This is a genomic window from Variovorax sp. SG517 (assembly GCF_013376045.1).
Lineage (GTDB): Bacteria > Pseudomonadota > Gammaproteobacteria > Burkholderiales > Burkholderiaceae_C > Variovorax.
Map to the genome: position 1 here is coordinate 218,836 of NZ_JABMJG010000002.1, position 224,626 is coordinate 443,461.

At 67.5% G+C, this 224,626-nt stretch carries 216 protein-coding genes, 2 tRNA genes and 2 pseudogenes; 133 read left to right on the forward strand and 87 right to left on the reverse strand.

Annotation, left to right across the window (positions count from 1 at the left end; translation table 11 throughout):
• Positions 1-69: 69 nt before the first annotated feature.
• The 4 genes from gsiB to FHT32_RS06530 all read right to left on the reverse strand — a co-directional run bounded on the left by gsiB (position 70) and on the right by FHT32_RS06530 (position 5,564).
• Positions 70-1,626: a glutathione ABC transporter substrate-binding protein GsiB gene (gene gsiB, locus FHT32_RS06515; RefSeq protein WP_176663830.1), complete on the reverse strand. Its 1,557-nt coding sequence runs from the start codon at positions 1,624-1,626 to the stop codon at positions 70-72.
• A 78-nt stretch (positions 1,627-1,704) separates the two neighbouring features.
• Positions 1,705-3,582: a dipeptide ABC transporter ATP-binding protein gene (locus FHT32_RS06520; protein ID WP_176663831.1), complete on the reverse strand. Its 1,878-nt coding sequence runs from the start codon at positions 3,580-3,582 to the stop codon at positions 1,705-1,707.
• Positions 3,583-3,612: 30 nt separating this feature from the next.
• Positions 3,613-4,578 carry an isoaspartyl peptidase/L-asparaginase family protein gene (locus tag FHT32_RS06525; RefSeq protein ID WP_176663832.1) on the reverse strand — a complete coding sequence of 322 codons (966 nt, stop codon included), beginning with the start codon at positions 4,576-4,578 and terminating at the stop codon, positions 3,613-3,615.
• Entirely contained in the window at positions 4,575-5,564 is a 990-nt protein-coding gene (locus tag FHT32_RS06530) for a MurR/RpiR family transcriptional regulator (protein ID WP_176663833.1), read from the reverse strand. Before FHT32_RS06530 ends, FHT32_RS06525 begins: the two co-directional genes overlap by 4 nt.
• 274 nt (positions 5,565-5,838) lie before the next feature.
• Here FHT32_RS06530 and FHT32_RS06535 point away from each other — a divergent pair, with 274 nt between their 5' ends.
• From FHT32_RS06535 to FHT32_RS06545, 3 genes are all read left to right on the forward strand, one after another.
• Positions 5,839-6,381 carry a demethoxyubiquinone hydroxylase family protein gene (locus FHT32_RS06535; protein ID WP_176663834.1) on the forward strand — a complete coding sequence of 181 codons (543 nt, stop codon included), beginning with the start codon at positions 5,839-5,841 and terminating at the stop codon, positions 6,379-6,381.
• Between the two features lie 114 nt (positions 6,382-6,495).
• Positions 6,496-6,798: a hypothetical protein gene (locus tag FHT32_RS06540; protein WP_176663835.1), complete on the forward strand. Its 303-nt coding sequence runs from the start codon at positions 6,496-6,498 to the stop codon at positions 6,796-6,798.
• A 67-nt stretch (positions 6,799-6,865) separates the two neighbouring features.
• Positions 6,866-7,294, forward strand: a complete 429-nt coding sequence (locus FHT32_RS06545; RefSeq protein ID WP_176663836.1) for a VOC family protein — start codon at positions 6,866-6,868, stop codon at positions 7,292-7,294.
• Between the two features lie 32 nt (positions 7,295-7,326).
• Here FHT32_RS06545 and FHT32_RS06550 read toward each other — a convergent pair whose 3' ends face one another.
• The 3 genes from FHT32_RS06550 to FHT32_RS06560 all read right to left on the reverse strand — a co-directional run bounded on the left by FHT32_RS06550 (position 7,327) and on the right by FHT32_RS06560 (position 9,083).
• Positions 7,327-7,782 carry a GNAT family N-acetyltransferase gene (locus FHT32_RS06550; protein WP_176663837.1) on the reverse strand — a complete coding sequence of 152 codons (456 nt, stop codon included), beginning with the start codon at positions 7,780-7,782 and terminating at the stop codon, positions 7,327-7,329.
• Positions 7,783-7,866: 84 nt separating this feature from the next.
• Positions 7,867-8,415 carry a hypothetical protein gene (locus tag FHT32_RS06555; protein WP_176663838.1) on the reverse strand — a complete coding sequence of 183 codons (549 nt, stop codon included), beginning with the start codon at positions 8,413-8,415 and terminating at the stop codon, positions 7,867-7,869.
• Positions 8,412-9,083 (reverse strand): N-acetylmuramoyl-L-alanine amidase, encoded by a 672-nt coding sequence (locus tag FHT32_RS06560; RefSeq protein ID WP_176663839.1) that lies wholly within the window; start codon positions 9,081-9,083, stop codon positions 8,412-8,414. Before FHT32_RS06560 ends, FHT32_RS06555 begins: the two co-directional genes overlap by 4 nt.
• A gap of 173 nt (positions 9,084-9,256) precedes the next feature.
• Between FHT32_RS06560 and FHT32_RS06565 the strand changes: the two are divergent.
• Positions 9,257-9,550: pseudogene (locus FHT32_RS06565) on the forward strand (aldo/keto reductase); the annotation flags it as partial.
• A gap of 56 nt (positions 9,551-9,606) precedes the next feature.
• Here the strand turns inward: FHT32_RS06565 and FHT32_RS06570 are convergent.
• From FHT32_RS06570 to FHT32_RS06580, 3 genes are all read right to left on the reverse strand, one after another.
• Positions 9,607-10,434: a hypothetical protein gene (locus FHT32_RS06570; protein ID WP_256098901.1), complete on the reverse strand. Its 828-nt coding sequence runs from the start codon at positions 10,432-10,434 to the stop codon at positions 9,607-9,609.
• A 72-nt stretch (positions 10,435-10,506) separates the two neighbouring features.
• A complete protein-coding gene (locus FHT32_RS06575; RefSeq protein WP_256098902.1) occupies positions 10,507-13,785 on the reverse strand; it encodes an EAL domain-containing protein in 3,279 nt (1,092 codons plus the stop codon).
• A 329-nt stretch (positions 13,786-14,114) separates the two neighbouring features.
• On the reverse strand, positions 14,115-15,008 hold the full coding sequence (locus FHT32_RS06580; RefSeq protein WP_176663842.1) for a LysR substrate-binding domain-containing protein: 894 nt from the start codon (positions 15,006-15,008) through the stop codon (positions 14,115-14,117).
• Between the two features lie 48 nt (positions 15,009-15,056).
• Between FHT32_RS06580 and FHT32_RS06585 the strand changes: the two genes are divergently transcribed.
• Together FHT32_RS06585 and FHT32_RS06590 are read left to right on the forward strand one after the other, a co-directional pair.
• Positions 15,057-16,229, forward strand: coding sequence for an FAD-binding oxidoreductase (locus FHT32_RS06585; RefSeq protein WP_176663843.1), 1,173 nt, complete (start codon positions 15,057-15,059; stop codon positions 16,227-16,229).
• Positions 16,230-16,433: 204 nt separating this feature from the next.
• Positions 16,434-17,441, forward strand: coding sequence for a class I fructose-bisphosphate aldolase (locus FHT32_RS06590; RefSeq protein ID WP_176663844.1), 1,008 nt, complete (start codon positions 16,434-16,436; stop codon positions 17,439-17,441).
• Between the two features lie 12 nt (positions 17,442-17,453).
• Here FHT32_RS06590 and msrA read toward each other — a convergent pair whose 3' ends face one another.
• The 4 genes from msrA to FHT32_RS06610 form a co-directional block, all read right to left on the reverse strand.
• Positions 17,454-18,155, reverse strand: coding sequence for a peptide-methionine (S)-S-oxide reductase MsrA (msrA, locus tag FHT32_RS06595; RefSeq protein ID WP_176663845.1), 702 nt, complete (start codon positions 18,153-18,155; stop codon positions 17,454-17,456).
• 107 nt (positions 18,156-18,262) lie between these two features.
• Entirely contained in the window at positions 18,263-18,514 is a 252-nt protein-coding gene (locus FHT32_RS06600) for a pentapeptide MXKDX repeat protein (protein WP_019652918.1), read from the reverse strand.
• A gap of 105 nt (positions 18,515-18,619) precedes the next feature.
• Positions 18,620-19,411, reverse strand: a complete 792-nt coding sequence (locus FHT32_RS06605; protein ID WP_176663846.1) for a molybdopterin-dependent oxidoreductase — start codon at positions 19,409-19,411, stop codon at positions 18,620-18,622.
• Positions 19,408-20,052 (reverse strand): cytochrome b/b6 domain-containing protein, encoded by a 645-nt coding sequence (locus FHT32_RS06610; protein WP_176663847.1) that lies wholly within the window; start codon positions 20,050-20,052, stop codon positions 19,408-19,410. Before FHT32_RS06610 ends, FHT32_RS06605 begins: the two co-directional genes overlap by 4 nt.
• Before the next feature lie 99 nt (positions 20,053-20,151).
• Here FHT32_RS06610 and FHT32_RS06615 point away from each other — a divergent pair, with 99 nt between their 5' ends.
• The 3 genes from FHT32_RS06615 (at position 20,152) to FHT32_RS06625 (ending at position 23,382) form a co-directional block, all read left to right on the forward strand.
• Complete coding sequence (locus FHT32_RS06615) at positions 20,152-20,877, forward strand: response regulator transcription factor (protein WP_176663848.1); 726 nt, start codon at positions 20,152-20,154, stop codon at positions 20,875-20,877.
• Positions 20,877-22,364 (forward strand): HAMP domain-containing sensor histidine kinase, encoded by a 1,488-nt coding sequence (locus FHT32_RS06620; RefSeq protein WP_176663849.1) that lies wholly within the window; start codon positions 20,877-20,879, stop codon positions 22,362-22,364. Before FHT32_RS06615 ends, FHT32_RS06620 begins: the two co-directional genes overlap by 1 nt.
• Positions 22,365-22,449: 85 nt before the next feature.
• Entirely contained in the window at positions 22,450-23,382 is a 933-nt protein-coding gene (locus FHT32_RS06625; protein WP_176663850.1) for a crotonase/enoyl-CoA hydratase family protein, read from the forward strand.
• A gap of 18 nt (positions 23,383-23,400) precedes the next feature.
• On the opposite strand, the gene FHT32_RS06630 is transcribed toward FHT32_RS06625, so the two are convergent.
• The gene (locus FHT32_RS06630) at positions 23,401-24,309 is read right to left on the reverse strand and encodes a transglutaminase family protein (RefSeq protein ID WP_256098903.1); all 909 of its coding nucleotides are present in this window, start codon (positions 24,307-24,309) and stop codon (positions 23,401-23,403) included.
• 124 nt (positions 24,310-24,433) lie between these two features.
• Here FHT32_RS06630 and FHT32_RS06635 point away from each other — a divergent pair, with 124 nt between their 5' ends.
• Both FHT32_RS06635 and FHT32_RS06640 read left to right on the forward strand, forming a co-directional pair.
• On the forward strand, positions 24,434-24,769 hold the full coding sequence (locus FHT32_RS06635) for an antibiotic biosynthesis monooxygenase (RefSeq protein ID WP_176663852.1): 336 nt from the start codon (positions 24,434-24,436) through the stop codon (positions 24,767-24,769).
• A 7-nt stretch (positions 24,770-24,776) separates the two neighbouring features.
• Positions 24,777-25,580 (forward strand): sulfite exporter TauE/SafE family protein, encoded by an 804-nt coding sequence (locus FHT32_RS06640; protein ID WP_176663853.1) that lies wholly within the window; start codon positions 24,777-24,779, stop codon positions 25,578-25,580.
• Here FHT32_RS06640 and mnmC read toward each other — a convergent pair whose 3' ends face one another.
• Together mnmC and FHT32_RS06650 are read right to left on the reverse strand one after the other, a co-directional pair.
• A complete protein-coding gene (gene mnmC, locus FHT32_RS06645; protein WP_371132139.1) occupies positions 25,581-27,413 on the reverse strand; it encodes an FAD-dependent 5-carboxymethylaminomethyl-2-thiouridine(34) oxidoreductase MnmC in 1,833 nt (610 codons plus the stop codon).
• Between the two features lie 135 nt (positions 27,414-27,548).
• Positions 27,549-27,824 carry an oxidative damage protection protein gene (locus tag FHT32_RS06650; protein ID WP_176663855.1) on the reverse strand — a complete coding sequence of 92 codons (276 nt, stop codon included), beginning with the start codon at positions 27,822-27,824 and terminating at the stop codon, positions 27,549-27,551.
• 165 nt (positions 27,825-27,989) lie between these two features.
• On the opposite strand from FHT32_RS06650, the gene FHT32_RS06655 reads away from it, so the two are divergent.
• From FHT32_RS06655 to FHT32_RS06745, 19 genes are all read left to right on the forward strand, one after another.
• On the forward strand, positions 27,990-29,021 hold the full coding sequence (locus tag FHT32_RS06655) for a sulfate ABC transporter substrate-binding protein (protein ID WP_176663856.1): 1,032 nt from the start codon (positions 27,990-27,992) through the stop codon (positions 29,019-29,021).
• A gap of 129 nt (positions 29,022-29,150) precedes the next feature.
• On the forward strand, positions 29,151-29,735 hold the full coding sequence (gene ssuE, locus FHT32_RS06660; protein WP_176663857.1) for an NADPH-dependent FMN reductase: 585 nt from the start codon (positions 29,151-29,153) through the stop codon (positions 29,733-29,735).
• 124 nt (positions 29,736-29,859) lie between these two features.
• Complete coding sequence (locus FHT32_RS06665; protein ID WP_176663858.1) at positions 29,860-30,885, forward strand: sulfonate ABC transporter substrate-binding protein; 1,026 nt, start codon at positions 29,860-29,862, stop codon at positions 30,883-30,885.
• A gap of 33 nt (positions 30,886-30,918) precedes the next feature.
• On the forward strand, positions 30,919-31,875 hold the full coding sequence (locus FHT32_RS06670; protein ID WP_176663859.1) for a sulfonate ABC transporter substrate-binding protein: 957 nt from the start codon (positions 30,919-30,921) through the stop codon (positions 31,873-31,875).
• Positions 31,875-33,044, forward strand: coding sequence for an FMNH2-dependent alkanesulfonate monooxygenase (ssuD, locus tag FHT32_RS06675; RefSeq protein WP_176663860.1), 1,170 nt, complete (start codon positions 31,875-31,877; stop codon positions 33,042-33,044). The genes FHT32_RS06670 and ssuD overlap by 1 nt, the downstream gene beginning before the upstream one ends.
• A 9-nt stretch (positions 33,045-33,053) precedes the next feature.
• Positions 33,054-33,902: an aliphatic sulfonate ABC transporter permease SsuC gene (gene ssuC, locus FHT32_RS06680; RefSeq protein WP_176663861.1), complete on the forward strand. Its 849-nt coding sequence runs from the start codon at positions 33,054-33,056 to the stop codon at positions 33,900-33,902.
• Positions 33,903-33,912: 10 nt separating this feature from the next.
• The gene (locus tag FHT32_RS06685) at positions 33,913-34,881 is read left to right on the forward strand and encodes an aliphatic sulfonate ABC transporter substrate-binding protein (protein WP_176663862.1); all 969 of its coding nucleotides are present in this window, start codon (positions 33,913-33,915) and stop codon (positions 34,879-34,881) included.
• Between the two features lie 7 nt (positions 34,882-34,888).
• The gene (locus tag FHT32_RS06690) at positions 34,889-35,731 is read left to right on the forward strand and encodes an ATP-binding cassette domain-containing protein (protein WP_176663863.1); all 843 of its coding nucleotides are present in this window, start codon (positions 34,889-34,891) and stop codon (positions 35,729-35,731) included.
• A gap of 40 nt (positions 35,732-35,771) precedes the next feature.
• Entirely contained in the window at positions 35,772-37,061 is a 1,290-nt protein-coding gene (locus tag FHT32_RS06695; protein ID WP_176663864.1) for an O-acetylhomoserine aminocarboxypropyltransferase/cysteine synthase family protein, read from the forward strand.
• A gap of 23 nt (positions 37,062-37,084) precedes the next feature.
• Positions 37,085-37,681, forward strand: a complete 597-nt coding sequence (locus FHT32_RS06700) for a malonic semialdehyde reductase (RefSeq protein ID WP_176663865.1) — start codon at positions 37,085-37,087, stop codon at positions 37,679-37,681.
• 64 nt (positions 37,682-37,745) lie between these two features.
• On the forward strand, positions 37,746-37,961 hold the full coding sequence (locus FHT32_RS06705; protein ID WP_007829250.1) for a molybdopterin-binding protein: 216 nt from the start codon (positions 37,746-37,748) through the stop codon (positions 37,959-37,961).
• Between the two features lie 260 nt (positions 37,962-38,221).
• Positions 38,222-38,884, forward strand: a complete 663-nt coding sequence (locus FHT32_RS06710) for an N-acetylmuramoyl-L-alanine amidase (protein ID WP_176663866.1) — start codon at positions 38,222-38,224, stop codon at positions 38,882-38,884.
• Positions 38,881-39,447, forward strand: a complete 567-nt coding sequence (locus FHT32_RS06715; protein ID WP_176663867.1) for a hypothetical protein — start codon at positions 38,881-38,883, stop codon at positions 39,445-39,447. The genes FHT32_RS06710 and FHT32_RS06715 overlap by 4 nt, the downstream gene beginning before the upstream one ends.
• Positions 39,448-39,615: 168 nt before the next feature.
• Positions 39,616-40,572: a TauD/TfdA family dioxygenase gene (locus tag FHT32_RS06720; protein ID WP_176663868.1), complete on the forward strand. Its 957-nt coding sequence runs from the start codon at positions 39,616-39,618 to the stop codon at positions 40,570-40,572.
• A 130-nt stretch (positions 40,573-40,702) separates the two neighbouring features.
• Positions 40,703-41,188, forward strand: a complete 486-nt coding sequence (locus tag FHT32_RS06725; protein ID WP_176663869.1) for a rhodanese-like domain-containing protein — start codon at positions 40,703-40,705, stop codon at positions 41,186-41,188.
• Positions 41,189-41,225: 37 nt separating this feature from the next.
• Positions 41,226-42,143 (forward strand): serine O-acetyltransferase EpsC, encoded by a 918-nt coding sequence (gene epsC, locus FHT32_RS06730; RefSeq protein ID WP_176663870.1) that lies wholly within the window; start codon positions 41,226-41,228, stop codon positions 42,141-42,143.
• On the forward strand, positions 42,140-42,409 hold the full coding sequence (locus FHT32_RS06735) for a helix-turn-helix transcriptional regulator (protein ID WP_093195396.1): 270 nt from the start codon (positions 42,140-42,142) through the stop codon (positions 42,407-42,409). Before epsC ends, FHT32_RS06735 begins: the two co-directional genes overlap by 4 nt.
• Before the next feature lie 63 nt (positions 42,410-42,472).
• Positions 42,473-43,405: a family 2A encapsulin nanocompartment shell protein gene (locus FHT32_RS06740; protein ID WP_176663871.1), complete on the forward strand. Its 933-nt coding sequence runs from the start codon at positions 42,473-42,475 to the stop codon at positions 43,403-43,405.
• A gap of 66 nt (positions 43,406-43,471) precedes the next feature.
• Positions 43,472-45,391 carry a family 2A encapsulin nanocompartment cargo protein cysteine desulfurase gene (locus FHT32_RS06745; protein ID WP_256098933.1) on the forward strand — a complete coding sequence of 640 codons (1,920 nt, stop codon included), beginning with the start codon at positions 43,472-43,474 and terminating at the stop codon, positions 45,389-45,391.
• Positions 45,392-45,398: 7 nt separating this feature from the next.
• On the opposite strand, the gene FHT32_RS06750 is transcribed toward FHT32_RS06745, so the two are convergent.
• The gene (locus tag FHT32_RS06750) at positions 45,399-46,409 is read right to left on the reverse strand and encodes a dienelactone hydrolase (protein ID WP_176663873.1); all 1,011 of its coding nucleotides are present in this window, start codon (positions 46,407-46,409) and stop codon (positions 45,399-45,401) included.
• A gap of 105 nt (positions 46,410-46,514) precedes the next feature.
• Between FHT32_RS06750 and FHT32_RS06755 the strand changes: the two genes are divergently transcribed.
• Positions 46,515-47,873 (forward strand): NAD(P)/FAD-dependent oxidoreductase, encoded by a 1,359-nt coding sequence (locus FHT32_RS06755; RefSeq protein WP_176663874.1) that lies wholly within the window; start codon positions 46,515-46,517, stop codon positions 47,871-47,873.
• Here FHT32_RS06755 and FHT32_RS34970 read toward each other — a convergent pair.
• From FHT32_RS34970 to solA, 4 genes are all read right to left on the reverse strand, one after another.
• On the reverse strand, positions 47,860-48,195 hold the full coding sequence (locus tag FHT32_RS34970) for a hypothetical protein (protein WP_256098904.1): 336 nt from the start codon (positions 48,193-48,195) through the stop codon (positions 47,860-47,862). The genes FHT32_RS06755 and FHT32_RS34970 overlap by 14 nt on opposite strands.
• Positions 48,189-48,527 (reverse strand): hypothetical protein, encoded by a 339-nt coding sequence (locus FHT32_RS34975; RefSeq protein ID WP_256098905.1) that lies wholly within the window; start codon positions 48,525-48,527, stop codon positions 48,189-48,191. Before FHT32_RS34975 ends, FHT32_RS34970 begins: the two co-directional genes overlap by 7 nt.
• Positions 48,528-48,534: 7 nt before the next feature.
• Entirely contained in the window at positions 48,535-49,476 is a 942-nt protein-coding gene (gene panE / locus FHT32_RS06765; RefSeq protein ID WP_176663875.1) for a 2-dehydropantoate 2-reductase, read from the reverse strand.
• 72 nt (positions 49,477-49,548) lie between these two features.
• Positions 49,549-50,766 carry an N-methyl-L-tryptophan oxidase gene (solA, locus tag FHT32_RS06770; RefSeq protein ID WP_176663876.1) on the reverse strand — a complete coding sequence of 406 codons (1,218 nt, stop codon included), beginning with the start codon at positions 50,764-50,766 and terminating at the stop codon, positions 49,549-49,551.
• 170 nt (positions 50,767-50,936) lie between these two features.
• Here solA and FHT32_RS06775 point away from each other — a divergent pair, with 170 nt between their 5' ends.
• On the forward strand, positions 50,937-51,491 hold the full coding sequence (locus FHT32_RS06775) for an NADPH-dependent FMN reductase (protein WP_176663877.1): 555 nt from the start codon (positions 50,937-50,939) through the stop codon (positions 51,489-51,491).
• Between the two features lie 65 nt (positions 51,492-51,556).
• Here the strand turns inward: FHT32_RS06775 and FHT32_RS06780 are convergent, their stop codons facing one another.
• Positions 51,557-52,204, reverse strand: coding sequence for an FMN-dependent NADH-azoreductase (locus tag FHT32_RS06780; RefSeq protein WP_176663878.1), 648 nt, complete (start codon positions 52,202-52,204; stop codon positions 51,557-51,559).
• Positions 52,205-52,339: 135 nt separating this feature from the next.
• Here FHT32_RS06780 and FHT32_RS06785 point away from each other — a divergent pair, with 135 nt between their 5' ends.
• The 8 genes from FHT32_RS06785 to FHT32_RS06820 all read left to right on the forward strand — a co-directional run bounded on the left by FHT32_RS06785 (position 52,340) and on the right by FHT32_RS06820 (position 59,175).
• Complete coding sequence (locus FHT32_RS06785) at positions 52,340-53,254, forward strand: LysR family transcriptional regulator (RefSeq protein ID WP_176663879.1); 915 nt, start codon at positions 52,340-52,342, stop codon at positions 53,252-53,254.
• A 119-nt stretch (positions 53,255-53,373) separates the two neighbouring features.
• Positions 53,374-54,015 carry a peroxiredoxin gene (locus FHT32_RS06790; RefSeq protein ID WP_125950766.1) on the forward strand — a complete coding sequence of 214 codons (642 nt, stop codon included), beginning with the start codon at positions 53,374-53,376 and terminating at the stop codon, positions 54,013-54,015.
• A gap of 24 nt (positions 54,016-54,039) precedes the next feature.
• Entirely contained in the window at positions 54,040-54,615 is a 576-nt protein-coding gene (locus FHT32_RS06795) for an alpha/beta hydrolase (RefSeq protein WP_176663880.1), read from the forward strand.
• A complete protein-coding gene (locus FHT32_RS06800; protein ID WP_176663881.1) occupies positions 54,612-55,628 on the forward strand; it encodes a sulfate ABC transporter substrate-binding protein in 1,017 nt (338 codons plus the stop codon). Before FHT32_RS06795 ends, FHT32_RS06800 begins: the two co-directional genes overlap by 4 nt.
• A 136-nt stretch (positions 55,629-55,764) precedes the next feature.
• Entirely contained in the window at positions 55,765-56,652 is an 888-nt protein-coding gene (cysT, locus tag FHT32_RS06805) for a sulfate ABC transporter permease subunit CysT (protein ID WP_176663882.1), read from the forward strand.
• Position 56,653: 1 nt separating this feature from the next.
• Positions 56,654-57,556, forward strand: a complete 903-nt coding sequence (gene cysW, locus FHT32_RS06810) for a sulfate ABC transporter permease subunit CysW (RefSeq protein ID WP_176663883.1) — start codon at positions 56,654-56,656, stop codon at positions 57,554-57,556.
• Between the two features lie 21 nt (positions 57,557-57,577).
• A complete protein-coding gene (locus tag FHT32_RS06815; protein WP_176663884.1) occupies positions 57,578-58,675 on the forward strand; it encodes a sulfate/molybdate ABC transporter ATP-binding protein in 1,098 nt (365 codons plus the stop codon).
• Positions 58,672-59,175 carry a disulfide bond formation protein B gene (locus tag FHT32_RS06820; protein WP_176663885.1) on the forward strand — a complete coding sequence of 168 codons (504 nt, stop codon included), beginning with the start codon at positions 58,672-58,674 and terminating at the stop codon, positions 59,173-59,175. The genes FHT32_RS06815 and FHT32_RS06820 overlap by 4 nt, the downstream gene beginning before the upstream one ends.
• A 63-nt stretch (positions 59,176-59,238) precedes the next feature.
• Here FHT32_RS06820 and FHT32_RS06825 read toward each other — a convergent pair whose 3' ends face one another.
• Complete coding sequence (locus FHT32_RS06825) at positions 59,239-59,658, reverse strand: hypothetical protein (protein WP_176663886.1); 420 nt, start codon at positions 59,656-59,658, stop codon at positions 59,239-59,241.
• Positions 59,659-59,936: 278 nt separating this feature from the next.
• Between FHT32_RS06825 and macA the strand changes: the two genes are divergently transcribed.
• From macA to FHT32_RS06840, 3 genes are read left to right on the forward strand one after another with little or no spacing between them, the layout of a single operon-like run.
• Positions 59,937-61,097, forward strand: a complete 1,161-nt coding sequence (macA, locus tag FHT32_RS06830) for a macrolide transporter subunit MacA (RefSeq protein ID WP_176663887.1) — start codon at positions 59,937-59,939, stop codon at positions 61,095-61,097.
• Positions 61,097-63,097 (forward strand): macrolide ABC transporter ATP-binding protein/permease MacB, encoded by a 2,001-nt coding sequence (gene macB, locus FHT32_RS06835; RefSeq protein ID WP_176663888.1) that lies wholly within the window; start codon positions 61,097-61,099, stop codon positions 63,095-63,097. The genes macA and macB overlap by 1 nt, the downstream gene beginning before the upstream one ends.
• Positions 63,090-64,478, forward strand: coding sequence for an efflux transporter outer membrane subunit (locus tag FHT32_RS06840; RefSeq protein ID WP_176663889.1), 1,389 nt, complete (start codon positions 63,090-63,092; stop codon positions 64,476-64,478). Before macB ends, FHT32_RS06840 begins: the two co-directional genes overlap by 8 nt.
• Before the next feature lie 49 nt (positions 64,479-64,527).
• On the opposite strand, the gene FHT32_RS06845 is transcribed toward FHT32_RS06840, so the two are convergent.
• Genes FHT32_RS06845 through FHT32_RS06855 form a run of 3 tightly spaced genes read right to left on the reverse strand, consistent with a single transcriptional unit; the run spans position 64,528 to position 67,193 of the window.
• On the reverse strand, positions 64,528-65,304 hold the full coding sequence (locus FHT32_RS06845) for a glycosyltransferase family 2 protein (protein ID WP_176663890.1): 777 nt from the start codon (positions 65,302-65,304) through the stop codon (positions 64,528-64,530).
• Positions 65,271-66,068: a 1-acyl-sn-glycerol-3-phosphate acyltransferase gene (locus FHT32_RS06850; RefSeq protein WP_176663891.1), complete on the reverse strand. Its 798-nt coding sequence runs from the start codon at positions 66,066-66,068 to the stop codon at positions 65,271-65,273. The genes FHT32_RS06845 and FHT32_RS06850 overlap by 34 nt, the downstream gene beginning before the upstream one ends.
• A 42-nt stretch (positions 66,069-66,110) precedes the next feature.
• Positions 66,111-67,193 (reverse strand): Rid family hydrolase, encoded by a 1,083-nt coding sequence (locus FHT32_RS06855; RefSeq protein WP_256098907.1) that lies wholly within the window; start codon positions 67,191-67,193, stop codon positions 66,111-66,113.
• Between the two features lie 126 nt (positions 67,194-67,319).
• Here FHT32_RS06855 and FHT32_RS06860 point away from each other — a divergent pair, with 126 nt between their 5' ends.
• The 9 genes from FHT32_RS06860 (at position 67,320) to rng (ending at position 75,056) form a co-directional block, all read left to right on the forward strand.
• Positions 67,320-68,045: a YebC/PmpR family DNA-binding transcriptional regulator gene (locus FHT32_RS06860; protein WP_176663893.1), complete on the forward strand. Its 726-nt coding sequence runs from the start codon at positions 67,320-67,322 to the stop codon at positions 68,043-68,045.
• 56 nt (positions 68,046-68,101) lie between these two features.
• Positions 68,102-69,400 carry a phosphoribosylamine--glycine ligase gene (purD, locus tag FHT32_RS06865; RefSeq protein WP_176663894.1) on the forward strand — a complete coding sequence of 433 codons (1,299 nt, stop codon included), beginning with the start codon at positions 68,102-68,104 and terminating at the stop codon, positions 69,398-69,400.
• Entirely contained in the window at positions 69,400-70,317 is a 918-nt protein-coding gene (gene hemF / locus FHT32_RS06870; RefSeq protein ID WP_176663895.1) for an oxygen-dependent coproporphyrinogen oxidase, read from the forward strand. Before purD ends, hemF begins: the two co-directional genes overlap by 1 nt.
• The gene (nadD, locus tag FHT32_RS06875; RefSeq protein WP_176663896.1) at positions 70,314-70,949 is read left to right on the forward strand and encodes a nicotinate-nucleotide adenylyltransferase; all 636 of its coding nucleotides are present in this window, start codon (positions 70,314-70,316) and stop codon (positions 70,947-70,949) included. Before hemF ends, nadD begins: the two co-directional genes overlap by 4 nt.
• The gene (gene rsfS / locus FHT32_RS06880; protein WP_176663897.1) at positions 70,949-71,620 is read left to right on the forward strand and encodes a ribosome silencing factor; all 672 of its coding nucleotides are present in this window, start codon (positions 70,949-70,951) and stop codon (positions 71,618-71,620) included. The genes nadD and rsfS overlap by 1 nt, the downstream gene beginning before the upstream one ends.
• Entirely contained in the window at positions 71,617-72,084 is a 468-nt protein-coding gene (gene rlmH / locus FHT32_RS06885) for a 23S rRNA (pseudouridine(1915)-N(3))-methyltransferase RlmH (protein WP_126181685.1), read from the forward strand. Before rsfS ends, rlmH begins: the two co-directional genes overlap by 4 nt.
• Positions 72,081-72,785 carry a phytanoyl-CoA dioxygenase family protein gene (locus tag FHT32_RS06890; protein ID WP_176663898.1) on the forward strand — a complete coding sequence of 235 codons (705 nt, stop codon included), beginning with the start codon at positions 72,081-72,083 and terminating at the stop codon, positions 72,783-72,785. The genes rlmH and FHT32_RS06890 overlap by 4 nt, the downstream gene beginning before the upstream one ends.
• Positions 72,786-72,788: 3 nt before the next feature.
• Complete coding sequence (locus tag FHT32_RS06895) at positions 72,789-73,391, forward strand: nucleoside triphosphate pyrophosphatase (RefSeq protein ID WP_176663899.1); 603 nt, start codon at positions 72,789-72,791, stop codon at positions 73,389-73,391.
• 135 nt (positions 73,392-73,526) lie between these two features.
• Positions 73,527-75,056, forward strand: a complete 1,530-nt coding sequence (gene rng / locus FHT32_RS06900) for a ribonuclease G (RefSeq protein WP_176663900.1) — start codon at positions 73,527-73,529, stop codon at positions 75,054-75,056.
• Between the two features lie 18 nt (positions 75,057-75,074).
• Here the strand turns inward: rng and msbA are convergent, their stop codons facing one another.
• Positions 75,075-76,859, reverse strand: coding sequence for a lipid A export permease/ATP-binding protein MsbA (gene msbA, locus FHT32_RS06905; protein ID WP_176663901.1), 1,785 nt, complete (start codon positions 76,857-76,859; stop codon positions 75,075-75,077).
• A 254-nt stretch (positions 76,860-77,113) separates the two neighbouring features.
• Here msbA and tolB point away from each other — a divergent pair, with 254 nt between their 5' ends.
• The 6 genes from tolB (at position 77,114) to FHT32_RS06935 (ending at position 81,087) form a co-directional block, all read left to right on the forward strand.
• Positions 77,114-78,340: a Tol-Pal system beta propeller repeat protein TolB gene (gene tolB, locus FHT32_RS06910; RefSeq protein ID WP_218088120.1), complete on the forward strand. Its 1,227-nt coding sequence runs from the start codon at positions 77,114-77,116 to the stop codon at positions 78,338-78,340.
• 28 nt (positions 78,341-78,368) lie between these two features.
• Positions 78,369-78,884 (forward strand): peptidoglycan-associated lipoprotein Pal, encoded by a 516-nt coding sequence (gene pal / locus FHT32_RS06915; protein ID WP_176663903.1) that lies wholly within the window; start codon positions 78,369-78,371, stop codon positions 78,882-78,884.
• Entirely contained in the window at positions 78,884-79,633 is a 750-nt protein-coding gene (gene ybgF / locus FHT32_RS06920) for a tol-pal system protein YbgF (protein WP_176663904.1), read from the forward strand. The genes pal and ybgF overlap by 1 nt, the downstream gene beginning before the upstream one ends.
• A 46-nt stretch (positions 79,634-79,679) precedes the next feature.
• On the forward strand, positions 79,680-80,507 hold the full coding sequence (locus tag FHT32_RS06925) for a ThiF family adenylyltransferase (protein ID WP_371132155.1): 828 nt from the start codon (positions 79,680-79,682) through the stop codon (positions 80,505-80,507).
• A gap of 49 nt (positions 80,508-80,556) precedes the next feature.
• A tRNA-Lys gene (locus FHT32_RS06930) sits at positions 80,557-80,632 on the forward strand.
• 137 nt (positions 80,633-80,769) lie between these two features.
• Entirely contained in the window at positions 80,770-81,087 is a 318-nt protein-coding gene (locus FHT32_RS06935) for a hypothetical protein (RefSeq protein WP_256098908.1), read from the forward strand.
• A gap of 87 nt (positions 81,088-81,174) precedes the next feature.
• On the opposite strand, the gene FHT32_RS06940 is transcribed toward FHT32_RS06935, so the two are convergent.
• The 4 genes from FHT32_RS06940 to FHT32_RS06955 form a co-directional block, all read right to left on the reverse strand.
• The gene (locus tag FHT32_RS06940) at positions 81,175-84,270 is read right to left on the reverse strand and encodes an efflux RND transporter permease subunit (protein ID WP_256098909.1); all 3,096 of its coding nucleotides are present in this window, start codon (positions 84,268-84,270) and stop codon (positions 81,175-81,177) included.
• Between the two features lie 10 nt (positions 84,271-84,280).
• Positions 84,281-85,432 carry an efflux RND transporter periplasmic adaptor subunit gene (locus FHT32_RS06945; RefSeq protein ID WP_176663905.1) on the reverse strand — a complete coding sequence of 384 codons (1,152 nt, stop codon included), beginning with the start codon at positions 85,430-85,432 and terminating at the stop codon, positions 84,281-84,283.
• A 52-nt stretch (positions 85,433-85,484) separates the two neighbouring features.
• Entirely contained in the window at positions 85,485-87,086 is a 1,602-nt protein-coding gene (locus FHT32_RS06950) for an efflux transporter outer membrane subunit (RefSeq protein ID WP_176663906.1), read from the reverse strand.
• A gap of 476 nt (positions 87,087-87,562) precedes the next feature.
• Positions 87,563-88,279, reverse strand: a complete 717-nt coding sequence (locus FHT32_RS06955) for an XRE family transcriptional regulator (RefSeq protein WP_176663907.1) — start codon at positions 88,277-88,279, stop codon at positions 87,563-87,565.
• A gap of 69 nt (positions 88,280-88,348) precedes the next feature.
• Between FHT32_RS06955 and FHT32_RS06960 the strand changes: the two genes are divergently transcribed.
• Positions 88,349-88,579 carry a transcriptional regulator gene (locus tag FHT32_RS06960; protein ID WP_176663908.1) on the forward strand — a complete coding sequence of 77 codons (231 nt, stop codon included), beginning with the start codon at positions 88,349-88,351 and terminating at the stop codon, positions 88,577-88,579.
• A 7-nt stretch (positions 88,580-88,586) separates the two neighbouring features.
• Positions 88,587-88,820 carry a hypothetical protein gene (locus FHT32_RS06965; RefSeq protein WP_176663909.1) on the forward strand — a complete coding sequence of 78 codons (234 nt, stop codon included), beginning with the start codon at positions 88,587-88,589 and terminating at the stop codon, positions 88,818-88,820.
• On the opposite strand, the gene FHT32_RS06970 is transcribed toward FHT32_RS06965, so the two are convergent.
• The 10 genes from FHT32_RS06970 to FHT32_RS07015 all read right to left on the reverse strand — a co-directional run bounded on the left by FHT32_RS06970 (position 88,771) and on the right by FHT32_RS07015 (position 100,963).
• Complete coding sequence (locus FHT32_RS06970; protein ID WP_176663910.1) at positions 88,771-89,274, reverse strand: hypothetical protein; 504 nt, start codon at positions 89,272-89,274, stop codon at positions 88,771-88,773. The genes FHT32_RS06965 and FHT32_RS06970 overlap by 50 nt on opposite strands.
• Before the next feature lie 37 nt (positions 89,275-89,311).
• Positions 89,312-91,285 (reverse strand): ABC-F family ATP-binding cassette domain-containing protein, encoded by a 1,974-nt coding sequence (locus FHT32_RS06975; RefSeq protein WP_176663911.1) that lies wholly within the window; start codon positions 91,283-91,285, stop codon positions 89,312-89,314.
• Positions 91,286-91,430: 145 nt separating this feature from the next.
• Positions 91,431-92,312 carry a 50S ribosomal protein L3 N(5)-glutamine methyltransferase gene (gene prmB / locus FHT32_RS06980; protein WP_176663912.1) on the reverse strand — a complete coding sequence of 294 codons (882 nt, stop codon included), beginning with the start codon at positions 92,310-92,312 and terminating at the stop codon, positions 91,431-91,433.
• Entirely contained in the window at positions 92,309-93,490 is a 1,182-nt protein-coding gene (gene dapE, locus FHT32_RS06985) for a succinyl-diaminopimelate desuccinylase (RefSeq protein WP_176663913.1), read from the reverse strand. The genes prmB and dapE overlap by 4 nt, the downstream gene beginning before the upstream one ends.
• Before the next feature lie 16 nt (positions 93,491-93,506).
• Positions 93,507-94,655 carry a PilT/PilU family type 4a pilus ATPase gene (locus tag FHT32_RS06990; protein WP_176663914.1) on the reverse strand — a complete coding sequence of 383 codons (1,149 nt, stop codon included), beginning with the start codon at positions 94,653-94,655 and terminating at the stop codon, positions 93,507-93,509.
• A gap of 82 nt (positions 94,656-94,737) precedes the next feature.
• Positions 94,738-95,571, reverse strand: coding sequence for a 2,3,4,5-tetrahydropyridine-2,6-dicarboxylate N-succinyltransferase (dapD, locus tag FHT32_RS06995; RefSeq protein ID WP_176663915.1), 834 nt, complete (start codon positions 95,569-95,571; stop codon positions 94,738-94,740).
• A 46-nt stretch (positions 95,572-95,617) separates the two neighbouring features.
• Positions 95,618-96,838 (reverse strand): succinyldiaminopimelate transaminase, encoded by a 1,221-nt coding sequence (gene dapC, locus FHT32_RS07000; RefSeq protein WP_176663916.1) that lies wholly within the window; start codon positions 96,836-96,838, stop codon positions 95,618-95,620.
• Between the two features lie 86 nt (positions 96,839-96,924).
• Complete coding sequence (locus tag FHT32_RS07005) at positions 96,925-97,563, reverse strand: LysE family translocator (RefSeq protein ID WP_176663917.1); 639 nt, start codon at positions 97,561-97,563, stop codon at positions 96,925-96,927.
• A gap of 5 nt (positions 97,564-97,568) precedes the next feature.
• Entirely contained in the window at positions 97,569-98,915 is a 1,347-nt protein-coding gene (argA, locus tag FHT32_RS07010) for an amino-acid N-acetyltransferase (RefSeq protein ID WP_176663918.1), read from the reverse strand.
• A gap of 59 nt (positions 98,916-98,974) precedes the next feature.
• Positions 98,975-100,963, reverse strand: a complete 1,989-nt coding sequence (locus tag FHT32_RS07015; protein WP_176663919.1) for an AAA family ATPase — start codon at positions 100,961-100,963, stop codon at positions 98,975-98,977.
• 486 nt (positions 100,964-101,449) lie between these two features.
• On the opposite strand from FHT32_RS07015, the gene hrpA reads away from it, so the two are divergent.
• Entirely contained in the window at positions 101,450-105,232 is a 3,783-nt protein-coding gene (hrpA, locus tag FHT32_RS07020) for an ATP-dependent RNA helicase HrpA (RefSeq protein WP_256098936.1), read from the forward strand.
• An 85-nt stretch (positions 105,233-105,317) separates the two neighbouring features.
• On the opposite strand, the gene FHT32_RS07025 is transcribed toward hrpA, so the two are convergent.
• From FHT32_RS07025 to lptF, 7 genes are all read right to left on the reverse strand, one after another.
• The gene (locus FHT32_RS07025) at positions 105,318-105,476 is read right to left on the reverse strand and encodes a DUF3309 family protein (RefSeq protein ID WP_126019481.1); all 159 of its coding nucleotides are present in this window, start codon (positions 105,474-105,476) and stop codon (positions 105,318-105,320) included.
• 99 nt (positions 105,477-105,575) lie between these two features.
• Positions 105,576-106,031, reverse strand: coding sequence for a DUF3592 domain-containing protein (locus FHT32_RS07030; protein WP_176663921.1), 456 nt, complete (start codon positions 106,029-106,031; stop codon positions 105,576-105,578).
• Positions 106,032-106,050: 19 nt separating this feature from the next.
• On the reverse strand, positions 106,051-107,223 hold the full coding sequence (locus FHT32_RS07035; protein ID WP_176663922.1) for a pyridoxal phosphate-dependent aminotransferase: 1,173 nt from the start codon (positions 107,221-107,223) through the stop codon (positions 106,051-106,053).
• The gene (locus tag FHT32_RS07040; RefSeq protein ID WP_093195336.1) at positions 107,220-108,161 is read right to left on the reverse strand and encodes a CysB family HTH-type transcriptional regulator; all 942 of its coding nucleotides are present in this window, start codon (positions 108,159-108,161) and stop codon (positions 107,220-107,222) included. Before FHT32_RS07040 ends, FHT32_RS07035 begins: the two co-directional genes overlap by 4 nt.
• A 63-nt stretch (positions 108,162-108,224) precedes the next feature.
• The gene (locus FHT32_RS07045; protein WP_176663923.1) at positions 108,225-108,587 is read right to left on the reverse strand and encodes a sirohydrochlorin chelatase; all 363 of its coding nucleotides are present in this window, start codon (positions 108,585-108,587) and stop codon (positions 108,225-108,227) included.
• The gene (gene lptG, locus FHT32_RS07050) at positions 108,584-109,696 is read right to left on the reverse strand and encodes an LPS export ABC transporter permease LptG (RefSeq protein WP_176663924.1); all 1,113 of its coding nucleotides are present in this window, start codon (positions 109,694-109,696) and stop codon (positions 108,584-108,586) included. Before lptG ends, FHT32_RS07045 begins: the two co-directional genes overlap by 4 nt.
• Positions 109,693-110,823: an LPS export ABC transporter permease LptF gene (gene lptF / locus FHT32_RS07055; protein ID WP_176663925.1), complete on the reverse strand. Its 1,131-nt coding sequence runs from the start codon at positions 110,821-110,823 to the stop codon at positions 109,693-109,695. The genes lptG and lptF overlap by 4 nt, the downstream gene beginning before the upstream one ends.
• Before the next feature lie 21 nt (positions 110,824-110,844).
• Here lptF and FHT32_RS07060 point away from each other — a divergent pair, with 21 nt between their 5' ends.
• The 4 genes from FHT32_RS07060 to FHT32_RS07075 all read left to right on the forward strand — a co-directional run bounded on the left by FHT32_RS07060 (position 110,845) and on the right by FHT32_RS07075 (position 114,550).
• Positions 110,845-112,365, forward strand: coding sequence for a leucyl aminopeptidase (locus FHT32_RS07060; protein ID WP_176663926.1), 1,521 nt, complete (start codon positions 110,845-110,847; stop codon positions 112,363-112,365).
• The gene (locus FHT32_RS07065) at positions 112,362-112,802 is read left to right on the forward strand and encodes a DNA polymerase III subunit chi (RefSeq protein ID WP_176663927.1); all 441 of its coding nucleotides are present in this window, start codon (positions 112,362-112,364) and stop codon (positions 112,800-112,802) included. The genes FHT32_RS07060 and FHT32_RS07065 overlap by 4 nt, the downstream gene beginning before the upstream one ends.
• Before the next feature lies 1 nt (position 112,803).
• Positions 112,804-113,199, forward strand: a complete 396-nt coding sequence (locus tag FHT32_RS07070; protein WP_176663928.1) for a hypothetical protein — start codon at positions 112,804-112,806, stop codon at positions 113,197-113,199.
• A 136-nt stretch (positions 113,200-113,335) separates the two neighbouring features.
• Positions 113,336-114,550 (forward strand): branched-chain amino acid ABC transporter substrate-binding protein, encoded by a 1,215-nt coding sequence (locus FHT32_RS07075; protein WP_176663929.1) that lies wholly within the window; start codon positions 113,336-113,338, stop codon positions 114,548-114,550.
• A gap of 73 nt (positions 114,551-114,623) precedes the next feature.
• On the opposite strand, the gene FHT32_RS07080 is transcribed toward FHT32_RS07075, so the two are convergent.
• The 5 genes from FHT32_RS07080 to FHT32_RS07100 all read right to left on the reverse strand — a co-directional run bounded on the left by FHT32_RS07080 (position 114,624) and on the right by FHT32_RS07100 (position 117,200).
• A complete protein-coding gene (locus tag FHT32_RS07080) occupies positions 114,624-115,013 on the reverse strand; it encodes a response regulator (RefSeq protein ID WP_176663930.1) in 390 nt (129 codons plus the stop codon).
• A gap of 90 nt (positions 115,014-115,103) precedes the next feature.
• Positions 115,104-115,460: a hypothetical protein gene (locus FHT32_RS07085; protein WP_176663931.1), complete on the reverse strand. Its 357-nt coding sequence runs from the start codon at positions 115,458-115,460 to the stop codon at positions 115,104-115,106.
• Positions 115,461-115,670: 210 nt separating this feature from the next.
• Positions 115,671-115,761, reverse strand: a tRNA-Ser gene (locus FHT32_RS07090).
• Between the two features lie 24 nt (positions 115,762-115,785).
• Positions 115,786-116,730 carry an SPFH domain-containing protein gene (locus tag FHT32_RS07095; protein ID WP_176663932.1) on the reverse strand — a complete coding sequence of 315 codons (945 nt, stop codon included), beginning with the start codon at positions 116,728-116,730 and terminating at the stop codon, positions 115,786-115,788.
• A gap of 44 nt (positions 116,731-116,774) precedes the next feature.
• Positions 116,775-117,200 (reverse strand): NfeD family protein, encoded by a 426-nt coding sequence (locus FHT32_RS07100; RefSeq protein ID WP_176663933.1) that lies wholly within the window; start codon positions 117,198-117,200, stop codon positions 116,775-116,777.
• Between the two features lie 216 nt (positions 117,201-117,416).
• Between FHT32_RS07100 and FHT32_RS07105 the strand changes: the two genes are divergently transcribed.
• The gene (locus FHT32_RS07105) at positions 117,417-119,726 is read left to right on the forward strand and encodes an arginine/lysine/ornithine decarboxylase (RefSeq protein ID WP_176663934.1); all 2,310 of its coding nucleotides are present in this window, start codon (positions 117,417-117,419) and stop codon (positions 119,724-119,726) included.
• A gap of 68 nt (positions 119,727-119,794) precedes the next feature.
• Here the strand turns inward: FHT32_RS07105 and FHT32_RS07110 are convergent, their stop codons facing one another.
• Together FHT32_RS07110 and fabI are read right to left on the reverse strand one after the other, a co-directional pair.
• The gene (locus tag FHT32_RS07110; RefSeq protein WP_176663935.1) at positions 119,795-120,637 is read right to left on the reverse strand and encodes a DNA ligase; all 843 of its coding nucleotides are present in this window, start codon (positions 120,635-120,637) and stop codon (positions 119,795-119,797) included.
• A gap of 66 nt (positions 120,638-120,703) precedes the next feature.
• Positions 120,704-121,486, reverse strand: a complete 783-nt coding sequence (gene fabI / locus FHT32_RS07115) for an enoyl-ACP reductase FabI (RefSeq protein WP_176663936.1) — start codon at positions 121,484-121,486, stop codon at positions 120,704-120,706.
• On the opposite strand from fabI, the gene FHT32_RS07120 reads away from it, so the two are divergent.
• The 12 genes from FHT32_RS07120 to FHT32_RS07175 all read left to right on the forward strand — a co-directional run bounded on the left by FHT32_RS07120 (position 121,452) and on the right by FHT32_RS07175 (position 137,862).
• Positions 121,452-123,356, forward strand: coding sequence for an extracellular solute-binding protein (locus FHT32_RS07120; RefSeq protein WP_371132140.1), 1,905 nt, complete (start codon positions 121,452-121,454; stop codon positions 123,354-123,356). The genes fabI and FHT32_RS07120 overlap by 35 nt on opposite strands.
• 26 nt (positions 123,357-123,382) lie before the next feature.
• A complete protein-coding gene (locus FHT32_RS07125) occupies positions 123,383-124,396 on the forward strand; it encodes a microcin C ABC transporter permease YejB (protein ID WP_176663937.1) in 1,014 nt (337 codons plus the stop codon).
• 22 nt (positions 124,397-124,418) lie between these two features.
• Complete coding sequence (locus tag FHT32_RS07130; protein ID WP_371132141.1) at positions 124,419-125,438, forward strand: ABC transporter permease; 1,020 nt, start codon at positions 124,419-124,421, stop codon at positions 125,436-125,438.
• Positions 125,435-127,078, forward strand: a complete 1,644-nt coding sequence (locus FHT32_RS07135) for a dipeptide ABC transporter ATP-binding protein (protein ID WP_176663939.1) — start codon at positions 125,435-125,437, stop codon at positions 127,076-127,078. Before FHT32_RS07130 ends, FHT32_RS07135 begins: the two co-directional genes overlap by 4 nt.
• Before the next feature lie 23 nt (positions 127,079-127,101).
• Positions 127,102-128,304 carry a YbfB/YjiJ family MFS transporter gene (locus tag FHT32_RS07140; RefSeq protein ID WP_176663940.1) on the forward strand — a complete coding sequence of 401 codons (1,203 nt, stop codon included), beginning with the start codon at positions 127,102-127,104 and terminating at the stop codon, positions 128,302-128,304.
• A 200-nt stretch (positions 128,305-128,504) separates the two neighbouring features.
• Complete coding sequence (gene rimP, locus FHT32_RS07145) at positions 128,505-129,149, forward strand: ribosome maturation factor RimP (RefSeq protein WP_176663941.1); 645 nt, start codon at positions 128,505-128,507, stop codon at positions 129,147-129,149.
• Positions 129,150-129,165: 16 nt separating this feature from the next.
• On the forward strand, positions 129,166-130,659 hold the full coding sequence (gene nusA, locus FHT32_RS07150; RefSeq protein ID WP_176663942.1) for a transcription termination factor NusA: 1,494 nt from the start codon (positions 129,166-129,168) through the stop codon (positions 130,657-130,659).
• Between the two features lie 24 nt (positions 130,660-130,683).
• Positions 130,684-133,653, forward strand: coding sequence for a translation initiation factor IF-2 (infB, locus tag FHT32_RS07155; protein ID WP_176663943.1), 2,970 nt, complete (start codon positions 130,684-130,686; stop codon positions 133,651-133,653).
• 82 nt (positions 133,654-133,735) lie between these two features.
• The gene (rbfA, locus tag FHT32_RS07160; protein WP_176663944.1) at positions 133,736-134,107 is read left to right on the forward strand and encodes a 30S ribosome-binding factor RbfA; all 372 of its coding nucleotides are present in this window, start codon (positions 133,736-133,738) and stop codon (positions 134,105-134,107) included.
• Positions 134,108-134,109: 2 nt separating this feature from the next.
• Complete coding sequence (truB, locus tag FHT32_RS07165; protein ID WP_176663945.1) at positions 134,110-135,066, forward strand: tRNA pseudouridine(55) synthase TruB; 957 nt, start codon at positions 134,110-134,112, stop codon at positions 135,064-135,066.
• Positions 135,063-136,901: a translational GTPase TypA gene (gene typA / locus FHT32_RS07170; protein ID WP_176663946.1), complete on the forward strand. Its 1,839-nt coding sequence runs from the start codon at positions 135,063-135,065 to the stop codon at positions 136,899-136,901. The genes truB and typA overlap by 4 nt, the downstream gene beginning before the upstream one ends.
• A 43-nt stretch (positions 136,902-136,944) precedes the next feature.
• Positions 136,945-137,862, forward strand: a complete 918-nt coding sequence (locus FHT32_RS07175; protein WP_176663947.1) for a DMT family transporter — start codon at positions 136,945-136,947, stop codon at positions 137,860-137,862.
• Between the two features lie 24 nt (positions 137,863-137,886).
• On the opposite strand, the gene FHT32_RS07180 is transcribed toward FHT32_RS07175, so the two are convergent.
• From FHT32_RS07180 to smpB, 6 genes are all read right to left on the reverse strand, one after another.
• Complete coding sequence (locus FHT32_RS07180; protein ID WP_176663948.1) at positions 137,887-139,326, reverse strand: hypothetical protein; 1,440 nt, start codon at positions 139,324-139,326, stop codon at positions 137,887-137,889.
• Positions 139,327-139,480: 154 nt separating this feature from the next.
• Complete coding sequence (locus FHT32_RS07185; RefSeq protein ID WP_176663949.1) at positions 139,481-139,876, reverse strand: ATP-binding protein; 396 nt, start codon at positions 139,874-139,876, stop codon at positions 139,481-139,483.
• Between the two features lie 93 nt (positions 139,877-139,969).
• The gene (locus FHT32_RS07190; RefSeq protein WP_176663950.1) at positions 139,970-140,812 is read right to left on the reverse strand and encodes an anti-sigma factor; all 843 of its coding nucleotides are present in this window, start codon (positions 140,810-140,812) and stop codon (positions 139,970-139,972) included.
• Positions 140,813-140,828: 16 nt separating this feature from the next.
• Positions 140,829-141,344: an RNA polymerase sigma factor gene (locus tag FHT32_RS07195; protein WP_176663951.1), complete on the reverse strand. Its 516-nt coding sequence runs from the start codon at positions 141,342-141,344 to the stop codon at positions 140,829-140,831.
• 33 nt (positions 141,345-141,377) lie between these two features.
• Entirely contained in the window at positions 141,378-141,746 is a 369-nt protein-coding gene (locus tag FHT32_RS07200; protein WP_176663952.1) for a hypothetical protein, read from the reverse strand.
• 100 nt (positions 141,747-141,846) lie between these two features.
• The gene (gene smpB, locus FHT32_RS07205) at positions 141,847-142,323 is read right to left on the reverse strand and encodes an SsrA-binding protein SmpB (protein WP_176663953.1); all 477 of its coding nucleotides are present in this window, start codon (positions 142,321-142,323) and stop codon (positions 141,847-141,849) included.
• Between the two features lie 63 nt (positions 142,324-142,386).
• On the opposite strand from smpB, the gene FHT32_RS07210 reads away from it, so the two are divergent.
• A complete protein-coding gene (locus FHT32_RS07210) occupies positions 142,387-142,833 on the forward strand; it encodes a type II toxin-antitoxin system RatA family toxin (RefSeq protein ID WP_176663954.1) in 447 nt (148 codons plus the stop codon).
• A gap of 5 nt (positions 142,834-142,838) precedes the next feature.
• A complete protein-coding gene (locus FHT32_RS07215) occupies positions 142,839-143,177 on the forward strand; it encodes an RnfH family protein (RefSeq protein WP_176663955.1) in 339 nt (112 codons plus the stop codon).
• Between the two features lie 22 nt (positions 143,178-143,199).
• On the opposite strand, the gene FHT32_RS07220 is transcribed toward FHT32_RS07215, so the two are convergent.
• Positions 143,200-143,733: a DUF4124 domain-containing protein gene (locus tag FHT32_RS07220; protein ID WP_176663956.1), complete on the reverse strand. Its 534-nt coding sequence runs from the start codon at positions 143,731-143,733 to the stop codon at positions 143,200-143,202.
• A gap of 127 nt (positions 143,734-143,860) precedes the next feature.
• Here FHT32_RS07220 and guaB point away from each other — a divergent pair, with 127 nt between their 5' ends.
• The 6 genes from guaB to FHT32_RS07250 all read left to right on the forward strand — a co-directional run bounded on the left by guaB (position 143,861) and on the right by FHT32_RS07250 (position 149,136).
• Positions 143,861-145,330, forward strand: coding sequence for an IMP dehydrogenase (guaB, locus tag FHT32_RS07225; RefSeq protein WP_176663957.1), 1,470 nt, complete (start codon positions 143,861-143,863; stop codon positions 145,328-145,330).
• 77 nt (positions 145,331-145,407) lie between these two features.
• Entirely contained in the window at positions 145,408-145,656 is a 249-nt protein-coding gene (locus tag FHT32_RS07230; RefSeq protein WP_176663958.1) for a type II toxin-antitoxin system Phd/YefM family antitoxin, read from the forward strand.
• Positions 145,653-146,087, forward strand: a complete 435-nt coding sequence (locus tag FHT32_RS07235) for a type II toxin-antitoxin system VapC family toxin (RefSeq protein WP_176663959.1) — start codon at positions 145,653-145,655, stop codon at positions 146,085-146,087. The genes FHT32_RS07230 and FHT32_RS07235 overlap by 4 nt, the downstream gene beginning before the upstream one ends.
• Before the next feature lie 10 nt (positions 146,088-146,097).
• A complete protein-coding gene (gene guaA / locus FHT32_RS07240) occupies positions 146,098-147,717 on the forward strand; it encodes a glutamine-hydrolyzing GMP synthase (RefSeq protein WP_176663960.1) in 1,620 nt (539 codons plus the stop codon).
• A gap of 142 nt (positions 147,718-147,859) precedes the next feature.
• Positions 147,860-148,729, forward strand: a complete 870-nt coding sequence (locus FHT32_RS07245; RefSeq protein ID WP_176663961.1) for a hypothetical protein — start codon at positions 147,860-147,862, stop codon at positions 148,727-148,729.
• Positions 148,730-148,740: 11 nt separating this feature from the next.
• Positions 148,741-149,136: a hypothetical protein gene (locus FHT32_RS07250; RefSeq protein ID WP_176663962.1), complete on the forward strand. Its 396-nt coding sequence runs from the start codon at positions 148,741-148,743 to the stop codon at positions 149,134-149,136.
• 80 nt (positions 149,137-149,216) lie between these two features.
• Here FHT32_RS07250 and FHT32_RS07255 read toward each other — a convergent pair whose 3' ends face one another.
• Complete coding sequence (locus tag FHT32_RS07255) at positions 149,217-149,828, reverse strand: porin family protein (protein WP_176663963.1); 612 nt, start codon at positions 149,826-149,828, stop codon at positions 149,217-149,219.
• Between the two features lie 245 nt (positions 149,829-150,073).
• On the opposite strand from FHT32_RS07255, the gene FHT32_RS07260 reads away from it, so the two are divergent.
• Together FHT32_RS07260 and FHT32_RS07265 are read left to right on the forward strand one after the other, a co-directional pair.
• Positions 150,074-150,625: a 2'-5' RNA ligase family protein gene (locus FHT32_RS07260; protein ID WP_371132142.1), complete on the forward strand. Its 552-nt coding sequence runs from the start codon at positions 150,074-150,076 to the stop codon at positions 150,623-150,625.
• Positions 150,626-150,711: 86 nt separating this feature from the next.
• Positions 150,712-151,212, forward strand: coding sequence for a RidA family protein (locus tag FHT32_RS07265; protein WP_176663965.1), 501 nt, complete (start codon positions 150,712-150,714; stop codon positions 151,210-151,212).
• On the opposite strand, the gene FHT32_RS07270 is transcribed toward FHT32_RS07265, so the two are convergent.
• Positions 151,209-152,279 (reverse strand): DUF72 domain-containing protein, encoded by a 1,071-nt coding sequence (locus FHT32_RS07270; RefSeq protein WP_176663966.1) that lies wholly within the window; start codon positions 152,277-152,279, stop codon positions 151,209-151,211. The genes FHT32_RS07265 and FHT32_RS07270 overlap by 4 nt on opposite strands.
• 60 nt (positions 152,280-152,339) lie before the next feature.
• Between FHT32_RS07270 and FHT32_RS07275 the strand changes: the two genes are divergently transcribed.
• The 8 genes from FHT32_RS07275 (at position 152,340) to FHT32_RS07310 (ending at position 158,820) form a co-directional block, all read left to right on the forward strand.
• Positions 152,340-153,818, forward strand: a complete 1,479-nt coding sequence (locus FHT32_RS07275) for an ATP-binding protein (protein ID WP_176663967.1) — start codon at positions 152,340-152,342, stop codon at positions 153,816-153,818.
• 20 nt (positions 153,819-153,838) lie between these two features.
• Positions 153,839-154,489: a response regulator gene (locus FHT32_RS07280; RefSeq protein ID WP_176663968.1), complete on the forward strand. Its 651-nt coding sequence runs from the start codon at positions 153,839-153,841 to the stop codon at positions 154,487-154,489.
• A gap of 118 nt (positions 154,490-154,607) precedes the next feature.
• Positions 154,608-155,108 (forward strand): heme-binding protein, encoded by a 501-nt coding sequence (locus FHT32_RS07285; protein WP_176663969.1) that lies wholly within the window; start codon positions 154,608-154,610, stop codon positions 155,106-155,108.
• A 1-nt stretch (position 155,109) separates the two neighbouring features.
• Positions 155,110-155,814: an ankyrin repeat domain-containing protein gene (locus tag FHT32_RS07290; protein WP_176663970.1), complete on the forward strand. Its 705-nt coding sequence runs from the start codon at positions 155,110-155,112 to the stop codon at positions 155,812-155,814.
• A 53-nt stretch (positions 155,815-155,867) separates the two neighbouring features.
• Complete coding sequence (locus FHT32_RS07295; RefSeq protein WP_176663971.1) at positions 155,868-156,512, forward strand: FMN-binding negative transcriptional regulator; 645 nt, start codon at positions 155,868-155,870, stop codon at positions 156,510-156,512.
• A gap of 1 nt (position 156,513) precedes the next feature.
• A complete protein-coding gene (locus tag FHT32_RS07300) occupies positions 156,514-156,738 on the forward strand; it encodes a hypothetical protein (protein ID WP_176663972.1) in 225 nt (74 codons plus the stop codon).
• A complete protein-coding gene (gene tadA / locus FHT32_RS07305) occupies positions 156,728-157,855 on the forward strand; it encodes a tRNA adenosine(34) deaminase TadA (protein WP_176663973.1) in 1,128 nt (375 codons plus the stop codon). The genes FHT32_RS07300 and tadA overlap by 11 nt, the downstream gene beginning before the upstream one ends.
• Positions 157,852-158,820 (forward strand): LD-carboxypeptidase, encoded by a 969-nt coding sequence (locus tag FHT32_RS07310; RefSeq protein WP_176663974.1) that lies wholly within the window; start codon positions 157,852-157,854, stop codon positions 158,818-158,820. Before tadA ends, FHT32_RS07310 begins: the two co-directional genes overlap by 4 nt.
• Positions 158,821-158,882: 62 nt before the next feature.
• On the opposite strand, the gene FHT32_RS07315 is transcribed toward FHT32_RS07310, so the two are convergent.
• Positions 158,883-159,218, reverse strand: a complete 336-nt coding sequence (locus FHT32_RS07315; RefSeq protein WP_176663975.1) for a hypothetical protein — start codon at positions 159,216-159,218, stop codon at positions 158,883-158,885.
• Positions 159,219-159,606: 388 nt separating this feature from the next.
• Here FHT32_RS07315 and FHT32_RS07320 point away from each other — a divergent pair, with 388 nt between their 5' ends.
• The 5 genes from FHT32_RS07320 to FHT32_RS07340 all read left to right on the forward strand — a co-directional run bounded on the left by FHT32_RS07320 (position 159,607) and on the right by FHT32_RS07340 (position 165,058).
• Complete coding sequence (locus tag FHT32_RS07320; protein ID WP_176663976.1) at positions 159,607-160,554, forward strand: adenylate/guanylate cyclase domain-containing protein; 948 nt, start codon at positions 159,607-159,609, stop codon at positions 160,552-160,554.
• A 141-nt stretch (positions 160,555-160,695) separates the two neighbouring features.
• Positions 160,696-161,046, forward strand: coding sequence for a hypothetical protein (locus tag FHT32_RS07325; protein ID WP_176663977.1), 351 nt, complete (start codon positions 160,696-160,698; stop codon positions 161,044-161,046).
• Between the two features lie 205 nt (positions 161,047-161,251).
• Positions 161,252-163,090 carry a DUF1800 family protein gene (locus FHT32_RS07330; RefSeq protein ID WP_176663978.1) on the forward strand — a complete coding sequence of 613 codons (1,839 nt, stop codon included), beginning with the start codon at positions 161,252-161,254 and terminating at the stop codon, positions 163,088-163,090.
• 25 nt (positions 163,091-163,115) lie between these two features.
• Positions 163,116-164,612 carry a DUF1501 domain-containing protein gene (locus FHT32_RS07335; protein WP_176663979.1) on the forward strand — a complete coding sequence of 499 codons (1,497 nt, stop codon included), beginning with the start codon at positions 163,116-163,118 and terminating at the stop codon, positions 164,610-164,612.
• A gap of 5 nt (positions 164,613-164,617) precedes the next feature.
• A complete protein-coding gene (locus FHT32_RS07340; protein WP_256098910.1) occupies positions 164,618-165,058 on the forward strand; it encodes a hypothetical protein in 441 nt (146 codons plus the stop codon).
• A 13-nt stretch (positions 165,059-165,071) separates the two neighbouring features.
• Here FHT32_RS07340 and FHT32_RS07345 read toward each other — a convergent pair whose 3' ends face one another.
• Genes FHT32_RS07345 through FHT32_RS07365 form a run of 5 tightly spaced genes read right to left on the reverse strand, consistent with a single transcriptional unit; the run spans position 165,072 to position 171,686 of the window.
• Entirely contained in the window at positions 165,072-165,428 is a 357-nt protein-coding gene (locus FHT32_RS07345; protein WP_176663980.1) for a response regulator, read from the reverse strand.
• Positions 165,429-165,480: 52 nt separating this feature from the next.
• Positions 165,481-166,707 carry a hybrid sensor histidine kinase/response regulator gene (locus tag FHT32_RS07350; protein ID WP_176663981.1) on the reverse strand — a complete coding sequence of 409 codons (1,227 nt, stop codon included), beginning with the start codon at positions 166,705-166,707 and terminating at the stop codon, positions 165,481-165,483.
• On the reverse strand, positions 166,697-167,314 hold the full coding sequence (locus FHT32_RS07355) for a chemotaxis protein CheB (protein ID WP_176663982.1): 618 nt from the start codon (positions 167,312-167,314) through the stop codon (positions 166,697-166,699). Before FHT32_RS07355 ends, FHT32_RS07350 begins: the two co-directional genes overlap by 11 nt.
• Positions 167,311-168,147 (reverse strand): protein-glutamate O-methyltransferase CheR, encoded by an 837-nt coding sequence (locus FHT32_RS07360; protein WP_256098939.1) that lies wholly within the window; start codon positions 168,145-168,147, stop codon positions 167,311-167,313. The genes FHT32_RS07355 and FHT32_RS07360 overlap by 4 nt, the downstream gene beginning before the upstream one ends.
• A gap of 47 nt (positions 168,148-168,194) precedes the next feature.
• A complete protein-coding gene (locus FHT32_RS07365) occupies positions 168,195-171,686 on the reverse strand; it encodes a response regulator (protein ID WP_176663983.1) in 3,492 nt (1,163 codons plus the stop codon).
• Positions 171,687-171,841: 155 nt separating this feature from the next.
• Here FHT32_RS07365 and FHT32_RS07370 point away from each other — a divergent pair, with 155 nt between their 5' ends.
• The 10 genes from FHT32_RS07370 to bioD all read left to right on the forward strand — a co-directional run bounded on the left by FHT32_RS07370 (position 171,842) and on the right by bioD (position 183,508).
• On the forward strand, positions 171,842-174,154 hold the full coding sequence (locus FHT32_RS07370) for an ATP-dependent DNA helicase (RefSeq protein ID WP_176663984.1): 2,313 nt from the start codon (positions 171,842-171,844) through the stop codon (positions 174,152-174,154).
• 251 nt (positions 174,155-174,405) lie between these two features.
• Positions 174,406-175,752 (forward strand): family 16 glycosylhydrolase, encoded by a 1,347-nt coding sequence (locus FHT32_RS07375; protein ID WP_176663985.1) that lies wholly within the window; start codon positions 174,406-174,408, stop codon positions 175,750-175,752.
• A 241-nt stretch (positions 175,753-175,993) separates the two neighbouring features.
• The gene (locus FHT32_RS07380) at positions 175,994-177,274 is read left to right on the forward strand and encodes a family 16 glycosylhydrolase (RefSeq protein ID WP_176663986.1); all 1,281 of its coding nucleotides are present in this window, start codon (positions 175,994-175,996) and stop codon (positions 177,272-177,274) included.
• Between the two features lie 27 nt (positions 177,275-177,301).
• Positions 177,302-177,922: an alpha-ketoglutarate-dependent dioxygenase AlkB gene (locus tag FHT32_RS07385; RefSeq protein WP_176663987.1), complete on the forward strand. Its 621-nt coding sequence runs from the start codon at positions 177,302-177,304 to the stop codon at positions 177,920-177,922.
• A complete protein-coding gene (locus FHT32_RS07390) occupies positions 177,919-178,509 on the forward strand; it encodes a DUF4304 domain-containing protein (protein ID WP_176663988.1) in 591 nt (196 codons plus the stop codon). The genes FHT32_RS07385 and FHT32_RS07390 overlap by 4 nt, the downstream gene beginning before the upstream one ends.
• Before the next feature lie 154 nt (positions 178,510-178,663).
• On the forward strand, positions 178,664-178,975 hold the full coding sequence (locus FHT32_RS07395) for a plasmid stabilization protein (protein WP_176663989.1): 312 nt from the start codon (positions 178,664-178,666) through the stop codon (positions 178,973-178,975).
• A 17-nt stretch (positions 178,976-178,992) separates the two neighbouring features.
• The gene (locus FHT32_RS07400; protein ID WP_176663990.1) at positions 178,993-179,859 is read left to right on the forward strand and encodes an NmrA family NAD(P)-binding protein; all 867 of its coding nucleotides are present in this window, start codon (positions 178,993-178,995) and stop codon (positions 179,857-179,859) included.
• A gap of 307 nt (positions 179,860-180,166) precedes the next feature.
• The gene (locus FHT32_RS07405; RefSeq protein WP_176663991.1) at positions 180,167-181,549 is read left to right on the forward strand and encodes an adenosylmethionine--8-amino-7-oxononanoate transaminase; all 1,383 of its coding nucleotides are present in this window, start codon (positions 180,167-180,169) and stop codon (positions 181,547-181,549) included.
• Positions 181,533-182,765, forward strand: coding sequence for an 8-amino-7-oxononanoate synthase (gene bioF, locus FHT32_RS07410; RefSeq protein WP_176663992.1), 1,233 nt, complete (start codon positions 181,533-181,535; stop codon positions 182,763-182,765). The genes FHT32_RS07405 and bioF overlap by 17 nt, the downstream gene beginning before the upstream one ends.
• The gene (gene bioD / locus FHT32_RS07415) at positions 182,762-183,508 is read left to right on the forward strand and encodes a dethiobiotin synthase (protein ID WP_176663993.1); all 747 of its coding nucleotides are present in this window, start codon (positions 182,762-182,764) and stop codon (positions 183,506-183,508) included. The genes bioF and bioD overlap by 4 nt, the downstream gene beginning before the upstream one ends.
• Here the strand turns inward: bioD and FHT32_RS07420 are convergent.
• Positions 183,491-184,543 (reverse strand): aldo/keto reductase, encoded by a 1,053-nt coding sequence (locus FHT32_RS07420; protein WP_176663994.1) that lies wholly within the window; start codon positions 184,541-184,543, stop codon positions 183,491-183,493. The genes bioD and FHT32_RS07420 overlap by 18 nt on opposite strands.
• Positions 184,544-184,804: 261 nt before the next feature.
• On the opposite strand from FHT32_RS07420, the gene FHT32_RS07425 reads away from it, so the two are divergent.
• The 7 genes from FHT32_RS07425 to FHT32_RS07455 all read left to right on the forward strand — a co-directional run bounded on the left by FHT32_RS07425 (position 184,805) and on the right by FHT32_RS07455 (position 192,764).
• Entirely contained in the window at positions 184,805-185,797 is a 993-nt protein-coding gene (locus FHT32_RS07425; RefSeq protein ID WP_176663995.1) for an AraC family transcriptional regulator, read from the forward strand.
• A 36-nt stretch (positions 185,798-185,833) separates the two neighbouring features.
• Complete coding sequence (locus FHT32_RS07430) at positions 185,834-186,763, forward strand: cation diffusion facilitator family transporter (RefSeq protein ID WP_176663996.1); 930 nt, start codon at positions 185,834-185,836, stop codon at positions 186,761-186,763.
• Between the two features lie 125 nt (positions 186,764-186,888).
• Positions 186,889-188,121, forward strand: coding sequence for a cyclopropane-fatty-acyl-phospholipid synthase family protein (locus tag FHT32_RS07435; RefSeq protein WP_176663997.1), 1,233 nt, complete (start codon positions 186,889-186,891; stop codon positions 188,119-188,121).
• Positions 188,122-188,194: 73 nt separating this feature from the next.
• The gene (locus FHT32_RS07440; RefSeq protein WP_176663998.1) at positions 188,195-189,688 is read left to right on the forward strand and encodes an MFS transporter; all 1,494 of its coding nucleotides are present in this window, start codon (positions 188,195-188,197) and stop codon (positions 189,686-189,688) included.
• Between the two features lie 127 nt (positions 189,689-189,815).
• On the forward strand, positions 189,816-191,435 hold the full coding sequence (locus FHT32_RS07445) for an FAD-dependent oxidoreductase (RefSeq protein ID WP_176663999.1): 1,620 nt from the start codon (positions 189,816-189,818) through the stop codon (positions 191,433-191,435).
• Complete coding sequence (locus tag FHT32_RS07450) at positions 191,432-191,761, forward strand: ferredoxin family protein (RefSeq protein ID WP_176664000.1); 330 nt, start codon at positions 191,432-191,434, stop codon at positions 191,759-191,761. Before FHT32_RS07445 ends, FHT32_RS07450 begins: the two co-directional genes overlap by 4 nt.
• A gap of 25 nt (positions 191,762-191,786) precedes the next feature.
• The gene (locus tag FHT32_RS07455; protein WP_176664001.1) at positions 191,787-192,764 is read left to right on the forward strand and encodes an ABC transporter substrate-binding protein; all 978 of its coding nucleotides are present in this window, start codon (positions 191,787-191,789) and stop codon (positions 192,762-192,764) included.
• Positions 192,765-192,914: 150 nt separating this feature from the next.
• Here FHT32_RS07455 and FHT32_RS07460 read toward each other — a convergent pair.
• The 4 genes and pseudogenes from FHT32_RS07460 to FHT32_RS07475 form a co-directional block, all read right to left on the reverse strand.
• A pseudogene (locus FHT32_RS07460) lies at positions 192,915-193,655 on the reverse strand (transporter substrate-binding domain-containing protein); the annotation flags it as partial.
• Complete coding sequence (locus FHT32_RS07465) at positions 193,648-194,475, reverse strand: ABC transporter permease (RefSeq protein WP_176664002.1); 828 nt, start codon at positions 194,473-194,475, stop codon at positions 193,648-193,650. The pseudogene FHT32_RS07460 and the gene FHT32_RS07465, both read right to left, overlap by 8 nt.
• Positions 194,472-195,281 carry an ABC transporter ATP-binding protein gene (locus tag FHT32_RS07470; protein ID WP_176664003.1) on the reverse strand — a complete coding sequence of 270 codons (810 nt, stop codon included), beginning with the start codon at positions 195,279-195,281 and terminating at the stop codon, positions 194,472-194,474. The genes FHT32_RS07465 and FHT32_RS07470 overlap by 4 nt, the downstream gene beginning before the upstream one ends.
• Positions 195,282-195,290: 9 nt before the next feature.
• Positions 195,291-196,355: an ABC transporter substrate-binding protein gene (locus FHT32_RS07475; protein WP_176664004.1), complete on the reverse strand. Its 1,065-nt coding sequence runs from the start codon at positions 196,353-196,355 to the stop codon at positions 195,291-195,293.
• A 227-nt stretch (positions 196,356-196,582) separates the two neighbouring features.
• Here FHT32_RS07475 and mgrA point away from each other — a divergent pair, with 227 nt between their 5' ends.
• The 10 genes from mgrA to FHT32_RS07525 all read left to right on the forward strand — a co-directional run bounded on the left by mgrA (position 196,583) and on the right by FHT32_RS07525 (position 206,357).
• Positions 196,583-197,623 carry an L-glyceraldehyde 3-phosphate reductase gene (gene mgrA / locus FHT32_RS07480; protein WP_176664005.1) on the forward strand — a complete coding sequence of 347 codons (1,041 nt, stop codon included), beginning with the start codon at positions 196,583-196,585 and terminating at the stop codon, positions 197,621-197,623.
• Positions 197,624-197,764: 141 nt separating this feature from the next.
• Positions 197,765-197,962 (forward strand): hypothetical protein, encoded by a 198-nt coding sequence (locus FHT32_RS07485; RefSeq protein ID WP_176664006.1) that lies wholly within the window; start codon positions 197,765-197,767, stop codon positions 197,960-197,962.
• Between the two features lie 40 nt (positions 197,963-198,002).
• On the forward strand, positions 198,003-198,509 hold the full coding sequence (locus FHT32_RS07490) for an AAA family ATPase (RefSeq protein WP_176664007.1): 507 nt from the start codon (positions 198,003-198,005) through the stop codon (positions 198,507-198,509).
• 133 nt (positions 198,510-198,642) lie between these two features.
• The gene (locus FHT32_RS07495) at positions 198,643-199,656 is read left to right on the forward strand and encodes an LLM class flavin-dependent oxidoreductase (protein ID WP_176664008.1); all 1,014 of its coding nucleotides are present in this window, start codon (positions 198,643-198,645) and stop codon (positions 199,654-199,656) included.
• 39 nt (positions 199,657-199,695) lie between these two features.
• On the forward strand, positions 199,696-201,033 hold the full coding sequence (locus FHT32_RS07500) for an LLM class flavin-dependent oxidoreductase (protein ID WP_176664009.1): 1,338 nt from the start codon (positions 199,696-199,698) through the stop codon (positions 201,031-201,033).
• Complete coding sequence (locus FHT32_RS07505; RefSeq protein WP_176664010.1) at positions 201,033-201,575, forward strand: GNAT family N-acetyltransferase; 543 nt, start codon at positions 201,033-201,035, stop codon at positions 201,573-201,575. The genes FHT32_RS07500 and FHT32_RS07505 overlap by 1 nt, the downstream gene beginning before the upstream one ends.
• The gene (locus FHT32_RS07510) at positions 201,572-203,395 is read left to right on the forward strand and encodes an amino acid ABC transporter permease/ATP-binding protein (RefSeq protein ID WP_176664011.1); all 1,824 of its coding nucleotides are present in this window, start codon (positions 201,572-201,574) and stop codon (positions 203,393-203,395) included. The genes FHT32_RS07505 and FHT32_RS07510 overlap by 4 nt, the downstream gene beginning before the upstream one ends.
• 34 nt (positions 203,396-203,429) lie before the next feature.
• Entirely contained in the window at positions 203,430-204,362 is a 933-nt protein-coding gene (locus FHT32_RS07515) for an ABC transporter substrate-binding protein (RefSeq protein ID WP_176664012.1), read from the forward strand.
• Positions 204,363-204,372: 10 nt separating this feature from the next.
• Positions 204,373-205,320 (forward strand): ABC transporter substrate-binding protein, encoded by a 948-nt coding sequence (locus FHT32_RS07520; protein WP_371132143.1) that lies wholly within the window; start codon positions 204,373-204,375, stop codon positions 205,318-205,320.
• A complete protein-coding gene (locus tag FHT32_RS07525; protein ID WP_176664014.1) occupies positions 205,317-206,357 on the forward strand; it encodes an LLM class flavin-dependent oxidoreductase in 1,041 nt (346 codons plus the stop codon). The genes FHT32_RS07520 and FHT32_RS07525 overlap by 4 nt, the downstream gene beginning before the upstream one ends.
• A gap of 142 nt (positions 206,358-206,499) precedes the next feature.
• Here the strand turns inward: FHT32_RS07525 and FHT32_RS07530 are convergent, their stop codons facing one another.
• The 5 genes from FHT32_RS07530 to FHT32_RS07550 all read right to left on the reverse strand — a co-directional run bounded on the left by FHT32_RS07530 (position 206,500) and on the right by FHT32_RS07550 (position 214,820).
• Positions 206,500-208,155: an ankyrin repeat domain-containing protein gene (locus FHT32_RS07530; protein ID WP_176664015.1), complete on the reverse strand. Its 1,656-nt coding sequence runs from the start codon at positions 208,153-208,155 to the stop codon at positions 206,500-206,502.
• A 150-nt stretch (positions 208,156-208,305) separates the two neighbouring features.
• Positions 208,306-209,052 (reverse strand): response regulator transcription factor, encoded by a 747-nt coding sequence (locus tag FHT32_RS07535; protein ID WP_176664016.1) that lies wholly within the window; start codon positions 209,050-209,052, stop codon positions 208,306-208,308.
• Positions 209,053-209,063: 11 nt separating this feature from the next.
• Complete coding sequence (locus FHT32_RS07540; protein ID WP_176664017.1) at positions 209,064-211,019, reverse strand: triacylglycerol lipase; 1,956 nt, start codon at positions 211,017-211,019, stop codon at positions 209,064-209,066.
• Complete coding sequence (locus tag FHT32_RS07545) at positions 211,019-212,059, reverse strand: DUF4105 domain-containing protein (protein WP_176664018.1); 1,041 nt, start codon at positions 212,057-212,059, stop codon at positions 211,019-211,021. Before FHT32_RS07545 ends, FHT32_RS07540 begins: the two co-directional genes overlap by 1 nt.
• 52 nt (positions 212,060-212,111) lie before the next feature.
• Positions 212,112-214,820, reverse strand: a complete 2,709-nt coding sequence (locus FHT32_RS07550) for a bifunctional acetate--CoA ligase family protein/GNAT family N-acetyltransferase (protein WP_176664019.1) — start codon at positions 214,818-214,820, stop codon at positions 212,112-212,114.
• A gap of 123 nt (positions 214,821-214,943) precedes the next feature.
• Between FHT32_RS07550 and FHT32_RS07555 the strand changes: the two genes are divergently transcribed.
• Entirely contained in the window at positions 214,944-215,438 is a 495-nt protein-coding gene (locus FHT32_RS07555) for a protein tyrosine phosphatase (protein ID WP_176664020.1), read from the forward strand.
• Positions 215,439-215,463: 25 nt separating this feature from the next.
• Here the strand turns inward: FHT32_RS07555 and FHT32_RS07560 are convergent, their stop codons facing one another.
• From FHT32_RS07560 to FHT32_RS07585, 6 genes are all read right to left on the reverse strand, one after another.
• The gene (locus tag FHT32_RS07560) at positions 215,464-215,670 is read right to left on the reverse strand and encodes a dodecin (RefSeq protein ID WP_176664021.1); all 207 of its coding nucleotides are present in this window, start codon (positions 215,668-215,670) and stop codon (positions 215,464-215,466) included.
• Between the two features lie 82 nt (positions 215,671-215,752).
• The gene (locus tag FHT32_RS07565; RefSeq protein ID WP_176664022.1) at positions 215,753-216,913 is read right to left on the reverse strand and encodes a cytochrome c; all 1,161 of its coding nucleotides are present in this window, start codon (positions 216,911-216,913) and stop codon (positions 215,753-215,755) included.
• Positions 216,914-216,921: 8 nt separating this feature from the next.
• On the reverse strand, positions 216,922-217,734 hold the full coding sequence (locus tag FHT32_RS07570) for an ABC transporter ATP-binding protein (RefSeq protein ID WP_176664023.1): 813 nt from the start codon (positions 217,732-217,734) through the stop codon (positions 216,922-216,924).
• Entirely contained in the window at positions 217,728-218,819 is a 1,092-nt protein-coding gene (locus tag FHT32_RS07575; RefSeq protein ID WP_256098911.1) for an ABC transporter permease, read from the reverse strand. The genes FHT32_RS07570 and FHT32_RS07575 overlap by 7 nt, the downstream gene beginning before the upstream one ends.
• Positions 218,816-219,832, reverse strand: a complete 1,017-nt coding sequence (locus tag FHT32_RS07580; RefSeq protein WP_176664024.1) for an ABC transporter substrate-binding protein — start codon at positions 219,830-219,832, stop codon at positions 218,816-218,818. Before FHT32_RS07580 ends, FHT32_RS07575 begins: the two co-directional genes overlap by 4 nt.
• A 95-nt stretch (positions 219,833-219,927) precedes the next feature.
• Positions 219,928-220,902 carry a LysR family transcriptional regulator gene (locus tag FHT32_RS07585; protein ID WP_256098912.1) on the reverse strand — a complete coding sequence of 325 codons (975 nt, stop codon included), beginning with the start codon at positions 220,900-220,902 and terminating at the stop codon, positions 219,928-219,930.
• A 72-nt stretch (positions 220,903-220,974) separates the two neighbouring features.
• Here FHT32_RS07585 and FHT32_RS07590 point away from each other — a divergent pair, with 72 nt between their 5' ends.
• The 4 genes from FHT32_RS07590 (at position 220,975) to FHT32_RS07605 (ending at position 224,541) form a co-directional block, all read left to right on the forward strand.
• Entirely contained in the window at positions 220,975-221,622 is a 648-nt protein-coding gene (locus tag FHT32_RS07590; RefSeq protein ID WP_176664025.1) for an HAD family hydrolase, read from the forward strand.
• Positions 221,623-221,632: 10 nt separating this feature from the next.
• Positions 221,633-222,769: a DSD1 family PLP-dependent enzyme gene (locus FHT32_RS07595; RefSeq protein ID WP_176664026.1), complete on the forward strand. Its 1,137-nt coding sequence runs from the start codon at positions 221,633-221,635 to the stop codon at positions 222,767-222,769.
• A gap of 243 nt (positions 222,770-223,012) precedes the next feature.
• Complete coding sequence (locus FHT32_RS07600) at positions 223,013-223,900, forward strand: JmjC domain-containing protein (RefSeq protein WP_256098913.1); 888 nt, start codon at positions 223,013-223,015, stop codon at positions 223,898-223,900.
• A gap of 359 nt (positions 223,901-224,259) precedes the next feature.
• Complete coding sequence (locus FHT32_RS07605; RefSeq protein ID WP_176664028.1) at positions 224,260-224,541, forward strand: hypothetical protein; 282 nt, start codon at positions 224,260-224,262, stop codon at positions 224,539-224,541.
• The last annotated feature ends 85 nt before the right edge of the window (positions 224,542-224,626 follow it).

Genomic DNA, 224,626 nt, shown 5'->3' on the forward strand with positions numbered 1-224,626 from the left:
GCCGCTGGTGTCGCCCCCGGCGAGGGGGTTGGCGTAGCGACACGAAGTGCGCGCAGCCTGGGGGAGTACTCAGTTCGACGTCGAGATCGCGTCGATGTTGATGTTGCCGTCAGGCATCACGAACACGCCCGACAGACGCTTGGCATGCGCCGACAGGTTCTGCTCGGTGATCATCGGCACGCGCGGCAGGTCCTTGCGGATCTCTTCCTGCGCGGTCTTGTACAGCGCTGCGCGTTCCTTCTCGTCCGTGGTCACCAGCGCCTTGGCCAGCGCGTTGTCGACCGCTTCGCTCTTGTAGAACGACATGTTGTTCAGCTTCGGAGCCCAGGCTTCCGAGGCGAACAGCGGGCGCAGGCCCCAGTCGGCTTCGCCGGTCGACGACGACCAGCCGGTGTAGTACATGCGGACCTTGGCCGTCTTCGGATCGGGCCATGCATCCACCTGCTCGGTACGCTGGCCCACTTCGAGCGCCTGCACCTGCAGCTTGATGCCGATCTGCGCGAGCTGCTGCTGCACGAACTGGATCGTCTTCTGCGAGGTCGTGTTGTTGTAGGCGCTCCACAGCACCGACTCGAAGCCGTCCGGGTAACCGGCTTCCTTCATCAGCTCCTTGGCCTTCTTCAGGTCGTAGGGAATGGGCGCCATCTTCTCGGCGTACTTCACGCCCTGGGGCAGCACGCCCTGCGCGGGGAAGGCGTAGCCGCCGAAGGCGACCTTGGCCAGTGCTTCCTTGTTGATGGCGTAGCCGATGGCTTCGCGCACCTTCGGGTTGTCGTAGGGCTTCTGCAGCATGTTGAATGCCAGGAAGCGCGTGATGATCGACGGCGTTGCCACCACTTCGAGCTTCTCGCTCTTCTTCAGCAGCTCGGCCTGCTCATAGGGAATCGGGTAGGCGAAGTCGGCCTCGCCGGTCTGCAGCATCGCGGCGCGCGTGTTGTTCTCGAGCACCGGCTTCCACGAGACGTTGTCGACCTTCGGGTAGCCCTTCTTCCAGTAGCCGTCGAACTTCTTGGCCTTGACGGCTTCGGTCTGCTTCCACTCGACGAACTCGAAGGGGCCCGTGCCCACGGGGTGGAAGGCGATGTCCTTGTTGCCCCACTTCTTCAGCGCGGTGGGCGAGATCATGGCGGCCGACGCGTGGGCCAGCGAGTTGATGAAGGGGCCGAAGGGCTCCTTCAGCGTGATGCGCACGGTCGTCGGGTTCACGGCCTCGACCTTGCTCACGCGGTTGAACTGGTTGTAGCGCAGCAGCTTGTTGTCCTGGTTCAGCACGCGGTCGAGCGTGAACTTCACGGCGTCGGCGTTGAAGTCGGTGCCGTCGTGGAACTTCACGCCGGTGCGCAGCTTGATGGTGTAGACCAGGCCGTCCTTCGACACTTCGTAGCCCTCGGCCAGCACGTTCTGCACCTTCAGGTCCTTGTCGAACTGGAACAGGCCTTCATAGAAGGTCTTGGTCACGGCCGTGGTGATGGTGGTGTTGGTGTTGTACGGGTCCAGCGTTTCCGGCTGGTAGCCGATGGACAGCACCACGTCTTTCGCGGCCAGTGCCGTGCCCGAGGCGGCCAGCGCGGCCAGGCCCAGCAGTGCGGATGCCCATCGCAGGGAGGAAGAAGCTTGTTGCGTCATGGAAGAACTCCAGTCGGTTCGAGGAAAAAGCAGGAGGGCCTGCGGGTTGAGAAAAATGAATGAAGAAAGGGGCGTGGATCAGAACGCGCCGCCGATGGCGTGCCGCGCAACGAAGTGGCCGGGCGCGACCTGCACCAGCGGCGGCACCTCGGGCTCGTCGCCCACGGCGCGGATCGGGCTGGGAATCTCGCCCTCCAGCAGCGCGCGCGGCTTGTGGCGGCGCGACGGATCGGCCACCGGCACCGCCGACATCAGCTTGCGGGTGTAGGGATGCTGCGGCGCCTCGAACACCGCGCGGCGCGGACCGATCTCGACGATCTGCCCCAGGTACATCACGGCCACGCGGTGGCTGATGCGCTCCACCACCGCCATGTCGTGCGAGATGAAGAGAAAAGCCACGCCCAGCTCGCGCTGCAGGTCGAGCATCAGGTTGACGATCTGCGCCTGGATGGACACGTCCAGCGCCGACACCGATTCGTCGGCCACCACCACCTTGGGGTTGAGCGCGAGCGCCCGCGCAATGGCGATGCGCTGGCGCTGGCCGCCGGAGAACTCGTGCGGATAGCGCTGTGCCGCCTCGGGCGGCAGGCCGACCTTCTGGAGCAGCCAGTCGACGCGCTGCTGCGCCTCGGCACCCTTGGCGATGTTGTGGATGAGCAGAGGCTCCATGATCGAGAAGCCCACCGTCACGCGCGGATCGAGCGAAGCGAACGGGTCCTGGAAGATGAACTGGATGTTGCGGCGCAGCGCCTGCAGCTCGCGCGTGGGCAGCTCGCGGATGTTCTTGCCGCCGAACTCGATCGCGCCGCTCTGGCTCTCGACCAGGCGCAGCAGCGAGCGGCCGGTGGTCGACTTGCCGCAGCCCGATTCGCCGACCAGCGCCAGCGTCTCGCCGGGGTACAGGTCGAAGCTGATCTTCTCCACCGCATGCACGCGGCGCTTCACGCGGCCGAAGAGGCCGCTGCGCACGTCGAAGCGGGTGACGAGGTCGCGCACGCGCAGGATGGGGCCGGCGTCGGCGCGCACGGTGTCCTGCGGCGTGGCCTGGTCGGACGCCGCGGCGTCGGCGCTAGCCTCGGTGCGCAGCAGCTCGAACTTGGCCGGCAGGTCGGTGCCCTGCATCGCGCCCAGCTTCGGCACGGCCGACAGCAGCGCGCGGGTGTAGGGGTGCTGAGGCGCCGCGAACACGTCGTCGGAGACGCCTTCTTCCACCTTGTCGCCGCGGAACATCACCAGCACGCGGTCGGCGATCTCGGCCACCACGCCCATGTCGTGCGTGATGAAGAGCACGCCCATGTGCATCTCCTTCTGCAGCTCGCGGATGAGCTGGAGGATCTGCGCCTGGATGGTCACGTCCAGCGCGGTGGTGGGCTCGTCGGCAATCAGCAGCTGCGGCTTGCACGACAGCGCCATCGCGATCATCACGCGCTGGCGCATGCCGCCCGAAAGCTGGTGCGGAAAGCGGTCGAGCACGTTGCGCGCCTCGGGAATGCGCACCAGCTCCAGCATGCGCAGGGCTTCGGCGCGGGCGGCCGCGTCGCTCTTGCCCTGGTGGATGCGGATGGCCTCGGCGATCTGGTCGCCGGCGGTGAACACCGGGTTCAGCGACGTCATCGGCTCCTGGAAGATCATCGCGATGTCCGCGCCGCGGATGTTGCGCATGGCACCGTCGCGTGCCTGCGCGAGGTCGAGCACCTCGCCGTTGCGGCGGCGGAACATCATGCTGCCGTTCAGGATGCGGCCGCCGCCGTGCTCCACCAGGCGCATCAGCGCCAGCGAGGTCACCGACTTGCCCGAACCCGATTCGCCCACCACCGCGAGCGTTTCGCCGTGGTCGACGTGAAAGGACAGCTTCTTCACGGCATCGACCGTGCGCTCGGAAGTCGAGAAGCGAACGGTGAGGTCGTCGACGGCGAGAACGCGGCCGTCCGGCAGGGCGAGGGCAGGGGTGGACATGGAAATGCGAGGAAAAAAGGGGCTGCTGCGTCAGGCGAAGATGGCCGTTTGGGGCGCTTCGTTGCCGCGCGCGTGGCCGCGGTACATGCCTTCGCTGTTGAAGGCCAGGCTCAGGTTGCCGTGGCGGTCCACGGCGATCAGCCCGCCGGAGCCGCCGATGGCCGGCAGCGACTGCTGCACCACGGCGTGCGTGGCGGCTTCGAGCGTCGCGCCGCCGTAGGCCATGCGCGCGCAGACGTCGTAGGCGGCGGCGACGCGGATGAACATCTCGCCGCTGCCGGTGCACGAGATGGCGGCCGTGCGGTCGTCGGCATAGGTGCCGGCGCCGATGAGCGGCGAATCGCCGATGCGGCCGACGCGCTTGTTGGTCATGCCGCCGGTGGAGGTGGCCGCGGCCAGGTGGCCGTGCATGTCGAGCGCGACCGCGCCGACGGTGCCGAACTTCTTGTCCTCGTCGAGCGGCGAGGCCGCGGTCATCGAGGCGCCTTCGTGGTCCGTCACCACGCGGCCCGTGCCGCGCACGCGGTAGAGCTGCTGACGCCGCGCCTCGGTGGAGAAGAACGAGGGCTCGACCATCTCCAGCCCGCGCTCTTGCGCGAACGCCTCGGCGCCGGCACCGGCCAGCAGCACGTGGGCGCCGTCTTCCAGCACGGCGCGCGCGGCGCGCACCGGGCGGCGGATGTGGCAGACGCCCGCGATCGCGCCGGCGGCGAGCGTGGCGCCGTCCATCACGGCGGCGTCGAGCTCATGGGTTTCGTCGTGCGTGAACACCGCGCCATGGCCGGCGTTGAAGAGCGGGCACTCCTCGAGCAGTTCCACTGCGAGGCAGGTGGCGTCGAGCGCGGATGCGCCCTTGAGCAGCATCGCCTGCGCGGCCGCGACGATGTTCTTCAATGCCTCGTGATAGGCCTGCGCCTGTTCCGCGCTCGTCGTCGCGGCGCTGATGGTGCCGGCGCCGCCGTGGATGGCGATCACGGGCACGTGGGTCTGGGTCATCGGGAAGCTTTCTTCTTTCTCTTGCCGGCGCCGGTCGCGGCGGAGGCATCTGTCGTTGTCTTGTCGTGCCCGGCGGCACCGGTGTCGAGGCCGCTGATGCGGGGCAGCCCGTTGGCGCCATGCAGCCACGGCCGCACCGCGTGCAGGATGCGGCCGGCCGAGTGCACCGGGTCGGGCGCGCGCAGCGACACCGCGCTGGTCAGCGCTTCGATCAGCGCGAGCACGCTGGTCTCGCAGTTGGGGCGGTAGCTGGTCTCGGTCTGGCAGAAGAGCGCCACGTCGGCCAGCGGCGCCAGCGGCGAGCTGGGGCGGTCGGTGAGGGCGATCACGGCGCAGCCCTGGCTGCGCGCGATCTGCGCGAGCGAAATGGTGTCCGTCAGGTAGCGCGGAAAGGTCAGGCCGATGAACACGTCCTGCGGCCCCGCGTGCATCAGCGTGCGCGCCGCATGCGTGACGCCGCTCACGCTGGAGAGCATGCGCACGTCGCTGCAGCTGCCGTCCAGCCCGTGCTGCAGCAGCCCCGCGAGCCACGCGCTCGCGCCGAAGCCGCCGATGTACACCGAGCGCGCCTTGCCGATGCGCTCCACCGCGGCCTCGCAGGCGGCGTAGTCCAGCGTCTGGCGCGTCGCGTCGATGTTGCGGCGGCTCTCGTCGAGCGCGGTGGCGAACACCTCGGCCACCGTGGTCGGCCGCTCCAGGTTGCCGCGCAGCCGCTCCACCGGCGCCACCAGCGGCTCGAAGCCGCGCACGAGCTCGGCGCGGAAGGTGGCGTAGCCGTCGAAATCGAGCGCCCGCGCGAAGCGGTTGGCCGTGGCCACCGACACGCCCACCACCGCAGCCAGCTCGTCGATGGGCAGCGTGGCCACCTGCAGCGGGTGCTCCAGCACGTAGTCGGCCACCTGCCTATGCGATCGCGACAGCCGCGGCAGTGCCTGCGCAATGCGCTGGGCCACGGTTGTGCCTGGGGAGTCGAAAGTGGTGCTCATGGAGGGTGCAATGCGCCCGAAAGTGTGCGTTTTTTGAAAACCGGTTTACAAATATAAGTCAGAGAAGAAAATTTTCTGTCATTTTTGATCACGATCGCAAGTAGCGGGCCAGGGGTGAAGGGGATTCGAGAGGTGTAGAGGCGCGCCGTTTCCCTCGTGGAGGGAACGCCCGGGCCGATGGTGGCCTGGTCTCTAGGTATTTCCCCTGATGTCGCTGATTTGCGCCGGCCGGGCGGCCGACTCGTCAAAATCCTCGGCAAATGAGGGATCCGCAATGAATGAGGGGAAGCAACTGGACCGGGGTTCGACGCTGGGCGGACGGATCCTCAAGGTCGACCATGCGGGCGAGCAAGGTGCGGTCAACATCTACAGGGCGCAGATCTTCGTGGCGCAATGGACTGCACCCTCGCTCGTATCGGAGTTGCGTGAGTTCAAGTCCCACGAGGAAAGACACCGGGCGCTGTTTGGGGCGGAGCTGCAGCGACGGGGAGTGCGCCGTTGCCGCAGCTATTGGTTGTGTGGCATCGGCGGATGGGTACTGGGTGTGCTCACCGGGCTGCTGGGTCGCCATGCCATTGCTGCGACCACAGTGGCTGTCGAGCGCGTGGTGCTGGGACATCTGAAGACGCAATTGCGCGAACTGACGGGCAAGGACGAAATGGCCGTCCATGTCATCTCGCAAATCGTCGAGGAGGAGCAGTTGCATCACGACCAGTCGGCGTCGCATGTGCGTGCGGGCCATGTGTGGACGAAGTTGCTGAGCCCGGTTGTTGCGGCCTCGACCGAGACGGTGATCTGGCTCGGAATGCGGCTTTGAGTTCGCTTCGATGAGTTCTTCGTCCGGGCGATAAACTGCGCCCCGCACGTCGAAAGCTCGGCGTGCTCGGGATTGGCGTCTCGAAGCATCTCTGCGTATCACCGGAGGCCATTCATGGCTGCTTCTACTCGCTCGCGTACGCCACCCGCATCAACCCGCTTCGACGCTGCCGAAGCCCTCGCTCTTCAAGCCTGCGACGACACCGACAGTCTTCGCGAAGTGCTCTGCGCCTATACATGCCTTGAAAAGCTCATCGCGCCGCTGGAGGTGGGCGATACAGAACAACTCGGTCCCACGCGCACCGAGCTCGGCTCTTTGGTGCGTCTGGTCAATGAGGAAATGAGCCGTCGCGTCGAAGCTGCCGACAGCGCGACCCGCGCGATGCGTGCGGCGTTGGCGAGGCCGGAGGCAGGCTGAGCGCAAGGGCACTCCGGAGGGAGTCTCTGTAGACTCCGCCTCCCACCTCAACCGTCAAGAGCACTCCATGGAGAAACGCGAACTGCATCGGGGCCGCCTGATCGACCACGTCGGGCTGGTCGTTCGGGATCTGGCTGCGAGCAAGGCCTTCTATTCGGCCGTCTTCGAGGCGCTGGAGATTCCCATGGGCGGCTCGGACGAGCGCAACTTCTGGGCGGACGAGCTGTTCGTCTCGACGCGCGACAGCGAGGAAGTGCAGGGCGAACTCACCGGACGCCATCACCTGGCGTTCCAGGCGAAGGACCGGGCCATGGTGGATGCCTTTCACAAGGCCGCGCTCGCGCATGGCGGGCGGGACAACGGCGCGCCTGGCGAGCGCTCATACCACCCCGGCTACTACGCGGCGTTCGTGCTGGACCCGGACGGCAACAACATCGAAGCCGTGTTCCACGGCGAGGCCGAGCGCAGCGCGGCTTCGGTGCGGATCAGGCGCTGACCGGATTCATCGGCGACGGAGGCAGCAGCCTCTCAGCCTGCGACTTCCTTTTGCATGAACACGCTCAGCGGATCGTCCGGGTACGTGCCGAACGGTCCGCGCCGCGCATAGCCCGCGCGCGCATAGAACGACAGCGCCTCCGGCTGGCTCACGCCCGTTTCGAGCCTGAACATCGCGCAGCCGCGCGCCTTCGCTTCGCCCTCGAGGAAACCCAGCACTCTCGCCGCGACGCCTTGCCCCCGGTTCTCGGGCCGCACGTACATGCGCTTGAGCTCGCCGAACTCCGGCTCCATCACGATCGCGCCGCAACCAACTGCCGCGCCTTCGCCGTCGCGTGCCACCGCAAACAGCACGTTCGCGGCGGACAGCGCCGCAATGTCGATGCCGTAGTGGCACTCGGGCGGATATAGCGGCTTCTGGTAGGCGTCGAGGTCGTCGATGAGCTGGATGACGTCGGGCTGCGCGGGGCTTTCGAGGGAGATTCGCATCGGGCGATGGTATCGAGCCGACAGGGCGGTGGATCGAGGGGCAGGTCGAAAGAAAACCCGCCGCAGCGGGTTGGGTGAACGCGGTCAGCGGCTGGCGCGCAGGGCTTTCAGCCGGCGCTCGGCTTCGCCGGGAGGAATCTTTCCCGCTGCCTCGAGCTTCCTGAGCCGCCGCTCGTCTGCTCGATCCAGTGCGTCTTTCAGAAGCGCCATCTTGCGGCCCTTGCAGGGAGCGCATTCGTAGAAGCGTTCCGGGGCTTTGGTGGGCTCCAGCTTCGCGTCCGCCTCGAAGATGTTGATTCGTCCTGTGGGTTCGACGCCGATGACAATGATCTTTCCATTTTTGAATGTGACCGATGCACCGCCCGAGCAGCCCGTTCTTTCGGTGTACTCGCTGAAGTAGGAATTCCGGGAGACTCTTCGGATGTGCTGCAGCGCGTAACGCACGTCCTCCTCGGTCAGGATGACATCCGAGCAATCCAGGAAGTCCTTGTTTTCCCAGGCGGTTGCGCTGGAGGGCTCGACGATCTCGATCCTGCTTACGGAACTGACTGGATATCGTTTGTCGGCGGCTTGAACCGGGACAGCGCTCACTGCTGCGGCCAGTGCCGTCAAAAAGGTGCTGATTCTGATCATGGTGTTGGTACCGGCAGATTCCAATTGGCGCCTTGCGCCTCGGTGGGGTTCTTTCTGCTGACTTCAGGATGATGAAAGACCTCGCTTGATTCAACCTGTATCGAATCCTGGAGCACCCTGACAAGCCATGACAGAGACTGGTTCTGGGCGGCAGTCGGTGTTGGGAAAATTGCGGATTCCCCGCGTATCTCCTCAGGAGTCAGGTTCCTCTTCTTTTGTTGGAGGGTAGGTTTGAACCCCTCCGGCAGCCTGGCCCTGCCAACCATCTCGATCCCAATGGCCTCCATGTTGCCCGGATAACGATCACCGGGCACTTTCTGCATCTCGATCCGATGCATCGCCGCTGCTCCTCCCTTCTTCGGAAAATCGTCCGGCTTGCATGTCTTCATCACCAGACACCGCGCCTTCAACGGCCCCACATGATTCGTCCTCTGATAAATCGCAGCCGTCTGATAGATCGTCCCATCCTTGTCGATGAGAAAGTGCGCTCCATTCGCCTTGGGGTTCCTGTAGCTGTTCAGCGATGAATCCAGCGTATCGGCGTCGGTCTGGTGCACGACGATGCCGGTGATGGCGCCGACGCGTTTGCCTCGTTCGATCTGTGGACTGCGCGCACGCCGGACGCGCGCGTGACTGACCATTCCGTGGTTGTCGATTTCGACAAGCATGGGTTTTCCTCCCTGAAGAATTTGTTGGTTATCGACTCTCTACCGAGGCCGGGTCTCGCGCATCGAATGAGCACGCGGCCTCGACCTCGCGGCGCATGCTAAATGCTTAAAAAGTGAACTGCGTGATGACTTTGTCAACCACTTGTGGCCAGCCGTCCGGTGCGGCCGAATCGCCCGTGCCCGACGAACTGCTGTACCGCGTGGTGGATGCGCTGGAGAAGGTCGGTGCCGAAGTCGGCAAGACGGTGCCGCAGGTCGCGCTCAACTGGCTGCTGCAGTGCCCGACAGTGTCGAGCGTGGTGATCGGCGCGCGGGACGAGGCCCAGCTGCGCCAGAACCTCGGCGCGGTGGGCTGGAACCTCACGCCCGCGCAGGTCGCCGAACTGGATGCGGCCAGCGCGACTACGCGGGCCTATCCCTATTGGCACCAGCAGGGCTTTCTCGAGCGAAATCCCAATCCGGTCTAGCAGGGAAGGGGCAAGACGGACCGGCTGATTCGTTCCCTCGCCGGTCCTTCATCCGTTCAAGCCCGGCTTGAGGCTACGGGCTCGGGCGCGCTGGCCTTCGACGGGGCAGTCGCCGCAGGCATCGTGCCGTCGGCGGAGCCGGCTTCCAGCGAGCACCAGGCTGCCGAGGGCTTGCCTGCCTCCAGCGAGCACCATGCAGCCGCAGGCTTGGCCGCTTCCAGCGAGCACCATGCGGCGGAAGGCTTGCCTGCCTCCAGCGAGCACCATGCCGCCGCAGGCTTGGCTGCTTCCAGCGAACACCATGCGGCGGAAGGCTTGGCTGCTTCCAGGGAGCACCAAGCTGCCGTGGGTTTGACCGCTTCCGCCGAGCACCATGCGGCCGATGGCTTGCCGGCCTCGAGCGAGCACCAGGCGGCCGCAGGCTTGGCTGCCTCCAGCGAGCACCACGCGGCTGCATCGCCGGTCGCTTCGCGGCGAGCCGCGGATGCCGGCTCGCCGAATTCCTCTGCCGACAGACGCTGCATTTCCTCGAACGCCGCCTGCAGCGCCTTGGCGTCGTCCTCGCCGCGCAGGCCGAGATACGGGAAGTGGTGCAGGAAGTAGCCGAAGGTGGCTTCGCAATCCGCCGCGTACTTGCGCGTGTCGAGGATGTGCATGTGCCAGAAGCGGTCTACGTCCTGTTCGGGGGCGAGCGTCAGCTCGGGGTGCCTGGCGTGCAGCATCAGGTAGCGCTTGTAGGCCACCTCCATCTGGTTCGCGTAGCCGGGCGACCAGCCGTAGCCGTCTTCCTTGCGGCAGGCCTTGAACTTGATCATCGTGAGGTCGAGCGCCTCGATGGCGGCGATCGTCTGTTCCAGTGTCTTGCGCTGGGTGGGGTGAGTCATGAAAGCTCCTGTGAGGTGGTGGGTAGGTCCGGGCGAGCGTGCCCGGTGACGATTGCGCCGACGGTCGGGCCGTCAGGCCACCACCGATGGAGCAAACTGGTTGCGCAGGTGACGCGCCATGAAATCGCGAGCCTCGTCCGCCGGCACGGGCTTGCACAGCCAGTAGCCCTGGGCCTCGTCGCATCCGTGGCTGCGCAGGTACTCGAGCTGGGCGGCGGTCTCGATGCCCTCGGCCACGACCTTCATCCGCAGGCCGTGGGAGAGGGTGATGATCCCGTCGATGAGCGCGCGTGCGTCCGCATCCTGCGAAAGGTCGTTGATGAACGAGCGGTCGATCTTGACCGTGGAGAGCGGGAAGTGCTTCAGGTAGGAGAGCGAGGAATAGCCCGTGCCGAAATCGTCGATGGCAAGGCCCACGCCCATGTCGCGGATGGTGCGCAGCAGCTCCGCCGCATGCTCGGGGTTCGCCATCACCGCGCCTTCGGTGATCTCCAGCTCCAGCAGCGACGGGTCGAGGCCCGACGACTCCAGCACGGCCTTGATGTCGGCGATGAGCGTGCGGCTCTCGAACTGGCGCGGCGACAGGTTCACGCTGGTCACCACCGCCGGCAGGCCGAACTTCTGCCACGCGAGCGCATCGGCGCAGGCCTGTTCCAGCGCCCACTTGCCCATGGAAAGGATCAGGCCCAGCTCCTCGGCGATGGGGATGAACTGGACCGGCGGGATCATGCCCAGGCCCGGATGGTGCCAGCGCATCAGCGCCTCGACGCCGACGATGCGCTGGGTGTGCAGGTTCAGCTTCGGCTGGTAGTGCATTTCCAGCTCGCCGCGCTCCAGCGCATGGCGCAGCGCGCTCTCCAGCATCAGCTGCTCGGTGCTCTGCGCGTTCATCTTGGCCGCGTAGAAGCGGTAGGTGTTGCGGCCCTTCTTCTTGGCCTGGTACATCGCGGTGTCGGCGTTCTTCAGCAGCGTCTCGGCATCGCCTCCGTTCTCCGGATAGATGCTCACGCCCACGCTGGCGCTGACGTGCAGCTCGCGCGTGTTGATGAGGAACGGCTCGGCGCAGGTGGCCAGCACCTTTTCGGCCAGCTCCGCCGCGTCGTTGGCGCTGCACAGGTTCTCCAGCAGCAGCACGAACTCGTCGCCGCCGAAACGCGCCACGACTTCGGAATCGCGCAGCAGGGCCGCGAGGCGCTCGCCGCAGATCCTGATCATTTCGTCGCCCGCGCCGTGGCCCAGCGTATCGTTGATGTGCTTGAAGCGATCCAGGTCGACGAACAGCACCGCGAATTGCTTCTGGCTGCGGTTGCTGCGCTTGATGGCGCGGTCGAGCTCGCTTTGCAGCGCGGAGCGGTTGAGCAGCCCGGTCAGCTCGTCGTGGCTGGCCATGAAGCGAAGGCTGCGCTCGGCCTGCTTGCGCTGCCGGTACTGGGCGATCTGCAGCGCGATCACGCGCAGCGACTCGAGCGTCTCGGCGTCGGCGGCGTAGGGGCTGGAGCCGAAAAGCTCCAGCGCCGTGGTCGCGTCGGTGGCGACCATCGGCACGATCAGGCCCACGCCCAGGCCGGCTTCGCGGGCCATGGTGTCGCGGGCGAAATGGCTGGGCGCGGTCTGCGTGTCGATCCGCACGACGCTGCCGATTCCCCAGGCGCGGCCCAGCGAGCCTTCGCCGGGCCGGTAGGCGAGCGACTGGCTGGCTTCGACGAACTGCCGCACCGCCGGATCGTTGTCGGCATGCCAGGCGACGGTGCAGCGGGCCAGGCCGTCGTCGCCTACGCTCCACAGCGCGCCGCAGTCCCAGCGCAGGTCGGTGCATATCGCCTCCAGCGCCAGCCCCATCACCGTCTCGGCCCTGCCGTCGCCGGCCAGCAGCCGGGCGATCTTGTATTCGAGCTTCTGGCGCAGCGCGTCCTTGCGCGGCCGCGTGGCGTCGCGCACGGTGCCGCGCACCACCATCCTGCCGTCTTCCTCGACCGATTGCGCGATGACGTGGAGCCAGCGCTCCGTGCCGTCGTGCAGGCACAGGCGGTGCTCGAACTCGTTGCGCTCCGAGGACTGCGAGGCCAGCGTGATCTGCCGGTGCACCGTGGCGCGCTCGGGCGCCGGAACACGCGAGAGCAGGGCCGCCAGGTCCGGCTGGACGGGGTCGGTGTCGAAGCCCAGGATGCGCCGGGCTTCCTCCGAGCATTCGAGGGCGCCGGTCTCGGGGTCGAGGGTCCAGCTGCCCAGGCTGGCCATCTGCTGGGCGTCTTTCCACTGGCGTTCGCTGGCGCGCAGGTGGCTGGTCATTTCCAGTGCCAGCACCTGGGCCCGGCTGCGCGAGGTGGTCAGCGAGAAGACGATGCCGGCCAGCAGCATGCTGGCGGCGAATCCACCGAAGACGATAAACCACGGGATGGCCTTGTCGAGCGGGCCGAAGACCTGGCTCTCGTCCTGGCTGACCTCCACGAGCCAGGAGTGGCCGCCCAGCTCGAAGCCCAGCATGCGCTGGAGGCTGTGCGCGGGCGCGGCCAGGGGCTTCGCCATGCCGGCGGTGTCGAACAACAGCTGCTGCTCGCTGTACGCGGTGGGCGCGACGAACCGGGTTTCGATGCGCGTGCCGATCGCCCCCTTGCCCGGCCCGGCATCGACCAGGCGGAGGCGCAGCGTCTTCGCGGCGTCGGGGCTGACCATGTCGCGCAGCATTCCCGCGATGCTGAAGCCCGCGCCGACCGAACCCATGTAGGCACTGCGCCGCTGCTCGAGCGTGTCGAGCGGCTGGCCCGGCTGGTAGACCGGCAGCCGCATCGCCAGCCCGATGTCGGACTCGCGGCCCGGAATGCGGACCTTGCGGCCGGAGGTGACCAGCCCGCCGGTGTCGCGTCCCTGCTCGAGCGCGTCGCCCCGGTCGGGCATCGCGCCCAGGTCATTGCCGAGCAGCCTCTCGTTGCCGGCCTGCGGCTCGATGTAGATGAGCGGGTAGTAGATGTCCCGCTTGCCGGGCGGCTTGATGGCGAAGCCCGAGGCCACGCCGGCATCGCCGCGCACCTTTTCCTCGAAGGCCGCCCTGTCCTTGGCCGCGATGCTGGGCGCGTAGTTGACGGCCTGGAAGCCGGGGTAGGCGGTTTCCAGGTTCAGGCCCGCGACGTAGTCCCTGAAGTCGTTGCGCGTCACGCCCCCGGGGGTGTTGAAGCGCGCGCGCAGGCCGGTCAGCACGGCGATGTAGTCGTCGAAGCGGGCTTCCACCTTGCGCGCCAGGTCGAAGGCGGTGGCGTCGAAGCGGGCCTGGGCGCTGCGCCCGATCTCCTGGTGGGCGGACACGGCAAGGGCGATCGACAGCCCCGCGCCGGCCATGAGAATGGCCAGCGGCAAGCGAATCCTGACCCAAACAGACAATGACATTGGATTTGATCCCGCCGCGGGCAAGGGCCGGTAGCTCCTGGTGCTGCGGTGCGGCACGGCAGAGAACGCGGCAGTTGCTTCGTTGGCGCAATATATATGGCTGGCGCGAGGCCGTCACGCAAATTGTTACAAGGATGACAGAGATTGACGGAGGGAATCGGCTTCTATTTCGAATAGTTAAGCATCAAGCCGGGCAAGGGGTACCCAGCGTCCAGAGGACGAATGCCCCGGAAAGGGGCATCGCGTGGCCGGCCCACCAACCCCGGGCATGTCCGGTATAGACAGGACCGGGCAGGGTGCTATTCCGGCGTCAGCCCCAGCACCCAGCGCTTGAAATCCTCCAGCGCTCCCGAGGCCGGCCGGCCTTCTGGGTAGGCGAAGTAGTAGCCCTGGCGCACGTCCAGGTGCCGGTCGACCGGGATCACCAGCTCGCCGGTGCGCAGTTCGTGCTCGATCAGGATGCGCGGGGCCAGCCCCACGCCCATGCCGGCGGCCGTGGCCGCCACCACCATCGTGAACAGTTCGTAACGCGGCCCGCGCGAGGCGTGCACCGTGTATTCCCAGCCCTGCTGGGCGTACCAGTCGCGCCACGCATGGGCGCGCGTGCTCAAGTGCACGTGGCGGCAGCGCTCGAAGCCCGCTTCGTCCCAGGGGCCGTGCGCGTCGCGGAAGGACGGGCTGCAGATGGGCACCATCTCGCCCTCGGAAAAGATCAGCCCGCCGCGCGTGTTCGGCCAGAACTGGTCGCCGAAGTAGATGGCCGCGTCGTAGGCGTTCTCCTGGAACGAAAAAGGCTGCGAGCGCGCCGAGAGGTTCACGGTGATGTTCGGGTGCAGCCGGCTGAATTCCGGCAGCCGCGGTATGAGCCACTGCGTGGCGAAGGTGGGCACCACGGCAAGCTCCAGCACGAAGCCCATCTCATGGCCGGCGCTGATCTCCAGCGTGTCGCGGCGGATCTGGTCGAGGTGGCGGCGGATTCGCGCCGCATATTCGCGGCCAACGTCGGTGAGCGTGAGCCGGCGCCGCACCCTTGAGAACAGCGGCACGCCCAGCCGCTGCTCGAGCATCGCCACCTGCCGGCCGACGGCGCTTTGCGTGAGCGCCAGTTCGCTCGCCGCACGGGTGAAACTGCCCAGCCGCGCCGAGGCCTCGAAGGCCTGCAGCGCGCCCAGGTTGGGAATGTCTTTTCTCATCGGCGCTATTCTGCGTGCGTGCGGTCGAGCAAAAAAGAAAGGCAAGTCATGCGCCGTGTGGTGATCGTCGGCGGCGGGGCCATCGGCTCCGCCATCGCCTACTTCCTGACCCGCGATCCGGAAGGCGAGCGCTTCGAAGTCACGGTGATCGAGCGCGACTTTTCGTACAGACAGGCCTCGTCCGCGCTGTCGGCGAGTTCGATCCGCCAGCAGTTCTCCACCGCCATCAACATCCGGATGTCGCTCTACGGCATCGACTTCTTCCGCAATCTCGGCCAGACCCTGCGCGTGGGCGACGACGTGCCCAACATCGGCCTCGTCGAGCCGGGCTACCTGTACCTGGCCTCGCAGGCCGGTGTGGACGTGCTGCGCGAGAACCACGCGATGCAGAAAGCGCACGCGGTGGACGTGGCGCTGCTGGCGCCCGACGAGCTGAAGGCGCGCTTTCCATGGATATCGACGGAAGGCGTCGAGCTGGCTTCGCTGGGCCTTTCGGGCGAGGGCTGGTATGACGGCTACAGCCTGCTGCAGGCCTTCCGCAGGAAAGCGGTGTCGCAAGGCGTGCGCTACGTGCAGGCGCATGCGACGGGGCTGCGCCGCCACGGACGCACCGTGACCGGCGTGCAGCTCGACAGTGGCGAGACGCTGGAGGCCGACGTCGTCGTCAACGCCGCGGGCGCGTGGGCCGCGACGGTGGCGCGGTGGGCCGGCATCGAACTGCCGGTGCGCGGCCGGCGCCGCAGCGTATTCAGCTTCTCATGCCCCGAGACGCTGCCCGGATGCCCGCTGGTGATCGACACCTCCAGCATCTGGCTGCGCCCGGAAGGCCGCCAGTTCATCTGCGGCTTCGCACCGCCCGAAGACCAGGATGCCGACGACGCACCGCTGGAAGTCGAGTACGAAGCCTTCGACAGCCTCATCTGGCCCGCGCTGGCCGAGCGCGTGCCTGCCTTCGAAGCCATCCGCATGACCGGCGCCTGGGCCGGCTACTACGAGATGAACCTGTTCGACCACAACGCGATCCTCGGCCTGCATCCCGACTGCGACAACCTCTACTTCGCCAACGGCTTCTCGGGCCATGGCCTGCAGCAGTGCCCGGCGGCGGGGCGGGGCATCGCGGAGCTGATCCGCTTCGGCGAGTACCGCAGCCTCGACCTGTCGCCGGTGTCCTTCGCGCGGATTCTCGAGAACAGGCCGCTGCTCGAGAAGAACGTGATCTAGGGCGCGCTTGGCGCTCTCGTAACCAGCGTTCCATTCAGTTTCCTTTCCGTCCCGACGGCGAGGAGGTTACTGCCCGCATGCTGCAGCTCGATAAAGACCCAGCCGGCCGCACAGGCTGTGCCGCCAAGTCGGCCAGCGATCAGGTTCGCGGTGTTAACGAGTGAGCGGCACGGGCGTACCATGCCCGCCAGAGAGGTGCCCCGCATGACCGAACGAACACTGATCGACACCGCCCGCGCGCTCGTCGCGGACGACAAGGGCCTGCTCGCGATGGACGAGAGCAACGCCACCTGCAACAAGCGCTTCGCCGCGCTCGGCATACCGCAGACAGAAGCCGCGAGGCGCGACTGGCGCGAGCTGATCGTCACGGCGCCGGGGCTGGCCGACAGCATCTCGGGCGCGATCCTGTTCGACGAGACGATCCGGCAGAAGACCAACGCAGGCCAGCCCTTCGCGAAGGCGCTGGCCGATGCCGGCATCATTCCTGGCATTAAGGTGGACACGGGCGCCAAGCCGCTGGCCGGCCATCCTGGCGAGACCGTCACCGAAGGACTCGACGGCTTGCGCGAGCGCCTTGCCGAATACGCCACGATGGGCGCGCGCTTCGCCAAGTGGCGCGGCGTGATCGCCATCGGCGACGGCCTGCCGAGCCGCGCCTGCATCCGCGTCAACGCACATGCGCTGGCGCGCTATGCCGCCCTGTGCCAGGAAGCCGGGCTGGTGCCCATCGTCGAGCCCGAGGTGCTGATGGACGGCGATCATTCGCTCGCCCGGTGTGCCGAGGTCACGGAGGAAGTGCTTCACCGCACCTTCGTCGAGCTGCGCGCGCAGGGCGTTCTGCTCGAAGGCATGCTGCTGAAGCCCAACATGGTGCTGCCGGGGCTGAAGGCCGCCGTGCAGGATTCCGTGGAGGCGGTGGCCGAGGCGACTGTGCGGTGCCTGCTGCGTACCGTGCCGGGCGTGGTGCCCGGCGTGGCCTTTCTCTCGGGCGGCCAGCCGGCGCAGCTGGCGTCGGCGCGGCTCAATGAAATGAATAGCCGCTACAGGTCGCGCCTGCCATGGGCGCTGACCTTCTCGTTCTCCCGAGCGGTGCAGCAGCCCGCGCTCGATGCGTGGAAGGGCGACGCGGCCAACGTGGCGGCTGCCCAGCAGGCGCTGGTCGAGCGCACCAGCGCCAATCGCGCCGCGCGACGCGGCGAATACAAGGAATAGCCAGGCGCCCGCTCAGCCCGACTTGGCCGCCTTCACCAGCGAAGGCGTCGCCTTGTAGCTTTCAGGAAAGAGCTTCTTCAGGTCGTCGATCTTCGGCATGTCGTTGATCGCGATGTAGGGCTGGCTCGGGTGCAGCGTCAGGTAGTCCTGGTGGTAGTCCTCGGCCGCGTAGAAGGGCTTCGACATCTCGACCGTGGTGGCCAGCGGCTTGCCGAAGGTCTTCGCCTGGTTGAGCTGCGCGATGTAGGCGTTGGCGATGCGGGCCTGCTCGGCGTTCTCGGCGAACACGGTGGAGCGGTATTGCGTGCCCGTGTCAGGGCCCTGGCGGTTGAGTTCGGTCGGGTCGTGCGCCACCGAGAAGTAGATCTGCAGCAGCTTGCCGTAGCTGACCTGCTGCGGGTCGTAGGTGATGCGCACCGATTCGGCATGGCCGGTGCGGCCCGAGCCGACGTCGTCGTAGCGCGCCGTCTTCGCCTCGCCGCCGGCATAGCCCGAGACGGCGTTGCTCACGCCCTTGACGCGCTGGAACACGCCCTGCACGCCCCAGAAGCAGCCGCCGGCGAACACGGCGGTTTCGGTCTTCGCGCCCGGTTGCACCGCCAGGTCGGCGGTGGGGGCGGGCACGCGGCGTGCGGTTTCGGCGAACGACGGCACCGCGTGCCAGACCAGGGCGGCGGCAGCCAACGTGCCTGCGGTGAGTGCGAGGGATTTCATTGGGAATTCCTTGGGGAGCGGAGTTGCTGTGACCAGCGGATCGGCCGACGCGACATTGACGCCGAATCCTTCGGACGTCAATGGCGCCTGCGAGGTGCCTTGGGGGCTTACTTCTTCATCTCGTCCTTGCCCATGGCGTCCTTCTTCATCGCGTCCTTGGACATGGAGTCCTTCGCCATCGAATCCTTCTTCATGCCGTCCTTCGACATGGAATCCTTGGCCATCGAGTCCTTCTTCATTGCGTCCTTGGACATCGAGTCCTTGGCCATGCCGTCCTTCGCCATTTCGTCGGCGGCAAAGGCCGAGGCGCCGGCGAAGGCCATGCAGGTGGCGAGCAGGGTTGCGGTGAGCTTGTTCATCTGTAGTCTTCCTGAGTGAGTTGAGGTTTGGGTTTTCAATGTCGGCTCGGTCCCGTGGGAACTCCGCCTTTCGCTTTCTTCGGCAGTCGAGCGGCTGGCGGCCCCTCAGCTCCCTCCGAACCAGTTGTAGCCCTGGTCTTCCCAGTAGCCACCGGAATAGGTGTTGGTGACGAACATCGCCTTGATGTGCTTCGGGTTCTTGTAGCCAAGCTTGGTCGGCATGCGCAGCTTCATCGGAAAGCCGTACTTGGGCGGCAGCGGCTGGCCGTCGTAGCTCAGCGCCAGGAGCGTCTGCGGGTGCAGCGCGGTGGGCATGTCGATGCTGGTGTAGTAGTCGTCCGCGCACTTGAAGCCGACGTACTTCGCCGTCAGGTCGGCGCCGATGTGGCGCAGGAAGTCGGCAAAGCGCACGCCGCCCCACCTGCCGATGGCGCTCCAGCCCTCCACGCAGATGTGCCGCGTGATCTGCTCCTGCTGCGGCATCGCGCGCAGCTCGGCCAGCGTCCAGGCGTGCCTGTCGGCGACCATGCCGGTCACTTCCAGCTTGTAGGTGGCCTCGTCGACCTCACGCACCTCGTCTTCGCCGTAGTAGGCGTTGAAGGGGAAGGGGCGGGTGATCTCGGCCTCGGTGTAGGTGGGAGCGAGCTGCGTCGGGCTGAAGATCAGGCCCTGCACCTTGTCGTTGAAGCGCGAGATCTTCGTGAGCGCGGCTTCCACCTGCGCGTTGTCGCTGATGCTGCAGCCGGTGAGAAGCGACAGGCCGCCGAGGGTGAGAGAACGCCGCAGGAACACGCGGCGCGAGGGCTCGTCGAGCTTCTTAGAGATCAGCGTGCGGGCTTCGCGCAGCACGGCGTCGCCGTCGATGCCGCTCAGGGTGGGGGCTTTGAAGATTTTCATCGGGCTTCCGGCTTGCCGCCGCGGATCATGGTGAGGAGCGTGCGGGGCACCAGGGCCACCATCACGAGGTGCACGACGATGAAGGCGACGATCGCGGCCATGCCGAAGAAGTGCACACGGCGCGCCGACTCGTAGCCGCCCATCAGCTCGCGCAGCACCGGGAACTGCACCGACTTCCACAGCACCAGGCCCGAAAGCACGATCACGATCAGGTCGAGCATCACGAACAGGTAGGCCAGCTTCTGTACGCTGTTGTAGTGGCGCGGGTCGGCGTGCGAGAGCTTGCCCTTGAGCGCGGCCAGCGCGTCGTGCAGCACGCTGCGCGGCGTGAGCGGAAAGAACTTCGTGGCCAGCCTGCCGGTGGCGATGTTCATGAACAGGTAGAACAGGCCGTTGGCCACCAGCAGCCACATCGCCGCGAAGTGCCACTGCAGCGCGCCGCCGAGCCAGCCTCCGAGCGTGACCACGGTCGGGATGGTGAAAGGGAAGAAGGGCGCGGCGTCGTAGATGCGCCAGCCGCTGGTCACCAGGAGCACCACGGCCAGCGCATTGAGCCAGTGCGAGATGCGCATCCAAAGCGGGTGCACCGGGCCGGCCTTGGCCGGTGCGGCGGGAGGGGCGATGGCTGTCGTGCTGTTCATGGGACGGATTGTTCGGCGCACCCCATGGCCGATTCATCACGCAAAGTTCAATTAATCGTGATAACTCCGCCGGTCGGATGGCGGGACAATGGCACCACCATGGACACTGCCAAGCGCGTGCTGATCGTCGAGGACGACGCCCACATTGCCGAACTTCTGCGCATGCATCTGCGCGACGAGGGCTACGCCATCGAGCATGCCGCCGACGGCCACGCCGGCCTTCGCGAGCTGGAGCGGGGCAACTGGGACGCGCTAGTGCTCGACCTCATGCTGCCCGGCATTGACGGCCTCGAAATCTGCCGCCGCGCCCGCGCCATGGCGCGCTACACGCCGATCATCATCATCAGCGCCCGTTCCAGCGAGGTGCACCGCATCCTCGGCCTTGAACTGGGCGCCGACGACTACCTGGCCAAGCCCTTCTCGGTGCTGGAGCTAGTGGCGCGCGTGAAGGCGCTGCTGCGGCGTACCGACGCGATGGCGCGCAACGCACGCATGGACTCCGGCAGCCTCACGCTGGGCAACCTCGACATCGAACCGCTGGCGCGCGAGGTGCGCGTTGACGGCAAGCCGGTCGAGCTCACGCCGCGCGAGTTCGACCTGCTGTACTTCTTCGCGCGCAACCCCGGCAAGGTGTTCTCTCGGCTCGACCTGCTCAACCAGGTCTGGGGCTATCAGCACGACGGCTACGAGCACACCGTCAACACGCACATCAACCGGCTGCGCACCAAGGTGGAGGCCGATCCGGCGGAGCCGAAGCGCATCCTCACGGTGTGGGGGCGCGGCTACAAGCTGTCGGCCGGCGGCAGCGGGGAGGACATGGCGTGATGGCCTGGGCCACGCTGTCGCGGCGGCTCTCCGCCGTGTTCGCGGTGCTGCTGCTGGTGTGCAGTGGCGCCTCGGTGTGGCTGCAGATGCGGTCCAGCGGCGTCCATGAGCAGGAGGTCATCCAGCGGCTGTCGCTCGGGCTCGCGGCGCATATCGCGGAGAACTCCGAGCTCATGAAGTCCGGCGGGCTCAACCAGGCGGGGGTGAAGGACCTGTTCGACAAGCTGATGGCCGTCAACCCGAGCGTGGAGGTCTACCTGCTGGCGCTGGACGGCAGCATCAAGGCGCAGGCCGCGCCGCCCGGGCAGCTGAGGCGCAACCGGGTCGAGCTGGAGCCGGTGCGCAAGCTGCTCTCGGGCGCACCGCTGCCGATTGCGGGCGACGATCCGCGCAGTCTCACCGCGTCCAAGGTGTTCAGCGCCGCGCCGCTGCGCATGGACGGGCGAGAGGTTGGCTATGTCTACGTGGTGCTGCAGGGCCAGGACCATGACGCGCTGGTCGCCAGCGGGGCGACCGACACCGTGTTGCGCGCCACGCTGTGGTCGATGGGACTGGTGGCGCTGCTCGGGCTGCTGGCGGGCCTTGCGGCGTTCCGCCTCATCACCCGGCCGCTGCGCGAGCTGACCGCGGCGGTGAAAAGATTCGAGACCGAGGGCATCGACTCGCTCGAGGGCGAGGCGCCCACGCTGGAGCGGCTTTCGCGCGGCAACGACGAGATCGCCCAGCTGGGCCAAGCCTTCGCGCAGATGACGCGGCGCATCGCCGAGCAGTGGCGCGAACTCACGCTTCAGGACCAGCAGCGCCGCGAACTCTTCGCCAACATCTCGCACGACCTGCGCACGCCGCTCACCTCGCTGCACGGCTACCTGGAAACGCTGCTGCTGAAGGCCGGCACCCTCAGCGACGAGGAGCGGCGGCGCTACCTCGAGATCGCCCTGGGCCAGAGCCGCAAGGTGGGCCGGCTCGCGCAGGAGGTGTTCGAGCTGGCGCGGCTCGAATACGGCGTGGTCAAGCCCGAGAAAGAGAACTTCGCACTCGCCGACCTCGTGCAGGACGTGTTCCAGAAGTTCGAGCTGGCCGCGGAGGCGAGGCGCCAGCGACTGAAGCCCGACATCGCGCCGGGCCTGCCGGTGGTGTCGGCCGACCTCGGCATGATCGAGCGCGTGCTGACCAATCTGCTGGACAACGCCATCCGCCACACGCCCGAGGGCGGCGAGATCGTGGTGCAACTGCGCGCCGAGAACGGCGGGGTGGCCGTGCAGGTGAGCGACACCGGCCCCGGCATTCCAGGCGAACTGCAGAAAGCGCTGTTCATGCGCCCGGTGTTCATGAGCGGCTCGCGCACCGACAGCGCGAGCAGCGGCGGGCTGGGGCTCGTGATCGTCAAGCGCATTCTGCAGCTGCACGACAGCGACATCAGGCTGGTGCAGCAGGCGGACAGGGGCGCGGTGTTCCGCTTCCAGCTGGGCGGGGCGGCGGCGGGCTGAGGGCTCTTCCCGGGGCTGGGCGCCCAAGGCGGTCGATGCTAAAAAAGCGGCGCGACCGACCCTCAGTACAAGGAGACAGCCCGCCATGCCAGCCTTCGACACCGTCCTCATCGACAAGGACCCGCAGCACCCGCGCATCGCACGCCTGGTGCTCAACCGGCCCGACAAGCTCAACGCCATCGGCGAGACCACCCCCGCCGAGATACGCCGCGCGGTCGAATGGGCCGAGGCCGACGACGAGGTGCACGTGATCGTGGTCGAAGGCGCGGGCCGTGCCTTCTGCGCCGGCTACGACCTCGGCGACTACGCCGAAGGCCATGGCCGCCAGGGCGACGAAGAGCAGGGCGACCATCCCTGCCGCCAGGAGAAGACCCCCTGGGACCCGATGCTCGACTACGCAGCCATGAAGCGCAACACCGACGACTTCATGGCCCTGTGGCGCAGCCGCAAGCCGACCATCGCCAAGGTGCACGGCTATGCGGTGGCCGGCGGCAGCGACATCGCGCTGTGCTGCGACCTGCTGACCATGGCCGACGATGCCCGCATCGGCTACATGCCCACGCGCGTGTGGGGCTGCCCGACCACCGCGATGTGGACCTACCGCCTCGGCGCCATGCGCGCCAAGCAGCTCATGTTCACCGGCGACACCATTCCCGGCACGCAGGCAGCCGAATGGGGCCTCGCGAATTTCTCGGTGCCGGCCGACCAGCTCGACGAGGCCACGACGAAGCTCGCGCTGCGCATCGCCGGCGTGCCGAGCTCGCATCTCATGATGCACAAGCTGGTCGTCAACCAGGTCTGGCATTCGATGGGGCTGGAGCAGAGCCAGATGTTCGCCACCGTGTTCGACGGCATCACGCGCCACAACCCGGAAGGCATGTGGTTCAGGCGGCAGGCCGAGGCGGAGGGTTTCAAGAGCGCGGTGCAGTGGCGCGACAGCGGCCGGCCGATTCCGGAAGGCGACGAGGCGAGGGCGCGCATCGCCGAGCTTGAAGCGAAGCTGGCTGCGCGCGGTTGAGCACCGCGGCCGCGGCGCTCAGCCCTCGCGGCGCGTGACGAGCACCGTGGCTTCCAGGCCCTCGTAGGCCTCGGGGTCGCCGAACCAGCTGCCCGAAATGGGCGCTGCCAGCGAAGGGTCGCGCGCCACGCCCACGCGGATCAGCTGGCCGCTGCCCATCAGGTTGTTGGTGGGGTCGAAGGCGAGCCAGCCCACGCCCGGCAGGTAGGCCTGCAGCCAGGCGTGCGTGGTGCCGGCGCCGGTCATCGAACCCGGCTCGCCCTGGGCCTGCGCGGCGGCGTCGAGCGCCGCGTCATAGAGATAGCCCGAGACGAAGCGCGTCGCGATGCCCAGGCGGCGCGTGGCTTCCATCATCAGCAGCGCGTAGTCGCGGCAGCTGCCGCTGCCCAGCGCAAGCGTTTCGAGCGGCGTCTGCGTGCCTTCCTCGTCGCGGGCCTTGTACTCGAAGCTCTGGCCGATGTGCGCGTTCATGCGGGTGAGCACCTCGCGCGTGCTGTTGGGCTTGTCGGTCTGCAGGAACTGGTGGGCCCAGCGGATCAGCGTGCCCTGCTCGTCGTCGTTGTGGTGCGGGCGCAGGTAGTGTTCCAGGTCGAGGCGTTCCTGCACCGAGTAGGCGAAGGGCAGGAACTCGGCGGACGGGTCGAGCGTGAACAGGTCGCGCTGCGAGGGCGGCACGTGCTCGATGGTGAAGGAGCACACGATGCGCAGCTCGGTGGCTTCGCCCAGCGGCTGCACCAGCGCGACGGAGTTGGAATAAGGATCCTGGATGAGCCGCGTGTTCGCCTCCGGGCTCACCTGCAGGTCGGTGGCGAGCACGCGCAGGTCGTGGCTGTCGCGCGGGCGGAACATCACCCGGTGCAGCCCGAAGCTGACCGGCTTGCTGTAGCGGTAGACGGTGGTGTGCCTGATGTCGTACTGGATGGCCATGCGCCGCATTCTCGTGCCTTCGCGCGGCAAAAAGAAAGGCGGAGAAAAGGTGGGGCGGCGCGTGCGCATGCCGCAGAATCGGCGCCCGCCCGGACCCTTCGTCATCAGGAGATCCTCACCCGCCATGTACTCAGCGACCTTCATCTTTGCCCCCGGGCAGTTCGACGACGAGTTCCACCGCCTCGACCAGACCATCGCCGCCGCCGCGAAATCGCTGCCCGGCTACCTGGGCGAGGAAACATGGGAAAACCCCGGCAACGGCCTGGTGTCGAACGTCTACTACTGGGACTCGCTCGACAGCCTGCAGGCGCTGATCCGGCACCCCGTGCACCAGCAGGCCAAGGCAGCGCAGTCGAACTGGCTCGACGGCTACAGGGTGGTGATTTCCGAAGTGCTGCGCACCTACGGCGACAGCCGCATCGACCACATGCTGGCGCCTTCCGGGCAGGGCGCCGGGTAGGCAACCGATGCCCGAAGCCCTCAGCCTCGTCCAGGTGCTCGGCGGGCTGGCTATCGGCGTCTTCTCGGGCGCCGTGGGCGGCCTGCTCGGCGTGAGCCCCGGCGGCGTACTGGTGCCCGCGCTGGCACTGATGCCCGGGCTGGGGCAGCATGAGGCGCAGGCCGTCTCGCTCGCGGCGCAACTGGTGCCGACCAGTCTCGCGGGCTTTCTGCGCTATCGGGTGTCGGGGCATGGTGCGTCGTGGCGCACGGTGGCCTGGATCTCGTTCGGCTTCCTGGCTGGAGCCTGGCTCGGCGCCCGAGGCGCCAGCCACGTGGCCGACGCGATGCTGCGCTGGATGTTCGTCGGCTATCTGCTGTTGCTGGCGACGCTCGTCGTGCTGAAGTCGCCCGCGAAGGCCGATGGCGGAGCAGGGCTGGTGCAGGAGCCCCGCCGTACGGCCGCGGCGCTGGCGTTTGTGGGTGTGGTGGCCGGGGCATCGTCGGGCCTGCTCGGTATCGGCGGCGGGCTGGCCATCACCGCGCTGCTGACGGTGGCGCTTCGCTACTCGCAGCATCGCGCGCAGGCCGCGAGTCTCGCGGTGAATGCCTTGCCGCTCGCGCTGCCGGCGGTGTTCGTCTATGCGAGCGTGATCAACGGGCTGCCCTGGGTGTTGCTGGGGTGCGCGGTGCTGGGGCTGTGGATCGGCACCGCCGCGGGCGCGCGGCTCGCGACGCGGCTGGACGAGCGGGCGCTGCGCAAATACTTCTTCGTGCTGGTGATCTGCATGGCGCTGCTGATGGCCTGCCGCGCCTTGGGCGCCGCAGGCTGATCAGAGCCGCTGCGTGTCGAGTGCCTTGGCCAGCGTGGCCGGCAGGGGCAGCGGCTCGGCGTGCCATTGCGCGGCCAGCAACTCGGCGCACAGGGCCGCGAAGCTCAGGCCGCGCGAGCCCAGCGCGGTGCAGGCCCAGACGCCGGGCGCCTCGGCGCCGACAGGGCCGACCAGCGGGCGCCGGTCACCGGATGCGCATCGGATGCCGACCCAGGTGTGGCTATCTCCGTGCTCGAACACACCGGCCAGCGCCCTGGCGGCGTCTGGATGCAGGCGCGCGAGGCGCTCGCGGTTCTCGGCGCTGTCCGCCTCGGTGGGGGCCAGGTCGATGCTGTCGCGGTCGAAGGTGGCGCCGGCCAGCCACATCGGGGCTTCGCCGCGGTCGCCGGACACGTGGGCGACCAGATGGCCGTCGCCGTTGATGGGCGTGACGGGCAGGGGGACGTTCTCGGGCATCGGGCCCCAGGCGACTTGTCCGCGCACGGGCTGCAAAGGGAGCGCGGGCGCGAAGTGGCCCGATTCGAAGCCGGCGCAGACGACGACGCGATCTGCCTCGACAAGCAGTTCGCCGGCCGAATCGCGCAACTGCCAACTGCCTTCGTCGCGCCGCTCCAGCCGTGCCACCCGGCAACCGCCACGGAATTCGATGCCCGGCCGACGCAGCCAGGCTGCGACCAGCCGCTGCGGCTTCACCCAGGCCGCGCGCGAATGCCAGATCGCGGGGGTGTCGGCCGGCAGGCCGGCTGCCGCCAGCTGATCGGCGCTGGCGGGCCACGATTCGTTCGGGCCTTGGTCGCTCCAGCCGGCGGGCACGCGGACATCGCCATCGGGTCGGCGCTCCAGCACGCCGGTGGCGCGCCAGTCGCGTCCTTCTTCCAGCAGCCGCGCGAGTTCGGTCCAGGTGGCACGGATGCCGGCGCGCGTGAGCCGGGAGAGCAGGGCGTCGTCCGGCGACACGTGCGGTGCCAGCATGCCCACCGGAAGCCCCGAGGCGCCGGAGGCGGGCCAGTCGGCCGCATCGAGCACCGTCACCTGCCAGCCGCGCCGGGCGAGGCTGGCGGCCACGGCGGCGCCCGCGAGGCCCGCGCCAACGATCGCGCAGCGGCCGGGTGTTTCGATGCGTTCGGGCGCGGGTTCGCGGCGGCGCACGGTCCAGGCGGGCGCAAAAGTGCCACGCAGGCAGTCGCGCTTCGGCGGCAGGCCCGGGCGTTTCTCGACGACGAAGCCCTGTTGGGCCAGCGCGTCGCGGATCGCCCGCGCGATGGTCCATGTGGCGATGCGCGTGCCCTGGCGCGCAAAGCGCGACGCGGCCTTGAGCGTGTCGGCCGACCACATGGCCGGGTTCTGCTGCGGGCTGAAGCCGTCGAGGAAGATGCTGTCGGCCTCGAAGCGCTGGGCGCGCAGCATGGGTTGCACGTCGCCCACGCACAGCGTGAGCAGCACCCGGCCCTCGTCGAAGGCCAGCCGGTGGAAGCCCGGAAGAAGGGCGTGCCACTGGGCGGCCAGTTCACGGGCAAGCGAAATCAGCTCGGGATAGGCCTCGGCGCCACGCAGGACGTCGCTGGCCGAGACAGGGTGCGCCTCGATCGAGACGAAATGCAGCATGCGCGGCCGCGCCGGATCGGCGCGCCACGCCTGCCAGGTTGTCAGGAAATTGAGGCCGAGGCCGAATCCGGTTTCGAGAATCCGCCATTGCGGCTGTCCGGCCCAGTCTTCGGGCAGGCCGCAGCCGCCCAGGAACACATGGCGGGATTGCGCCAGCGCCCCGGTTTCGGTGTGATAGATGTCGTCGAAGCGCTCGCTCCGGGGAACGCCGTCGGCGCGCCAGGTCACAGGCTCACCCCCAGGCTTCGCGCACTTCGTGTCGCTTCGCCCACCCCCTTCGAGGGGGCAACACCTGCAGCCCGGCAAAGCCGGTTCTGCGGTGTTCCCCGAAGAAGAGTCTGGAGGCAATCGCGCCAGCGAGGGTCAGGGAGCCGAAGGAGGAACGTAGCCTTGCGCCACGTCGGCGCCTTCGCCGAAGAAGTGCTTTTCCATCTGCCGCGCCAGGTACTGGCGGGCGCGCAGATCGGCCAGGTTCAGCCGGTTTTCATTGACGAGCATGGTCTGCTGCTTGAGCCAGGCGGCCCAGGCTTCCTTGCTGACGTTTTCCCACAGGCGCTTGCCCAGATCGCCGGGATAGGGCGGGAAGTCGAGACCTTCGGCCTCTTTGCCGAGCTTGATGCACTGGACCATGCGTGCCATTTCGATTGCCTTTTTTGTACGGGAAAGTGGGGAGACGGGGAAAAGCGGGGGGATGGCGCTTAGTTGATTTGGCTATTTAGAACTGAAAACTTGGTCGTTCCAGTTTCTATATGTCGTATTGAGAATACGCAGCTTCATCGATATGCCTTTTCAGAGCAAAACACCATGAGCCTTCGCCGCGACTTTATCAAGCTTTCCCTAGGTGCTGGCGTGGCCGGTGCCATGGCCCTTTCGGCATTGCCGGCGTTGGCCCAGGGTCCCGTGACGCTGCTGAACGTCTCCTACGACCCGACGCGCGAGCTCTACGTCGACTACAACCAGGCCTTCGCCAAGTACTGGAAGGCCAAGACCGGGCAGGACGTGACGATCAAGCAGTCGCACGGCGGCTCGGGCAAGCAGGCCCGCTCGATCATCGACGGCATCGACGCCGACGTGGCCACCCTAGCGCTGGGCGGCGACGTCGACGCGCTCGTCTCGCACGGCGGCCTGGTCAAGGCCGACTGGCAGAAGCGCCTGCCGCACAACTCCGCGCCCTACACCTCGACCATCGTGTTCCTGGTGAAGAAGGGCAACCCCAAGGGCCTGAAGGACTGGGACGACCTCATCAAGCCTGGCGTGCAGGTGATCACGCCCAACCCCAAGACCTCGGGCGGCGCCCGCTGGAACTACCTGGCCGCGTGGGAGTTCGCCAAGCGCAAGTACGGCGGCGACGCGAAGGCCAAGGAATACATCGGCAACCTGTTCAAGAACGTGCCCGTGCTCGACACCGGTGCGCGCGGCGCGACCATCACCTTCGTGCAGCGCGGCGTCGGCGACGTGCTGCTGGCCTGGGAGAACGAGGCCTTCCTGGCGCTGAAGGAATTCGGCCCCGAGAAGTTCGAGATCGTGGTGCCTTCCATCTCCATCCTGGCCGAGCCCAGCGTGGCGGTGGTCGACAAGGTCGTCGACAAGAAGGGCACGCGCGCCGTGGCCGAGGAGTACCTGAAGTACCTGTACTCCGACGAAGGCCAGGACATCGCCGGCCGCAACTTCTACCGCCCGACCTCCGAGAAGGCCAAGGCCAAGTACGACAAGCAGTTCCCCAAGCTCACGCTGGTGACCATCGACCAGGCCTTCGGCGGCTGGGCGAAGGCCGACAAGGAGCACTTTGCCGACGGCGGCTCCTTCGACCAGATCTACGCTCCAAAGCAGAAGTAACCCCCCAGGCTGCGCGCACTTCGTGTCGCTTCGCCCACCCCCCTGCTGGGGGCGGGCCGGCCGCTTCGGGCGGCCGTGCGCGGCGGCCCCTGCGAATTCGCGCTCTTTTTCATCGAACTAAGGTTTTCCGTGTCCGTTCTCCTGATTGCCGGCAGCCCTACGGCCCCGTCCCGCTCCACCGCCTTGCTCGACGCGGTGGGCGAGCGGCTGGCCCAGCGCCATGCGCGGATCGAGCGGCTCGCCGTTCGCGAACTGCCGGCGCAGGCGCTGCTTCTGGCCGAGTGGAACCACCCGGCCATCGAACGGGCGATCGCGCAGGTGGCGGCTGCCCGCGTGATCGTGGTGGCCACGCCGGTCTACAAGGCGGCCTACAGCGGCCTGCTCAAGGTCTTCCTCGATCTGCTCTCGCAGAACGCGCTCAAGGGCAAGACGGTGCTGCCGCTGGCCACCGGCGGCAGCCCGCACCACATGCTCGCGCTCGACTACGCGCTGCGGCCCGTGCTGCAGTCGCTGTCGGCGCGCCACATCCTGCCGGGCGTGTACGCCAGCGAATCGCAGATCGCGCTGACGCCCGAGAACGCCTACCAGGTGCACGCCGACCTGGCCGAGCGACTCAACGAGGCCGTCGAAGTGCTGGCCACCGAAGGCCTGAAGCTGCCGGCGACCCACGGCTTCGAGCCCGTGCCGTTTTCCCGCGTGCGATGTAGCGTCTGACGAGCGGGCTCGCCTTCGAGCCCGGCTCCCCGCCAGACCCATCACCGTCCCTTTTTTTGAAGCCGCATGTTTGCGGGGAGGGGACAGCTTTGCCTGAAGTTTTTGCAGACCAAGGAATCCACGCATGAACCCCGTCGCAACCGAAGACCCCGTGCTCGAAGTGCCGCCGCGCTCCTTCTGGCGCGGCCTGCGCGATCTGCTGATCAGCGCCATCGTGGTCAGTGCCATCGCGCTGATCGTCAGCTTCATCTCCGCCGCCTCGGCGCATGCCCAAGGCAAGGGCGAGCTTCGCATCGGCTACCAGAAGTCGGCCAGCCTCTTCGTGCTGCAGAAGGCACAGGGCACTCTGGAGAAGAAGCTCGCGCCGCTGGGCTTTGGCGTGAAGTGGGTCGAGTTTCCGGCCGGTCCGCAACTGCTCGAAGGGCTGAACGTGGGCGCGGTCGATGTCGGCTATGTCGGCGAGGCGCCGCCCATCTTCGCGCAGGCCGCGGGCGCCAAGTTCGTCTACTTCGGCTACGACCCGGCTGCGCCGCGCGCCGAGGCCATCCTGGTCGCGAAGGATTCGCCCATCAAGTCCGTCGCGGACCTGAAGGGCAAGAAGGTCGTGCTCAACAAGGGCAGCAACGTGCACTACCTGCTGGTGAAGCAGCTCGAGAAGAACGGCCTGAAGCTTTCCGACATCCAGCCCGTGTACCTCGCGCCCGCCGACGGCCGTGCCGCCTTCGAAAGCAGGAACGTCGATGCCTGGGTGATCTGGGATCCGTTCCAGGCCGCGGCAGAGAAAGCCACCGGCGCGCGCGTGCTGGCCGACGGCACGCCCGAGGTGGTCAACAACTACCAGTACTACCTGGGCGAGCGTAGCTTCGTGAAGAACAACCCGAAGGTCATCGACGCGCTGTTCGCCGACTCGGTGGAGCAGGGCATCTGGCTCAAGAAGAACCTGCGCCAGGCGGCCGAGCTGATCGCTCCGCTGCAGGGGCTGCCGGTCGACGTGGTCGAGCTGGCGCTGCGCCGCTACGAGTTCAACGTGAAGCCGATCACCCCGGCCGTCGCGGCCGACCAGCAAAAGATCGCCGACACCTTCTACGCGCTGAAGCTCATTCCCAAGCCCATCAAGGTCGGCGACGCCGTGGTCACGGCGCAGCCCTGAGGCTTCCAACGAATCGGATCGTTCCGAACAACCATGACACGCATCTCCATTCCCCGCCGACGCCTGATCCAGGGCGCGGCCGCCGCCATCGCGCTGCCTTCGTTCGGCGCATTGGCGCAGTCCCCCGCGCGCCAGTTCCGCATCGGCAACCAGAAGGGCTACCTCACGCTGCTCAAGGGCCGCGGCACGCTCGAGAGGCGCCTCGCGCCGCTGGGCGTGAGCGTGAAGTGGACCGAGTTCACCGCCGGCCCTGTGCAGCTCGAGGCGCTGAACGTCGGCTCCATCGACTTCGGCGACGTGGGCGAGGCGCCGCCCATCTTCGCGCAGGCTGCCGGCGCACCGCTGGCCTACGTGGGCGCGACCGTGCCGCGTCCGCAGTCGGAGGCGGTGCTGGTGCCCAAGGGCTCCGCCATCAAGACCGTGGCCGATCTCAAGGGCAAGAAGATCGCGCTCAACAAGGGCTCGAACGTCCACTACTTCATCGTCAAGCTGTTCGAGAAGCACGGCCTCGCGTTCGCCGACCTGAACCTGGTCTACCTGCCGCCCGCCGATGCACGCGCCGCCTTCGAGAAGGGCTCGGTCGATGCGTGGGTGATCTGGGACCCGTTCCTGGCCGCGGCCGAGAAGTCGCTCGACGCACGCGTGCTGGCCGACGCCACCGGCGTGGTCGGCAACCGCGCCTACTACTTCTCCTCGCTCGACTACGTGGCGAAGAACGCCGATGTGCTCGCCATCGCGATCGAGGAACTCAACAAGGTCGACGTCTGGGGCGCCGCAAACAAGGGCGAACTGGCCGGCGAGCTGGCCACGCTCTGGGGCCTTCCGAAGCCGGTGGCCGAACTGTCGGTGAACCGCTCGGCCTACGGCACCGCGCCGATCACCAAGGCCATCCTGGGCGAGCAGCAGAAGATCGCCGACACCTTCTTCGAACTGAAGCTGATCCCGAAGAAGATCAACGTGCTCGAAGCGGCCGGCGCGGGAGTCGCGTGATGCAGATCTTCTGGTTCCTCCCCACGCACGGCGACAGCCGCTACCTCGGCACGAGCGAGGGCGCGCGCCCCATCGACCTGGCCTACCTGCAGCAGATCGCCGGCGCGGCCGACAACCTCGGCTACGAGGGCGTGCTGATCCCCACGGGCCGCTCCTGCGAAGACCCGTGGGTCATCGCCTCCAGCCTGATCGGCGCGACGAAGAATCTCAAGTTCCTGGTGGCGGTGCGCCCCGGGCTGCACCAGCCCAGCCTGGCCGCGCGCATGGCCGCGACCTTCGACCGGCTCTCGGGCGGGCGACTGCTCGTGAACCTGGTGACGGGCGGCGACCAGGCCGAGCTCGAAGGCGATGGCGTCTACCTCGACCACGCCTCGCGCTACGAGCAGTCGGCCGAGTTCATCCGCATCTGGCGCGAGATCATTGCGCGCAGCCACGACGGGCAGTCTTTCGACTACGAAGGCAAGCACCTGAGCGTGAAGGGCGCGAAGCTGCTCTACCCGCCGGTGCAGAAGCCGTATCCGCCGGTGTGGTTCGGCGGCTCCTCGGCCGCTGCGCACGACCTCGCCGCCGAGCAGGTCGACGCGTACCTCACCTGGGGCGAGCCGCCCGCCGAAGTTGCAAAGAAGATCGCCGACGTCCGGGCGCGCGCCGAACGCAAGGGCCGCAAGGTCGAGTTCGGCATCCGCCTGCACGTGATCGTGCGCGAGACCGAAGAAGCCGCCTGGAAGGCCGCCGAGGAACTCATCAGCCGCGTGGACGACGAGACCGTGGTCCGCGCGCAGGCCGCCTTCGCGCGCATGGATTCCGAAGGACAGCGCCGCATGGCCGCGCTGCATGCGGGCGGCGCCAAGCGCTCGCGCGCCGATCTGGAGATCGCACCGAACCTCTGGGCCGGCGTGGGCCTGGTGCGTGGTGGCGCCGGCACGGCGCTGGTGGGCGATGCGAAGACGGTCGCGGCGCGCATCGAGGAATACGCGGCGCTGGGCCTCGACAAGTTCATCCTGTCTGGCTATCCGCATCTCGAAGAGGCCTACCGCTTCGCCGAGCTGGTGTTCCCGCTGCTGTCGCGAAAGGCGAAGACGCAGCTGGCCGGCGGCTCGCTGAGCGGGCCCTTCGGCGAAGTCGTCGCGAATCTCGATGCGCCCTCGCGCCTCGTCTCCCAAAGCTGAAGGATCGCCATGACCGAACAAGTTCAGGAATTGCCGGCGGTCGTGCCGGCCGAGGAGGCGGGCGGCAGCGCGTTCAAGGCCTTCGCCGTCAACGTCGCGAAGCGACTGGTGCCATGGCTTGTGCCGGTGGGGCTCATCGTCTTCTGGCAGATCGCCTCGTCGCTGGGCTGGCTCAGCACGCGCGTGCTGCCGGCGCCCATCGACGTGGTGAAGGCTGCGTGGAACCTCACGGTTTCCGGCGAGCTGTGGACGCACGTGAAGGTCAGCGCGGGCCGTGCGCTCGCGGGGCTGGCCATCGGCGGCGGCGCGGGGCTGGCGCTGGGGCTGCTCACGGGTTCGGTGAAGTTCTTCGAGACGCTGCTCGACTCCACTATCCAGATGGTGCGCAACATTCCGGCGCTGGCGCTGATTCCGCTGGTGATCCTGTGGTTCGGCATCGACGAGTCGGCCAAGCTGTTCCTCATCTCGGTGTCGGTGTTCTTCCCGATCTACCTGAACACCTTCCACGGCATCCGCAACGTCGATCCGCAGCTCATCGAGATGGGCCGCACCTATGGCCTCTCGCGCTGGCAGCTGTACCGTGAGGTGATCCTGCCGGGCGCGCTGTCGTCGATCCTGGTGGGGCTGCGCTTCTCGCTGGGCCTGATGTGGGTGATCCTGATCGTGGCCGAGACCATCTCGGCGCAGGCCGGCATCGGCTACCTCACGATGAACGCCCGCGAGTTCCTGCAGACCGACATCGTGCTGGTGGGCATCCTGCTGTACGCGCTGCTCGGCAAGCTGGCCGACCTGTTCGCGCGCGGCCTGGAGCAATGGTGGCTGCGCTGGCACCCCGGCTACCAGAAAAAGGCGAAGTGAGGGCAGGGCAATGACGCATTCATCGATCTCCCGCCGCACAGCCATCGCGACGCTTGCAGCGCTCGGCTCCGGCGCAGTGTTCGCGCAGGGCGTGGCCAGCCGGCCCGCCACGGTCCGTGTCGGCTACCAGAAGTCTTCGACGCTCATCGCCGTGCTGAAGGCGCAGGGCGTGTTAGAGAAGCAGCTTGCGCCGCTGAACGTCACGCTCAGCTGGCACGAGTTCACCAGCGGCCTGCCGCTGCTGGAGGCGCTGAACCTCGACAACCTCGACATCAGCGCCGACGTGGCCGACACCGTGCCGGTGTTCGCCCAGGCGGCCGGCGCCGACCTGACCTTCCTCGCGCAGGAGGCGCCGTCGCCCTCGGCTCAGGCCATCGTGGTGCGCGAGGACTCGCCGATCAAGACCGTGGCCGACCTGAAAGGAAAGAAGGTCGGCTTCGCGAAGGCGGCGGGCGCGCACTACCTGCTGATCGCCGCGCTCGACAAGGCCGGCCTCTCGTTCAAGGACATCGAGCCCGCCTACCTCACGCCCGCCGACGGCCGCGCAGCCTTCGAGAAGGGCGCGATCGACGCCTGGGTGGTGTGGGACCCGTTCCTCGCCGCTGCCCAGCGCCAGTCGAAGGTGCGCGTGCTGGCCGACGGCGCGGGCATCGCGTCGTACCAGCGCTACTACCTCGCGAGCAGCAAGTTCGCGAAGGCGCGGCCCGACGTGCTGCGCGTGGTCTATGCCGAGCTGGAGAAGACCGGCAAGTGGGTCAAGCAGAACCCGAGGGAGGCGGCCACGCTGCTCGCGCCCGTGTGGGGCCTGGACGCCGCGACCATCGAGCAGGCCAACGCCCGCCGCAGCTACGCGGTGCGGCCGGTGGTGCCCGAAGCGCTGGGCGAGCAGCAGCGCATCGCCGATGCGTTCCTCGCCGAGAAGCTGCTTCCCCGAAAGATCGATGCGCTCAACGTGGCGCTGTTCAAGCCAGGAGCCTGAAGACATCATGAGTGCCGTCCTCAAAGACATCCAGACCCGGCCCCAGCCGCAAGCCATTGCCGGCGGCGTGCGCCTGGAGGCGCGCAACCTGCACAAGCGCTACGGCGCGCGCGAGGTGCTGCGCAACACCCGCCTGACCATCGAGCCGGGCCAGTTCATCGCCATCGTCGGGCGCAGCGGCTGCGGCAAGAGCACGCTGCTGCGGCTCATCGCGGGCCTGGAGGAGCCGAGTTCCGGCGGGCTCTACACAGACGGCAAGGCGGTGAACGGCCTGCACGACGACACGCGAATCATGTTCCAGGAGGCGCGCCTCCTGCCGTGGCGGCGCGTGCTCGACAACGTGACGCTGGGCCTTCCGAACGACGCCAAGGCGCGCGGCAAGGAAGTGCTGGCGCAGGTCGGCCTGGCCGATCGCGAGAACGAATGGCCGGCGCGCCTCTCGGGCGGCCAGCGCCAGCGCGTGGCCCTGGCGCGCGCGCTGGTGCACCACCCGCGCCTGCTGCTGCTCGACGAGCCGCTGGGCGCGCTCGACGCGCTCACGCGCATCGAGATGCACCGCCTCATCGAGAACCTTTGGCAGCGCCATCGCTTCACCGCGCTGCTGGTCACGCACGACGTGCAGGAAGCCGTTGCGCTGGCCGACCGCGTGATCCTGATCGAAGACGGCCGCATTGCGCTCGACGAGAACATTGCGCTGGCTCGCCCGCGCTCGCAGGGCGACCCGGCCTTTGCCGCGATCGAGAAACGAATCCTCGACAGGGTGCTGCAGAAGTCCGAAGAGACCGATGCCGAGAGCACCGACGCCAGCTGGCTCGCCACTCCCGCGCACGCGTTGCGCTGGGCGATCTGACGAGCCTCTTCATCCATCAGCCCATTTGAAAGGCAGTCGCATGTCGCAGAACTGGAAATTCGAAACCCTGTCGGTCCACGCCGGCTACTCGCCCGACCCGACCACCCGCGCCGTGGCGCCGCCCATCTACCAGACGGTGGCCTACGCCTTCGACAGCGCCCAGCACGGCGCCGACCTGTTCGATCTGAAGGTGCCGGGCAACATCTACACCCGCATCAACAACCCGACGCAGGACGTGCTGGAGCAGCGCGTGGCGGCGCTCGAAGGCGGCATCGCCGCGCTCGCGCTGGCATCGGGGCAGGCGGCGGTGACCTACGCGATCCAGACCATCGCCGAGGCCGGGGACAACATCATCAGCAGCACGGCACTCTACGGCGGCACTTACAACCTGTTCGCCCACACGCTGCCGCAGTTCGGCATCACCACGCGCTTCGCGGACCATCGCGATCCTTCGAGCTTCGAGAAGCTGTTCGACGAGCGAACCAAGGCCGTGTTCGTCGAATCGCTGGGCAACCCGGCGGGCAACGTGACGGACATCGCGGCCATCGCCGAGATCGCGCACCGCAATGGCGTGCCGCTGATCGTCGACAACACCGTGCCTTCGCCGTACCTGAGCCGGCCCATCGAGCACGGCGCCGACATCGTGGTGCACTCGCTCACCAAGTACCTGGGCGGCCACGGCACCAGCATCGGCGGCGCGATCGTCGACTCCGGCAAGTTCCCCTGGGCCGAACACAAGCAGCGCTTCAAGCGCCTGAACGAGCCCGACGTGAGCTACCACGGCGTGGTCTATACCGACGCCCTGGGCCCGGCCGCCTACATCGGCCGCGCACGCGTGGTACCGCTGCGCAACACGGGCGCGGCCATCTCGCCGTTCAATGCCTTCCAGATCCTGCAGGGCATCGAGACGCTCGCGCTGCGCATGGACCGCATCAGCAGCAACGCACTCGCGGTGGCGCAGCACCTGAAGCAGAGCAAGGCCGTGAACTGGGTGAACTACGCGGCGCTCGAAGACCACCCCGACTATCCGCTGGCAAAGAAGTACTTCGGCGGCCGCTCCAGTGGCGTACTGACCTTCGGCATCGGCGCGGGCCGCGAGGGCGGCGCGAAGTTCCTCGATGCGCTGAAGCTCTTCACGCGCCTCGTGAACATCGGCGACGTGCGCTCGCTGGCCACGCACCCGGCATCGACCACGCACAGGCAGCTGTCGCCCGAGGAGCTGGCCCGCGCCGGCGTCACCGAAGACACGGTGCGCCTGTCGGTCGGCATCGAGCACATCGACGACCTGATCGCCGACCTCGACCAGGCGCTGGCGGCGGCATCGAACTGAATCAAAAGCTTTCCCCTGAAGCCATGACCACACTGCAATCCATTCCCGAAGCCGCGCTGGACCAGCTGTTCCGCAAGGCCCGCACCGTGCACGCGTTCAAGCCCGTGCCCGTGACCGACGAGCTCATCCACAAGCTCTACGACCTCCTCAAGTGGGGCCCGACCGCCTTCAATGCCCAGCCGGCACGCTACGTGTTCGTGCGCAGCGAGGAGGCCAAGGCGAAGCTGAAGCCAGCCGTGTCGGCGGGCAACACTGCGCAGACGCTGGCCGCAGGCGTCACCGTGATCGTGGCGCACGACACGCGCTTCTACGAGCACCTGCCCAGCCAGTTCCCGGCCTACGACGCCAAGCCGCTCTTCGAGAAGAGCGCCGAGGCCGCGCAGGCCACGGCGTTTCGCAACAGCAGCCTGCAGGGCGCCTACCTGATCCTGGCCGCGCGTGCGCTCGGGCTCGACGCGGGACCCCAGTCGGGCTTCAACGCCGACCTGGTCGACAAGGCCTTCTTCCCGGACGGCCGCTACCGCGCGAACTTCCTCGTCAACCTCGGCGTGGCCGACCACGCCGGCACCTTCGAGCGCGGGCCCCGGCTGGCGTTCAACGACGTGGCCGAGATCGTCTGAACGCCGTCAATACGCCGTGCTTTTCCTCAACGAATTCCCCAATCAACCTGAAAGAGAACCCATCATGTCCATCCAAGCCATCAACGTCCGCAACCAGTTCAAGGGCAAGGTCCGCGAGATCATCCGCGGCGACGTCGTCTCCGAAGTCGACGTCGAAACCGCCTGGGGCATCGTCACCTCCGTCATCACCACGCGCTCGGTCGACGAGCTGCAACTGAAGGTGGGCTCCGACGTGGTTGCCCTCGTGAAGTCGACCGAGGTTTCGATCGCGAAGCTCTGACGGACCCTCGGGCATCTGCGACGACCCGGCGCTGTAATGGCGCCGGGTTTTTTCGTTTGCGGGGTGTGAGTTTTCAGCGGTTTACAGGCTGCGAGTTCATCGACTGTGCTGAATTCCGGAAATCGTTCGAATCTTTCAAAGACCTGAATCTTCCTTGAAGTCGTCGCCATAGCATGCGCCGCGAAGTCGTGATCCGCACATCGATGCAGCGATCACGACTTCGTCATTGCATTCAAACAGACACTTCAGGGAGGAACCGCATGCTCGTTGAGATTGACGAACATGGAATGATCAGCCACGCGCGAGTGAGACATGCCCGCAGTCCGCAGATCGAACGAGGGAGGAGGGCCGGAGCAATTACCGGCATCGTGGTGCACCAGACGGACGCGGATACTTCGGCGTCTTCTCTGAATAGCTACAAGCGGCCGAAGGCGAACGGGGCGCACTTTCTCATCGACAAGGACGGGACGATCTATCAGACGGCGGCGATTTATCAGAGGACGAATCATGTGGGGCCGTTGAAAGCGCGGTGCTTGATCGCGGGGAAATGCAGCCCGGGCGATTTCAAGAACGTAGGAACCGAGGGAGTGCATCGTATCGAGATGCGCAAGCCGCCAGGCGAGCGGTATCCGAGCAACATGGAGGCAATCGGAATCGAGATAGTCGGCAGAGCCAGGTTGCCTGCGGGATTCAAACCAGCCGGCAAGCAGATCGAATGGCCGCTCGAAAAAATTCGAGGCGAACACGGCATATTCGACGAGCCTACTGCGGCCCAGAATCAAGCTCTCTCCTGGCTCGTCAGCGTGCTCGCAGAGTCGATAAAGATCGAATCGACCGAAGTATTTCGTCATCCCGTGGTCAGCAGCAAGAATAAAACGGAGGCGCAAGGCGCGAATTGGAGTCCGGCCGTAACGACACCATGAACAACATCAACATCCCCAAGATCGGAGCTGCGCTTGTCGCAATGGCTGCGACGCTCCTGGCGCAAGCGGCGGACAAGCGATATCCGATCGACTACGTGCGGAAGGTGGAGGTCACCGAACCATCAAAGCGAAACGCCGCCTGGGAGGACAAAGATTTTCTGAACTGCGACGACGTTGTATTGACGCAGGAGGATGTCCTTTACGCCTTGCGGCATATGCGGAGAGTCTCGTGGAAAGGCTATGACCCCGAAAAGGTGGACGCCACGGGATGTGAAGGAGAAGCGCTCGTGACGTTCAAGAACGGTCGAGTCCTCGCCATGGGCATCGAGCCCACGGGACGGATCGGTACTGCGGAGTACGACGCACAGATGAAGATCGTTTCGGGCTCCACGAGCTTCTATGAGTGCGCTCCATGCCGAGACCGCAAGATGGCCCTCCTGAAAGATGCGCTGTACCGCGCAGACGAGCGAAGGCTCAAGAAGCTCGTCGCAGAAGGTCAGCTGTCTGCGGGCGAAGCGCAGACCCGGCTGAAGAGGGCACGCGACTCGCGCGACAAGCCCTGAGTGAGGTATCGACCTGGTCCGAAAACCCGCCACGGCGGGTTTTCTTTTGCCAGCTTTCCGCCAGCGACCCTCTTAGTTGCCCCATGCATTAGAAACTGCAAACACCTTCCTTCCACCCCCACCAGGCGCCTCGCAGAATCTTCCGGATCCCCCGAAAAAGGACCTCCGATGAGCGCCATTCTTTCTTCCGCAACCCCTGCACAAGCCTCACAGAACCACGGACTCGACATCGTCCGCCAGGCCGGCCACATCGGCGCCGAGGTGCGCGGCGTGCGCCTTTCGGGCTCGCTGCAGCCCGAAGTGTTCGGCGCCATCAAGGCAGCGCTGCTGAAGCACAAGGTGCTCTTCTTCCGCGGCCAGCAGCACCTCGACGACGCCCAGCAGGAGGCTTTCGGGCGGCTGTGGGGCGATCTGGTGCCGCATCCCACCGTGCCTTCGAAAGACGGCACGCGGCTGCTGGAGCTCGACTCCCGCCATGGCGGCCGCGCCAATTCGTGGCATACCGACGTGACCTTCGAGGTTGCCTATCCGCAAGTGTCGATCCTGCGCGCGGTGGTGATCCCGGCGTATGGCGGCGACACGGTCTGGGCCAACACGGTGGCGGCCTACGAGAGCCTGCCCGACGACCTGAAGGCGCTGGCCGACCGGCTGCGCGCCATCCACGGCAACGACTACGACTATGCCGCCGCTCGCTCGCCGGCCGATCTGGACGAGGAGGGCACGAAGCGCTACCGCGATGTGTTCACCCGCCGCCTGCTCGAAGCCGAGCATCCGGTGGTGCGCGTGCACCCCGAAACGGGCGAACGCAGCCTTGTGCTGGGCCATTTCGTGAAGCGGCTGGCCGGCCATTCGACGCAGGACTCCGGCCATCTGCTGAGCGTCCTGCAAAGCCACGTGCACCGGCTCGAGAACACGGTGCGCTGGCGCTGGGCCCAGGGCGACGTCGCCATCTGGGACAACCGTGCCACGCAGCACTACGCGATCAACGACTACGGTGACCAGCACCGCGTGGTGCGCCGCGTGACCATCGCCGGCGACGTGCCGTACGGTGTGGACGGCACCAGGAGCGTGGACCTCACGGCACCGGCGGTGCGCGCCGCGGAGGCTGCCGCAGCGGCTGCCTGAGCCGTTCTTCTATAGATCGGATGGTTGTTAGGAATCGACTTTTCAGTTGTTTGAGCTTCGGCGCCCGGCTCCTACAGTGATGGTTATCGCCATCAAAGGCGTATCCAACGCACAACAGGAGCCTCACAGCATGTCAGTGGAAGTTGAAGAAGAAGTCATCGCCTTGCCCGAAGCCCTGGAACAGGCGCGCGCCTGGGCCGCCGAGAACAATTTGCCCTATGCCGGTGGCGTCAGGCCGCCGGTGGCCTGGGAGCTGGTACAGAAGGGCCAGGCGGTGCTGGTCGACGTACGTTCCGGCGAAGAGCGCAAGTTCGTCGGGCACGTGCCCGGCAGCCAGCACGTGGCCTGGGCAACGGGCACGGCGCTCACGCGCAATCCGCGCTTCGTGCGCGAACTCGAGGCAAAGCTGGCGAAGGACGGTGGCAAGGAAGCCGTCGTGCTGCTGCTGTGCCGCAGCGGCAAGCGCTCCGCGCTGGCGGCCGAGGCGGCTGCCAAGGCCGGCTTCACGAACGTCTTCAATGTCCTCGAGGGTTTCGAGGGCGAGATCGACGAGCACCAGCACCGCGGCGGGGCGGACGGCTGGCGCTTCCACAGGCTGCCCTGGGTGCAGGACTGACGCCACCTCCAAAAGACGTTCCCGGGAGAAAACATACATGGCCCATTTCGAGGTAAGCGACATCGTGCGCGCGCTGCACGGCGTGCGCGACGAATGGCGGGACTCGCAGCGCCGCTCGAGAGAGCCCGGCGCGCGCGAGTTTCCGTCGCGCGATGCGCTCGCGCAGATCGTCGAGTCGCTGAAAGGCGCGCTCTTTCCGATGCGGCTCGGCCCGCCTGACCTGCGCCACGAGAGCGAGGACTTCTATGTCGGCCATACGCTCGACGCCGCCCTGCAGGCGCTGCTCGTGCAGGCTCGGCTGGAGCTGAACTTCAACGCGCGCCACGAGCCGCGCCCCGCGAGCGAGATCGACGACACCGCTGCCGATGCCGTGCGCCGCTTCGCCAATGCGCTGCCGGGCCTGCGCCGCCTGCTCGACAGCGACGTGCTCGCCGCCTACCAGGGCGACCCGGCGGCGCGCAGCGTCGACGAGGTGCTGCTGTGCTACCCCGGCGTACTCGCGATGATCCACCACCGCCTCGCGCACGAGCTCTACAAGCTCGGGCTGCCATTGCTGGCGCGCATCGTGGCCGAGCTGGCGCATGCGCAGACCGGCATCGACATCCACCCGGGCGCACAGATCGACGCGGGCTTCTTCATCGACCACGGCACGGGCGTCGTGATCGGCGAGACGGCCGTCATCGGCAAGCGGGTGCGGCTGTACCAGGCCGTCACGCTGGGCGCCAAGCGCTTCCCGACCGACACAGACGGCAACCTGCAGAAGGGCCTGCCGCGCCATCCGGTGGTGGAGGACGACGTGGTCATCTATGCCGGCGCGACCATCCTCGGGCGGGTGACGCTCGGCAAGGGCGCGGTCATCGGCGGCAACGTGTGGATCACCGACGACGTGCCTCCGGGCGCGAGCGTCACCCAGGCAAGTTTGCAGAACGCACCGAAGACGGGAGGATCGGCATGAAAGCGTTTGTGGAAGACTTCGGCGTCACCATCCGGCAGCTGCGCGAGGACAGGGGCTGGTCGCAGGAAGAACTGGCGGAGCGGTCCGACCTGAACCGCTCCTACGTGGGCGAGGTGGAGCGCGGCCGTGTCATTCCATCGATCGTCACCGCGCAGAAGCTCGCGACCGCGCTGGGCATCAACATGGTCGGGCTGCTCATGCGCTGCGAGCAGCTGGAGCAATCGCGCCTCGCGCGAAGGATCAATTTGGCGGCTATAGCCTGTTGAGGGAAAACCCGTGCCCGCCAGACACTGCGGGCACTTTTTTCTCAACCACGAAAGCCCCGATCCATGAGCGCAACAGTTGGTGGTACCACCGCCCTTGGCGACAACGCCGCAAGACAGCTGGCCAATGCCACCAAGACAGTCCCCCAACTCGAGACCATCAGCCCGCGCTGGCTCACGCACCTGCTGCAGTGGGTGCCGGTGGAAGCGGGCATCTACCGCGTCAACAAGGTGAAGAACCCGGAGGCGATCAAGGTCACCTGCACCTCGCGCGAAGAAGAAAACCAGCTGCCGCGCACCTTCGTCGACTACGAAGAGAACCCGCGCGAGCACTACCTGAACGCCGTGAGCACCGTGCTCGACGTGCACACCCGCATCTCCGACCTCTACAGCAGCCCGCACGACCAGATCAAGGAGCAGCTGCGCCTGACGATCGAGACGATCAAGGAGAACCAGGAGAGCGAGCTCATCAACAACCCCGACTACGGCCTGCTGGCCCAAGTGTCGGAAGAGCAGCGCATCTTCCCGCTGACCGGCGCGCCCACGCCCGACGACCTCGACGAACTGCTGACCAAGGTCTGGAAGGAGCCCGCCTTCTTCCTCACGCACCCGCTGGCCATTGCCGCCTTCGGCCGCGAGGCCACGCGCCGCGGCACGCCGCCCCCGACGGTGAGCCTCTTCGGCTCGCAGTTCATTACCTGGCGCGGCATTCCGCTGATTCCGTCGAACAAGGTGCCGGTGGCCGACGGCAAGAGCAAGATCCTGCTGCTGCGCGTGGGCGACAAGCGCCAGGGCGTGGTGGGGCTGTTCCAGCCTGGGCTTTCTGGAGAGCAGGGGCCGGGCCTGTCGGTGCGCTTCATGGGCATCAACAACCATGCGATCGCGTCGTACCTGATCTCGCTGTACTGCTCGCTCGCGGTGCTGACCACCGACGCGCTGGCGGTGCTCGACGACGTCGAGATCGGCAAGTACCACGACTACGCCGATACCTACAAGTAAGCCGCTGTGAGCAGCACTCCTTCGATCCCGGGCGAGGCGCCGTTCGATCCGGCCATCCTCGCGCGCATGGCCAGCGCCATGTTCTCCGCACTGCCGGGCACGCCGCCCGACTCGGTGCCCGGCGTGGCGAGCGGGCTGGTGCCGGGCGCGCAGTTCCCGGCCAACGTCGCACCCGCGGGCTCTCCGCTCGCCAGTCCGGCGGGCTTCGGGCCCAGTGTGCCGGGCACGCCTTTCCCGCAAGGGCAGGTTCCGGGCGCCAACCTGGTGCCGGCATCGCCCACGCAGCTGCCTTCGCTTGCGAACCGCGCGCCGGCCCTGGTGCCGCATGCGGTGGCAGGCAACGGCGTGCCCCACAGCGTGCTCTCGGTGGCGCCGGCCTTCGAGCCGCGCTCGGGTGGCGTGGTGCAGGGCGTGCCGCAGCAGGCGAATGCGCCTTCCGCACCGCAGGCGGCCGCGTCACCGTTCTACTTCCTGAGCAACAGCTTCGGGCACCCCTCGGCCGGCGCGGCCTCCGCCGTGTCTGCGCCTGCGCAGGTCTTGCCTGCTCTCCCGCTTGCGGGAGAGGGCCGGGGCGAGGGCCAGCGGACGACGCAAGGTGCGGGGGTGCCCCTCACCCCAACCCACTCACCAGAGGTGAGAGGGAGCGAGCCCCAGTTCTACTTCGTCGACGCGGTGCGCCTGCCCAGCGGCTTCGTCACGTCGGCGAAGCCCGATCCGCGAGGCCCCAATGCCGTGCCGCTAGCCGGCAGCGGCCAGCATCCGCCCTTCGACATCCACGCCGTGCGGCGCGACTTCCCGATCCTGCAGGAGCGCGTGAACGGCAAGCAGCTCGTGTGGTTCGACAACGCGGCCACCACGCACAAGCCGCAGTCGGTCATCGACCGCATCGCGTACTTCTACGAGCACGAGAACTCGAACATCCATCGCGCGGCGCACGAACTGGCCGCGCGAGCGACCGACGCCTACGAAGGCGCTCGCGAGCGCGTGCGCAGGTTCATCAATGCGCCCGAGGTGGAGGAAGTGATCTTCGTGCGCGGCACCACCGAGGCCATCAACCTCGTGGCCAAGAGCTGGGGCGGGCAGCACGTGGGCGAGGGCGACGAGATCGTCGTGTCGAACCTGGAGCACCACGCCAACATCGTGCCGTGGCAGCAGCTCGCGGCCGCCAAGGGCGCGAAGCTGCGCGTGATTCCGGTGGACGACTCGGGGCAGGTGCTGCTCGACGAATACCGCAAGCTGCTGAACGACCGCACGAAGATCGTCGCCGTCACGCAGGTCTCGAACGCGCTGGGCACGGTGGTGCCGGTGAAGGAGATCGTCGAGCTGGCGCACCGCGCGGGCGCGAAGGCGCTGGTGGACGGCGCGCAGTCGGTCTCGCACATGCGCGTGGACGTGCAGGACATCGGCGCAGACTTCTTCGTCTTCTCCGGCCACAAGGTGTTCGGTCCGACCGGCATCGGCGTGGTGTGGGGCAAGCGCGAGGTGCTCGAAGACATGCCGCCGTGGCAGGGCGGCGGCAACATGATTGCCGACGTGACCTTCGAGAAGACGGTGTTCCAGCCGATCCCGAACAAGTTCGAGGCCGGCACCGGCAACATCGCCGACGCCGTGGGGCTGGGCGCAGCCATCGACTACGTCAACAAGATCGGCATCGAGAACATCGCGCGCTACGAGCACGACCTGCTGGTGTACGGCATGGCGCAGCTCGGTGCGATTCCGGGTGTGCGGCTGATCGGCACGGCGGCCGACAAGGCCAGCGTGATGTCCTTCGTGCTCGACGGCTACACCACCGAGGAGGTGGGGCAGGCGCTGAACGAGGAGGGCATCGCGGTGCGCACGGGCCACCATTGCGCGCAGCCCATCCTGCGCCGCTTCGGCGTGGAGACCACGGTGCGGCCCTCGCTGGCGTTCTACAACACCTTCGACGAGATCGACCGCCTGGTGACGGTGGTGCGCCGGCTGGCGTCGCAGCGGCGCGCGGGCTGAAGCCGGGTCAGTGCCGTGCAGCGAGGTGGCGGTCGAAGAAGGCCGTCACCTCGGCGTTGAATGCCCAGTGGAAGGCCGTGCGATCGAAGCCGGGTGCGTCGCGGCAGATCTCGGCCTTGGCTTCGACCTGCGCCTGCGAGCATGGCGCGAGAAAGCCGTAGTGCTCGGCGTTCTCCGCCACGCGCCATTCGGGCGCGGCCGGCAGGCTGCGGCGGACCGCTGCGACGCTCTCCGGCGTGACGCCGTCGCCGCCGTAGGTGGAGGCCCAGAGCTCGATCGGGATCTTCACGTTCTTCAGGCCCCGTGCATCGAAGAGCATGCCGAGTGGATCGGCGATCACGGCCGCCTTGATGCGTGCGTCGCGCGTCAGCGGCGTGGCGAGCAGTTCCTGGAAGCCCTGCTTCATCCATTCGCAGGCCTTGCCTTCGGGCGCCGTTGCGCACGGGGATGAAGGCAGCGGCGGCAGCCGTTCGAAGTCCGGACGCGCGCCCGCAAGCACGAGGCCCGTGTAGCCGCCCCTGGAAAAACCGTAGAAGCCGATCCGCTCGGCCGCGATCCTGCCGTGCGCCGGCCACTTCTGGAGCATGTGGTCGATCAGCCGCTTGATGTCGGTGGTTCGCGTCGCCAGCGCGACGATTTTGTCGTCCGGGCCGCCGCGGAGCTGGGAGTTGTCTTGCGAATGGTTGATGGCCGCGACGATGAAGCCCGCGTCTGCGAGCGCTTGTGCCGTGTCGTGATGGCCGAGGAAGTTGCCGCCGTAGCCGTGCGAGATCACGACGAGCGGGAGCCGTTCGACGCCCGGCGGGAGCGGGCAGTCCCGCACGCCCTGGAGCATGGTGCGGCCGAGCCTGATCTCGCCCGCGGGCGCGGCGCAGGGTGTCCATACGGCGCCCTGCATCGACGGGCCTTCGCGGTCGGCAGGTATCTCGATGGTGCTGATGCCGGCGGCGTGGGCGAGCGCCGCCGAGAGGCATGCGGCAGCGAGGCAGAAGTGGCGGAGGAGATGGAGGGGGCGCATTCCCCCAGTGTGCGGCGCCGGCCCGTGGGCCGCTTAGCAGACTTTGCGGTCTTCGCAGGCCGCCGCGCTATGCTTGCGATTGTTAACAATATTGCCTGCCTTCGCATGTCCCAGTCCCAAGCTTCTTCTTCCGCCCCTCAGGCCGCCGACGAATCCTGCGACGTGCTGGTCGTCGGCGGAGGCCCCGCCGGTTCGACCATTGCCACGCTGCTGGCACGGCAGGGCCGCAAGGTGGTCCTGCTGGAGAAGGCGCATCACCCGCGCTTTCACATCGGCGAATCGCTCTTGCCCGCGAACGTGGAGCTGTTCGACAAGCTCGGCGTGCGCGACCAGGTCGAGAAGATCGGCATGCCGAAGTTCGGCATCGAGTTCGTCTCGCCCGAGCACGAGCACCGCAGCTACGTCGAGTTCGGCGAGGGCCTGGACAAGTCGCTCGACTCCGCCTGGCAGGTGCGCCGCTCCGAACTCGACGAGCTCCTGTTCCGCAACGCTGCCACCTGCGGCGCCCAGGCCATCGAAGGCTGCAAGGTGCGCGACGTTGCCTTCGATGCCGACGGCGCGACGGTCCAGGCCGAGATGGACAATGGCGAGCGCCGCAGCTGGCGCGCCCGCTTCGTGGTCGACGCCACCGGCCGCGACACGCTGCTGGCCAACAAATTCCGCTGCAAGGAAAAGAACCCCGACCACAACAGCACCGCGCTCTTCGGCCACTTCACCAACGCCGAGCGGCTGGAAGGCAAGAAGGAAGGCAACATCAGCATCTGCTGGTTTCCGCACGGCTGGTTCTGGTTCATTCCGCTGGCCGACGGCACCACCAGCGTGGGCGCGGTCTGCTGGCCGTACTACCTGAAGACGCGCGACAAGCCGCTGAAGGACTTCTTCTACGACACCATCGCCACCTGCCCGGTGCTGGTGGACCGCCTGAAGAACGCCACGCTGGTGGACGATGCCGTGCACGCCACCGGCAACTTCTCGTACTCCAGCACGCACGCCACGGGCGAGCGCTACCTGCTGCTGGGCGACGCCTTCACCTTCATCGACCCGATGTTCTCCTCGGGCGTGTACCTCGCGATGCACAGCGCCTTCGATGGCGCGGAGCTGGTGGCCACCGCGCTCGACCAGCCGCAGCGCCTGGCCGCGGCGCGCAAGGGCTTCGAGGCCATGATGCGCAAGGGGCCGCGCGAGTACTCGTGGTTCATCTATCGCGTGACCAACCCGACCATCCGCGACATGTTCATGCACCCGGGCAACCCGTTCCGCGTGAAGGAGGGCCTGATGACGCTGCTGGCCGGCGACATCTACCGCGGCACGCCGATGCGCGGGCCCGTCGGCATGTTCAAGGTGCTGTACTACCTCATCTCCATCGGCAACATGCGGCGCACCTGGAAAGGCTGGAAGCGCCACCGCTTCAACATCCGCGACATGGGGATGCTGAAGGGCGAGACGATCCTCAAGTCGGACTGAGCGACAGGGCCAGTGTCACCGCGTGGGCGGTGCCGGGCACGGGGCTGCTGAGCACGTCGATGCCCAGGTCGGCGAGCGTGTCGGCCACGGGAGCCATCGAGGCCTGGGCCAGCACGACGACGTCGGCCTCCGCCGATGCGGCGCGGATCGCGCCGGCCAGCGTCTCGATGTAGCGCGCGTGGGCTCCGGCTTCGAAATGCGGCCATGCGTCCTCGACGAACAGCAGGGCCGGCTGGACGGCTATTCCAGCGTCCTGCGCGGCGGAAAGAATCAGGGCCCTAGTAGGCGCCAGCGTGCTTTCGAGCGCTGCGGCGATCAGCACGCGAGGCCCGGTGCGAACGGCGTTGTCGGCCTGGCCCGGTCTATGCGCAGGGCTGTGAATGCATCGCCGGAGGGCGTGCGTTCCGCGATGGCGCCGATTGTCGAGCAGGTGCACACCACGACCTTTGCGCCGCCCGAGGCGGCTTCGTGCATGGCCTCGTTGACGCGGGCGATGAGGCCGGCGTCGTCAACGCCGATGACGCGCGCGTCAGCCAGCAGCTCTTCGCGCACCACGTGCCGCACACGCAGCGCGGGAGCGTTCTCGCGCACCAGGCGCTCGAAGGTCGGCACATGGACCTGCGCCGTGTGCAGGAAGGCCAGCGCGTCTTTCATCGGATCCTCAGGCAGCCGCGGCAGCCTCGCGTGCGCGTCGCGCCTCATAGGCCTTGAGGTGCACGTAGGCAGTACGCAGCACGGTGGGTACCGCGGCGTTGCCGGGCGCTGCGCGGCTCAGGAGGTCGCCGACGATGTGATCGGCTTCCACGGCGGCACCGCGCGCCATGTCCTTGTACATCGAGGCCGTCATCGGCGAGCCGGCGGCCGTGATGATGGCGCGGCCGCGCTGCACTGCGGCAGGGCGCGGCGCGGAGCCGTTGTGGGCGGCGATGGCGCAGCACTCGTCGAAGATCGACAGCGCAACGTCCTGCCCGCCGGCGGCCACGATGTCGCCGATGGAGGCGTGCATCAGGCTGGTGAGTCCGGCCGCCGAGGCGATGAAGACCCACTTCTCCCACATGTCCTGCGCGATGTTCTCGCTGGCCGTGGCGTCGAACTTCGCGCCGGCGAACTGCGCTGCGATGGCATCGACGCGCGCCGAGCGCCCGCCCGTGCGTTCGCCGAAGCTCAGGCCGTGCATGTCGTTGAGGTGCAGCACGCGGCCTTCGTCGTCGAGGGTCGCGGAGATCATGCAAAGGCCGCCCAGCACGCGCTCGCTGCCGAAGCGCTCGGCCAGCCTGTCGATGTGGCCCATGCCGTTGAGCAGGGGAAGGATCACGGTGTTGGGGCCGACGGCCGGCGCGAAGGAGTTCATCGTCGAGTCGAGGTCGTAGGCTTTGCTGCCGACCACGATCACGTCGTACGGGCCGTCGATGCCGTCGGCCAGCACGTGCCTCGGCGCGGGCAGGCTCAGGTTGCCGAAGGGGCTCTGCACCACCAGCCCGGTCTTCGCGAGCTGGGCCGCGCGCCGCGGACGCAGCAGGAAGGTGACGTCGCGTCCCGCCTCCAGCAGACGGCCGCCGAAATAACCACCGAGTGCGCCGGCACCCACCACCAGAAATCTCATCGCGCTTCGCTCCTGTATCCGACAGTGAAAAAAGATCGGCCGCGATGATGCCCGGGATCGCCCGTGCGTGCTTCAGGCCGCGGTCTTCTCCAGCAGACGGCCGCGGGCAAAGGGCGAGAGGTCGAGCGTGGTGGCGAGGCCCAGCACATGATCCGCGATGGCGTCGCCCAGCCCGGCCGAGTGCTTGAAGCCGTGGCCCGAGCAGGCCGAGACGACGAGGAGGTTGGGCATGCCGTCGAGCGCGTCGATCACGAAGCGGCGATCGGGCGTCACGGTGTACATGCAGGCGCGCGCCTTCACGGCCCGGCCGTCGATCTGCGGAAAGCGGCCGGCCACGCGCTCGCGGTACATGGCGGCGCTTTCTTCCGCGCTCACGCTGCGGTCGATGGTCTCGGGTGTGGTGGCGTCCACGTACTGCTCGGTCGCGACCTTGAGCGCGGGCTGCGCCGGGTCGGAGGCCGGAAAGCCGTACATGTAGTCTTCCGGCCCGTCGCCGAACATCCAGATGAAGATGGGAAAGCGCCCCGGCGCGAAGTCGGCAGCGGCGCTGCCGGTGTCGAACCAGTGCATGACCTGCCGGTGCACGGAGAAGTCGGCCTGCCAGTCGGCGCGTGCCTGGGTGCCGAGGAAGGTGGGCAGCCATGCGCCGGCCGCGACCACGACGCGGCCGGCCGTGAAGCTCGCGGTGCCGGTGCGCACGCGCAGGACGTCGCCGTGGCCCACCGGCTCGACGGCCTCCACGCGTTCGCCGGTGAGCGTCTGTGCGCCCGATGCGCGGGCCACGGCGAGTTGCGCGCCGATGGCTTCCTCGGGCCGCACGAAGCCGGCCTCGTGCTCGAAGTAGCCGATCTCGTCGCCCTGCAGCTTGAATTGCGGGAAGCGGGCGCGGATGCCGGCGGCGTCGACTACTTCATGCGCGATGCCGAATCGTTCGGCGCAGGCGATGGTGCGGCGCACGAAGTCTGGCTTGCCGTGGTGTTCGGCGACACGGCCGCGCGGCGCAAGGATCAGGCCGCCGGTCGTGGTCATGAGCGGCTTGCCGGTGCGCGCTTCGAGCTCGCGCCAGATGGCGTGCGAGCGCTGCACGAAGGGCACGTATTCGTCGCCTTCGCCGACGGCCAGCCGCGTGATGCGGGAGTCGCCGTGCGAGGAGCCCAGGTCGTGCGGCGGGTCGAACTGATCGATGCCCAGCACGCGCGCGCCGCGCTGCGAGAGCTGGTAGAGGGTGGCGGCGCCGAGTGCGCCGAGGCCGACGACGATGACGTCGTAATGTGAAGATGACTGGGTCACTGATGCGTCCTGCGCCTGGATGAAAGCTTTGGATGGAAACGGAGCGAAACGGAACGTGTCATCTTGACGTCGTTCGGCCGTAAGCGGATGAACTTTTCCAGAAAAGGTCATGGGCGCTTCGCATAATCGCTTTCCTCATTTCCGACCCTCTCATCAAAGGAGCTTCACCCATGGCCCAGACCCGCATTGCCGTCATCGTCGGCAGCCTGCGCAAGGATTCGTTCAACCACAAGCTGGCCCTTGCGCTGGCGCACCTCGCGCCCTCGGACTTCACTTTCGAAAGCCTGCGCATCGACGACCTGCCGCTGTACAACCAGGACGACGACGGCAACCAGGCTGCTTCGGTGAAGCGTCTGAAGACCGAGATCGCGGCGGCCGACGGCCTGCTGTTCGTTACGCCCGAATACAACCGCTCCATTCCCGGCGTGCTGAAGAACGCCATCGACCACGCCTCGCGCCCCTACGGCCAGAGCGCCTGGGCCGGCAAGCCCGCCGGCGTGGTCGGCATCTCGGTCGGCGCCATCGGCACCGCACTGGCGCAGCAGCACCTGCGCAACATCCTGGCCTACCTCGACGTGCCCACGCTGGGCGCGCCCGAAGTGTTCCTGCAAGCCAAGGACGACCTGTTCGACGACAAGGGCCACATCGGCAACGAAGGCTCGAAGAAGTTCCTGCAGGGCTGGATGGACAAGTACGTGGCGTGGATCAAGAGCCACTCGGCCTGAGCTGCGTCCCACAAAGCAAAAAAGCCGCCCTCGCCGGGCGGCTTTCTTGTTTGAGCGCCAGGCGCTCAGGCAGCGATCGCGGCGTTGCGCTGGTTCGCGGCTTCGGCCGTCGCCACCAGGATGTCCGCGCGGGCCGATGCCAGGGCGCTGTTGCGGGCTTCGTCGCCCATCGCCACGCCTTCGGCGCGCACGATGCGTACGTCGGTGATGCCGAAGAACCCGAAGACTGCCTTGAGGTAGCTCTCCTGGTGTTCCATGGCCTGGCCGCCTTCGCTGGTCGAGTAGACGCCGCCGCGGCTGGAGGCCACGATGATGGTCTTGCCGCCGGCCAGGCCCACGGGGCCCTTGTCGGTGTACTTGAAGGTGCGGCCGACCTGGCCGAGGCGGTCGATCCAGGCCTTGAGCTGCGTCGGGATCGAGAAGTTGTAGAACGGCGTGCCGATGACGACCACGTCCGAGGCCAGGAACTGGCTCACGAGCTTTTCGGACAGGGCGTTTTCACGCGCCTGGGCTTCGGTGGGCTGGGCTTGCACGCCGACCTTGATGCCCAGCGCGTCGGCGCTGAAGTGCGAGGGGGCGTCCACGGCCAGGTCGAGGTACTCGACGGCGGTGTCGGGATGGGCGGCACGCCATGCGGTCACGATCTCGGCCGAGAGCAGGCGCGAGGTCGAGTTGGTGCCGAGGATGCTGGAGTCGATATGGAGCAGCTTCATTTCAATCAATCACTTTCTGTGTTGGCTGTCGGCACTGAAGATGGCCGGCGGATGGAAGAATTCTATTTTTCGACCGAGTAATCGATAAGTAGCCAAAATCTGGCTACATCGTTCCATCTGCGGGACAATGGCCCTATGCAAGACCTCAACGACATGGTTTTCTTCGCCGAGGTGGCCGAACGTGGCGGCTTCGCGGCTGCCAGCCGGGCGATGGGCATTCCCAAGTCGCGCCTCTCGCGCCGCGTGGCGGAACTGGAAGAGCGCCTTGGCGTGCAGCTGATGCAGCGCAGCACCCGGCGGCTGTCGCTCACGCCGGCCGGCGAGATCTACCTGCGGCACGCCTCGGCCATGCGCGACGCGGCGCAGGCGGCGGCCGAGGCGGTGGCCCAGGTGCAGACCGAGCCCAGCGGGCTGGTGCGGCTGAGCTGCCCGGTCACCATCGCGCACAGCGGGCTGGCCCAGCTCATGCCGGTGTTCATGGAGCGCTACCCGGCGGTGCGCATCGACATGAAGGTGATCAACCGGCCGGTCGACCTGATCGAGGAGGGCATCGACATCGCCCTGCGCGTGCGCCCGGTCATCGAAGACAGCACGGTGCTGGTCGCCAAGACCTTCGGCTACAGCCGCGGCGTGCTGGCGGCGAGCCCGGAGCTGCTGAAGCGGTACGGGCCGGTGCAGACGGTGGCCGACCTGGGCAAGCTGCCCACGGCGTCCATGTCGGTCAACGGGGAAGGGCGCAGCGACTGGCGGCTGGAAGGCCCGAACGGCGAGAGCCTCGTCCATTCGCACACGCCCCTGTACGTGGCGGACGACCTCGCCACGCTGCAGTTCGGGGCGATCGGGGGCGTTGGCGCCACGATGCTGCCCGACTACATGTGCCGCGCCGATATGGAAGCGGGCCGGCTGGTGCGCCTGCTGCCGGGCTGGGGGCCGCCGCCGGTGATCGCGCACATGGTGTTTCCGGCGCGGCGGGCGCTGGTGCCGGCGGTGCGAAAGCTGATCGATTTCCTGATGGAGCACCTGCAGAACGAGGACATGCGGATGTTCTAGCCAGGGGGCCGGATCGCTTCGTTATGCGGAAAACGTCATATCCAAACAAGCAGATATTCGTTTGGCATTGAAGCAAGGGTTCGCACAATCCACGACTCCCATCCAATCCAGGAGCGACCATGGCTACTCTGCGTCTAGGCGACACCGCCCCCAATTTCACCCAGGATTCCAGCGAAGGCCCCATCGACTTCTACCAGTGGGCCGGCGATTCGTGGGTCGTGTTCTTCTCGCACCCCGCCGACTTCACCCCCGTTTGCACCACCGAACTGGGCAAGACCGCGGCGCTGTCGGGCGAATTCGCCAAGCGCGGCGTGAAGCCCATCGCGCTGAGCGTGGACCCGGCCACCAAGCACAAGGAGTGGATCGGCGACATCAACGACACGCAGAACACCACGGTCAACTTCCCCATCATCGCGGACGCCGACCGCAAGGTGTCCGACCTGTACGACCTGATCCACCCGAACGCCTCGGCCACGGCCACCGTGCGCAGCGTGTTCATCATCGACCCGAAGAAGGTGATCCGCACCACCATCACCTATCCGGCGTCCACCGGCCGCAACTTCGACGAGATCCTGCGCGTCATCGACTCGCTGCAGCTCACCGACAGCCACAAGGTCGCCACCCCCGTGAACTGGAAGGACGGCGACGACGTGGTCATCATCCCGGCCATCCAGGACCCGGCCGAGCTCGCCGAGCGCTTCCCCAAGGGCTTCAAGGCCGTGCGCCCGTACCTGCGCATCACGCCGCAGCCGAACAAGTAAGCGGGCAAGGGAGGCAGCGCCGTCATGCAGACTCGCGTCGTCATAGTGCCCGGCTGGCGTGACTCCGGGCCCGGCCACTGGCAGAGCCTGTGGGAGGAGCGCATCCCGGGCGCCGCGCGAGTGGTGCAGGACGACTGGGCCTCGCCCAAGCGCGATGCCTGGGTCCCGGCGCTCGCCAAGCTGGTGCTCGAGCAGCCCGGCCCGGTGGTGATCGCCGCGCACAGCCTCGGCTGCATCGCCACGGCGCACCTGCCGGCCGAGGCTGCGGCCCGCATCCAGGGCGCGCTGCTGGTGGCGCCGGCCGACCCCGAGCGCCGCGCCGTGCTCTCCGATTTCGCTCCCGTGCCATATGCCGCGCTGCCGTACCGCAGCATCGTGGTGGCCAGCAGCAACGATCCGTACTGTCCGATCCGCCTGGCGGGCGCATATTCGCGCGCCTGGGGCAGCGAGTTCGTCCGGATGCAGAATGCGGGCCACATCAACATCGATTCGGGGCACGGGGACTGGCCGCTGGGCCTTGCCTTGCTCCAGTCGCTGACCGACGAGCCCGCCGCGTGGTCGGCGGGCCGTGAATTTTCAGAAAACCTGGCAACCACATGAATTCCAGAATCAAGACCTTCGCCGCCGTGCTCGCGCTGGCGTCCTCCGCACTCGCCGGCAGCACCGCCTTCGCACAGGGCACCGGGTTGCTGAACGCCTCCTACGACGTGGCGCGCGAGTTCTACAAGGACTACAACGCGGCCTTCGTGGCGCACTACAAGAAGGCGACCGGCAAGGACGTGAAGATCGACCAGTCGCACGGCGGCTCCAGCGCGCAGGCCCGCGCGGTGGCGGACGGCCTCGACGCCGACGTGGTCACGATGAACACATCCACCGACATCGACTTCCTGGCCAGTGCCGGCGTGGTCGCGAAGGACTGGAACAAGAAATTCCCGGAGAACGCAGCGCCGACCACGTCGACCATGCTGTTCCTGGTGCGCAACGGCAACCCCAAGGGCATCAAGGACTGGGACGACCTGGTCAAGCCCGGCGTGCAGGTCGTGATCGTCAACCCCAAGACCGGCGGCAACGGCCGCTACGCCTACCTGGCGGCCTGGGGCTACGTCAAGAAGAAGGGCGGCACCGACGCCCAGGCCGCCGAGTTCGTCGGCAAGCTGTTCAAGAACGTGCCGGTGCTGGCACGCGGCGGCCGCGACGCGACCACCGCCTTCCTGCAGCGCAACATCGGCGATGCGCTGATCACCTTCGAATCGGAAGTGGTCTCCATCGACCGCGAATTCGGGACCGGCAAGGTCGATTCGGTCTACCCGTCGATCAGCATCGTGGCCGAGAACCCGGTGGCCGTGGTCGAGCGCACCGTAGCCAAGAAGGGCACCGGCGAACTCGCCAAGGCGTACCTCGACTGGCTGTATTCCGAAGAGGCGCAGGAAATCGCCGCCAAGCACGCGCTACGCCCGCGCTCGCAGACGGTGCTCAAGAAGTACGCCTCGACCTTCAAGCCGCTGCAGCTCTTCACGGTGCAGGAGCTCTTCGGCAGCCTCGGCGAAGCACAGAAGGTGCACTTCAACGACGGCGGCCAGTTCGACAAGCTGTATACGCCTGGCGGAAAGTGAAGCACACCCCCAGTCTTCGCGCACTTCGTGTCGCTTCGCCAACCCCCTTGCAGGGGGCAACACCTGCGGCCCGGCAGAGCCGGTTCCGCGGTGTTCCACGAGCTGACCAGCGCTTCAACAACGGACCGTTCTCATCATGAGTGGTGTGACTTCTTCGGCGCTCCCAACCGCGGGAGCGCCTTTTTCGCGTGCCAACCGGGCAGGCGGCGCCAAGCGCGTGCTGCCCGGTTTCCACATCACGCTCGGGTTTTCAATTCTTTATCTGAGCCTGATCGTGCTGATCCCGCTGTCGGCGCTTGTCTTCAAGACCTTCACGCTGAGCTGGGAGCAGTTCTGGGTGGCCGTGACCGCACCTCGCGTGATGGCTTCTTACCGGCTGACCTTCGGCGCATCGCTGATCGCGGCCATCGTCAATGCGGTGTTCGGCCTGCTGGTGGCCTGGGTGCTGGTGCGCTACAAGTTTCCGGGCAAGCGCATCGTCGATGCGCTGGTCGACCTGCCTTTCGCGCTGCCCACGGCCGTGGCAGGCATCTCGCTGACGGCGCTGCTCGCGGGCAACGGCTGGGTCGGGCAACTGCTGGAGCCGCACGGCATCAAGCTGGCGTTCACGCCGGCGGGCGTGGTCATTGCGCTGATCTTCATCGGGCTGCCCTTCGTGGTGCGCACGGTGCAGCCGGTGCTGGAAGACGCCGAGAAGGAACTGGAAGAAGCGGCTACATCGCTCGGCGCGACGCGGCTGCAGACCTTCACCAAGGTGATCTTCCCGTCCATCGCGCCGGCGCTGCTGACGGGCTTTGCCATGGCCTTCGCGCGCGCCATCGGCGAGTACGGCTCGGTGATCTTCATCGCCGGCAACATGCCGATGATCTCGGAGATCACGCCGCTCGTCATCATCGGCAAGCTGGAGCAGTACGACTACGCGGGTGCCACCGCCGTCGCGCTGGTGATGCTGGTCATTTCCTTCCTGCTGCTGCTGGTCATCAACGGCCTGCAGGCCTGGCAGCGTCGCCGTTCGGGGAGCTGACATGAGTGCCCCTTCCAAAGTCGTTCGCCGCGCGCAGGCCGGCACCACCGAAGCCGCCTGGGTGCGCTGGCTGCTGATCGGCCTCGCGCTTGGCTTCATGTTCCTGTTCCTCGTGCTGCCGCTGGCGGCGGTGGCGACCGAGGCGCTGCGCAAGGGCGTTACCGCGTACGTCGACGCGCTGAAGGAACCCGATGCCTGGAGCGCCATCCGCCTCACGCTGATCACGGCCGCCATCGCGGTGCCGATGAACCTGGTGTTCGGCGTGGCCGGTGCCTGGGCCATCGCCAAGTTCGAGTTCCGCGGCAAGGCGCTGCTGACCACGCTGGTCGACCTGCCGTTCGCGGTGTCGCCGGTGGTGGCGGGCCTGATCTACGTGCTGGTGTTCGGTGCGCAGGGCTGGCTGGGCCCGTGGCTGGCCGAGCACGACATCAAGATCATCTTCGCCGTGCCCGGCATCGTGCTGGCGACCGTGTTCGTGACCTTCCCGTTCATCGCGCGCGAACTCGTGCCGCTGATGCAGGCGCAGGGCACCGACGAGGAGCAGGCGGCCATCGTGCTCGGCGCGACCGGCTGGCAGACCTTCTGGCGCGTGACGCTGCCCAACATCAAGTGGGGCCTGCTGTACGGCGTGATCCTGTGCAACGCGCGCGCCATGGGGGAGTTCGGCGCGGTGTCGGTGGTGTCGGGCCACATCCGCGGCCAGACCAACACCATGCCGCTGCACGTGGAAGTGCTCTACAACGAATACCAGTCGGTGGCCGCCTTCGCGGTGGCTTCGCTGCTGGCGATCCTGGCGCTGGTCACGCTGGTGATCAAGTCGGTGATCGAATGGCGCCATGAGCGCGAGATGAAGGCCATTGCCGAGCTGCCCCCGGAACGCCCCCCTGAAGCCACTGCGGCCTGAGAGAGTGAGAGAGAAGAAATCATGAGCATCGAAATCCGCAACATCAGCAAGCAGTTCGGCGATTTCCGCGCGCTGCGCGACGTGAGCCTCGACGTCGATTCGGGCGAACTGGTCGCTCTGCTCGGCCCCTCGGGCTGCGGCAAGACCACGCTGCTGCGCATCATCGCGGGGCTGGAGACGGCCGACGCGGGCAGCATCCTGTTCTCGGGCGAGGACACCACCGACGTGCACGTGCGCGAGCGGCAGGTGGGCTTCGTGTTCCAGCACTACGCGCTGTTCCGCCACATGACCGTGTTCGAGAACGTGGCCTTCGGCCTGCGCGTGAAGCCGCGCAAGGAGCGCCCGAGCGACGCACAGATCAGGGCCAAGGTGACCGACCTGCTCAAGCTGGTGCAGCTCGACTGGCTGGCCGACCGCTATCCCTCACAGCTCTCCGGCGGCCAGCGCCAGCGCATCGCGCTGGCCCGCGCGCTGGCGGTGGAGCCCAAGGTGCTGCTGCTGGACGAACCCTTCGGCGCGCTCGACGCCAAGGTGCGCAAGGAACTGCGCCGCTGGCTGCGTCGGCTGCACGACGAGCTGCACGTCACTTCCATCTTTGTCACGCACGACCAGGAAGAGGCGCTCGAGGTGGCCGACCGCGTGGTGGTCATCAACAAGGGGCAGATAGAGCAGGTCGGCTCGCCGCAGGAAGTGTGGGACCAGCCCGCGAGCCCGTTCGTCTACGGCTTCCTGGGCGACGTGAACCTGTTCCACGGCCGCGCCGACAACGGCGCGGTGCAGCTCCAGGGCATGCGCCTCGAATCTCCCGAGCACAGCGGCGCGCGCGACGCCAAGGCGCGTGCTTATGTGCGCCCGCATGACATCGACGTGACACCCTACATGACCGGCGCCTCGGGCATCGTCGCCACGCTGTCGCGCGCGATCGTCGTCGGACCCATTGCGCGGCTGGAACTTGAGCCCACCGAGTCGAATCCAGATAATCCGGGCTCCGGAACCATCATCGAAGCGCAACTCCCTGCGCAACAGTTCCGCGATCTGGGCTTGAAGGAGGGCGACACGGTCGTCGCCAATCCGCGCAAGGCCAGAGTGTTCGTAGAAGAAGATTGGGTATCTCCTTGATCGATTGGTACTTCGGCGCGCCGCGCCGCGCGTTCGGGCTGATCTGCCTGGCCTGTGTCCTGATGCTGGCCTTCGGGCTCTACCTGCAGCACGTGGTCGGGCTCGAACCCTGTCCCATGTGCATCGTGCAGCGGTATGCGCTGGTGCTGGTGGCGCTGTTCACCGGCCTTGCCGGGGTGTTCCGCAACGTGGGGCTGCGTGCGGTGAGCGGCGTGCTGGCGTTGCTGGCGGCCGTCGGCGGTGCCTACACGGCGGCCTCGCAGAGCTGGCTGCAGTGGTATCCGCCCGAAGTCGTGAGCTGCGGCCGCGACCTCTACGGAATGATCGAGACCTTCCCGCTGAAGCGCGCGCTACCGATGATCTTCCGCGGCGGCGGCGACTGCTCGAAGGTCGACTGGTCGCTGTTCGGACTGACGCTGGCAAACTGGTCGTTCGTCGCGTTCGTGGTTCTGTCGCTGCTGCTGATCACGCTGCTGGTGCGTTCGCGCCGCGCGCGCTGAGCAACTTTTTCAGTTCTCTGGAAGCCGCCCCCGTCTGAGGGCGGCTTTTTCACGTCGCGAGGTTCAGTTGAACCAGCCTTGGCCCGAGAAACCGCAGGCCATTTCTTCCAGCAGGCTGCGCCAGTACCAGCGGCTCGCGCAGCTATCGACCAGCGCGGTATTCACGGGCTGAGCCATTTCAGGCTTGGCTGCGGGCGCAGCAAAGCTCAGCAGGTCTTGCTGCGCGGAAGCCTCTTCCATCCTGATCTTCGAAGCGGGCGCGCCGACGCTGGCGATGACGCCAGCCGTCTGCAGCGCGTCGCCGTCCTGCGGCATGTGGGTTGCGCTCGCCGCGCCGCTGAAGGCCAGCAGCGCCGCAATTGCACCACCCAGTGCTGCATTGCGCAGCAGCGTTTTCGACTGTTTGAATTTCATGGTCGTTTCCCTCAATTGAATGCGTCGGAAAAGAGATGCCCCGCCGCGCAAAAGATATTCACGGCTCATTGGCATCTGCTGTGGCGGGCGGCTTGCAATGCGCTGCCCAATTGCGAATGTAGGAGTGCAATTCGGGTGCAGACAGTGCCTAAAGTCACGATCTGGCCGGGGCTCGAATCGCCGTGCGTTCGCTTGTAAGAGGATGGTGTCAATACACGGCGCGGGTCTTTAAAAGTCCTTCAGCAAACGCAGCTAGGATTGTGCGAAAACCCGCGTAGTTTCTTTTTTGGCGCCGAATTCCTCGAGCGAAACAACCCGCCCTGGCGCCTTCATTCCTTTTCCTTTGCATGCCCAATAAACCGCCCCGGCGATCGCGCAAATACCTGATCGGCATTGCCGTTTTCATCGTGCTGGCCATCATTGGCTCCTCGTTGCTGAGGCCGGCGCAGAAGAGTGAATACCTCACCGCCACCGTGCAGCGCACCGACCTGGAAAACGCCGTGCTCGCCACCGGCGTGCTGCAGGCGCTCAAGCAGGTGGAAGTGGGTGCGCAGGTGAGCGGCCAGCTCAAGTCGCTGAAGGTGGTGCTCGGGCAGACGGTGAAGAAGGGCGACTGGCTTGCCGAGATCGACCCCGTCATCTCCCAGAACACCCTGGCGCAGGAGCAGGCCAAGCTCGACAACCTGCAGGCGCAGAAGCTGGCCAAGGAGGTGCGCGTCAAGCAGGCTCAACTCACCTGGACGCGCCAGCAGGAAATGCTCGCGCAGGATGCGGCCGCGAAGCAGGACATGGAAAGCGCCGACGCCGAGCTGCGCGCACTGCGCGCCGACGCGGTGTCGCTCGAGGCGCAGATCCGCCAGCAGAAGCTGGCCGTGGCCTCGGCGCAGCAGAACCTCTCCTACACGCGCATCGTGGCGCCCATCGACGGCGACGTGGTCTCCATCAACACGCTCGAAGGCCAGACCGTGGTCGCCGCCTTCCAGGTGCCCACGCTGATGAAGCTGGCCGACCTGTCCACCATGACGGTCAAGGCGCAGGTCTCCGAAGCCGACGTGGTGCGCGTGAAGCCGGGCCAGCCGGTGTACTTCACCATCCTCGGCGACCCCGACAAGCGCTACCACGGCACGCTGCGCGCGGTGCAGCCTTCGCCGGAGAAGATCAACAACGCGGTGTTCTTCAACGCGCTCTTCGACGTGCCCAACCCCGACCGAACGCTGCGCGTGGACATGACGGCGCAGGTCGCCATCCTGCTGGGCGAGGCGAAGCAGGCGCTGACCGTGCCGTTGACAGCGCTCGGCGAGCGCGACAAGGACGGCCGCCAGGAAGTGCGCGTGCTCAAGGCCGACCAGACCGTGGAAAAGCGGAAGGTGCGCGTGGGCATCTCCAACAACTTCCAGGCGCAGGTGCTCGAAGGCCTGAAGGAGGGCGACAACGTCATCACCGGCGATGCCTCCGCAGTGCCCGAGCGCGGCGAAACCGGCGACAGCGGCGGCCGGGGCAAGCGCTGATGCTGCAGGAACCGAAGAAGCCACTGCTGAGCCTGCGGGGCATCGGCCGCAGCTTTCCCTCGGGCGAGCAGGAAGTGCAGGTGCTCAAGGACGTGAACCTCGACATCGGCGACGGCGAGATGCTGGCCATCGTCGGCGCCTCGGGCTCGGGCAAGTCGACGCTGATGAACATCCTCGGCTGCCTCGACAGGCCGAGCACGGGCACCTACACCGTCTCGGGCCAGGACGTGGGCGCGCTCGACAGCGACGCGCTCGCCGAACTGCGCCGCGAGCACTTCGGCTTCATCTTCCAGCGCTACCACCTGATGCAGCACCTGACGGCCACCGGCAACGTCGAGGTGCCCGCTGTTTACGCCGGCACCGACGGCCAGGCACGCGAATCGCGCGCGCGGCAACTGCTCGCGCGCCTGGGGCTGGGCGACCGCACCGAGCACCGGCCCAGCCAGCTGTCGGGCGGCCAGCAGCAGCGCGTGAGCATCGCGCGCGCGCTCATGAACGGCGGGCAGGTGATCCTGGCCGACGAGCCGACCGGCGCGCTCGACAGCCGCAGCGGCCAGGAGGTCATCGGCATCCTGCGCGAGCTGCACGCGCAGGGCCACACGATCATCATCGTGACGCACGACATGCAGGTGGCGAGCTGCACCGAACGCATCATCGAGATCGCCGACGGCGTGATCGTGGGCGACCGGCCCAACGTGCCGAGCGTTACCGCGCCCACGCAGCCGGCTGCGCAAGCCGACGCCGCGGCCCCCACGGCGATGACGAAGCCCAGGCTCGGTATCGCCCGCTTCAGCACCGGCTGGGCCCGCTTCGCCGAAGCCTTCCGCATGGCCTGGCGCTCGATGATGGCGCACCGCATGCGTACGGCGCTCACGATGCTGGGCATCGTCATCGGCATCACCTCGGTGGTGTCGATCGTGGCGATCGGGGAGGGCGCCAAGCGCTACGTGCTGTCGGACATCCGCGCCATCGGCACCAACACGCTGGACGTGTATCCGGGCCGCGACTTCGGCGACGACAAGGCCACCAGCATCCGCACGCTCATACCTTCGGACCTCGACGCCATCGCGGCCCAGCTCTACGTGCACAGCGTGACGCCCACCACCTCGCGCAGCCTGCGTCTGCGCTACCGCAGCGTCGACATCAACGGCACCGTGAACGGCGTGAGCGACAGTTTCTTCCGCGTGCGCGACATGCAGATGGCCAGCGGCGCGGCCTTCACCGCCTCCGACGTGCGTCATCAGTCGCAGGTGGTGGTGATCGACCAGAACACGCGGCGCAAGCTGTTTCCCGACGGCACCGAGCCGGTGGGCAAGATCATCCTGGTGGGCAGCCTGCCGTGCACGGTGATCGGCGTGGCGCAGGAGAAGAAGACGGTGTTCGGCGACGGCAACAAGTCGCTCAACCTCTGGCTGCCCTACAGCACCGGCGCGAGCCGGCTCTTCGGGCAGCAGCACTTCGACAACATCACGGTGCGCATCCGCGACGACCAGCCGACCAAGGCGGCGGAAGACAGCATCGTCAAACTGCTCGCGCTGCGCCACGGCACCAAGGATTTCTTCACCTTCAACATGGACAGCATCGTCAAGACGGCGGAGCGCACCAGCCAGTCGCTCACGCTGCTGCTGTCGCTCATCGCGGTGATCTCGCTGGTGGTGGGCGGCATCGGCGTGATGAACATCATGCTGGTGTCGGTGACCGAGCGCACGCGCGAGATCGGCATCCGCATGGCAGTGGGGGCGCGCCAGAGCGACGTGCTGCAGCAGTTCCTGACCGAGGCGGTGCTGGTGTGCCTGGTGGGCGGCCTGATCGGCGTGACGCTTTCGTACGGCATCAGCTTTCTCTTCTCGCTTCTCGTCAAGCAATGGCAGATGATCTTTTCAATCGGCGCCGTGGTTTCGGCATTTCTCTGCGCGTCGCTGATCGGCGTGCTGTTCGGCTACCTGCCGGCGCGCAACGCGGCTCGGCTGGATCCCATCGAGGCGCTGGCTCGTGAATAAGGCGCCTCTTCTTTCGTCGGCGGTGGCGGCGGCCGTGCTGCTGCTTGGCGGTTGCACCCTCTTTCAGCCGGAGCAGAGGGCGCAGCGCCCACTGGATATTCCGCAGGGCTGGCAGCAGTCGCCCGGCTCGGGCAGCGCGGCGGCGATGCTCTCGTCCGGCTGGTGGAAGGCCTTCAACGATCCGCAGCTCGACCAGTTGATCGACAACGCGCTGCGCACCAACAACAACCTGGCCGCGGCGGGCATCCGCGTGCAGCGCGCACAGCTGCAGGCCGGGCTGGCGAACACGAACCTCACGCCCGGCGTGGTCGGGCAGGCCAGCACCAGCCGCAGCTACGACCTCAAGCGCGGCGGCGTGGCCGGTTCCGCGTCGAGCTCGCTGGTGACGCTGAGCTACGAGCTCGACCTGTGGGGCCGGCTCTCCGCGGTGCGCAGTGCCGCCGACTGGGAGCTGAAGGCCACCGAATCCGACCGCCAGGCCACGGCGCTCGCCCTGATCGGCACCACGGCGGGCGCCTATTGGCAGACCGGCTATCTGAACCAGCGCATCGCGCTCAGCGAGGCGGGCATGGAGGACGGCCGGCGCATCCTCGCGCTGGCGCGGGTCAAGTACGCGGCGGGCGCGGTGTCGGGGCTGGACGTGGCGCAGGCCGGCCAGAACCTCGCCACGCAGGAGGCCGCGCACACGCAGTTGCTGCAGCAGCGCGTGGAGGCGCGCAACGCGCTGGCGATCATCTTCGACCAGCCGCCGCAGCAGATGGCCGCCGAGCCGACGCAGCTGCCGGACACCGCCTTGCCTGTCATCGATGCCGGCTTGCCCGCGAGCCTGCTAGGCCGCCGTCCGGACCTGCGCGCCGCCGAGCAGCGGCTGCGAGGCGCCCTGGCGAACGTCGACGCCACGCGAACCGGCTTCTATCCAGCGCTGAGCCTGACGGGCTCCCTGGGCACCTCGAGCACCGCGTTGGGCGAGCTGCTGAAGAACCCCGTGGGCACGTTGGGCGCGGGGCTGACGCTGCCGTTCCTGCAGTGGAACACCGCGCGGCTCACCGTCGCGGTATCGCAGACGCAGTACGAAGAGGCGGTGGTGGGCTTCCGGCAGTCGCTCTACACGGCGTTGTCGGAGGTCGAGAACGCGCTCTCGTCGCGCGCACAGCTTCGCGCGGAAAGCGAGAAGCTTGCGCTGGCGCTGCAGGAGGCGCAGCGCGCCGAGCGGCTGTCGGAGGTGCGCTACCGCGCCGGCGCGACCGCGCTGCAGCCGGTGCTCGACGCGAAGGACAGGCGCCGCACGGCAGAGGTATCGCTGGCGCAGAACCGGCTGAACCAGCTCAACGCCACGATGACGCTATACAAGGCGCTGGGCGGAGCGGCCGAGGCGTCGTAGCGCATTGCTCCCTCTTCTCCCAGGGGGAGGGGGGAGAGGGAAGAAGACATCAGTCCTGGAACGGCGGCTTCTTCGCCAGCTTGCGCAGCAGCAGCAGGGGCAGGCGCAGCACGAACTCGACCATCAGCCGTGTGTGCATCCACGTGAGCAGCACGTTGTCGCGGCCATAGCGGAAGTGAGAAACGCCGCCTTCCTCGGCCGTCAGGTACTTCACCGGCGCGTCGATGTTGACCGGCTTGACGCCGCGCCAGGCCAGCCGTACGACGGCCTCGGTGTCGAAGTCGAAACGCCGCATCCAGGGCTGGCGCGCCATCACCGCAATCAGGTCGGCCACGGGATACACGCGAAAGCCGTAGAGCGAGTCGCCGACGCCCGCGAACAGCGTCTCGAGCTGCGTCCAGCCGTTCGACACGCGCCGCCCGCGCACGCGCAGCAGCGGTGCGCTGGCGTCGAACACCGGGCGGCCGAGCACCATCGTTTCGGGGCGAGCCAGCGAGGACTGCATGAAGGCCGGGATCAGGTCGGCGGGATGCTGGCCGTCGGAGTCCATCGTCAGCGCGTGGGTGAAGCCGGCTTCCTTCGCGGCGCGCAGGCCGTGCAGCACCGCCGAGCCCTTGCCCTGGTTCTGCGGCAGTACCCACACGCGCAAGCCCGGGTCGCCCTCGGCCATCTGCTGCAGGCGCTCGCCGGTACCGTCGTCGCTGCCGTCGATCACCACCCACACCGGGCTCCACTGCGCGCGGGCGGCGGCGACCGTGGAGAACAGCCGCTCGCCGGTGTTGTAGCTGGGGATCAGGACAAGGTGTGTGCGCGAGGCGTCTGGCATTCGGGGGACGCGTCGGTGGCGCGCTGTTCCATGTTTTGTCGGAAATATTGTTCGAGCTCGGCCTGCAGCACGTCGCTGTCCTGCGTGGGCGCGAAGCGCTTGCCCAGCCGCAGCCTGAAGACGATGGGCAGCGGCGGCACGCGCCACAGCGGCCAGCCCTTGGCGAGATAGGGCGAGTCGGTGTCGATGAACACGGTTTGAATGGGCGCCTGCGCCAGCTTGGCGATCAGCGTGGTGCCGGGGCGGAAGGGGTTGAGCGGCGGCGTCACCGTGCGCGTGCCCTCGGGGAAGATCACCAGCTGGCCGCCGTTGCGCAGGTCGTTCACCGCCAGCCGCACCATGGTGCGGGCCGACTTGTTGCTGATGTAGCGCGCCAGCCGGGCGCCCGCGCCGAGGAAGATGTTGCCCATCAGGTCGGCCTTCATGATGCAGGCGCTGCGCGGCAGCCGCGCCACCAGCAGCAGCGCGTCGAGCATCGTCGGGTGGTTGGCCACGAAGATCACGCCGGGCTCCTTGCGCATCGGGTCGAGGCAGGTGGCGTCGATGCGCATCATGCCGGTCACCGAGGCCAGCCACCAGAACATGCGGTAGGCGAAGGCGATGGTCATGCGGCCCAGCGTGCGGGCGGGCGCCGCCGGCATCACCGGGTGGATGAGCATGGCGAAGACGTTCCAGACCAGGGAGATCAGGCCCAGGAACAGCAGCAGCGCGTAGAGCATCAACGCGAGCGGAATCGATGTGAGAAATCTCAGCACGCGGGTCATTGGATCGGTAGGTCGGGCGAGGCGCGGTCGGACGACGACCGGTCAGGCCCGCAGTTCGCCGGCCGCGGCCGTGTGGGCCTCTATCTCGACCAGCAGGTCGCTGCGGCAGATGTCGGCTTCGAGGTACACGGCATGGCGCGCCATGGGCGCATCGGCGCCGAGCGCGCCTTCGAGGATGCCGCGCACCGTCTCGGTGTCGGACGGATGCCGCACGTAGACCACGCAGTCGAGTTCGGCCAGCGAGAACTTCGCGCTGCAGCGCTCGTTGGCGGCGGCTATCACCGCCTCCAGGTTGCGCAGCGTCTCGCGCGTCTGTTCCTGCACGTCGCCGTGGTGCACGGTCTCGTGGCCGACGATGCTCGCGGTGCCGGAGATGAAGAGGGCGATGTTGCCGTCGCCGATGTCCGCCAGCGCGGCGCGAGAGAAGGTCGGCGAGCGCGGCCCGTAGGTTTCGGGATAGCGGTAGGCCGAGACCTGCCGCGGGTTCTCGACCGGCAGCGGCGCGCGCTGTCCCGCCAGGAAACGGACCGACAGCGCGCCCTGGTGGATGCCCAGGGCACAGGCGGCCGGGGCGCCCTCGAAGGCGGCGCGGCCGGCTTCGAGGAAGGCTTCCTGCCGTCCGAGGTTGAACTGGCGGTATCGCTCCAGCCCGCCGCCGTCGGCGTTGATCTGGGGCAGGTAGTTCCAGATGCGCTGCAGGTGCGGCGTGCCGGCCTGGTCGAGTGTCTTGAACAGGTCGCGATAGGCGCGGTGCGCGAGTTCAGCCAGGCCTTGCTTCTCGGCGGATTCGTCGAGGTCGATGGCGCCGAGCAGCCAGTGCCCGTCGGTGCGCCAGCGCGCGATGCCGGTGGTGCCGGACTTGATCCGGGGGCCGCTCGCATGCCACACGTCGGCCATGGCGCCGTTGGCCGAGAGCACGCGTGCGTTGACGGTCGGCATCCATGCCACGCCGTGCGGCGTACCGTAGCCCAGCGCGGCGAAGGGGGCCTTGCCGTCGGCCGCCAGTGCCAGGCTGGCCGGCAGCGACAGGCGCTCGACGCGCAGATGGGTCTCGTGGCGCTGCGGCAAGGGGGCGTGCGACGGGGTGTCGGGATTCCCGGGCCCGACGGAAGGCGATGGCGTCATCGAACAATTATCACCAAAAGCATTGACCCGAATTCCGGCCTCCAGGCCCGGCGTTGTGTGCGCCGGACAGTAAACTCGGGGCTGCTCGGATTGACACAGAAACACAGGACAGCGAGATAGAAAGCCATGGCCGGACATAGCAAATGGGCGAACATTCAGCACCGGAAGGGCCGCCAGGACGAGAAGCGGGGCAAGCTCTGGACCCGCGCCATCAGAGAAATCACGGTGGCCGCCCGTGCCGGCGGCGCCGACCTGGGCGCCAACCCCCGGCTGCGGCTGGCGGTTGAAAAGGCCAAGGCGGTCAACCTGCCCATCGACACCATCAAGCGCAACATCGACAAGGCCACGGGCAACCTCGAAGGCGTCAATTACGAAGAAATTCGTTACGAAGGGTACGGCATCGGCGGCGCGGCGATCATCGTCGACACCATGACCGACAACCGCGTGCGCACCGTGGCCGAAGTGCGCCACGCCTTCTCCAAGCACGGCGGCAACATGGGCACCGAAGGCTCGGTGGCCTTCCAGTTCAAGCACTGCGGCCAGATCATCTTCGCGCCTGGCACCAGCGAGGACAAGGTGATGGAAGTGGCGCTCGAAGCGGGCGCGGAAGACGTCATTACCGACGACGACGGCGCCATCGAGGTGATCACCTCCGTGGCCGACTTCGAGGCCGTGAAGAACGCGCTCGAAGCCGCCGGCCTGAAGCCCGACGCCGCCGAAGTCACGATGCGTGCCGAAAACACCGTGGACGTGACCGGCGAGGACGCCGCAAGAATGCAGAAGCTGCTCGACGTGCTCGAGGACCTGGACGACGTGCAGGAGGTGTATCACAACGCCTCGCTGTCCGAGTGACCTGGCGACGCCGAATGAATGTTTGTTGAATCACAGCGAGAAATGAAGGCCCGCGAATGAAGGTACTGGTAATTGGGGGAGGGGGCCGCGAACACGCTCTCGCATGGCGACTGGCGCAGGCTGCCAGGGTGAGCCGCGTGTACGTGGCGCCGGGCAACGGCGGCACGGCGAGCGACGAGCGCTACGACTGCATCGACATCACCGAGCCCGCTGCGCTGCGCGAGTGGGCCATCAAGGAAAAGATCGCCCTGACCGTGGTCGGCCCAGAGGCCCCGCTGGCTGCCGGCGTGGTCGACGAGTTCCGTGCGCACGGCCTGCGCATCTTCGGCCCCACGCAGGCGGCTGCCCAGCTCGAGAGCTCGAAGGCCTTCTCCAAGGCCTTCATGAAGCGCCACAAGATTCCGACGGCGGAGTACGAGGCATTCACTGACGCCGCTGCCGCGCACGCCTATATCGACGCCAAGGGCGCCCCCATCGTCGTCAAGGCCGACGGCCTGGCCGCCGGCAAGGGCGTGGTGGTTGCCATGACCGCGCAGGAAGCGCACGAGGCGGTCGACTTCATGCTGGTCGACAACAAGTTCGGCGTGTCGCACAACGAAGGCGGCGCGCGCGTCGTCATCGAGGAGTTCCTGCAGGGCGAGGAAGCCAGCTTCATCGTGCTGTGCGACGGCAAGAACGTGACCGCGCTGGCCACCAGCCAGGACCACAAGCGCCTGCTCGACAACGACGAAGGCCCCAACACCGGCGGCATGGGCGCGTATTCGCCCGCGCCGGTGGTCACGGCCGAGGTGCATGCGCGCGCCATGCGCGAGATCATCCTGCCGACCATCCGCGGCATGGAGAAGGACGGCATCCCGTACACCGGCTTCCTGTACGCCGGGCTCATGATCGATGCGGCCGGCCACCCCAAGACGCTCGAATTCAACTGCCGCATGGGCGACCCCGAGACGCAGCCGATCATGATGCGGCTCAAGTCCGACCTGTTCGAAGTCTTCTGGCACGCCACCGACGGCACGCTCGACCAGGTCGAGCTGCAGTGGGACCGCCGCGTGGCGCTGGGCGTGGTGATGGCCGCGCACGGCTATCCGCTCTCGCCGCGCAAGGGCGACCGCATCACCGGCATTCCGGCCGAAGCGCCCGACGCGGTGGTGTTCCATGCGGGCACCACGCTCGACAACGGCGAGCTCAAGACCAGCGGCGGCCGCGTGCTCTGCGTGACCGTGCTGGCCGACAGCGTGAAGCAGGCGCAGCAGCGGGCCTATGAGGTCGCGGCGCGCGTCCAGTTCGATGGCGCGCAGTACCGCAAGGACATCGGATTCCGCGCGATCCACGCGCGCAACCCCCACGGCTCCTGATGCAGCAGACCAATCCGGCGGCGGTCGGCGAGTACCTGCGCGGACTGCAGCAGTCGATCATCGCGGCGGTCGAGAAGGCCGACGGCGGAGCCTGCGTGCGCGACGCCTGGCAGAAGGCCCCGGGCGAGCCGCTGCAGGGCAACGGCCTGACCTGCATCCTCGAAGGCGGCGAACTCTTCGAGCGCGCGGGCTGCGGCTTCTCGCAGGTGCGCGGGCCGAAGCTGCCGCCCTCGGCCACGCAGAACCGTCCTGAGCTGGCGGGCGCGCCGTTCGAGGCGATGGGCGTGTCGCTGGTGTTCCATCCGCGCAATCCGTACATGCCGATCGTGCACATGAACGTTCGCATGCTCGCCGCGCTTCCGGAAGGCGGCGAGCCGGTGTGCTGGTTCGGCGGCGGCATGGACCTCACGCCATGCTACGGCTTCGAGGAAGACGCGGTGCACTTCCACACCGTGTGCCGCGATTCGCTCGCTGCTTTCGGCGACGACAAATACCCGCGCTTCAAGACCTGGTGCGACGAGTATTTCTTCCTCAGGCACCGCAACGAGCAGCGCGGCGTCGGCGGCATCTTCTTCGACGACTTCTCCGAAGGCGGCTTCGAGAACGGCTTCGCAATGATCCGCTCGGTGGGCGACGGCTTCCTGCCGGCCTACCTGCCGATCGTCGAGCGCCGCCGCAACACGCCCTACACCGAGCGCGAGCGCAACTTCCAGCTCTATCGGCGCGGCCGATACGTGGAGTTCAACCTCGTGTGGGACCGCGGCACGCACTTCGGCTTGCAATCGGGCGGGCGCACGGAATCGATCCTGCTGTCGATGCCGCCGCTGGCGAGCTGGGCCTACCAGCAGCAGCCTGAGCCGGGCAGCCCCGAGGCCGCTCTCTACAGCGACTTCATCGTGCGACGCGACTGGCTGTGAACTCTTCTTCCGGCAAGGCACCGCGCCGCATCGGCGTCTTCGGCGGCGCATTCGATCCGCCGCACAACGCCCATGTGGCGCTCGCCGAAGCCGCGCTGGCGCAACTCGATCTCGACGAACTGCATGTAGTTCCCACCGGCCAGGCCTGGCACAAGAGCAGGGCGCTCACGCCGAAGGAAGATCGGCTCGCCATGACGCGGCTGGCTTTCGGCGGGCTGCAGGGCACGGTGGTCGTCGACAGCCGCGAAGTGCTGCGCGACGGCCCCACCTACACGCTCGACACACTGCACGAACTGCAGCGCGAGCAGCCCGGCGCGCAGCTGGTGCTGATCATGGGCGCCGACCAGGCGAGTGCGCTGCCGACCTGGCACGGCTGGCAGGATATACTCGGCATTGCTATTGTTTCTGTAGCGTATCGCGCACTATCGACGGGCAGCACTGCCCGTTTTGATCCGAAAACGCTTCCCGGCCTCCCGGCCGGCGCGCGTTTCGAGGCGCTCGAACTGCCTCCCATGGACATCAGCGCCACCGAGATCCGGCGGCGTGCGGCGCTCGGCGTGGACATTTCCTCGCTGGTTCCGTCCACGGTTGCACGCTATATTGACCAACACCACCTCTACCGCTCTGCCTGATGACCACTGAAGCCGCCGCAAAGAAAGACACCCAGAAACTCCAGCGAGCCATCATCGATGGCCTCGAAGACGTCAAGGCGCAGGACATCAAGGTATTCGACACCGAGCATCTCTCGCCGCTTTTCGAGCGCGTGATCGTTGCCTCGGGCACCTCCAACCGCCAGACGAAGGCGCTGGCCGCCAGCGTGCGCGACGCGGTGCGCGAAGCCGGCTTCGCCAAGCCGCGCGTGGAGGGTGAGGACAACGGCGAATGGATCATCGTGGACTGCGGCTCGGCCGTCGCGCACATCATGCAGCCCGCCATCCGCCAGTACTACCACCTCGAAGAGATCTGGGGCGACAAGCCGGTGCGTGCCAAGCTCGGCGGCACCAAGCCGGCGGTAGCCACGGCCTCCAAGGCTGGCGCCGAGGAAAAGAAGGCTGCCAAGGAGAAGGCCGCCAAGGAACCGACGCTGCGCCGCTCCAGCGCCGCCAAGACCGCGATCCGCGCAGCCGAGCAGGAAGCCAAGGCTGCGAAGGCACCGGCCAAGAAAACCGCCGCCAAGAAGGCGCCCGCCAAGAAAACCACCACCGCGCGCGTGCCGGTCAAGGTCGTGGGCAAGCCCGCCGCCAAGAAGCCCGCAGCGAAGAAGACCACGGCCGCCAGGAAGGCGCCAGCCCGCCGCGCATGAAGCTGCTGGTGGTCGCCGTCGGGCAGCGCATGCCCGATTGGGCTCAGACTGCCTGGGACGACTACGCCAAGCGCTTTCCGCCCGAGCTCAAGCTCGAACTGCGCGCCGTCAAGACCGAGCCGCGCGGCTCCAAGACGCTGGAAACCCTCTACGCCGCCGAACGCGAGCGCATCGAAGGCGCCATCGCGCGTGGAATGCGCATCGTCGTGCTCGACGAGCGCGGCACGGCGCTGACCACCAAGGCGCTGGCCGCGCGCCTGCAGGCCTGGCAGGGCGAGGGCGATGACGTCGCCCTGGTCATCGGCGGGCCCGACGGGCTCGACCCGGCCTTCAAGGCCGCGGCCCACGAACGCATCCGCCTGTCGGACCTTACGCTGCCGCACGCGATGGCGCGGGTGCTGCTGGTCGAGCAGCTGTACCGTGCGTGGTCGGTCAACGCGGGTCATCCCTACCACCGCGAATGACCAGCGCCGACGGGCAGGTCGCGTTGCTCGAGGAAAGAGGCCATGCGTCGGTGCCGGCGCTGGTGCAGCCCGGGCTGCTCGATGCCGCGGCGCGGTCGCTGGATCAATGGCTGGGGCAGGCGGCGGGCAGCCGCAATCTGCTGGCTCATCCGCCGTGCAGCGAAATGGCCATCGAACTGAAGGCGCGGCTTTTCGGCATGGGCGTGCTCGATGCGTCGTCGGTCGCCGTGCAATGCACGCTCTTCGACAAGACACCCGACAGGAACTGGCTGGTCGCGCTGCATCAGGACACGTCAATCCCGGCCTCGGGCGCCGGCATGCCCGCCGTCGTCAAGGAGGGCGAGCCGTATGTGCAGCCGCCGATCGACGTGCTGCAGTCGCTGCTCGCCGTGCGGGTGCATCTGGACGACTGCGGCGCCGACGCGGGGCCGCTGCGTGTTGTTCCGGGCAGCCACCGCGCGGGCCGGCTGGACGCCGACGAAGCACAGGCCCTGCGATTCGCCCATGGCGAAACCGTCTGCACGGCGGCGCGCGGCGATGCCCTGCTGATGCGCCCCTTGCTGCTGCACGCCTCGTCGCGTGCGAAGTCGCCGGCGCGCCGGCGTGTCCTTCACTTTCTGTTCGGACCCGCGAGCCTGCCGCAGGGGCTGGTCTGGAACCACATCGTGGCCGGCGAGCAGCCGACGCCACAGGAGACTTGAACCTTGCCGGATTTCATCTACCTCGCCTCGCAGAGCCCGCGCCGCGCCCAGTTGCTCGGCCAGCTCGGCGTTCGCCACGAACTGCTGCTGGCCGATGCCGACGAGGATGCTGAGTCGCTCGAAGCCGTGCTGCCCAACGAGGCCCCAGCCACCTACGTGCAGCGCGTCACCGGCCTGAAGCTCGACGCCGCCGTGGCCCGGATGCGCGGGCGCGGCCTGCCCGAAGCACCGGTGCTCTGCGCCGACACCACGGTCGCGCTCGGCCGCACCATCCTCGGCAAGCCGGAAGACGAAAAGGACGCCGCTCGCATGCTGCGGATGCTCTCCGGCACCACGCATCGCGTGCTGACCGCCGTTGCGCTGCATCACGGCAGGAAGAGCCATGCGGCGCTCAGCGTGTCGCGCGTGCGCTTCGCCGACCTCTCCAGGGCGCAGATCGCCCGCTATGCCGAAAGCGGCGAGCCGCTGGGCAAGGCCGGCGCGTACGCCATCCAGGGCGCGGCGGCGGCGTTCGTCGAGCACATCAGCGGCTCCTATTCGGGCATCATGGGCCTCCCCATGTTCGAGACCGCACAACTCTTGCGGCAGGCGGGGATGCTCAAGTGAACACGCCATGACACTCAAGACCACATTCTTTTTCAGGGCCGCCGCGGAACCGGCTTCGCCGGGCCGCTGGCGGCGCCCCCCTGCAGGGGGGTGGGCGAAGCGACACGAAGTGCGCGCAGCCTGGGGGGTGAGCCTATGAGTCAAGACATCCTGATCAACTGGTCTCCACAGGAGACCCGCGTGGCGCTGATCGAGCACGGCGCGGTGCAGGAACTGCACGTCGAACGCACGCTGGAGCGCGGGCTGGTCGGCAACATCTACCTGGGCAAGGTGTCGCGCGTGCTGCCGGGCATGCAGTCGGCCTTCATCGACATCGGCCTGGAGCGCACGGCATTCCTGCACGTGGCCGACATCGTCGCGCCGTTCACGCCGGGTTCGCGCCCCAGCGCGCCGGCACCCGAGCGCGACCACCGCAACGGCGGGCCGATGGTGCCCATCGAGAAGCAGGTGTTCGAGGGCCAGTCGCTGCTGGTGCAGGTCATCAAGGACCCCATCGGTACCAAGGGCGCGCGGCTTTCGACGCAGATCAGCATTGCCGGCCGGCTGCTGGTGTTCCTGCCGCAGGACAACCACATCGGCGTGTCGCAGAAGATCCCGGCGGAGCAGCGCGAATCGCTGCGCAATCGGATGCTCGCGCTGATCGAGGCAGCCGCGGCGGCCGACAGCGGCGGCGTGGTGCCGGCCAACACGGGCGGCTTCATCCTGCGTACCAACGGCGAGGATTCCAGCGACTCCGAACTGGCCGAGGACATCGCCTACCTGCGAAAGACCTGGTCGCGCATTCGCGACGCCTCCATGCGCATGCCGCCGATGTCGCTGCTGCACCAGGACCTGAGCCTGCTGCAGCGCGTGCTGCGCGACATGACCGGCGAGGAAACGCAGACCATCCGCATCGATTCGCGCGAGCAGTTCGAGCTGCTGCTGAAGTTCGGCCTCGAATACATGCCCAAGGCAGCGGGCAAGCTGCAGCACTACAAGGGCGAGCGGCCGATCTTCGACCTGTATTCGGTCGACGAGGAAATCGCGAAGGCGCTGGGCCGGCGGGTCGACCTGAAGTCGGGCGGTTACCTCGTGGTCGACCAGACCGAGGCGCTGACCACGGTGGATGTGAACACCGGTGGCTTCGTCGGCGCGCGCAACTTCGACGACACCATCTTCAAGACCAACCTCGAAGCGGCGCAGGCCATCGCGCGGCAGCTGCGGCTGCGCAACCTGGGCGGGATCATCATCGTCGACTTCATCGACATGGGCCGCGACGACCACCGCGAGCAGGTGCTGGCGGAGTTCCGCAAGCAGCTCGCGCGCGACCGCGTGAAGACCACGGCGGGCGGCTTCTCGCAGCTCGGGCTGGTGGAGATGACGCGCAAGCGCACGCGCGAATCCCTGGCGCACATGCTGTGCGAGCCCTGCATCGCCTGCGGCGGACAGGGCATCGTGAAGACGGCGCGCAGCGTAGCTTACGACGTGATGCGCGAGATCCTGCGCGAGGCGCGGCAGTTCACGCCGCGCGAGTTCCGCATCGTGTCGTCGCCGCAGGTGATCGAACTGTTCCTCGACGAGGAGAGCCAGCACCTCGCGGGCCTGAGCGATTTCATCGGCAAGCCGATCTCGTTGCGGGCCGAGCCGGCGATCGGGCAGGGGCAGTACGACATCGTGCTGCTCTGAAGCAGCACAACAGGTCGTTCAAAGCGTCGGATCCTGCCCTGGCGGGGCGCTGCGCACCGCCAGCGTCTGCAGGCGCGCGTAGAGCCCGTCGAGCGCCATGAGTTGCTCGTGGCTGCCTTGCTCGGCGATGCGGCCTCGCTCCATCACGATGATCCGGTCGGCGTGCTGGACGGTCGAGAGGCGGTGCGCCACGATCAGCGTGGTGCGGTTCTGCATCAGGCGCTGAAGGGCGTCCTGTACCAGCCGTTCGGATTCGGTGTCGAGGGCCGAAGTGGCCTCGTCGAGCAGCAGCACCGGCGCGTTCTTGTAGAGCGCGCGGGCAATGGCGAGGCGCTGGCGCTGGCCGCCGGAGAGCTGCGTTGCGTTGTGGCCCAGCACGGTGTCGATGCCCTGGGGCAGGTTCTCGACGTGCGAACTCAGGTTGGCAGCCGCTATGCATTGCTGCACGCGCTCGCGGTCGATCTCGGCGCCCAGGGCCACGTTGGCGGCCAGCGTGTCGTTGAGCATCACCACGTCCTGGCTCACCATCGCGAACTGGGCGCGCAGGCTCTTGAGCTGCCATTCGCTGGTGTCGTGGCCGTCGAGCAGCACCTGGCCGCTGCTGGGCTGCACGAAGCGCGGCAGCAGGTTGACCAGCGTGGTCTTACCGGAACCCGAAGGGCCGACGAAGGCCACCACCTGCCCGGGCTCGATGGTCAGGCTCACGCCGTCGAGCGCGCGAGGCTCGTCGTCGCCGCGGTAGCTGACTTTCACGTTGCGCAGCTCGATGCGGCCCTGGGCATGTTCGAGGGTGAAGCTGCCTTGCGATTCGGGTGCCACTTCGTCGATGAGGATCAGCCCGCGCTCCAGCGCAGCGAGGCCGCGGGTGATGGGGCCGGCCACCTCGGCCAGCCGGCGGATGGGGGCGATCAGCATCAGCATGGCCGTGATGTAGGCGACGAAGCCGCCCACGGTGAAGCCCTGCTTGCCGCTTTGCCAGAGCGCGATCATCACCACCACCGAGAGCGCCAGCGAGGCCATCATCTGCGTGAGCGGCGTGGTGGCCGCCTGCGCGATGGTCGACTTCACGGCCAGCCGGTTCAGGCGCTGGCTCAGCTGTTCGAAGCGGCGGCCTTGGGCGTCTTCGGCGCCGTGCAGGCGCACCACGCGGTGGGCGAGCACGTTCTCCTCGACCACGTAGGCCAGCTCGTCGGTGGCCTGCTGGCCCTGCTGGGTCAGGCGGTAGAGCCGCTTGGAGAACACCTTCATGATCCACGAGATGCTGGGCACCAGGAAGGCGACGATGAGCGTGAGCTTCCAGTTCAGGTAGATCAGGTAGCCCAGCAAGGCAACCAGCGTGAAGCCGTCGCGCGTGAGGCCGAGCAGCGCCTGCACCAGCAGCATGGCGCCGGTCTGCACTTCATAGACAACCGTGTTCGACAGGGCACTGGCCGACTGCCGGGCGAACAGCGCGAGTTCGGCGCCGAGCAGCCGCTCGAACAGCACGCGCCGCAGCTTCTGCATGCCTTCGTTGGCGATGCGCGAGAGCGCGTACTGCGAAATGAACTGCGCGATGCCCCGTACCGCGAACAGCAGCAGCACCGCGGCGGGCACGAACCACAGCGGCATCTCGCCGCGCGTGAAGCCCCGGTCGAGCAGGGGCTTGAGCAGGGCCGCCATCAGCGGCTCGGTGACTGCAGCGAGCAGCGCCCCGATCAGTCCGAGGGCCCACCACTGGCGGGAGCCGCCGAACCATGTCATGAGTCGCGCCAGGCGGCGCATCAGGGGAGGGCGCGCGTTCTCGCCGCCGGGGGATGCTTGCATGGCGGCGGATTCTACGGGGCGGGCCTTTGCAGGCCTGCGGCTGCCGCCTCTGTAGGACCGTGCCGACGGATAAACGTTTTGTGACGGCGCCCCTCGGCCAGTGTGTAACATGTCGCCCGTTGAAGCCGGGGAGAACTTTTCACCCCGAAACCTCTCCGAACCGAATGAACAAGCCGTTGCCAGCTCCAATTCCAACTCCTTCTTCATCGTTATTTGCCCGCCGCACCCTCATAGCGGCCCTCGCTGCCACCCCCATGATTCCTGCTCTGGCCCAGTTCCGGGTCGAGGTTTCCGGTGTTGGGCTCACGCAGCTGCCGATCGCGCTCGTCCCGTTCAAGGGGCAGGAGTCCTCCCCGCAGAAGATCTCCGACATCGTCCAGGCCGACCTGGAGCGCAGCGGCCAGTTCCGCGGCGTCGATGCATCGGGACAGGCTCTGGACGAGGCATCGCGCCCCGATCTTTCCCTGTGGCGCCAGCGCACGGCCGATTCGCTTGTGGTCGGCAGCGTCACCCGGCTGGCCGACGGCCGCTTCGACGTGCGTTTCCGCCTGTGGGACGTGGTGAAGGGCCAGGACCTGGGCGGCCAGAGCTACATCGTTCCCCAGGGCGACCTGCGCCTGGCTTCGCACCGCATCGCCGACTACGTGTACGAGAAGCTGACCGGCGAAAAGGGCATCTTCTCGACCCGCATTGCCTACGTCACGAAGGCCGGCAGCCGCTATTCGCTGTGGGTGGCCGACGCCGACGGCGAGAACGCCCAGGCCGCGCTCGCCAGCCCCGAACCGATCATCTCGCCGTGCTGGTCTTCCAACGGCCAGCAACTGGCCTACGTGTCCTTCGAGTCGCGCAAGCCGGTCGTGTACGTGCACAACGTGGCCACCGGCCAGCGCCGCCTGCTCGCGAACTTCAAGGGCTCCAACAGCGCCCCGGCCTGGGCACCCGACGGCAATTCGCTGGCCGTCACGCTCAGCCGCGACGGCGGCTCGCAGCTTTTCTCCATTCCGGCAAGCGGCGGCGAACCGCGTCGCCTGACTCAAAGCTCCAGCATCGACACCGAGCCCGTGTACTCGGCCGACGGCGGCACGATCTACTTCGTGAGCGACCGCGGCGGCGCTCCCCAGATCTACAAGATGAGTGCCAGCGGCGGCAGCCCGACCCGGGTGACCTTCAGCGGCACCTACAACATCTCTCCGTCCGTCAGCGGCGATGGCCGGTGGTTGGCCTACATCTCGCGAGTAGGCGGCGCCTTCAAACTCCATGTGATGGAGTTGGCTACCGGCAGCGTGAGCGCGATCACCGACACCTCCGCGGACGAAAGTCCGAGTTTTGCTCCGAACAGCAAGCTGATCGTCTACGCAACGCAGTTGCAAGGCCGCGAAGCCCTGATGACGACCACGCTCGATGGAAAAATAAAAGCACGACTGGCGGGACAGGCGGGAGACATCAGGGAACCGGACTGGGGTCCGTTTCAAAAGCAATGACTAAGGTTTATTTGAGGAGTTTTCAAAAATGTTGAAACGTACGATCTATTCGCTGGCCATCGTGGCTCTCATCGCCGGTTGCTCGTCGGGCACCAAGCTCAACGAAACGCCGGTGACTGACCGTTCCGGCACGGCCGGCGGCCAGCAGGGCGCCAGCAACGTGGCACCTGTCACCATCGACCCGACCGCGGGTACCGCGCAGGGCCCGGTGGGCGTCGAGCGCATCGTGTATTTCGACTACGACAGCTACACGGTCAAGCCCGAGTTCCAGTCGCTGATCGACGGCCATGCCCGTTTCCTCAAGGCCAACCCGCAGCGTCGCATCTCTATCGAAGGCCACACCGACGAGCGCGGCGGCCGCGAGTACAACCTCGCGCTGGGCCAGAAGCGTTCCGAAGCCGTGCGCCGCGCACTCACCCTGCTGGGCGTGAACGACGGCCAGATCGAGGCCGTGAGCTTCGGCAAGGAAAAGCCGGCAGTCACCGGCTCCGGTGAAGAAGTCTGGGCGCAGAACCGTCGCGCCGAAATCCGCTACACCCGGTGATGCCACGCGTCATGCTGAGAGGCGCGGCGCTGGCCGTTGCCTTGCTTTGTGTCTCGGCGGCATCGCAGGCCGCGCTGTTCGAGGATGACGAGGCTCGCCGCGCCATCCTCGACCTGCGCCAGCGCGTCGAGGCCATGCGCCAGCAGACCGACCAGCGGCTGACCGACGAGAACGGCCAGCTGCGCCGCAGCCTGCTCGACCTGCAGAACCAGATCGAGCAGATGCGCGGCGACCTGGCCCGCATGACGGGGCAGAACGAGCAGCTCACGCGCACGCTGAGCGAAATGCAGTCGCGCCAGACCACCATCGACGACAAGCTCAAGCAGAGCGAGCCATCGAAGGTGTCGGTGGACGGCCGCGAGTTCAATGCCGATCCCAAGGAAAAGGCCGACTTCGAGGCTGCCCTCGGCGTGTTCCGTTCGGGCCAGTTCGCGCAGGCGCAGACCGCGTTCGCCGAATTCGTCAAGCGCTACCCGCAAAGCGGCTACAACGCCTCGGCGCTGTTCTGGCTGGGCAATGCGCAGTACGCCACGCGCAACTACAACGAGGCCATCGCGAACTTCCGCTCCATGCTCTCGCTCGCGCCCGACCATGCCAAGGCCCCCGAGGCCGTGCTGTCGATCGCGAACTGCCAGATCGAGCTGAAGGACACGCGCGCCGCTCGCCGCACGCTGGAAGACCTGACCAAGGCCTACCCGCAGTCCGAAGCCGCGCAGGCCGGCCGCGAACGTCTCTCGCGCCTGCGCTGATGCGGGCGGAGCATTCCGCTTGAGCACCATCATCGCCAACGCGTCCATCACCACTCTTGCTCCGGCCGCCGCGGATGTCGTCACCGACACCGCGGCGCCTGACTTTGCGCGCCGCTTCGGCGGGCTCGAACGGCTGTACGGCGTGGCCGGTGCCGCGCGCATCCGCGAAGCGCATGTGCTCGTGGTCGGCATCGGCGGCGTGGGCTCGTGGGCCGTCGAGGCGCTGGCGCGCAGCGGAGTGGGGCGCTTGACGATGATCGACCTCGACCACGTGTCGGAGTCGAACATCAACCGCCAGATCCATGCGCTCGACGCGACCGTGGGGCAGGCCAAGGTGGAGGCCATGCGCGATCGCATCGCGCAGATCAACCCCGAATGCAAGGTGCAGGCCATCGACGATTTCGTCGAGCCCGGCAACTGGCTGTCGCTGCTCGATGCGGCGCAGGCCGCGAACGGGCCGGCGACGGCCGTCATCGACGCCTGCGACCAGGTGAAGGCCAAGGTGGCGATGGCCGCATGGGCTCGCGCGTCGCGCGCCACCTTCATCACGGTGGGCGCCGCGGGCGGTAAGCGGCAGGCGCACAAGGTCGACATCGAAGATCTGTCGCTCGTCACGCACGACCCGCTGCTGGCCCAGCTGCGCCAGCGCCTGCGCAAGGAACACGGCGCTCCGCGCGAAGGCCGCAAGATCGGCGTCGCCTGCGTGTTCAGCCGCGAAAGCGTGGCACCGCCCGACGCCTCCTGTGCCATCGAAAGCGGCGACGGCACGCTCAACTGCCATGGCTACGGATCGGTGGTCAGCGTGACCGCGACTTTCGGCCAATGTGCGGCCGGCTGGGTTCTGGACAAAATAGCGTCGAAGCTCGCGCTATAATCTTTGGCTTTGCCGGATATCACTTCGGCAAAGAGCAGAAAAATGGCTCGGGACGTTAGCTCAGTTGGTAGAGCAGCGGACTTTTAATCCGTTGGTCACTGGTTCGAATCCAGTACGTCCTACCAGACCCTCTTCGAAATCCTCATGCACCAGCGGTGCCTGAGGATTTTTTCTTGGCCGGCGCAAAGAGCCGGGCGTGGGCAACCTTTGCGGGCGCCGAAGGCGGCTGGAGGAAGGCTGAGGTCGACATCCGCTTGGGGCGGTGAGTTCATCCTCTTGCGAAGCGGCTAAAGTCGCCGCTTCCCATTTCCGGTTGCGTCTGCCGCAACTGCTTTTTCCGATGCGCCCCTTCATTGCTTTTTCAGTTCTCGTCCTGGCTGCGCTGGCCGCCGGATGTGTCACTCGGACGGCCCCTCGCTATACCTCGCTTGGCGACGGCGTCTACAAGTCGCCGACCGCGCAGGATGCCGAGAACTACTGCCGCAATTTCGGGGCGCCGATGCGCTATCTTGCCAACCAGGGTGCGGAAGATCCGGCGCGGGGCGTTCCTGCCGGAGAGGTCGTCTACCGCTGCGACTGAAAGGCCGTAGAGACGAGAGCCTGGGGAGCCTGAAAAAAAGCCCGCAGTCGCAGGGACCACGGGCTTCTTTCTGTTTGGGCGAACCGCTCAGGCTTCGGGGGCCACTGGACCTGAGCCTTGCCCCGGAAGCGCCGCAGGCACCGGCGCCTCTGCGGCCGGATGTTCTTCCTTCGCGTGCCGCGCCGCGATGAACAGATACATCGCCGGCACCACGAAGAGCGTGAACAGCGTGCCGATGGACAGCCCGCTGAAGATCACGATGCCCATCGCCTTGCGGCCCGCGGCGCCGGCGCCCGAGGCGATCACCAGCGGCAGCACGCCGAAGACCATGGCGGCGGTCGTCATCAGGATGGGGCGCAGGCGCGTGCCGGCGGCTTCCACGATGGCGTCGAGCTTGCTCAGGCCCTGCTTTTGCAGGCGGTTGGCCACCTCGACGATCAGGATGCCGTGCTTGCTGATGAGGCCCATCAGGGTCACCAGGCCCACCTGCGTGTAGATGTTCATCGAGGCGAAGCCCCAGAAGATGAAGATCATCGCGCCGAAGAGGGCCAGCGGCACCGACACCAGGATCACCACCGGGTCGCGGAAGCTCTCGAACTGCGCCGCCAGCGCCAGGAACACGATGATCAGCGCGAACACGAAGGTGATGGCGAAGTTGCCCGACTCCTGCACGAACTGGCGCGACTGGCCCGAGTAGTCCACCGTGTAGCCGCTGGGCGCCATCTGCTGCACCAGGCCACGCAAGTACTCCAGCGTCTCGCCCTGCGTGCCGCTGGGCACGCCCTGGATGGTCACGGAGTTGAGCTGCTGGAAGTGGTTCACCGTCTCCGGCTGCACGCTGTACTTCAGGCTCGCTACAGTGCTGGCGGGCACCACCCCGCTGGGCGTCTTGATGTAGAAGTTCAGCACGTCCGAGGGGTTCAGCCGGTCGACCTGTTGCACCTGCGGGATCACCTTGTACGAGCGGCCCGAGATCGAGAAGTAGTTGACGTAGGCGCCACCCAGCGCCGCGCCCATCGCGTTGCCCACGTCCTGCTGCGTGATGCCCAGCGTGGCGATCTTGTCGCGGTCGACCACCACGGAGGCCTGCGGCAGGTCGATCTTCAGGTCGGCGTCGATGTAGTAGAACTTTCCGTCGGCGCGCGCCTTGTCCATGATCTGCTGGGCGAGGGTGTTCAGGTTCTCGAAGGGCTCGGTCGTCTTGATGACGAACTGCACCGGCAGGCCCGAGGCACCCGGCAGCGCCGGGAACTGGAAGGCCACCACCTTCGCGCCGGCAATGCCGTTCCAGCGCTTCTGCAGGTCGGTCTGGATGTCGTGCGCGCTGCGGATGCGCTCGTCCCATGGCTTGAGCAGCACGCCCGCGATGCCCGCGTTGGTGCTGGGCACGCCGGTCAGCTGGAAGAGCTGTGCGTACTCGGGCGTGTCGTGCGCGACCTTGAAGATCTGGTCGGCATAGGTCTGCATCTGGTTGATGGTGGCCGTGGGCGCGCCCACCACCTGCGACAGCACGATGCCCTGGTCTTCCTCGGGCGCGAGCTCCGACTTCGACATCTTGAACATCACGAACAGCAGCGCCACCAGGATCGCGCCCATGACGATCATCACCGGCCAGGTCTTCAGCACGCCGCGCAGGATCAGCTGGTAGCGGTGGTGCACGCGCTCAAACACGTGCTCGATCTTCATCGCGAACTTTCCGCTGTCCTGCTCGGGCTTGAAGAAGCGCGAGCACATCATCGGCGACAGTGTGAGCGCCACGATGCCCGACACCACCACCGAGCCCGCGAGCGTGAAGGCGAACTCGGTGAAGAGCGAGCCGGTCAGCCCGCCCTGGAAGCCGATGGGCACGTACACCGCCACCAGCACCACCGTCATCGCCAGAATGGGGCCGCCCAGCTCGCGCGCCGCGAGCAGCGAGGCCTGCAGCGGCGACTTGCCTTCGCGCATGTGCCTGTCGACGTTCTCCACCACGATGATCGCGTCGTCCACCACCAGGCCGATGGCGAGCACCAGCGCCAGCAGCGTGAGCAGGTTGATCGAGTAGCCCAGCGCCAGCATGATGAAGAAGGTGCCGATCAGCGACAGCGGCATCGCGATCACCGGCACCACCACCGCGCGCAGGCTGCCCAGGAACAGGTAGATCACCACCGTCACGATGACCAGCGCCTCCACCAGCGTCTTGATCACTTCGCTGATCGAGGTGTTGATGAAGTCGGTCGAGTCGTAGACGATCTTGCCGGTCAGGCCCGTGGGCAGCTGGCCCTGGATGTCGGGGAACACCGTGCGCACCTGCTTGGCCACCTCGAGGATGTTGGCCTCGGGCGCGACCTTGATGCCGATGAACACCGAGCGCACGCCGTTGAAGGCCACGTTGAAGTCGTAGTTCTCGGAGCCCAGCGTCACGTTGGCCACGTCCTGCAGCCGCACGATGGCTCCGTTGGCGCTCTTGACCGAAAGCTGCTTGAACTCGTCCACGCTGTGCAGCGAGGTGCCGGCCGTGAGCGGCACGCTCACCATCTGGCCCTTGCTCTGGCCCACGGCCGCGAGGTAGTTGTTGGCGGCCAGCGCCGCGCTCACGTCGGTGGCGGTCACGCCGTAGGCGGCCATCTTCTGCGCGTCGAGCCAGGCTCGCAGCGCGAAGGTGCGCGCGCCGAGGATCTCGGCGGTCTGCACGCCCGGAATGGCGTTGAGCTTGGGCTGCACCACGCGCACCAGGAAGTCGGTGACGTTGTTGTTGGGCAGCGTGTCGCTGTAGAAGCCGATGTACATCGCGTCGGTGGTCTGGCCCGTGGCAACGGTCAGCACCGGCTGCTGCGCCTGCGGCGGCAGCTGGTTGCGCACGGAGGCGACCTGCGTGTTGATCTCGGTCAGCGCGCGGTTGGAGTCGTAGTTCAGCCGCAGCGTGGCGGTGATGGTCGACACGCCCAGGCTGCTCGACGACGACAGGTAGTCGATGCCCTGTGCCTGCGACACGGCGGCCTCCAGCGGCTGCGTGATGAAGCCCGCGACCGTGGCCGCGTCGGCGCCGAAGTAGGCGGTGGTGATGGTGACCACGCCGTTCTCGGTCTTCGGGTACTGGTTGACCGGCAGGCCGGCCAGCGCGCGCAGCCCAAGCACCACGATCAGCAGGCTCACCACCATCGCCAGCACCGGCCGGCGGATGAAGATGTCTGTGAAGTTCATGCGTGCGACCTCACTTTTCCTGCGGCTTCGGCGCCGGGTTGTTGGCGGGCTGGACGCTGTTGTCCACCACCACCGGCGTGCCGTTCTTCAGCTTGTTCTGGCCGCTGCTCACTACCACCTGGCCGGCCGCGAGGCCCTTGACGATGGCGATCTGGTCGCCACGCGTGGCGCCGGTCTCGATGAAGACCTGCTGCGCGACGAGCTGCTTCGCACCCGATGGATTGGCCGGCTGGGCGGGCGCACCCGCGGCGCCTTCCTTGGGCGGCTCGGCTTCCTTCACCACGTACACGGTCGAGCCGTACGGGTTGTAGGTGACGGCGGTGGAAGGCAGCGTGAGCTGCTCCTGCACACCGCCCACGTCGATCTTCACGTTGGCGAACATGCCGGGCAGCAACTGCTGCTTCGGGTTGGAGACGGTGGCCTCGACCTGCACGTTGCGCGTGGCGGCGTCCACCTTGGGGCTGATCGCGTTGATCTTGCCGCTGAAGCTCTGGCCCGGGAAGGTGTCGACCGACAGGTTCACCACCTGGCCCACTTCCAGCCCCGCGAGCTGCTGCTGCGGCAGGGCGAAGTCGACGTAGATCGGGTCCAGTGTCTGCAGCGTGACCAGCTTGTCGCCGGCGTTCACGTACTGGCCGGGGTTGAGCGCGGTGATGCCCAGGCGGCCGGAGAAGGGCGCGCGGATCGACTTCTTCGCGACCACGGCGGCCTGCTGCTCGACCTGCGCGCGCTTGGCCTTCAGGTCGTTGGTGTCGGCGTCGATCTGCGCCTGGCTCACGGCCTGCACCGCGAGCTGCGCCTGGTCGCGCTTGAGCACGATGGCTGCCTGCGCGGCGGCGGCCTCCGCCGAGTGCAGCAGGGCGACGTCGGAATCGGCATTGAGCTCGACCAGCAGCGTGCCCGCCTTCACGTCCTGCCCCGACTTGAAATGCACCGTGCGCACCAGCCCGGCCACTTCGGTGCTGAGGTCGGCGCCGCGCACCGGGTTCAGCGTGCCGACCGCGGTGAACTGCGACTGCCACTGCAGCTTCTGCACTTCGGCCGTCGACACCGTCTGCGGCGCCGGCTTGGGCGCGGCGGCGATCAGCGCGCGGATCTGCATGAATTTGCCGAACGCGAGCACGGCGACCACCAGCAGTACGCAGCCGATCATGATGATCATTCTTCGGGTCATAAGTTGGCTTTTCTTGGAGTTATGGAGTGTTGCTTGCCGCTCAGTTCAGCGGTGCCGATGCCTGTTGTGTAGGCTGTCCTGGCGCGATCGCGGCCTCGGCCAGAGCGCCTCGGTTCCACCAGCCGCCGCCCAGCGCCTGGAAGAGGGCGGCCGTGTCGGCATAGCGGGCGGCCTGCGCCTGCACCAGCGCCGTGTGGGTCTGCAGCCAGGCCTGCTGTGCGGTGAGCAGCGTCACGTAGCTCACCGCGCCGGCACGGAACTGCGCGGTCGACAGGTCGAGCGACTGCTTCGCGAGCGACTCGGCCGTGGCCTGGGCCTGCAGCGTGGCGGCGTCGAGTTCGAGCGCGCGCAATGCATCGGCCACGTTCTGGAATGCGCCCAGCACGGTGTTGCGGTACTGCGCCGCCGCCGAGTCGTAGGCGGCGACGGCGGCGCGCTGCTGCGCGCGCAGGGCACCGCCGTTGAAGATCGGCTGCGTGAGCCCGGCGCCGATGTTCCACAGCGTGGTCGGCCCGGTGAACAGGTCGCGTGCGCGCAGCGAGGTGTTGCCGTAGCTGGCGCTCAACTGGATCTGCGGATAGAGATTCGCCGTGGCCACGCCGACTGCCGCGCTGGCCTGGTGCAGCTGGGCCTCGCTGGCACGCACATCGGGCCGCTGGCGCGCGAGCTCCGACGGCAGCGACAGCGGCAGCTCCTGCGGCAGCGAGAGGCTGGCGAGGTCGAACTCGGGCAGGCCCTGCTCCGAAGGCAGCCGGCCCGCGAACACCGCGAGCTGGTGGCGCGTCTGCGCGAGCGATTTCTCCAGAGGCGGTATTGCCGCCTGCGTCTGCGCGACCTGCGTGCGCTGCTGCAGCACGATCGACTTGGGGATCGCGCCGGTGTCGAATTGCTTTTCGATCACGTTCAGCTGCTCTCGCTGCGCCTGCAGCACCTCGCGCGTGGCCTGCAGCTGGCCGCGCAGCGCGGCTTCGCGGATCGCGGTGGTGACGAGGTTCGACGTGAGCGTGAGGTAGGTCGCCTCCACCTGGTAGCGCTGCGCTTCCACGGCGGCTTGAGCGCCTTCGACCTGCCGGCGCGAGGCGCCGAACACGTCGAGGTTGTAGCTGACGTTGACCGACGCGTTGTACAGCGTGAGCAACTGGCCGCCCGCCACCCGCGTGCTCACTTCCGATGCCCGCTCGCGCTGCACGCCCAGTTGCGCCGTGACCTGCGGCCACAGCAGGTTGCCCGACTTCACATCGTAGGTGGCCTCGGCCTGCCGCAGTGCGGCCTGAGCGGAAGCCAGCGTCGGGCTCTGCGCGAGCGAAGCGCGGATCAGCCGATCGAGCGGTTCGGAGCGGAACACTTCCCACCACTGGGCCGGAATGTCGCGGCCCGGCAGCAGCTCCTGCGCCTGGCCGGCCGGCACGTCGGACTTCACGGTGCGCGCCGGCATCGGCGCGGGCGTGTAGTCGGCGCCGCTGGCCGCGGCCGGCAGGTCGGGTGTCCTGAAGTCCGGCCCGACCGCACAGCCGCTCATCAGCAGCAGGACGGCGCCGAGCACGGCGCCCTGAACGGGCCACCCCGGCCGCGAGCGCGCAGGCGCAGCGCGCAACGACGAACCGGGGTGATCCTCCAACGCATTGTTTTCTTGATATTGCATGGGGGCAGCGGTTGTACACCCGGAACGCCCGGGCTGCCTGTCATTCCGCGAGTCTCGTGCCCGCTGCTCCGCCCCGCGAGGCAGTTGCGACGAAACGGGACCTGCAAGGCGCGAAATGTACGGGCAAGGCGCCAAATGCACCACCCCAAGGGCGCGACACAACCCCACCACCGCGCCGATCTCAGGAACACCGAGGAGCCGGCTCTGCCGGGCCTCAGGTGTTGCCCCCGGTAGGGGGGGTGGCGAAGCGGCACGAAGTGCCGCGCAGCCTGGTGGCGAGAAATTTTTTTAAAAAAAAAGCCCGCACGAGGCGGGCTTGAAGGTGACCTGCTGGAGGAGGGAGGATCAGAGGATGCAGGCCACAGGGAGAGCCATGAATATCGCTTCCGAACCTGCACGCAACCTGACCTCGACGAAATCGTGTTCCAGCTAATTTCCGGCTAATTTTTTGCCGGAGGCGCCGCTCGCATGAGGGCTCAGTCCTCGTCCTCCCACTTGCCCACGACGGTGCCCAGCACCGTGAAGGCCGTGCGCACCGGCTCGTGCTTGGGGTTGAGCGGCAGCAGCCAGCGGCGACCGTCGTCCTGCTTGAACACCTTGAAGGTGACCTCGTCGCTGTCCTCGAGCTTCGCGATGATGCGTTCGCCGTCGTCGGGCGTGCGCAGCGAGGTGTCGACGAACACGATCGAGCCGGGCGGATAGCTCTTGAGCTGGCCGCTGGGCGAAGTCATGCTGTCGCCGCGAACGCGCAGCGCATAGCTCTGGAGGCTGTGGTGGGCGATGCAGGGTATCCAGCGCTCGGCATGCGGCTGCTGCGAGATCTCGTGGCTGTCCCAGTTGGCGGCGTCCGCCCAGGAAATGAGCGGCACCGTGCCGGGCGTGCGCGGGTTGAAGCTCGGGATCGACGGCGGCGTGTGCGTCACCCGATAGGGCCCCGGCGGCTCGTTGGCCCGGTCGCGCGCCTGGCGGATCTGATCCTCGTCCCAGGGAGCGGGGCCGTCGCCTGTGTCCAGCCAGTTCGGATCGGCCCGGTAGGCGCGCGCCAGCGCGAGCACGCTCATCGAGCGGCTGACGTCTCCGCGCTCGATCTTGGAAATGCTGGACTGTTTGACCCCCGAAACCACTTCGGCCTGTTTCTGGGTCATCTTGGCGAATTTGCGCGCGGCCAAGGCGCGTTTGGCAATGCTGTCCATCGGATGGGGATTTAAGCCCAAACGAATATTCCTCTCAAACTCTAGAATAGTTTGAAAAGGGAGTAATAGATGAAGCCACGGGAGTTGGTCATGGCGCTGAGGGCCATGGGCCTCACGCAGAAGCAGATCGAACATCGAACCGGCATTCCGCAGCCGACCATCAGCAAGATCGGCCTGGGTCGGGTGGCCGACGTGATGTCGCGGCACTATGTCGCGCTCGTGGCCGCCTACGAGCAGCGGATGAAGGAGGAAGCCCTGAAGCCCGCGCCGGAGGCCCGCCCCCGGCCCGCGAAGCGATGAGCGTGCGGTGCGCAGGCGATTGCCCTCGGGCCTGCGGCTCGACCGCGCTCTGTGCGTGCTGCTGGCGCTGGCGTCCCTTGCGGGGCTGGTCGCCGGGCTGATCCTGGGGCACCCGGGCATCGCCGGTGCCGGCTGCTTCGGGCTGGTTTGCGCGGCCTGGGCAGCGCAGGTGCTGTTCGACCGCGAGGCGCTCAGGCGCGATCGTGCGGTTCGGGAGGCGCGAGAGCGAGAGTGGAGCTGACGCGCACACAGTCCTTGATGTGCTGCTCGCCGAGGGCGCGCAGCGCCGCGTAGCCCAGCGCGGCCGACACCACCTGCCCGGCGATGGGCACGTACTTGGTCGCCTGCTTGGCCGTGAGGCGCACGCCGGCATGCTTGGCGAGGCGAAGCAGCAGGTCGCGCGTGACCAGCCGCCCGACCAGCAGCGCGCCCACCGTGGTCGCGGCCTTCTGGATGCGCTCGCGCTGGTGCGGCGCGAGCTTCTCGACCTGCGTGACCGAGAGGCCGAATTCCGCGCTGATCTGCGGCACCAGCCGCGAGAGCAGCGCGGCATCGGCCATCCAGTCGAGGCCGGGCAGGGGAACCGCGCTGGCCGCTGCCGCCATCAGCGCCTTGCGGCTGATGAGGCGGCGGCTGCGGTGGATGGCGGCGATGAGTTTCTCGTCACCACGGGCCAGTTCGACGGCTGACGGCATCCGGCGGCTCCCTTGCTTGTTGCTGGCTGTTGCTCAGTCAGGCCACCAGGGCTTCCAGCTGGTCCGAGAGGGCCAGCCAGCGCTCCTCGAGGCGGCCGATTTCGTCGTTGAGCGCCTTCAGCCGCTTGCCGGCCTCGGCGATTTCGGCGGCGGGCAGCGGCTGGGCCAGCCGCGCCTCGAGCTCGGTGCGCTCGGTGCCGGCCTTGGCCAGGCGTTCGTCGATCTGGGCGATCTCTCGCTTGATCGGCTTGGCCTGGTCGCTGCGCTGCTGGCGATCCTGGGCGTCCTGCTTGCGCTGCTGCGGGGCAGGAGCGGCTGCCGGCGCCGCGGCGGCCTCGGCCGCGCGCACCGCCACCTTGGCTTCCTCGCGCAGCCGCTTGGATTCGTCGAGCAGGTAGCGCTGGTAGTCGTCGAGGTCGCCGTCGAAGTCGCCGACCACGCCGCGGCCCACCAGCCAGAACTCGTCGCACACCGAGCGCAGCAGCGCACGGTCGTGGCTCACCAGCATCAGCGTGCCCTCGAACTCGTTGAGTGCCACGGCCAGCGCCTCGCGGGTGGCGAGGTCGAGGTGGTTGGTCGGCTCGTCGAGCAGCAGCAGGTTGGGGCGCTGCCAGACCATCATCGCGAGCACGAGGCGGGCCTTCTCGCCGCCGCTCATGGTGCCCACGGGCTGCTTGACCATGTCGCCGCTGAAGTTGAAGCTGCCCAGGTAGCCGCGCAGGGCCTGCTCGCCGGAGGGCTCCTTGGCGTTGCCGCCGAGCTCGCGCGCCAGGCGCACCATGTGCTCCAGCGGGTTGCTTTCGGGGTGCAGCACGTCGAGCTCCTGCTGCGCGAAGTAGCCGATGTTCAGGCCCTTGCCCTCGGTGACCTGGCCGGCCAGCGCGCCCATTTCGCGCGCGATGGTCTTCACCAGCGTCGACTTGCCCTGGCCGTTGGCGCCCAGGATGCCGATGCGCTGGCCCGCCAGCACCGAGCGGTTGACGCCGCGCAGGATGGTCTTAGGCTCGTCGTCCTCGACAACGTAGCCGAAGCTCGCGTTGCTGATCGACAGCATCGGGTTGGGGATGTTGCCCGGCTCCTTGAACTCGAAGCTGAAGTCGGCTTCGGCCAGGAGCGGCGCCACGCGTTCCATACGCTCCAGCGCCTTGACCCGGCTTTGCGCCTGCTTGGCCTTGCTGGCCTTGGCCTTGAAGCGGTCGATGAACTTCTGCAGGTGGGCGATCTTGTCCTGCTGCTTGGCGAAGGCCTGCTGCTGCTGCTCCATCTGCAGCGCGCGCATGTCCTCGAACTTGCTGTAGTTGCCGCCGTAGCGCGTGAGCTGGGCGTTGGCGATGTGCAGGGTGACGTCGGTCACGGCGTCGAGGAACTCGCGGTCGTGGCTGATGACGATCATGGTGCCCGGGTACTTCTGCAGCCAGGCCTCGAGCCACACCAGCGCGTCAAGGTCCAGGTGGTTCGTGGGTTCGTCGAGCAGCAGCAGGTCGCTCGGGCACATCAGCGCGCGCGCCAGCTGCAGGCGCATGCGCCAGCCGCCGGAGAAGCTGTTGACGGGCGCGTCGAGCTCGTGCGTCTTGAAGCCCAGGCCCAGGATGAGCGCCTGCGCGCGCGGCACGGCGTCGTGCTCGCCGGCGTCGGCCAGGTCGGTGTAGGCGTGGGCCAGCTGCATGCCGATGTCGGCGTCGTCGGGGTTCTCGGCGTAGGCGGCCTCGATGGCGGCCAGCTGCTCGCGCAGCTCGGTCAGGCGGGTGTCGCCGCCCACCACGAAGTCGGTGGCCGAATCCTCGGTCTCGGGCATGTTCTGCGCCACCTGGGCCATGCGCCACTGCTTGGGAATGGAGAAATCGCCGCCGTCTTCGTGCAGCGAGCCGTTGAGCAGGGCGAACAGGGTGGACTTGCCGGCGCCGTTGCGGCCCACCAGCCCGACCTTCTCGCCGGGATTGAGGGTGACCGTGGCGCCGTCGAGCAGGACCTTGGCGCTGCGGCGAAGAATGACGTTCTTGAGAGTGATCATGAAAGAGGAACCGTAGGGGCGATTATCCCGCCCGGCCCTTCGCGCCCTGGAAAAAAGGGGCAAAGGTGCGGGGAAATGACCCGGTGAATGGGTTTTCGCAGCGGATGGCTGCGAGAAAGCGGCTGAAAGGGCTGGGCGAGCGCAGCTAACGCACGCCGGCGCCGGCCACCAGGGCGTCGCGCGTCACCAGCAGCACCTGGTCTTCGCCCGCCGAGGTTTCGAGCCAGAAGACTTCGAGCTGCGGGAAGGCCGCCTCGAAGTACTCGCGCTCGTTGCCGATCTCCAGCACCAGCACCGCCTGTTCGCTCATGCGCGAGGGCGCGTCGGCCAGGAGCTGCCGCACGAAATCCATGCCGTCGGTGCCGCCGGCCAGCGCCAGCTCGGGCTCCGCGCGGTATTCGGCGGGCAGGGCGGCCATGCTGGCGCTGTTCACGTAGGGCGGGTTGCACAGCACCAGGTCGTAGGGGCCGGGCAGGTTCTTCAGGCCGTCCGACTCGACCAGCCGCACGCGCGCGTCCAGCTCATGGCGGGTGACGTTGATGGCGGCGACCTCCAGGGCCTCGACCGACAGGTCGGCCGCGTCCACCGTCACGTCCGGGTAGGTGAGCGCCGCGAGCACCGCGAGGCTGCCGTTGCCCGTGCACAGGTCGAGCACGCGCTGCGTGTGTTCGCCCAGCCAGTAGTCGATGGTTCCGTCGGCGATCAGCTCGGCGATGAAGCTGCGCGGCACGATGGCGCGCTCGTCCACGTAGAAGGGCACGCCCTGCAGCCATGCTTCCTTGGTGAGGTAGGCGGCGGGCTTGCGCGTGGCGATGCGTTCGTCGATGAGCGCCGCCACCTTGCCGGCGTCGGCGGGCGACACGGGCGTGTCGGCCACGCCGTCGAGGTCGTCCAGCGGCAGCTTCAGGCGCCACAGCACCAGCCACGCTGCTTCGTCGAAGGCGTTGGCCGTGCCATGGCCGAAGGCGACGCCGGCTTCTTCCAGCCGCTTCGCGCCCGACTCGATGAGTTCGATGACGGTGCTCATCCGGCGAGCGCGGCGTCCAGTCGCCTGATGGTGCGCAGATACAGGTTCTTCAGCGTCTCGATCTCGGCCACGTCGATGTGCTCGTCGATCTTGTGGATGCTGGCGTTCACCGGGCCGAGTTCGACCACCTGCCTGCAGATCTTGGCGATGAAGCGTGCGTCGCTGGTGCCGCCGCTGGTCGACAACTCGGTCTCGATGCCGGTCTCATCGCGGATCGCGCCCTGAACTGCCTCCACCAGTTCGCCCGGCGTGGTCAGGAAGGGCAGGCCGCCGATGGTCCAGGCCAGCGTGTAGTCGACCTTGTGCGCGTCGAGCACGGCGTGCACGCGCTGCTGCAGCGACTCGGGCGTGGATTCGGTCGAGAAGCGGAAGTTGAAGTCGATCACCGCGCTGCCCGGAATCACGTTGCTCGCGCCCGTGCCAGCGTGGAAGTTGCTGATCTGCCAGCTGGTCGGCTGGAAGTACGGGTTGCTCACTGCGTCCCAGCCGCCGGCGGCATTGATGGCCACCAGTTCGGCCAGCGCCGGCGCCACCGTGTGCACCGGGTTCTTGGCCAGATGCGGATAGGCGATGTGGCCCTGCACGCCCTTGACCGTGAGCTTGCCGCTCATGGTGCCGCGGCGGCCGTTCTTGATCATGTCGCCGCAGCGCTCCACCGCGGTGGGTTCGCCCACGATGCAGTAGTCGATGACTTCGCCGCGCGTGGCCAGCGCATTGCAGACGACGACCGTGCCGTCGATGCCGGGGCCTTCCTCGTCGCTCGTGAGCAGCAGCGCCAGCGTGAGCTTCGGCTCGGGCTGCGCCTGCAGGAATTCCTCGATGGAGGTGACGAAGGCCGCGACCGAGGTCTTCATGTCGCAGGCGCCGCGGCCGTAGAGCTTGCCGTCGCGGTGCGTAGGCGTGAAGGGGTGGCTGGTCCACTGCTCGACGGGGCCGGTGGGCACCACGTCGGTGTGGCCGGCGAACATCAGCGTCTTGGTGCCGGCCTTCGCGTCCGCGGGACGTCGCACCGCCCAGAGGTTGGTCACCCGGAAGTCGGCCGGGCCGCTCTCGATGGTTTCCAGCGTGAAGCCCAGTCGCGCCAGCCGCTCGCCGAGGATCTGCTGGCAGCCCGCGTCGTCAGGCGTGACGGAAGGGCGCGAGATGAGTTGTTCGGCGAGCTGGAGCGTACGGGACATCGGGAAAAGGCGAGGTTCAGAACTTCACGTCCAGCGTGATGTCGGTAAAGGTGGGTTCGTCGACCTGGTCCGTCAGGTTGCGGTCGTCGACGTGCTGCTTGGGCGCCGCGCGATTCTGCAGGCGCCACATGAGGTTGGTGGGCGAGTCGGCCTGCGACAGGCCTTCTTCGCGTGTCACGCGCTCCTCGGTGATGAGGCGGGCGATGTCTTCCTCGAAGGTCTGCGAGCCTTCGGCCATCGACTTTTCCATGGCTTCCTTCACGCCGGAGAAGTCGCCCTTCTCGATCAGCTCGGCCACCAGCGCGGTGTTGAGCATGACTTCGAGCGCCGGCACGCGCCCGCCCACCGGCGTGCGCAGCAGGCGCTGCGAGACGATGGCGCGCAGCGCGCCGCCCAGGTCGCCCAGCAGCGTGGGGCGCACTTCGACGGGGTAGAAGCTCAGGATGCGGTTCAGCGCGCGGTAGCTATTGTTGGCGTGCAGCGTGGCCACGCACAGGTGGCCCGACTGCGCATAGGCGATGGCGGCGGACATGGTGTCGCGGTCGCGGATTTCGCCGATCTGGATCACGTCGGGCGCCTGGCGCAGCGCGTTCTTCAGCGCCGTCTGCAGCGAGGTGGTGTCGCTGCCCACGTCGCGCTGGTTCACCACCGACTTCTTGTTGGTGTAGGTGAACTCGATCGGCTCTTCCACCGTGAGGATGTGGCCGCTGGCGTGCTCGTTGCGGTAATCGAGCATCGAGGCCAGCGTGGTGGTCTTGCCCGCGCCGGTGGCGCCGACCATGAGGATCAGCCCGCGGCGCTCCATGATGAGCGTCTTCAGGATGTCGGGCAGGTTCAGCTCTTCGAAGCTGGGAATGGTGGAGGCGATGTGCCGCACCACCACCGCATAGGTGCCGCGCTGGCGCATGGCGCTCACGCGGTAATTGCCGGCGTCTTCGAGGTGCACGGCCATGTTGAGTTCGCCAGTGCTTTCCAGCTCCTGGATGCGCGCGGCGGGCACCACCTCGGACAGCAGCGCCAGCGGTGCCGTGGGCGGCAGCACCTGCGCGTTGACGGGCAGGCAGATGCCGTTGATCCGGATCAGCACCGGCGAGTGGGCCGAGAGATAGATGTCGGATGCCTTGCGCTCGGCCATCAGACGAAGAAGCCGTTCCATCATGTTCATCGGTCTCTCTCCTCGGGTGCTGTTGTTTTCTCTGGAGCTCTGAAGAAAAACCGGCCCCGCAAGAGGGGCCGGCGGGGAGTTGTCAGTCGCGCAGGAGGTCGTTCAAGCTGGTCTTCGAGCGCGTCTGCGCATCGACCGTCTTCACGATGATCGCGGCGTAGGTGCTGTAGTCCTGGCCCGACTTGGTCTTCTTGGGCAGGTTGCCGCTGATGACCACGCTGCCGCTGGGCACGCGGCCGTACGAGATCTCGCCGGTGTCGCGGTTGAAGATCGGGGTGCTCTGGCCGATGTACACGCCCATGCCCAGAACCGAGTTCTCCTCGACGATCACGCCTTCGACCACTTCGGAGCGCGCGCCGATGAAGCAGTTGTCCTCGATGATGGTCGGGTTCGCCTGCAGGGGTTCCAGCACGCCGCCGAGGCCCACGCCGCCCGAGAGGTGCACGTTGGCGCCGACCTGCGCGCACGAGCCCACGGTGGCCCAGGTGTCGACCATGGAGCCTTCGCCCACGTAGGCGCCGATGTTCACGTACGAGGGCATCAGGATCGCGCCCTTGGCGATGTAGCTGCCGCGGCGGGCCACGGCCGGCGGCACGATGCGCACGCCCGATTCCTTCAGCTCGTTGGCCGACAGGTGCGAGAACTTGGTGGGCACCTTGTCGTAGAAGCCGAGCGAGCCGGCCTGGATCTGCTCGTTGTCCTTCAGGCGGAACGACAGCAGCACGGCCTTCTTGATCCACTGGTGCACGGTCCACTTGCCCACGCCTTCGCGGGTGGCCACGCGCAGCTTGCCGTTGTTGAGTTCGGTGATGACGTGCTCGACGGCGTCGCGCACTTCGGCCGTCGAGGCGGCGGCCGAGATGTTGGCGCGGTCTTCCCACGCGGCGTCGATGATTTGTTGCAGTTGCTGGGTCATGGAGAGTCTCGGGTGAAAAATGGGGGCAGGGGTCAAGCGGAGCAGGTCAGCGGCGGGCGTCCTTGCAGAAGCGGACGATGCGCTCGGCGGCCTCCACGCATTCGGCCGTCTCGGCCACAAGCGCCATGCGGATGCGGCCCCGGCCGGGGTTGATGCTGCGCGCGCCGTAGGTCGTCTCGCGCGCCAGATAGCTCCCCGGCAAAACCGTCACATTGTATTGAGCGTAGAGCTCCCGGGCGAAGGCTTCGTCGTCGCCAGCCCACACTTCGGGCACGCCGGCCCAGAGGTAGAAGCTCGCGTCGGGCAGGCGCACGTCGAGCACCGGCTCCAGCAGCGGCGTGACGGCCGCGAACTTGGCGTGGTACTGGGCGCGGTTGTCGACCACATGCGACTCGTCGCCCCAGGCGGCGATGCTGGCTGCCGCCACGGTGCCGCTCATGGCGCTGCCGTGGTAGGTACGGTAGAGCAGGAATTTCTTGATGCTGGCCGCGTCGCCCGCCACGAAGCCGCTGCGCAGGCCTGGCACGTTGCTGCGCTTGGACAGCGAGGTCAGCGCGATCAGGTTGCGGAAGTCGGGCCGGCCGAGCTTCACCGAGGCCTCGAGGCCGCTGAGCGGCGGCTCGTCGCGGAAGTAGATCTCGCTGTAGCACTCGTCGGCGGCGATCACGAAGCCGTGGCGGTCGGAGAGCGCGAAGAGCTTCTTCCACTCGTCCAGCGCCATCACGGCGCCCGTCGGGTTGCCCGGCGAGCACACGAAAACCAGCTGCGTGCGGGCCCAGACCTCCTCGGGCACGCTGTCCCAGTCGACCGCGAAGTTGCGCGCCGGCACGCTGGGCACGTAGTACGGCTCGGCGCCGGCGAGCAGGGCTGCGCCCTCGTAGATCTGATAGAACGGATTGGGCGACAGCACCACCGGCTGCGGCGAGGCGGTCGGGTCGACCACCGTCTGGGCCAGCGAGAACAGCGCCTCGCGCGAGCCGTTGACCGGCAGCACCTGCGTGGCCGGGTCGAGCGAGAGGCTGTAGCGGGTCTTGAGCCAGTCGGTGAAGGCGGTGCGCAGCTTCAGGTCGCCGGCGGTGGCGGGGTAGGCGGCCAGGGCGCCGAGGCTGGCGCTCAGCGCGTCCTTGATGAACCCCGGCGTCGCGTGCTTGGGTTCGCCGATGCCCAGGCTGATGGCCGTGAACTCGGGGTTGGGCGTGACGCCCGCGAACAGCTGCTTCAGCCGCTCGAAGGGGTAGGGTTGCAACCGGGAAAGCAGGGGATTCATGGCCGGGATTATCGGTGACAGGTGTTACCGCTCCCGGCGAAGCGGCTACTCGCGCGGGCCGGCGGCAGGGGCGGACGTGGCCGTTCTCAGGCGGCGCTGCGGCGATAGAAGGCCAGCGAGCCGGCCAGCGCCAGCAGCATGCCGCCGCAGGCGCGGTCGATCCAGCGGGTTGCCGACACGGTCAGCAGCCGGATCGCCCGGGCGCCGACGAAGGCGTAGGCCAGCATCACGGCCATGTCCAAGGCCGCGAAGATCAGGGCGATGACGATGTACTGCGGTGCCTGCGCCGCCGACGGGTCGATGAACTGCGGCAGCAGCGCCGAGCAGAAGATGTAGCCCTTGGGGTTGGTCACCGCCACGAAGAAGGACTTGAGGAAGATGCGCCGGCTCTCCCCCGCCGAGGCCGAGGGCGCCGCATCGGCGGCCGGCAGTTGGAAACCACCCCTGGAGCGCAGCATCCGCAGGCCCAGCCAGGCCAGGTACACCGCGCCGACCCACTTCAGCATCGAGAACCAGAATTCCGACGCCGCCAGCAGCGCGCCCAGGCCCAGCGCCACCGCGCCGACGAGCACGAAATCGGACAGCACAGCGCCGAGCATCCCCGGCAGCGCACGCCGCACGCCGTGCCGCGAGCCGTTGCTGAGCGCCAGCAGCACCGTCGGTCCGGGCGTGGCGATGGCGGCGAAGGCCACGATGGCGAAGAGCAGGGCGGTGGCGAGTGTCATCGGGGCTAGATCTTCTTGACCAGCACCTGGCTCTTGCGGTCCCAGTTGTATTTGCGCTTGCGCGCCTCGGGCAGCCAGTCGGGGTTGACCTGCTGGAAGCCGCGCTTGAGGAACCAGTGCATGGTGCGCGTGGTGAGCACGAAGATGCTTTCCAGGCCCATGGCCTTGGCGCGATGCTCGATGTGCTTGAGGATGCGCTCGCCGTCGCCCTGCGACTGCGATTGCGGCGACACCGTGAGCGCCGCCATCTCGGCCGTGCGCGCCTCGGGATAGGGGTAGAGTGCCGCGCAGCCGAAGATCACGCCGTCGTGCTCGACCACCGTGTACTGGTGGATGTCGCGCTCGATCTCGGTGCGGTCGCGCTTGACCAGGGTGCCGTCGCGCTCGAAGGGCTCGATCAGCTGCAGGATGCCGCCGATGTCGTCCACCGAGGCCTCGCGCAGGCTCTCGAGCTTCTCGTCGATCACCATCGTGCCGACGCCGTCGTGCACGTACACCTCCAGCAGCAGCGAGCCGTCGAGCGCGAAGGGCAGGATGTGGTTGCGCTCCACGCCGGCCTTGCAGGCCTTCACGCAGTGCTGCAGATAGAAGGCGGTGTCGGTGGGTTTCTGCGGCGGCGGCAGCGAGGCCAGCAGCTTTTCGGCGGCGTACAGCGGCAGCTCGGTGTCGATGGGGTTGTCCTCGCTCTCGGGCAGCTCGCTGTCGATGCGGATGCCGGGAATCTCGGTCAGGAAGATCAGCTTGTCGGCCTGCAGCGAGATGGCCACGCTGGTGGCGACTTCTTCCATCGTCAGGTTGAAGGCCTCGCCCGTGGGCGAGAAGCCGAAGGGCGACATCAGCACCATGGCGCCGAAATCCAGCGTGCGGCGAATGCCGGCCGCGTCCACCTTGCGCACCAAGCCCGAATGCTTGAAGTCCACCCCGTCGACCACGCCCACCGGCCGCGCGGTGATGAAGTTGCCCGAGATCACCCGCACCGTGGATCCCGCCATCGGGGTGTTCGGCAGGCCCTGGCTGAAGGCCGCCTCGATCTCGTAGCGCAGCTGGCCAGCGGCCTCCTGCGCGGAGTCGAGCGCCACTTCGTCGGTGATGCGGATGCCGTGCGAATACTTCGCCTCGTGCCCCTTGGCCGCCAATTGCTCGTTGACCTGCGGCCTGAAGCCGTGCACCAGCACGATCTTCACGCCCATGCTCTGGATCAGCGCCAGGTCCTGTGCAATGTTCTGCAGCTTGCCCGCCGCGATCGCCTCGCCCGCGAGCCCGACCACGAAAGTCTTACCGCGGTGCGTGTGAATGTAGGGCGCGACCGAGCGGAACCAGGGCACGAAGGTGAAATTGAAGACGGTGGACATGGGGCGTGATTGTGCATTCATGAAAAGCCATTTGCCTGACTCGGCCCGACCGGGCCGGATCAGGCGATCGCGCGCAGCACGCGGGCCGCGCTCGCCGGGACGGAACCGCCGCCGCCGGGCGACGACGGCGGCGGCAGGTCGAGCCGATCGGCGCGGAAGCTCGCCAGCAGCGCCGCGTAGGCGTCGGTGGCCGTACCGCCGGCACCGGCGGCCGGCTCCGGCAGCCCGAGCATCCCGGCCAGCTCCGACGGGGCGATGGAGCCGTCGCGCAGCAGCGCGTCGACCACCGCCATGAGCGCCGGCGTATGGGCGTCCAGCAGTGCGAGCGCGCGAGCGTGTTCCTGCGCCAGCAGCGCCTCGATCTCGGGGTTTGTCGCGCCGACATCGGTGTTGACGTCGTCGTTCGGGTCGTTCGCGACGTCGGTGCGGCTCAGGCGCGTGCCGAAGGCGAAGTGGCGCACGTATTGCGCGGCCTGGGCGGTCGCCTGCATGAAGTCCTGCGTGGCGCCCGTCGTGCAGGCCTGCTCGCCGAACACAAGCTGCTCGGCGGCGCGGCCCGCGAGGCTCACGCAGATGCGATCGCGCAGGTTCTTCTTAGACCAGGCCTTGCGCTGCTCGTAGCTGTTGTAGCCGCCCTCGAACGAGGCCACGTTGATCTTGATCTCCTGCGGCGCACGGGCGAACAGCAGGCCGTACACCACGCCGTGGCCGGCCTCGTGCACGGCGAGCAGGGCGCGGAAGTCCTCGCTCGAACGCTGCTTGAGGCGGTTCAGCTCCAGCGTGACCGGAAACTGGCGGCGTGCCTTGCGGTACTTCGCCGTGATGGCCGACACGCCCGCGTCCAGCGTCAGCCACACGGGTTCGCTGCCGTTGGCGCCTTGCTCCAGCGCCCACAGCGCGGCGTTGACCAGCGTGGCGCTCAGGATCGCGTGGATCGACGAGAACAGCGGTCGCGTGCCCTGCGCCGGGAACACGGCGTTGGCGTAGATCTGCTCGTACACCCTCGCGTCGAGCACGAAGCGCACGCCGGAGCTTTCCTGGATCTCGGCCACATAGCGGTCGCAGATCGACAGGATCAGGCGCACGTAGGTCGCGCGGTTGAACGAGGGATAGATCACGTGGTTGTTGCCCAGGCGTGCGATCTGCTCGGGGCGGAAGCGCTCGGCCAGCGCCTTCTTCACGTCGATGACGGAGAGCTTCTTCGTCAGCTCGTGGAAGATGTCGGCGTCGGTGTCGCAGTCTTCCACGCGCTGCGCCGTCTCGGCGTACATCTCGTCGAGGTTGCCCGAGACGAACACCAGCAGCTTGCTGTAGTCGGTCTCCCAGCTCTGCTGCGTGTCGCGGAAGGCGCGCAGGCGCGCGTGAACCTCGGCGGGCTTCCACGCCATGATCTGCAGCAGCGTCTCCGACAGCTTCAGGCAGCGCTTCACCTCGCGCGCCTCCCAGGGCGACAGGTGCAGCTTGCGCTTCTTGTCTTCCTTCTTCTTGTCGGAACCGTCGCGGTCCTGCGTGTATTCGGCGTATGCCAGCGACGACTCGATCTCGCCGAGCATCGACAGAGCCGGAGGCAGGCGGCCGTCGGACAGCAGCGCCCACACGTCCTGGTAGCGCTCTACCTTGGCGTCGTGGCCGCCGTTGTCGACTGTGCGGAAGCGCTGGAACTCGTCCAGCACCAGGATGCCGGGCGAGCCCTCGGCGATGCCCGATTCGGCCAGCATGGCCGAGATGGAGCCGCGGCTGTGATGGCCCGAGCCATGGCTGAAGCCGTCCATCTGCACTTCGATGAAGCGGTCGTAGAAGCCCAGGTGCTGCGCGAGCCTGCGCACCAGCTGCGTCTTGCCGGTGCCCGTCAGGCCCCAAAGGCAGACGATGACCGGGCGGCTGATGAGCTGCGGCAGCACGTACCAGGCGCGGATCGAGTCGATCACGCGATCGATGATGTCGTCGATGCCGAAGAGCTCGGTCTTCAGGGCTTCGGCGACGGTCTGCAGGTGGCGAGTGCGCTCGGCGAGCTCGGCATGCAGTTGGGAACGGATGTCTTTGGACATGGTCTGGTTTTTCTTTTTCTTCGGCTCCTGGAGCCGTTCATGCAGGTACACAGGTACGGAATGGCGGCCGCTCCTTCGGCATGAAGGAATCGGCTGTCGGGACGCTGTGGGTGTCGGTTGCGGCGCTTCTGTCTTCGAAGCGCGCGAACGTGCGCGGAGCTTCGATCAGGCAGGACGAGGCAACTTGGCCCGCCCGTGCGCCCGGGGCGCACGGCTTGCGCAGCGACGGCGCAAGGAGATGGGGGCAAGGCGATAGGACATGGACGCGATCGTAGTGGCGGTTTGCAATTGAGTAAAGACTATTTACGGATCGTGTTGCAACCGGACCGCGCGATGTGGATGCCGTGCAACAGCCGCGGTGCGCGCCGATAATCGACGGTTTGCCCGCCGCGCCGGCCCGACGACTGTTTTCCCTTGACGACCACCACACCCCTTCGCATCGAATTCCCCGAATCGCTTCCTGTATCGAGCAGGCGCGACGAGATCATGGACGCCATCGCGCAGCACCAGGTCGTGATCGTCTGCGGCGAGACGGGCTCGGGCAAGACCACGCAGCTGCCGAAGATCGCCCTCGCGCTGGGCCGCGGCAAGCTCAACGCCGAGCCCGGCAAGGGCCGGCTCATCGGCCACACGCAGCCGCGCCGCATTGCCGCGAGCTCGGTGGCCAAGCGCATCGCCGAAGAGCTGAAAACGCCTCTGGGCGACGTCGTCGGCTTCAAGGTGCGCTTCCAGGACCGCCTGTCGCGCGACGCCTCCGTCAAGCTGATGACCGACGGCATCCTGCTGGCCGAGACGCAGACCGATCCGCTGCTGAAGGCCTACGACACGCTCATCATCGACGAGGCCCACGAGCGCTCGCTGAACATCGACTTCCTGCTGGGCTACCTGCGCGAGATATTGCCGCGCCGGCCCGACCTGAAGGTGATCGTCACCTCGGCCACCATCGACGCCGACCGCTTCGCGCAGCACTTCGCGTCGGCGAAGGGACCGGCGCCCACCATCATGGTGTCGGGCCGCACCTTCCCGGTGGAGCAGCGCTACCGCCCCTTCGAGGAATCGCGCGAGCACGACCTGAACGACGCCATCGCCGACGCGGTCGACGAGCTCTGGCGCGATCCGCACAACGCGGGCGACATCCTCGTCTTTCTGCCCGGCGAGCGCGAGATCCGCGAAGCAGCCGACCACCTGCGCCGCCACCTGAGCCACCAGCCGCTGCTGCGCAGCGCCGAGGTGCTGCCGCTGTTCGCACGGCTCTCGGGACCGGAGCAGGACCGCATCTTCGACGGCCACACGGGCCGGCGCATCGTGCTGGCCACCAACGTGGCCGAGACTTCGCTCACCGTGCCGGGCATCCGCTACGTCATCGACACCGGCACCGCGCGCGTCAAGCGCTACAGCTTCCGCAGCAAGGTCGAGCAGCTGCTGGTCGAGCCGATCAGCCAGGCGGCCGCCAACCAGCGCGCGGGCCGCTGCGGCCGGGTGGCGAACGGCATCTGCATTCGCCTGTACGACGAGAAGGACTTCGAAAGCCGTCCGCGCTTCACCGACCCCGAGATCCTGCGCTCCTCGCTGGCAGGCGTGATCCTGCGCATGAAGTCGCTGCGCCTGGGCGACGTGGCGCGCTTCCCGTTCCTGGAGGCGCCGTCGCCGCGCGCCATTGCAGACGGCTATCAGCTGCTCAACGAGCTGGGCGCGGTCGATGACGCCAACGAACTCACGCACACCGGCGCGGAGCTGTCGAAGTTGCCGCTGGACCCGCGCGTGGGCCGGATGATTCTCGAAGCCCGCTCGCGCAGCGCACTCGAAGAAGTGCTCATCATCGCCTCGGCCCTCAGCGTGCAGGACGTGCGCGACCGCCCGATGGATGCGCAGCAGCAGGCCGACCAGGCGCACTCGAAGTTCGACGACGAGAAAAGCGAGTTCAGCGGCTACCTGCGGCTGTGGAAGTGGATCGCCGACGCGCGCGGCGGGCACGGAGACACCCACAAGCTCAGCAACCGGCAATACGAGCAGCTGCTGCGCCAGAACTTCATCAACATCCGCCGCGTGCGCGAGTGGCGCGACATCCATTCGCAGCTGCTCACCGTGGTCACAGAGCACAAGTGGCGCATCAATGCCCAGCCCGCCGGCTACGAGGCGCTGCACATGTCGATGCTGTCGGGCCTCCTGGGCAACGTCGGCTGGAAGCTGGAGGACGACGAGGCCTACCTCGGCGCGCGGGGCATCAAGTTCCACAAGCACCCCGGCGCGCACCTGAAGAAGAAGCCGGGGCGCTGGATCGTCGCGGCCGAGCTGGTCGAGACCACGCGGCTCTTCGGACGCGGCATCGCCAACATCGAGCCGCAGTGGCTCGAGGAGGTGGCGGGGCACCTGCTGAAGAAGCAGCTGCTCGATCCGCACTGGGAGAAGAAGGGCGCACAGGTGTCGGCGCTGGAGCGCGCGACGCTCTATGGCCTCGTGGTCTACAGCGGTCGGCGCGTCGACTTCACGCGGGTCGATCCGGTCGCCGCGCGCGAGATCTTCATCCGCGAGGCGCTGGTCGGCGGGCAGTGGGAAAGCAAGTTCCCGTTCCTGCAGGCCAACCGCAAGCTGGTGCGCGAGGTCGAAGGGCTGGAACACAAGTCGCGCCGGCAGGACGTGCTGGTCGACGACGAGCTGATCTTCGCCTTCTACGACGCGCAACTGCCCGCCGACGTGGCCAGCGGCATCAGCTTCGAGAACTGGTACCGCCAGGCCTCCAAGGACCAGCCGCGCCTGCTGTACCTGACGCGCGACGAGCTCATGCGCCACCAGGCGGCGGGCATCACGACGCAGTCTTTCCCGCCGACGGTGCGGCTGGGCGGTGTCGACTGCGCCGCGAGCTACCTGCACGAGCCCGGCGACGCGAAGGACGGCCTCACCGTCAGCGTGCCGCTCTTCGTGCTCAACCAGGTGAGCGAAGAGCGCTGCGAATGGCTGGTGACGGGCATGCTCAAGGACAAGATCCAGGCGCTGCTCAAGAGCCTGCCGCAGCGCCCGCGCTCGCGGCTGGTGCCGCTGCCCGAATCGGCCTCGAAGCTGGCGGAAGAACTGTCGGTGCCCGAAGTGTTCGGCACCGGCTCGCTGACAGACGTGCTGCTCAAGCGCGTGCGCGACATGACCAGCATCGACGTCAAGCGCGCCGATTTCAAGCTCGACATGCTCGCGCCGCACCTGTTCATGAACCTGCGCGTGGTCGACGAGCACGGCCGGCAGCTGGGCATGGGGCGCAACCTCGGCGCGCTGAAGGCCGAACTGGGCGCGCAGGCGCGGGGGGCCTTCCAGGCGCTGGCGGGGCTGAACATCAAGGCGCCGCCGGAGAAGAAAGCTGCCGCAATCCAGCCGGACCAGCGTTCGAAGCCGTCCGCCAAGGCTGCGGACGCGCCTCCCGCGCTGCCGGCCGGCCAGCGCTACACCGCCTGGACCTTCGGCGAGCTTCCCGAGCTGATGGAGGTGCGCCGCGGTTCGCAGTCGCTGATCGGCTTTCCGGCGCTGCGCGACGAAGGCGACGCCGTGACCATCGAGGTGTTCGACGAACCCGCCGTGGCCGCCGCGAAGCATCGCGCCGGGCTGCGACGCCTGTTCGCGCTGCAGCTCAAGGACGCCCTCAAGTACCTCGAGAAGAACATCCCCGACCTGCAGAAGATGTCGGTGGCCTACATGCCGCTGGGTACTTCGGAGGAGCTGCGCACGCAGATCATCGACGTGGCGATCGACCGTGCGTTCCTGCAGGAGCCGTTGCCGACGGACGAGTTCGCGTTCAAGCGCCGGCTGGAGGAGGGCCGTGGCCGCCTCACGCTGATCGCCAACGAGGTCGCGCGGCTCGCGTCGGCCATCCTCGTCGAATACGCCGCGGCCGCGCGCAAGATCAAGGACACCAAGATCCAACCCGAGGCCGTGCAGGACGCCGCGCAGCAGCTGCAGCGGCTGGTCGGCAAGCGCTTCATCGCCGACGCGCCGTGGACGCAGCTGCAGCATTTCGCGCGCTACCTCAAGGCGATCGTGCTGCGGCTCGACAAGCTTCGCGCCGACCCGGCCCGTGACGCGAGCAAGCTCGCCGAGCTGAAGCCGCAGGAACAGCGCTACTGGCGCCTCGTGGCCGAGCGCAAGGGCGTGGTGGACGAACGCATGCTCGAATTCCGCTGGCTGCTGGAGGAACTGCGGGTGAGCTTCTTCGCGCAGGAACTGCGCACGCCGCAGCCCGTGAGCGTGAAGCGGCTGGACAAGGCCTGGGCGCAGTTGCAGGCCTGATGACGGATTGCCGAACGAAGAAAAGCCCGCTTGCGCGGGCTTTTCCCTTGGTTCCCTCAATATCGGGACGCGTTGGCCGCAAAGGCTATATGCGTCCCATGAGCACGAGGATCACCACGATCAGCACGACCAGGCCAAGGCCGCCGCTGGGTCCGTAGCCCCAGGAGCGGCTGTAGCCCCAGCTTGGCAGTGCGCCGATCAGCAGCAGGATCAGGATGATCAGCAGAATGAACGAGAGCGACATGTTTTCTCTCCAGGGCGTTGTTGCGATGAGCCTTCATGCTGGCCCTGTCGAATCGCGCGGAGGGCCGGAGGGTAGCGCCTCCGGTGGTCAGGCAACGTCCTACCGTGGGCGTCGGCGCTTTGCCGGTGCGCTCGCAGGCATGAAGAGAAGCCCCGCCGTCACCAGCAGGAAAACAAGGCCCAGGCCACCCGTGATGGCCGCGCCGCCCCACAGCGAAAAGAAGCCGTCGAGCATGGCGTCCTGCGGGTCATTCGGGTCGAAGAACACATCGACCGTCTCGCCGACCTCGTAGGCCGGCGGGCTGCTGCTGCTCGACGGCGCGAACTCGATGATCTCGCCCGATGGCGCCTTGAAGCGCACCAGCGGCTTCCAGGTACCCGATTCGTTGCGTTTCGAGCTTTCCACGTAGAGCAGCCGCATCACCTCGCCCTGCGTGCGGCTGGCCGACGCGATGAAGGATGCCGTGTTGTGGTGCAGCAGCCATGCGACGGCGCACAGCACCAGGCCGACCGCACCGAAAACGAGCCTCAGGATCGCAACCGGGTTGTTCTTCATGCGGGCAAGGCCGCAGTCGTCAGAGCCGTGCGAGGCGGTCCAGCGCCGCGAGCAGCGTTTCGTCCTTCTTGGCGAAGCAGAAGCGCACCACGCGCTGGTCGAAGCCGTTGCCGTAGAAGGCCGACAGCGGGATGGCGGCCACGCCGATCTCGCGCGTGAGCCACAGGCAGAACTCGGCTTCCGAGAGATCGCTCACCGCCGAGATGTCCACGCACTGGAAGTAGCTGCCTTCGCTGCGCAGCAGCCTGAAGCGGGTCTTCTCGGCCAGGCCGGCGGCGAACAGGTCGCGCTTGCGCTGGTAGAAGGCCGGCAGCTCCAGGTACGGCTTCGGCTCGGCCATGTACTGCGCCAGCGCATGCTGCATCGGCGTGTTCACGGTGAACACGTTGAACTGGTGCACCTTGCGGAACTCGGCCATCAGCGGAGCGGGCGCGGCCACGTAGCCGACCTTCCAGCCGGTGACGTGGTAGGTCTTGCCGAAGCTGCTGACGATGAAGCTGCGCGCGGCCAGGCCCGGAAAGCGCGCCACGCTTTCATGCCGGGCGCCGTCGAACACCATGTGCTCGTAGACCTCGTCGCTGATGACGAACACGTCGGTGGGCGCGAGCAGTTCCTCGAGCTGGCGCATCTCGGCCTCGGTCCACACCGTGGCGCTCGGGTTGTGCGGCGTGTTGATGATGATGGCGCGCGTGCGCGGCGTGAGCGCGGCGGCGATCTTGTCGAAGTCGGGGCGGAACGTGCCCGGCACCAGCGGCACGCGCACCACGCTGCCGCCGGCCAGCTCGATGTTCGGCACGTAGCTGTCGTAGCAGGGCTCCAGCACGATCACCTCGTCGCCCGGTCGCACCACGGCGAGGATGGCCGTGATGATCGCCTGCGTGGCGCCGGCGGTGACGGTGATCTCGTTGGCCGCGCTGTAGCTGTGGCCGTACTGCGCCGAGATCTTGGCGGCGATGGCTTCGCGCAGCGCCGGGATGCCGGGCATCGGCGGGTACTGGTTGTGGCCCGCGGCCATGGCGGCCGTCACGTCTTCCAGCAGCTTCGGGTCGCAGTTGAAGTCCGGGAAACCCTGGCCCAGGTTGACCGCGTTCTTCTCGGCCGCAAGGGTCGACATGACCGTGAAGATGGTTGTGCCGACGGAAGGCAGCTTGGTGCCAACGTCGGGAGTGCGTGGAGATTGAGCCGTGCTCATAGTTCGTAGTCTTGTTGATGGCCGCTCAGGGCCTTGGCGATCAGGTTGCGGTCGAGGCGGTCGGACAGCAGCTCGGCGAACTTGAACACGAAGTTGCGCAGGTAGGCGCTGCGCTTGAAAGCGACCCTCGCGATATTCTGGCCGAACACATGGCCCATGGGGCGCACCACGAGGTCGGCGTTCGACTCGTCGCGCACGGCCATCTCGGCCACGATGCCCACGCCCAGGCCGAGGCGCACGTAGGTCTTGATCACGTCGGAGTCGATGGCCTCGAGCGCGATGCGCGGCGTGAGCTTCTTCTGCGCGAAGGCGTGGTCGATGCGCGTGCGGCCGGTGAACGAGGGGTGGTACGTGATGATCGGCTCGCTCGCCAGGTCCTCCAGCGAGATGCGCTCCTTGGAGGCCAGCGGGTGGTCCTTGGGGAGCACCAGCACGTGCTGCCATTCGTAGCAGGGCAGGGTGACGAGTTCGGCGTAGCCGTCGAGCGACTCGGTGGCGATGCCGATCTCGGCGATCTCGTCGATCACCATGCGCGCCACCTGGTCGGGCGAGCCCTGGTGCAGGCTCACGTTGACCTTGGGGTACGCCTCGCGCAGGTTGGCCACGGGCACCGGCAGCACGTAGCGCGCCTGGGTGTGGGTGGTGGCGATGGAGAGGGTGCCGCTGTCCTGCGCGCTGAACTGCTCGCCGATGCGCTTGAGGTTGCCCACCTCGCGCATGATCAGCTCGATGCTGGCGATGACGTGCTGGCCAGGTTCGGTGACGCGCTTCAGCCGCTTGCCGTGGCGCGCGAAGATCTCGACGCCCAGTTCTTCCTCGAGTTCGATGATGGCCTTGGATACCCCGGGCTGCGAGGTGTGCAGTGCCTTGGCCGCCTCGGTGAGGTTCAGGTTGCGCCGCACGGCTTCCTGAACAAACTTGAACTGATGCAGATTCATATCAAATTCCGTCTTATTGCGGAATTCATTATGCCTTCAGAATCTATTGAAATTGCCGGATGTTCATGATTTGACCGCAATCCGTGCCAGGAGATCGACCAGTTCCGGCTCTTCGCCCACGATCCGGGTGAGCGTGAAGCCGATGGCGGGCCAGCGCTGGCGCAGCGAATCGAGCTGATGCGGCAGGTCTTCGCGGGCGTGCTTGCCCATGCCGAGGAACAGGGGGACGACGCGGATGGCGGTGGCACCACCCGCAACCAGTGTTGCCACGGCCGTGGGCAGGTCGGGCTCGGCGAGTTCCATGTAGGCGCAGGCCACGCGGGCGCCGGGCTCGTTGGCTAGCAACCGGGCGGCCACGGCCTCGATGGGCTGGCGCCAGCGCTCGTCGCGCGAGCCGTGCGCCAGCAGGACGATGCCTCGCGTCATCGCCGCAGCACGAGCCAGCTGAAGGCCGTGAGCGACATCACCGAATAGATCATCCCTGGCGCCGCCGCGGTGAGCCAGGGCGACCAGTTGCTGAGGTTGCCCAGGTAGCCGAACACGTTGTTCAGCAGGAAGAAGCTGATGCCGATCATCACGCCGCCGAACACGTAGGTCGTGATGCCCGACTGGCGGAAGTGCAGGTAGGCGAAGGGCAGGGCGAGCACCACCATCACCAGGCACGACAGCGGGTAGAACACCTTGCGCCAGAACTCGATCTCGTAGCGCTGCGCGGTCTGGCCGTTGGCGTCGAGGTGGCGGATGTAGTCGAACAGGTCGATCGTGCTCATCCGGTCGGGGCGCAGCAGCGCGACCGACACCATCTCGCCGGTCAGCGAGGTCGGCCAGTTCAGCTGCGGGATCTTGGTGGTGACGATGTGAGCCTGCTCGGCCGAGCTGCGCGTGTCGTATTTCTGCTCGGCGACGTCGGTGAGCAGCCAGTGGCCGTCGCTGCCGATGGTGGCCGAGGCGGCGACGATCTGGGTCTTGATGTAGCCGTTGTCGTCGAACTCGAAGATGCGCGGGTTCTTCAGCGCGCCCTTGCGGTCGATGGCCAGCACGTTCACGGCGTAGGAGGCGTTGTCCCGCTTTTCCTTGAGCCAGGCGCCGGTGTTGCCGGCCAGCGAATAGGTGCCCTGGTACCTGGCCTTGAGCAGCTGGCCCGTGCGCTCGGAGGCCGGCGCCACGTAGTCGCCGATGGCGAAGGTCAGCACCACGAAGCCGATGCCCAGCAGCAGCAGGGTGCGCAGCGCGCGCCAGGGGCCCAGTCCGCTGGTGCGCAGGATGGTGTATTCGGAGCTCTGCGCCAGCCGGGCCATGACGAAGATCGAGCCGATCAGCACGGTGATCGGCAGCAGCTCGTAGAGATGGCTCGGCACCAGCAGGGTCACGTAGATCAGCGCCTGCGCGGGCCCGTAGTTCAGGCTGTCGGGCTTGCCGATGGACTGCAGCTCGTCGACGAAGTCGAAGAAGAAGAAGAGGCTCAGGAAGCCGAGCGTCACGAACGCGACGGCCTTCAGCACCTCGACGTAGATCAGGCGTCTTATCGTTTTCACGTGGGTTCGATCCTGGGAGCGGTTGCCGGCGCGGCAACGGAGGCGGACGGGCTCTTCCGGATGCGTCGTCCCCAGTTGTTCTGGCGGGCGCCCAGCCATGCAAGGTTGATCAGCAGCACGCCGCCATGCAGCAGCAGCATGAAGCCGCCCATGCCGAACTTGCCCGAGCTGATCCAGCTCTGGCCGAGGTTGAGCATGTTGTAGTAGACGACGAAGGCGAACAGCGCGAGCAGCAGGTTGCCACTGCGGCCCACGCGCGGGTTGCCGCTGGACACGTTCAGCGCCAGCAGCACGAAGTTGATGGCGGCCAGCAGCATGCCGACGCGCCAGGCCAGTTCGCCCCGGCTCATGTCGCTCCGGTCGGTCAGCAGCGACAGGGTGGTGCGCGCACGCGCCGGAGTGGTGTCGTCGCCGAAGCCGGAGCTTCCGCCGGCGCGCGTTCCGTAGGTCTTGAATTCGCTGATCTTCAGGCCGGTGTTGGCCATCGGCTGCTCGAGCCGCTGGCCGTTGTTGAGCAGCAGGTAGCGCGAATCGCCGATGTTCTCGATGCTGCCGCTGCGCGCCGAGGTGGTGATCTGCAGGTTGCGCTCGATCGACCAGATGAAGACGTTCGTGGCCCTGGAGTTGTCCGGCGTCTCCTTGTCGATGAAGAACACCCGCACGCGGCCGGCCGATTCGCGGAATTCACCCGGCGCCACGCGCTCGATGTCGCTGCGCTGCTCGTACTGCTTGCGCATGCCGATGGTCTGCGAGTTGGCCCAGGGCCAGCCCACCAGCGCCATGACGGCGATCAGGATCAGCACCGGCCAGGCGAAGCGGAACAGCGGCTTGACGAAGTCGGCCATGCCTTGTCCGCTGGAGAACCAGATGACCATCTCGCTGTCGCGGTACATGCGCGACAGGGTGCCGACGATGGCGATGAACAGGCTCAGGCTCAGGATGGTCGGCATGTAGCCGAGCACCGTGTAGGCCATCACCAGGAACACCTCCTGCGGGTTCACACTGCCCTTGGACGCGAGCCCGAGGGTGCGGATGAGCATCATGGTCATCACGATGGTGACTAGTACCACGAGGGTCGCTCCGAAGCTGCGGGACAGCTCCTTGCGTAAGGAAGAATGGAATAACATCGTTCGAGGAAAAAAAGGATTATGGACTTTCAACTCAAGACCCTCACCGTCGCCCAGGCCGCAGCCGAGAAATCCGATGTCCTGATCGTGCTCGCCGGCAGCGCTCCCATCGCCTCCAAAGACCCGCTTTCCGTGCTTGCCGCCTCTGCCCGCAAGGCCGGCGACCTGCCCGACAAGGCCGGCAAGCTGCTCAGCCTGTACCGCCCGGAAGACGTCGTGGCCCCCCGCGTGGTGCTCGCCGCCATTGGCGACGGCAAGCCGGCCTCGGTGCGCACGGGCGTCGTCGCGGCGGTCAATGCGGCCAAGGCCCAGGCGCCCAAGCGCGTGACCCTGGTGTTCGCGCAGCCCGCCGACGGCGCGGCGGTGGCTTGCGCCGTCACGGCGGCGGCCGAAGCCAGCTATGTCTACACCACCACCAAGTCGAAGGCCGAACCCCGCAGCATCCGCCAGCTGACTGTCGGCGTGGCCGATGCCGCCGCGGTCGCCGGCGCCTTCGACGACGCCCGCGCCACCGTGCGGGGCATCGAGCTGGCCAAGGAGTGGGGCAACCGGCCCGCCAACCACGCCACCCCCACGCTGCTGGGCGAGGCCGCCAAGGAGCTGGCGAAGCTGCCGAACATCAAGTGCGAGGTGCTGGGCCCCAAGGAGGTCGAGAGGCTCGGCATGGGCTCCTTCGCCGCCGTGGCCCAGGGCTCCGCCGAGCCGCTGCGCTTCATCGTGCTGCGCTACCAGGGGGCCTCCAAGGAGCAGGCGCCGGTGGTGCTGGTCGGCAAGGGAATCACCTTCGACACCGGCGGCGTCTCGCTCAAGCCCGCGGCCGAGATGGATGAGATGAAGTTCGACATGTGCGGCGCGGCCAGCGTACTCGGCACCTTCCGCGCGCTGGGCGACATCCAGCCCGCCATCAACGTCGTCGGCCTCATTCCTTCGTGCGAGAACATGAACGACGGCCGCGCGGTGAAGCCGGGCGACGTGGTCACCAGCATGAGCGGCCAGACCATCGAGGTGCTCAACACCGACGCCGAAGGCCGGCTCATCCTTTGCGATGCGCTGACCTACGCCAGGCGCTTCGAGCCCGCCGCCGTGATCGACATCGCTACGCTGACCGGCGCCTGCGTGATCGCCCTGGGCGGCGTGCGCAGCGGCCTCTTCGCCAGCGACGACACGCTGGCCGCCGCGCTCGAAGCCGCCGGGGAAGCCTCGCAGGACCGCTGCTGGCGCATGCCGCTGGACGACGACTACGCCGAGGGCCTGAAGAGCAACTTCGCCGACGTGGCCAACATTGCCGGCCGCGCGGGCGGCGCCATCACCGCGGCCAAGTTCCTGCAGCGCTTCACGAGCGACTTCCCGTGGGCGCACCTGGACATCGCCGGCACCGCCTGGAAGAGCGGGGCGGCCAAGGGCTCGACCGGCCGGCCGGTGGGCCTGCTGGTGTCCTATCTCACGAGCCGCGCGGGCAGCGGCGAGGCATCGGGCAAGGCGAAGCCCAGGAAAGCCAGGGCCACCGAGGCCACGGGCAAGAAGGCGCGGTCCGCGAAGTGACGGAAATCGGCTTTCACTACAACGCGCGCGACAAGCTGACCTACGCCTGCCGGCTGGTTCGCAAGGCCGTGAACACGCGCGGCCTGCGCGTGGTGGTGGTGGGCGATGCGCGCTCGCTCGACGCGGTGGATGCCGCGCTGTGGCAGCTGTCGCCGGTGGACTTCGTCGCGCACTGCCGCGACGATGCGCCGGCCCATGTCGTCGCGCGCTCGCCCGTGGTGCTGTCGGCGCAGGGGGCCGACGCGGCCTCGCTGCCGCACCGCGAGATGCTGGTGAACCTGGGCCTCGAAGTGCCTGCGGGCTTCGAGCGCTACGAACGCATGATCGACATCGTGAGCGACGAGGCCAACGACCGCCAGGTCGGCCGCGCCCGCTGGCGCCACTATGCCGATCGTGGCTACACCATCCAGCCGCACGACTTCGCAAAGAGTTCCTGACATGGCCAGCACGCTGCGCACGCCACCCCGGTTCGTTCCCACGCTGACGACGGTGCTCGAGACTCCTGCGGAGCCCGCGAGTCCCGAGCCGCAGGCCGCGCAGCCGCCTGCGCCGGACCCGGCGAGCTCGATGGCATTGCCGCCGGCCGCGCAGCTCTCGCAGGCGGAAATCGTCAGCCTCGAAGAGCAGTTGCTGCATCGCGTGCTGCAGCGCGTCGACCTGTCGCTGGAAGAGCGTTTGAGCGACACCGTGTCAGCTGCCGTTCAGCATCAGCTCGACGCAATGGTGCCGCGTTTGCGCAATGAAATCGAGGCCGTTTTGCGCGCGCTCGTGATCGAGGCAATGGCCGCCGAACTCAGCGAAAACACCGGGTCTACGCCAGCTTCCGGGGCCTGAATACTGGGCTAAACTGCGCCGCAGGTCGGAAGGGCGTGAGGGTGCCGCTGGTCTGCGGCGCGAAACTTGCGAGGTCAGCGCGCCCGGATCACACGACCGGTTTTTTATTCTTTTCATCCAAGTTCTGGAGGTTCTCATGCAATTGAAATGGACTGCGGTCGCACTGGCTGCAATCACGCTCGTGGCTTGCGGCAAGAAAGAAGAAGCTGCTGCTCCCGCTGCAGCGCCCGCGCCAACGGCCGCGGCCCCGGCTGCACCTGCACCCGCACCTGCCGGAGAAACCCTGGTCGTCAAGATCGGTCACGTGGGACCTACCAGCGGTGCCATTGCCCACCTCGGCAAGGACAACGAGTTCGGCGCCAAGATGGCCATCGAAGACCTGAATGCAAAGGGCCTCAAGATCGGCGACAAGGTTGCCAAGTTCGAACTGGTCGCAGAAGACGATGCAGGCGATCCGAAGCAGGGCACGGCTGTGGCCCAGAAGCTCGTGGACGAAAAGGTCAACGGCGTGGTCGGTCACCTGAACTCGGGCACCACCATCCCCGCCTCCAAGCTGTATAGCGACGCTGGCATTCCGCAGATCTCGCCTTCGGCCACCAACCCGAAGTACACGCGCCAAGGCTTCAAGACCACGTTCCGCGTGGTGGCTGACGACACGCAACTCGGCGGCACGCTGGGCAAGTACGCAGTCGAAACGCTCAAGGGCAAGAACATTGCCGTGATCGACGACCGTACCGCTTATGGCCAGGGCGTTGCCGAAGAGTTCGAGAAGTCGGCCAAGGCCGCTGGCGCCACCATCGTGGGCCACGAGTTCACCACCGACAAGTCGACCGACTTCAACGCCATCCTGACCAAGCTGAAGGCCGCCAAGCCCGACGTGCTGTTCTTCGGCGGCATGGACGCCGTCGGCGGCCCGATGCTCAAGCAAGTCAAGCAACTCGGCCTGAACGTCAAGTTCATGGGCGGCGACGGCCTGTGCACCAGCGAACTGCCGAAGCTGGCTGGCGATGCCATCGGCGAAGACATGGTGGTGTGCGCTGAAGCCGGCGGCGTCGACGGCGACTTCAAGCAGCCCCTGGAAGACTTCAAGGCCAAGTTCAAGACCAAGAACGGCGTGGAAGTGCAGATCTATGCACCGTACGTGTACGACGCGGTCAACGTGCTGGCCGAAGCCATGGTGAAGGCCGGTTCGTCCGACCCCGCCAAGTACCTGCCCGAAGTGGGCAAGGTGCAATACAAGGGCGTGACCGGCCCGATCGCCTTCGACGAGAAGGGCGACATCAAGAATGGCGCGCTGACGCTGTACACCTACAAGGGTGGTGCGCGCACGCAGATCGCCGTGGTGCGCTGATTCGCTTCAGCCAGAAAAGAGAAAAGGGCCTTCGGGCCCTTTTTTCATGCTTGTCTGTTTCAGCGCCAGGCGGTCAGAGCGGCGCGAGGCCCGAGGGGCGGTTGGCGTTGCAGTATTCGATGAAGGCGTCGAGGTCGCGCGACTTGTCGAACACCGCATCCGCGCCGAGCGCCGTGCAGCGAGCCCGGATGTCCGCCGTCACGTAGTTGCTCAGCACCACCACCCGCTGGCTGGGCTTGCGGTCCCTGCAGCCCCCGAGAACGCCGAGGCCGGAGCCTTCCTTCAGGAAAAGATCGACGATCAGCAGTTGCCAGCCGTCGGGATGCTCTGCGAGCCACGCGAGGGCGTCCGTCTCGGTTTCGGCGAAGCCGACCACCCGGCCGTTGACCAGATCCTCGAGTGCCGGGACCAGGTTGTCCCTGATGGTCTTGTTGTCCTCGACGAGGAACGTGATGAGGGCCATGCCGTGGTTTCGCTTTGAGAACGAATAGCGTAGCGTGCCTGGCGGCAGCCCGGCGTAGGAGAAGGGATACGGACGAGGTCCGGTGCGAGGTCAGTCCGAGCCTTTGGCGCGGATCTTCGCCTTGAGCTTCTCGGCCAGCGCCTGGCTCTCGTCGCGCTCGGCCGTGACCTCGAGGCGCTTCTCGATTTCCTCGGTCAGCGCAGCATTGACCTCGGCGAGCTTCTCGGCCGACTTGGCCAGCTTTTCCTCGAGCTGGCTGGTGTGCTCGATGGCCTGCGCCACCTCGCCGACCTGCACTTCCTCGGGCAGTTCCTGCTCGAGCACCGTATTGACGACGGCGAGGTTGTCCGATGCCCGCTGCACGTCCGCCGCCACCTGCTCGCTCTTTTCCAGGGTTCGGTCCAGCGGCGTCGTGCCGCGAGACGGGTTTTGCGGTTTTCCGGCCATCGGGGGATCCTTTGCAGGCGTAAAAGTAGAACCTTCGAATCGTAGCTCCAGACGGGAGCGCCCGGGTGCTTATCCCGGTTGTTGCAAGGCAACGCCGCTTCCCGGGCGGGGGCGGGGGAGAAGCAGGAGACAAAAAAGCCCAGGCGCTTGTGGCGACTGGGCTTCCTGTGTCGTTCGAGTGTCCGTGAACGGTTACGAACAATCAATCTCTGGCGGAGCAGGCGGGATTCGAACCCGCGGAGGGCTATTAACCCTCACACGCTTTCCAGGCGTGCGACTTAAACCGCTCATCCACCGCTCCTGAGCCCACGATTGTAGCAGTCAGTCAGCCCTGATTTCCCGGACCTTGCACCGAAGACTTGCCGGCCTGCACCATCCGCATCGCTGAAGCGATCAGCGTGGCGGTTTCGGTCATGTTGCTGGGCACGATCAGCGTGGTCTTGGAGTCGGCCGCCACCTTGCCGTAGGCGTCGACGGCTCGCTCGGCCACCTTGAGCTGGACCGCCTGCTCGCCGCCCGGCTGGCGGATGGCGGCCGCCACCCGTTCGATGGCGTCGGCCGTTGCCGTGGCAACCGCGGTGATGGCGGCAGCTTCACCCTGGGCGTTGTTGATCTGGGCCTGCTTCTCGCCCTCCGAGCGGGCGATGAAGGCCTCGCGCTCGCCGGTGGCGATGTTGATCTGCTCCTGGCGGCGACCTTCGGAGGCGGCGATCAGCGCGCGCTTTTCGCGCTCGGCGGTGATCTGGCGCTGCATCGCCTGCAGGATTTCCTTCGGCGGCGTCAGGTCCTTGATTTCGTAGCGCAGCACCTTCACGCCCCAGTTCAGCGCCGCCTCGTCGATCGCCGCCACCACCTGGGCGTTGATGACGTCGCGCTCCTCGAAGGTCTTGTCGAGCTCCAGCTTGCCGATCACGCTGCGCAGTGAGGTCTGGGCGAGCTGGGTCACGGCCACGATGTAGTTCGACGAGCCGTAGCTGGCGCGCATCGGGTCGGTCACCTGGAAGTACAGGATGCCGTCCACCTGCAGCTGCGTGTTGTCGCGCGTGATGCAGATCTGGCTGGGCACGTCGAGCGGGATTTCCTTCAGGCTGTGCTTGTAGGCCACCCGGTCGATGAACGGGATCAGGAAGTTGGGGCCGGGCGTCATCGTGCCGTGGTACTTGCCCAGCCGCTCGCGGATCCAGGCGTTCTGCTGCGGCACGAACTTGACCGACTGGCTGATGAAGATGATCGCGATGACCAGGATGATGAGTGGTACCGAGAATTCCATGGTGCGCTTCCTTTTCTGAGTTCTGTCTACGACGGACTGACTGACTAAACCTTGTCGACCACCAGTCGGCTGCCGACCACCTCGACCACGCGGTGCTCGCCGGTGGAGGGCGCGCGGCCCGCGCGCTGGATCACGGTCCATTGCGCCCCGCGATAACGCACTGTCGCCGTGCCGTCCGGGTTCCAGGCATCGACCTGCACGGTCTCGCCGATGTCGAGATTCACGTCGCGGTTGGCTTCGGTGGGCGGGGCAGGGGGGCGCCTGCGCTGGATCGTGTACCAGACCAGCACGGCCCCCACGCCGATGACGGCCGCCACGATGAGTTGCGTGACGGTGCCGAAGCCCAGGTGCGCCGAGATGGCCGCCGCCGCGAAACCGGCTGCCAGCAGCAGGAGATAGACGGTGCCCGAGAGCAGCTCGACCACGATGGCCACCCCCGCAATCAGCCACCAGACAGTGGAATTTGCCATGTCGACTCCTCTTGTTACTTGTTCGATGCGCGCCATTCTGATGCATTCGCTCCAAGCGCTTGCCCTGCGTAGGGATACTGCATCGGGGAGGGCGAAGGAAGCCTTGCCGGACCGCTCCGAATGGCTTGTGCGAAGCTGACCGGATCCGTCATCCGAATTCCGTACACTTCGCGCCTCGCCACATTGCTGTCTGTCTGCCTGTCCGGAGCCCCGCTCATGAAATTTCGCTTTCCCATCGTCATCATCGACGAGGACTTCCGCTCCGAAAACACTTCGGGCCTCGGCATCCGCGCGCTCGCGCAGGCCATCGAGACGGAAGGCTTCGAGGTGCTGGGCGTCACCAGCTACGGCGACCTGAGCCAGTTCGCCCAGCAGCAAAGCCGCGCCAGCGCCTTCATCCTGTCGATCGACGACGAGGAGTTCACCATCGGCCCCGACCTCGATCCGGCCGTGCTGAACCTGCGCACCTTCATCGGCGAAGTGCGGCGCAAGAACGCCGACGTGCCTATCTACATCTACGGCGAGACCAAGACCTCGCGCCACCTGCCCAACGACATCCTGCGCGAGCTGCACGGCTTCATCCACATGTTCGAGGACACCCCCGAATTCGTGGCGCGCCACATCATCCGCGAGGCCAAGAGCTACCTCGAGAGCGTGCAGCCGCCGTTCTTCAAGGCGCTGATCGACTACGCGGAAGACGGCTCGTATTCGTGGCACTGCCCCGGCCACTCGGGTGGCGTGGCCTTCCTGAAGAGCCCCGTGGGCCAGATGTTCCACCAGTTCTTCGGCGAGAACATGCTGCGCGCCGACGTCTGCAACGCGGTGGAAGAGCTCGGCCAGTTGCTCGACCACACCGGCCCGGTCGCGGCCAGCGAGCGCAACGCGGCGCGCATTTTCAACGCCGACCACTGCTTCTTCGTGACCAACGGCACCAGCACCAGCAACAAGATGGTGTGGCACCACACGGTGGCGCCGGGCGACGTGGTGGTGGTCGACCGCAACTGCCACAAGTCGATCCTGCATGCGATCATCATGACCGGCGCGATTCCGGTGTTCATGAAGCCCACGCGCAACCACTTCGGCATCATCGGCCCCATTCCCAAGAGCGAGTTCGAGCAGAGCGCCATCAAGGCCAAGATCAAGGCCAACCCGCTGCTGGCCGACGTGGATGCCGACAAGGTCAAGCCGCGCGTGATGACGCTCACGCAGTCGACCTACGACGGCGTGATCTACAACACCGAGACCATCAAGAACATGCTCGACGGCTACGTCGACACGCTGCATTTCGACGAGGCGTGGCTGCCGCACGCGGCCTTCCACCCGTTCTACGGCGCCTACCACGCGATGGGCAAGCGCCGGGTGCGTCCGAAGGAATCGCTGGTGTTCGCCACACAGTCCACCCACAAGCTGCTGGCCGGCATCAGCCAGGCCAGCCACGTGCTGGTGCAGGATTCGCAGAACCGCCAACTCGACCGCGACCTCTTCAACGAGGCCTACCTGATGCACTCGTCGACCAGCCCGCAGTACGCGATCATCGCGAGCTGCGACGTGGCCGCCGCCATGATGGAGCCGCCCGGCGGCACCGCGCTGGTGGAGGAGAGCATCCTCGAGGCGCTGGACTTCCGCCGCGCCATGCGCAAGGTCGAGGAGGAGTTCGGCAAGGACGAGTGGTGGTTCAAGGTCTGGGGCCCCGAGAAGCTCGTCGACGAGGGCATCGGGCGCGCCGACGACTGGATCATGCACGGCGAGAAGAACGGCCAGCCCAAGGGCAAGAGCAAAGGCAAGAATTCGCCGCGCAACTGGCACGGCTTCGGCGAGCTGGCCGACGGCTTCAACATGCTCGACCCGATCAAGTCGACCATCGTCACGCCGGGCCTGGACCTTGAGGGCAACTTCGCCGAGACCGGCATTCCGGCCAGCGTGGTGACCAAGTTCCTCGCCGAGCACGGCGTGATCGTGGAAAAGACGGGCCTCTACAGCTTCTTCATCATGTTCACCATCGGCATCACCAAGGGCCGCTGGAACACGCTGCTCACGGCGCTGCAGCAGTTCAAGGACGACTACGCGCGCAACCAGCCGATGTGGCGCATCATGCCGGAGTTCTGCCAGCAGCACCCCGGCTACGAGCGCCTGGGCCTGCGCGACCTGTGCCAGCACATCCACCAGCTGTATGCGCGCTACGACGTGGCCCGACTCACGACCGAGATGTACCTGAGCGACCTCACGCCGGCCATGAAGCCCAGCGATGCCTTCGCCCACATCGCACACCGCAAGACCGAGCGGGTGGAAATCGACGAGCTCGAAGGCCGCATCACCACCAGCCTGATCACCCCGTACCCGCCGGGCATTCCGCTCTTGATTCCGGGCGAGGTGTTCAACAAGAAAATCGTCGACTACCTCAAGTTCTCGCGCGAATTCAACACGCAGTGCCCTGGCTTCGAGACCGACATCCACGGCCTGGTGGCGCGCGTCGACGAGACGGGCAAGAAGCGCTACTACGCGGATTGCGTCAAGGAAGCGAAGTAACCGCCTGGCGGGGGTGAAGAGCCGATATCGGGATATCGGCCCGGTCGATCAGGTCGATTGATCAGCGATCAGCCCTCGCGCACTCGCATGAAGCGCGCGAAACGGGGCAGGCCCTTGGCGGTGAGGCCGTTGTAGCGGTAGGTCACCCAGGTGCCGATGGCGGGCGGGTTTTCGCGCTCCGCGTCGGTCAGGCCGGTGCCGAGCCTGAAGCGCTTGCCTTCGGGCGTCTCGACCACCAGCGCGCCCAGCCGGGAGCTGTGCCTGCCCTTGCCGGGCAGGTGCTCGATCACCCGGGCTTCGGCGTCTTCGTAGGGCTTGACCTTGAGCAGGTCGTTGCCGCGTTCGCCCTTGTAGAGCGAAGCCCCGCGGTGGAGCATCAGGCCTTCGCCGCCCATCTTCACCGTCTTGTCGAGCAGCGCCTGCAGTGCCTCGTGCGTGGTGGCGCGTTCCTGCGGCACCGGCACCACCCACGGCGCGTCGGTGACGGGCAGCAGCTTGCGCAGGGCCGCCAGCCGCGCCGTGAAATCACCGGGCTGCGTGGGCAGGTCGAACGCCATGAAGCGCATCTCGTGCCACGCGACGTCGTTGGGGGTCTGGTTGCGTGCCGTCGATACCGCGTGCGAGAAGCGGCCCCTCCCGGCCCACAGTTCGCCGTCGAGCGGCTGTTTCGGCAGCGGGGCGGTGAACCATGCCGGAGCGACGATCCGCTCGCCGCCGCGCGTCCAGAGCTGCCGGCCGTCCCAGTAGGCGCGCACGCCGTCGTACTTCTCGCTGACCCAGTAATCCGCCAGCGACATGCCGGGGCGGTACGTCTCGGCCAGCATCAGCGATGGCGCGGCCTCGCGCGAGAGCGCGGCCGGCGCGATGGCCAGGCCGAAAGCGGCAAGCAGCAGGGAGCGGCGGTTCAGCACGTTGCTATGAAATAAGTAGCAAAAAAGGCCGCTGGTGCGGCCCTGTGACATCGGGCGCTGACGGGGTTATTCCGCCATTCCACCGACCACGTTGCTGAAGCCGCCGTCCACGTAGGTGATCTCGGCGGTCACGCCGCTGGCCAGGTCGCTCAGCAGGAAGGCGGCCACGTTGCCGACTTCCTCGATGGTCACGTTGCGCCGGATCGGCGATGCGTCGGCCACGGCCGCCAGCATCTTGCCGAAGCCCTTGATCCCGCTGGCCGCCAGCGTCTTGATCGGGCCCGCGCTGATGCCGTTCACGCGCATGCCCTTCGGGCCGAGCGAAGCGGCGGTGTAGCGCACCGAGGCTTCGAGCGAGGCCTTGGCCAGGCCCATGGTGTTGTAGTTGGGCAGCGCGCGCTCGGCGCCCAGGTAGGTCAGCGTCAGCAGGGCCGACTTGTCGTTGAGGTAGGGCAGGGCCGCCTTGGCCATGGCCGGGAAGCTGTACGCGCTGATGTCGTGCGCGACCTTGAAGCCCTCGCGCGAAAGCCCGTCGAGGAAGTCGCCCGCGATGGCCTCGCGCGGCGCGAAGCCGATGCTGTGCACGAAACCGTCGAACTTGGGCCAGGCCAGGGAGAGGTCGGCGAAGAGCTTGTCGATCTGCGCATCGTCACTCACGTCGCAGTCGAAAATCAGCTTCGAGCCGAAGTCTGCGGCATATTCGGTGATACGGTCCTTGAACCGCTCGCCGACGTAGCTGAAGGCGAGTTCCGCGCCCTGGTCGTGACAGGCCTTGGCAATGCCATAAGCAATGGAGCGATTGCTCAATACACCGGTGATCAGCAGTTTCTTGCCCGAAAGAAAGCCCATGAGGTTGCCTTGTGAAAATCTTGGGCAGAATTCTCGCATGCGAGGTTGGCTGCTTCTGACGTTGGCTCTCTTGGCGCTCCCCTCGTGGGCGGCGCATGGCCTGGGCATGGGCTACGAGCCGAAATACCCCGCGTCGTTCAGGAATTTCGACTATGTGAACCCGGACGCCCCCAAGGGCGGGGAGCTCGTGCTGTCGGCCAGTGGCACCTTCGACAAGCTCAACCCGTTCACTCTCAGGGGCGTACCGCCGGTGGGCATGGGCTACAGCGCCAACGGTTTCGTATTCTCGGAGTACGGCCTGATCTTCGATTCGCTCATGACGCCCAGCGAGGACGAGCCGTTCTCCAACTATGGCCTCCTGGCCGAGGACGTGCAACTGGCCGCTGATCGCCTGAGCGTAACCTTCCGCCTGAACCCGAAGGCGAAGTTCTCCGACGGTTCCCCGGTGCTCGCGAAGGACGTGAAGTACTCCTACGACACCCTGATGAGCAAGCAGGCCGGGCCTACCTTCCGCTCCTACTGGGGGGACATCAAGGACGCAGTGGTGGTCGGGGAGCGCACGGTCCGCTTCGACTTCAAGCGCCAGAACTCGGAACTGCACATGATCATCGGCCAGCTTCCGGTGTTCTCCAGCACCTGGGGCAAGGGCAAGCCATTCGACCAGATCGTGAGCGAGCCACCTATTGCCAGCGGGCCGTACGTCGTGGACAAGGTCGATTTCGGCAAGCATATCTCCTACCGCCGGCGGCCGGACTATTGGGCCGCCGACCTCCCGGTGCGCAAGGGAATGTTCAATTTCGGCTCGGTGTCCTACCAGTACTTCAAGGACGCGCTCGGCGAGGAAGAGTCGCTCAAGGCGGGATCGCTCGATGCGATGGAGGAGCGTTCGATCATTGCCTGGGTCCGCCGCTACAAGGGGCGCCGCTTCGATTCCGGCGAGTTGATCAAGGAAGAGATCGCGCACCGCCGCTTCACCGGGATGCAGGGCCTGGCACCCAATCTGCGGCAGCCGCGCTTCCAGGACATGCGCGTTCGCCAGGCACTGGCGCTGGCCTTCGATTTCGACTGGCTCAACCAGCACCTTTTCTACGGACGCAGGGCCCGTACGACAAGCTACTTCCAGAACAGCGACGACCTCATGGCCCAGGCCGAGATCACCCCCGAGGAGCAGGCGCTGGTCGATCGCCTGAAGAACAGGCAGCGCTACATCGACAACACCAAGGGCGAACTGCCGCGCCCTGCCACCACGGGGGACACGGCCGAGGGCTTGCGGCGCAACCTCGTTCGCGCGCAGGAACTGCTGCGGGACGCAGGCTGGAACTACAAGGACGGCGCGTTGCGGGACAAGGACGGCACGCCCTTCGTCATCAGCTTCGACATCCCGGACCGCAGTTCGGGCGTGGTGCTGGCACCCTATGCGCGCAACCTCGCCAAGCTGGGAATCAAGCTCGATTACCGCCTGCGCGACCCAAGCCTGATCAAGAAGAAGCAGGACGATCTCGACTTCGACATGGTCATCAACATTGCGGGTGGATCGTCGAGTCCGGGCAACGAGCTGTATGACGATTTCGGCTCGAAGTCGGCCAATGAAAAGGGGAGCCAGAACCTCAGCGGCATCAGCGATCCGGTGATCGACGAGATTCTCGAAATGATCGTCAATGCCCCCGACCGCAAGGCGCTCGCGGCGGGTGCGCGGTTGTTGGACCGCTACTTGCTCCACCAGCACTACGTGATCCCGATGTACTACGGCAAGCAGTATTTCATCGCCCACAAGCGCAAGCTGCACCGTCCGGACGCACCGTTGCCGCAACGCCTTCTCGCCGGTTCGGCGATGCTGACGATGTGGTGGATCGATCCGGCGGCGAAGTAGCAGCCCGACAGACACAGACAGACCGCATGGCCGCCTACCTGCTCCGACGACTCCTGCTGATCATTCCCACGCTGTTCGGAGTGCTGCTGATCAATTTCGCCATCGTGCAATTCGTTCCGGGTGGTCCGGCCGAGCAGTTGCTCTCGCAACTGACCAACAAGGAGAACCGCCTCTCGGGTGGTCCGACGGGGCGCGCCCTCGATGCCAAGCAGATCGCGGAGATCAAGGCTCTATACGGCTTCGACAAGCCGGCGCCGGAGCGCTTCTGGCAGATGATCAAGCAGTTCGCCAGCTTCGACCTGGGCAAGAGCTTCTTCCAGAGCAAGGGCGTGTGGCAGCTCATCAAGGAGAAGCTGCCGGTCTCGATCAGCCTGGGGCTCTGGACTTTCTTCATCAGCTACCTGATAGCGGTGCCGCTCGGCGTTGCAAAGGCGGTGCGTGCCGGCTCGCGCTTCGATTTCTTCACAACTCTGCTGGTGCTCGTCGGCTACGCGATACCGGGCTTCGTGCTGGGCGTGGCGCTGCTGGTGATCTTCGGCGGCCAGTTGCAGTGGTTTCCGCTGCGCGGGCTGACCTCGCCGAACTGGGAGTCGCTGAGCTGGGGCGCACGCATCGTCGATTACCTGTGGCACATCACCTTGCCGGTGACGGCCATGGTGCTCGGCAGCTTCGCGATCACCACCATGCTCACCAAGAACTCGTACCTCGAGGAAATCCGCAAGCAGTATGTGCTGACGGCGCGTGCCAAGGGGCTGGCGGAGCGGCAGGTGCTTTGGAAGCACGTGCTGCGCAATGCGCTGATCCCGATCATCACCGGCTTCCCGGCCGCATTCATCGGTGCGTTCTTCTCCGGCGCACTGCTGATCGAGACGCTCTTTTCGCTCGATGGAATGGGCCTGCTGAGCTACGAAAGCGTCCTGCGGCGCGACTACCCGGTGTTCCTGGGCACGCTCTATCTGTTCACATTGATCGGGCTGGTGACCAAGCTCATTTCCGATCTCTGCTATGTCTGGGTCGATCCGAGGGTGAAGTTTGACTAACAAAGAAGCGCCAGTCGTGTCCGTGAGCCCGGGCCGGCGCGCCTGGCGGCGTTTTCGCCGCAATCCACTGGGGTTCTGGAGCCTGCTGATCTTCTCGGCCCTGGTGGTGCTGAGCCTCTTCGCCGATGTCCTTTCCACCGACAAGCCACTCGTGGTGCGCTACGAAGGGAAGACCTATTTCCCGGTGCTGCGGGACTACTCCGAGAAAACCTTCGGCGGCGACTTCGAGACGCCGGCCGACTATCTGGATCCGTTCATCGAGCAGCGTCTCAATCAGGGCGACAACTGGGCGATCTACGCACCGAACCGCTACGGCCCGGCCACGCTCAACTATTTCTCGAAGCCACCGAACCCCGCGGCGCCTTCGCAGGAGAACCTGCTCGGCACCGATGAACGGGGGCGCGATCTGCTGGCCCAGTTGATCTACGGCTTTCGCGTGAGCGTACTGTTCGCGCTGGCGCTCACGGTCATCGGGGTTGTGCTGGGCATCGCGACCGGCGCGGTGCAGGGGTTTTTCGGCGGCAAGATCGACCTGACCGTCCAGCGGCTGATCGAGATCTGGGGCGCAATGCCCGAGCTTTACCTGCTGATCATCTTCAGTGCGATCTTCACGCCCAGCGTGGCGCTGCTACTGATCCTGCTGAGCCTGTTCGGCTGGATGGGGCTGTCCGACTATGTGCGCGCCGAGTTCCTGCGCAACCGGCAGATGGATTACGTGCGCGCGGCGAGGGCTTTGGGTGTGGGAAATCTGCAGATCATGTGGCGCCACATCCTGCCCAACAGCATGGTGCCGGTCGTCACCTTCCTGCCGTTTCGCATGAGTGCGGCCATCCTGGCGCTGACCTCGCTCGACTTCCTGGGACTCGGCGTACCCCCGGGCACTCCGTCGCTCGGCGAGCTGCTGAGCCAGGGCAAGGGAAACATCGATGCCTGGTGGATATCTCTGTCTACCTTCGTCGTGCTTGTGGTCACGCTCATGCTGCTGACCTTCATGGGCGACGCCCTGCGCGACGCGCTCGATCCGCGGAAGGCCGACAAGTGACGAGCACCGTACCCAGTCAATCCTTGCTCGACGTGAAGGGCCTGCGCGTCGCCTTCGGCGGCAAGGAGGTCGTGCATGGCATCGACTTCCAGATGGCCGCCGGCGAAAAGCTCGCGCTCGTCGGCGAATCGGGCTCGGGCAAGACGGTCACCGCGCTGTCGCTGTTGCGGCTGGTGCAGAACGCGGACCTGTCCGGCGTGGCACGGCTCTTCGGTGGCGAGCTCGGGAATGGCCGGCAAGGCCCGCGCGACCTGCTGGCGATCCCCGAGCGCGAGCTGCGGGGCATCCGCGGCAAGGAGATCGCCATGATCTTCCAGGAGCCGATGACCGCGCTGAACGCGCTCTACACCGTGGGCGACCAGATCGCCGAGGTGCTCGAACTGCACGAGGGGCTCTCGAAGCGAGAGGCGCAGGCGGCAGCGGTCCAGTTGCTGGCCGACACCGGCATTCCCGAGCCGGCGAGGCGGGCGAGGGCGTTTCCACACCAGCTCTCGGGCGGCCAGCGCCAGCGCGCGATGATCGCCATGGCGCTCGCCTGCAAGCCGCGGCTGCTGCTGGCCGACGAGCCAACCACCGCGCTCGACGTGACCGTGCGTGCGCAGATTCTCGACCTGCTCGCCGACCTGCAGCGCAAGCACGGCATGGCGGTGCTGCTCATCACGCACGACCTGAACCTGGTGCGGCGCTTCGCCGACCGGGTGGTGGTCATGGAGAGCGGCCACATCGTGGAGCACGGCGCGGTGGGATCCGTGTTCGACGCCCCGCAGCATCCCTACACGCGCAAGCTGATCGACAGCCATCCCGAGCGCAACGTGGCGCCCGTCGCGAGCGGCTCTGGTGCGGCGCCGCTGATCGAGGCCAAGGCCCTGCGGGTGGTCTACCCCGTGCCAAAGCCTGGCATCGGCGGCTGGTTCCGCAAGGGCGAGTTCGTCGCGGTGCAGGGGGCCGATTTCCGCATCGCTTCCGGCGAGACGCTGGGCGTGGTCGGCGAATCGGGCTCGGGAAAGTCGACGCTCGCGCTGGCGGCGCTCGGGCTGCTGAAGTACCAGGGCGCACTGACCGTCGCGGGCAAGGGATGGGCGGTCGACCGGGCCTCCGATCTCGCCTTGCGCCGCACGATGCAGGTGGTGTTCCAGGATCCGTTCTCGTCGCTCTCGCCCCGCATGACGGTGGAGCAGATCGTGGGTGAGGGGCTGCGCGTGCATGCGCCCGAGCTCGGCGTCGAGGCGCGCCGGACGCGTGCGCTTGCCGCGCTGGCCGACGTCGGGCTGACGGAGGCACAGTTTCCGGCGCTGCTGGAGCGCTATCCGCACGAGTTCTCGGGTGGGCAGCGGCAGCGGCTGGCGATCGCCCGGGCGCTGATCGTCGATCCCCGGCTGCTGGTACTCGACGAGCCCACCAGCGCGCTCGACGTCACGATCCAGAAGCAGGTGCTGGGGCTGCTGCAGCGCCTGCAGCGCGAGCGCGGCTTGAGCTACCTGCTGATCACGCACGACGTGGAGGTGATCCGGGCGATGGCGCACAACGTCATCGTGATGAAGGACGGGGCCATCCTAGAAACCGGACAGGTCGAGCGCGTGCTCGATGCGCCCGAGCACCCCTACACGAAGAAGCTGGTGGCCGCTGCGCTGCTCGAGTAGAACAACAACGGAGACCGCGAGAAATGTCGGAAATCGGACGCGACCGGCGCGGAGCCTGGCGCGCGGCGCTGGCCTGCATGGTCACTCTGTCTGTGGCCATGGGTCTGGGGCGCTTCGCCTTCACGCCGATGCTGCCCATCATGCTGCACGAGGGAAAGCTGGAGCTCGCAGCGGGCGGGGTGCTGGCCTCGCTCAACTACCTGGGCTACTTTCTTGGCGCGGTGAGCTGCGCGGCCATCGGCATCAAGGCGTCGAGCATGGTGCGCGGCGGACTCGTGGCCACGGCAGCGCTGCTGGTCGGCATGGGACTGCTGCACAGTTTCACGAGCTGGGGTGTGCTGCGCACGGCGGCGGGGGTGATGAGCGCCTGGGTCTTCGTCTTCGCCTCGGGCTGGGGGTTGCGCCGGCTGGCGGAGACGAACGCGCCGACGCTGGCGGGCGTGATCTACACCGGGCCGGGGATCGGCATTGCCATGACCGGGCTGCTCGGCGGCGCGCTCGGGCGCTGGGGGTCGGATGCGGGCTGGATCGGGCTGGGCCTTCTGGCAGTGGTGCTGATCGCCGTGATCTGGCGGGTGTTCGACGATGGTGAGCACGCCCACGCCGCTGGCGGCGCGGCTGCCCCGGCGCCTGCCGCCGCGCCTCGCGTGGCCGGGCCGGCGGACCGCAGCGACGCGATCTGGCTGGTCGCGCTCTACGGGCTGGCTGGCTTCGGCTACATCATCACCGCCACTTTCCTGCCCGTGATCGCCCGCCAGGCGCTGCCCGGATCGTCCTGGCCGGATTTCTTCTGGCCGCTGTTCGGGCTGGCCATCATTCCGGGCGCGCTGATCGGGGCTCGCGCGCCGACGCACTGGGACAACCGGCTGCTCCTGGCCTTTGCCTACGCACTGCAGGCGCTGGGCGTCGTGCTGTCGGTGGCCTGGCCGAGCATTGCCGGATTCGCGCTCGGCAGCCTTCTGCTGGGCATGCCGTTCACCGCCATCACCCTTTTTGCGATGCGGGATGCCCGCCGGCTGCGCGGCAATGCGGCGGCGGGGCTGATCGGCTACGCGACGGCTTCATACGGGGTGGGGCAGATCGTCGGTCCGCTGTTTGCCGCGCCGCTCGCCCAGCGGACGGGGTCTTTCCAGCTGCCGCTGCTGGTCGCGGCGGCGGCATTGGCGCTGGGGGCGGTTCTCTTCGCGCTGGTCTGGTTCAAATCGCGTGGCGCCGCCGGGCAATAGCCGGGCGGGTATTCAAGCGGGTTCGAAAGCCCTTCATTAATTGCACAAATAGCATATAATTCGAGGCTCACGACCAAACGGGCGGGTACCAACCGCCCGTTTTTTTTGGTCCATCCATTCCGGGCTTTCATTCATGGCTATCTGGCATCCGTGGCGGGCGGATGGCAGGGCCGGGCATTTAAAAAGGCACTTTCGAACACGTGGCATTGCAGCAAGTAGTGGAACAAACCGTGGCCGGCCTCGGCTACGACCTGGTCGAGATCGAACGTTCGGCCGGGGGATTGCTGCGCGTGACGATTGATTTGCCCTGGAAAGCCCCCACCTCCGAAGCTGTGGCCGCAGGGCTGCCGGAACCTTTCGTCACGGTCGAGGACTGCGAGAAGGTCACGCGCCAGCTGCAATTCGCGCTCGAGGTCGACGGCGTCGACTACAAGCGGCTCGAAGTGTCCTCGCCGGGTATTGACCGTCCGCTTCGCAATGAGCAGGATTTCGAGCGTTTCGTGGGCGAGGTGATCGACATCACGCTCAAGGCGCCCATGGGCGCCGCAGCGGCTGGCCAGGTGGCGGCCAACCGCAAGAAATTTCGCGGCACGCTGGAGCGGGCCGCACAGGTAGAGGGCGCCGGCGCCCCGGGCTGGCAAATCGTCTGGAGCGATGCGCCCGAGCCCAAGCCGGGTCAAAGAGTGAGCAAGAAGCGCGCGCCCGCAACGCTGCAGGCGCTGGGCTTCGTGCTGGACGAGCTGCGCGAGGCGCGGCTTGCGCCAATTGTGGATTTCAAGGGCCGAAAGGCCAAAACCCAACCGGGTTTTTCGGATATTGACGACGGAACGCAAGTTCCGGACTGACCAGAGGAGTGGTGGCATGAATCGCGAAATGTTGATGTTGGTGGATGCGATCTCGCGCGAGAAGAACGTCGAGCGTGACGTCGTCTTCGGCGCGGTCGAGTCCGCGCTGGCGCAGGCCACCAAGAAGCTCCATCAGGGCGATGTGGACATCCGCGTCTCGGTCGATCGCGACAGCGGCGACTACGAAACCTTCCGCCGCTGGCACGTCGTGCCCGACGAGGCCGGCCTGCAGCTGCCCGACCAGGAAATCCTGCTGTTCGAAGCCAAGGAAGAAATGCCGGACATCGAGGTCGGCGAATACATCGAGGAAGCCGTCGACTCCGTGCCCATCGGCCGTATCGGCGCCATGGCCGCCAAGCAGGTCATCCTGCAGAAGATCCGCGACGCAGAACGCGAGATGCTGCTCAACGACTTCATGTCGCGCGGCGACAAGATCTTCGTGGGCACCGTCAAGCGCCTGGACAAGGGCGACATCATCGTCGAGGCCGGTCGCGTCGAAGGCCGCCTGCGCCGCAGCGAAATGATCGCCAAGGAAAACCTGCGCAATGGCGACCGCGTGCGCGCCATGATCATGGAAGTCGACCTGACGCTGCGCGGCGCGCCGATCATCCTGTCGCGCTCGGCTCCCGAATTCATGATCGAGCTGTTCCGCCAGGAAGTGCCCGAGATCGAGCAGGGCCTGCTCGAGATCAAGAGCTGCGCCCGCGACCCCGGCTCGCGCGCCAAGATCGCCGTGCTCTCGCACGACAAGCGCGTCGACCCGATCGGCACCTGCGTCGGCGTGCGCGGCACGCGCGTCAACGCCGTGACCAACGAACTCGCCGGCGAGCGCGTGGACATCGTCCTATGGAGCGAAGACCCCGCCCAGTTCGTGATCGGCGCGCTGGCCCCGGCCAACGTGTCCTCCATCGTGGTCGACGAAGAGAAGCACGCCATGGACGTGGTGGTCGACGAGGAAAACCTCGCCATCGCCATCGGCCGCGGCGGCCAGAACGTGCGCCTGGCTTCCGACCTCACCGGCTGGAAGATCAACATCATGGACGCCAACGAGTCGGCCCAGAAGCAGGCGAGCGAAACCGACGCCAGCCGCAAGCTGTTCATGGAGAAGCTCGACGTCGACGAGGAAATCGCCGACATCCTCATTTCGGAAGGCTTCAACAGCCTCGAGGAAGTGGCCTACGTGCCCATCTCCGAAATGCTGGAGATCGAGGCCTTCGACGAAGACACCATCAACGAGCTGCGTGCGCGCGCCAAGGATGCGCTGCTGACCATGGAGATCGCCAAGGAAGAGGGCGTCGAGGCCCAGTCGTCGGTGTCGCAGGACCTGCGCGACCTCGATGGCCTGAACCCCGAGCTGATTCCCAAGCTGCACGAAGCGGGCGTGAATACCCGTGACGACCTTGCCGACCTCGCGGTCGATGAACTCACCGAGATCACCGGCCAGAGCGCCGATGACGCCAAAGCCCTCATCTTGAAGGCCCGCGAACATTGGTTCGCCGGCCAAGAGTGATGGTCATGGAGGCACGAAACCAATATGTCCAGTACCACTGTCGCCGAGTTCGCGAACGAGCTCAAGAAGACTCCCGAAACCTTGCTTGACCAGCTCAAGAGCGCAGGCGTGCCCAAGGCGGCCGTCACCGATGCACTCACCGAGGCCGACAAGCAGCGCCTGCTCGGCCACCTGAAGGCCAGCCACGGCACTGTCGAGCCCGAGCGCAAGAAGATCACGCTGACCAAGAAGTCGACCAGCGAGATCAAGCAGGCCGACTCCACCGGTCGCGCCCGCACCATCCAGGTCGAGGTGCGCAAGAAGCGCACCTTCATCCAGCGCGACGACGGCCACCTGGCCGCGACCGAACCCGCGCAGCAGGCGGCCGAGGCTCCGGCTGCCGCTCCCGCCGCGCCCCGCATCGACGAGGCCGAACTGGCCCGCCGCGAGGAAGAGGCGCGCCGCCAGGCCGAGCTGATCCGTCGCCAGGAAGAAGAACTGGCCGAGAAGCGTCGCCAGCGCGAGGAAGCCGAAGCCCGCGAGCGCGAGCAGGCCGAGAAGGCTGAAAAGGCCGAGCAGGAAGCCGCCCGCGCCGCCGCCGAAGCCGCCGAGAAGAAGGCTGCCGCCGCGGCAGCCGCTGCTGCCGTCGCAAAGCCGGTAGCCGCCGCTCCGGCGCCCGCTGCTGCGGCCGCCGCCGTCGATCAGAAGGCCGCCGAGCAGAAGGCTGCAGAAGACAGCAAGCTCGCCGCCCAGGCCGCCGCTGCACAGGCCAAGGAAGACGCGAAGGCCAAGGCCGCCGCCGAATCGAAGGCCCGCGCCGAAGAAGAGGCTGCCCGTGCCCGCGATCTCGACGAGCGTCGCCGCAAGGCCCTCGCCGAGGCGGAGGCCATCCGCGCCATGATGAACGCACCGGCCCGCGTGCTGGTGCCGCACAAGGCGCCCGAGAAGCCGCAGGCCGAGAAGGCCGGCGTCAAGGGCACGCTGCACAAGCCGACCGCTCCGGCGGCGCGTGCCGGTGCGCCCGCTGCCCCGGGCGCAGCGGCCGCGCCCGCTGCCCCGGGCAGCGGCAAGGAAGTCAAGTCCGCGAAGCTCTCGTCGAGCTGGGCTGGCGATCCTGCCAAGAAGAAGGAAATCAAGACCCGCGGCGACGCCAGCGGCGGTGTCGGTCGCGGCAACTGGCGCGGAGGCCCGCGCGGCCGCCGCGGCAACGACCGTGGCCATGAAGAACAGCACGTGCCGGCCGCACCGGTCGAGGCACGCGTGCTCGAAGTGCACGTGCCCGAGACCATCACCGTGGCCGAACTGGCGCACAAGATGTCCGTCAAGGCGCAGGAAGTCATCAAACAGCTGATGAAGCTGGGCCAGATGGCGACCATCAACCAGTCGCTCGACCAGGACACCGCCATGATCCTGGTGGAGGAAATGGGCCACAACGCGGTGGTTGCCGCGCTGGACGACCCCGAAGCCTTCACCGACGAGGACGTGTCGGCGCAGATCGCCGAGGCGCTGCCGCGCGCTCCGGTCGTGACCGTCATGGGTCACGTCGACCACGGCAAGACCTCGCTGCTGGACTACATCCGCCGCGCCAAGGTCGCTGCGGGCGAAGCCGGCGGCATCACGCAGCACATCGGTGCCTACCACGTGGAAACCGAGCGCGGCATGGTGTCCTTCCTCGACACCCCGGGTCACGAGGCCTTCACGGCCATGCGTGCCCGCGGTGCGCAGGCCACCGACATCGTGATCCTTGTGGTGGCGGCCGACGACGGCGTCATGCCCCAGACCAAGGAAGCCATCAAGCACGCGAAGGCGGCTGGTGTGCCGATCGTGGTGGCGATCAACAAGATCGACAAGCCCGATGCCAACCTGGACCGCGTGAAGCAGGAACTGGTGGCCGAGGAGGTCGTGCCCGAGGAGTACGGCGGCGACGTCCCGTTCGTTGGCGTGTCGGCCAAGACCGGCCAGGGCATCGACGACCTGCTCGAGCAGGTGCTGCTGCAGGCCGAAGTGCTGGAACTCAAGGCGCCGGTGGATGCCGCCGCCAAGGGCCTGGTCATCGAAGCCCAGCTCGACAAGGGCCGCGGCCCGGTCGCCACTGTGCTGGTTCAGTCCGGTACGCTCAAGACCGGCGACGTGGTGCTGGCAGGCTCGACCTACGGCCGCGTGCGCGCCATGCTGGACGAGGACGGCAAGCCGACCAAGTCCGCGGGTCCGTCGATCCCGGTCGAGATCCAGGGCCTGACCGAAGTGCCGCAGGCCGGCGACGAGTTCATGGTGATGGGCGACGAGCGCCGTGCGCGCGAAATCGCGACCTACCGTGCCGGCAAGTTCCGCAACACCAAGCTGGCGAAGGCCCAGGCCGCGAACCTGCAGAACATGTTCACCGACCTGTCGGCGGGCGAAGTCCAGACGCTGCGCATCATCATCAAGGCCGACGTGCAGGGCTCGCAGGAAGCACTGGCCCAGTCGCTGCTCAAGCTGGCGACCGACGAGGTCAAGGTGCAGATCGTGTATGCCGGCGTGGGTGGTATCAGCGAAAGCGACATCAACCTGGCCATCGCCTCGAAGGCGGTCGTGATCGGCTTCAACGTGCGTGCCGATGCCGGTGCGCGCAAGCTGGCCGAAGGCAACGGCGTGCAGCTGAACTACTACAGCATCATTTACGACGCCGTGGACGAGATCAAGGTCGCGATGTCGGGCATGCTGGCGCCGGAGCGCCGCGAGGAAATCATCGGCTCGGCCGAGATCCGCACGGTGTTCGTGGCCTCGAAGATCGGTACGGTCGCGGGTTCGTACATCACCTCGGGTTCTGTCAACCGCAGTGCGCATTTCCGCCTGCTGCGCGACAACGTGGTGATCTACACCGGCGAGATCGACTCGCTCAAGCGTCTGAAGGACGACGTGCGCGAAGTCCGCGAAGGTTTCGAGTGCGGTATCAAGCTCAAGAACTTCAACGACATCAAGGAAGGCGACCAGCTCGAATTCTTCGAGATCAAGGAGATCGCGCGTACGCTGTAAGGCACATCGCGATATCGGGCTCGCTGCCACCTTGCGGCGGCTTGCACTGAGCCCGATCTCGCGACGCTAGTGATCGATCCAAATGCCTAAGAAAAAAGCAGCCGCCCCCAACCGCGCCTTCAAGGTCGCCGATCAGATCCAGCGTGATCTGACGGAGCTGATCGCGCGCGAGTTGAAGGACCCGCGCGTGGGCATGGTCACGCTCCAGGCCGTCGAGGTCACGCCCGACTACGCGCATGCCAAGGTCTTCTTCAGCCTGCTCACCGGCGACGTGGAAGAGACGACCGAGGCGCTGAACCAGGCCGCGGGCTTCCTGCGCAACGGCCTGTTCAAGCGCCTTCACATCCACACCGTGCCGACGCTGCACTTCGTGTTCGACCGCACCACCGAGCGTGCGGCCGACATGAACGCGCTCATCGCACAAGCCGTCGCTTCGCGTTCGAAAGACGACTAGCCATGAACGCGCCACGCACAAGGGTGCAGCGGCGCCCTGTGCATGGGGTGTTGCTGCTCGACAAACCGCTGGGGTTCTCCAGCAACCAGGCCTTGCAGAAGGCCAAGTGGCTGCTGCGCGCCGAAAAGGCGGGCCATACCGGCACGCTCGATCCGCTGGCGACCGGCGTCCTGCCGTTGTGCTTTGGCGCCGCCACCAAGTTCAGCCAACTGCACCTGGACGCTGACAAGACCTACGTGGCCACGGCGCGCCTTGGCGTGAAGACGTCGACCGGCGATGCCGAGGGCGAGGTGATTTCCGAACGCCCGGTCCATGTCACGCCCGAAGACCTCGCACGCGCCGAGGCGCAGTTCGCCGGCCCGATCCGCCAGGTGCCGCCGATGCACAGCGCGCTCAAGAAGGACGGCAAGGCGCTGTACGAGTACGCCCGCGAAGGCGTGGAGGTCGAACGGGCGCCGCGCGACGTGGTGATCCACAAGCTCGAGATCCGGGCGATCGACGATGCCACCATCCGCATCTTTGCCTCCGTCAGCAAGGGCACCTACATTCGCACCCTGGGTGAGGACATCGGCGAGGCGCTCGGCTGCGGCGCACACCTGACCTCGTTGCGGCGCGTCGCCACCGGCGGCTTTACCGAGGCCCAGTGCGTCACCATCGAGGCGCTGGAGGCCATGGACGAGGAAGAGCGCCTCGCGCAGCTCCTGCCGGCCGAGGCGCTCGTGGGCGGCCACAGCCGCGTCACGCTGGGCACGGAAGATGCGGCACGTTTTCTTTCCGGCCTGCGCCGCCGCGGGGCCTGGACCGATGCGGACGAGGTTGCCGTCTTCGGCACCCACCCGCCGGCCTTTCTCGGCACGGCCCACGTCAAGGCCGGCGAACTCATTCCGGGGCGCTTGCTGAACCCCATCGAAATCCAGCAAATTCTTTTGAACGCACAACAGACCGAAGCGACACCATGAGTACCAAGCAAATCCGCAATATCGCCATCATTGCCCACGTTGACCATGGCAAGACCACGATGGTCGACCAGTTGCTGCGCCAGTCGGGCACCTTCGCCGAGCACGAAAAAGTGGTCGACACCGTGATGGACAACAACGCGATCGAAAAGGAACGCGGCATCACCATCCTGGCCAAGAACTGCGCCGTGAGCTGGAAGGGCACGCACATCAACATCGTCGACACCCCCGGCCACGCGGACTTCGGCGGCGAGGTGGAGCGCGCTCTCTCGATGGTCGACGGCGTGCTGCTGCTCATCGACGCCCAGGAAGGCCCGATGCCGCAGACCCGCTTCGTGACCAAGAAGGCGCTGGCGCTGGGCCTGAAGCCCATCGTCGTGGTCAACAAGGTCGACAAGCCGGGCGCGAACCCCGACAAGGTGGTCAACGCCGCCTTCGACCTGTTCGACAAGCTGGGCGCGACCGACGAGCAGCTCGACTTCCCGGTGGTGTACGCCTCGGGCATCAACGGCTGGTCCTCGCTGGAAGAGGGTGCGCAGGGCGAGCAGTGGGGCCCCGACATGTCGGCCCTGTTCGACACCATCCTGAAGCACGTTCCTTCGCAGAAGGGCGACCCGTCCGCGCCGCTGCAGCTGCAGATTTCCGCACTCGACTTCTCGACCTTCGTCGGCCGCATCGGCGTGGGCCGCATCAGCCAGGGCACGCTCAAGCCCATGATGGACGTGCTGGTCATGGAAGGCCCTGACGGCAAGACCCTCAAGGGCCGCGTGAACCAGGTGCTGACCTTCCAGGGCCTGGACCGCGTGCAGGCCACCGAAGCAGGCCCCGGCGAAATCGTGCTGATCAACGGCATTGCCGACATCGGCATCGGCGTGACCGTCACCGACCCGGCCAACCCGGCGCCGCTGCCGATGCTGAAGGTCGACGAGCCCACGCTGACGATGAATTTCTGCGTCAACACCAGCCCCCTGGCTGGCCGCGAAGGCAAGTTCGTCACCAGCCGCCAGATCTGGGACCGCCTGCAGAAGGAACTGCAGCACAACGTCGCGCTGCGCGTGAACGAGACCAGCGAGGAAGGCGTGTTCGAAGTGATGGGCCGCGGTGAACTGCACCTGACCATCCTGCTGGAGAACATGCGCCGCGAAGGCTACGAAATGGCCGTGTCGAAGCCGCGCGTGGTGTTCCGCGAAATCAACGGCGAGCGCCACGAGCCTATCGAGCTCGTGACGGCCGACATCGAGGAAGGCCACCAGGGCGGCGTGATGCAAGCACTGGGCGAGCGCAAGGGCGAGCTGGTCAACATGGAACCGGACGGCCGTGGCCGCGTGCGCCTCGAATACCGCATTCCGGCGCGCGGCCTGATCGGCTTCACGAACGAATTCCTGAACCTGACGCGCGGCTCGGGCCTCATCAGCAACATCTTCGACAGCTACGAGCCGCACAAGGGCGACATCGGCGGCCGCAAGAACGGCGTGCTGATCTCCATGGACGACGGTGAAATCTTCACCTACGCGCTGGGCAAGCTGGACGACCGCGGCCGCATGTTCGTGAAGGCGAACGACCCGGTGTACGAGGGCATGATCGTCGGCATCCACAGCCGCGACAACGACCTGGTGGTGAACGCCACGCGCACCAAGCAGCTGACGAACTTCCGCGTCTCGGGCAAGGAAGACGCGATCAAGATCACGCCCCCGATCGAACTCACGCTCGAATACGGCGTGGAATTCATCGAGGACGACGAGCTGGTCGAGATCACGCCCAAGAGCGTGCGCCTGCGCAAGCGCTTCCTGAAGGAACACGAGCGCAAGCGCGCCAGCCGCGACCTGATGCAGGGCTGATCGGGCGGCCGCCACCGAGGCACCGTTCTTTTCTTCTCCTTCAATGCGCCTGACGCACGGCGGCGCCGTCTGGCTGATGGTCGTCGTGACCCTGATGTGGGGCACGGCGGGCGTCGTCACGCGGCATCTGGCGCAGGCGCACAGCTTCGAGATCACCTTCTGGCGCAGCCTCTTCACGACGCTGGCGCTGCTGGTGATCCTTCCGCTGTGGCGCGGACGCGCCGTGTTCTCCCAATTGCGCCGCGGCGGGCGCGAAATCTGGATTTCCGGCGTGTGCTGGGCCGTGATGTTCACGGCCTTCATGGTCGCGCTCACGCTGGCTTCGACGGCCAGCGTGCTCGTCACCATGTCGCTCGGGCCGCTGTTCACCGCGCTGGCGGCGCGCTTCTTCATCGGGCACAGGCTGCCCGCGCGCACCTGGCTGGCCATCGTGGTCGCGGGGGCGGGCATCGGCTGGATGTACGGCACCCAGTTGGTGCAGGGCGGAGGCGGGTCGCTGGCGGGAACGCTGCTCGCGCTGTGCGTGCCGCTGGCCGGCGCTGCCAACTGGACCGTGGTGCAGCATGCGCAGGCCAGGGGCCACAGGATCGACCTCGTGCCGGCGGTGCTCATCGGCGCGGTGATCACCGTGCTCTTCACGTTACCGCTTGCCTGGCCGTTCCAGGCCGGCGCGCGCGATCTTGGGCTGCTGGCCTTCCTGGGCGTGTTCCAGCTGGCCATTCCCTGCGTGCTATCGGTGCTGTGCGCGCAGGTGCTGAAGGCGCCCGAGGTTGCACTGCTGGCGCTGCTGGAGGTGATCTTCGGCATCGCGCTGGCCTGGATCGGCGCCGGCGAGCAGCCTGCGCCGAGCGTGTTGGCCGGGGGCGCACTGGTCATCGGTGCGCTGGTGTTCAACGAATTGCTGGCGCTGCGTGGGCGGCGCACCTCGGCGGCCGACACTGCGGTGCCGGGCGCGCACTGACGTGCTGAAGTCTGGCGCGCCGAGCTACTGCTGGATGCTCGTGTCCGGTGCGCCCGTGCCAGCCATGCCGGCCATGCCAGCCATACGGGCCTCGAGCACCCTGCGCATGAAGGTCTGCGCGAAATCGTCGCCGACGCGCCAGTTGCCGTTGTCCTCCACGAACGTGAATTCGCCTCTCACCGGCAGCGAGCCGTCGCCGCCGGTAAGGGCTCCCAGCAGGCTGTCGTTGTATTCGACGACCAGCGGGCAGGCGTGGCCCGTGCCGTCCTCGAGCTTTCGGCAGGGGCCCGTGGGTTCGATCTCGGCGATCTCGCGCGAGCGGTTCGGGTCCTTGCGTACCAGGCCCGGCTCGGTGCGCGGGCGCATGCGGGCGGCCGAGGCGGCCCGGGCCGCTCCGAGCGGGGCAGCGCCTTCGCGGAATGCCTTCTCCATCGCCATGCGGCCGATGGGCTCGGCGTTGTAGAGCGGCCTGCCGTCGGCATCGAGGTTGCCGAAGCGGGCCTGGACGATGGCCACGTCCGCGCCGCGGACCACCATCTCGTCGCCCTTGGCTTCCGTGGGACCGATGGTGTAGGCCATCGGCTCCTTGCTGTCGCCTTGCGTCATGACCGCCATGCAGCCGCGCACGCGCTCCGGCTTGAGATAGCCGACCTCGCGCAGGCTGCTCACGGATGGCGTCTCGATCACGGCGCCGCCGTTCGGGTCGAGGCGGCGCATGCGCACGTCCATGCTCACGCGGCGCATCAGGCTGTCGAGCGTCTTGCGCGTGGATGCAGCGTCGCAGGCCGGCACGCTCGCCGGGGCGAACGCATACCAGCCGATGCCGCCGCCGATCACCGCCACGGTCGCCAGGAATTTCCACGCGCCGATGCGCCGGCTGCGCTGCGCACGCGCCTGCCACGCCCTGGCGGCTTGCTCGTCGGCTTCGACCAGGGCTTGTGCCTCGGCCACGATGCGGGCGCGCTCGACGGCCGTGGCTAAGGCCGGCTCGGCCGCGACCTGGGCACGCAGGGCCTCGAAGCCTTCTTTTTCGAGCGGGCCCTCGGTTGCAAGCCAGGCCAGCGTGGCCACGGGGGAGGCGGCAACGCTGCCCACGACCGGTGTTTCGGCCAGCGCCATGTCGCGCGTCTCGGCATCGATCAGGGCGTCCTTGAAGAGCGCGTCGATGGCCTCGTGCGTGATGCCCTGCTCGGCCAGTTCGACGAGATCGTCGGCATCGATGGCGGTGTCGGCCGCGTCGTCCGCATGAGGGGCGTCGTCGGCGATGCTGTCGAGCGCTGCGTTCTGCTCGTCCTCGGTCATCAGCCCCCGCACGCGCATCCATGCCAGCGCGTGGGCCGGGCTCGGCAGCGGCGGAAAGGAGGATGCCTCGGGGTGCGCACGTGCGGCGTCGTGCTGTGCGTCGGTGATGAGGCCCTGGGTCAGCAGGGCGAGGAACGCGTCCGGGTTGGCGTCTGGCGTCATGCGGGGGATTCTGCCGTGGGCGGTGCCGTTGCCGTACCGGGGAAACCGGCAGGAGCATCAGGGAAGGGCTGGAATGGCAGCAAAGGGCGGAAAAGAAAAAACGCCGGCGGGTGCCGGCGTTTCGGAGTCTTCAGGTCCGCAGACGATCAAGGGATCAGGGACGGGCGAGCTTCCAGGCGCCGTTGGCGAAGCCGTCGCCGGTCTTGTCGCCGGGCTTGGCGTCCTTGGCCCAGTAGTACAGCGGCCAGCCCTTGTAGGCCCATTGGCGCTTGCCGTCTTCGCGGATGATGATGGTGTAGCCGCCCATGGGCTTGGCTGCGTCCGCCACGCCGAGCGGGGGCCAGTTGGCAGCGCATTGGCCGTTGCAGGCCGAGGTGCCGGCACCGGCGGTGTCCTTGGCGAAGGTGTACAGCGTCATGCCGTTCGGTCCGACCAGCACGCCGTCGGCGGTGCGGGTGGGCGTGTCGGGTGCGCTTGCGGTCTTGTTGGACATGCTGCCGCAGCCGGCAAGCAGGGCCGCCGCGAGGATCGAGGCGCTGAGCAATTTCATGCAGTTTCTCCTTCGGTTGAAAAATCGCGAAAACCTTGCCGGCGGCTGGATGCCGGCCAGGGTGATTGCGCGAACAGGCAGTTTATGCGGTCGCTACGACAAATCGCGGTAGGCGAGCGTCGCGAGTTTGAGCAAAAGGTCGCGCGGCAGCTTGCCGGCGATGGCGTAGCCGAATCCCTGGTCCACCCAGTAGAAGCTCGGCACGGGACCTTCGGAGGCGAAGCGGAAGGCCGTTTCGTTGGCCGAAGGCGCCGTCTTCGAGGCCCCGGCGGCGCGGGCGTCGAGGGTGCCGATGTAGAGCGTCACGCGCTCGCCGGCGGCGTCCTCGAACATGAACTGCGCGCGCGCGCCGGTCTCGCCGGGCAGCAGGCGTCCACCGACCAGCGTGTAGCCCAGGCTGGAGAGGTCGGGCACCTTCAGCGGACGGTCCAGGCGCCTGGAGAGCCACTGCACCAGGTGCTGCTGCTCGGACGCGGCCACTTCCACGGGATGCCTTTTCTCGGGCGTGTAGACGACGTGCGCGATCGACGCGTCGTGCACGAACTCGCGCACGGCAGGCGCACGGGCAAGCTGGGTGCCGGCGCTCGGCGCGGATCGCTGGGCCCATTGCGCATTCCCGAGCCACCCGGCGGCGAAGGCGACCAGCAGGCCGGCCGCCAGGCCGCCCCAGCGCATCCACGAGCTGCGTTGCTGCGTCCGGCGTGGCTGGCGGCGGTCGAGTGCGCCCAGCAGCGGCGTTGGGATAGGGCCGTCGAGCAGCTCGCCGTGCAGCCGGCGCAGCGAGTCGCGCTGCGTGTGCCAGGCCGCGACCCTGGCGGCAATTTCGGGATCGCGCGCGATCGCTTCCTCGACCGCGTCATGGCGATCCGGAGGCAGCTGGCCGTCGACCCAGGCGTGCAGTTCGTCGTCGGTAGGGGGTGGGGCAGGGCGCTTCATGATGCTGCGGCGGTTTTCACTTGAGGCGGCGCAGGCCGGGGCGAACGGCGGGCGATGCGCCGTCCATCAGTTCCTGCAGCCGCACGCGGGCACGCGACAGGCGCGACATCACCGTGCCGACCGGAACGCCGAGCACCCTGGCGACTTCGGCATACGACAGGTCTTCGAGCGTCACCAGCAGCAGCACGGCGCGCTGCTCTTCGGGCAACTGCATGAGACAGCGCTGCAGGTCGATGCCGGCGCCCTGGTCGCGGCCCGAGTCGGCGATGCCCTGCACCTCCTGGGCTACCTCGTCGAGCGGAACCACGGCGTGGGGTGCAGGCGTGCGGCGCACCTGGCTCGCGAAGATGTTGTGCATGACGGTGAAGAGCCACGCCCGCAGGTCGCTGCCCACCACCCACAGGCGCCACTTGCTGCAGGCGCGCTCCAGCGTGTCCTGCACCAGGTCGTCCGCCGCCCACGCGTTGCCCGTGAGCGCCCGCGCATAGCGGCGCAGGCTCGGGATGTGTTCGATCAGCAGGCGGGCGTCCATGGGGCGAAGGGCGAAGGGGGAAAGGCCGGCGGATCAGGGCTTGGCGGTCTTCCAGGTGCCGTTGACGCCGTCGCCGGTCTTGTCGCCGGGCTTGATGTCCTTGGCCCAGTAGTACAGCGGCCAGCCCTTGGCGGCCCATTGCTTCTTGCCGTCGTCGCGCGTGACGATGGTGAAGTCGCCGCCGGGCTTGTCGCCGTCGGCCGCCATGAAGGGCGGCCAGTTGGTGGCGCAGGCGCCGTTGCAAACCGACTTGCCGCTGCCGGCGGTGTCCTTGTCGAATGTGTAGAGCGTCATGCCGTTCGGCCCCACGAGGGCGCCGTCGGCGGGCTTGGGCTGGGCGAAGGCGGGAAGCGCGAGAACGGCGCTCAGCAGGACGGCGGAAGATGCGCGGAAAGGCGACATGGAAGAACTCCTTGTTGGTGGCGCCACCGGGGCTTCCGGTGACAACCGCACAAACGCCCGCGGCGCGGCTTTTATTCCATCGCCCGCAAAAAAAGATTCTTCAGCGGTTGCGGCTCTTCATCGCACGCTCGACCTCGCGCTTGCCTTCGCGATCCTTGATGGTGTCGCGCTTGTCGTGTTCGGCCTTGCCCTTGGCCAGCGCGATCTCGCACTTCACCTTGCCGGCCTTCCAGTGCAGGTTGAGCGGCACCAGCGTGTAGCCCTTCTGCTCGACCTTGCCAATCAGGCGGCGGATCTCGTCCTTCTTCAGCAGCAGCTTCTTGGTGCGGACCGAGTCGGGGTTGACGTGCGTGGAAGCGCTCTTGAGCGGATTGATCTGGCAGCCCAGCACGAAAAGCTCGCCGTTGCGGATCACCACGTAGCCGTCGGTGAGCTGCACCTTGCCTTCGCGCAGAGACTTGACTTCCCAGCCTTCGAGGACCATGCCGGCCTCGAAGCGCTCTTCGAAGAAATAGTTGTACGCGGCCTTCTTGTTGTCGGCGATGCGGGAGGAGGTATCTTGTTTCTTGGTGGCCATGACTCGGGAATATGGGGGCTGCATGGCTTCAATACAATCCGTCGCGCACGCTGTGCCGATTCTATGAAAACAGTCAACAAGTCCGTCCTCATCTGGTACAGCGCCGAAGAGATGTATGCGCTGGTCACCGACGTGGCCAAATATCCGCAGTTCCTTCCGTGGTGCGACAAGTCCCGCGTCATCGAGGAGGACGAGGCCGGCATGACGGCCGAAGTCGGCCTCGCTTTCGCCGGGCTGCACCAGAGCTTCACCACCCGCAACACCCATGTTCCGGGGCGCGAGGTGCAGCTGAAGCTGGTTGACGGCCCGTTCTCCAACCTCGACGGCAAGTGGAAATTCACGCCCGTGGGAGAAGAGGGCGAACGCGCCTGCCGCGTCGAGCTGCATCTGAGCTATGGCTTCAGCAACTTCGCCCTGCAGGCGCTCGTGGGCCCCGTGTTCGACACCATCGCTTCCAGCCTGGTCGAGGCCTTCGTCAAGCGCGCCGAGCACGTCTACGGTTCGCCCTGATCCCGATGACCATCGAGGTCACGCTGAGTTGCTCCCCCGCGGCACGCGAGGTGTTCGAGCAGGTGCTGCATCTCCCGGCTGACGCGACGCTGGCCGACGCCGTCCGGGCCAGCGATCTTTCGCAACGTTTCCCGGAACTGGATTGGCGCCATGCCATGACGCCGGGCATCTGGGGCAAGGCCGTCGAGTGGGATCAGGCGTTGAAGGACGGCGACCGTGTCGAGCTGTGCCGGCCGCTCAAGGTTGATCCGAAGGTGGCGCGCCGGGAGCGCTTCCAGCGGCAGGGCGCCAGGGGAACCGGCCTGTTCGCCAACCGCCGCAAGGGCGGCAAGGCCGGCTACTGAGTGGAGAGCGGCTGGCTGCTTGCTACTTGCAGTCGCTGCTGATGACGTCCTGAATGCGCTTCTGCTCGGCAGCGCGGGCGGCGTCGTCCATGATTTCGCGCTCGCCCTTGGCATTGACCCGCGCGAGGCGGATGCCGCTGTCGACCGTGGCCTTGCTCTGGCGGGCGAGGGCGCAGTTGTCGGCCTTCGCCTTTGCGACCTTGGCTTGCTCCTCGGCCTGCTTGGCCTTCTGTTCGGCTTCGGCCTTCTTGGTCTTTTCCTCGAGCTCCTTGTCGACGCCGGTGGGCTTCGGGGCTGCGGCAGCCTTCGGCGCGGCAGCGGGGGCGTCGGCGGTGCCTTCCGCGGCGGGCGGAGCGTCGACGTTCGGATTGGCGGTGGAACGCGCCGCCGGCGGCGGGCCCACGCGGCGCAGGATGTTCTTCTCGGGCACGTCGGGCGGCGGAGCTCGGTCGCTGTAGACCTTCTTGCCGTTCTTGTCGATCCATTGCCATTGAGCGCTCGCCGAAAGCGGCAGCGCAACGACACATCCCAGTACCAGCCAGTGCACGAATTTCATCCCTGAAGTTTAGCCGGGCCTTACTTTTTGCAACATCCGGGTTCGGTGCTTTTGCAACGCTGAAATTGCCCCGGGCCGGCAAACCGGCCGGAGGCCTCGTTACAATCCGTCTTTTGGAGCCTCACCCATGCGCCTTCTCGGCAAAGCGCTGACCTTCGACGACGTGTTGTTGGTGCCAGCCTTCTCCCAGGTCCTGCCCAAGGACACCTCCCTCGCCACCAAGCTCTCCCGCAACATCACGCTGAACCTGCCGCTCGTCTCTGCGGCAATGGACACCGTGACCGAAGCCCGCCTCGCGATCGCCATCGCGCAGGAAGGCGGCATCGGGATCGTGCACAAGAACCTCACCGCCCAGCAGCAGGCCGCAGAAGTGGCCCGCGTGAAGCGCTACGAGTCGGGCGTGCTGCGCGATCCGGTCGTCATTACGCCGACGCACTCGGTGCGCCAGGTGATGGCCCTGTCCGACCAACTCGGCATCTCGGGCTTCCCGGTGGTCGACGCCGGCAAGGTGGTCGGCATCGTCACCGGGCGCGACCTGCGCTTCGAGAACCGCTACGACGTGCCCGTCAGCGAGATCATGACGCGCCGCGAAAAGCTCATCACCGTGCCCGACGGCACCACGCTCGCCGAGGCCAAGGCGCTGCTGAACAAGCACAAGCTCGAGCGCCTGCTCGTCATCAACGGCGACTGGGAGCTCAAGGGCCTCATCACCGTCAAGGACATCACCAAGCAGACCAGCTTCCCCAACGCCGCGCGTGACCCGAACGGTCGCCTGCGCGTGGGCGCCGCGGTCGGCGTGGGCGACGGCACCGAGGAGCGCGTCGAGGCGCTGGTGAAGGCCGGCGTCGACGCCATCGTGGTCGACACCGCCCACGGCCACAGCGCCGGCGTGATCGAGCGCGTGCGCTGGGTCAAGAAGAACTATCCGCAGGTCGACGTGATCGGCGGCAACATCGCCACCGGCGACGCCGCCCGCGCGCTGGCCGATGCCGGCGCCGACGCGGTCAAGGTCGGTATCGGCCCCGGCTCCATCTGCACCACCCGCATCGTGGCCGGCGTGGGCGTGCCGCAGATCATGGCGGTCGATAGCGTCGCCACCGCGCTGCAGGGCACCGGCATTCCGCTGATCTCCGACGGCGGCGTGCGCTACTCGGGCGACATCGCCAAGGCCATCGCGGCCGGTGCCAGCACCGTCATGATGGGCAGCATGTTCGCCGGCACCGAAGAGGCGCCCGGCGAAATCGTGCTGTACCAGGGCCGCAGCTACAAGAGCTACCGCGGCATGGGCTCCATCGGCGCGATGCAGCAGGGCAGTGCCGACCGGTACTTCCAGGAGTCGACCACGGGCAACCCCAACACCGACAAGCTGGTGCCCGAAGGCATCGAAGGCCGCGTGCCCTACAAGGGCTCGATCGTCTCCATCGTCTACCAGATGGCCGGCGGCGTGCGCGCCAGCATGGGCTACTGCGGCTGCGCGACCATCGCCGACATGCAGAACAAGGCCGAGTTCGTCGAGATCACCACGGCCGGCATCCGTGAGAGCCACGTCCACGACGTGCAGATCACGAAGGAAGCGCCGAACTACCGCGCTGATTGAGTGGGTTCTGGCCAGACCTTGAAAGTCAGGCCAGATTGGATTTAGAATTTGGGCCAGATTCAAATTTTCTGGCCCAAATGCAATCCATCGGCATCGCCGAAGCCAAGAACAACTTCTCCGCCCTGATCGACTCGGTCGAAAGGGGCGAGGAGGTTCGCATCACCCGCCACGGCAAGGAAGTCGTGCGCATGCTGCCGGTGCGCCGCAAGCCGGTCATCACCGACGAGCAGATCGAGCGCGAGCTGGGCCAGATCGACGCGCTCCACGCCACCATCCAGCCCGGCCCGCAACCGCGCGCCCTGCTCGACGAGGGGCGCCAGCAATGACCGCCTTCGTCATCGACGCCTCGGTCACCGCCGCCTGGCTGCTGCCCGACATGGCCAGCGAACACACCCGCAAGCTTTACGCCGCCATCCGCCGCGACGAAGTGGAGCCGCAGGCGCCCAACGCCTGGCAATGGGAGTGCGCCAACATCCTCGCCAACGGCGTGCGCAGCGGCCGCATTCCCTCGTATTCCGTCGAAGGGCTGTGGAGCGTGCTCGACGCCATCCGCCACCGCGTCGAACTGCACGAACTCGCGCCGGCCCAGCACAAGGCCGTGCTCGCCGTGGCCATCGACGCCGGCATCTCGCTTTACGACGCGGGCTATCTCTGGCTCGCCAAGTCGCTCAACCTCCCGCTCGCCACCTTCGACGAGCAACTCATCAAGGCTGCACCCCGGGCGGGTGTGAAGCTGCTCGACATTTCAACGCTCTGAGTCCTTCGCCATGCAACACGACAAGATCCTCATCCTCGATTTCGGCTCGCAGGTCACGCAGCTCATCGCACGCCGCGTGCGCGAAGCGCACGTGCTGAGCGAAGTGCATCCCTGCGACGTCACCGACGAATGGGTGCGCGAATACGCCGCCGACGGCCACCTCAAGGGCGTGATCCTCTCGGGCAGCCACGCCAGCGTATATGAGGAAACCACCGACAAGGCCCCGCAGGCCGTGTTCGACCTCGGCGTGCCCGTGCTCGGCATCTGCTACGGCATGCAGACCATGGCGCACCAGCTCGGCGGCAAGGTCGAGGGCGGCCACAAGCGCGAGTTCGGCTTCGCGGCAGTGCGCGCCCACGGCCACACCGCACTGCTGAAGGACATCGCCGACTTCACCACCGCTGAAGGGCACGGCATGCTCAACGTGTGGATGAGCCACGGCGACAAGGTCACCGAACTGCCGCCGGGCTTCAAGCTCATGGCCAGCACCGAGAGCTGCCCCATCGCCGGCATGGCCGACGAGGCCCGCCGCTACTACGCGGTGCAGTTCCACCCCGAAGTCACGCACACCATCCAGGGCAAGGCGATCCTCGAACGCTTCGTGCTCGGCATCTGCGGCGCGAAGCCCGACTGGGTCATGCGCGACCACATCGCCGAAGCCGTGCAGAAGATCCGCGAGCAGGTGGGCGATGAAGAAGTCATCCTCGGCCTTTCGGGCGGCGTGGATTCGAGCGTGGCTGCCGCGCTGATCCATCGCGCCATCGGCGACCAGCTGACCTGCGTGTTCGTCGACCACGGCCTGCTGCGCCTGAACGAGGGCGACATGGTCATGGAGATGTTCGAAGGCAAGCTGCACGCGAAGGTGATCCGCGTCGATGCGAGCGACCTGTTCCTCGGCAAGCTCGCCGGCGTGAGCGATCCGGAAGCCAAGCGCAAGATCATCGGCGGCGAGTTCGTCACCGTCTTCAAGCAGGAAGCGGCCAAGCTCAAGGCTGGCGACGGTGGGCACAAGGGCGCGACCTTCCTGGCGCAAGGCACCATCTACCCCGACGTCATCGAGTCGGGCGGCGCCAAGAGCAAGAAGGCCGTCACCATCAAGAGCCACCACAACGTGGGCGGCCTGCCCGAGCAGCTCGGCCTCAAGCTGCTGGAGCCGCTGCGCGACCTGTTCAAGGACGAAGTGCGCGAACTCGGCGTGGCCCTGGGCCTGCCGCCCGAGATGGTGTATCGCCACCCGTTCCCCGGCCCGGGCCTGGGCGTTCGCATCCTCGGCGAGGTGAAGAAGGAATACGCCGACCTGCTGCGCCGCGCCGACGCGATCTTCATCGAGGAGCTGCGCAACTTCACCGACGAAGCCACCGGCAAGACCTGGTACGACCTCACGAGCCAGGCCTTCACCGTGTTCCTGCCCGTGAAGAGCGTGGGCGTGATGGGCGACGGCCGCACCTACGACTACGTGGTGGCACTGCGCGCCGTGCAGACCAGCGACTTCATGACCGCCGACTGGGCCGAGCTGCCGTACGCGCTGCTCAAGAAGGTGTCGGGCCGCATCATCAACGAGGTGCGCGGCATCAACCGCGTGACCTACGACGTTTCGAGCAAGCCGCCGGCGACGATCGAGTGGGAGTGATCCGGTAGCGCCCGGCAGCGGCGCGTACTAACACCCAACCAGAAGAGGCGGGCTCCCTGAAATGAGGGATGCCGGCCTGTTCGGCAATTCGCATACTCCACCGCAGTTCCGGCATCGTCGTGCCGGCAAAGGAGGAGGGAATATGAGAATCGCCTTATTGGCCTTCGTGGCCGGTGCGTCCTTGTTGACCGGATGTGCGGCAAACCTGAAGTCGGTGCGCGACTTCGCGGACGAGACAAAGAAGATCTCGGCCGCGTTCGATCCCTTGCTCGCCGCAACGGTCGAGCAGTGCAGGCAGAAGGTCGAGACCAAGCTGCTGTATGCGGGCGGGCCGGTCAGGAGCTTCAAACCTGAGGAGATTGCGCGCACTGCGGACGACACCTGCAAGTCTGTGGCGGAAAAGAATGCGACCGCCCGGAAGATCGATGCGGTGCTGTTCGACTACGCGGACAAACTCTCCGCGCTTGCAGGCGATGGTGTCGCGAGCTCTGTGGACGACGACTATGACGGGCTGTCCAAGAAGCTTGCCGGCTTCGAGGAGATTCCCAAGGAAAAGCTCGCCGCTGTAACGGCGCTGGCCAAGTTCCTGACAAGGACCGCGATAGCCCAGGCGCAGAAGCAGGCGGTCGCCGAGGCGCTCGACCATGAAGAAGCCGTGGGCGTGCTGGGAGATGCCCTGGTGTTGTACGCCCGCCGTGCCTACGGGGGATTCCTGGCGGATAGCAAGCGCGAGATCGGCATCTACTCGGACGCGCTCAGAGACGGCAGCATTGCCGCTTCGCCGTTGCTCGCAAAGCTCCAGCTGATGGAGCTTCACAAGAAATCACTGGCGATCGCCGAGCGCGAGAAGGTGATTTCTTCACTCGAGAAATCGGTCGCCCAGATGAAGGAGAGCCTCAAGGACTTGCGCAAGAACCTGGACCAACTCAGCGACAAGCAGAGGCGAGAAGAAGTGGTGAAGCTGGCCAAAGAGGTCAGGGCGCTCTATCAGCAACTCGATAAGGCCTTCTAGGAGCAAGCAGCATGGCAACCGTACTCGACCCCGCAGAAGACCTATTCGATTTCGCGGACCAGCTGGGCCTGTTTTCCAGCAGGCTTCTGGTCTACCGCATCAAGAACAAGTCGAAACTGAGCGAGTCCGAGCGGGAAGAACTCCTGAATCTCGAACTCCAGTTGGACAAGGCAACGGCCGATGTCAGGGCTCAGGGAATAGAAGCGCTGGGTGTATTCAGCGCTGACGTACAGGCCGAAATCGTTGCAGCCACAGGGCAAGCCGACGAATTCCTGAAGAAGATCCGCAAGGTCGAAAAAGTCGTCGGCGTGCTGACCGCATTTGCGAGCCTGGCGTTGGCGGTGATCGGGAGGAAGCCCAACGAGATCATCGCCGCGGTGAATGGCGTCAGGACGGCCATCGGCTGAGGTCGGAAGGCCGCGCGCATCGAGCAGGTCCATGCGCGCTTCCTTCTCTCTGTCTGTCTGTCCGTCTCGATCTCCTGGCGTCAGAAGCTCGCCTTCAACCCCACAGTCACCATCCCGCCCTTCGCCTGCTTCGACAGCTTGCCGAAGTAGTCGTAGTCCGCGGTGACCGACAGGTTCTGCGTCACGCGGTATTCCGCGCCGAAGCCGACCATCATGCCGGTCGAGCTGCCCGAGATGCGCTGGCTGGGCAGCGCCCAGTTGTTGTCGCCGGAGATGCGCCCGCGCGCCACGCCAAGGCGGCCGTTGAGCGCGAACGACTCGCCCAGCGGCAGGCGGGCGGTGGCGGCCGCGTAGAAGACCTGGCCGGTGCCGGCCTGCAGGCGGGAGTAGGCGCCGTTCGAGCTCCATTGGCTCACGCGGCCGAGGCGGGCATAGCCTGCTTCCACGCCGAAGGTTTCGGTGAAGCGATATCCGCCGTACAGCTTGTAGGCCGTGCCGGCCTTGCTGCTCTTTTCGCCGCCCCACGGCACCGGCACGCGGCTGGAATTAGACAGGCTGTAGCTCGAACGGCCGATCGCGCCGCCCACGTAGATTCCGGTGTCCTGGTTCGGGCCGGCGGCGCTCGCGGCCGTGGAGATGGTGCCGAGCAGAAGGGCTGCTGCAAGGGCGGTGCAGGCTTGCGTTTTCGTCAAGATGAGTTTCCTGGTTGGATGGTTGAGATCGATCCGACAGGTGGCCGCGCATTGCGGTGCCACCCTCGTGAAACGATTCTCGAAAGCCAGCCTGAAGGGCTGCTTGGCGCTTGCTGAAGAGCAGATGAAGGGCCCGGTCGATGGGCGATGATCGAGACATGTCAGAACAGCTTCTTCTTCCAGGTATCGAGCCTCCGCCGAAACCTCTGCCACGTCCCCGGAGCAAGGCGCGTCATGTGGCGCCGGTGCTCGAGCACTCTCTCTTCTTCGCCATCGTTCCCGCCCCGCATGACGCTGCGTCGATCGCCGCGCTCGGCGAGCGCATGAATTCGCAGCACGCACTGAAAGGAACGCTGGTCGGCGCGCATCGCCTGCATGTCACGCTGTTCGACCTCGGCGACTATTCGAGCGTGCCTGCCGACAAGGTTGCGCTGGCCGTGAAGGCCGCGGCATCGGTGGTGCCGCCCGCATTCGACATCGTCTTCGAGAAGGCCATGAGCTACACCAAGGGCGCTCTCGTGCTGTGCGCCGACGACGACTCGGGCGTCTCGTCGCTCAAGGCATTCAGGCAGCGCCTGGGCGAGGCGCTGGCCGACGCGGGCCTGAAGCCGCCGCGCTCGTTCACGCCGCACATGACGGTGGCCTATGCGCGGCGCAAGCTGGAGAAGCATGCGCTGGAAGAGCCCGTCCGGTGGACCGCGGGCTCGCTGGTGCTGATCGACAGCCATGTGGGCGAGGGCGTCCACGAAGTGCTGGGCCAGTGGCCCGAAGCCGCGCCGGACCTCCCCGCCGCCTGAACTGTTCCGTCTCGCATCGGGGCCTTCTGTATCTGTTTCGATGCGCAACGGCTGGCGACAATGAATCTCTCTTTCACGGAAGCGACATGACGACAGCAGCAGAAAAGACCCGGGACCAGATCGCCGACCAGATCGCGGCGGAGCTGGGCCACAGCTTCGACGGCGAGATCATCGCCGGCGGCCACTACGTGCCGCTGGTGCGCGACGGCCGCACCATCTACCTGAGCGGCCAAGTGCCGCGCGTGGGCACCACGGTGGTGGTCACCGGCCGCGTGGGCGACGCGGTATCGCTCGACAAGGCACGCGAGGGCGCGCAGATCTGCGCGCTGCGCAGCCTCGCGCTGCTGCGGCGCGCCCTCGGCTCGCTCGATGCGGTGGAGAAGGTCCTGCGGGTGGGTGTGTTCGTGCAGTGCACGGCCGATTTCACGCAGCAGAGCGAAGTGGCCGATGCCGCCTCGGACCTGCTGCACCGCGTGTTCGGCGACGCCGGCGTGCATGTGCGCACGGCGGTCGGTGTCTATGCGCTTCCGAAGAACGCGACCGTCGAGGTCGAGATGACGGTCGCGGCAAAGCAGAACATCGGCTAGCGCGGCGCCAGTTCGAGGATGTCCCGCGCCAACTGGGCGATGGTCAGCGGCGCGCAGCCCTCGGCGTTGTTGCTCACCGTGACGAAGGCGTTCTGGCCCGCACGCGTGGTGCCTGCGATCACCTTGGCGAGCGCGGCGCGGGTTTCCGGGTCGGGGTCGACGATCTTGTTGAAGGGCCCATAGAGCTTTTCCGCGTCTTCATACCCGAAACGGCCATGGCGCCGGTGCAGGTTCCAGCGGCACACCAGCGGTCCGGGCCACAGTGACCGCAGCATCGGCAACTGGTCTTCGATGGGCGGCATCTTGGCGTGCAGGCCCATGCAGAAGGTGGCGCGCACGCTGCGCAGCATCTCGGCGAAGGCCGGGTTGAGCAGCTGCGGATCGCGCACCTCGACGGCGATCACCGCATCGGGCGCCGTCGAGCGGATGTCGGGCAGCGATTCGAGCATTGCCGCAATGCGCGAGAGCAGGGCGGGCTGGTCGGCCAGGATGTGTCCCGGGATCGGGCTCAGCTGGAACACCAGCACGCCGATGCGATGGCCCAGCCCTTCCAGCGCGGGCAGCACGAATTCCTGCCGCGCGATCTCGCTGCTGAGGAAAACCGGGTTGGCCTGCATGCCCCGGCCGCTTTCGTCGCGCACGGTGGCGTCGGTCACTAGGCTCGGAGCCTTCACCATGAAGCGGAAGTCGTCGGGCACCATGCCCGCGTAGCGCGCGTACTGGCTGGCGGTGAGGGCGCGGTAGAAGTTGCGGTCCACGCTCACGGTGCGCAGCAGCGGGTGCTTCGCGAGCGCGGAGAGGCCGTTCTTCGACAACACGGTTTCGGCGTACTCGCCGTCCCAGACCAGGTTGGCCCAGCCGGGATAGCTCCACGACGAGGTGCCGAGCCGCAGGTTGGACGGCAACGCGGCCGCCAGTTCGACGAGTTCCGGGTCGGCTGGCGCGGGCTCGACGGTGGCCGTGCGCGGCTTCTTCTTCGCGGACGGCTCGGCGGGCGCCGGTGCGGCTGCCGGTGCGTCCTCGGGGCGCGGAAGATCGGGGAAGAGAGAATCCTGTGTATCGGCCATGTCTGGTGCCGCATTTTCGGCCAAGCGGGCGGTGCCGCGGCGCCGGGCACAATCCGCGCCATGAAACAGTGGTTGCGTTCGCAAGGCGGTTGGTGGCTGGCATGGCTGGCGCTCACCGCCGTGGGCGCGGTGTGGCTTGCACGCTCGGAGCTGGCGCGGATGCACCAGGACTTCGAGACCGACGTGCGCATCGCGCACCGCCTCATGAGCCAGCAGATGGTGCAGTACGACGCCGTGCTGGCCACGCTCGCGCTGCTGGAGCCCAGCACCGGCGCGGACCATCCCGAGCAGCGCCTGCCCTCGGTGTATGCGTCGATCCTGCGCGTGCAGCGCCGCGATCGCGACGAGCCCTGGCCGGACAGCTCGCAGGCCGCCGCACTGGCAGCGGCCGAGGCACGCTCGCGAAGCCTGCAGCGCGCCGAGCTGGCAGCGCTCGACCTGGCCCGTGGCCGCTACGTGCTGGTGACAGGCGCCACGCCGTTCAGCTACGCGCTGGACATCGACCTGGCCGGCTCCGTGCCATGGCGCGACTGGCCGATGAATCCGCAGCGCAGCCCCGTGCGGCTGAGCCTGCAGCGCGACGGGCAGCAACTGGTGCTGCAGCCAGGCATGCTCTCCGCGGGCGCGAACGGATGGCGCTTCGAGCTGAGCAAGGCATTGGCATCGCCGAGCCAGCCCTTCGATCTGATCGCGGTGCGGCAGGTCGGCTGGAGCGAACTGCCGTGGCGTGCCATTGCTGGCTGGGCCGCGGCCATGGCGGTGCTGCTCGTGGGCCTTCGGGCTGCGCAGCGCCAGCGCGTCGCGCGGCGCCGGGCGGAGGAACTGCTGCGGCTCGGGCAGGTCGCGCGGCTCAATGCGCTGGGCGAGCTTTCCGCTGGCCTCGCGCACGAACTCAACCAGCCGCTCACGGCGGTGCTGGCCAACACCCAGGCCGCGCGCCGCCTGCTCGACGACGACCCGCCCGACCTGGACACCGCACGCGATGCGATGGGGCGTGCGGCAGAGCAGGCGCGCTGCGCGGCAGGCGTGGTGGGGCGGCTGCGCCGCGTGATCGAACGGCCGGGCGCCGGCAGCGAGACGAAGCCGCTGGTGCTGCAGGACGTGGTGCGCAGCGCCATGCACCTGCTGGCGCCCGAGTTCGCGAAGCGCGGAGTCGCCGCGCAGTTCGATGCCTCGGCGCATGCGCCGGTGCGCGTGCAGGCCGAGGACGTGGCGCTCGAGCAGATCGTGCACAACCTGCTGATGAACGCGCTGCAGGCGCTCGACCTGGTGCCGGCCGCCGAACGGCGCCTGGTGGTGTCCGTCGATCGCAAGGGACAGGAGGGCGTCCTGACCGTGACCGACAACGGACGCGGCATCGCCCCCGAGGCGCTGCCGCGTCTCTTCGAACCCTTCTTCAGCACGCGCGAGGGCGGGCTGGGCCTCGGCCTGAGCCTCAGCGAGACGCTGGCAAGCGGCATGGGCGGCAGCCTGAGCGCCGCCAATGCCTCGCCGCGCGGCGCGTGCTTCACTTTGCAGCTGCCGCTGGCCAAGCCGTAGTCGTCGCTATCGTCATCGTCGTGAACACTCCGAACACCCATCCGCCGCAGTCCCCGCTGATCCACCTGATCGACGACGACCAGGCGGTGCGCGACAGCCTCTCGCTGCTGATCGGCACGGTCGGGCTGCGCGTGCAGGCCTGGGCCGACCCGCAGGCCTTCATGGACGGCTTTGACCGCGCGAGCGTGGGCGCCATCGTGCTCGACGTGCGCATGCCCGGCATCAGCGGGCTCACGGTGCTCGACCGGCTGGTGGCGCAGGGCGTCGACCAGCCGGTGATCATGCTGACGGGCCACGGCACCGTCGAGATGTGCCGTCGCGCCTTCAAGGCCGGCGCGGCCGAGTTCCTCGAGAAGCCGGTGGACGACGAGCAGCTGCTCGAGGCGCTGCAGCAGGCCGTGCGCCAGCATGTGCGCTCGCGCGAACGCTCGCAGGCCGACAACGCCGCGCGCGAGCGGGTGGCGCAGCTGTCGGAGCGGGAGCGCGAGGTGCTGGCCTTCATCGTGCAGGGGCTCACCAACAAGGAGATCGCGCGCACGCTGGCGCTGTCGCCGCGCACGGTGGAGACGCACCGCGCCAACCTGTTCGCCAAGCTCGACTGCGATTCGCTGGCGCAGCTGATCCGGCGCTATGCGGTGCTGGTGGACGACGGCGCTCCAGGCGCTCCGTAGAACTACGCAGCGGCGGACGTAGCCGTACGAATGGCCGTCGCAGGCCTTGTTTCCTACAGTGGCGCAGCCGCCGGCAACAGCCGGCGCAACCACCCGAATCCACTGGAGAAACCAAACAATGCAAACCATCGTTCGTCTCGGCAGCCTCGCCGTCCTGCTCGCCGCTTCCGTCGCCCAGGCCCAGACGCCCGCACCGGCAGTGCGCACCGAAAAGAACATGTCGCTCGCGCTCGCCAACCAGATCGCGGCCGAAGCCGTGGCGGCCTGCACGGCCAATGGCTACAACGTGTCCGCCACCGTGGTCGACCGCGCCGGCACCGTGCGTGCCGTGCTGCGCGCCGACAACGCCGGCCCGCACACGCTGGGTTCGAGCGAGCGCAAGGCCTGGACCTCGGCCTCCACCAAGAGCACGACGCAGGCCGTGATGGAAAACGCGCAAAAGAACCCGGCGGCCGCCAACCTGGTGTTCATGCCGGGCTTCCTGGCGCTGGGCGGCGGCGTGCCGATCAAGTCGGGCAATGAAGTGATCGGCGCGGTCGGCGTGGGCGGCGCGCCCGGTGGCCACCTCGACGAGCAGTGCGCCAACGCAGCGCTCGAGAAGGTCAAGGGCCTGCTCTGATATGAAGGCGCGCGGTATCCGGACGGGTGTGCTGGCGGTCGCGCTCGGGCTGGGCGTGCCGCTGGGCGCGCTCGCCCAGGTGCCGCCGCTGGCGGCCGACGTGCTGGCCTTCGACGGGCTGCACCAGGCCGCGTGGCATGGCGACCTGCACAAGCTCAAGGCGCTGATCGCCTCGGGCGCCAATCTCGATGCGCGCGATGCGCGGGGCCGTACGCCGCTACACGTCGCCACGTTCGCGAGGCAGCGCGATGCGATCAGGCTGCTGGCCAAGGCCGGCGCGGACCTCGACCTGCTGGAAGGCGACCGCTATGACGCCATCACCATCGCCTCGGTGGCGGACGACGCCGCGACGCTCTCGGTGCTGCTGTCGCTGGGTGCCAGGCCCGGGCAGACCACGAGCCGCTACGACGGCACCGCTCTCATCGCGGCGGCCCATCTGGGGCACGACGAAGTGGTGCGCAGGCTGATCGCTGCGGGAGCGCCGCTCGACCACGTCAACAACCTGCACTGGACGGCGGTGATCGAGTCCATCGTGCTCGGCGACGGCGGCCCGCGCCACCAGCGCACGCTGGCTGCGCTGGTCGAGGCCGGCGCCAGCCTCAAGCTCACGGACCGCCAGGGCAACACGCCGCTGCAGCTGGCGAAGGCGCGCGGCTACACCGCGATGGTGAAACTGCTGGAGACGCCGCGGGCAACAACTAGGTAGGCAGCTCAGGGAGAATGGGGCCTCGCCACGAGGTTCCACGAGGAATACGCCCCATGTACATGCCCCCGCAGTTCAATGCCAAGGACCCGGCCATCGCGCTGGAACTGATGCGCTCGCACCCGTTCGCGAGCCTGATCTCGAACGACGACGACGGGCTGCCGTACGTCACGCACCTGCCCCTGGTGGCCGAGCGGCGCGCAGGCGACGAGCTGGTGCTGTGGGGGCACTGCGCCAAGCCCAATCCGCACTGGCGTTACCTGCAGGCGCGCCCCCGGGCCGCAGTCACCTTCCTCGGGCCGCATTCGTACCTGTCGCCCTCCGTCTATCCCGATCTGGCCCGCGTGCCGACATGGAACTACCTGGCGGTGCATTGCACCGTGGAGGCCCGGCTGATCGAGGAGCCGGCCGACAAGGACGTGCTGCTCAAGAAGCTCATCGAAGACCACGAACCCGCCTACGCGCAGCAGTGGCGCGACCTCGGCGAGGAGTTCCAGCTGAAGATGCTCGCCGGCATCGTGGGCTTCGAACTGCGCGTGACGGCGCTGCAATGCAAGATCAAGCTCAACCAGCACCGGCGCGAGTCGCACGCCGCGATGCACGCGGTCTACAGCGCGGGTACGCCGGACGAACAGGCACTTGCCGTGTGGATGGACCGCCTGGGCATGACGGCCGAGGCCCCGTTGGCGGAGGGGCGCTGAGATGCGCGGGCTGGGCCTGATCGGCCTCGTGCTCGTGCTGGCGATCGTTGGGCTGGTCGCAAAGAAGCAACTGACCAGCGCGGCTACGCCGACGCGCCCGGCCGCGCCGGGCGTTCAGGCGCCGGCTTCCGGCGGTGCGCCCGTGAATCCGCAGCAGGTTCAGCAACAGGTCAAGGAAGCGCTGGACGCCGCCGTGAAGACACGGCAGATGCCCGATGACAACTGAGCCCCTTTCGTCCCTTCCGTCGCCCGTGGCGCACGACGACGCGCACTGGATGGCGCTTGCGCTCGCCGAGGCGCGGCTTGCCGCCGAGGCGGGCGAGGTGCCGGTGGGAGCGGTGCTGGTGAGGGATGGCCGGTTGATCGCTTCGGGGCGGAACACGCCGGTGGCGCAGCATGACCCGAGCGCGCATGCGGAGATCAACGCGCTGCGTGCAGGCGCCGCGGCGCTCGGCAACTACCGGCTCGACGGCTGCGAGCTGTTCGTCACGCTCGAGCCGTGCGCGATGTGCTCTGGGGCGATGCTGCATTCGCGCCTGGCGCGCGTGGTGTACGGCGCGGCCGATCCGAAGACCGGCGCGGCGGGCTCGGTGCTCGACCTCTTCGCCGAGCCGCGGCTGAATCACCACACGCGGGTGCAGGGCGGGGTGCTGGCGCAGGAATGCGCCGGGGTGCTGCAGGCCTTCTTCCAGCAACGCCGCAGCGCCGCGCGGGCGCAGGCCGAGCCGCTGCGCGACGACGCGCTGCGCACGCCTAGCGAGCGCTTCGATGCGCTTCTGGCCTACGGCTTCGCACCGCACTACGTGCAGGACCTGCCGAGCCAACATGGCTGGCGCATGCACTACGTGGATGAAGGCGCTGGCGACGATGCCGCGTGCTGCATCTGCCTGCACGGTCCAGGCGAATGGGGCTATTTCTTCAGGCACCTGGTGGGCGCGCCAGGCCTGCGCACCCTGGTGCCCGACCTCATCGGCTTCGGCAAGAGCGACAAACCCAAGCGCGAGACGCCGCATCGTCTCGAGTGGCATCGCGACGTGCTCCTCGAATGGCTCCACCGCGTGCGACCCGGATCGACGCCGATGGCGCTCGTGCACAGCAACGCGGGCTCGGGCCTCGCAGCGCTGCTGATGGCAGCCGCGCCGGAACGTTTCGCTGCCGCGCTCGCCGCGCCGGAAGGAGGAGAGCGCATCGGGGATGCATGGCGCGCGCCTTTTCCCGACCGGGGCTACGAAGCAGCGCTGCGTGCGCTCGGGCCCATCGCGACTTCCTCCGGGCCGTCGCCCGAGCAGGCCCGAACGTTCGTGCTGCAAGTGAGAAACGCAATGGGATACTCGAACGCGTGACCAAACACATCTACATCTACTCTCCCTCCAGCGCGGTCCGCGACAAGGCCGCTTTCCGGCGCGGCGTGAAGCGGCTCAAGGCGCTGGGCCATGAAGTCGAAGTCGACGATGCGGCACTCTCGGTGCACCAGCGCTTCGCGGGCGACGACGCCACGCGGCTCGCCGCGATCTCGCGCGCTGCGGCCAGTGGCGCCAACGTGGCGCTCATCGCGCGCGGTGGCTACGGGCTCACGCGCATCCTCGACGCCATTCCGTACAAGACGCTGACCAAGGCGATCGAGAAGGGCACCGAATTCGTCGGCTGCAGCGACTTCACTGCGCTGCAGAACGCGCTGCTGACCAAGACCGGTGCCGTGACCTGGTCGGGCCCCGCGGTCGGAGAGGACTTCGGCGCCGAAGACGGCCCCGACGACATCATGGAAGCCTGCTTCGACGACCTCCTCACGGGGCAGGGCGAAGGCACCGGCTGGCGCATGCCGGCGCGCGACACGGACCTGAAGTTCAAGCCCGTGCAGGACGCGGTGCTGTGGGGCGGCAACCTCTGCGTGCTCACCAGCCTGCTGGGTACGCCGTATTTTCCGGCGGTGGACAAGGGCGTGCTCTTCATCGAGGACGTCAACGAGCACCCCTACCGCATCGAACGCATGCTCGAGCAGTTGCGCATGGCCGGCGTGCTGGCGCGCCAGCGCGCGATCGTGTTCGGGCAGTTCACCGGCATCCGCAGCGTGCCGGGCTACGACCGCGGTTTCGGCCTCAATACGGTGATCGACCGGCTGCGCTCGACGCTCAAGATCCCGGTGCTCGCCGGCCTGCCGTTCGGCCACGTGCAAACAAAGGTTCTATTGCCTGTGGGCGCGAAGGTGTCGATGGCGGCGGAAGGGCGTGATATTTTTCTCGTTTGGGGCCACCGACACGCGTCCGCGCATGACGATCACCATGGACATGACCATCATCACGACCATTGATCAGGACACAAAGAAAATAAAACGTTAAAAACGAAAACGGCCCCGAAAGGGCCGTCGTCGTTTCATTTGGTTTGGGTAAAGCGCTGGTGTGCCCGCGGCCCCATCGAACCGGGCAATCCACCTTTGAACATGCTGTTGATGGCTTTCATTTGCCGACGTGCGGCGGTTTCACCGTCGATGGCGCTCAACGCCATCATCACGTCTTGCCGCAGGTACCAAAGCGCCTCGACGTCGGCGGCGAAACGCACCCGCTGACTGACGCGCTGGACCGAGTGGCCGCCATGACCCTGGAGCACCGACAGCATCGCGGTACGAATGCGCCCCAGTTGGCTCTCCGTCGCCTGGCGGGATCCGAAGCCAGGTACGTTCAGCAGACGAAGAATGCGGCGCAAGAGCATGGGACGGGAAGTGTATTGCCGGAAGCGGGAACGGCCGCTACCTTAAGCCTCAGTTAACCATTCCACAAGATCCGAAACGATGTTTCTTGTTTGCAAACAACACGCTTTACTTATCGCTTTCACTAGTCATTGAATTTTGTTTTCTAAAGTACTACAAGTCGATAAATGAAATGAACCTATTGCATCTGTTCATTCACGGGCGGCGTATACATGCCCCTGATGCCCCGATGCGATAGTTCTACTTGTCGAAGGCGAAGAACAAAGCAAGGCCGCCTCTTCAGCGCATGAACGTACATGCCGTGCATGCGCCAGGAGAGCTGCCTGCCGGGAAATGCAGGGAGCCCACGGGCATCTATAACCAGCGATAGAAATCGAGAATCACAAGAGTATGGGTGTCAATTCCACAGTCGTATTCGCGGACTTGACGGGGAGCACGCGGGTCTTCGAGGCCATGGGGAATGCACGTGCCACCGAGACCGTGACCCGGCTGACGCAGTGGATCGGCGGCGTGTGCCAGGCGCACGGCGGCCGGGTGGTGAAGTCGCTCGGCGACGGCGTGTTCGCCATCTTCACCAGCGGCGCGGCGGCCACGCATGCGGTCATCGAGTTGCAGCGCTACCACCAGAAGCGGCTGCTCGCGTGGCCGGCACCCTTGCGCATGGCGCTGCAGATCGGCGTGGCCAGCGGCGAGGTGGTCGAGGTCGAGGGCGACTGCTACGGCGATGCCGTCAACCTGGCCTCGCGGCTGAGCGACCTGGCCGGCCCGGGGCAGATCTGGGTGACCGCCGCGGTCATCTCCCAGCTGCGCGAAGGCTCGGTGCAGCATCGCGACCTGGGCCTCATCAACATCCGCGGGCGCAGCGAGATGTCGGTGGTGCACCGCATCGACTGGCAGGAGGACGTGACGTCGTTCCTCACCGTGCCCGCCGCGCTGGCTCCCTTGCGCATGCCCGACTCCTCCTTCGGCCAGATCGAGTTGGCGTGGCTCGACGTGCGCTCGATGTTCCGTACGGAGCAGCTTCCGATTCACCTGGGCCGCGTCGACGACGCCCAGTTCGTGGTCAACGACCCCCGCGTGTCGCGGCTTCATGCGCGAATCGAACTGCGGCAGGGCAGTTGCGTGCTGATCGACGTCAGCACCTACGGCACCTGGGTGCGCTTCCACGGCAACGACGGGCCGAGCACCGAGATCGCCCTGCGGCGCGAAGAGTGCGTGCTGCACGGCCGCGGCGAAATCGGCCTGGGCGCACCGCTGAGCGACATCAGCGCACCGACCATCGCCTTCAACACGACCAGCGGCGACGTGATGCTGTCGCGCCGCGAGATCGCGCGCTGACTTCGGCGCTGAACACAGCGCTGCACCGCTCGCCGCGGTGACCTTTGGCTACCATGCTTGTCTGCAATCGGGTGCACCGCGAAGATGCATCCGGCGTTGCGTATTCACCCGGGCGTGTCCGCCCTTGGCCCTGGAGCCACCGTGAACCTCAAAACTCGATCTTCTGTTTTCAAGTGGGCGGCCGTCGGTGCCGTCATTGCCGGCGCGCTGCTGGCCGCGGGAGCCGCGAATGCGCGCGGAAGCTGGTCGGTGCAGATCGGCACCCCCGGCTACGTGGCCGGCGGCTACCCGGCACCGTACTACGCGCCACCGCCGGTCTACACCTATCCGGCTCCGATCTATTACGAACCGCCGCCGCCGGTCTACTACCGGCCGCCGCCTCCGGTGTATTACCGTCCGGCCCCCATCTACACCCCGCCGCCCGGCCGCATCTACTACGGCCCCGGCTACCCCTATCGGCCGCCGAACGGGTGGGATGACGAGCGCGACTGACGCTGTCGTCTGAATGTTTGCTGAAGCATTGGCATGCCCTCTGGCATGCCAATTTTGTTTCAAGGAGTGACTAAAAAGTCACATTGGCACACATTTTTGTGGCGACCCCCCCAGTTTTGGACATCCGTCCGGTTGTTTTCCGCAGGGGCATGCCGCTTGCCTTGATCCCTCCGACAGGCGTCGATACGCCGCAGGAGCGAGGATCATGTTGGAACAATTGGAGGCCGAGCGCGCAAGACCGGCCGACGAGTTGGTGTACGTCGCGGAGACAGCGGCAAGAGGCGAGCAAAAGGCAACTCCGGACGGCTCGCGGCCCCTGAAAGTCGCGGCGGCGTTCTCGATGGCTGCGGCGCTGGCCGCATGCGGTGGAGGCGGGGGCGGCGGTGGTGGCTCCGCGGGCGTGGGCCTTCCGGTCGGAGGCCCGCCGCCCGGTTCCAACCCTGGACCGGCCACGATGCCCGACATCGGCCCCTATCGCTACACCCAGGCCAAGTCCGACGCCGAAGCCGCGCGCTTCCTGCTGCAGGCCCAGTTCTCTGCCTCGGACGCCGAGATCGCCGCCGTGCGTGCCAAGGGCTACCTGCCGTGGCTCGGCGAACAGTTCGGCGCGGCGCGGGAGCCTTCCGCCTGGGAGTGGGTCAACGGCAAGGAATACGGAACAGTCGAAACCGACGCCATGATCTGGCGCCAGCTCATGACGGCCGCCGACCCGGTGCGCAAGCGCATGGCCCTGGCGCTGAGCGAGATCTTCGTGGTCTCGGGCACCGAGATCGGCTCGAGCTGGCCCACGGCCATGATGGCCCAGTACTGGGACATGCTGGCCAACGGCGTCACCGGCAACTTCCGGCAGTTGCTGGAAGACGTGACGCTGAACCCCGCGATGGGCTTCTATCTCAACACCCGCGGCAACCGGAAGGAAGACAACTCCGGCCGCCAGCCCGACGAGAACTACGCGCGCGAGGTCATGCAGCTCATGACCATCGGCCTCTACCAGCTCGAGGACGACGGCACGGTGAAGACCGGCGCCGACGGCCAGCCGATCGAGACCTACGTGCAGAACGACGTGACGAACCTCGCGCGCGTCTTCACCGGCTACGACCTCGACATCCGCTCGGCGGAGCGCAACGCCTTCACCCCGCCCGGAGCCAGCTACACGATCGAGACCAACGAGTGGACCACGCGTCCCATGGCCTACAAGGCCTCCAACCACTCGATGCTGGAGGCACGTTTCCTGGGCGCCACGGTGCCCGGGGGCACGGACGGCCCGACGGCGCTGAAGATCGCGCTCGACACGCTCTTCAATCACCCGAACGTCGGCCCCTTCATCGCCCGGCAGCTGATCCAGCGGCTGGTCACCAGCAATCCCAGCCCGGCGTACGTCCAGCGCGTGGCAGATGTCTTCGCCAACAACGGCGCGAGCGTGCGCGGCGACATGAAGAGCGTGTTCGCGGCCGTGCTGCTCGACGACGAGGCACGCGGCCCGGCGGGCCTTTCCGATCCGAACTTCGGCCACCTGCGCGAGCCCATGCTGCGGTTCGTGCAATGGGGGCGCACCTTCGGCATCGGCTCGGCATCGGACAACTGGAAGATCGGCAATACCTCCGATCCGAGCTCGAACCTGGGCCAGTGCCCGCTGCGCTCGCCCTCGGTCTTCAACTTCTTCCGTCCCGGCTACGTGCCGCCCTCGACCGCGATCGCCAGCAACAAGATGGTCGCGCCCGAGTTCCAGCTGGTCAACGAGACCAGCGTGGGCGGCTATCTCAATTTCCTGCAAGGCATGCTGAAGAACGGCTTCGACAGCCAGGACGTGATCGCCACCTACACGGCCGAGAAGGCGCTGGTGAACGACCCCGCCGCGCTGGTGCGCCGGCTGAACCTGCTGCTCACCGGCAACCAGCTCTCGGCCGCGACTGTCGCGCTGATCACCGACGCGCTGAGCAAGGCGCCGCTGGTGAACCCCACCACCGACGCCCGCAGGCTCGACCTGATCTGCGCCGGCGTGCTGCTGGTGATGGGCTCGCCCGAATACCTCGTGCAGAAATGAAGAAAGAAGCCGGAGCCAACCGAACATGCACCTGATCGATCCCGCCCGCCACACGCGCCGCGCTTTCCTGCGCCGCTCGGGCCAACTCGCGATGGCCGGCACCGCGCTGCCGTTCGCGCTCAACCTCGCCGCCATGGGCGAGGCCGCCGCGCAGGCCGCACCGAGCGACGACTACAAGGCGCTGGTCTGCGTCTTCCTGTTCGGCGGCAACGACTACGCCAACACGCTCGTCAACTTCGACACCGACAGCTACAACAAGTACAGCACCATCCGAGGCGCCATCGCGCTGCCGTACGCGGGCCTCGCAGCCACCGAGCTCAAGCCCACCGTGGCGCTCGCCAACGGCCGCAAGTACGCGCTGAACCCTGCAATGGGCGGCCTCGCCACGCTCTTCGACCAAGGCAAGTTGGCCGTGCAGCTCAACGTCGGCCCGCTCGTCAAGCCGCTCACCCGTGCGCAGTTCAACAGCCCGAACCGCCGGGATTTCCCGATCCCGCCCAAACTGTTCTCGCACAACGACCAGCAGTCGATCTGGCAGTCGTCATCGCCCGAGGGCTCGACCATCGGCTGGGGCGGCAACCTCGGCGACCTGATGCTCAACGGGCAGCGCGACGCATCGCTGTTCACCTGCATCTCGGTGGCGGGCAACGCTGTGTTCCTGTCGGGTGACGAGGCGCTGCAGTACCAGGTCGGCACGGGCGGCGCTGTGCGCATCAACAGCGTGAGCCCGGCCACCGGCAGCGTCTACGGCTCATCGGCGGTCAAGGCGGCCATGCAGCAACTGGCGCAGCAGGGTCGCAGCCACACGCTGGAGAACGAATACAACAAGGTCACGCTGCGCGCGGTGGAGGCGGAAGGAAGGATCACCTCCGCCATCCAGTCCGATGTGATGGACGTCACCTTCCCCACCAACGGCAACAACCTGGCCGCCCAGCTCAAGATGGTGGCCCGCCTGATCCGCGGGCGCGCCTCGCTGGGCGTGAAGCGCCAGGTGTTCTTCGTCTCCATGGGCGGCTACGACCTGCACGACGACCTCGACACCAAGCAGGGGCCGCTGATGCAGCGCCTGTCCGACGCCATGGTCGCCTTCCAGAAGCAGATGGAAAAACTCCAGATCGCCGACAAGGTCACGGCCTTCACCGCCTCCGACTTCGGCCGCACGCTGTCGAGCAACGGCAACGGTTCCGACCACGGCTGGGGCAGCCATCACTTCGTGATTGGCGGTACCGGCCCTGACGATGGCACGGGCAAGGGCCCGGGAGCGGTGAAAGGCAAGGCCTTCTACGGCACACCGCCGCCGGTGAGCGTAGGCAACACCGCCGCCGACGACGACCAGTGGCACGTCGGCCAGGGCCGGCTGCTGCCCACCACGTCGGTGGACCAGTACGCGGCCACGCTGGCCAAGTGGTTCGGCGTGCCCGACTCCGACCTCAACAGCATCCTGCCCAACCTGAAGAATTTCAACAACGTCACCGCGCCCAGTGGCATCGTCTACCCGCGCACCATGGGGTTCATGGCATGAACGCAATGACTGAAATGAGCGCGATGAGCGCAATGAGCTCGATCGGCGGCCTCAACGGCATGGAGGGCGGCGCCAGCGTGGACTTCGGTCCGGAAAGCACGCTCCCGGAGCGCTCCCACTCGCACGCCCGGCAGGTGACGCACGTGCGTCCGTTCTCCAGCGTCGAGGCAGCCATCGCGGCGATCGAGTCGCTGGACCGCGAACTCAAGAAGTTCGAACTCGCGGTGGCCGACAGCCTGCAGGATTATCTGGGCGTGCAGATGGCGCAGATCACCGACAGCGCGCTGGCCCGGGGCTGGGAGCCGCTCAGCTTCATCCAGAAGGACGGCTTCCGCGTCTACCGCTACGAGGCGATCCGCTCCGCGCCGCGCGGACTTTCCTCGGCCGAGCTGGCGGCGAAGCTGGAACGCCGCAGCCGCTCCGGCCGCTCCCGTTCCTCGCGCTGAACTCGCCTCGACCTCACCCTCCCGCCAGGATGCGCTCGAGCTTCTCGATGTCGACCGGCTTCTGCAGGTGGTGGTCGAACAGCCCCTCGGCCGACTGGCCGGCCATGTCCTGCGCCGAAAAGCCGGTCACGGCAACCAGCAGCTTCGGCGTGCCTTCGGCCTTGCTCTCGCGCAGCTGCCGCGCCACCTCGGTGCCCGGCATGTCGGGCAGGCCCAGGTCGATGAGCGCGGCGTCGAAGCTCTCGGCGGCGGCCGCGTCCAGTGCCTGCCGCGCGGTGTAGGCGCAACGCGCCGTGTGGTCGTGCAGGCCCAGCAGTTCCTGCAGCAGGTCGGCCGAAGCCTTGTTGTCGTCGACGATCAGCACGTTCACGGGAAGTCTTCTTTCAGGTCAGTCAATCGGCAAATGAATCGATCGGGCAGGGCTATGCGCCCGTGCCATCGGTGGGGTCGGCGGGGTCGGGCGCGCGCAGCGGCAGCTCGACCACGAAGCGCGAGCCTTCGCCCGGCGCGCTCTCCACGGCGATCCGCCCGCCGTGCAGGTCGACGATCTTGCGCGTGATGTAGAGCCCCAGGCCCAGCCCCGCCGCGTGCTTGCGGCTGACGTCGGTGCGCTCGAACTGCTCGAAGATCCGGGCCTGGTCTTCCTGTGCAATGCCGATGCCCTGGTCGCGCACCGCCACCTGGGCGGTGTTTCCCAGCTGCTGCACGACCATTTCGACCGGCTTGCCGCCTCCGTAGCGCAGCGCGTTGGTCAGCAGGTTGGTGAGCACCTGTTCGATGCGGAACTCGTCCCATGCGCCGCGCAGCTCCGCCGGCGCCGACAGCGTGATGGCCGAGCCGGCGGACTCCGCCTGCTGGCGCAGGTTTTCCACCACCGCCTTCGCGAGCGCCGCGAGATCCACCGGCTGCGGCTTGATCGACAGCGCGTCGCGCCGCATGCGCGTGACGTCGAGCATGTCGTCGATCAGCCGCACCATGTTGCGGATCTGCCGCTGGTCGCGCTCGATCATGGCGGGCAGCCGCTCGGGCGAGAAGCTGTCGAGCTTGCCCTTGGACAGGTGCAGCTGGCGCAGCTGCGCCTCCAGGTAGAGCGTGTTGAGCGGCGTGCGCAGCTCGTGCGACACCATCGACATGAAGTCGTCGCGCATGCGCACCGCGTGCTCCAGCTCGAGCTGCGTCTGCTGCAGCTGCTGCACCAGCTCTTCCTGCTTCTTGTGCGCGGCGGCCAGCAGGTCCATCTCGTGGCGCAGCGCCTTGCGGTGCTGGTAGAGATCGACGAACACGTTCACCTTGCTCACCACCGCGTGCGGGTCGAGCGGCTTGTGCAGGAAATCGACCGCGCCGCTCTCGTAGCCCTGGAAGGCGTAGTTGAGCTCGCGTCCGGCGGCGCTCACGAAGATGATCGGGATGTGCCTCGTGCGCTCGGTGCCGCGCATCAGTTCGGCCAGCTCGAAGCCGTTCATGCCGGGCATCTGCACGTCGACGATGGCGAGCGCGAATTCGTGCTCCAGCAGCAGCGCCAGCGCGGCGTCGGCCGAGCCGGCGCGGTACGCGGTGCGGCCCGGCGCGCGGATCAGCGCCTCCAGGGCCAGCAGGTTCTCTGGCAGGTCATCGACGAGCAGCAGCTTGCTTTCGATGTCAATGTTCACGGACGGCCTCCAGTTGGAGCAGCAGGTCGCGCAGTTCGCGCAAAGGCAGGACGTAGTCGGGCATGTGGCGCGCGATGGCGGCAAGGGGCATGGTGGGAATCTGGGCTTCCCTGGGTTCCTGCACGGCGGTGAGCCCGCCGGCCAGGTGGATCCGGCGCAGGCCTTCGGCCCCGTCGTCGTTCGCGCCGGTCAGGAGGAAGCCGGCGAGGGCGGGGCCGTAGGCATCGGCGGCGGAGGCCATCAGCACGTCGATGGACGGCCGCGAGAACAGCACCGGCGGCTCGCAGCTCAGCGAGAACGAGCGCTCGCGTTCTATGGACAGGTGGTAGCCGGGCGGCGCGAAGTACAGGCTGCCGTCGGCCAGCGGCATCTTGTCGTTGGCCTCGTGAACCGGGATCGGCAGGCGCTGTGCGAAGATCTCGGCCAGGTGGCTCTCGTGCTCCTCGGGCAGGTGCAGGACCACCGCCATCGGTATGTGCCAGCCGGCCGGCAGGTCGTGCAGCAGCTCGGAGAGCGCGTCGATGCCGCCGGCCGAGGCGCCCAGCACCACGGCGTCCACGCGCTTGCGAACCGGCGGGCGCAAATTGCGCTTCGGCTGGCTTGTCATGCGGCCTTCTTGCGGTAGATGCGCTCGGCACGCGCGTGCGTGTCGAAGCGGTCGGAGTAGCCGGAGAAGTCGATGCTCTCCTTCGAGCCCAGCCCCAGGAAGCCGCGATGCGACAGCGATTCGTGGAACAGGCCCAGCGCCCGGTCCTGCAGCTCGCGGTTGAAGTAGATCAGCACGTTGCGGCACGACACCAGCTGCGTCTCGGCGAAGACGCTGTCGGTCGCGAGGCTGTGGTCGGCGAAGATCACGTCGGCGCACAGCGTGGGGTCGAAGCGCGCCGCCTCGTAGGCGGCTGTGTAGTAGTCGGAGAACTCGCCGCGGCCGCCCGCGCGCTGGTAGTTGGCGGTGTAGCCCCGGATGGCCTCCAGCGGGAAGATGCCCTGGCGCGCCTTCTCGAGCGAGGCCGGGTTGATGTCGGTGGCATAGATCTGCGTGCGGCCGAGCAGGCCTTCCTCGCGCAGCAGGATGGCGAGCGAGAACACTTCCTCTCCGGTGCTGCAGCCCGCCACCCACACCTTGACCGAAGGGTAGGTGTGCAGGATCGGCACCACGTGCTGGCGCAGCGCGAGGAAGTAGGCCGGGTCGCGGAACATCTCGCTCACCGGGATCGTCAGGAACTGCAGCAGCCGGCCGAAGAGCGAAGGGTCGCGCAGCACACGCTCCTGCAGCGCCGAGATGCTGGGCAGCCCGAGCTGGTCGAGCGCATGCAGCACGCGGCGCTTCTGCGAGGTCGCCGTGTAGTTGCGGAAGTCGTAGCTGTACTTGAGATAGATCGCCTCCATCAGCAGGCGCAGCTCGATCTCGGTGTCGCTCAGCGGCTGCAGCGGTTGCAGCGGAACGGGGGCCGGTCTGGACGAGGAGGGCGGGGGGGCGGGTTGGCTCACAGGCGCTCCATTTTCGGCATCCACACGCGCAGCAGCGAGAACAGCCGCTCCAGGTCCACCGGCTTGGCGAGGTAGTCGTTGGCGCCGGCGGCCAGGCACTGCTCGCGGTCGTCCTTGGTGGCCTTGGCGGTGATGGCGATCACGGGCATGTCCGCGAAGCGCGGGTCGCCGCGCAGGCGGCGCGTGGCTTCCAGGCCGTCCATCTCCGGCATCATGATGTCCATCAGCACGAGGTCGATGTCGCTCACCTGGTCGAGCTTGTGCAGCGCCTCGCGGCCGTTGCGGCCGATCTCCACGATGGCGCCGCGCTGCTCCAGCGCGCTGGTGAGCGCGAAGATGTTGCGCACGTCGTCGTCCACCAGCAGGATGGTGCGGCCCTCGAAGATGCGGTCGCGCCCGCGCGCGGTCTTCAGCATGCCCTGGCGCTCGCTCGAAAGCTCGGCCTCCACCTTGTGCAGGAACAGCGTCACCTCGTCGAGCAGGCGCTCCGGCGAGCGCGCGCCCTTGATGATGATCGAGCGCGAGTAGCGCTGCAGCTCGGTCTCCTCGTCGCGCGTGAGGTTGCGCCCGGTGTAGACGATGACCGGCGGGAACGACACGATCTCTTCCGCCGCCATGGCCTTCAGCAGCTCGCTGCCCTGCATGTCGGGCAGCTTCAGGTCGGTGATCATGCAGTCGAAGACGCGGGTGCGCAGCAGCTCCAGCGCCTCTTCGCCGGAGCCGACGGCGACGATCTCGATGTCGTCGTCGCCGATCAGCTGGATGACGCTCTCGCGCTGCAGCTCGTCGTCTTCCACCAGCAGCACCACCTTGACCTTCTGCGTGAGCTTTTCCTCCAGCCGGCCGAACACCCTCATCAGCTCGGCGCGGGTGGCGGGCTTCAGCGCATAGCCGACGGCGCCCATCTGCAGCGCCGCGCCCTGCGCGCTCTCGGCGGCGGAGACCACGTGGATCGGAATGTGCCGCGTGTGCGGCGAATCCTTCAGCCGCTGCAGCAGGTCGAGGCCGGTGCTGTCGGGCAGGCGCATGTCCAGCAGGATGGCGTCCGGCAGGAACTGCGTGGCCAGCTCGAAGCCGTCGGCCGCGCCGTGCGCCACCAGGCAGCGGTAGCCGAGCTCGTGCGCCAGGTCGTAGAGGATGTGCGCGAACTGGGGCTCGTCCTCGATCACGAGCACGCGGCGTACCTGGTCGCGGGGCAGTTCGCGGTCGTCGGCGAACTGCGGCGCGGGCACCGGGGCCGGAGGCTTGGGCGCCAGCGCTGGCTGGGCTGGCTGGACGGACTGGGCGGGCGAATGCGCGGATCTCGGCGTGTAGACCGCCGGCTGCTGCTGTGTCGGCGATGCCTGCGGCGCCACCGCCGGCAGCTGCAGCGTGAAGGTGCTGCCCTGGCCCGGCGTGCTTTCGACGGTGAGCGTGCCGCCCAGCAGGTGCGTGAGGTCGCGAGAGATCGACAGGCCCAGCCCGGTGCCGCCGTAGCGCCGGCTGGTGGTGCCGTCGGCCTGGCGGAAGGCCTCGAAGATCAGCTCGTGCTGCTGCGGATCGATGCCGATGCCCGAGTCGGACACCGCGAACGCGGCCCCGCCGCCGGCGGCCGGCGAGACGACCAGCGCCACTTCGCCGCTGTCGGTGAACTTGATCGCGTTCGACAGCAGGTTCTTCAGGATCTGCTCCACCCGCTGCCGGTCGGTGAGCAGCGTCGCGGGCGCGTCGGGGCGCACTTCCAGCCTGAAGCGCAGGTTCTTCTGCATGGCGAGCGGGGCGAAGGTGCTTTGCAGGCTGTCGGCCAGCTTGGCCAGCGTCACGTCTTCAGGCACCACTTCGAGCTTGCCGGCCTCGACCTTCGCGATGTCGAGGATGTCGTTGATCAGCACCAGCAGGTCGTTGCCCGACGAATAGATCGACTCCGCGAACTTCACCTGCTCGCTCGTCAGGTTGCCCTGCGGGTTGTCGCCCAGCAGCTTGGCGAGGATGAGCGCGCTGTTCAGCGGCGTGCGCAGCTCGTGCGACATGTTGGCGAGGAACTCCGACTTGTAGCGGCTCGCGCGCTGCAGCTCGTCGGCGCGGTCTTCCAGGTCGCGCTGCACCCTGCGCAGCGCGGTGTTGCGCTGGTCGAGCGCCTCGGTGCGCTCGGAAAGCTGGCTGTTGGTCTGCTCCAGCTCGGCCTGCTGGTTCTCCAGCATGGCCTGCGAGGCGCGCAGCGCGCGTGACTGCTCTTCCAGTTCCTCGTTGGCGGTGCGCAGCTCTTCCTGCTGCACCTGCAGTTCCTCGTTGAGCTGCTGGGTCTCGGCCAGCACCTCCTGCAGCTGCTCGCGGTAGCGCGCCGCGGCCAGTGAAGTGCCGATGTCGTCGGCCACCATGTCGACGAGCTGGGTGCCGCGCTCGTCCAGCGCACCCGGCAGGCCGAGCTCGACCACGCCGTTGACCATGCCGCTGCTCGCCACCGGCAGCAGCAGCACCGCCTTGGGCGCCATCTCGCCCAGGCCGGAGTTGACCTTCAGGTAGTCGGCGTCGATAGGGTCTATCAGCATGCGCCGGCGCTCGGCCGCCGCCTGGCCGATGAGGCTCTCGGTGGGCGAGAAGACCTGCGGCGTTGCCTCGGCGGCGCTCGAGAAACCGTAGCTCGCCGCCCGCCGCAGCGGGCCGTGGCGCTCGCGCACATAGATGGCGCCCACCGACGTGCCCAGGTGCCGCGAGAAGAAGGCGAGGATCTTGCGGCCCATGTCCGGCGCGCTGAGCTCGCCGACCAGCTCACCCACCAGCTCGCCCTGCGCGCTGCGCAGCCAGGCTTCGTGGGCGAGGCGCTCGGTGTGGTCGGCCTGCTCCTGGAGCACCACGTCGTAGCTTTCCGACAGCCGCACCAGCTGGCGCCGTCCGAAGTAGACCACCAGCCCGGTGAAGCCCAGCGAGAACAGCAGGAACAGCCCGACGACCCACCAGGCGGTGCGGTTGGCCTCGTTGTTGCGCTGGAAGCGCAGGGCCTGCTCGGTTTCCATGAAGGCGGTGAACTCGGCCCGCATGCTGTCGGTCAGGCGCTTGCCCCGGCCCAGGCGGACCTCCATCCGGGCGTTCTCCCCCTTGCGATGCGCAGCGATCAACTCGGCGGCGTAGTCATTCCAGCTGTTCTGGATGGCGGCGATGCGGTCGACGCGCTCGATCTGCTGGCGGTTGTCCGACACCAGCTCGCGCAGCGCGGCCGTGTCGGCCTTGACGCGCGGCAGGGCGCTTTGGTACGGCTCCAGGAAGCTCTCGTCGTTGGTGATCAGGAAGCCGCGCATGCCGGTTTCCATGTCGATGCTCTGGCGCTGCAGTTCGCTGGCGGCGCGGCTGACGCGGTCGGTGTGCTCGACCCAGCCGATGGTCGACAGCAGGAACAGGATCAGCCCGACGAATACCACCGCCCCGAACAGACCGCCGATCAGAGGGAGCTTGATGTTGCGGCTCAGCAGACGCTCGAAATCGTCAGGATCGATCGCGGTGGGAGTTTTCATTGGCGCTGTTTGTAAGCAAAACTGTAAGCAAAACTCATGAAGTCTTGCCGATAAATGCGCGCGACCCTGTCGGAGAAGACCCCGTCAGGGCATTCGGGCGGCCACGAGGGCAGGGCTCGCGTCGCTATACTGTAATTCCATACAGTTGATGCCAGATGGGCTCCGAACCCTCCCGTCCGCGACACGCGGCCCCCGTTGCTGCCGAGCACGTAGTTTCCGTCAAGGCGCTGTGCGCCTTCGGCGCGAAGGCGGGCGACCTCGATCTGCGCTTCGTGCCCGCGCCGAGCGCGCTCGAAGGCATGGCCGGACATGCGCTGGTGCAGCACCGGCGCGATCCCGAGCACTACGCCTGCGAGGTCGGGCTCGAAGCCAGTTGCGGCTCGCTGCGCGTGCGCGGCCGGGCCGACGGCTACGAGGCGCGCAGCGCCCGCGTCGAGGAAATCAAGACCTTCCGCGGCGACTTCGACGCCATCCGCGGCAACCACCGCGCACTGCACTGGGCGCAGGCCCGCACCTATGGCTGGATGCTCTGCCAGCTGCACGGCCACGACGCCATGACGATCGCGCTGGTGTATCTAGACCTCGCCACCGGCGAGGAGACCGTGCTCGAGGAACACCACACCCGCGAAGCGCTGCGGGAACATTTCGAGCTGCTGTGCGGCCGCTACAGCGACTGGGCGAAGAGCGAAGCCGCCCATCGCGAGGCGCTGGACGCCACACTGGAGCGGCTCGAATTCCCGCACCGCGCCTTCCGCGCCGGCCAGCGCGAACTGGCCGAGGCCGTCTACCGCGCGGCCGTCGGCGGGCGCTGCCTGATGGCGCAGGCGCCTACGGGCATCGGCAAGACGCTGGCCACCATCTTCCCGATGCTCAAGGCCCGCGCGGCACGCAGGATCGACAGGCTTTTCTTCCTCACGGCCAAGACCTCCGGCCGGCCGGTCGCGCTCGACGCGCTGCGCGTGCTCGACAAGGGCCGGGGGCAGGGCAGGCTGCGCGTGCTCGAGCTCGCGGCCCGCGAGAAGGTCTGCGAATACCCCGACCGCGCCTGCCACGGCGACGCCTGCCCGCTCGCACGAGGCTTCTACGACCGCCTGCCGGCCGCGCGCGAGCAGGCTGCGCAGGTGGCATGGCTCGACCGCGAAGCGCTGCGCGAGATCGCGCTCGCCCACGAGGTGTGCCCCTATTTCCTCGCGCAGGAAATGGCGCACTGGGCCGACGCCATCGTCGGCGACTACAACTACTACTTCGACAGCAGTGCCTTCCTCTACGCCACCATGCGCGATGCCGACTGGCGCGCGGCCGTGCTGGTGGACGAGGCCCACAACCTGCTGGAGCGCTCGCGCGGCATGTACACCGCGCAGCTCGAAGGCGCCGCGCTCGAGGAAGCGCACCGCGCGGCACCTGCGGCGCTGCGAGGCCCGCTGGCGCGCCTGTTCCGCGAATGGGACACGGTGCAGCAGTCGCAGGCGGCCGACTACGAAACCGCCGACGAGATCCCCGAGCGCTTCCTGCGCACCCTGCAGGCCGCCAACACCGCCATGGCCGAGTATTTCGCGGCCACGCCCGACGCCTCGCAGGGGCCGCTGCAGCGCTTCTTCTTCGACGCGCTGCACTTCGCCCGGCTGGCCGAGGCCTTCGGCGACCATTCGGTGTTCGAGCGCACGCTGGGTGCCACGCAGCAGGACCGCGGCCTCGCCATCCGCAACCTCGTGCCCGCGCCGTTCCTGCAGGCCCGCTTCGGCGACGCGGTGTCGGTCACCTGCTTCTCGGGCACGCTGTCGCCCTTCGAGTTCTACCGCGACGCGCTGGGCCTTCCCGAAGACACCGCGTTGCTCGACGTTGCCTCGCCGTTCGACAGCGCCCAGCTTCGCGTCGAAGTGGCAACGCACGTGTCGACGCGCTTTCGCGACCGCGCGGGCTCGCTGCGAGACGTGGCGGACATCATCGGCGCCCAGTTCGAGCGCCTGCCGGGCAACTACCTGGCCTTCTTCAGCAGCTTCGACTACCTGGAGAAAGCCTGCGCCGCCTTCTCGCGGCGGCACCCCGGCGTGCCGGTGTGGACGCAGACGCGCGGCATGCGCGAGGCCGACCGCCAGGATTTCGTGGCGCGCTTCGAGGAGGGCGGCCGGGGCGTCGGCTTCGCGGTGCTCGGCGGCGCCTTCGGCGAGGGTATCGACCTGCCGGGCAGCCGGCTCATCGGCGCCTTCGTAGCCAGCCTCGGGCTGCCCCAATACAACCAGCTCAACGAGATCACGCGCGAGCGCATGCAGGCGCGCTTCGGCAAGGGCTACGAGTACACGTACCTCTACCCGGGCCTGCAGAAGGTGGTGCAGGCCGCCGGCCGCGTGATCCGCACCGAGGAAGACCGCGGCGTGCTGCACCTGCTCGACGACCGGTTCGCCCGGGCGGAAATCCGCGAACTGCTGCCGCGCTGGTGGCATGTGAGGGTGGGCGCGGACCATGAATGAATGCGCGGCGACCGAGCTGCAAGGAAGGGCTTGGCGCGTTGCCCGCGGTTTGGCGTCAATCCGAAATGGTCAGCCAAAAATTGAAATTAATGACGGTTTTTGACCAATAAAGCCAAAACTGTTGACAGGCTTTGATATTTTCATTTCACAAATTGACAACTTTGTGCCGGCGAAGGAAATTTTCTTTGCCGGGGCCGTCTTGCAGCCTGCTTAGACTCGAAAGGGAACCAAAACAAAGACGTTACCTTTACATGAAATCAGTTTGTTCAATCAAGGAATCGGAAGTCACGAAAAACCAGCGCAGGCAGTTCTTGCAGAAGAGTGCGTCCGCCGCAACCGCGTTCTGGGGCGGGTTGGCGCTGGTCGGATGCGGAGGCGGAGGGTCGGACGGCAGCGGCGGATTCAATGGCGCAAGCCTGCTTCCGGCTTCAGGCAATGGCAATGGCGCTGGCGCTGGCGAAACTCCGGTTCCAGGTTCCGCGGAAGCTCCGGAGAGCGGAAATTCGTTGCCTGTTTCTGTAAACAACTCTACGGCGGAAAATCTGCCGCAGCCGGTCGGCCAGGGCGTGAAAAACGATATTCCCTCGCCCAGCGAAACAAGTCCGATCGTTCAGTCTTTCGTGCCGACCGCCGAGGCTCCGGGCGGCTCAATTGTTATCACCGGCGCCAAATTCGATTCGACCGCCATCGTCAGTTTCGGCGGCGTGAGGGCCACCCAAATCAGCGTGGACTCGGCCACGCAAATCTCGGTGACGGTGCCGGCGCTGGCCGTCACCGGGCCGGTCACCGTGGAGACGGCCGGCGGAACCGGCAGGTCCGTGGCACCGTTCGCCGTCCTGTCGGCGCCGGCACCGGCTGCCGGCTATCGGCTCGCGTGGCACGATGAATTCGATGGAACGAGCCTGAACACCAGCAATTGGAGGGCTCATACCGCCACGCGATACGACGCGGTGCGAACGGCTGATGCGGTCGATGTATCCAACAGCATCCTGACCATCACGACCTATACCGACCCGTCGACAGGCAAGCACCACACCGCTTTTCTGGACACGAATATCAGTTCGGGCTGCAAGTTCACCTTCGGATATATCGAGGCCCGCATGCGTTTCGTGAACCGATCCGGGCAGTGGTCTGCGTTCTGGCTGCAATCCAACAGGCACAGGGCGGCCACACCGCCCAATCCCGCTGCCGGTGTGGAGATCGACATCATTGAGCACCGTGCATTCGACGACACGCAGTCGGACGCCCGCAATCACCACTCGAGCGCGGTGCACTGGAATGGCTATGGCGCGGACAGGCTGTTCCTCGAGAGCGGGGTGAGATCGCTGCCGGCAGGAGAGTCGTTTTCCGACTGGCACACGGCCGGCCTGCTTTGGACCCCCGGCAAATATCAGTTCTTTCTCGACGGAGTCCAGTTCTGGGAAGCCACGGACGGTATTTCCCAGAGCGACGAATTCATTCGGCTCACCACAGAAGTCAAGGACAAGGGCCGGGCCGGCGAAATTCCGCCAGGCGGCTATGGCCCGCGCGGCGCGGACACGAATGCGGTCACCCAGGTCGATTGGGTTCGCGTCTGGCAACTGCCGCCGGCGCCCTAGCCAAATCACCATGATGAGCGGCATGCGCGGCTGGCAAACGGCGGAGACGATGCGCACCGGCAGGTCGCGCCCGGTCCGGATCGGACGCAATTGCAAACTATTGAGGGCTTGCGTGCACTCCGGTGGAATCCATTTCAGAGGGGAAGTGGGTTCAAATGAAGAATTGAATTGTTATCTTTTTGGGCGGTTCGAGGCGAATTTAAAATTCGAATGGAAATTCACAGAAGGAGGAAGAATTTCCATGAAATCAGATCGCCCGATGGGGCAAGAAGCGGACGCGGAAAAATCGCGCAGGCAATTTCTGCAGACAGGAGCACTGACTGCAACGGCGCTGTTCGGGACGTCGATCGTCGCCGGGTGTGGAGGCGGCGGCTCCGGCGGCAGTGCGAGCGGCGCGAGTTTCCTGCCTCCCGCAACAAATCCCGTGGCAGAAAATTCGCCTGCCCTTGCCCCGGTCTCTTCGCCGGTCCCTGCGCCCAACCCTGCAGCGGCACCGCCTGAAGAGGCGTCGGTGCCGCCTCTGGAAAAAAATCCCGCCATTCATTCTTTTTCCCCGACCCTGGCAATACGTGGGAACGTAATTGTGATTACGGGCGCCGAATTCGATTGGGATGCCTCGGTCAGCTTCGGCGAAGTGGAGGCGACGGAGTTCAGCGTCGACTCCGCGAGCCAGATCTCGGCGACCGTGCCCGAGTCGGCGAAAACCGGCGAGATTTCCGTCCGCACCGCCGCAGGCACGGCCCGGTCCGCCACGCAGCTGGTCGTGTCGCATGCACCCAGGTCGGCGAAGGGCTACAAGCTCGCGTGGCACGACGAGTTCGAAGGCAAGGCCGTGGACACGTCGAAATGGAGCCATGGCACGGCTACGCGCGACGAGGCGATCCAGACGGTCGAAGCGGTGACGGTCGAGAACAGCGTCCTGAAGATCTCGACCTACACGGATCCGTCGACCGGCAAGCACCACACGGGGTGGCTGATCACGAGTGGGCGCTACGAGCTTCGCTTCGGATATGTCGAGGCCAGCGTCCGTTTCGCATCCAGGCCGGGGCAGTGGGGCGCGTTCTGGCTGATGTCCCAGGGCAACAAGTCGGTCGACCCGCCCAATCCGGCTGCGGGCGTGGAGGTGGACATCATCGAGCATCGGGCGGTTTCGAAGGGGAACAAGGACGACGTCAGCAACCAGTTCTCGAGCGCAGTGCATTGGAATGGCTACAAGGAGGGAAAGACGTTCAGCCGCGGCAGCAATCAGCAGCACCTGCCTGAAAAACAATCGTTTTCCAGTTGGCACACGGTCGGTGTGCTCTGGACGCCCGAGGGATACGAGTTCTACCTCGACGGCGCGGAGAAGCCCTACGCAACCATCAAGGAGGGCGTCTCCCTGAGCCCTGAATACATCAAGCTCACCTGCGAGATCAAGGCCGATGACTGGGCAGGCCGGATCCCGTCCAGCGGCTATGGCCGGCTGGGCGACAGCGCCAACGCGACCATGGAAGTCGACTGGGTTCGCGTATGGCAACCGTAGCGGCTTGACGGAAGGAAGACAGCTCAGATGACACGCGCCACCAGACGCCTCGAACATGCCGGCCAACCCGATCTGTTTGGCGAGGCGCCGGTGGCCGCCATCGAGGGGCTGCGCTACGAGAGCGGGTTCCTGTCGCACGAGGAAGAGGCCGGGCTGCTGCGCATCGTGCAGGCCCTGCCGCTCAAGGAGATGCGCTACAAGGAATACACCGCGCGCCGCCGCGGCACCAGCTTTGGCGGCAGCTACGACTTCGACACCAACCGCCTGAAGCCCGGCACGCCGCTGCCCGAGGCGCTGCACCCGCTGCGGGCGAAGGCTGCGGCCTGGGCCGGCATGGCGCCCGAGGAACTCACGCACGTGCTGATTGCCGAGTACCGTCCCGGCACGCCGCTGGGCTGGCACCGCGACGTGCCGGACTTCGAGGACATCATCGGTGTCTCGCTGCACAACGACGCGGTGATGCAGTTCCGGCCCTACGTGCGCGGCGCGCCGGCATCGGGGCCCGCCGCGCTCGAATTCCTGATCGAGCCGCGCTCCGTGTACCTGCTGCGCGGCCCTGCGCGCTGGGAGTGGCAGCACGCCATTGCGCCGACGAAGGCCTTGCGATACTCGATCACCTTGCGCAGCCGAAGGCTGTCCCGCACATGAACCGCACCACTTTCCTCAAGCTGCTGTCGCAGAAGCTGTATCCCGTGCTGAAGGCCGAAGGCTTCCAGGGCTCCGGCCAGACGCTGCGCCGCATCGAGGGGCCTTTGATCCATGTGTTCAACGTGCAGGGCGCGAGCGGCGGCAAGGCCTGCTACCTCAACCTCGGCGCGCACCTTGCCTTTTTGCCGAGCGAAGGCGGCGCCGCGGTGGCGCCCGAGGAGATGGAGGAGGCCGGCTGCGTCTTCCGCGACCGCATGGAGCCGCCGCCCGGACCGGCCTTCGGCTGGGCCTACGGCACTTCCAAGGAGCAGGCCGAGGAAAACGTGGAATTCATCGTGAGCGAATGGGCCGGCCCGGGCCGCGCCTTCTTCGCCCGGCATGGCAACTATCCGCAGAGTTACGAGCGGATGCTGCGCGAAACCGACCCGGGCCAGATCCATGCGCGAACGGCGCTGCATCTCGCGCGCATCGCCGTGCACCTGGGCGACATCGAGCGGGCGCGGGCCCTGGTCGATGCCGGCCTGGCGCGAGCGCCGGAGCGGGCCACGGGCCTGAAGGCGGATCTCGCCAAGATCCTGCCGGCCTGAGCGGCAGCGCGCCGCGGCGCATGAAGCCGGGCTCCTGACAGCAGGACGGCAGGAACGCCGGACAACGCTGACGCCCGTCGCGCGCGTCTTCTTACCCACGGCGCGCGTGGTGCGCCCAGCATGGAAGCTCCTCAACCAACTGCAGGAGCAACGCATGCCCAAAGGCGACAAATCCTCCTATACGGACAAGCAGAAGCGACAGGCCGAGCATATCGAGAAAGGCTACGAGCATCGCGGCGTGGGCAAGGGCGAGGCCGAGCGCCGCGCCTGGGCCACGGTGAATGCCGAGACCGGCGGCGGCAAGAAGAGCGGCTCAGGCCGCGGCAAGGCCGAGAACCACGGCCCCTCGCGCAAGGGCGGAAAGCTCGGCGGCGCGGCAGCGGCGCACCGGACGGCGGCCGAGCGATCGGCTTCGGCGAAGAAGGCCGCCGCCACGCGCAAGCGCAACGCCGAGAAGCGCGGCTGAACCGGCGGAACGCACCGATGAACATCGTTCTCGGAGCGACCGGCCATGTGGGCTCGGCACTCGCGCAGGCCCTGCTCGAACGCAGCGAGCCGGTGACGGTGGTCACGCGCGACGCGCACAAGGCCGAGGCCCTGCGTACCAAGGGCGCGCACGTGGTCCAGGCCGACGTGTTCGACACGCATGCGCTGCATCGCGTGTTCATGGGTGGGCAGCGCGTCTTCGTGCTGAACCCGCCGGCGGCGCCGTCCACCGACACGGTGGCCGAGGAGCACAGGAGCGTGCGCGCCATTCTCTCGGCGCTCGAAGGCTGCAGGCTCGAGAAGATCGTCGCCGAGTCCACCTACGGAGCGCAGCCCGGCGAAGGCCTTGGCGACCTCGGCGTGCTGTACGACATGGAGCAGGCGCTCGGCGCCGGGCCTTCGCCGTTCAGCGCCCTTCGCGCCGCCTACTACATGAGCAACTGGGATGCCTCGCTGCAGACCGCGCGCAAGGAGGGCAAGGTCTACAGCATGTTCCCCGCCGACTTCAGGCTGCCGATGGTGGCGCCGCACGACATCGGCCAGTTCGCCGCGAAGCTGATGCTCGGTCCCGCGGAATCGTCAGGGCCGCACCACGTCGAGGGGCCCCAGCGCTATTCTCCCGGCGACGTGGCGCGGGCTTTCTCCGAGGCGTTGGGGAAGCCGGTGGAACTGGTCGAGACACCGCGCGCGCAACTGGAGCAGGCGTTCGAGTCGCTGGGTTTTTCCGCCGCCGCCGCCAGGTCTTACGCGGCCATGACGCGCGCGACCCTCGACCAGCACTACGAGCCGCCCCGGACGCCCGTGCGAGGCCAGATTTCGCTGCGCGACTACATCTTCGCGCTGGTGAACAAGAGTTCGGGCTGAGCCTGGGCCCCCTGGACTGCTGAAACCCGCCATCGCGCATGTCCGAAATCCGCTCGCTTCTCCTCGAAGCCCTTGAAACCGGACATTCGTGACCTGTTTCTGGCGCGAGCCGGACAACTTGCCATTTCCCGCCATGCAGCGGTGAGCGCAGGAAGAGGCCTTGTTCCGCGACGTTGCTCCGAAAGCGCACGCTACGCCGTCGAACGTCGCTGATTGGCCCGTCATTTCGCGCGTTGCGCCGCCGTTTGCCGCACCACGAACGCGTCTATACGATCCCGCGCCTTGCCCTCAAGAAAGGACTGCGCGGGTGCCTCCGAAGACTGCTTTCTCCTCATCCTCCAACGCCGATCTGCAGCGTCGCAGTCGCCGCCATGTCTGGCATCCGTGCACGCAGAGCATCCGGCTCGAAGCGGTGCCGCCGCTGCCCATCGCGCGCGGCGAGGGCGTGTGGCTCTTCGACCAGGAGGGGCGGCGCTACATGGACGCCACCAGTTCGTGGTGGGTCAACCTCTTCGGGCACGCGCATCCCGCGATCAACGACGCGCTGAAGCAGCAACTCGACACGCTGTCTCACGTGATGCTCGCCGGCTGCACGCACGCGCCGGCGGTGGAGCTGGCCGAGCGGCTTTCCGCGCTCACGGGCCAGGCGCTGGGCCACTGCTTCTATGCATCCGACGGCGCTTCGGCGGTGGAGATCGCGCTGAAGATGAGCTTCCACTTCTGGCGCAATGCCGGCCGCGGAGGCAAGCGGCGCTTCGTCGCGCTGAAGCAGGGCTACCACGGCGAAACGCTGGGCGCACTGCACGTGACCGACGTGCCGGTGTTCCGCGACGCCTATGCGCCCTTGCTCGCGAACGCGCACCTTGTCGCCTCGCCAGATGCGCGCAACGCACTTGCGGGCGAGGACGCGGCCGGCGTCGCACGTCGCGCTGCCGCCGAGCTCGAAGCCCTGCTGGCCGAACAGCACGACTCCATCGCCGCCGTCATCGTCGAGCCGCTGGTGCAGTGCGCCACCGGCATGGCGATGCACGACCCCGAATACCTGCGGCTCGCGCGTGCCCTGTGCGACCGCCACGGCGTGCACCTCATCGCCGACGAGATCGCCGTGGGCTGCGGGCGCACCGGCAGCTTCTTCGCCTGCGAGCAGGCCGGCATCTGGCCCGACTTCCTGTGCCTTTCGAAGGGCATCAGCGGCGGCTACCTGCCGCTCGCGCTGGTGATGACGCGCGACGCCGTCCACGACGCCTTCGTCGACGACGATGCGGCGCGCAGCTTCCTGCATTCGCATTCGTACACCGGCAACGCGCTGGCCTGCCGCGCGGCGCTGGCCACGCTAGACCTGTTCGAGTCGGAAGACGCGCTGCGACGCAACCTGGACCGCGCGGCGCGGCTGCTGCAGGGGCTGCGCGACGGACTCGAAGGCCAGCCCGTCGACCACCTGCGGCAGCGCGGAATGATCACCGCCTTCGACGTGCGCGCGCCGGGTGCGCGATTCGCCGAGCGATTCCATCTGGCCGCGCGCGCGCAAGGGCTGCTGATGCGGCCGATCGGCAACACCGTGTACCTGATGCCGCCCTATGCGATAGGCGACGGCGAGATCGACACGCTGGTCGACGGCGCGCTGGCCACCCTGAAGGCCACCATCGAGACGAGCCCGAAGGAAGGAGCCCGCGATGTCGTGCTTGCTTGATCGGCTTCAGGAAGAGATCGATACGCTCGATGCCCTGTCGCTGCGCCGCAGGAGGCAGGTCGCCGAGACCGCCTGCGCGCCGCAGCAGACCCTCACGCTGGCCGGCGCCGCCGCGCCGCGCACCATGCTCGGCTTCAGCAGCAACGACTACCTCGGCCTCGCGGCGCACCCGGCGCTCGCGAAGGCGTGGGCCGAAGGCGCTGCGCTCTACGGCACGGGCAGCGGCGGCTCGCACCTGATCCTCGGCCACTCGCGCGCCCACGAGCAGCTCGAGGAAAGGCTCGCGGAGTGGATGTCGCCCTTCATCCCGCAGGCGCGCAGCCTGTTCTTCTGCACCGGCTACATGGCCAATCTCGCGGTGCTGTCGGCGCTGGGCGGGTCGGATGCGGTCATCTTCTCGGAGTCGCTCAACCACGCCTCGCTGATCGACGGCGCGCGGCTGGCCAAGGCGCGCGTCGAGCGCTACCCGCACTGCGACGTGGCCGCGCTCGACGCGCAGCTTTCCAGCTGCGACGCCCCGGTGAAGATCATCGTGAGCGACGCCGTGTTCAGCATGGACGGCAACATCGCGCCGGTGGCCGGGCTGCTGGCGCTCGCCGAGCGGCACGACGCATGGCTGGTGATCGACGACGCGCACGGCTTCGGCGTGCTGGGCGCCACTGGGCGCGGCGTGCCCGAAGCCCTGGGCCTGTGCTCCGAGCGGCTGGTGCTGGTCGGCACGCTGGGCAAGGCGGCGGGCGTGTCGGGTGCCTTCGTGGCGGCGCACCGCACCGTCATCGACTACCTGGTGCAGCGCGCGCGGCCGTACATCTTCACCACGGCCGCGCCGCCGGCGGTGGCGCATGCGCTGCTTGCGAGCCTGGCGCTGATCGGGGGCGAGGAGGGCGCGCAGCGCCGCGCCCAGCTGCTGGCGCGCATCGCGCAGCTGCGCCGTGGGCTGAAGGCGGTGCTGCCGGCGGACGGCAGCGCATGGCTGGCCGATTCGCCCACCGCGATCCAGCCGCTGATCGTGGGCGACAACGCGCGCGCGATGCGCATCATGGCGCAGCTCGATGGGCACGGCCTGCGCGTCGGAGCGATCCGCCCGCCCACCGTGCCGGCCGGCACCGCGCGGCTGCGCATCGCGTTGTCGGCCAGCCACGGCGAGGGCGACGTGGCGCGGCTGGTCGATGCATTGGGCGAGGCCCTGTCCCGGCCAGCGAAGGAAGCCGCATGACGCAGCGGGCGTGGTTCGTGACGGGCACCGACACCGGCATCGGCAAGACGCTCGTCAGCAGCGCCATGCTGAGCCTGCTGGCCGGCTCGGGCCTGCGCGCGGTCGGCATGAAGCCGGTGGCGGCGGGGCTGGAAGAGACAGGCGGCGAATGGCGCAACGAGGACGTCGAGCAGCTTCGCGCCGCCGGCAACGTCGACGCCCCGCCGGCGCTGCGCTGCCAGTACCTGCTGCGCGCGCCGATGTCGCCGCACCTTGCTGCGCGGCAGGAAGACGTTCGCATCGAGCTGCAGCCGATGCTCTCGGCTTTCGACGAGCTTTCGGCGCGTGCCGATGCCGTGGTGGTGGAAGGCGTGGGCGGCTTCTGCGTGCCTTTCTGCGACGACCTCGACAGCGCCGACTTGGCCGTGGCGCTGGGCCTGCCGGTGATACTGGTGGTCGGCCTGAGGCTGGGCTGTCTCAACCATGCGCTGCTGAGCGCCGAGGCCATCCGCGCGCGCGGCCTGGTGCTGGCGGGCTGGGTGGCGAGCATGGTCGATCCGTCGATGCTCGCGCCGCAGGCCAACCTGCAGACGCTGCGCGCGCGGCTCGGCGCGCCGTTGTTGGGCATCGTGCCGCACCTGGCGCAGCCCGATGCGGCCAGCGCGGCCCGCCACATCGACCTGCGCGCGCTGCGGGCGACGGCGGCCCATGCCGCGCGCCACGACGCATCGCTGCAGGCGGCGGCTTCAGCCGCGCCGGCCTGACTCTTCCAGCCGCTTGCCGCGCACGCCGCCCTGGCGCTCCAGCATCCAGCCCGGGTACTCGGCCGGCAGCGCGCTCACCTTGTCGAGCGTGGCGAGCTCGTCGGCCGTGAGCTTGATCGCGGTGGCCGCGATGTTGTCGTCCAACTGCTCGGCGCGCTTGGCGCCGATGATCACGCTGGTCACCACCTGCTGGTGCAACAGCCACGCCAGCGCGATCTGCGCGACCGAAACGCCGCGCGACTCGGCCAGTCCGCGCATCACGTCGATGCAGTCGTAGGCACGCTCGACGTTCACCGGAGGAAAGTCGAAGGTGGTGCGGCGGCTGCCTTTCTCTGCCTCGGTGTTGCGGCCGTACTTGCCGCTGAGCAGGCCGCCGGCCAGCGGGCTCCACACCATCAGGCCGACGCTCTCGCTGCGCAGCAGCGGCACAAGCTCGCGCTCCAGGTCGCGCCCGGCGATGGTGTAGTAGGCCTGCAGCGACTCGAAACGCGCCAGCCGGTCGCGTTCGGCGATACCCAGCGCCTTGGCGATCTGCCAGGCGGCCCAGTTCGATACGCCCACGTAGCGCACGTGGCCTTGCCGCACCAGGTTGTCGAGTGCGTGTACCGTCTCCTCGATGGGCGTGACGGGGTCGAAGCCGTGGATCTGGTAGAGGTCGATGTGGTCGAGCTGCAGGCGCCGCAAGCTGGCCTTCACGCCGTCCATGATGTGAAAACGCGAGGCGCCGGCGGAGTTGACGCCCTTGCTGCCGGTTTCGCCCAGCACCTTGGTGGCCAGCACGAAGCTGTCGCGTGGCAGCTTGAGGTTCTTTAGCGCCTGGCCGGTGATCACTTCAGACTGGCCTTCGGAGTACACGTCGGCCGTGTCGATGAAGTTGATGCCGGCGTCCAGCGCACGGCCGATCAGCCCTTCGGCCTCGGACTGCTGCAGGTTGCCGATCTGGCCCCAGATGCCGGAGGAGCCGCCGAAGGTCATGGTGCCGAGGCACAGTTCGGAGACGAAAAGGCCGGTGCGGCCGAATTTGCGGTATTGCATGGAGAGATGTTCCTTTGCGATGGAGGCGTCCGCGCCCGGGTCCGGGAGATGCCGGTGGAACGCGGCGGGCCTGAAAAAGTATCCTGCCGGCGGCCGGCTCCCGACGCGCGCGTTCCTGCAAAGGTCTTGCCTATTTCTCCAGACCTCCTGCACGGCGCGTGCGAAGTCACGGGAGCGGCGCTAAGCTCCGAACTGCTCATTCCTCCATGGTGGCCATGCCCTTGCCGGTCAGTGGCCGCCCTCGTGACAAGGCTTTCGAACATGTCCGACGAAACACCCGAAATCGCAACCGCCATCGCCCAGCCGATGCCGCTGGAACCCGAACTCGAAGAGGCCCGCAAGGAACTGGTGGCGCTCATCGAGCACATCACCGGCGGCCAGGAAGGCACGGTCGTCACCGCCGTGCCCGGCCTGCAGGTGTTCTGCATCCGCAAGCCCGAAGGGCCCAAGCATGGCTTCGCGTCCCCGGCGCTGGGGCTGATCGCGCAGGGCTCCAAGCGCATCATCGTGGGCGACGACATCTATGTGTACGACCCGATGCACTACCTCGTGACCTCCGTGGACCTGCCCGTGTGCGGCCAGGTGTGCGTGAAGAGCGAGGACGAGCCCTACCTGGGCGTGCGGCTGGAGCTGGCCCTCGACGAGATCGGCGATCTCATCGGCGACGAGAAGCTGCCTGCCAAGGCCAACGCGCCGGCCTCGCGCGGCATGTACGTCAACCGCATCGCCATGCCGGTGCTGGAGCCGGTGCTGCGCCTGCTGCGGCTGCTCGACACGCCGGAAGACGTGCCCATCGTGGCGCCGCTCATCAAGCGCGAGATCATGTACCGTCTGCTGGTCAACGGCGAGGGCGCGCGGCTGCGGCAGATTGCGCTGCAGGACAGCCACACGCAGCGCATCACCAAGGCCATCAGCGCGCTGCGCATGAACTACGCCCAGTCGCTGCGCGTGGAAGACATGGCGCGCGCGGTGCACATGAGCGTGTCGTCGTTCCACCATCACTTCAAGGCCGTGACCGCGATGAGCCCGCTGCAGTACCAGAAGCAGCTGCGCCTGCAGGAGGCGCGCCGGCAGATGCTGATCGCGGGCGCCGACGTGGCGACCGCCGCGCACAGCGTGGGCTACGAGAGCACCTCGCAGTTCGCGCGCGAATACGGCCGCATGTTCGGAGCACCGCCGCTGCGCGACAAGCGCCGCTGGCTGGGCGAGGCGGGCAACGACGCGATGGGGGCGGCATCGATGGAGGCCGCGTGAGCATGCCGGCACAGCAAGCCGAAGGAGCCGGCCCGCGTGGCTGAATCGAAGATCGCCATCTACGGCGCCATTGGCGCCAACGTGGCGATCGCGGCCACCAAGTTCGTCGTCGCGGGCGTCACCGGCAGCTCGGCCATGCTGTCGGAAGGCGTGCACTCGGCCGTGGACACCTTCAACGGCGTGCTGCTGCTGGTGGGCCTGCACCTGAGCAAGCGGCCCGCGACGGCCGAGCATCCGTTCGGGCACGGCAAGGAGCTCTACTTCTGGAGCCTGATCGTCGCGGTGCTGATCTTCGGCCTGGGCGGCGGCGTGTCGTTCTACGAAGGCGTGCAGCACATCCGCCAGCCGGAGCCGATGCGCGATCCGTTCTGGAACTACGTCGTGCTGGCCGCGGCGGCGCTCTTCGAGGGCACGAGCTTCCTGATCGCGCTCAGGCAGTTCCGCGCGCAGGCACGCGGATTGCCCTTCTGGCAGGCGCTCGACCGCAGCAAGGACCCGACCACCTACACCGTGCTGGCGGAAGATTCGGCCGCGCTGGTGGGCCTGGCGGTCGCCGCGCTCGGCATCTACCTGAGCCATGCGCTGAACATGCCCGAACTCGACGGCGTGGCCTCCGTGATCATCGGCGTGCTGCTGGCCGGCGTGGCGGTGGTGCTGGTCGCGCAGGCGCGCGGGCTGCTGATCGGGGAGGGCATCCGCCCCGAGACCGCCCGCGCCATCCGCGCGATGGCCATGGAGCAGGAATGCGTGGAGGAGGTGGGGCACATCCTCTCGATGTACATCGGCCCCGACGAGGTGCTCGTGATCGTCGACGTCAACTTCAAGGACGACACGCCCACCGGCGAAGCGGCCGATGCCATCGCGGCCATCGAGAAGCAGGCGCGTGCGCGGTTCCCGATGATCAGGCGGATCTTCATCGAGGCGAGCGAGGCGCCCGTTCCGGGGAAGGCGAGCGACGCCTTGTAGCACTTGCTGCGATTTCTTGCGTCGTCCCGGCCATGCAGGCTTCGCCGAACTTCGCTATCGTTTTGCCCGCTGCAGCAACCCGCCCGCCCCTTCGGGCGGGAGAACTCAACAATACGGAGAAATGCATGCTTTGGGAAAAGAAGCTGGCGCAGTGGAGCGCCGGTGTCCGCGAACGCGCCAACCTGCCGGCGCGGCTCACGCTGTGGGATGGCCAGTCCTTCGACTTCGGCACCTTCAGCGGGCCCGCGGTGACGCTGCACGTGAAGTCGCCGGCCGCGCTGTCGCTGATGCTGCAGCCCACCCTCGACAACCTGGGCGAGGCCTACGTCAAGAGCAAGATCGACATCGAGGGCAAGCTCAGCGACGTGATCGACATCGCCTACGGCCTGGCCAGGACGTCGATGGACAAGCCCGGCGGCGCGCTGCAGAACATGGCGCGCTACTTCACGCACACCAAGTCCTCGGACAAGAAGTCCATCCAGTATCACTACGACGTTTCCAACGAGTTCTACCAGCTGTGGCTCGACCCGAACATGGTGTACTCGTGCGCCTACTTCGAGAACGGCGATGAAGACCTCGCCACCGCGCAGCTCAAGAAGATCGACCACATCCTCACCAAGATCGAGCTGAAGCCGGGCCAGACGCTGCTGGACATCGGCTGCGGCTGGGGCGCGCTGGTGATCCGCGCGGCGCAGAAGTTCGGCGCGCGCTGCGTGGGCGTGACGCTCTCGCAGAACCAGTTCGACCTCGCGACCGAGCGTGTGAAGGCCGCGGGCCTGCAGGACCGCATCGAGATCCGCCTGCAGGACTACCGCGACGTGACCGGCCAGTTCGACCGCATCACCAGCGTCGGCATGTTCGAGCACGTGGGCCGAAAGAACCTGCCCGACTACTTCAGGCGCGTGCAGCAGCTGCTGGCGGACGACGGCGTGGTGATGAACCACGGCATCACCTCGTCCGACCCCGAAGGCGGTGGCGTGTCGTACGGCGGCGGCGACTTCATCGACCGCTACGTGTTCCCCAACGGCGAGCTGCCGCACATCAGCCTTGCGCTGCAGGCCATGCAGCAGGGCGGGCTCGAGGCTTTCGACGTGGAGAACCTGCGCCGCCACTATGCGCAGACGCTGCGCTTCTGGAGCGACGCCTACGAGGCCAACAGCGAGAAGGCGCGCGCGCTGGTAGACGAAGAGAAGTTCCGCATCTGGCGCGTGTACCTCGCGGGCTGCGCCTATGCCTTCGAGAACGACGACGTGGCGATCTACCAGATCGTCGGGCGCAAGGCGGGGAGGCCGGCGAAGACGCTGCCCTGGTCGCGCCGCTACATCTACGACGGCACTTCGGCGCTGAACGCCGGGTGAGCGCGGACGGCTCGGGCACCCGAGAGCCCGAGCCGGCGACAGGGGCTCATGCCGTCTATAGCATGCACGGCTCATGACCTCCACGACCCCCAGAACAACAAGCCGCCCACTGGTCATCGCCTCGATCATGGCCTCCATGGCGATGGTGGCCATAGAAGCCACGATCGTCTCCACCGTGATGCCGCAGATCGCCTCCGAGCTGGGCGGGCTGCATCTCTACAGCTGGGTGTTCGCCTCCTTCCTGCTGGCGCAGACCGCGATGACGGTCGTGTTCGGCAAGCTGTCCGACCTCTACGGCCGCAAGCCCATCATGTTCGTGGGCATCGCGGTCTTCGTCATCGGCTCGGTGCTCGCGGGCTTCTCGTGGTCGATGCCGGCCATGATCTGCTTCCGGCTCATACAGGGCATCGGCGCGGGCGCGATCCAGCCGGTGGCGCTCACCATCGTGGGCGACCTCTACCCGGTGCGCGAGCGCGGCAAGGTGCAGGGCTGGCTCGCGAGCGTGTGGGCGGTGTCGGCGGTGGTGGGGCCGATGATCGGCGCGCTCATCGTGCAGAAGCTCTCGTGGGCGTGGATCTTCTGGGTCAATGTGCCGATCGGGCTGGCGGCTGCTGTCGGCTTCTGGCTCTTCCTGCACGAGGCGCCCGCGGTGCGGCGCTCTTCCATCGACATCGTCGGGGCGGTGCTCTTCACCATCGGCATCGCGGCGCTGATGATCGCGCTCACCGAATTCGGCGTGGGCAACTCGGGCGTGGCGCTCGCGTGGGCCGCGCTCTTCGCGGTCACGCTGGTGCTTTTCATCGCGCAGGAGCGCCGCGCGGCCGACCCGATGGTGTCGCTGCGCCTGTGGGGCGCGCGGATGATCGCCATCGTCAACGGCGCGGCCATGCTCGCCGGCATGGTGCTGATCGGCATCACCACCTTCCTGCCGATGTACGTGCAGGTGGTGCTGGAGCGCTCCTCGGTCACGGCCGGCCTCACGCTCACGATGGTGATGCTGGGCTGGCCCATCGGCGCGACGCTGACCTCGCGCACCTTCCATCGCATCGGCCTGTGGCGCATGGTGGTGGCCGGCGCGGCGCTGATTCCTGTGGGCGCCTCGACGTTCGTGCTGCTGGGTGCCGGCAGCTCGCCTGTGCTTCCTGCGATCGGCTCCTTCATCATCGGCCTGGGCATGGGCGTGATGAGCCTGAGCTCGCTCATCCTCATCCAGGAGGGTGTCGACCTTGCGCAGCGCGGCGTCGCCACCGCATCGAACGTGTTCTCGCGCAACCTCGGCAGCGCGCTGGGCGCGGCCTTCTTCGGGGCGGTCTTCAACTTCGGGCTGACCCACAGCGATGGCCGGCCGATGTTCTCCGACGAGCAGCTGCGCATGCTGCTGCAGGGCATGCACGGCTCCGTCGCGGGCGACTCGGCCATCCGCCTGGCACTGGGCGGATCGCTGCACCTCACCTTCGTGGCGATGTTGGTCGTGAGCCTCGGCGTGATCGCGCTGGCCTTGCTGCTGCCCAGGGAAGGGCTGGTGGAGAGCAGGGCGGTGGCAGCCGGGGAAGCCGCGCCGAAGTAGCCCGCCTCGGGCGGAGGCGGCATTCTGCCCGCACGCACGAACCGCATATCGATTCGCGCTTTCCTTCTTTGTGCGCCTGCGCAGCCGTTGATACGGTCTCGCTCTTTGCACTGCGAGGCGATCGACCATGGGCGCGAGGGATTTCGAGCGGCATCTTCTTTCGGGAGCGGACGGTTCCGTGCGGCACGAGGCCGACGTGCTGGTGATCGGCGGCGGACCGGCCGGCGCATGGGCCGCGGTGAGCGCGGCCGCGCAGGGCGCGCGCGTGCTGCTGGCCGACAAGGGCTTCTGCGGCACCTCGGGTGCCACCGCGCCTTCGGGCACGGGCCTCTGGCACGTGTCGCCCGAAGGCAAGGCGCGCGAGGAAGCCAAGGCCAGCCGGCTGGCGATGGGCGGCCATCTGGCCGAGCACGCCTGGATGGACCGCGTGCTGGAGCAGACCTGGGAGAACGTCGAGCGGCTGAAGGACTGGGGCTACCCCTTTCCCGCCGACGACCAGGGTGCGCTGCGCTGCACCTCGCTGCAGGGCCCCGAATACATGCGGCTGATGCGCAAGCGGGTGAAGGAATCCGGCGCGCGCATCCTCGACCATAGCCCCGCGCTCGAACTGCTGGTCGATGAGCACGGCACCGTCTGTGGTGCCACCGGCGTCAACCGCCAGACGGGCGAGAGCTGGGTGGCGCGCACTGGCGCGGTGGTCATCGCCACCGGCGGCTGCGCCTTCCTGAGCCGCGCGCTCGGCTGCAACGTGCTCACGGGCGACGGCCAGTTGATGGCGGCGGAAGTGGGCGCGGCGCTCTCGGGCATGGAGTTCTCGAACGCCTACGGGCTCGGGCCCGCGTTCTCGTCGGTGACCAAGTCGCTGTTCTACAACTGGGCGACCTTCTACACGGCCGACGGCGTGGCCATCGAGGGCGCGGGCTCCTCGAAGGGACGCGGCGTGATCGCGCAGACGCTGCAGTCGCAGCCGGTCTTCGCGTGCCTCGACCGCGCCGACGCGCAGATCCGCGCCTGGATGCGCACCGCGCAGCCCAACTTCTTCGTTTCCTTCGACCGGCAGGGCATCGACCCGTTCACGCAGCACTTTCCGGTGACGCTGCGGCTCGAAGGCACCGTGCGCGGCACGGGCGGCCTGCACCTGGTGGACGACAGCTGCGCCACGTCGGTGCCGGGCCTCTACGCCGCGGGCGACGCAGCGACGCGCGAGCTGATCTGCGGCGGCTTCACCGGCGGCGGCAGCCACAACGCGGCCTGGGCGCTGTCTTCCGGCTTCTGGGCCGGGGCGGGCGCGGCGGCGTTCGGGCGCGATGCGCGCGCCAGGTCGCAGCGCACCGCACTGCGCGCGGGCGGCGTGGCGCTTTCGACGCGCGGCACCACGGCCTTCGACAGCCAGGAGGTCGTTCGCGCGGTGCAGGCCGAAGTCTTTCCGTACGAGCGCAACTGGTTCCGCGAAGGCGATGCGCTGCGCGATTCGCTCTCGCGGCTCGATGCCTTGTGGGAGCGCCTGCGCGCTAGCGCGCCGGCTGCCACCGCCACGGAGGCGGTGCGCGCACGCGAGGCAGCGGCCATGCTCGCCACTTCGCGCTGGATGTACCGCAGCGCCCTGCAGCGCACCGAAACGCGCGGCATGCACCGCCGACGCGAGCACGGCACGCTCGATCCGTCGCAGCGCCATCGGCTGATCAGCGGCGGCCTAGACGAAGTCTGGGTGCAGAAGCACGCAGTGAATGAAGGGGTGGCCGCATGATCGAAGTCATCAGCGCTGAACGCTGCACCGCCTGCAACATCTGCGTGAACGCCTGCCCGACGAACGTGTTCGAGGCCGTGCCGGGCGCAGCGCCGCGCATCGCCCGGCAGGACGACTGCCAGACCTGCTTCATGTGCGAGCTGTACTGCCCGGAAGACGCGCTCTACGTCGCACCGATCGCGGACCGCAGCGCCACCGCCGAGGAGCGCGATGCCGCCGCCGAAGCTTTGATGGGCAGCTACCGCAGCGCCATCGGCTGGGGCCGCGGCCGGCAATCGACCGCGTCGGCCGATGCGAGCTTCGAGCTGCTGCGGCGCGCGCACTGATTCTTTTCTTCTCCTGAGTTTCCCGATGTCCGATCTTCCAAACCGCCGCCGCCTGCTGCGCGGCGCAGTGGTCGCCGCCGCGAGCGCGCTACCCGTTTTCTCCATCGCGCAACAGCAAGCCGGCAGCCAGGTGCTGCGCCTGGGCTACATCGGCCCCGGCAAGAAGCCCGCCAATGCCACCGGCTGGGCGCTGCGGCAGGGGCACCTGCTGCGCGAGCTGGCGCCGCTGGGCTTCAAGGAAATCACGACGCGCAACTTCCCGAACGGGCCCGACCTCAACGAAGCGTTTCTCTCCGGCGCGCTCGACGTCGGCATCTACGGCGACACGCCCGCCGTGGTGGCGCGCTCGCGCGGCCTCGACGGCCAGCTCATCGGCTTCGACGCGGTCGGCATGAACGTGTGGCTGCTCACGCCGCGCAACGGCGTGCGCAGCGTGAAGGAGCTCGAGGGCCAGTCCATCGGCGTGGCGCGCGGCTCCTACATGCACCGCTACGTGCTGGGTCTGTTGAAGGAGAACGGGCTGCAGAAGTCGGTCAAGGTGATCCACATGTTCCCGCGCGACGGCGAGGCGGCGCTCGACCAGGGCTCCATCGCGGCCTTCGCGGCGCAGATCGACGTGGGACCGCTGCTGGCCTCGCGCGGCTATCCGGTGATCGACGAGGCCGAGAAGCACCCGACGCTGCGCGGCACTTCGGTGATCGTCGCCTCCGGCAAGCTGCTGGCCGCGGCGCCCGGGCTGCCCGCCGCATGGACGCGCGCACGTCGCACCGCGCTGCAGGAGATCCACCGCAACAGCGCCGACTACTACGCCTTCCATTCGGAGGTGAGCGGCTTTCCGCTGGAGATCGTGAAGGTCTCGCATCCGCTGTCGCACTTTCCCGAGGCGGCGTATCCGCCCGAAGGGCTGGCGCTGCTCGACGAGGTCAAGAAGTTCCTGCTGGCCGAGAACCTCGTGAACCGCGATTTCGCGCTCTCCGAGTGGCGCGCTGCGCAGCAGGCCTGAAGCGCGCCGCGCTGCTCGGGAATGGCAGACGAGGCCGTCCTTGAGCAGCGTGATCTCGAACTGCAGGTTGCCCGCGCGTGCGCCGCGCGCCTTTGCCAGCGTGCCGTCCGCACGCCATTGGCGCAGCGCGGCGGCCAGGTAGTCGCGAGACGCCTCGTCGCCCTGCGGCAGGCGGATGGCGGCGTCCGACGGCGGGCGCAGGCCGCTCGCCAGCGGCTTGTAGAAGCGCCATTCCTCGTTCTTCAGCAGCCGCTGAAGTACTTCCTCGTCTTCGGCCAGCGCCGTGCATTCGCCCGCCATGAAGGCCGACACCGCATGCACGGAGGAGGGATAGCTGCGCGGCTGCGCGCCGTAGCGCAGCGACACCGCGCCCGCATAGCCCGAGCCTTCGCCCACGCAGACCGAAGCGCCGCGCAGCGCCTCGGCGTCCTGCACGCGGCCCTTGCGCAGCGCGACCACGAGGCCGCTGCCGGTGTCGTAGCTGCCGGGTGCCGCGTCGATGCCCTTGGGCGCGGCCGCGGCCGGCACGCCCGCCACCAGCAGGTCGACGCGGCCTTCGCGCAAGGCCGCCTCCTGCGTGGCGGTGTCCAGCCCGACCAGTTCGAGCTTCACGCCGAGCGAGCGTGCGAGCTCGCGCGCCAGCGTCGCGTCGAATCCATCAGGCTCGGGCGGCGTGGGTGCTTCTGGAGGGGCAGGGCGGGGATAGCGTCGCACGCCCACGACGAGCGTGCCGCGCTCGATGACCTTGGCGAGCACCGGGCCCTTGGGCAGTTCGTTCAGCCGGCTGCCCGAAGCCCATGATGCGCCCAGGCCCGCCAGCGCGACAGCCGCGGCGAGCGAAACACCGGCCAACGCGAACCTGCGAGGGCGTGTGGAAGCGGCTTCACTCATCGAGGCTCAGCCCCCGCCGCCAGCGCAGCAGACGCCGCTCCAGCAGCGCAAGAAGGTAGTTGAGCAGCAGCCCCAGCGTCGCCAGCAGCAGGATGCCCGCGTACATGGTCGGTATCTGGAAGGTCTCCTGCGAGTTCAGCGTGAGAAAGCCCAGCCCCGAATGCGCACCGATCATCTCGGCCGCCACCAGCGCCGTGATGCTGTAGGCGCCCGCCAGCCGCACGCCGGTGAAGATCGAAGGCAGCGAGGCCGGCAGCACGACCTTGAAGAACACGAAGCGGCGCGAGGCGCCCATCGACAGCGCCGAGTTCACCAGCAGCCGGTCGACCTGCTTCACGCCGCCCACCGTGCTCAGCAGCACCGGCCAGAACGAGGCCCAGAAGATGATCGCCACCTTCGACAGCTCGCCGATCCCCAGGAACAGGATGAACACCGGGAACAGCGCGAAGGCCGATGTCTGGCGGAACAGCTGAAGCACCGGATCGACGATGGCCGCGAGCCTCCTGAACCCGCCCACGAGCAGGCCGAGCACCACGCCCGCGACGCTGGCGAGCACCAGTCCCCAGAGAGAGCGCTGCAGGCTCGCGGCGACGTGCTTCCAGAGCTGGCCGTTCTCCAGCAGCTGCACGATGCTCGCGAGCACGGCCGATGGCGGGCTCAGGTAGGCGTCGCTCACGATGCCCAGGCGCGGCAGCGCTTCCCACAGCGCGAGGAACAGCACGATGCCGATGCCGCGCTCGGCCACCCGGCCGAGGCTGCGCGCCAGCTTGAGAAACCGGCTGGGCGACCGGACCACCGGTGCGTCGAGCACCGCGCTCACGACACCACTCCTTCGAGCGACCGAGGGCGCAGGCCCAGCTGTACTTCGTCCTTCAGCACCTCCCAGGCGCGCTGCCGCAGCGCAGCGAACTCGGCCGAGTGGCGCAACTCCGCCGAGCGCGGGCGCGCGAGCGGGATGTCGATGATGTCCTTGATGCGGCCGGGCCGCTGCGTCATCACCGCCACGCGGTCGGAGAGGTACACGGCTTCCTCCAGGCTGTGGGTGATGAACACGATGGTCTTGCGGTGCTGCTCCCAGATGCGCAGCAGCTCGCCCTGCAGCACCTCGCGCGTCTGCGCATCGAGCGCGGCGAAGGGCTCGTCCATCAGCAGCACGTCGGGCTCGTAGGCCAGCGAGCGCGCGATGGCCACGCGCTGCTTCATGCCGCCGGAGATCTCGTGCGGGTACCGCTCGCCGAAGCCGTGCAGGCCGACGAGTTCCAGGTATTCCTGCGCCGTGCGCCGGCGCGCGGCCTTCGCCACGCCGCGGATGTCCAGGCCCACCGCGATGTTGTCGAGCACCGTGAGCCACGGAAAGAGCGCATAGCCCTGGAACACCACGCCCTGGTTGCGGTTGATGCCCGAAAGCGGTTGGCCATTGATGGCGATGCGCCCGCCGGTGCGCTCGGTGAGTCCGGCCAGGATGCCGAGGAAGGTCGACTTGCCGCAACCCGAGGGGCCGAGCACCGAGAGGAACTCGCCCTCGCGCACGTCGAGGTCGAAGCCTTCGAGCACGCGCACCCGTTCGCTGGCGCCGCGTGCGGCGTAGTCCATCCGCACGTCGCGGGCAGAGATCTTGATGCTCATCGGCGGTGCTCAGGTCTTCGTGGCGAAGGGGTTGAACTCGTTCGTGTACACGTCCTTCACCGACACCTTGCCGGCGGCGAGCTTGCCCTCGGACTGCAGGATGTCGATGTAGTACTGGATCGGCGGCTCGGTCACCACCAGGTCGTCGACGTAGGCGTAGCGGTCGACGTTCTTCAGCTCCATGTTGATGCGCTTGGCCACCAGCTTGCGGGCTTCCTCGGTGTTGGCGTTGACCCAGTTGCCGGCCTTGGCCAGCGCCGCGACCACGTCGCGCACGGCTTCGGGGTGCTGGCGGATGAACTGGCCGTGCGCGCTGTAGGGCGCCATGCCGCCCAGGCCGCCGTCGAGGTCGAAGTCGCTCCACAGCCGCACCAGCGAGTCGGCGTTGTCGGCGCGGCCGGAGAAGGGCGCGTGGATGATCGCCAGGTCGGTGTTGCGCGTCACCAGCGTCTGCTCGGCCTGCTCGTCGGGGATGACGACGAAGTTGATCTTGTTCACGTCCACGCCGTGCTGGCGCAGGTACTTCTTGGTGACGAACTCGGCGCAGGCGCCGAAGCTGTTGAAGCCGATGGTCTTGCCTTCGAGGTCCTTCGGTTCGCGGATGCCCGAGTCCTTGCGAACGAAGTACTTCATGTGCGGCGCTTCCTGAAGCGTCTTGCCGCCGGCGGCCACCACCTTCAGGTCGGCGCCCGAGGCGATGGCCGAGATCACCAGCGGCACCATGCGGCTGCCGAAGTCGATCTCGCCCGTGCCCACCAGCGGAATGATCTGCGGCGCGGCGATCTTGCCGACGTAGTCGGGTCGGGTGTTGGTGCCTTCGAAGTAGCCGAGCTCGTCGGCCAGGTAGATCAGGTCGAAAGAAGGGTTGTTCGGGTATTTGAACGCGACCTTGTCGCCGGTCTTCTTCACCACGGCCGGGGCGCCGCCGGCCGATGCGGTCTTGCCGCCTTCCTCGCGCGAGCAGCCCGCGAGCAGGGCGCCGCCGAGGCCTCCGGCGGCGGCGAGCGAGGCGAAGGTCTTGAGCGCGTGGCGACGCGAAGGACGCGAAGGAAGGGCGGGGTTCTCGATGGACATGGCGGCACGCTCCCCCGGGGGAGCGCTCCTTGTAGCAAGTTGGCGGAGCGACGATGCTAGGAAGCGCCCCGCGCCGGGCCAACGAAGAAAACCGCGTTTGCATATGCGGCGACGGATAAGTGCGACAGCCGCGTGGAAATGCTTGCCGCGCCGGGCACGCGGGGGCATCCTCTGCGGCTCCTTTCCATCCGATCCATCCTCATCCCTCGCCAGGACAAGACACGCCCATGACCTACCACGCCGACTCCAAGCGCTACGACGCCATTCCCTACCGCCGCGTCGGGCGCAGCGGGCTCGTGCTGCCCGCCATCTCGCTCGGGCTCTGGCACAACTTCGGAGACACCACCTCCATCGCCACCCAGCGCCAGCTGCTGCGCACCGCCTTCGACCTGGGCATCAACCACTTCGACCTGGCCAACAACTACGGCCCGCCCTACGGCAGCGCCGAGACCAACTTCGGCCGCCTGCTGCGCGAAGACTTCAAGCCGTACCGCGACGAACTCGTCATCTCCAGCAAGGCAGGCTGGGACATGTGGCCCGGCCCCTACGGCCAGGGCGGCGGCTCCCGCAAATACGTGCTCGCGAGCCTCGACCAGAGCCTGAAGCGCCTGGGCGTGGACTACGTCGACATCTTCTATTCGCACCGCTTCGACCCGCACACGCCGCTGGAGGAAACCGCCTCCGCGCTGGCCCAGGCCGTGCAGCAGGGCAAGGCGCTGTACATCGGCATTTCTTCCTACTCGGCCGGCAAGACGCGCGAGATCGCCGCGCTGCTGCGCGAGTGGAAGGTGCCGCTGCTCATCCACCAGCCGGCCTACAACCTGTTCAACCGCTGGATCGAGAAAGACCTGCTGGACGCCACCGGCGAACTGGGCGCGGGCGTCATCGCCTTCACGCCGCTCGCGCAGGGGCTGCTGACCGACAAGTACCTCAACGGCATCCCGGCCGATGCACGCATCAACCGGCCCGGCGGCGGATCGCTCAAGCAGGAGCATCTGTCGGAGGCCAACGTCGAGCGTGCCCGTGCCCTCAACGAGATCGCAAGGCGCCGCGGCCAGACGCTGGCGCAGCTCGCGCTGACGTGGACGCTGCGCGACCCGCGCGTGAGCTCGGCACTGATCGGCGCGAGCCGGCCGGAGCAGATCGTCGACAACGTGGCCGCGCTCTCGCACGCGCCGCTGAGCGCCGAGGAACTTGCCGAGATCGACAAGTACGCGGTGGAAGGCGGCGTCAATCTCTGGGAGAAGCCTTCGACGGACTTCGCCTGAGCTCGCCTGAGCGCGCCTGAGCGCGCCTGAAGACCGGCATCGCGATTCACGAACCGCATCAGGAAACTTGGAATCCGTCTTTGGCAGGAGCGATGGTGCCCAGCAGAATCGGCGCAAGAAAGCATTTCGCGATTCACTGCCATGCAACTGCGCACCCACCATGTTTCCCCGGCCGCCCAGGCTCGCCATGTGATCGACCTGACGGCGAAGTCATGGCGCATTCCCCCAAGCTCACCGCACGCGCTGGCGCGCCGCGCACCTTACGGCCACGTGCCGCTGAGGGCGCTGCGCCGGCTTCGCGCGGCCGCGATGCTTACGCTGCTGCCGCATTCGTGGTGAACCCCATGCCGGGCCGCGAGGCCCGGATGGAGTCGACGCCATGCTGATCGTCCTCGGTGGCTTGCCGGGCGCGGGCAAGACCACCATTGCGCGGGAAATCGCCGCGCTCATTCCCTGTGCCTACCTGCGCATCGACACCATCGAGCAGGCACTGCGCTCTTCGGGCGTGCCTGAGGGTGAGGTCGGGCCCATGGGCTATGTCGCGGCCTATGCGCTGGCCCGCTCCAATCTCTCGCTCGGGCAGGCGGTACTGGCCGATTGCGTCAATCCGCTGCCGGTCACCCGCGAGGCATGGCGCGCGGTCGCGGCGGATGCCGCTTCTTGCATCGTCGAGGTCGAGATCGTGTGTTCCGACACCGCCGAGCATCGCCGCCGCGTCGAGCAGCGCAGCATCGACGTACCGGGCCTGGTGCCGCCGACCTGGGAGGCCGTGCAGCGGCACGACTACGCGCCGTGGAGCACGCCGCATCTCGTCGTCGACAGCGCAGTGCTCGGTGCGCGCGAGGCCGCGCAATTGATTCTTTCGCATGCACGCGACCGGGATTGAGCGCGCGAGCGAATGAGCGCATAAGCGACTGAGCATTCAGCAGATATCGATATAGGAATTCGGCGCAAGCGATGCGCGCGATGCCCAAGAGAATTCGACGCAATTCTTTCAAGGGCGTGTCCCGCCGCACATCGTGTCGTATTCGCTGTCCCTGCTCGACAAGAGCCTGATCCCCGAAGGCGCCGACGCCGCACAGGCGTTCCAGCACACCATCTCGCTCGCGCAGAGTGCCGAGCGGCTGGGCTACCGGCGCTACTGGCTCGCCGAGCACCACGGCAACAGGAACTACGCAGGCTCGGCGCCCGAGGTGCTGGCCGCGCACGTGCTCGCGAAGACATCGCGCATCCGCGTGGGCACCGGCGGCGTCATGCTGCAGCACTACAGCCCCTTCAAGGTGGCTGAAGCCTTCCGTGTGCTGGCTTCGCTGGCGCCGGGGCGCGTGGACCTGGGCATCGGCAAGGCGCCAGGCGGCCTGCCGCTGGCGAGCAAGGCGCTGCAATGGCTGCACGATCCGGCCAAGACCAGGGGCGAGGACTTCGGCGTCCGGCTGTCCGAGCTCGATGCCTTCCTGCACGAGGGCATCGCCTCGGGGCACGCGCTGGCTGGCGCTGTCGCGACGCCCAATCCTCCGCAGTTGCCGCAACGCGTGCTGCTCGGCGGCAGCCCCGAGAGCGCGGTGCTCGCCGCCCGGCTCGGCTGGCAGTTCGCCTATGCGGGGCATTTCAACGGCGATCCGGTGAACCTCGCGCGATCGATCGAGGCCTATCGCGCGGAGACGGGGCGCGCCCCCTTGCTCGCGCTCTTCGCCTTCGCCGCGCAAACGCATGAGAAGGCCGCCGAGCTCGTGGGCGCGTTGCGCAGCTTCCGCGTGCACCTGCCTACCGGCCAGAGCGTGAACCTGCCCAGCCTCGAGGCCGCGGCCGAGTTCGCGCGGCAGGCCGGCGTGAGCGACTACCGGACCGAAGAGCGCCGCCCCCACGTGATCGCCGGCACCGGCGAAGAAGTGCGCGATGCGCTCGACGCGCTGAGCGAGCAGTACGGCATCGAGGAGTTCGTCATCGACATCCCGGTGGCCGGCTTCGCGGAGCGCCATGCATCCGTCGAACTGCTCGCCAGGGCCCCAGAGCCGGCGGCCGCACCGGCCTGAGCCTTTCCATTCCACAAGCGACACAAGAGAGACATCGTCATGAGCAACATCAGGTTCGGCGTCATGCTGCAAGGGGCCGGCAGCCACATGAACTCCTGGAAGCATCCGGGCGGGCCGGCCGACGCCAGCGTCAACCTCGACTTCTTCATTCGCACGGCGCAGAAGGCCGAGGCCGCGGGCATCGCCTTCGCGTTCGTGGCCGATGGGCTCTATATCAACGAGAAGTCGATCCCGCACTTCCTCAACCGCTTCGAGCCGATCTCGATCCTGTCGGCGCTTGCCACGGTGACCTCGAAGATCGGCCTCGCCGGCACCGTCTCCAGCTCCTACAGCGACCCGTTCACGGTGGCGCGCCAATTCGCCTCGCTCGACCTCATCAGCGGCGGGCGCGCGGGCTGGAACGTGGTGACCACGCCGCTGGAAGGCAGCGCCAAGAACTACAGCCGCGCCCATCCCGAGCACGCGCTGCGCTACGAGATCGCCGACGAGTACCTGGCCGTGACGCAGGGCCTGTGGGACAGCTGGGACGACGACGCCTTCGTGCGCGACCGCGAGAGCGGCCGCTTCTTCGACCGCGACAAGCTGCACACGCTCGACCACAAGGGGCGCTTCTTCCAGGTGGCGGGGCCGCTGAACATCCAGCGCTCGCCGCAGGGCCAGCCGGTGATCTTCCAGGCTGGCTCGTCCGACGCGGGCATCGGGCTGGCCGGCAAGTACGCCGACGCGGTGTTCACGCATTCGCCCTCGCTGGAGGACACGCGCAGCTTCCTGCGGCAGGTGAAGGCCAGCGCGGTCGCGCAGGGCCGCCAGGCCGGCGACGTGAAGATCTTTCCCGGCATCGGCCCCGTGGTCGCGGCCACCGAGGAAGAAGCCGAAGCCAAGTACCGCGCCATCCGCGAACTGCTGACGGTGGAGGAGGCTCTGGCCTATCTCGGCCGCTTCTTCGACCACCACGACTTCAGCCAGTACCCGCTGGACGCGCCGTTTCCCGAACTGGGCGAACTGGGCCGCAACAGCTTCCGCTCGACCACCGACCGCATCAAGGCCAACGCCAAGGCCAAGGGCCAGACGCTGCGCGAGGTGGCGCTGGAGGTGGCCACGCCGCGCACGCAGTTCGTGGGCACTGGCGAGCGCATCGCCGACGAGATCATCCGCTGGGTGGACGAGGGCGCGGCCGACGGCTTCATCCTCGGCTTCCCGGTGCTGGGGCAGGGGCTGGACGACTTCATCGAGTTCGTGATCCCGGCGCTGGAGGCGCGCGGGCGCTACCAGCGCGAGTTGCCCGGGCAGACGCTGCGCGACCACCTGGGCCTGCCGCGCAAGGCGAGCCGCTACGCGGCGCAGGAAACCGCGCCCGCCGTGCAGAAGGCTGCGTGATGAGCGAACAGTTCCTCTACACCACGCCGCTCGATCCGCGCGCGAAGCCGCTGATCGAAGGACTGACCTTCGAGTACGACAGCCGCTACGGCGATGTGATGCGCGAGCCGGGCCAGCCGCGCGAGATGGAGCGCTACCCCTCCGAGGTGTTCACGCCCGCCCAGGGCGGCAACTTCGTGCTGCTGCTGCGCGACGGCGTGGCCATTGGCGGCGGCGCGTTCATGCGCCATGACGAGCGCACGGCCGAACTCAAGCGCGTGTGGACGCATGCCGATCTGCGCCGGCAAGGGCTGGCCAGCAAGGTGCTCTTGGAGCTGGAGGCGCAGGTTCTTCGCCAGGGCTACGAGCGCATCTACCTGACCACCGGCTTCCGCCAGCCCGAGGCCGTGGGCCTGTACCTCGGCCATGGCTATACGGCGCTGTTCGATCCGCCCATCGACCCTGAGACGCCGCGCAAGCTGCCTTTCGAGAAATACCTGGACACCGGGCGGCAGCAGGCCCGTGCTGCATCCGGGCAACTGGTCGGAGCGGCGCAGCGATGAACACCACAGTCCTCGATGCCGGCGCCGAGCCGATCAACCCCGCACCGGTGCGTGCACCGCAGCCGCAGCGTCCACCGGCTCCCGCCGCGGCGCCGGCCAACGGCGACTACTCGCACTTCCGAATCGTGCCCGCCCGCTACCCGGCACGCACGGCGGGCACCATCTTCGCGGTGCTGGTCATCGGCATCGTGCTGCACTCGACGCTCACCAACCCGCGCTGGGGCTGGGGCGTGTTCGCGCAGTGGTTCTTCGCCGAGCCGGTGCTGCAGGGCCTGGGCCGCACGCTGCTGCTGACGGCGCTGGGTGCGCTGCTGGGCTTCTTCTTCGGCACCGCTCTGGCGCTGGCGCGGGTGTCGCGCTCGCCGCTGCTGGCGCGGCTCGCATGGGTGTTCACCTGGCTCTTCCGCTCGGTGCCGGTGATCGTGCTGCTGCTGATCATCAACAACCTGGGCTACCTCTACGAGACGGTGACGCTGGGCATTCCGGGCACCGACGTCACCTTCTTCTCGTACCCGACCACGCAGCTCATCAGCCCCTTCGTGGCGGCGCTGCTGGGCCTCACGCTGAACCAGGCGGCCTTCGCCTCGGAGATCGTGCGAGGCGGCATCCTCTCGGTGGAGCAGGGGCAGCTGGAGGCGGCCGCGGCGCTGGGGCTTTCGCGCGGGCGGCAGTCGTTCCGCATCGTGCTGCCGCAGGCGATGCGCACCATATTGCCGACGGCCTTCAACGACATCATCGGCCTTGCCAAGGGCACCTCGAACCTCTACATCCTGGCGCTGCCCGAGCTTTTCTACACGATCCAGATCATCTACCGGCGCAACCTGGAAGTGATTCCGCTGCTGATGGTGGCCACCGTGTGGTACCTCATCATCCTCACGGTGCTGTCGGTGGTGCAGCACTACGTGGAGAGGCATTTCTCGCGCGGCGCGCTGCGCAACCCGCCCAGTTCGCGGCTCGGCCGCGTGGCCAGCAGGCTGCGGCGCTCGAAGCCGGCACCCGTGGCAGAGCCCGCCGCCGTCGCACCCGCGCAGGTGCCGCGCTGGACCGACCCGCTCACGCAGGGTGGTGAGGTCAGGATCCACGGCGTGTCGAAGAGCTTCGGCGCGCTCAAGGTGCTCGACGACGTGACGCTGACGGTGGCGCGGGGCAGCGTGACGGTGATCCTCGGCCAGTCGGGCTCGGGCAAGTCGACGCTGCTGCGCGCCATCAACCACCTGGAGCGCGTGGACGACGGCTTCATCTCCATCGACGGCGAACTCATCGGCTACCGGCGCGACGAGGACACGCTCTACGAGCTGCGCGAGCGCGACATCCTGAAGCGCCGCGTCGACGTGGGCATGGTGTTCCAGAACTTCAACCTGTTCCCGCATCTCACGGTGCTGGAGAACATCGTCGAGGCGCCGATCTCCGTGCGCGGCCTCTCGCGGCCGGAGGCCGAAGCGCTCGCCTCCGAGCTGTTGGTGCGCGTGGGCCTGGGCGACAAGACGCACGCCTATCCGCGGCAGCTCTCGGGCGGCCAGCAGCAGCGCGTGGCCATCGCCCGTGCGCTGGCGCTCAAGCCCAAGGTGCTGCTGTTCGACGAACCCACGTCGGCGCTCGACCCCGAGCTGGTGGGCGAGGTGCTGGCCGTCATCAAGGAACTGGCGCGCTCGGGCACCACGCTGCTCATCGTCACGCACGAGATCGGCTTCGCACGCGAGGTGGCCGACAACATCGTCTTCATGGAGCGCGGTCGCATCCTGGAGACCGGCTCGCCCGACAAGGTGTTCAACGCGCCGGAGCACCCGCGCACGGCCGAGTTCCTGGCCAAGGTTCTCTGACTTTCCTTCTTCCCGACTTCCTTCATCGACCTTCATGATCCATCGACGAAACATCCTGTCCGCTGTCCAGTCCGTTGTCCTGGGCTCACTGCTGGCTCCCCTGGCCGCATCGGCCCAGCCCGCCCCGGACCTGAGCCCCGAGCAGCCCGGCCGCCCGCGCGCGCAGAAGATCGACGAGGCCGTCCGGCTCGCGAAGGACTTCAAGTTCCAGAAGGAGGGCGTGCTCGTCGTCGGCACCACCACCGGCCGGCTGCCGTTCGCGGCCTACGCCACCGACACCAAGACGCCCGTGGGCAACGCCCCCGACATCGCGCAGTTGGTGGCCGACAGCCTCGGTCGCAAGCTGGAGCTGGTCTCCACCGCCTGGGCCGACTGGCCGCTGGGCCTGCAGTCGGGCAAGTTCGACCTGGTGGTCTCCAACGTGACCGTGACCGAGGAGCGCAAGGAGAAGTTCGACTTCTCGACCTACCGCAACGACCAGCTCGGCATCTACGTGAAGTCCGACAGCAAGCTCGGCGCCATCAAGGAGCCGAAGGACATCGCGGGGCTGAAGGTGATCGTGTCCGCCAGCACCAACCAGGAGCAGATATTGCTGCGCTGGAACAAGCAGAACGTGGCCGCCGGCCTGAAGCCGGTCGAGATCCAGTACTACGACGACGATGTGGTGCAGCGCCTGGCGCTGCAGTCGGGCCGCGCCGACGCGTACCTGGGCCCGAACGCCATCGCCGCTTACGAGGCGCGCGACGGCAAGACGAAGCTCGCAGGCCTGTTCTCGGGCGGCTGGCCGCTCAATGCCGAGATCGCCGTCACCTCGCGCAAGGGCTCGGGCATCGCCGAAGCCGTCACGCTGGCGCTGAACACGCAGATCAAGAACGGCAACTACGCCAAGGCGCTGTCGCGCTGGAACCTGGATTCGGAGGCCATCGCGGCCTCGCGCACCAACCCGCCGGGCCTGCCGAAGAACTGAGGCGATGGCCATGAATCTCTTCAAGAACACCTGGATCGCCCGCGGCCTTGTCGCGCTCATGCTCTTGACCGGTGTGGCCGGCGCGGCCCACGCCGCCGACAAGTTCGACTTCAGCCCCGAGCAGAAGGGCCGCCTGCGCGGCCAGAAGGACGCCGAGGCGGTCAACGCGATTCCGCCGAGCTTCAAGTTCGTGAAGGAGGGCGTGCTGACGGTCGCCATCGCGCCGTTCGCACCGCCCATCTCGACCTACGCATCGGATGCGAAGACGGTCGTCGGCTTCGACCCCGACTTCGCGCTGCTCATCGCCGATGCGCTGGGCCTCAAGCTCGACCTGCAGCCCATCGCCTGGGCCGACTGGCCGCTGGGCCTGAGCTCGGGCAAGTACGACGCGGTGATCTCCAACGTGGGCGTGACCGAGCAGCGCAAGGAGAAGTTCGACTTCTCCACCTACCGCCTGGGCCTGCACGGCTTCTACGTGCGCGCCGACAGCGCCATCAAGTCGATCAGGGAGCCGAAGGACGTCGCGGGCCTCAAGCTGACGACCGGCGCCGGCACCAACCAGGAGCGCATCCTGCTGGAGTGGAACCGGCAGAACGTGGCGGCGGGCCTGAAGCCGGTCGAGATCCAGTACTACGACGACGATGTGACGCGTACGCTGGCGGTGGTCACCAAGCGGGTGGACGCCAATTTCAACCCCAACGCGCCGCAGGCCTACGAGGCCGCGAAGAACGGGCAGATCAGGCTGGTGGGCACCGTCAACGCGGGCTGGCCGCTGAAGTCGGACGTGGCCATAGCCACGCGCAAGGGCAGCGGCCTCGCGGTGGCGCTGACCACCGCGGCCAACAACCTGATCCGCAACGGCACCTATGCGAAGGCGCTCGCGCGCTGGAGCCTGACGGAGGAGGCGCTGCCGAAGTCGGAGGTCAATCCGCCGGGGCTTCCGAAGTTCGCCCCATGAGCAGCAGCAACATCGGCATCCGCCATCTCGCGTTCCTGACGCCGGGCAACTACGCCGAGGACGACGCGCTGGCCGGCATCGAGGCTGCGCTGAAGCTCTTCGAGTTCGGCGAGAAGCTGGGCTTCGACGGTGCCTGGGTGCGCCAGCGCCACCTGGAGCGAGGCGTGTCCTCGGCCGCGACCTTCCTGGCCGCAGCGACGCAGCGCACGCGACGCATCGAGCTGGGTGCGGCCGTGATCCAGATGGGCTATGAGAACCCGTTCCGGCTCGCCGAAGACCTGGCCACCGTCGACGTGCTTTCGCGCGGCAGGCTGCAGGTGGGCCTGAGCGCGGGCGCACCTCTGCACGGCGCCTTGCTGGGCAACCGCTTCCACGACGCGGCGCCCAACACCGTCGACTACAGCCACAAGCGCGTAGGGCGCCTCAAGGCCAACCTCGAAGACGTGCTGCTGGGCGACGAAGACACCTTCGTCGAATCGGCCGGCGGACGCGTGCGCCCGCGCGTGCAGCCCCATGCGCCGGGCCTGGTCGACCGGCTCTGGTACGGCGGCGGCTCGCTGCGTTCGGTCGAATGGGCGGGGCGCAACGGCTTCAACCTGCTGCTGGGCAACGTGCTGTCGGGCGAGACCACCGACGACTTCCTGCAGGCGCAGGTGGGCCTGGTCGAACGCTACAGGGCCAGCGAGACCGGTGAGAACGCTGAAGGTGGCGGACGCAAGGGCAGGGTGGCGCTAGGCCGCGTGATCGTGCCGCTGGACAGTGCCGATGCCGCCACACGCAAGCGCTACCGGGAGTTCGCGGCCGGCCGCGTCGAGCGCACGCTGGCGCCGCAGGGCGAGCGGCGCACCCTGTTCGCGGGCGATCTCGTCGGCACCTCCGGTGAGATCCTCGACCGGTTGCGCAGCGACCCCGTGCTGCCGCACGTGAGCGAGCTGAGGGTGGAGCTGCCCTACAACTTCAGCAGCGAGGAATACGAGCAGATATTGACCGACCTGTCCCGACGCATCGCGCCGGAGCTCGGTTGGCGCGCGTCCTGATCGAACCGGGAAATGAACTGGAGAAGGAAGTGAGAGGAAGCAGGAGCAAGGGGTTGAGTTCGAGGTGAGTCGGAGTCGGGTTGCGTGCTTCTCGCGACCCGATGGACGGCTTTTGGCGGGCCCTCGGGCCCGTTTTTTTTCTTCAGCTCTGCGCGGTGGAGACGCCCAGCAGGTAGTCCGTCACTTCGTCCGAGAACACATACCGCCGTCCGCCGACGAGAACCCAGTCGGGACTCGTGGGATCGGGCCTTGCGCCGGGCATGCCATGGGCGACGAGCGCCTGGGCGCAGCCGAGCCAGTCGCCTTCGCCGTCCGGCGGCTCGTTGCACGAAGCCCACGAGAGCCCGCCGCAGGCGTTGTCGCCGAAACCGTGCTGCTCCTGCCAGCTTGCGCCGTGCTCCAGCAGGAACCGGACGAGTCCGGCGTCGCCGCGGAACACGGCCTTGTTGAGCGCCGAGGCATCCCAGTCGCCGCCACGGGTGGCGATGGGCCAGCCGAGCTCGACCATCAGCTTCACGACGTCGGCGCAGCCTTGCGCGGCGAGTTCGGGCAGCAGGCGCAGCTGTGCTTGCGAGAGCGAGCCGACGATGTCCGGGTGCGCAGCCTGGATGGCGCGGGCAGCGGTCTCGTCGCCCCTTGCGCAGGCGGCGATGAAGGCTTCGTCCACCGGGAGCGCGGCGCCGCCTCCGGCTTCCCGCAGGAGGCTGGCGACTTCGGGGAGACCGAAGCGCAGCGCGGCGACGTATGCGCTCGTTCCGTCGCGCGTGGTCGCTTTGGGATCGGCTCCTGCCGCAAGCAGTGCCTCGATGTGCGCGGGCGACCTGCGCCGGCGGATGGCCCACAGCAGCAGGGAGCCCCAGTCGCTGATGGGCGGGCCCATGGGCGGCTCGTTCGCGTCGCCGCCGTGCGCGAGCAGCAGGCGCAATGTGTCGACGTCGTCCAGGTCGAGCACGCGACCGAGCGCGTTCGTCCCTGCGATGCGGGCTCCGGCCTCGAGCAGCAGGCGCGTGCAGGCCGGCGTTTCGAGCGAGTGATAGAGCGATTCGCCGTCGTTGGGATCGGCGCCAGCATCCAGCAGCAGTCTGGTCAGCGCGGCATCGCGGTTCTGGCCGGCGGCGCCGTAGAGTGCGGACAGCCGCTCGGTCTCGTCGGGCTGGGCGAGCGACGCGGGCGGCCAGCGGTTGCCCACCGATTGATTAGGGTCCGCGCCGGCCTCGAGCAGCAGCCTTGCGCAGGCGAGCAGGCGTTCGCGAAATACAGGCAGCCGCATCAGTCCGGAATGGGCCACGGCAACGAGCGGCGGCAGCGCCAGCGGGCCGCCCGGCCGGTTCACCCAGGCGGGATCATGCGCGATGGCGCGGCGCAGCGATGCTTCATCGCCTATCGCGCAGGCAAGGAACGGATCGTCGCCGAGCAGGCCCGGGCTTTCCTCGAGCAGGCGCAGTGCCGCCGCGGGCCGCGCGCCATTGTTGCCGCCGGCGATGTCGCCCGCGTAGGCGAGGCGTAGCCAGTAGAGGACAGCCTTAGCCGGGTCTTCCGCCTGCGACCGCCGCGCGAGAACGAAGCCCTGCAGATCGGCCCAGGATGCGAAGCCGTACTCGCGCGCAACGCACGACTGCGCGTCGTGCAGGCGCAGTCCGAGCGCGGCGATCTCCGCATCGCTCTTGCCGGCGGCAGCCGGAAGGGCCTCGCGAAAGCGTGCGGTGGCGGCGGGGTCGTTGCTTCGATGGAGAGCAAGCAGCTCCTTGGCTTGCTTCTTCAGATGGCCCTGGTCGGGCCGGGCGGGCATGCGCTTCATGTGAACCTCCGTGCATCAGACGCCGATGACCCGCAAATCCGGCTGCACAAAAGGCGTGTGGATCGTCAAATGAAGGCAAGTGGGTTCAACCCTTCCCGCGGGTCCGGGCGCGGCTTGCAACCGCGGCCGGATCTTAGCGCAGCACAGCCCTCAGGCCCGAAGGCCGATGGGGCCCGCTTCCGCGTCGTTCATCGCCATCGCCGACGTTGCGCCGCCATCCGGGCGCCAGTTCAGCAAGCCGTGCTTCGTCGCCTCGCGGATCGCCTGGGTGCGCGACCTCACGCCCAGCTTGCGATACAGGCTCTTGATCTGCGCCTCGATGGTGTTGATGGAGCGGTGCGTGGCCTCGGCGATCTCGCGGTTGCTCCAGCCGCGCGAGATGAGCCACAGCACCTTGAGCTCGCGCGCGGACAGCAGCGCCCTGGTTTGCGCCGGCGCGAAGTGCCGCATCGCCTCGACGTCGGCCTCCACCGTGGTTGGTGTTGTCGACGTCGCCTGCGCGGGAAATGCGATGGGCCTGAGGATCTCGTGCGCCAGCCGCGCCGCTGCAGATGCGTTGCCCTGTTCGATGGAGTGCAGCAGGGACGCAAGCTCCGGCTCGCTGGCCTTCGTGAACAAGTGGCACAACGCGCTCGCGACCGCGGCGGCGCTGGTGGCGCGCGCATCGGGTTCGTCATGCTCCGCCACCAGATGGAGTTCGGGGGGCGGCGGCCTGTGCGCGGCAGGGTTTTCGACGTAGAGGGAAGAGGGCATCTTGAAGCGGGTTGCTTCGATGCAGGTGGCATTCGGGGAGCCGGTGCACGCACCGATCAAAGCGAAGTCGATCGTATTAATTGCGACCGGCGCGCGCAGCCTGTTTCGTGGCGCGGATGTGTTCTGCTTCACATCCGCGCGCAATCAGCCCGCGGTCAGCGCGCGGGGCCGGGGCCGGTGCGCAACTGTTCCCTCAGGATGCGCCGTATCTCCAGGATGGCCAGCGGGTTCTCCTGAACGCTGTGCGCCGACGGAACCACCAGTTCCGACGCCGCGCCGTCGAGGTGCGCGCTGGCGTAGGGCACGATGCCGTCGCTCGACAGCGCCTGCGCCACGCCGGGCGTGTCGTTGCCGATGATCGAATGGAAGCGCACGCGCGGATTCATCGGCAGGCCCGACGACAGCCGTACGAACGGGTCGCGGTCGCTCAGGTTGTCGATGCTGTTGGGAATGCGCAGCGTGCCCTGGTCCTGCCGCGCGGGCGCGATGCGGATCAGCTCGCGCGAGATGTCGCCCAGCTGCCCGAGCATCGCCACCGGCAGCGTGATGAGGTTGGCCACCCAGCGCGAGATGCGGTTGTTGGCAAAGTCGGTGCCGCGGTGCGGCGAGGCGATGAAGATCGCGTCGCTCACCTGCGGCAGCGGCTCGAAGCGCAGGTAGGGCGCGAGCTTTTCCTCCATGCGCCGCTGCTGTGCGCCCTGCATCGGGTAGCTGGCGAGCAGCGCGTCCCAGAGCTTGTCTTCCGAGGACGACACCATCAGCCGCGACAGCACGCCGCCCATGCTGTGGCCGATCAGCGTGATGTCGTTCGAGGCGGGGGCCTTGCCCGTGGGATCGAAGTGCGCGAGCGTCTGCGTGACGGCTTCGCGGATCGCGAAGTTGTTGATCGGCAGCGGTGCGTTGGTCGGGTAGTAGACCTGCCAGATCTGGTAGCGGCGGCGCAGCGTCTCGTCGCCCAGCACCTCGTTGGCCACGTTGATCCATGCCTCGGGGCTGCTGGCCAGGCCGTGCAGCATGATGACCGTGCGGCGGTTCGGGTCGTAGGGCTGCATCAGGTAGATGCGCGGCTCGGTGAGCCCGTCGCGGCCGCCGAAGAGGCTGCGCAGCGCCTGCAGCGCAAAGTCGGAGCGCGCGAGCCACAGGCCGTAGCCGGAGGTGAAGTTGGCGGCCAGCGGCACTTCCTGCCCGGCGAGCTGCACGTTGGCGGTGCGGTACGGGTCGTAGGCGGCGATGCGCAGCGTGCGCGTGCCCAATATCTCGGCGAGGCTGGTGCCGTCGAAGAGCAGCAGCGCGGTGACCGCGGGAAAGGGCATCTCGCGATAGGGCGGCCGGGGCGGAGTCCTGTCGGTCGGGTCGGCCGGATCGGCCTGGCGCGCATCGTCGTCCGTGCGCTTGTTGTCGGCCGCCACCAGCTCGGCGCCGAAGCCGTCCCGCCGGTAGGTGTTGCGCAGGCCCGAGAAGGTGAGCGAGGCGGCCGGGATGAGTTCGTCGGGCAGGGGCGTGTCGGCCGGCAGGCGCAGGCCCGAGACGTCGGTCTCGATGCGCCAGTCGCCGATCTTCGGCAACTCGGGCTGCGCGGCGTTGCGCGAGCCGTTGCGCCGGATGCCGTGGTACAGCCCGGTGATGGCCTGCTGCACCGCGTAGTTGTAGTAGTCGCGCACCTGCGTCTGCCGGTCTTCGAAGGCGCGGTCGCGCGGCTTGCGGGCGGTGAAGAACAGGTAGGCGTAGGCGTGCCGGGCCGTCTCGAACCAGGCTTCGATGGCGGTCGCGTCCGTGGCGGTGCCGCCTTTCTCCGCCGCCAGCGCCACCTGCAGCCAGACCTCCGACAGCGCGGAGAGCCGCTGCTCGTCGCTCAGGCCCGAGGAGTCGGCCAGCGCGTTGCGGCAGGCCTGGCCGTCCTTGCGGCACAGGTCGGCGTCGGAGCCGATCACGCGCAGCACTTCTTCGGCCGAGGTGCTGAGCCGGCCGGTGGTGAGCACGTCGCCGCGGCGCTGCGCGAGGTATTCGGCCGGCGAGATCGAGCCGACTTTCACGCCCGCGCAGCCGGCCACGCCCGCAAGCGCGGCCGCGCACAGCAGCGAGGAGATGGAAGCGAGAAGGCGTGCGTGCATTACTTTGCCGCCGTGGGTGCCTGGCTTGCATCGGCGCCCGGCAGGCCCTGCCGGATCGCCTTCGGGAAGTTCGTGCCGGCTGCCGCCTTGTCGGTGGCAATGGCCCTGTCGGTGATGCGGCCCGCCGCGCGCAGCGCCTCCATGCTGTAGCCGGGCGTGAGGCCGCCCACGTCGAAGAGATAGTCGGGCAGGTAGCCCGAGGCCAGCAGCCGCCAGTCCATCGGCAGGCCGGGCACGATGCGCCTGGCCAGCGCATACACGATGGTGGTGCAGTTGGCGGTGAGCGTGTTGTAGAAGCTCGGCTCGCGCACCAGGGCCGCGGCTTCGCCGAGGTAGGCGAGGAAGAGCGAGCGCATCTGAGGCTGCGGCAGGCGCACGCGGTACATGTAGACGTCTTCCCCGCGCACGTTGGTGCGCACGCGCAGGATGTCGTGCTCGTCGGCCGCGATCAGGCTGGTCTCGAACTGCTTGAAGAAGCCGCCCACCGACGAGAAGCTCTCGCCGCGCTCCTTGCGGATCTCGATGGAGAAGGTGACGAACTGCCCGTCGTCGAAGCCGAAGGACACCAGCGTGTGCGCGATGGCGGGACCGGTCCAGTACGAGAGCGACACGTCGACCGAGCGCAGGCGCTCGAGGTCGTACTGCCGCGTTTCCCAGCGCTGGGTGTAGTCGGTGTCGCTGCGCCACTCGAAGTTGCGCACGTTGTCCAGCGTGACGACGCTGCCGTCGATATGCGCGTGCAGCTGGCGCGACACGTCGTCGGCCCACACGCGGTTCTGCGACGGCAGGATGGTGCTCCACCAGCCGAGCAGCAGCGCGAAGCCGATGGCGTAGGAGAGCAGGGCGCGCCCAAGCCGCCCGCGCCACAGCAGCACGATGGCCGCAAGGCCGAAGGCGGCCCAGAGCACGCCCGCGCCGACCTTCACCGCGGCAGGCCCCGGGAGCTGGTACCAGAGCGCGAGGCAGGCCCACAGGGAAGTCGAAAGCACGACGAGCGACAGCAGAATGCGGCCGATGTGACGCAAAAGCGTTCGGATCATGAAAACAAAGCCTGGAACTCGGATCCGCCGAGCTTACGACGGGCGGCGCCGGCTACAGCATGTAGGTCACGAGCTTGAAGTCCGGATCCTCCGGGAAGGACTTCACCGTGAACCCGAGCCGGCGCACCAGCTTCAGCATGTCGGGGTTGTTGGCCAGCACCAGCCCGTCCATCTCGGCCAGGCCCTTGTCGCGGGCCACGTCGATGATGCTTTCCATCAGCCGCGATCCGATGCCCTTGCCGCTGAACTCGTCGGCCACCACCAGCGAGAACTCGCAGCTGGTCTGGTCGGGGTTGGTCACGTAGCGCGACACGCCCACGATGCGCTCGCTCTCCAGCACGGTGCCGTCGGGCGACACGCTGCGCTCCATCACCACCGCCACCAGCGCCATCTCGCGGTCGTAGTCGATCAGCGTGAAGCGCGAGAGCATCGACGGCGGCAGCTCGTGGAAGCGCGAGACGAAGCGGAACCAGCGGCTCTCGGGCGACAGGCCCTGCACCAGCGCCTGCAGCATCTGCGCGTCGTTGGGATGCACCGGCCGCACGATGTAGGTGCCGCCGCCCGTGCCCGCCAGCGGCCACTCGCGCCGGTAGCGTGCGGGGTACGGCATGATCGCCAGGTGCTGGTAGCCGTTGACCGCGTTGCCCACGTGCGCCGCCACCGCCTGCGAGCTGCTGCCTACCACGATGCGCGCATCGACCGAGATGGCGCCGTTCTCGTCCACGATGAGCGGGTTGATGTCCATCTCGCGCAGCTCGGGCAGCTCGCACACCATTTCCGACACGCGCAGCAGCAGGTCTTCGAGCGCCTCCATGTCCACCGCATGGGCGCCGCGCCATTCGCCCAGCGTCTCGGCCACGCGCGAGCGCTCGATGAGCCGGCGCGCAAGAAACTGGTTGAGCGGCGGCAGTTCCATCGCGCGGTCGTTCAGCAGCTCGATCATGGTGCCTCCCGCGCCGAACACGATGACGGGTCCGAAGGGCTCGTCGGTGACCATGCCCACGTAGATCTCGCGGCCGCGCCGCGCGCGCACCATCTTCTGCACCGTCACGCCGTTGATGCGCGCCTCGGGCGCGAGGCGGGCCACGCGCTCCATCATCTCGACGTAGGTGTCGCGCGCGGCGGTGCCGTTGAGCACGTTGAGCGCCACGCCTTCCACGTCGGACTTGTGCGGGATGTCGGGCGAATCGATCTTCAGCGCCACCGGAAAGCCCAGCTGGGTGGCGATCATCATCGCCTCGCTGGGGCTGCGCGCGAGCAGCGTGCGCGTGATCGGGATGTGGAAGGACGACAGCAGCGACTTCGACTCCATCTCCGTCAGCACGTTGCGCCGCTCGGCCAGCACGCTCTCGATGAGCAGGCGCGCGCCCTCGATGTCGGGCTTTGCCAGCGCCGACAGCGGCGGCGGCGTCTGCTGCAGCAGCTGCTGGTTCTGGTAGAAGGCCGCGATGTTGCCGAAGGCGCCCACGGCGGCTTCGGGCGTGCGAAAGCTCGGGATGGTCGCGTCGGCCAGTACCGTGCGCGCCTTGCCCACCGACGAATCGCCCATCCAGCAGGCCAGCAGCGGCTTGTTCATCGGCCTTGGAATGTCCGCGAGCGCCTTGGCCGTGGCCGCGGCATCGGCGCCGGCCTTGGGCGAGAAGATGGCGAGCACGCCGTCGACCTGGCTGTCGGCCGAGGCGGCGTCGATGGCCGCGCGGTAGTGCGCCGGCTGCGCCTCTTCCGACAGGTCGATCAGGTCGGCCAGCGAAGCGAGCGGGGGCAGGGTGGGCTGCAGCACCTTCTGCGCGGGCGCCGAGAGCTTGCCCAGGTGCAGCCCGATCTCGTTGATCCAGTCCGCCGCCAGCACGCCGGGCCCGCCGCCGTTGGTGACCACGGCCAGGCGCTTGCCCACGGGGCGGTAGCGCGAGGCCAGGCACTTGGCGGCCGAGAACAGCTCGACGAAGGAGCGCACGCGCACCGCGCCCGCGCGGCGCAGCGCGGCGTCGAACACGTCGTCGCTGCCCACGATGGCCGCGCTGTGCGTCTGCGCGGCCTCGTTGCCGGCAGGCTTGCGCCCGGCCTTGAGCACCACCACCGGCTTGGCATGCGAGGCAGAGCGCAGCGCGCTCATGAAGCGGCGCGCGTCGGCAATGCCTTCGAGGTACACGATGATGCTGTGCGTGGCCTGGTCGTTGGCCAGGAAATCGAGCACCTGCGGAATGTCGACCGACGTATGCGGGCCCAGCGACACCACGCTGGAGAAGCCCACGCCGTTCTGGCGCGCCCAGTCGAGCATCGAGGCCGTGAGCGCGCCGGACTGCGCCACCAGCGCGAGCGGCCCGCTCCTGGCCAGCGGGCCGGCCACGCCGGCATTGAGGTGCAGCAGCGGACGCTGGAAGCCCAGCGAATTCGGCCCCAGCAGGTGCACGCCCTCGCGGCGCGCGATCTTTCTCCACTGCGCGGCCTCGTCGGCGCCGATACCGCTTGAAAGAACCACCGCCGCCTTGCAACCGATGCGTCCGGCGATTTCAAGCGCGGCCGCCACGTCGCGCGGCGCCAGCGCGATCAGGGCCAGGTCGGCATGGGTCTGCGCCAGCTCCTCGAGCGTGCCCTTGGTGCGCACGTCCAGGAAGCGCAGGGTGCCGTCGAAGCGATCGGCGCGGAAGGCCTCGCGCAGCGTGCGGCCGGCGGGCGTCTGCCCGCCCGGGTCGTCGGCATTGCCTACGAATGCCACGATGGAGGCGGGCGCGAAGAGCGGGGTCAGGAAATGCTTGTCCATGACCCCGGAGTCTGCACCGTTCCGCGCCTTTAGTGGATGGCCGGACGGGGTGTTGGGGAGTGTCGAGGAAGTGTTGACCTAAGTCATGACGTGGTCAGCGCGCGTGGCTATATTCAAGATTCCATGCAAAAACGTATCGGCGTGATATTCGTCTCGCGACGAAATTCATTGCGCAGCATCCTGGCCGAAGCGTGCCTCGCGCACCTGGACCCCAAGAGGTTCTCGGCGTCTTCCTGCGGCCAGCCCGGACAGGTTGCCCGCGAATTCCATCCCGCCGCCGTCGCCGCGCTGAAGAGCGCGGGCATTCCCATTCCCAACCGCCTGCCGCGCAGCTGGGACGAGCTTGCGCGAGCCAATGCCCCGGAGGCCGATTTCGTCATCACGCTGGACGCCGGCACCGAACTGCGCCAGCCGCGCTGGCCGGGCCAGCCCGATGCGGCGCTTTGGGAATACCCCGACGCGGCCGGCGGGGCCGATCCCGACAAGGTCATGCATGACGCGGTACAGACGCTGTTCTCGCTGCGCCGCAGGCTCGAACTGCTGGTGAACCTGCCGATGCAGGGCGCGGACCGGTCGGCCCTGCGCTCCGACGTGCGGGACCTGGGCTATCTGCGCTGAGGGCATCGCGCCCGCGCCCGCCGGCTCACTCCAGCGTGAAGCCGATCTTCAACGTCACCTGCCAGTGCGCCACCTTGCCGTCGACCACGTGCCCGCGCGTCTCGGTGACGTTGAACCACTGGATGTTGCGCACCGTCTCGTGCGCCTTGGCGATGGCGGTCTTGACCGCGTCCTCGATGCCGGTGGGCGAGGAGCCGGTGAGTTCTAGCGTTTTGTAGACGTGGCTGGACATGGGTCGGTCTCCTTGGGGTTGATTGAAAAGATTGGGCGGGAGGCCCTGAAAAAACATCGTAGTCCTGTTGCACCGGGCCGTGTCAGTGGACGTACCCGCCCTTGACGAAGCGAACCGGCTCGGCGTCCATGCGGGCGATGAGGGCGCCCAGGCCATCCGCCGCCAGCGGCCGGACGCCGGACGATGGAGCCTGTTCGGTGCGGCACAGCAGATCGTCGTCGCTCCACGCGCCTTTGCCAGGCTCGCCGCGTGCGCGCAGCCAGCCGTCGCGGTCCACGATGAACTGCGTGCCCGCGAGCTGCGTGGTCGCGGCCACGAGCGAGAAGGCCGCCCATGCGGCGGGCGAGGCCGAGATGCAGTCGCCGGCGTGCCGTGCAGCTGCACCGGCATCCGGCGCGAGGAACACGGTGACCAGGCGCGGGTCGTCGAGCGGCGGCGTGCCTTCGCCGGCAGCCACGATGCGTACGCGCTGCCCGCGCCAGCTGGCCAGCCTGCGCGGCGGCTTGCTGCCGCATTGCACGGCCACGTCGGGCGGCGCGATCGGCTGCGCCCACAGCCCGGCCGCGCGCAGGCTCTCGCCCGCGCCCTGGGCCTTCATGAAGTCGATGAGCGCCCAGGCGTCGGCGTCGCTCAGCGTGCCGCCGAAGCCGGGCATGGTCGTGCCGCCGCGCCGGTCGCGCATGCCGTTCAGCACATGCCAGAGCAGGTCGCCGTCGGCGCGGCGCCACAGCAGCGGGCCCGAGAGGTTGGGCGGCCACACGGGCTGCGACGAAGCCAGCGGGCCTTGTCCGCGCCCGTCGGCGCCGTGGCAGGACGCGCACTGCGCCGCGAAGAGCACGCGCCCGCGCTCGATGCTCTCGGCCGTGAAGCCCGTGCGCGATGCCTGGAAGCTCGTCGGATAAGCCGGCACCAGCACCACGTTGGCTTCGGGCCAGGGCGTTGTCACCACCAGCAGCGCAGCCAGCACCACCAGCCACGCACGGCGACGGCGCCAGGCCGGGGCCAGCAGCAGCACCAGCAAAGCCGCCGCAAGCAGGACCACCGTGAGCCCGAGCCTTCGCGCCTGCCCGAGATCGATCAGCAGGTTCTCGCCCGAAAGCCGCCGCGCCCAAGGCCACGCCGGCTGGCCGTGCGCGTGCCCGGCCAGCCCCAGCGCGTCGAGCAGGCGCAGCAGCTGCAGTTGGGCGCCCTGCAGCAGGCCGATCAGCAGGTTGAGCCAACCGGCCTCGGGCAGATCGCTCATCTACCTCCTCACCACGTGGCGTCGAGGCCCAGGTGCTTGAGCGCCTCGTGCCGCAGCTCGGCCAGCTTCGGATCGCCGCGATGGCGCGGGTAGGGCAGGTCGACCACCAGCTCCGCCGCGATGCGCGCCGGTCGGTCGCTCAGCACGATCACGCGGTTGGCGAGGAAGAGCGCCTCTTCCACGTCGTGCGTCACCAGCAGCGCCGAGAAGCCGGCGCGCTGCCAGAGGTTGACCAGCTCGCTCTGCATCGCGATGCGCGTGAGCGAGTCGAGCTTGCCCAGCGGCTCGTCGAGCACCAGCAGCTGCGGGTCGTTGACCAGCGCGCGGGCCAGTGCCACGCGCTGCGCCATGCCGCCGGAAAGATGGTGCGGAAAGGCCTTCGCGAACTCGGTGAGGCCCACGAGCCTGAGTGCCTCGTCGACGCGGGCACGCTGCTCCTTCAGCACGCCGCGCGCCTGCAGGCCCAGCGCCACGTTGTCCCACACGCTGCGCCAGGGGTAGAGCGTCGGGTCCTGGAACACGACGATGCGCGACGGGTCGGGCCGGGTGATGGCCTCGCCGTTCTGCGTGATGGCACCTGTGGTCGCGGGCTCGAGCCCGGCCACCAGCCGCAGCAGGGTCGACTTGCCGCAGCCGCTGGGCCCCAGCAGCGCGACGAACTCGCCGGGGCGCACCTGCAGGTCGACACCGTCGAGCACCTGCAGCACGCCGCCGGACACCTCGAACCAGTGGCTGACGCCGCGTATGTCGATGTGCGCGCCGGCGGCATCTGCCTTGGCGGCAGGCGCGGGCACGGGAGGAAGCACGGCGTTCGTCACCATTTCACGGTTCCTTTCTGCCAGGACAGCACGCGGTCGCGCACCTTGAAAAGCAGGGTGATGAGTCCGGAGCACAGCGCCGCCATCACGAGCAGCGCCGCGTACATGTTGGCGTAGGCCGCCCAGCCCTGGGCCCACTGCAGGTACCAGCCCAGCCCGGCCTTCACGCCCATCATCTCGGCGGTGATCAGCACCGAGAACGAGGCGCCCAGGCCCATGAAAAGGCCCACGAACACCTGCGGCAGCGCGGCCGGAATCGCCACGCGAAACACCAGGAAGCGCTCCGACGCGCCCAGCGTGCGCGCCACGTCGTAGTAGCTCTTGTGCACCGAGGCCACGCCCGACCAGGTGAGCACCGCCACCGGGAAGAAGGTGGCCAGCCCCACGAGGAACACGGCCGCCGAGTAGCTCGAAGGCGCGAAGAAGAAGGCCAGCGGCAGCAGTGCCGAGGCGGGCACCGGCCCCAGGAAGCGCAGCAGCGGATGCACCCAGTACCCCGCGATGCGCGACCACCCGATGGCAACGCCGGTGATGAAGCCGACCAGCGCGCCCAGCACGAAGCCGTTGGCCAGCAGGCGCAGCGAATGCACGGTGGAGAGACCCAGTCGCTGCCAGTCTTCGTGCACCACGTCGATCAGGCTCTGCGGCGGCGCGAAGAAGGGCGAGGGCAGCACGCCGAGCTTGGCGGTGGAGATCTCCCACAGCGCCAGGCCCACGGCCAGCGCCACCAGCCATTGCCCGGCCGGGCGCAACGTTTGCACCAGCCTGCCGGTACGGCTGCCCAGCAGCGCCACCGTGAAGAGCAGGGCGGCAACCACCAGCGTGGCAATGCCGAATTCGCGCGTGAAGGCCCAGTCGCTGAAGCCGACTTCCTTGTTCGGCCACAGCAGCGTGAGCAGGCCCAGCGCGACCCATGCGGCCGAGGCGAGAAGGCCCGTGGGCCAGATGCCTGCAGGGGCGGCGGGCCGCAGCGTTGCCGACTGCGTTGCGGCCGACGCCTTGGCTGCCCGGGGCGCGGTGGAGGCCGGCGCGTGCGTGCCGCCCTGCAATCCGAGCGGCGCGTCGAGGATCTGTTCGGCCGTGCTCATGCCAGAACGTCCAGCGACACGTGGTTGGCGAAGCGGACCACGTCGGTGCTCTTCTTCAGGATGCCCGCGTTGCGGAAGTCGGTGGCGAAGGCCTCGACCTCGTTGCGCAGCGCCTTGCCGGCAGGGTGGTGCTTGTAGGTGAGCTCGGCCAGCAGCCTCTGCAGGTCTTCGAGCGGCACCTTGGGCGCGTACTTCGAATAGATCCTGCCGGCCTCGTTGGGGTTCTCGGCCACGTAGTCGGATGCCTGCGCCAGCGCGCGCACCACGGCCGCCGCGCGCGGCTTGTCGTTGCGCGCCAGCTCGCCGCGCGCGCCGACGATGCAGCACAGCCGCTCGGCGTATTCGCCCTTGGCGCTGTTGGCGATCTCGGTGAAGACGCCCGGGTTGCGCTTCTCGATCAGGAACACGTTCGGGTCGCCGTCGGCGATCGCGTGGATCTCGCCTTTCTTCACCGCCACGTCGAGCAGGTCTGCCGGGTAGACGCGCCAGTCGACATCCTTCTCGATGTCGATGCCTTTCTTGGCGAGGTGAATCGCGTAGAACTGCCTCGCCGGGCTGTTCTGGTCCGACACGCCGATGGTCTTGCCCTTCAGGCTCGCCAGGTCGGTGGTCACGCCCGACGCCTTGGCGCCCACCAGCCGCAGGCAGCCGCCGTGCACGCTGCCCACCACCTTCACGTCGAAACCTGCTTCCAGCGGCTTCACCCAGCGATGGATCAGGCCCACCCCCAGGTCGGCCTTGCCGGTGGCCAGCGCCTCCAGCATCTGGTCGGACGAGCCGGCCCAGTTGAGCAGCTCGACGTCGAGCCCGTTCTTCTCGAAGAAGCCTCGCTCCAACGCCACCGGCACCGGCGCGAGGCAGAAGCCCGCCTGGCTCCACGCGAAGGTCAGCTTGCGCGGCTGGGACCAGGCCGAGGAGCCGAGCATGCCCGCGGAGCCCACCAGGGCGGCTGCCGCTCCGGCCTGCAGCACGCTGCGGCGCGAGGGCGGTAAGTGATCGAGGGGAACGGTCATCGCAGGCTTCTCCACCGGAAATTTGGAAGCTGCGAGTGTTGGCGCACGACGCGCGCGCGGCCAACGAATGAATGTGGCTATGGATATGCGCCGAGCTACTTTCCCCTGGTTCCTTTTATTCCCTTTACCCCCTTTACTCCCTTGGGGCCTTTCACGCCCATGGTGCTGAAGCCCTCGACGAGAAACTCGACCACGGCCTGCACGCGCGCCGTGCGGCCCTTGCGGCTGGGCACCAGCAGCGTGACCGGGGCGCCGTCGAACTGCCAGTCGGCCAGCACGCGCACCAGCGTGCCGCGCGCCACGGCGTCGGCCGCGTCCCATTCGGAGCGCAGCACCAGGCCCAGGCCCTGCTCGGCCCACTGGCGGGCCACGCCGCCGTCGTTGGTCACGTAGGCGGGCGATATGCGCAGGGTTTCCCGGCGGGCCTTGGCGGAGGCCGCGGGGCCGGCCGGGCGCAGGTGCCACAGCGTCACGTCCTCGTCGTTCTCGCGGATGCAGATGCAGTCGTGCTGCATCACGTCGCGCGGCACGCGGGGGGCGCCGCGCTGGCGCAGGTAATCGGGGCTGGCGCACAGCCAGCGCTCGTTGGCGCTCAGCGTGCGCGCCACCCAGGAAGAGTCGCGCACCGTGCCGATGTGGATCACCGCGTCGGCGTCGTGCCGGTCGGGCCATGGGGTCTCGCGCAGGTCGAGCTGCACGCCCAGCCCCGGGTGCAGCCTTGCGAAGCGCGCCAGCATCGGCGCGATGTACTGCCGGCCGAAGCCGAAGGGCGCGGCAATGCGCAGCGTGCCGGTGAGGCGCCGGTCGTCGCGCTGCATCGACTCGCGCAGCCCCTCGATCTGCGCGAGCAGCGCGGCCGCCTCGCGCGCGAAGCGTTCGCCCTCGGGCGTGAGGCTCAGCTTGCGCGCGGTGCGGGTGGCGAGCGACAGGCCCAGCGCGGCTTCGAGCTTGCGCAGCCGCATCGAGAGCGCGGGCGGCGTCACGTCGAGCGCCCGCGCCGCCGCGCTCAGCGAAGGCTCGCGCAGCAGGGCGGCGGCCAGTTGCATGTCTTCGATCTGGATCGTCGTCATTAACTTGTGCTTAACGATTGATGACGCCGCATTGAAGCACAAGCATGGCTTCGGCACGTACAGTCGCAGTCCATGCAACCCCACCCGAACGCCTATCCGCGCGCCGTGCTGTTCGACCTGCTCACCGCGCTGCTCGACTCCTGGACCGTCTGGAACTCCGCCGCCGGCTCCGAGCAGAAAGGCCGCGCCTGGCGCGCCGAATACCTGCGCCTCACCTACGGCTGCGGCGCCTACGTGCCCTACGAACAGCTGGTGAAAGAAGCGGCGCGCAACACCGGCATGGACGATTCCGCCCCCGATGCGCTCGAGGCGCAATGGGACACGCTGTCCGCGTGGAGCGGCGCCCGCGAACTGCTGCTCGCGCTGAAGCCGCACTGCCGCCACGCCGTGGTCACCAACTGCTCCAGCCGCCTCGGCCATCGCGCCGCGGCCCGGCTGGGCATCGACTGGGACGTGGTCGTCACCTCCGAGGAGGCCGGCTTCTACAAGCCCGACCCGCGCCCCTACCGCCTGGCGCTCGACCGGCTGGGCGTGCAGGCGCAAGACGCGGCCTTCGTCGCCGGCTCGGGCTACGACATGTTCGGCACCTCGGCGCTCGGGCTGCGAACCTTCTGGCACAACCGCGTCGGCCTGGGGCTGCCGCAGGGCGCGCCATCGCCCGAACTGCAGGCGCCGACGCTCGAACCCGCGCTGCCATGGCTGCAATCCTTCGGCAAATGAAAGTCCGCCCATGAACCACACCCTCGCCACCATCGACACCCCCGCGGCCCTGATCGAACGCACCCGCATGCAGCGCAACATCGGGCGCATGCAGCGGCACATGAACGAACTCGGCGTGCGCTTCCGCCCGCACGTGAAGACCAGCAAGTGCATCGAAGTTGCCAAGGCGCAGCGCGAGGCGGGCGCCCGGGGCATCACCGTCTCGACGCTGAAGGAAGCCGAGCAGTTCTTCGCCGAAGGCTTCACCGACATCCTCTACGCCGTCGGCATGGCGCCGCACCGGCTGCCGCACGCGCTGGAACTGCGCCGGCGCGGCTGCGCGCTCGGCATCCTCACGGACAGCGTCGAATCGGCGCGCGCCATCGCCGCATTCGGCCGCGCGAACAAGGAGGCGTTCGACGTGCTGATCGAGGTCGATACCGACGGCCACCGCAGCGGCATCCGGCCCGAGGAAGACAGCCTGCTCGAAGTGGCACGCGCGCTGCACGAAGGGGGCATGCGCCTGGGCGGCGTGATGACGCATGCCGGCTCCAGCTACGAGCTCGACACCCCCGAAGCCCTGCGCGCCATGGCCGAGCAGGAGCGCTCGGGCTGCGTACGCGCCGCGCAGCGGCTGCGCGAGGCGGGCCTGCCGTGCCCCGTGGTCAGCGTGGGCTCCACGCCCACTGCGCTGATGGCCGGGGCGCTGGAGGGCGTCACCGAAGTGCGCGCGGGCGTTTACGTGTTCTTCGACCTCGTGATGCGCAACATCGGCGTGTGCACGGAAGACGACATTGCCCTGAGCGTGCTCACCACGGTCATCGGCCACCAGGCGGAGAAGGGCTGGGCCATCATCGACGCGGGCTGGATGGCGATGAGCCGTGACAGGGGCACGCACAAGCAGAAGCGCGACTTCGGCTACGGACAGGTCTGCGACCTCGACGGCCGGGTGCTCGGCGGCTATGTGCTCGGCGGTGCGAACCAGGAGCACGGCATCGTCTCGCGCGAAGGCGAGCCCGACACGGGCATCGTGGCGCGCTTTCCCGTCGGCACGCGGCTGCGAATCCTGCCGAACCACGCCTGTGCGACGGGCGCGCAGTTTCCCGAATACCAGGCGTTGTCGGAAGAGGGCGAGCTGCAGACCTGGAGCCGTTTCCACGGCTGGTGAAGCCCCATCGCGCAGGCACTTCGCGGTCAGGTTCGGTTCAGAACGCCGGCCTAGATTTACCCTCTTAGTAGTACTTTTGTTCGCGGGACTAGTCCCGACCCTCGCGCCGGAGCTGGTCCGAAAAGCGATCAGGAGGGTGCCATGCGAGCCACAACCAGCTTGAGTTCCGTCGGGCCTTCGCAGACGACGTATCGGGTTTGGACAGACGATCCCGGCGGCTTCTCGACGCTGCGGATCGCGCCCATGCACCACAACTTCCATGAGCATCCGCTGTTCCAGGTGCCCGAGCTCGTGAAGCTCGGGCTGGAACTCTCCGAGCTCGACCAGTGCAGGTTCATGGACCCGAAACGGACCGTTGCCTCCGCGCTCTCGCACGTCGGGCGGCCGCCCGGCGGGCGCAGCATCGAGGAGTTCTTCGAGCGCATGGAGGAGCCGGGTTCGTCCGTCGCCTTCTACAACATCGAAGTCATCCCGCGCTACGGCGCCTTGCTGATGTCAGTGGTCGACTCGATGCGCTCCCTGGTCGAGCGCGAGCAGCCCGACATCTTCCTGGTGAACGGATTCGTCTTCTTCTCCGCGCCGCCTTCGGTCACGCCCTTTCACATCGATCGCGAGAACAACTTCTGGCTGCAGTTGCGCGGACGCAAGACGCTCAACGTCTGGGACCACCGCGACCGCAGCATCGTGTCGGCCGAAGCCGTCGAAGATTTCATCGTCACGCAGTCCCTCAAGAAAGTGCGTTTCGACGAAGCCTTCCTGCCCCGTGGACTGGAGTTCGATGCGCGGCCGGGAGACGCCGTCTACTTTCCGAGCACGTCGCCGCACATGACGAGATCCAGGGTCGACGCGGCCGCCGCGCCGGAAAGCCGCCTGTCGATCTCCATCGGCGTGACCTTCTACACCGCCGCCACGCGCGAGGTGGCCCGCATCCATCAGGTCAACCGGGTGATGCGCAAGTGCGGACTTTCACCCAGGTATCCGAGGGAGTCGCGCGCCGCCGACGCAATCAAGTCGGCGGTGGGCGGACTGGTCGGCGCCGGACGTGCGCGGCTGGGCGCCGCGCGCGCGAAGTTCAGAAGCATGACTTCGTCGGGGCACTTCAGGCACACGCCGCCGCCGGGTTCCTACTGAAGCGTCGATTGCGCCCGCCGCCTGCCGGGTGCGTTTCAGCTATTCCTCGCGACGCCACGCAAGTGCCGAATGCTGTATTTGTTTGCACGAATCAAGACTTCCTCGCGCGTCGCGCTCCACGCAGCACCGCTCCTCTCTACAGTGGATGCCCCTGTCACTCAACGCCCCACCAAGCGGGCAAGGAAGGCGTCACCAGCAAGCACCACCCGAAGCGACCAGACCGCCACGCCTCGCGGCGGGCCATCGACGCAAGCGCATCGATGCGAACGCGAGGCACAAAAGGCGACGGCCGGGGTGCGCAAACACCCCAGCCGTCTAACCAAGTGAAGTGCCCGACCTAGTAAAGGACGCACAACAAAATGGCTGAACGAATTATGGCCCGGCCCACCAAGCCGGCATCTCCCCAAGCCGCGGCTGTCACTGCACCCGCCGCCCCGGACCTCCTCGAAAACAAGCTGGAGCAACTGAAGTCGCTGCTATGGGCCTGCCACGGCGACGGTGCCCGATGGAGCGAAGACGAGGGCCTGCAGAACCTCGACAACGTCTTCTGGCTCGCATGGGAAATGGCGCGGGACGCGACTGTGCTGCTTCAGGAGTGCGCGGGGGCGCTGGGTGAGCAGTGGGTGGCGCCTGATCGGTAGGCGGTGAGGGAAGGGCTGGCGCATCGCGGTGCGGTGTGCCGGCGCCTTTGGCATCTGGATTGGCGGTGGCTTGTGAGCTATGGCT

Coding starts and splice junctions, on each gene's coding strand:
- gsiB (WP_176663830.1), bottom strand. CDS start 1,626: ATGACGCAACAAGCTTCTTCCTCCCTGCGATGGGCATCCGCACTGCTG.
- FHT32_RS06520 (WP_176663831.1), bottom strand. CDS start 3,582: ATGTCCACCCCTGCCCTCGCCCTGCCGGACGGCCGCGTTCTCGCCGTC.
- FHT32_RS06525 (WP_176663832.1), bottom strand. CDS start 4,578: ATGACCCAGACCCACGTGCCCGTGATCGCCATCCACGGCGGCGCCGGC.
- FHT32_RS06530 (WP_176663833.1), bottom strand. CDS start 5,564: ATGAGCACCACTTTCGACTCCCCAGGCACAACCGTGGCCCAGCGCATT.
- FHT32_RS06535 (WP_176663834.1), top strand. CDS start 5,839: ATGAATGAGGGGAAGCAACTGGACCGGGGTTCGACGCTGGGCGGACGG.
- FHT32_RS06540 (WP_176663835.1), top strand. CDS start 6,496: ATGGCTGCTTCTACTCGCTCGCGTACGCCACCCGCATCAACCCGCTTC.
- FHT32_RS06545 (WP_176663836.1), top strand. CDS start 6,866: ATGGAGAAACGCGAACTGCATCGGGGCCGCCTGATCGACCACGTCGGG.
- FHT32_RS06550 (WP_176663837.1), bottom strand. CDS start 7,782: ATGCGAATCTCCCTCGAAAGCCCCGCGCAGCCCGACGTCATCCAGCTC.
- FHT32_RS06555 (WP_176663838.1), bottom strand. CDS start 8,415: ATGATCAGAATCAGCACCTTTTTGACGGCACTGGCCGCAGCAGTGAGC.
- FHT32_RS06560 (WP_176663839.1), bottom strand. CDS start 9,083: ATGCTTGTCGAAATCGACAACCACGGAATGGTCAGTCACGCGCGCGTC.
- FHT32_RS06570 (WP_256098901.1), bottom strand. CDS start 10,434: ATGACTCACCCCACCCAGCGCAAGACACTGGAACAGACGATCGCCGCC.
- FHT32_RS06580 (WP_176663842.1), bottom strand. CDS start 15,008: ATGAGAAAAGACATTCCCAACCTGGGCGCGCTGCAGGCCTTCGAGGCC.
- FHT32_RS06585 (WP_176663843.1), top strand. CDS start 15,057: ATGCGCCGTGTGGTGATCGTCGGCGGCGGGGCCATCGGCTCCGCCATC.
- FHT32_RS06590 (WP_176663844.1), top strand. CDS start 16,434: ATGACCGAACGAACACTGATCGACACCGCCCGCGCGCTCGTCGCGGAC.
- msrA (WP_176663845.1), bottom strand. CDS start 18,155: ATGAAATCCCTCGCACTCACCGCAGGCACGTTGGCTGCCGCCGCCCTG.
- FHT32_RS06600 (WP_019652918.1), bottom strand. CDS start 18,514: ATGAACAAGCTCACCGCAACCCTGCTCGCCACCTGCATGGCCTTCGCC.
- FHT32_RS06605 (WP_176663846.1), bottom strand. CDS start 19,411: ATGAAAATCTTCAAAGCCCCCACCCTGAGCGGCATCGACGGCGACGCC.
- FHT32_RS06610 (WP_176663847.1), bottom strand. CDS start 20,052: ATGAACAGCACGACAGCCATCGCCCCTCCCGCCGCACCGGCCAAGGCC.
- FHT32_RS06615 (WP_176663848.1), top strand. CDS start 20,152: ATGGACACTGCCAAGCGCGTGCTGATCGTCGAGGACGACGCCCACATT.
- FHT32_RS06620 (WP_176663849.1), top strand. CDS start 20,877: ATGGCCTGGGCCACGCTGTCGCGGCGGCTCTCCGCCGTGTTCGCGGTG.
- FHT32_RS06625 (WP_176663850.1), top strand. CDS start 22,450: ATGCCAGCCTTCGACACCGTCCTCATCGACAAGGACCCGCAGCACCCG.
- FHT32_RS06630 (WP_256098903.1), bottom strand. CDS start 24,309: ATGGCCATCCAGTACGACATCAGGCACACCACCGTCTACCGCTACAGC.
- FHT32_RS06635 (WP_176663852.1), top strand. CDS start 24,434: ATGTACTCAGCGACCTTCATCTTTGCCCCCGGGCAGTTCGACGACGAG.
- FHT32_RS06640 (WP_176663853.1), top strand. CDS start 24,777: ATGCCCGAAGCCCTCAGCCTCGTCCAGGTGCTCGGCGGGCTGGCTATC.
- FHT32_RS06650 (WP_176663855.1), bottom strand. CDS start 27,824: ATGGCACGCATGGTCCAGTGCATCAAGCTCGGCAAAGAGGCCGAAGGT.
- FHT32_RS06655 (WP_176663856.1), top strand. CDS start 27,990: ATGAGCCTTCGCCGCGACTTTATCAAGCTTTCCCTAGGTGCTGGCGTG.
- FHT32_RS06665 (WP_176663858.1), top strand. CDS start 29,860: ATGAACCCCGTCGCAACCGAAGACCCCGTGCTCGAAGTGCCGCCGCGC.
- FHT32_RS06670 (WP_176663859.1), top strand. CDS start 30,919: ATGACACGCATCTCCATTCCCCGCCGACGCCTGATCCAGGGCGCGGCC.
- ssuD (WP_176663860.1), top strand. CDS start 31,875: ATGCAGATCTTCTGGTTCCTCCCCACGCACGGCGACAGCCGCTACCTC.
- ssuC (WP_176663861.1), top strand. CDS start 33,054: ATGACCGAACAAGTTCAGGAATTGCCGGCGGTCGTGCCGGCCGAGGAG.
- FHT32_RS06685 (WP_176663862.1), top strand. CDS start 33,913: ATGACGCATTCATCGATCTCCCGCCGCACAGCCATCGCGACGCTTGCA.
- FHT32_RS06690 (WP_176663863.1), top strand. CDS start 34,889: ATGAGTGCCGTCCTCAAAGACATCCAGACCCGGCCCCAGCCGCAAGCC.
- FHT32_RS06695 (WP_176663864.1), top strand. CDS start 35,772: ATGTCGCAGAACTGGAAATTCGAAACCCTGTCGGTCCACGCCGGCTAC.
- FHT32_RS06700 (WP_176663865.1), top strand. CDS start 37,085: ATGACCACACTGCAATCCATTCCCGAAGCCGCGCTGGACCAGCTGTTC.
- FHT32_RS06705 (WP_007829250.1), top strand. CDS start 37,746: ATGTCCATCCAAGCCATCAACGTCCGCAACCAGTTCAAGGGCAAGGTC.
- FHT32_RS06710 (WP_176663866.1), top strand. CDS start 38,222: ATGCTCGTTGAGATTGACGAACATGGAATGATCAGCCACGCGCGAGTG.
- FHT32_RS06715 (WP_176663867.1), top strand. CDS start 38,881: ATGAACAACATCAACATCCCCAAGATCGGAGCTGCGCTTGTCGCAATG.
- FHT32_RS06720 (WP_176663868.1), top strand. CDS start 39,616: ATGAGCGCCATTCTTTCTTCCGCAACCCCTGCACAAGCCTCACAGAAC.
- FHT32_RS06725 (WP_176663869.1), top strand. CDS start 40,703: ATGTCAGTGGAAGTTGAAGAAGAAGTCATCGCCTTGCCCGAAGCCCTG.
- epsC (WP_176663870.1), top strand. CDS start 41,226: ATGGCCCATTTCGAGGTAAGCGACATCGTGCGCGCGCTGCACGGCGTG.
- FHT32_RS06735 (WP_093195396.1), top strand. CDS start 42,140: ATGAAAGCGTTTGTGGAAGACTTCGGCGTCACCATCCGGCAGCTGCGC.
- FHT32_RS06740 (WP_176663871.1), top strand. CDS start 42,473: ATGAGCGCAACAGTTGGTGGTACCACCGCCCTTGGCGACAACGCCGCA.
- FHT32_RS06745 (WP_256098933.1), top strand. CDS start 43,472: ATGGCCAGCGCCATGTTCTCCGCACTGCCGGGCACGCCGCCCGACTCG.
- FHT32_RS06750 (WP_176663873.1), bottom strand. CDS start 46,409: ATGCGCCCCCTCCATCTCCTCCGCCACTTCTGCCTCGCTGCCGCATGC.
- FHT32_RS06755 (WP_176663874.1), top strand. CDS start 46,515: ATGTCCCAGTCCCAAGCTTCTTCTTCCGCCCCTCAGGCCGCCGACGAA.
- FHT32_RS34975 (WP_256098905.1), bottom strand. CDS start 48,527: ATGAAAGACGCGCTGGCCTTCCTGCACACGGCGCAGGTCCATGTGCCG.
- panE (WP_176663875.1), bottom strand. CDS start 49,476: ATGAGATTTCTGGTGGTGGGTGCCGGCGCACTCGGTGGTTATTTCGGC.
- FHT32_RS06775 (WP_176663877.1), top strand. CDS start 50,937: ATGGCCCAGACCCGCATTGCCGTCATCGTCGGCAGCCTGCGCAAGGAT.
- FHT32_RS06780 (WP_176663878.1), bottom strand. CDS start 52,204: ATGAAGCTGCTCCATATCGACTCCAGCATCCTCGGCACCAACTCGACC.
- FHT32_RS06785 (WP_176663879.1), top strand. CDS start 52,340: ATGCAAGACCTCAACGACATGGTTTTCTTCGCCGAGGTGGCCGAACGT.
- FHT32_RS06790 (WP_125950766.1), top strand. CDS start 53,374: ATGGCTACTCTGCGTCTAGGCGACACCGCCCCCAATTTCACCCAGGAT.
- FHT32_RS06795 (WP_176663880.1), top strand. CDS start 54,040: ATGCAGACTCGCGTCGTCATAGTGCCCGGCTGGCGTGACTCCGGGCCC.
- FHT32_RS06800 (WP_176663881.1), top strand. CDS start 54,612: ATGAATTCCAGAATCAAGACCTTCGCCGCCGTGCTCGCGCTGGCGTCC.
- cysT (WP_176663882.1), top strand. CDS start 55,765: ATGAGTGGTGTGACTTCTTCGGCGCTCCCAACCGCGGGAGCGCCTTTT.
- cysW (WP_176663883.1), top strand. CDS start 56,654: ATGAGTGCCCCTTCCAAAGTCGTTCGCCGCGCGCAGGCCGGCACCACC.
- FHT32_RS06815 (WP_176663884.1), top strand. CDS start 57,578: ATGAGCATCGAAATCCGCAACATCAGCAAGCAGTTCGGCGATTTCCGC.
- FHT32_RS06825 (WP_176663886.1), bottom strand. CDS start 59,658: ATGAGCCGTGAATATCTTTTGCGCGGCGGGGCATCTCTTTTCCGACGC.
- macA (WP_176663887.1), top strand. CDS start 59,937: ATGCCCAATAAACCGCCCCGGCGATCGCGCAAATACCTGATCGGCATT.
- macB (WP_176663888.1), top strand. CDS start 61,097: ATGCTGCAGGAACCGAAGAAGCCACTGCTGAGCCTGCGGGGCATCGGC.
- FHT32_RS06845 (WP_176663890.1), bottom strand. CDS start 65,304: ATGCCAGACGCCTCGCGCACACACCTTGTCCTGATCCCCAGCTACAAC.
- FHT32_RS06850 (WP_176663891.1), bottom strand. CDS start 66,068: ATGACCCGCGTGCTGAGATTTCTCACATCGATTCCGCTCGCGTTGATG.
- FHT32_RS06855 (WP_256098907.1), bottom strand. CDS start 67,193: ATGACGCCATCGCCTTCCGTCGGGCCCGGGAATCCCGACACCCCGTCG.
- FHT32_RS06860 (WP_176663893.1), top strand. CDS start 67,320: ATGGCCGGACATAGCAAATGGGCGAACATTCAGCACCGGAAGGGCCGC.
- purD (WP_176663894.1), top strand. CDS start 68,102: ATGAAGGTACTGGTAATTGGGGGAGGGGGCCGCGAACACGCTCTCGCA.
- hemF (WP_176663895.1), top strand. CDS start 69,400: ATGCAGCAGACCAATCCGGCGGCGGTCGGCGAGTACCTGCGCGGACTG.
- rsfS (WP_176663897.1), top strand. CDS start 70,949: ATGACCACTGAAGCCGCCGCAAAGAAAGACACCCAGAAACTCCAGCGA.
- rlmH (WP_126181685.1), top strand. CDS start 71,617: ATGAAGCTGCTGGTGGTCGCCGTCGGGCAGCGCATGCCCGATTGGGCT.
- FHT32_RS06890 (WP_176663898.1), top strand. CDS start 72,081: ATGACCAGCGCCGACGGGCAGGTCGCGTTGCTCGAGGAAAGAGGCCAT.
- rng (WP_176663900.1), top strand. CDS start 73,527: ATGAGTCAAGACATCCTGATCAACTGGTCTCCACAGGAGACCCGCGTG.
- msbA (WP_176663901.1), bottom strand. CDS start 76,859: ATGCAAGCATCCCCCGGCGGCGAGAACGCGCGCCCTCCCCTGATGCGC.
- tolB (WP_218088120.1), top strand. CDS start 77,114: ATGATTCCTGCTCTGGCCCAGTTCCGGGTCGAGGTTTCCGGTGTTGGG.
- pal (WP_176663903.1), top strand. CDS start 78,369: ATGTTGAAACGTACGATCTATTCGCTGGCCATCGTGGCTCTCATCGCC.
- ybgF (WP_176663904.1), top strand. CDS start 78,884: ATGCCACGCGTCATGCTGAGAGGCGCGGCGCTGGCCGTTGCCTTGCTT.
- FHT32_RS06940 (WP_256098909.1), bottom strand. CDS start 84,270: ATGAACTTCACAGACATCTTCATCCGCCGGCCGGTGCTGGCGATGGTG.
- FHT32_RS06945 (WP_176663905.1), bottom strand. CDS start 85,432: ATGATCATCATGATCGGCTGCGTACTGCTGGTGGTCGCCGTGCTCGCG.
- FHT32_RS06950 (WP_176663906.1), bottom strand. CDS start 87,086: ATGCAATATCAAGAAAACAATGCGTTGGAGGATCACCCCGGTTCGTCG.
- FHT32_RS06955 (WP_176663907.1), bottom strand. CDS start 88,279: ATGGACAGCATTGCCAAACGCGCCTTGGCCGCGCGCAAATTCGCCAAG.
- FHT32_RS06960 (WP_176663908.1), top strand. CDS start 88,349: ATGAAGCCACGGGAGTTGGTCATGGCGCTGAGGGCCATGGGCCTCACG.
- FHT32_RS06970 (WP_176663910.1), bottom strand. CDS start 89,274: ATGCCGTCAGCCGTCGAACTGGCCCGTGGTGACGAGAAACTCATCGCC.
- FHT32_RS06975 (WP_176663911.1), bottom strand. CDS start 91,285: ATGATCACTCTCAAGAACGTCATTCTTCGCCGCAGCGCCAAGGTCCTG.
- prmB (WP_176663912.1), bottom strand. CDS start 92,312: ATGAGCACCGTCATCGAACTCATCGAGTCGGGCGCGAAGCGGCTGGAA.
- dapE (WP_176663913.1), bottom strand. CDS start 93,490: ATGTCCCGTACGCTCCAGCTCGCCGAACAACTCATCTCGCGCCCTTCC.
- FHT32_RS06990 (WP_176663914.1), bottom strand. CDS start 94,655: ATGAACATGATGGAACGGCTTCTTCGTCTGATGGCCGAGCGCAAGGCA.
- dapD (WP_176663915.1), bottom strand. CDS start 95,571: ATGACCCAGCAACTGCAACAAATCATCGACGCCGCGTGGGAAGACCGC.
- dapC (WP_176663916.1), bottom strand. CDS start 96,838: ATGAATCCCCTGCTTTCCCGGTTGCAACCCTACCCCTTCGAGCGGCTG.
- FHT32_RS07005 (WP_176663917.1), bottom strand. CDS start 97,563: ATGACACTCGCCACCGCCCTGCTCTTCGCCATCGTGGCCTTCGCCGCC.
- argA (WP_176663918.1), bottom strand. CDS start 98,915: ATGTCCACCGTCTTCAATTTCACCTTCGTGCCCTGGTTCCGCTCGGTC.
- FHT32_RS07015 (WP_176663919.1), bottom strand. CDS start 100,963: ATGTCCAAAGACATCCGTTCCCAACTGCATGCCGAGCTCGCCGAGCGC.
- hrpA (WP_256098936.1), top strand. CDS start 101,450: ATGGACGCCATCGCGCAGCACCAGGTCGTGATCGTCTGCGGCGAGACG.
- FHT32_RS07025 (WP_126019481.1), bottom strand. CDS start 105,476: ATGTCGCTCTCGTTCATTCTGCTGATCATCCTGATCCTGCTGCTGATC.
- FHT32_RS07030 (WP_176663921.1), bottom strand. CDS start 106,031: ATGAAGAACAACCCGGTTGCGATCCTGAGGCTCGTTTTCGGTGCGGTC.
- FHT32_RS07035 (WP_176663922.1), bottom strand. CDS start 107,223: ATGAGCACGGCTCAATCTCCACGCACTCCCGACGTTGGCACCAAGCTG.
- FHT32_RS07040 (WP_093195336.1), bottom strand. CDS start 108,161: ATGAATCTGCATCAGTTCAAGTTTGTTCAGGAAGCCGTGCGGCGCAAC.
- FHT32_RS07045 (WP_176663923.1), bottom strand. CDS start 108,587: ATGACGCGAGGCATCGTCCTGCTGGCGCACGGCTCGCGCGACGAGCGC.
- lptF (WP_176663925.1), bottom strand. CDS start 110,823: ATGTTATTCCATTCTTCCTTACGCAAGGAGCTGTCCCGCAGCTTCGGA.
- FHT32_RS07060 (WP_176663926.1), top strand. CDS start 110,845: ATGGACTTTCAACTCAAGACCCTCACCGTCGCCCAGGCCGCAGCCGAG.
- FHT32_RS07070 (WP_176663928.1), top strand. CDS start 112,804: ATGGCCAGCACGCTGCGCACGCCACCCCGGTTCGTTCCCACGCTGACG.
- FHT32_RS07075 (WP_176663929.1), top strand. CDS start 113,336: ATGCAATTGAAATGGACTGCGGTCGCACTGGCTGCAATCACGCTCGTG.
- FHT32_RS07080 (WP_176663930.1), bottom strand. CDS start 115,013: ATGGCCCTCATCACGTTCCTCGTCGAGGACAACAAGACCATCAGGGAC.
- FHT32_RS07085 (WP_176663931.1), bottom strand. CDS start 115,460: ATGGCCGGAAAACCGCAAAACCCGTCTCGCGGCACGACGCCGCTGGAC.
- FHT32_RS07095 (WP_176663932.1), bottom strand. CDS start 116,730: ATGGAATTCTCGGTACCACTCATCATCCTGGTCATCGCGATCATCTTC.
- FHT32_RS07100 (WP_176663933.1), bottom strand. CDS start 117,200: ATGGCAAATTCCACTGTCTGGTGGCTGATTGCGGGGGTGGCCATCGTG.
- FHT32_RS07105 (WP_176663934.1), top strand. CDS start 117,417: ATGAAATTTCGCTTTCCCATCGTCATCATCGACGAGGACTTCCGCTCC.
- fabI (WP_176663936.1), bottom strand. CDS start 121,486: ATGGGCTTTCTTTCGGGCAAGAAACTGCTGATCACCGGTGTATTGAGC.
- FHT32_RS07125 (WP_176663937.1), top strand. CDS start 123,383: ATGGCCGCCTACCTGCTCCGACGACTCCTGCTGATCATTCCCACGCTG.
- FHT32_RS07140 (WP_176663940.1), top strand. CDS start 127,102: ATGTCGGAAATCGGACGCGACCGGCGCGGAGCCTGGCGCGCGGCGCTG.
- nusA (WP_176663942.1), top strand. CDS start 129,166: ATGAATCGCGAAATGTTGATGTTGGTGGATGCGATCTCGCGCGAGAAG.
- infB (WP_176663943.1), top strand. CDS start 130,684: ATGTCCAGTACCACTGTCGCCGAGTTCGCGAACGAGCTCAAGAAGACT.
- rbfA (WP_176663944.1), top strand. CDS start 133,736: ATGCCTAAGAAAAAAGCAGCCGCCCCCAACCGCGCCTTCAAGGTCGCC.
- truB (WP_176663945.1), top strand. CDS start 134,110: ATGAACGCGCCACGCACAAGGGTGCAGCGGCGCCCTGTGCATGGGGTG.
- typA (WP_176663946.1), top strand. CDS start 135,063: ATGAGTACCAAGCAAATCCGCAATATCGCCATCATTGCCCACGTTGAC.
- FHT32_RS07175 (WP_176663947.1), top strand. CDS start 136,945: ATGCGCCTGACGCACGGCGGCGCCGTCTGGCTGATGGTCGTCGTGACC.
- FHT32_RS07180 (WP_176663948.1), bottom strand. CDS start 139,326: ATGACGCCAGACGCCAACCCGGACGCGTTCCTCGCCCTGCTGACCCAG.
- FHT32_RS07185 (WP_176663949.1), bottom strand. CDS start 139,876: ATGAAATTGCTCAGCGCCTCGATCCTCGCGGCGGCCCTGCTTGCCGGC.
- FHT32_RS07190 (WP_176663950.1), bottom strand. CDS start 140,812: ATGAAGCGCCCTGCCCCACCCCCTACCGACGACGAACTGCACGCCTGG.
- FHT32_RS07195 (WP_176663951.1), bottom strand. CDS start 141,344: ATGGACGCCCGCCTGCTGATCGAACACATCCCGAGCCTGCGCCGCTAT.
- FHT32_RS07200 (WP_176663952.1), bottom strand. CDS start 141,746: ATGTCGCCTTTCCGCGCATCTTCCGCCGTCCTGCTGAGCGCCGTTCTC.
- smpB (WP_176663953.1), bottom strand. CDS start 142,323: ATGGCCACCAAGAAACAAGATACCTCCTCCCGCATCGCCGACAACAAG.
- FHT32_RS07210 (WP_176663954.1), top strand. CDS start 142,387: ATGAAAACAGTCAACAAGTCCGTCCTCATCTGGTACAGCGCCGAAGAG.
- FHT32_RS07215 (WP_176663955.1), top strand. CDS start 142,839: ATGACCATCGAGGTCACGCTGAGTTGCTCCCCCGCGGCACGCGAGGTG.
- FHT32_RS07220 (WP_176663956.1), bottom strand. CDS start 143,733: ATGAAATTCGTGCACTGGCTGGTACTGGGATGTGTCGTTGCGCTGCCG.
- guaB (WP_176663957.1), top strand. CDS start 143,861: ATGCGCCTTCTCGGCAAAGCGCTGACCTTCGACGACGTGTTGTTGGTG.
- FHT32_RS07230 (WP_176663958.1), top strand. CDS start 145,408: ATGCAATCCATCGGCATCGCCGAAGCCAAGAACAACTTCTCCGCCCTG.
- FHT32_RS07235 (WP_176663959.1), top strand. CDS start 145,653: ATGACCGCCTTCGTCATCGACGCCTCGGTCACCGCCGCCTGGCTGCTG.
- guaA (WP_176663960.1), top strand. CDS start 146,098: ATGCAACACGACAAGATCCTCATCCTCGATTTCGGCTCGCAGGTCACG.
- FHT32_RS07245 (WP_176663961.1), top strand. CDS start 147,860: ATGAGAATCGCCTTATTGGCCTTCGTGGCCGGTGCGTCCTTGTTGACC.
- FHT32_RS07250 (WP_176663962.1), top strand. CDS start 148,741: ATGGCAACCGTACTCGACCCCGCAGAAGACCTATTCGATTTCGCGGAC.
- FHT32_RS07265 (WP_176663965.1), top strand. CDS start 150,712: ATGACGACAGCAGCAGAAAAGACCCGGGACCAGATCGCCGACCAGATC.
- FHT32_RS07270 (WP_176663966.1), bottom strand. CDS start 152,279: ATGGCCGATACACAGGATTCTCTCTTCCCCGATCTTCCGCGCCCCGAG.
- FHT32_RS07275 (WP_176663967.1), top strand. CDS start 152,340: ATGAAACAGTGGTTGCGTTCGCAAGGCGGTTGGTGGCTGGCATGGCTG.
- FHT32_RS07285 (WP_176663969.1), top strand. CDS start 154,608: ATGCAAACCATCGTTCGTCTCGGCAGCCTCGCCGTCCTGCTCGCCGCT.
- FHT32_RS07290 (WP_176663970.1), top strand. CDS start 155,110: ATGAAGGCGCGCGGTATCCGGACGGGTGTGCTGGCGGTCGCGCTCGGG.
- FHT32_RS07295 (WP_176663971.1), top strand. CDS start 155,868: ATGTACATGCCCCCGCAGTTCAATGCCAAGGACCCGGCCATCGCGCTG.
- FHT32_RS07300 (WP_176663972.1), top strand. CDS start 156,514: ATGCGCGGGCTGGGCCTGATCGGCCTCGTGCTCGTGCTGGCGATCGTT.
- tadA (WP_176663973.1), top strand. CDS start 156,728: ATGACAACTGAGCCCCTTTCGTCCCTTCCGTCGCCCGTGGCGCACGAC.
- FHT32_RS07315 (WP_176663975.1), bottom strand. CDS start 159,218: ATGCTCTTGCGCCGCATTCTTCGTCTGCTGAACGTACCTGGCTTCGGA.
- FHT32_RS07320 (WP_176663976.1), top strand. CDS start 159,607: ATGGGTGTCAATTCCACAGTCGTATTCGCGGACTTGACGGGGAGCACG.
- FHT32_RS07330 (WP_176663978.1), top strand. CDS start 161,252: ATGTTGGAACAATTGGAGGCCGAGCGCGCAAGACCGGCCGACGAGTTG.
- FHT32_RS07335 (WP_176663979.1), top strand. CDS start 163,116: ATGCACCTGATCGATCCCGCCCGCCACACGCGCCGCGCTTTCCTGCGC.
- FHT32_RS07340 (WP_256098910.1), top strand. CDS start 164,618: ATGACTGAAATGAGCGCGATGAGCGCAATGAGCTCGATCGGCGGCCTC.
- FHT32_RS07355 (WP_176663982.1), bottom strand. CDS start 167,314: ATGACAAGCCAGCCGAAGCGCAATTTGCGCCCGCCGGTTCGCAAGCGC.
- FHT32_RS07365 (WP_176663983.1), bottom strand. CDS start 171,686: ATGAAAACTCCCACCGCGATCGATCCTGACGATTTCGAGCGTCTGCTG.
- FHT32_RS07370 (WP_176663984.1), top strand. CDS start 171,842: ATGGGCTCCGAACCCTCCCGTCCGCGACACGCGGCCCCCGTTGCTGCC.
- FHT32_RS07375 (WP_176663985.1), top strand. CDS start 174,406: ATGAAATCAGTTTGTTCAATCAAGGAATCGGAAGTCACGAAAAACCAG.
- FHT32_RS07380 (WP_176663986.1), top strand. CDS start 175,994: ATGAAATCAGATCGCCCGATGGGGCAAGAAGCGGACGCGGAAAAATCG.
- FHT32_RS07385 (WP_176663987.1), top strand. CDS start 177,302: ATGACACGCGCCACCAGACGCCTCGAACATGCCGGCCAACCCGATCTG.
- FHT32_RS07390 (WP_176663988.1), top strand. CDS start 177,919: ATGAACCGCACCACTTTCCTCAAGCTGCTGTCGCAGAAGCTGTATCCC.
- FHT32_RS07395 (WP_176663989.1), top strand. CDS start 178,664: ATGCCCAAAGGCGACAAATCCTCCTATACGGACAAGCAGAAGCGACAG.
- FHT32_RS07400 (WP_176663990.1), top strand. CDS start 178,993: ATGAACATCGTTCTCGGAGCGACCGGCCATGTGGGCTCGGCACTCGCG.
- bioF (WP_176663992.1), top strand. CDS start 181,533: ATGTCGTGCTTGCTTGATCGGCTTCAGGAAGAGATCGATACGCTCGAT.
- bioD (WP_176663993.1), top strand. CDS start 182,762: ATGACGCAGCGGGCGTGGTTCGTGACGGGCACCGACACCGGCATCGGC.
- FHT32_RS07420 (WP_176663994.1), bottom strand. CDS start 184,543: ATGCAATACCGCAAATTCGGCCGCACCGGCCTTTTCGTCTCCGAACTG.
- FHT32_RS07425 (WP_176663995.1), top strand. CDS start 184,805: ATGTCCGACGAAACACCCGAAATCGCAACCGCCATCGCCCAGCCGATG.
- FHT32_RS07435 (WP_176663997.1), top strand. CDS start 186,889: ATGCTTTGGGAAAAGAAGCTGGCGCAGTGGAGCGCCGGTGTCCGCGAA.
- FHT32_RS07440 (WP_176663998.1), top strand. CDS start 188,195: ATGACCTCCACGACCCCCAGAACAACAAGCCGCCCACTGGTCATCGCC.
- FHT32_RS07445 (WP_176663999.1), top strand. CDS start 189,816: ATGGGCGCGAGGGATTTCGAGCGGCATCTTCTTTCGGGAGCGGACGGT.
- FHT32_RS07450 (WP_176664000.1), top strand. CDS start 191,432: ATGATCGAAGTCATCAGCGCTGAACGCTGCACCGCCTGCAACATCTGC.
- FHT32_RS07455 (WP_176664001.1), top strand. CDS start 191,787: ATGTCCGATCTTCCAAACCGCCGCCGCCTGCTGCGCGGCGCAGTGGTC.
- FHT32_RS07470 (WP_176664003.1), bottom strand. CDS start 195,281: ATGAGCATCAAGATCTCTGCCCGCGACGTGCGGATGGACTACGCCGCA.
- FHT32_RS07475 (WP_176664004.1), bottom strand. CDS start 196,355: ATGTCCATCGAGAACCCCGCCCTTCCTTCGCGTCCTTCGCGTCGCCAC.
- mgrA (WP_176664005.1), top strand. CDS start 196,583: ATGACCTACCACGCCGACTCCAAGCGCTACGACGCCATTCCCTACCGC.
- FHT32_RS07485 (WP_176664006.1), top strand. CDS start 197,765: ATGCAACTGCGCACCCACCATGTTTCCCCGGCCGCCCAGGCTCGCCAT.
- FHT32_RS07490 (WP_176664007.1), top strand. CDS start 198,003: ATGCTGATCGTCCTCGGTGGCTTGCCGGGCGCGGGCAAGACCACCATT.
- FHT32_RS07500 (WP_176664009.1), top strand. CDS start 199,696: ATGAGCAACATCAGGTTCGGCGTCATGCTGCAAGGGGCCGGCAGCCAC.
- FHT32_RS07505 (WP_176664010.1), top strand. CDS start 201,033: ATGAGCGAACAGTTCCTCTACACCACGCCGCTCGATCCGCGCGCGAAG.
- FHT32_RS07510 (WP_176664011.1), top strand. CDS start 201,572: ATGAACACCACAGTCCTCGATGCCGGCGCCGAGCCGATCAACCCCGCA.
- FHT32_RS07515 (WP_176664012.1), top strand. CDS start 203,430: ATGATCCATCGACGAAACATCCTGTCCGCTGTCCAGTCCGTTGTCCTG.
- FHT32_RS07520 (WP_371132143.1), top strand. CDS start 204,373: ATGAATCTCTTCAAGAACACCTGGATCGCCCGCGGCCTTGTCGCGCTC.
- FHT32_RS07525 (WP_176664014.1), top strand. CDS start 205,317: ATGAGCAGCAGCAACATCGGCATCCGCCATCTCGCGTTCCTGACGCCG.
- FHT32_RS07530 (WP_176664015.1), bottom strand. CDS start 208,155: ATGAAGCGCATGCCCGCCCGGCCCGACCAGGGCCATCTGAAGAAGCAA.
- FHT32_RS07540 (WP_176664017.1), bottom strand. CDS start 211,019: ATGCACGCACGCCTTCTCGCTTCCATCTCCTCGCTGCTGTGCGCGGCC.
- FHT32_RS07545 (WP_176664018.1), bottom strand. CDS start 212,059: ATGATCCGAACGCTTTTGCGTCACATCGGCCGCATTCTGCTGTCGCTC.
- FHT32_RS07550 (WP_176664019.1), bottom strand. CDS start 214,820: ATGGACAAGCATTTCCTGACCCCGCTCTTCGCGCCCGCCTCCATCGTG.
- FHT32_RS07555 (WP_176664020.1), top strand. CDS start 214,944: ATGCAAAAACGTATCGGCGTGATATTCGTCTCGCGACGAAATTCATTG.
- FHT32_RS07560 (WP_176664021.1), bottom strand. CDS start 215,670: ATGTCCAGCCACGTCTACAAAACGCTAGAACTCACCGGCTCCTCGCCC.
- FHT32_RS07565 (WP_176664022.1), bottom strand. CDS start 216,913: ATGAGCGATCTGCCCGAGGCCGGTTGGCTCAACCTGCTGATCGGCCTG.
- FHT32_RS07570 (WP_176664023.1), bottom strand. CDS start 217,734: ATGGTGACGAACGCCGTGCTTCCTCCCGTGCCCGCGCCTGCCGCCAAG.
- FHT32_RS07575 (WP_256098911.1), bottom strand. CDS start 218,819: ATGAGCACGGCCGAACAGATCCTCGACGCGCCGCTCGGATTGCAGGGC.
- FHT32_RS07580 (WP_176664024.1), bottom strand. CDS start 219,832: ATGACCGTTCCCCTCGATCACTTACCGCCCTCGCGCCGCAGCGTGCTG.
- FHT32_RS07585 (WP_256098912.1), bottom strand. CDS start 220,902: ATGACGACGATCCAGATCGAAGACATGCAACTGGCCGCCGCCCTGCTG.
- FHT32_RS07590 (WP_176664025.1), top strand. CDS start 220,975: ATGCAACCCCACCCGAACGCCTATCCGCGCGCCGTGCTGTTCGACCTG.
- FHT32_RS07595 (WP_176664026.1), top strand. CDS start 221,633: ATGAACCACACCCTCGCCACCATCGACACCCCCGCGGCCCTGATCGAA.
- FHT32_RS07600 (WP_256098913.1), top strand. CDS start 223,013: ATGCACCACAACTTCCATGAGCATCCGCTGTTCCAGGTGCCCGAGCTC.
- FHT32_RS07605 (WP_176664028.1), top strand. CDS start 224,260: ATGGCTGAACGAATTATGGCCCGGCCCACCAAGCCGGCATCTCCCCAA.